Raw genomic sequence first — 194,833 nt, forward strand, 5'->3', positions numbered from 1 at the left:
CATTGAAATCGCTGCCTTGACCCGCATCGGTCAACACCAGATTCTGCATGCAGCCTGGCAGCGTGCTGACCAGTTCATTGATGCGGTTGACCTGGGCCATGAAGGCGGGCATCGCCCCGGCGGGCACGGCAAACTTGTCGACGCGGAACAGCGGCGTGGCAGCGTTGATGGATAAGGACTCGGGCATGACTGGCTCCTTGATTGCGCGCAGGGTTGCCCGCATGCAAAGCAGTGTAAAATCTCAAGTTATATTGAGGTAAAGGGGATTTTCATGCCGATGACGCTGGGGCAGGCCGGCATTGCGGCCACGCTTTCCGTGGGAGAGGTAGCGCGCCGCAGCGGCGTGGCGGTGTCCGCATTGCATTTCTATGAAACAAAAGGCTTGATCAGCAGCAGCCGTAGCGAGGGCAATCAGCGTCGCTATGCGCGCGAGGTATTGCGTCGTGTGGCATTTATCCGCGTAGCCCAGCGGGTGGGCATCACGCTGGCACAGATTGCAGAAGCGCTGGCTACGCTGCCGGTGACTGCCGCGCCGGGCCGCAGGGATTGGGAGCGGCTGTCTGCGGGCTGGCGCAGCGATCTCGATGTGCGTATCGCGCAACTGCAGCAACTGCGCGATACGCTGGACGATTGCATCGGTTGCGGTTGTCTGTCGATAGATCGGTGCCGCTTGCGCAACCCTTACGATGAACTGGCTGCGCAGGGAGCGGGTCCGCAGCGGCTTTGGGTAAAAGAAATCAAGCCTGAATAAGCAATCGGCAGCAGCCGGTATTGAATGGTGCCCGCGATTGATCGGACCGGGCCATTTGTCCGGCCGGGGTGCAATTGCCCCCGGTGATTTGATGTTGCAAGCCCGGTACGGCGACCGGCTTGCGGTATACGCCACAGCGAGATTGCAGGCGATATGGTCTACGATGTAAAGGCAGGCAAGGATGGGTATTGCATGTGCTGGCCAATCCGCTGTTTATGGAATGTGTGCCGCAACGCGTGATGCCTTGCCATGAAACGCGTGATGCCTTGCCATGAATATACCGATCACTACTACACATCACGCCATTCACCGTGTTCGCATTGTTTCTGGAAACAGACAGGGCCGGATGCAATTGATTGTGCCAATTTGATTCCCCGCAGGATGCCTTGTCATGTTCAAAACCTGGTCTATCCGGAAAAAATTGTTGGTCAGCCTGGCGCTGATCCTGCTGGCATCGCAACTGACTGCGGGGCTGGTGCTGGGGGGGCTGCTGCGCAGCACCATGACCGAGCGCATGGAGCAGGGCGAGCTGAAGCAGACCGTGGCGGCCATCCGCAATGATCTGGATAAATCGCTGTCGGTACCGGTGCAAGTGGCTGCGGGTATAGCGCAGAATACCTATCTGCTTGATTGGGTGGCTGCAGGCGAGCCGGTAGAAGGCATTGCCGCGTGGCAGAAATATGCAAAATCGGTAAAGGCAGCAACCGGTTATCCCATCGTTTCCTTTATCAGCGAGGGCACCCGCAACTATTACGACGACGAGCGCGGCTTGCTCAGGAAACTCGAGCCGACAGGCGATCGCTGGTTTGACGAATTCATGGGCAGTGGCAAGAAGTTCGATTTCAACCTGGGCATCGAGCCGGGCAAGGCGGTGATGATGTTCATCAACTACCGCGCCGACGATGGTCAGGGCCACAAGGGGGATGCCAGCGTGGGGCTGGACGTTACCGATATGGCCGAGCGCATCAAGAAAATGGCCGTGGGGCAGGCAGGGCAGGTATTCGTGGTGAATCAGCAGGGCAAGATCCAGATCCACCGCGACCCTTCGCTGGTGAAAGTGGATGCCAAGGTGGATCTGACCAGCCTGCCCGGCATGAGCGAGGCAGCGCCAACGCTGCTCAAGCAGGGTGATTTCAACCTGGCGCACTACGATGGCCCGCAAGGCGCCATGGTGGTGGCATCGAGCTACTTGCCCATCGCAGGCTGGTTCGTGCTGGTAGAAATGCCCCGCTCGGAGATCAATGCCGTGGTCAACCGCACCATGGTGTGGCTGGCCGTGGTGGATATCGTGGCGCTGATCATCTCCATCGGCCTGGTGGTGCTGCTGGTGGGCTCGATCACGCGGCCACTGGCACGGCTGCGCGAAGCCATGCAGGCGTTGACCACGGGCCAGGGCGATCTGACCGTGCGGCTCGATGCCAGCAGTGGTGACGAAATCGGCCATATCGGCCGCAGTTTCAATGATTTCATGGCGCAGTTGCGCACCATGTTCCTCAAGGTGCGGGAAGAAACCGGGCAATTGACCAGTGGCGTGGCCAGCATCAACGACATGACCGCCAAGCTGGCTGACGATGCCCGCCACAATGCGGACATGGCCGGGGTGACCGCGGCCACCATCGAGGAAATTACCGTGTCGATTTCGGTGATTGCCGACAACAGCCGCAGTGCGTCCAGCACCGTGGAGCAGGCGGGGGCGGTGTCCGTGACCAGTGCAGAGTCGGTGGGCCGGGTAGCGCGGGAAATCGAACAGGTGGCGGCATCGATGGATGAACTCACTACGGTAATGGGCGGCCTGCAGACGCGCAGCGAGAAAATCGCCTCGATTGCCGACGTGATCAAGGCGATTTCCGACCAGACCAATCTGCTGGCGCTCAATGCCGCCATCGAGGCCGCGCGCGCTGGCGAGCAGGGCCGCGGCTTTGCCGTGGTGGCGGACGAGGTGCGCAAACTGGCCGAGCGCACCGGCCGCGCCACGGTGGAGATTAGCGACATGGTGCGGGCAATCCGCAGCGAATCGGGCAGTGCGCTGGCGCATGCACAGCATACGGATGTGGCAGTCAAAAGCGGTGTGGCGCTGATGGCGCGCGCCATTGTGGATATCGAATCCATCCAGAGCCTGATGCAGGCGGTGGCACAAACCACCGATGACATCCGCGATGCAGCGGTCGAACAATCGAAGGCGACCGAGGCGATGGCCAGCGGCGCCGAGCAATTGTCCAACCGCGCAGCGCAGGCCGATCAGAACATCCACAATACCCAGGCGGTGGTGCAGGACTTGGGCCGGCTATCCCGCGAGCTGGGTGGACTGGTGGCACGCTTCAGGCTGTGAGTGTATGTGGCTTCATGTTCACCAAGGCCATGTCAGACTGGGCCGGATAGCGGGGCCTGCGCAGTGATGGGACAGTGATGGCTCAACGTGGCGGGAGCAGCGCAGGTGGCCTGGACAGAAGCGGTTATGGATACCATACGCGCGGAGTTTTCCGATGTGCCGGATGCCGCGCAGATCACCCGCATCGTGGTGCGCTTGCTGCTGGCGGCAGTGCTGGGTGGCGTGCTCGGTTACGAGCGCGAGCAGAAGGGCAAGGCTGCCGGTATCCGCACCCATATGCTGGTGGCACTGGGCGCAGCGCTGTTCGTGCTGGTGCCGCAGCTGGCTGGTACCGCCGTGGCGGACATGAGCCGGGTAATCCAGGGTATCGTCACCGGCGTGGGTTTTCTTGGCGCCGGCGCCATCATCAAGCAGCATGCCGAGGAAAACGTGCAGGGCCTCACCACCGCCGCCGGGCTGTGGATGACCGCTGCCATCGGCATTGCCTGCGGCTTGGGGCGCGAATCGACCGCTGTGCTGAGCACCTTCCTGGCGCTGGCCATCCTGAGCCTGGTACCGCATTGCTTTGATCGCAAGAAAAACGGTACCGATCCTGCGAATCAGGCAGACGAAGCGCAGGGTTGATGGCGTTTTCGAGCGGACCAGCGGGTGCCCGCTGGAGGCCCTTGCTGGATCATGCGCGAAGAAAGCCCGCAAAGCTGCCATCGGCAAGACCAGCGGCCCGCACGTTGCCCCGTAAATCACCGCACGTGCAATTGCTGATTCCGGGCCGGGCGTGGCGCGTATGCATGCCAGACAGGTAGGGGGCCGGACAAGCCGGAAACAAACATCAGGCGGGGAAAGGTGATGCGATGGCGATTGGCCTTCTCAACGTGGTCTCGAGATCGGGCGCGCATGACATCCCCGTGTTGTGGCACCACACTGCAGCTGCCGTGCTGCCGGTCCGCAATGGCCTGCAATTGGCAGGTTATCCTGCACGCTGCACGGATCATCGCTGCTGTTACCCCGTTCACATTCCAACTTGCGCCTGATGCCGCTGGCTTCCGGGCCATGGAGCTTGCATGTCCGCACCACGCCGAACACGGGCCGCCCTCGCCATCACGGTGATGCTGCTGATATTGCTGGGTTTGCGGGTATGGAGTAGCGGACAGGCCGCCGCCATCTCCGGGCCGACGCATTTGCGATCGGGCGATGACGGCAAGGTCTATCTGGTACTGACCGATGCATTGCTGGTGCTCTCGCCGCAGGGACAATTACTGGATGAGATTCCCCTGAGCCGTTTTGGTGTCGAGCGCCTGATCGGGGATTTCTGGGTCAGCAACCAGCAGCAGATCCTGTTGCGTGCCGGGCAAGATGGCGGTGGGCTGCTGCGCAGCCTGCGTATCTTCAACCGGGTGAACGGGGATGGCGGTGACCAGATGCCGGCAGGCCAGGTCACATTGCAATGGTGCGCGCTGGCCACCGGCAATTGCAAGCCGTTTGCAGGGGGCTTCCGCAGCAACCGTACATTCAAGTTGTGGCGCGATGCCGCCAGCGGCGCGTTCCTTGTTGCCGACACCGCTCAGCGGCGCTTGTTGCGGTTGCGGGTGGATGGCGAGGTCGAAGCCAGCAGCGGGCAGGATTTTGCATTTCCCAACACCTTGCAGCTGGGGCCGGACGGGTTGCTTTACGTGGCCGATACCAACCACCACCGTATCGTGGCGGTTGATCCGCAAGTCGCCAGTTTTGGTGCGGAACGCAACGCATATCCGGTGCAGATGGATATCCTTCGGGGACGCGACTGGCCCAATGCACTTGCGGTAGCTGGCGATGGCACGCGCTGGGTGGTCAATGCCGGGCCGGATATGGCGCATGGCGATCTGCTGGTATACGAGAAAGACGGGCGTATCCGCCACGAAATCACCTTGCCTGATGGGGCAGACCCCCTATCCATCCTGATCGTGGATACGCGTGTGCTGGTGGCGGATACGGGCCGTTTCGTGATTCATGTATTCGATCCGGCCGGCAACGCCCTGCCGGCATTTGGCGATGCAGCATTCCAGCAAGAGCTGCAGCAGGCCGCGCATGCCAAGCTGGTTTACAGCCGCATCAGCACCGGCGCCATGGGGTTGTTGATCATGGTGTTCATTGCTGCATTGCTGTTGTATCGGCGTGCGAAGCGGCTGGGCCAGATTTAGGGCGGGATCAACGCGAACATGCCTGATCTGTGCCACTGCCATCATTCATCGCCTCCGCTGATGCAACCCATCCAGCGCTGGCGACGCGTGGCACGACGCTCCGCACGGTAGCAAGATCAAGCAGCGGGTTTGCCTTGTGGCGTGCTGTCTGAACGCCGGCAAGTTTGCAGGGGCAGGGAACTTTTCGCCAAAAAGCTTGTATGTATATTTCTTGGTTGGTAAGTTTTTGCCGGAATCAATCGCGACAGGTAGCGCGCTTTGATGGGCAAATGCACCAGACCGGGATCGCGAATGCCTTATCGGCGCTTTGCGGAGACTGGGCTGCTTGTCCGTCAGCCCTGATATAACCTCATGACAACAGGAAGCCTGACGTGAAGCACCAAGTAAAAAACCTGATTCTTCCTGCCGCCTTGTCGGTCAGCGTGTTGCTGGTAGCATGTGGCGGCGGCAGTGCCTCGGTGGGTGTATTGCCCATCGCGCCAACCAGGGCGCCAACGCCCACCCCGACCCCCGTACCGGTCTCCTTCGCTGCTGAAGGGGTATGGCGGGGCACTACCAGCAATGGCCGCGCGCTGACTGGCGTGGTACTCGATAACGGCAGCTACTGGGTGCTTTATTCCGCCACGAATAATGCCAATATCATCGCTGGCGTATTGCAAGGTTCGGCAAAGGCAGAGAATGGCGACTTTGCCAGCACGGATGGCAAGGATTTGAATCAGGAAGGGGGCGGCGTCAATGCGACGACCATCGTCGCCAACTATGTGGCCAAAAAAACGCTGACTGGCACATTGACCTATCCGGCCAGCAGCCAGTCCGTCACGCTGACCGGTACGTACGATGCAGACTATGAAAAAAAGCCTGCACTGGCTACCATCGCGGGCACCTACTCCGGCACGGGCGCCGTGCAGGGCGGTAGCGAAGCCATAACGCTGATTGTGAGCGCAACAGGCCTCATTACCGGTACTGGCACCAGTGGTTGCAAGTTTACCGGCACCACCAGCCCGCATGCCAAGGGCAACGTTTACGATGTAACGGTGACGTTTGCCGGTGGCGCATGCATGTTGGGAACCAGCACCATCACGGGTGTGGGATATTACGATGCGTCGCAAAAGCGCCTGTATGGCGCGGCGCTCAATACAGCCCGCAACAATGGCATGATTTTTGTGGGGACCAAGCCGTAGGCCGCTTGACGCGCCATTTAACCTGGCCAGTTGCCCTTGACCAGACCGCAACGTTACCAGCCCGGCAGGTTGCGGCCTGATCCATCTGCCAGGCTGTGTGGGCCAATAGGCATGACCAGACGTAGATTTACCCATTTAATCAGGAATGAGCAGCGTGAATATCCTAACGAAGACAGCGGTTTTTCTCTCCATGGCAGCGGCCGGCCTGATCCTGGCTGCGTGCAGTGCAGAAGAGGGCACCACCACGCCGACACCGACGCCAACCCCGGCAATTACACCAACACCGACGCCGATTCCTGCGTCCGCAACGGCCGAGGGCTTGTGGAAGGGCGTGGATAGCGGCGGGCGCTCGTTCACTGCGCTGGTACTGGGCGACGGCACCGGTAAATACTGGATGCCGTATACAACTGCAGCCAATCCGAATGTATTCGTCGGTTTTCTGACGGGTACGGCAACCTCGTTGAATACCCTGTTTTCATCAACGAATGGCGTAAATTTCGATAGCGTGGCTGCCAATATCGGCAATGTGGTGGTCAGTGGTTCATATATTGCCAAATCCACATTCCGCCCACAGATTACCGGCAATAATCAGATTGTTTCACTCAACTCCACCTATAGCCCGGATTACGAACTGACACCCACGCTGGCCAGCATAGCAGGCGAATATACCGGTCAGGTCAGTACATTGATTGGTACGCAGAACAGCACATTGACCGTGACCAATACCGGCACCGTCAGCGGCAAGTTTGCTGATGGCTGCCAGTTCAGCGGTAACATTTCCGCCAATGCGAAAGGCAATCTGTACAACTTGTCACTGGCCTACATTGCGCTCAATTGCGGCAAGAATACGGGTTCCGTTGCAGGCGTTGCCTATTACGACAAAACGCAGAGAACGCTGGTTGTAACCACCATCGATACACCGCGTACGGCGGGCCTTTTGTTCCAGGGCACAAAACTCTGAAGCCATATTCTGTGAGCGGTTCCGGATGGATCGCGTAGCGGGATCGGGTGGCACCGCCTCATCTGCTCGCCGCGTCGTGATGGAGATACCCCATGCCCGAGGTCATCGGTATTGATCATGTCTATATCGCCGTCAGCGATATGCGCAGGTCGGAAGCCTTTTACGATCAGGTTTTGCTCACGGTGCTGGGGTTCCGGAAAAACGCCTGCACATTGGCGGGCGATCCGCACATCCAGTACTACAATCGGCATTTTGGCTATGTGTTGCGGCCGGCGCGCTCCGATGCCGGTCTGGAAGTGCCGGGAAGCGATCAACGGCAACGACCCGGGCTGCACCACCTGTGCCTGCGCGTACAAAGCGCGGCAGACGTCGCCGAGGTGGCCCATGCAATGCAACAGATGGGTATCGCAGCAACCGATGCGGCGCTCTACCCTGACTATGCCGTGGACTATACCGCCACTTTCTTTACGGATCCGGATGGCTTGCGGCTGGAAGTAACCAACTACCGGCAAGAGCGCCAGCAGCGCCATGATTGCTGGAATCATCCCGCATGATCGGATGCACCAGCTGGTGCACTCCGCCAACCCAGGAGCCCCGATGGCGCAATATCTTGCAGAAGTGATCTGGCAACGCGGCGAACAGGATTTCCTCGGCAAGCGCTACAGCCGTCGGCATCTGATTCGTTTTGATGGCGGGGTCGAGCTGGCCGGTTCGTCGTCGCCGCACGTGGTACCGCTGCCGATGTCCGACGCCAGCGCGGTGGATCCGGAAGAAGCTTTCGTTGCTGCGCTGGCCAGTTGCCACATGCTGTGTTTCCTCGCCATTGCCGCCAAGCAGGGGTTTTGCGTGGATCGCTACCAGGATGCTGCAGAGGGCACCATGGCGAAAAATGCCGGGGGAAAATGGGCGATCGACGTGGTGACGTTGCGGCCGGATGTGCTGTTTTCTGGGCCACAGCGGCCTGACCGCACGCAAATCGACCAGATGCATCACGCGGCACATGAAGAATGCTTTATCGCCAGTTCGGTAAAGAGCGAAGTACGTTGCGAGCCGGTGTACGGCAGCGCGCCATGATCCGGCCCTGCCGATAAGCCGGTGCGGTCTGTTCCGTAACGCTTCATGTCGGCAATGGCTGCCATTCCAGCCATCATTCAGGTAACTTCCCCAGCCTGGTCAATCCGCCAGACGTGGTCAGCCATGCCCCGCAATATCGAAATCAAGGCGCGTATCCAAAGCGTGGCTGCACTCGTGCCTGTGGTGGCTGCGCTGGCGCAGCAAGGCCCGGTAGACATCATGCAGGACGATACGTTTTTCGACTGCCCTGATGGCCGCCTGAAGCTGCGCGCATTCTCGCCAGAATCGGGTGAGCTGATTTTCTATCAGCGCGCCAATCAACAAGGCCCCAGGGAAAGTGTCTATGCCATTTCGCCGACTACCGCACCGGACAGTTTGCGTGAAGTACTTACTCGTGCATATGGGCAAGGCGGGCGGGTACGCAAACACCGGGTGCTGTTCATTGCCGGGCGCACCCGCATCCATCTGGACCGCGTGGAAGACCTGGGCGAATTCCTCGAGCTGGAAGTGGTGCTGCAAGATGGCGAAGCGGCCGAGGCCGGGGTGGCAGAGGCGCATGCATTGATGGTGCAACTGGGCGTGCAGTCCAGCCAGTTGATTGAAGCCGCTTATGTGGATTTGCTGGCACTGCGCCAGCTGTGCTGACAAGGCGATCCGGGCTAGGCCGTATGCGGCTTGACTGTTCTGATGGGCGAAAGCGGCAGCGACGCCTGCTCGACCGGCATCCGTTGCGGGTAGCAAAAAAAGCGGCGCCGGTAGGGCGCCGCAAGGCCAGAGGATAATCAAACCAATTCAGGAGGAGATCGCCTCCTGCCTGTATCAACGGGATGGCTGTTGCTGTGGTTGACTACTTCGCCTGCCACAGCACCGGCACCACCAGTGGTGTCCAGTTGCCACCCACGGGGGCGGTGTGCGCAATCAGCGCGGTGTATTGCTTGCCCTGATAGCTGACGCACGCACCGACCGCGTACGACACACCTTCCTGCCATGGTGGGCAACCGGGGGCCGGCGTTGGTGTCACCGGCGGTACCGGGGTGACTGTCGGTGCGCTTGTGGGTGGCGTGGTCGGTACAACCGTGGGTTTCACGGTGGGCTGCGCGGTTGGCGTGCTGGTCGGTGACGGCACGGTACCGGTGCAAGCGCCGAGATCCAGCCATGGGCCCCACTGGCCGGAGGTAGTCGGGTCATTGCCTTGCGTCCACCACTTGGCTTCGTAGTTGCGCCCGTTGCGGGTAACACGCTGGCCGGTCAGGTACACCGCATCGGTGCCCCATGCCGTGTAGCAACTGCCCGGTACCGGGGTGGCGGTGGGGCGGGGTGTTGCGGTCGGTGGCACGGTGGGGCCGGTGGTTGGCACCACGCTGGGCTGGGTAACCGGCGTCGGCGTCGGCACGCTGCTGGGTACCGGTGATGGCGGCGTGCCGTTGGGGACATAGGTAAAGTCGGTCAGAACCAGTTCCACTTCCTTGTTGTCGGTCGGCGCGCGGCCACCCACTTGCCACAGGTTGATCAGGAAGTACTGCGGCTTCTGGCTGATGCACTGCAGCGGATCGTGCGAGCTGCAATACCACTGGTTGAGGCGGTTATCGGTTTGCGCGGGGGGGAAGCGTGGATCGAACACCCAACTGGCGGTTTCACCGGTGCTGTCGTTCAGTGCGCGGTGGCCGTTCAGGGTCTGGAAGCTCACCTTGTCCGATTGCCAGGTAAAGCGGTGGGTGGACAGATCGCTATCCAGCACCAGATCGAAACCATGCCAGCTGCGCACCGCGCCATTCACTGCCGGCCAGACCGTGTAGTTGCCGATGGGGGCGAACGCATTGCCCCATTTGGAGAACTCGATATCGATTTCATTGGTGGCATCGCCACCCACATCGCGCGGCGGGTAGGTATAAAAGCCGAACACCACGTTCGGGTCTAACTGGTCTGGCCGGCCCACCATATGCGTCTGGAAGGTACCGAAGCCCAGCCGGTCCATGCTCACGCCCAGCTGGATTTCGGTAGATGACCACACGCCATCGCGGTTGGCTATTTTCAGGTGCAGGCGGCCCTGTTCATCCACCCAGGCGTTGCGCTCATCCCAGTTGTTGGGGCCGGGGCCGCCGCCACCGGCGCGCACCTGCCAGTCGAAGCCGGACCAGCGCAGTACCTTGGGTGCCGGAGTGGGGGTCGGGTCTGCGGCCCACGCTGCGCTGTGGAGCAGCAGGTAAAGCGGGATGATGGAAAGTACACCGATCTTTTGCAACGTACGCATGTTCAATTCCTTTATCTGCAAGCTGGGCGGCTGGCTGTGGGCCGCGCCACCAGCAAGGGTGAAAGTGCCCCGCGCCATGCGGGGCTCAAGGATTGCCTGGGGATCGTTTGACGGTTTAGCGCAGCGATTGCGTCAGCGTGTTGAACAGGCTGTGCTGCGCATCATCCTGCGTCAGCTCCCAGATCATCACGCCGGCCAGACCATTGGCTTTCACGTAGTCGAGCTTGGTCTTGAGCGATTGCGGATCGTCGTAGCTGACAAACTCGCGCGTGCCGGCGTTGTACAGATACGGCGCGCCACCGGCTTCCTTGCTGCGGAATTGCTGCCAGCCCGGCTTGCCGATCAGGTCCTGCTTCACCAGGTAGTACTGGCCGGCGCCCGGCTCCTTGTACTGCTTCAGGCCCGGTCCCTTGGAAGGCTGATTGAGGCCATCGCCCGCTGGGCCGGGCTCCACATTGCCCTGCGCGCGGAAGTAGAACGGCAGCCCGAATACCAGTTGGTCCTTGCGGGCGCCCTTGTCCAGCATGTACTTGATGCCCAGGTCGATGGACAGCACCTTGCCGTCCGGATCGGCCGCCAGCCCGTACAGCGGGGCCAGCAGGCCGGCGCGTGCGCTCCAGGCGCCGTAGAAGTCGTACAGCATCATGTTCACCCAATCGAGCTCTTTCACGGCCCGCGGGATGTCATAACCGGACAGCGACCAGCCGCCGTTGGTCACCGGCAGTGCGGCGGTCAGCACGTATTTCTGGTTGTCGTTCTTGCCCTGGCGGGCCAGCTCGGCGCGCAGTGCCTGCAGCAGCAGGATGTAGTTGTCCTTGTCTGCCGGCGATGCATCATCGGCATAGTTGCCGCCGGTTACCGGATGCTCCCAGTCCAGATCCAGCCCCTGGCACTGATAGGCACGCATGATGGCGGTGGCGGTGATGGCCAGCCGCGTGCGCGCTGCCTCGCTTTGCGCCACCTTGGCGATATTGCGCGAACCCTCCCAGCCGGCAATCACCCACTGGCACTTCAGCGCCGGGTTCTTCTTGCGGGCCTCGGTGAAGGCCTGATGCCAGAACAGCGCCGATGGCGCTGCTGCATCGCTCACGAAGGCCGTGCCATCCGGCTTTACCTCCAGAAACGACAAGATGCCGTAATCCAGCTTGGGCAGTACCTCTACCGCCCGCTGCTGATCCTGATCCGATTGCCAGGTGGGCAGGTAGGAAATGATCAGTGGTGCCGCCTGGGCCGCGCTACAGAGCAGCGCGCCGGCCATGGCGAAGGGAAGCAAGGGGTTGAATCGTGGGCTATGCATGCAATGACTCTCCTGGGTATTGTTTGTTCGCCGCCTCGGTGTGCGGCGTAGCCAAAAATTAAGCGATTGATTAGCAAGGAGGAATGTCTGAATATGACGATCACGTTTGTTCAAGTTGCGCACCATGTCCACCATTTACCAGGAACTGTTCGATATCGACCCCCGCAATGTGCAGCACAGCGTGGGGGCGCGCATCTTTCACCACCCGCACCTGCGTGCGCTGGCTGACCACGATGTGCTGCTGGCAGGGGTGTCCTACGTGCACGGCCCGCTGCATGTGGAACGCATCGGCGCGCCATTCCATATCGTGCTGCTGAGCGTGGAAGGCGAGGGGCTGGTGATCGACGGTGCGCAGCGCCGCCTGCTGGGCCCCGGGCAGATGGCCATCCTGCCTGCATACGGGCACAGCGGCTTTTGCGATAACGGCGGCTACTGGCGCACCGCGTGGTTCTTGCTGAACGATTCGCGCAGCTGGGCCTTCCTGCAGGGCAACCAGATCAGCATGCGGCCGGTGATTGCTGCAGAGAATCTCTTCCACGCCACCGCGCTCACCTGCCTGGAGGCGCAGCAGGAGCACGAAGCATTCACCGGTGCTGCCATGCTGCTGGCGGTGGACTTGCTCAAGCGCATGCTGGCCAGCACCGAGGCGGGTGATGAAATCACCCGTTCATTACAGGCGCTGTTCGATGCAGTAAAGCGCGACCCCGCGCAGCCCTGGCGCGTGGAAGACCTGGCCGCCCGCCAACACCTCAGCCGTGCGCAGTTCCAGCGCCAGTGCCTGCGCTACCTGGGCGTGGCCCCGCAGCAGATGATCATCAACCAGCGCATGGCCCGCGCCCGCGAGTTGCTACTGGCCGGCTTCGGCAACGTGGGCGCAGTGGCAGAGGCGGTGGGCTATGAGGAAATCGCCAGCTTCAGTCGCCGCTTCAGCCGTCACTTCGGCACCGGGCCGGGCGATGTGCTGCGCGAGCTGGCGCTGGCTCCGAAGGAGATCGGGGCGGGGTGAGGGGGCTGATAGATGAATCGCCCGATTCCGCACGCCTGCCAAGGCAGCCTTACCACCGAGCTGTGGTTTTGGGGCATAAAAGACAAAGGCCAAAGCGATAACGGTTTTATAACGGTAAATTTCTATTGCGTTGGCCAAGCTGCTCCGTCGCAATGGCAATGCTGCTACCGGATGCGCAATCGCAAACAAGTCACCTAGCATCATGTCGTCATGCCACAGGAGGATGAGGTCGATGCCATACCGTTCGCGGTACGCCAATGCCAGCGTTTCCAGTTCCAGCGCATCCGGCATCCAGTTTGACGGATACAGTTCCCGCTAGATGGCCATCGGTGTGTCGGCAGGGCGGAAGCGCAGCGCTGGCAGGCGTGGCAGCGCAATCGCATCGACAAACAATTGCAGAAGCGGTGGATATCCGTTTTGCTGGCCTGGGGAATGTGCTGCGCCAAGCCCGGCCAGCGCATGGCCTGTGCTGATAATGCGGCAGCGGGTTGCTGGCCAAATGCAGCATCAATGTGCTCAACAGCAGAGCCCCAAGCAAAACATGGCTCATCCGGTGTCTCTTTGGGCCGTTGCTGCTTTGATCAGACCGGGTTGCGGTTGCGGCAAGCCGGCATGTTCATCCATGCCGATCAGGTGCTGAGGTCTGCGGGCATCATGGCAGCTTGCCGGATGCCCGCGGCGCTCAAAATTGCACGTCCGCGGTATTGATCACGCGGGCAAACGGGCCCTGCAGGGTTGCGTTGTGATGCGCGATGATCGCACTGGCAGAAAGCGCAGCCGTATCCATGGTGGTATGTGCGTCTGCCACCAGCACCGGCTGGAATCCCAATTCCGCAGCAATGCGGCAGGTGGCATCGATGCAGTATTGCGTCTTCATGCCGCAGATCACCAGGTCGCGCACGCCTGCGTCAGCCAACTTCGCTGCAAGCGGAGTATTCAGAAAACAACTGGGCCGTGTCTTGTCGAAAACGGTATCGATTACCGCATCGATATCCAGCTCCGGCAGCAACTGCCACAGGGGACTACCGGCCTCGATGGGGGAGCCTGCTGGCCCGGTATGGCGCGCGGCAAAAATCGGTGCTTCAGCAGTGCGGGCTTGCTGGATCAGTTTCTGCACGGCGGCCAGCACGCGTTCACGTGCGTGTGGCTGTTCCGGGCCATGAAACAGGCCCACCTGCATATCGACAACCAACAGCGCTGCGCGCCTCGGGTTCTGGTGCTGCATGGCATTGCTCCTTGTTTATGTGCCAGGCAAGACGGCGCAGAGAAAAGGCCCCGTCCATTTCTGGCGGGGCCTTGGGGATTCAGTGACTTGCGTTCACGAACCAGCCCGCCACCCGCCATAAGCGGTTGCGGTGGTGATCGTGGTGGTGTTGCGGGCACGCAGGTTCATGGGCTTGATCATGCCGCTATCCGATCTGGTTCGTCAACCCCTTGTCAGCATGGGTTTATCCAGAATGTACTGGAGTTGGTTATATCTTGGAGAGCGGAATCAGAATGCCAGTTCTGCGTTGACAGGCCCGCTGCCATCTATTGGCATTGGCAGCGCTGCAGCCATCAGGCTGGCGCCATCCGGTAACACCAGCAGCTGCCTGGCGATATCGCTGTTTTCCGCCGTCAGCCATTGTGCGTAGCCAGCCTCCGGTACCATCACCAGGCTGCGTTTTTCATCGCCGGGTTTATGCATGCGCTGCATCACCGGGTGCGCATCGGCATTTACGGTGATCTGGCTGAACGAGAAACTATACCCCCCGTGCGCTTCCTTCCAGGGCCGCCAGATGCCGGCTACGGCAAACGGGCTGCCGTCGGCCATGCCGATCTGGTAGCGTTCCGCCCGGCCGGATTCATAGCAAGGCTCGTAAAACACCTGCATCGGTACCAGGCAGCGGTAACCTTTTTGCCAGGCGGTCCGGTAGCTGCGCCGTTGTGCCAGCGTTTCTGCCCGCGCGTTCATGGTGGAGAACTTCTTCATGTTTGCAGGGATCCTGCTGCGCGGCACCATGCCATAGCTGGCCAAGAGCGCTTGCGGATTGCCATCGTCACCCTGGATGATGATGGGCGCCTGATAGTCCTGCCACACTTCGGTCGGCCAATCACCGGCAGGCGGATTCAGCAGGAAGTACTTTTGCAGGGTGGGGGCGGGCAGTGAGCGGTAGTTGACGCACATGGTGAGCGGCGGGGCGGATAACAAAAGGGAGCATAACTGCTCCTTCCTGTATCCGTCTGCGATATGTCTTCACGATGGCACGTTGTCGTTTGCCTGATTCAGCAAAGGCCGCTCATTTCCCGCAAGAGTAACCCACTTGTCCCTCTCCCTAACGCCTCACTGCCACCCATACCGCTTGGCATAGAAATGCTTCATCGCCTGCGTGGCCGCTACATACGCCAGCAGGATGCCCACCAGCCATGGAAAGTAGCTCAGCGGCAGCGCCTGCAGCTTGAAGTAATGCGCCAGCGGGCCCATGGGCAGGAAGATGCCGATGGCAACGATCAAGCCCGTCATCGCCAGCAACGGCCATGCAGCACGGCTCTGGATGAAGGGCACCTTGCGGGTGCGGATCATGTGCACGATCAGCGTTTGCGACAGCAGCCCCTCCACGAACCAGCCGGACTGGAACAGCGTCTGGTGCCCGGCACTATCGGCGCCGAATACAAACCACATCAGCGCAAAGGTACTGATATCGAATACCGAGCTGATCGGCCCGAAAAACACCATGAAGCGGCTCAGTTCGTCCGGGTTCCACTGCTGCGGTTGCGTCAGCGATGCCTCGTCCACGTTATCGAACGGAATGGCAATTTGCGAGATATCGTACAGCAGGTTCTGCACCAGCAGATGCAGCGGCAACATCGGCAGGAAGGGGATGAAGGCACTTGCCACCAGCACCGAAAACACATTGCCGAAGTTGGAGCTGGCCGTCATCTTGATGTACTTGAGCATGTTGGCAAAGGTCTTGCGGCCTTCGATCACGCCCGCTTCCAGCACCATCAGGCTTTTTTCCAGCAGGATGATATCCGCCGCTTCCTTGGCGATATCCACTGCGGAATCCACCGAGATACCGATGTCCGCCGCGCGCAACGCCGGCGCATCATTGATGCCGTCACCCATGAAGCCCACCACGTGGCCATGGGCACGCAATACCCGCACCAGCCGCTCTTTTTGCGTAGGGGACAGCTTGGCAAACACCGTGGTGTTTTCCGCAACGTGGGCCAGCGCGCCGTCATCGAGCGTATCCACCTGGCTACCGAGCAATACCCCCTTCACGGTCAGGCCCACTTCCTTGCAGACCTTGAGCGTCACCAGCTCGTTGTCGCCGGTCAGCACCTTCACTTCCACACCATTGGCCTTCAACGCGCGCAGCGCCGGCGCGGTGGTCTCCTTGGGCGGGTCGAGGAAAGCGATGTAACCCACCAGGGTCAACGCACTTTCATCGGCCACGCTATAGGTATCCCGCTCCGGCGGCAGTTGTCGCGTGGCCACTGCCACCACGCGCAGGCCTTCCTGATTGAGCGCCGTCGTCACCTTGCGGATGCGCGCCAGCAATTCGTCGGTCAATGCTTCAACGGCATCGCCATGCGCAACCTGGCTGCACGCAGACAGGATTTCTTCCAGTGCGCCCTTGCAGATCAGCAGGTGGCGGTCTTCATGCTCGCTCACCACCACCGACATGCGCCGCCGCACGAAATCGAACGGAATCTCGTCCACCTTGCGGTAATTGCTGGCCACGTTCAGCTCTTTGTGGATTTCCGCGTGCTCCAGCACCGCCACATCCAGCAGGTTTTTCAGGCCGGTCTGGTAATAGCTGTTCAGGTAGGCCATTTCCAGCACGTCGTCCGCCATCTCGCCGAACACATCGGTGTGGCGCTCCAGCACGATCTTGTCCTGCGTCAGCGTGCCGGTCTTGTCGGTGCACAGGATGTCCATGGCGCCGAAGTTCTGGATCGCATCCAGCCGCTTCACGATTACCTTCTTGCGGCTGAGGATCACCGCGCCCTTGGCCAGCGTGGAGGTGACGATCATCGGCAGCATTTCCGGCGTCAGCCCCACGGCAATGGATAGCGCAAACAGCGCCGCCTCTACCCAGTCGCCCTTGGTAAAGCCGTTGATGAACAGCACCAGCGGCGCCATCACGAACATGAAGCGGATCAGGATCCAGCTCACCTTGTTCACCCCGGCCTGGAACTGCGTGGGCGTACGGTCCTGTGCGGTTACACGTTCGGCCAGCGCGCCAAAGTAAGTCTGGTTGCCGGTGCCGATCACCAGTGCCGTGGCCGTACCACTCACCACATTGGTGCCCATGAAGCACAGGTTGTCCTGCTCCAGCGGGTTTTGGATGCCGGCATCGCGCTGCGCGACAAACTTCTCTACCGGCAGCGCCTCGCCGGTCAGGGCAGCCTGGCTCACGAACAGGTCCTTGGCGGTCAGCACGCGCACATCGGCCGGGATCATGTCCCCGGCAGACAGCACCACGATATCGCCCGGCACCAGCAGCTTGATGGCCAGTTCCGCGCGGTGTGATTCATGCGGGTGCAGATGCACGCCGAAGTACTTTTCCGCTTCCGGGGCAGCGTTGCGTGCCGGGTCACGCCGCAGCACCGTGGCGGTGTTGCTGACCATTTCCTTGAGCTTGTCTGCGGCGGTGTTGCTGCGCTTTTCCTGCACGAAGCGTAGCAGCGTGGAGATCACCACCATGGCGCCGATCACGATGGCGGCCTTCATGTCCTCGGTCAGGTAAGACACGATTGCCAGCACCGTCAGCAGCACGTTGAACGGATTGCGGTAGCACAGCCACAGGTGCACCCACCATGGCATGGGCTTTTCGTGCGCTACCTCGTTCAGGCCGACCGCTTCACGCTTGATTTCGGCTTCGCGCTCGCTCAGGCCATCCTGGTGCGCGGCCAGTTGCTGCAATGCTGCATCAGGCGCCAGTTGCGCCAACGCCACCATGCGCTCGGCCAGCTGTTGCGGCATTTCCTTGCCCACGGCTTCGCCGCGCAGCAGATCGAGCAGTGCCAGACGGCGGAACTGCCGGGCGCTCAGGCCCTTTTGCATGAAGGTCAGCAGACCTTTCTTGAACACTTCAAAACGCATACTTCCTCCCCGCCGGGCGCACGCGGGCAGCCCGGCTCCGGGGCGCCTGGCCACCGGATCGGTAGTGCAGTCATCCAGGCGGAAACGGCAAGCCCCACGCAGCCGGCAGGCAAGCGCAAAGCCGCTGCGCCGGGCAACGGATGACAACGGACAATGATGTGGTAAGAGGGAAGGGGCCGAACCGGATGGTTCAACCCAAGCCGACTACCCGCCTGGGGTGGCAAGGGCAGCGGCAGAAGTGATCTGCGGTGTCCTTGCCGTTAGCTGCCGATGCAAGATCGGCTACTGGGACTACTGTCCACGGAGGAACTCCATCTGATGAAGATGCGCGGAAGATACGCCCAACAGGTGTAAGCGTCCATGCTGAACATGTACGAAAATGCGCCGCTGTGGGTTGCTTGTGTAAGCGCAAGTACACTCATTACTCTTTTTTGTCGGCTTTCAGGGCTAGACGGGCGAGCAGCGAATTCAGCAACAGCAGCGCCAGGTAAACCAGCAAGCCCAGCAAAACCAGTGCATGCATCATATGCCAGCCCGATGCATGTACGACGGTGAGCAGATTGATCAATGCATAAGGGGAAAACAGCAGCAGTGCCAGCAGCGCGCGATCGCAGGCCAGCACATAGGTTCTTGGCCGCAAGGTGGCAAGCAGCAACAGCAGATCGATCAGCACATAAGGCAGGCTGGCGGCCGCTGCATGCCAATACGAAACACTGCGACCCGGCGTTTCGTAATCGAATACTTCATTCCGGCAGGTCATGAGAGCAAGCACCACCACGCCGTAAACAAGCAGTGGAATATCCCTGCGATGCAATGTCATTTTTTCACCAGGCATCCTTGGTCGCTGCAAGCATCAACGCACCAGTCGTATCGCTTCCTTCGGGAACCCTGGCATGCGGCTAGTTGCGATATGGCATGATCGCTCATCCGGAGCGCGCGAGGGGTTCATGATACGCAACCACCTGTTCCAGATTGAACATCATGCGTTCGTGCCCCAGTGTTTCCCCTAAAGGGGACTGCAGTACCACGGCCAGCACACCGGGGCTTAGCCCGATCAGCAACAGCGTGATGCCCTGCTCGCGCAGGCGCTTTTCCGCTTCGATCAGCATCTTCAGCGCCGTGTATTCCAGATCGAATACCCCACTCAGATCTATGGCCACGACGCCGGGACTGGCCGCTTTGATCAGTGGATGGATTTTCTGGCCGACCCGTTCGGCATTGGCAAAGAACAGCCGCCCCTCCAGCCGCAGCAACAACAAGCCGCCGAACTGCTCATCATCCCCATTTTCCGCCGACAGGGGCCGGAATACATTGGTACCGCGCTTGCGTGCCAGTACGTGCACGGGTGGATCGGATACCTGGTACGCCAGCGCCAGCAGCGACACGATCACGGCAACCACGATGCCCTGCAGCGTGCCCAGCAGCATCACGCCAGCCAGCGATACCAGTGCCCAGATGAATTCGGTACGCCGGATCTTGAGGATGCTTCTGAACTCCGCCGGCTTGATCAGGCCCACTGAATAAACGATGACCACCGCTGCCAGCGTGGCATTGGGCATCTGCCCGATGAAGGGGGCAATCAGCAAGATCGTCAGCAACGCCAGTAGCGACGTAACCAGCCCTGCCAGCTGCGTGCGGGCACCGGCCAGCCGGTTGACCGCCGTTTGCGTGGTTCCGCCGCCGGCGGGCATGGCACCAAAAAAAGCCCCGCCGATATTGGCAAGGCCGGTGGAAGCCAGCTCCCGGTTGGCCTGCGTGGCGGGTTCATCGCTGCGCGCAAACGCGCGCCCTGCGGCAATGGTTTCGGTGAAACTCATCAGCGCGATGCCCATGGCTGCCGGCCACAGCGTGGCAAGCAAATGCCAATCCGGCAGCGAAATCGCCGGCAAGCCGGTGGGCACAGCACCGACGATACTCACACCACGGCCTTCCAGCTGCAGCAGGCCGACAGCGACGATGCTGAGTGCTACCGCTATCAGTGGTGCCGGCAAGCGCGGGGTATGGCGCTTCATCAACAGCAAAACCGCCATCACGCTGATGGCTACTGCAACGGTGGGCAGCGACGCATCGGGGATGCCGGCAACCGTGGCCACGATGTTGTGCAGGAACGATCCCTTGTCGATATGGATGCCCAGCAACTTGGGCAACTGATCCAGCACGATCACGATGCCGATACCCGCCTTGAAGCCGATCAGCACCGGTTCTGAAATGAAGTTGGCTACAAATCCCAGCCGCAGCACGCTGGCCAGCAGCAGGATCACGCCCACCAGGAATGCCAGCGTGGCCGATGCCGCGGCCAGCGTGGCCGCATCGCCAGGCAGGCTCAGCTGACTGAAGGCCGCGCCCGCCAGAATGGCCAGCGTGGTGGTGGTGCTCATGCTCAGCGCGCGCGATGTGCCCAGCAGCGCGTAGATCAGCATGGGAATGAAGCAGGTATAAAGGCCGGCCTGCACCGGTAGCCCGGCTACCGTTGCATACGCCAGCGCCTTGGGGATGACCACTGCCGCAGCGGTCAGCCCGGCGATCAGATCCGGCTTCAGCCAGTCTGCCCGGTAGCTGCGCAGCCATTCGGGTATCAGCCGTGCAAGGCCCTGATGCGGGGGCCCGTCGTGCCGTTCTTGAACAGGGTCAGGCTGCGCCACGGGCTACCTCGATCAGGTTGCAATTGCTGCGGGTTGGCAAAAGCCGGCATGCCGGCCGCTCAGAACTTTTCCGGAATGAATTTGAACGGATAGTTCACTTCACGGTAATCCCCCGGTTTCTGTCGCTTGGGCAGGGTGATCTTCGGGCGTGGCAGCGCCTTGTAGGGAATGCTCGCCAGCACATCACTGATGATGTTGAGGCGGGTTCTGCGCTTGTCGTTGGAGTTGACCACGCGCCACGGGGCGATATCGGTATCCGTGGCCTTGAACATCTCGTCGCGCGCGTGCGAGTAGTCATACCAGCGGCTGTACGACTTGAGATCCATATCGGTGAGCTTCCAGGTTTTGCGGCCATCGCTGATGCGTGCCTGCAGGCGGCGGGTTTGTTCTTCCTCGCTCACCTCCAGCCAGTACTTCAGCAGGATCACGCCAGAGTGCACGATGGCCTGTTCAACCAGCGGCACGCCCCGCAGGAAATCATTCACCTGCTGCTCGGTGCAAAAGCCCATCACCCGTTCCACGCCGGCGCGGTTGTACCAGCTGCGATCAAAAATCACCACTTCGCCAGCGGCAGGCAGGTAGGGCAGATAGCGCTGTATATACATCTGGCTTTTTTCCCGCTCGGTGGGGGCGGGTAGTGCCACCACCCGGAACACGCGCGGGCTCACCCGCTCGGTAATCGCCTTGATGGCCCCGCCTTTGCCGGCCCCGTCACGCCCTTCAAACACGATGCATACCTTGAGCCCTTGCTGCTGCACCCACTGCTGCAGTTTCACCAGCTCCACATGCAACTGCTCAAGTTCCCTGGCATATGCCTTGGTGCTGAGTTTTTCCGGGCTGGCGGGGGCTTCTGCGTGCGCTTTCTGTTTCGTTCTGGGCATGACATCGTTCCTTGGCTGCTGACGGGGGTGTTGCTCCATGCTTAATATAGGTTATCCATTTGCAATTTCATTTGCATTGGCGGGTATGCAGGGCTACTACTACGGTAGCTCGCCACCGGGCAAGCCCACTCCCTGATTGGAAGCGCCATGTCCAGGAAAATGACGGTTACCCAGCTCACCATCCTCACGGCGGTGAACATGATCGGCTCCGGCATCATCCTGCTGCCGGCCAAGCTGGCGCAGGTGGGGACCATCTCCATCACTTCGTGGCTGATCACCGCCGGTGGTTCGCTGGCGCTGGCGTATGTGTTTGCGCAATGCGCACTGTTCAGCCGCAAGGCCGGCGGCATGGGCGGGTATGCGGAATACGCGTTTGGCCGGGGTGGCAACTACATGGCCAACTACACCTATGGCCTGTCACTGGTGATTGCCAATGTGGCCATCAGCATCACCGCGGTGGGGTATGCCACCGAATTGTTCGGCGCCAAACTCAGCCCGCTGGGCGTGGGGCTGGCAACCATCGGCTTGCTGTGGCTGACCACCATCGCCAACTTCGGCGGCGCGCGCATTACCGGCCGCATCGGCAGCGTTTCCATCTGGGGCGTGATCGGGCCGGTGCTGGCTGTTGCCACCATAGGCTGGTTCTGGTTCAGCGGTTCAACCTGGCTGGCGGCGTGGAACCCGCACAACACCCCCATCTTCGAGGCCATGGGCGGGTCGATCTCGATCACGCTGTGGGCATTCCTCGGGCTGGAATCGGCGTGCGCCAACTCGGATGCGGTGGAGAATCCCGAGCGCAATGTACCCATTGCCGTGCTGGGCGGGACCATTGGCGCGGCGGTGATTTACATCATTTCCACCAACGTGATTGCCGGCATCGTGCCCAATGCCGAGCTGGCTGCCTCCACCGCGCCCTTCGGCCTGACCTTTGCCCGCATGTTCAACCCGCTGGTGGGCAATATCGTTACCGGCCTGATGGTGTTTGCCTGCATCGGCTCCCTGCTGGGCTGGCAGTTCACCGTGGCGCAAGTGTTCAAAAGTTCGGCGGATGCCGGCTACTTCAGCAATGTGTTCCGCAAGACCACATCCGCAGGCGTACCGATTGCCAGCATGCTGATCCTGCTGGCGTTGCAAACGCTGCTGGCGCTGTCCACCATCAGCCCGGAGCTGGCCGAGCAATTCAATACGCTGGTCAACGTGGCCGTGGTCACCAATATCGTGCCCTATGTGATGTCGATGGCGGCCATCATCACCATCCAGAAATTTGCCGATGTGGAACCCCACAAAGCCAGGGTCACCAATATCCTGGCGCTGGTGGCCAGCCTGTACAGCTACTACGCGCTATACAGCGCCGGACAGGTGCCGATGGTGATCGCCTGCTTCGTGATCTTCATGGGCTGGACGCTGTGGGGCGTGGCCAACCTGCGCTTCCTGAAAATGGAGCACGACAAGGATGTCCGTTCGCGGGCGGAAGTCCGTGCACAGCAGGGTGGTACGGATGCGGGCGGCTGATGCTGCCGGTTTGCGGTGCGAAAGAGCGGGGGTGGTCCTACAGGCAGCCATATGCCGCCGGTGTGATCATCCGGGCTCACGGCTGCACGCCCCGTTTGATTGGTTTTTGATCACGCTTGCCGGACCCCGATCATTGAGGCAACGGTTTGGAAGCAGCAGGCAAACCCGTTGCTGCGTGATCAGCCAGGCGCGTGAATGCAGGCAAGACGTTGGACTAACAAGGCACTACACCGTCAGCAGCCAGCAACGGGCATGAGTGGCTGAAGCGGCTGTTAAAGCCGCTGGCACTCCGGGCAAACCGCCTTGATCTCTATCCCGGCGCCATCCAGCTCATAACCGGCCTTGTGCACCCAATCGGCCAGCGTGTGGCTCATTTTCGGGTCGTTCACTTCATCCACTGCATTGCAGCGCGGGCATACCAGCAGCAAGCCATGATGCACATGGCCGTGCTCGTCGCCATGCGCGCTGCAGGCCACGAAGGCGTTGGATACATCCAGCTTGTGCACCAGGCCCTCGTTCTGCAGGAACTCCAGCGCACGGTATACGGTAGGGGGCGTGGCATTGGCATGCACGGCCTTCATTTCATCCAGCAACTGGTAGGCCTTCACGCTGTGCTTGTGCTGCAACAGCAAGGTGAGCACCTGGCGGCGTATCTGTGTGAGCCGGCTGCCATTGGCACGGCAGATCTCCTCGGCCTGCGCCAGCCGTGCGCTGATGTCTGGCGTTATCTCTGTCGGGGTTTCCGGGGGCATGGTGGCTGCTCGTACGCGTTGAAGCGCAAAGCTTAAACCAGCCCCCGGCAGGCGTCGAATTTGCGGTGGTGGAGTGCTGGTGCCGCCGGGGCATCGCGGCGTTCCTGATCTCTCCCGTTGCCATGTGCACCAGCCGACCAGATTTGCCGTAACGGCCATCAACCCACAGAATGCCGGTGCGGCAATCGTCGTCGCCGCGGTATCTGCCAATCCCATGTTGCTGCCCGCCCTGCGTGCAGTTGCGCCCGGCAGCAGCGGGCCGATCCGCCTTGCCAGAGCCAGCCACAATCCGCCCGAGTGAGCCAGTGACCGTGATGCAGTTCATTTCCAGCCACCCCCTGCGTGGCATCTGTGGCCTGCTGCTGTGCCTGGCATGCATTGCCACTGCCGGTGCGGCAGACTACTTCGGCCGCGAGGACGGCCCGTCACCTGCTGCCGTTACCGCCAGCGCCACCGGGCAGCAACAGGCGCCAGGCGCCGCACACCCCGTTGAACCCCCTTCCGCAGTATCAATACCCGAGCCACTGCGCAGCGCGCTGGCTGCCACCATCCGCTGGCAGTCGGCACTCAACCGGGAAATCCGCCATGCACTGGCCCGGCAGCCTGATGCGGGCTGGGGCGGCAGCGGCTTGATCGTGTTGCTGTCTTTTGCCTATGGCGTGCTGCATGCATTGGGGCCGGGCCATGGCAAGGTGGTGATCGGCAGCTATTTCCTTACCCAGCGCGCCCGCATCAGCCACGGCCTGATGATGAGTGGCTGGGCGGCGCTGGTGCAGGCACTGTCCGCCATCGCGCTGGTCAGCGTGCTGGCCGGGGTGCTGAAAATCAGCGCGCATGATCTGCTGGGCCATGCAGGCACACTGGAAGCGGTCAGCTATCTGGCAATCGCGCTCTACGGCGCAGTGATCCTGCGGCGATTGGGCAAGGGGCTGGATAGCTGCGGCCATGACCATCGCGCTGGCACCCGGCCTGCTCATGCGCTGGTGCCGCCGTTGCGCCGCAAACCCGGCGCCAGGTTACCTGCCAACACGTTCAATACGTCCAACAGGCCCAACCCATCATCGGTGCGCTATGCGCTGCCGCAAGCCGTTGCCGCGCCGGCCAGCATAGCCGGTGCCACCGGCAGTACCCTGTTCTGGGCTGGCGCCAGTGTCGGCCTGCGCCCCTGTGCCGGTGCCATCATCGTGCTGCTGTTCTGCCTTGCCAACGGCAACTACGGCATCGGCATCATTGCCACGCTGGCAATGGGGGCGGGCGTTGCACTTACCGTATCGGCTATCAGCCTGGGCATGCTTGGCATGCAGCGTACCTTGCTGCGTGGCGGCCGCGGCAAACGCGTGCAGCGCGGCATTGCCTTTGCCGGCGCGCTGTTGATCATGCTGTTCGGTTTGCTGCAAGCGGTGCTGCTGCTTAGCGGTACCATTACCCCGGTTGCGGCGTAAACCATGCTGGCCCGGATCATGCACAACAGCTTGCCCATCCTGTTGTTCACGCTGCTGACTGCACCACTGGCGCGGGCGCACCCGCATGTATGGGCCGTCTACCAGACCGATGTGGTAATCGGCGCGGACGGCAATTTCAAGCTGCACGAGGCATGGACCTTCGATGAGGCATTCAGCAGCATGCTGCTGGGTGATCTGCGCCCCAAGGCGGATATCAAAAAGCCGCTCAGCAGCAAGGAGCAGGCCCGCCTGAAAGTCATCGCGTTCGATAATCTTGCCAGGTATGGTTACTTCAACGTGGTGCGCGGCCCACGCGGCCCGCTCAAGTTCAAGCCGGCTAGCGGCTTCGCTGCCCGGCTGGAGAAGGGCAAGCTCAGCTATACCTTCGTCCTGGAGCCGGCTGATCCGCAGGACGTGCGCAAGGCGCCACTGGATTTCGGCATCTGGGACGAAACCTTCTACATCGCCATGCAGGCGGCAGGGGACGACACCATCGCCATCCGGCAATCGCCGTTCAAATGCACGCTGGCCACGCGGGAAGATAAAGGTACGCCGCTGCTGTATGGCATGGTGTTTCCACCGGTTACTCGCCTGACTTGCCGCTAACTGCCGACAGCGCGTTTATCCACCACTGGCACGATGTGGTACTACCCAAGTTGAGTGTTTTCATAAGCTATTCGCCCCATTGATGGGGAAGCCAAATGAGTGTGCCGACAACGGTGATGAACTGGCTGGATTATTTATCCGGGTAACCAATGAGCATGCGGACTCATTTGGAAAAATATGGCCAGACAGGGTCGGTTTCAGGCCGGATTATCGGTAATGAAATTTTCTTTCAGAATCATGAAATCGCAGCACGATAGGGTCTTCCTGTTCGTACAACATATGCGATACGATGATATCAGGAAAGGCGAGTTTGCTTGAATAGTCATATGATATTCTTACAGCCGGAAACAGCAGGCGGTCCAGACCTTCAGCATATTCAGAACCCAGGTTGCCGATTTGCTCCCCGCTGTGACAGTCAACGGCATCGTAGCTGAAAAAATCGGAAGAGCCGCCTACAATGGAGCGTTCAAAACATATTCCGGCCTCTGTGAATGCATATGGCGTATGAATGTACCAGTAATGAAAGTAATAAATTGACCCCAGTGCCAGAATGCCGGCAGCGATGCAAAAGCCAATCAATTTGCTTCGTTGTTTCTTCATTTTCTTAACGCCCCATCAAGTATATTGCGTTCTGCAAAAATGCGTCTGCCAAATTCAGGAGCCGGCGTGCGGTTTTCTGCGACCGCATTCACAATTTTCTTCAGGAAACTATCACCTTTCTTGAAGGCGTCTACCAGCAAGGCACTGCGCAGTTCCGGGCTCCAGCGTTCTGCACCCACATTCATTTGATAAAGTTTTTGCATGTCAGAATACATGTTCAAAGCTGCAACTTGTGCGGTGCCTTGATCAGAAACCAGATATTGCAGCAGACCGACATTATCCAGTTTTGTTGCTTCCGCCGGGAATTTTTCTGGATATTTCAGATAAAGGTCCTTGGCCGTCCGAAATGAGATGTTACCAGGACCGAAGTCGCCAGCAGCACTGTTGCTTGTTCGCTGCCAGAGCGATCTTTTAGTGTTGTCCGGATCTGATTTTACCAACTGAAGGTAGCCATCTTCAAGCTCCTGGTTGACGTAATCACGCCCATATATCAGTTGCCGATCGAACGGAAGCAGCTGGTCTTGCGTGTGATCGATGGACTGTTTGAGCAAAGGGTAAGTCAAGCTCGAACGTGTATTGAACTCATCACCAATTGCAGCTGCAATTGCGATTGGCGGGATGCCATACTCTTCGCCATATTTCCGGATATGTGGCGCAAGCTGCTTTATTTTATCCGTAGTGGCATTGGATAGGGCGTCATGCCCAGAAGGCAGGCGATCATAGTTTTCGGCAGGGAAGATCGTTCTGGAACCACTTGACGCACTATTATAAGATTGTGGCTCACCAATGTTCGCCAGCGCTTTGGTACGTTCGGCCAACTGTGCTCGCGCCCAACTGCCAAAATCGCCGATGTCCATGTCTCCTGCCTGATTGAGCAAGGTTTGCCACCGGTCATGCAGGCCTTGCATGATCGCGGAACGCTCCGGGGCTGGCATTGAATCTTGTCGGAGTGCATGCCTGCCTGCTTTGTTGGTCGCGTAATTCTCCAAACCCGCAGGTGTTTCCGGTGCAGGGACAGTCGGCATGGATTGCAGGCGTTGACCCACATCACTGGGGAAAATTTCAGCATGTCCGCTTTCGTTCCAGCGCTGTAACGGAGGGAAGAAATCATTGGTTCGATTCGCCATCAGGATTCTCCATGAGAAAAAGACCATGCGGTCGCACCCATTTTCTCAAGCATCGGACCACTACGGCACTGATGTAACGGATGGCCTATCCGTTATCGCAGCAAGCACTGTCGCCGACCCGGCCAGCATCGACGCACAACGCAATCTGCTGGCACAACAGCAAGCCCGGCAACAGCAAACCATCGCTGACAATACCGACGCTGCCCTCATGCTGGCAGCCAGTCAACAGCACGATACCGAAACCGCCGGGATTGCCCGGCCAGGCCAGGCACCAAGCGCCACATCCATGCCGGACCTTGATGAAACAACCTTGTTGCAGCAGCCTGCAGGCGGCCCAGCGGCGCCAGACATAGCGCAGCAAGCCAGCAGCGCACCACTGATTCTCAGCCAGGCAGACAAGCCCTCCAGGGATGAGCGGGTTGCGGATGTCCACGCCCAAGCAAAGGGGCTGATTGAGCGCCACCCTTTAATGTCGCTGGATGATGGCTTTGCATTACAACAGCGAGCCCCTGCTGTCATCGCAGCGAAGGCTGAACAAGACCGCGTGCTGCCAGAAAATGCGCCGCAGCCCGGCATCGCGCCAGTCAAGCACGGCCAGCAGGCCGCTGAACAGCCGCACGCCGTTGTGGTAAACCCCGCAGCAAAGCGTAGCGATACCAGGCCTGCCGGCAAATCCGTTGCCACTGCGGGCGCCGGGCAACTCGCTGGCAACGCCGGCAAGCCGCTGATCATGCTCAGCGCCAGCAATACCCCGTTCACTGCACTCGCGCGTGCACAGCTCTATGCCGCTACCCGGGGACTGAGCGCCACCTATACCCCGGTGGCTGCAGCGCATGGATATGTATTGATGCGGCGTGATGTGCTTGATCCTGGCGCGGCAATGCTGGAGCGATCAGATCTTGCTGCATTGCCGAGGACTGCAGCACAGGAAGGGGCGGCATCGGATAAGATGGAGGCGTTTTCTGGGGTGGTTGAGCGGGCTGAGCATGGTGAAGAAGGGGCGGCAGGGCATGTTTCAAACAGTGCAGTTCCCAATGCTCTATTAGCACAGGCTGATCAGCCCCTATTGTTGACTTATACACCTACCACCAATACGTTGGCGCAGATTCGGAATATGCCTTTCCCTCAGCGCTGGCAGGCAGGAGAGCAGTACGTTCAAGAATTGTATGGATCGGCAGGGCCGCAGCATTTTGACGTGCCGGCTGGAACATTCAGCGGAGAAAACATTACAGGTGCTGGTAGCCGGTTTGTTGGTGCTCCAGTGCCTACTACTAATGGCGGCGTTTTGGCTAATGAAGTGAAGACTTATCCCCAATAGACAACAGTGCAGGGTAAACCTACGCAGCAATTTTTTCTTTGATTTCGCAAATACAACAGCAAATTTTCAAAGATAGCTGGCTGAAAAAAAACGTTTCTGGATATGACCCACGTTGGATTTTTTTTGGATGCGGGACCATCCCAAGCGCTTGGATAATACCTGTCGAACAAAGAAATTACCTACGTGATTCATCATTGAGGAATGGATAATGACTCCAGAAGAAGCAGAGCTGGTTAGGAAAAGAAAATCTGGTTTCGATGAATTCTACCGTGCACTCGTACCTGCGCTTGTAGATTTTATTGGGAGAATGGGTGTCAACCCGGCACATGAAGTACTTAAACATGCGGACCAGTTCTCCTTATGTTTGGATGACGCATTACAGAGTATGGCCGTAGCTGATGATCAGGACAGGGCTTGGTTGCTGACTCATATTGGCTATTTCATTGGCGAGTACTTCGTGCAGAAATATAGTGGCTGTTGGTATGTGAATGAAATATCTGGCTCGCGTTACTTGGGAAGATATGTGGTTGGCCAGTTTGCTGCATTGGAAAATGCCAAATTAATGCTTGATCCTTTCGAGATCGCGCAAACATACGTTGACGAGACGATTCCTCGGCAACTAGAGCGGTTGCTAAAAGAAGTTGATGCGGAGTTGGTCGGGGGGGTATCTCCGAAATAATGAACGGAATCAGGAAAATTCGGGAGGTGGCGGTATTTTGCATATCCGACTTCCATGGCTTAGCCGATCCAGCCTTGTAGGGCAGGTTATTTTGACCGGCGCAGAATGGTTGTTGATCTGTAACCCTATTTTTTGGGTTACGCCTGTGGCTGTCCCGTACCAAGATACGCCTCGTCCGCAAATCGGGGCATTGACCCGGTGCAACGCCTTCTTCAATGCCCTTCCACCCGGTTGGCATTGTCGTCTCAGGCCTGTGGCGTTCACCTGAAAGCCGGCATCCTGACCCGGGTCTTAGCCTTCCACATCGGCCCCGCCATCGCTGTACAGGCTGGTATCCGGCAGTAATTGCGCCATGCCCAGCCCGGCATCGCGCCATTCAATGCCGGCCAGCAGGCCGCTGAACAGCGGTACGCCGCTGTTATAAACCCCGCAGCAAAGCGTAGCGATACACGGCCAGCCGGCAAATCCGTTGCCACTGTGGGTGCCCGGCAACTCGCTGGCAACGCTGGCAAGCCGCTGATCATGCTCAGCGCCAGCAATACCCCGTTCACTGCACTCGCGCGTGCACAGCTCTATGCCGCTACCCGGGGACTGAGCGCTACCTATACCCCGGTGGCTGCGGCGCATGGATATGTATTGATGCGGCGTGATGTGCTTGATCCCGGCACGGCAACACCGGAGCGATCGCCTGCCGTAGCGGTGATGGCGTCCGCAGCACAGGAGGGGGCGGCATCGGATAAGATGGAGGCGTTTTCCGGGGCGGTTGAGCGGACTGAGCTTGGTGATGAGGGGGCGGCTGGATATGTTCCAAACACACTGCGGGTAACAGGTACTGCCGCCAATCCACGCATGGCTCCATACGCAATTAATGCGGATGGATTGTTCCGAACTCCAGCAGAGGCTTTAGATTTGGCACGTGCACATGGTGTGTATATTCCTGAAGACATTAATATTGGCTTCATTAATAAGTGGATGCGAGTTGATGCTGACGCAGAGTATTTTTCGCAAAGCAAGCACTACAAGCCGAACGATTGGATTGAATGGGATGATTTTTATCATCCCGGTACAGGGAAAATTCCTGTCCGTGTGAATGCGGCGCTGCTAAATAGTGACGAGGCACTCGTTGCCCACTTGTCGCATGAAATGTATGAACTTAACTCTCTCCGGGACATTTTTGAGGCCAATAGCGGAGCATTGCGGGCGAAGCATCTCGATCAATTGATCGGACCTGGCTGGGCTGGAAATTTGCACGAGCAAGCTTGGGATGTGTCGGATAAGTTGATTTACATAATGAGGAATGGGGGCTGAAATGGGTAACCTAATACCGCTGACTGAGCTTGAGGAGATTTTGAGTCAATATCAAGAGGGGCTGTATACCGATGGTGAGCTCGTATCTTTTTGTCTTGGGTTAATGGGGAAAGAATCTTCTGCACAAGTCTGGGGGGCATTGCCAGAGTGGGTGAGGAATCGCTTGATTGATCAGCTTAGAAACTTTTCTGATAGCGATGACATCGTTGCTTTTGGCCGAGGCGATGCACGGGAAATTAAAGCAGAGATGCTCTATGTGAAAGACTGGTTGATGAGTCGTGGACTTATGTAATTAATATTAATAAGCACTCCAGTAATGGAGTGCTTATTGTTCCAAACAAGACTGGCATAGGTAAACCATTTATTGCTCCGTTAGTCAGAGGAACTCAAGCCCGGATCGTCTCGCCAGGGAATGGGGAGGCGGTTTACGTTTTAGATGAAGTGACAGCGATGCCGCTTCGGGCTGACGGCTTAATTACTGGGCCACATGTTGGACGTGGCAAAGGCGTTCTTCCGGAGCCAATAGGTGGGCGAGTACTTGGCGAACATCGTAGGCACTTGATTCCTGAGGGAGGTGCCGACAATCCCGTGTATGTTAACAATCAATATAATCTTATTTCGGAGGCGCCTTCATAAAATCTTGGTTTGAAGAAGAGTCTTGATCTGCAAGCCAGTAAGCTTGCAGCGCAAAACCCTCAATCTGTTGTTCGATACATTGCACAGCCTGTTCGGAATGTAGGGCAGTACAGGCCCTTTGTCTCTACCTACTACATAACGCAAGACGGACAGCTTGTTAGAGCTGTGTCCGTGTTGAATCAATAGTTGTCAGTTTTGGAGGGGTTTCATAGATGAATTCATTAGTTGACAGGCAAGCACTCATTGATCAAGAAGTGGTCAACGCATTAATCACTGCAACGCCAGAAACATGGAATTCTGCTAAGATGGTGGTGGAGCGAGAAGAGAGTAACGGCCAGGAAAAAATGGCGATCTCCATATCAAGCCCAGAGGGGCATGGAGAGATTGTGGGGCCAACGGAAGAAATTTTTTCCAGCCTGTACAAGCTATCTGATCTGTTTCGAGAGTATGGAAGCATTTGGAGTCGTGCCTTTTATTCTGTAAAGCTGCAGGAAGGTGGGAGTTGGAGGTTCTCAGTTCGTTTTGAGTACTGATTTATTTTTGTTGGGAAGTTGGTCTCTAGAAACGAGGCCTGTTTTTTTCCAAACTGCTCCGAGAACTAGCTATAACTCAATAGTGAAAAGCGAATCAGGCGGAAATTTGATCTTTCATGAGGAATATGGGGGGCATCCTGTGAGCAAGCATATGGGCGCTCTGACCAACAGTTGGTCGACCATTTTGTTGCCGAGCCTCACATTTCCAGCTCATCCAAGCTTTACGGATTTGGTGGTCGCTGATAAAGCCGCTGGGGAAGTGCTCGTATCCAATCGCCAAAATATAACCAACTGGCTTAACGGAACAGATCGCCAGTTGCCGGTATCTGCTCAGCTCAGCTATATGACAGGCCGTATAGTGGGTGCCTCGGTGGCAGCGTGTTTTGGCTGATCGCTTTTGCAAAGAAAAAGGCAGGCCGAATCGCCTGCCTTGTACATGATGCAAAGACGGGTTTACCAATGCCCCGCATGAAAGCGCAAATGATCCTCGATACAACTGGCAATGAAGTAATAGCTGTGGTCGTAACCCGGCTGGCGGCGCAGGGTTAGTGGCCAGTCGCGTTGCCGGGCGATGCTGGCAAAGGCGTCCGGCTGCAGCTGCAGCGGCAGGAAGTTGTCCTGCTCGCCCTGGTCGATCAGCATGGGGATTTCGCTGCTGGCGGCGGCCAGCAGGTGGCAACTGTCGTAGCTTAGCCAGTTGTTGCGGTCGTCCCCGAGGTAGTGGGCAAAAGCGTTCTGGCCCCACGGCACCTGGCTGGGGTTGACGATGGGGGCGAAGGCAGAGGCAGAGCTGTAGCGGCCCGGGTTGCGCAGCGCCACCATCAGCGCGCCATGCCCGCCCATCGAATGCCCGCTGATGGCGCGCTGCGCATTCACCGGGAAGTGCGTTTCCACCAGCGCCGGCAGTTCTTCCACCACGTAATCGTACATGCGGTAGTGCGCTGCCCATGGCGCTTGCGTGGCGTTCACGTAAAAGCCGGCACCCTGGCCCAGATCGTAGCCTTCTGCATCCGCCACGTTATCGCCGCGCGGGCTGGTGTCCGGCAGCACCAGTGCCATGCCCAGCTCGGCCGCCACGCGCTGTGCGCCGGCCTTGGTGGCAAAGTTCTCGTCGGTGCAGGTCAGGCCAGACAGCCAGTACAGCACCGGTACCTTGCGCTGCGCTGCTTGCGGCGGCAGGTAGATGGCAAAGGTCATGCTGGTGCCGGTGGCGGTAGACTGGTGGCGGTAGCGCTTGTGCCAGCCGCCAAACGTGCAGTTGCTCGAAATCAGTTCCAGGGTGTCGGCCATGGCGCTTACTTTGCGTAATGGATGACGGAGCGGATGGATTTGCCCTCGTGCATCAGATCAAACGCGGTATTGATGTCTTCCAGCGCCATGGTGTGGGTGATGAAGTCATCCAGGCGGAATTCGCCCTGCAGGTAGCGCTCCACGTAATCCGGCAGCTCGGAGCGGCCACGCACGCCACCAAAGGCCGAGCCGCGCCACACACGGCCGGTTACCAGCTGGAAGGGGCGGGTACTGATTTCCTCGCCTGCGCCGGCCACGCCGATGATCACCGATTCGCCCCAACCCTTGTGGCAGCATTCCAGCGCCGAGCGCATCACGTGCACATTGCCGATGCACTCGAACGAGAAATCCACCCCGCCATCGGTCATGGCCACGATTACGTCCTGGATGGGCTTGTCATGATCATTCGGGTTGATCAGGTCGGTGGCGCCCAGCTGGCGGGCCAGATCGAACTTGCTGGTATTGATGTCGATGCCGATGATGCGGCCAGCCTTGGCCATCTTGGCGCCGATCACTGCAGACAGGCCGATGCCGCCCAGGCCGAAAATGGCCACGGTATCGCCTTCCTTCACCTTGGCGGTATTCATCACCGCGCCCATGCCGGTGGTCACGCCGCAGCCCAGCAAGCACACTTCTTCCAGCGGCGCGGCCTTGTTGATCTTGGCCAGCGCGATTTCCGGCAGCACCGTGTATTCGGAGAACGTTGATGTGCCCATGTAGTGATAGATGGGCTTGCCGTCCTTGGAAAAACGCGTGGTGCCATCCGGCATCAGGCCCTTGCCCTGCGTGGCGCGGATGGCCTGGCACAGGTTGGTCTTGCCGGATTTGCAGAACTTGCATTCGCCGCATTCGGGCGTGTACAGCGGGATCACATGATCACCCACTGCCACGCTGGTCACGCCTTCACCCAACGCTTCGACAATGCCGGCGCCTTCATGCCCCAGGATGGCCGGGAACACCCCCTCGGAATCCTTGCCCGATAGCGTATAGGCATCGGTATGGCACACGCCGCTGGCGATGATACGTACCAGCACCTCGCCCTTCTGTGGCGGGGCCAGATCCACTTCCTCGATCGACAATGGCTGGTTCGGGGCCCAGGCAACGGCGGCGCGGGTTTTGATGGGTTGCATGGGGATATCCTTAAAAGGGCAGGGCGATGATGGCCCATTCTATTTGTTACCAAAGGTCGGATAATCTGGCTAAATGGAAAGATATTTTTGCTGATGGGTAATAGTGATGGATTGGCTGGGCGTGAGCGAGTTCGTGGCGGTGGTGGAAACGCATAGCTTCACCGGCGCTGCGCAGCGGCTGGGCCTATCTGTTGCCCAGATCAGCCGGCAGGTGTCCGCGCTGGAACAACGGCTGGCCACCCGGTTGCTGTACCGGACCACACGCAAGGTGAGCGTCACCGAGGCCGGCCAGCTCTATTACCAGCACTGTCGCCCCTTGCTCGACGGCCTGCGCCAGGCCGAACAGGCATTGGCCCACGCGCTGGACCGCCCCAATGGCCACCTGCGCATCACCGCGCCGGTGCACTACGGCGAAAGCGTGATCGCACCGGTACTACACCGTTATCTGCAAGACCACCCGGCAATCACGGCCGAGCTCAACCTGGATAACCGCAAGGTGGATCTGGTGGCAGAAGGCTACGATCTGGGCATCCGGTTGGGGCCGATGGATGAATCATCGTTGATGGTAAAGCAGCTGGGCACCCGTACCCACTACGTGTGCGCATCCCCTGGCTACCTCGCCCGCTTTGGCGAGCCCCATACGCTGGCAGAATTGAAACAGCACCAGTGCCTGGTGGGCACCGTCAACGTCTGGCGCTTCAAGGAGCCGGATGGCCGCATGCGCGAGATCAGCGTGGCCGGCAAGCTGCGCTGCAATAGTGGTGCCGCGCTGGTCAACGCAGCCCTCAGCGGCCTGGGGCTGGTGCAACTGCCGGATTATTACGTGCAGCAGCATCTTGCCAACGGCGCATTGCGCGGCCTGCTGGGCGCCTACACCATGACCGACGGCATCTGGGCCAACTACCCGCGCAACCGTTTTGTGCCGCTGAAGGTGCTGGGGTTTATCGAGGCACTGCAGCAGTGACCACGCTCACTCCCGGCGATGCCGAGCTGGAGCTGGCCGTCAGGCAGCTGCACAATGGCTGATCATCTGTGGCGCCACGCCGGCTATCTTCTGAAGCATGCATACTGAATGCCGCCCTTCCTGAACCTCAGCGCTACCCTGGCGAGTGCCGCCATTACCTTGTGGGCAGCCCGGCAAAGCCGCTTGCGCCATGCCGCCCGCTTCGGCCCTGCGCCGGCGGCAATCCGCAAGCTGCAATGGGGCGTTTTCATCGCGCTATTCCTGTTGCCGCCGGGCTTGTACTACCTGTTGCCGGCTGCCTTTCTGGCCGTGGTGGCCTTTGGAGTGCTGGCGTTGCTGTTGTTCGGTTTTCGAACACGCAGCTGGTCCACCTGGCAGGCACTGCGCGATGGTGCGCTGTGTGCTTTTCTGGCGACTGTGCCTTGCGGCATCGTGTTGATGATATCTGGCTGAACAAGGATCACCTGACCAAGCGAGCACGATAAAGGCCCGCAGTTGCCGGGGGTCGCTTCAGGTACATGCCGCAGCTGCACCGGGGTCATGCCTGTTTTCATGGGGGCGATGGCAACAGTCATCAACACCCGCTACGATGAAGCACTTTCAGAATCAGGACATCGTCATGCTTGCCAGAGACATCCCCGACCGCCTCAGTGTCAGCGGCGCACCGTATTCCAGCGTGTATCAGCGCGAACCGGGCAGCCGCAGCGACCGTACCCTCTATTGCTGGTTCAATGTCGAGGATGAAGGCGGGCTGGATGTATCTCCGCATGTCAGTATCCACATCGATGGCAACAACCTGTTCGATGAACTGCACATCAGTTTCTCGGTGATGTGGGCACCCGGTTTTGGCGGTACAGCCAAGCGTCATAGCCTGTCGTTCTTTTTCACCCTCGACAAAGGCAGGGTGGTGTTCACCAAGGACAACAGCAGCGGCTTTGGCCGCAGCAGGCAAGGCGAACTGCTGGATCAGGTCAGCGCCGACAGCATGCCCGCGCTGGTGCGGGACATGACGCAGTTTGCCCAGGCCTTTGTCAACAAGGCCCATACACCCGGCAGCGGCTTGCCGCAGCCCAAGGTATTCGACAGGGGCTTCCGCTTCATTTTCTGATCGCCGCTGTGCCAGCCAGGCAAAAACCCGCCACGCCGCATGTGGCGGGTTTTCCATTTTCCAGCAGCACGAATCAGCCATCTCTCCGCGTGTCAGCAGTTGGTTTTTGCATAAGTTATCTGCTTTCAGGTGGAGTGTAATTCTATTCATCCTTTTCTTTCTTACATATTAATTTGCACATGATGTAGAAAAAAATTCAAATAGGCCATGAATTTGCATGGAATATTTGGCGTATGGCGATTTTATGCCGATTGTTATTGGGTGATTATTATTACACTGTACGAAATTTATTGCCGGTTTCAGGTGTTGCATCCCGTCCAGGGCATCCCGGAAAAACTGATCGACCCATGCCGATATACAAATGTTTGATTTAATCAAAAACAAGCCGGATTGCCCGCTGTGGTCGAGGGCGTGACGGTGCCTTTCCAGGTGGTTATAGGCATCAAGATTTATGTCATATAAACAACAAAAATGTTGGCAAAGTTTAATGACACAAAAAGATTGTTACCGTTTGTCGTAATATCTTCTGGCTGTTTTCTTACGGGAGAATGGCATCTTTCAAACCAATCACCTATTTCAAGGGATTTTAATCATGCGTTTGCTGTCATTGGATGAAATGAATGTTGTTGCTGGTGCTGCTACAGAAGTGCGCTTGTCTTTCGAAGGCCCGGGTACCGACCTGACCATTCCGACTCCGCCGAGCAGCGGTGGCGGCAGCACCGGCGGCGGCAATACCGGTGGCAACCCGAATGAAGTCAAATATTCGTGGGAAGCATAAGGGGCCATTATCCGGCTGATAAAGCCGGATAAATGACCGGGTGAAAGGAGCGGCGCAATCCGTTCCTTTCATTTGCAGGTTACATGGCATTCATTGGTTGCCATCAAGTGTGACAGGAATAATCGGCTGTTGCGTTGCCATATATCAAGCCAGGCAGCATGGCAGTTAATCTGATGCAGTATGGTTTGGATTGAAATGACGGATCTGTACAGAAAAGAAGCGCTCGAAGGTACCGACTCGCAAAACCTGGGCTCCATCGTGTTGAGCCGGCCATTCGGGCTTGGCGTACTGGCATCCGCCGCGGTGCTGCTGGTGCTGGTATTGCTGCTGATGATCACGCTGACAAGCTATACCAGAAAGATTTCGGTATCCGGATCGCTGCAACCGGCAAACGGCGAGCTGAAAATCCTGGCAACGACCAGTGGCGTGGTGATGGAAATCAAGGCGCAAGAGGGCGCCAAGGTGGCATCCAGGCAGAACCTGTTCTCCATTTCCAACGAACGGTTTGCCAAAGCCCCGGTGCAGGAATCAATCAGCAGATCCGCAGAAGACAAGATATCCAGCCTGAAGAAAGAACAACGGCTGGATGAAGAAACCACGCTGAACAAGAAGAATACGCTGAACGAAAAGCTGGCCGGCCTGAAAGTGAGCTATGCACTGGTTCAGGAAAAGCGCGAGGTTCAGCAAAGAAAATACGACATCATCAACCAGAATTACAAAAAGCAGGTTGAGCTGAAAAAAGCCGGCTTCATTTCCGACCTTGGCCTCAAGCAGAAAGAACAGGAACTGATCGATCAGGAGGCATATCTGGTCGATCTGAAGAAGACCGCGCTGGAGCTGGATGCTGAAATAAAAAGCATGGTGAACCAGGATCTGGCGCTTATTCTCGCCCAGAGGAAGGCACAGGAAGAAATGCTGCGGGTAATCGGGTCGGCCAAAACGGATCTGATCCAGAGCGAGGCCAACCAGGAAACCAGCATCGTCGCACCGATGAATGGCGAATTGGTATCGCTGCTGGTCATGAAAGGGCAGTTTGTTGCGCCGGGGCAGCTGCTGGCCAGCATCTACCCGGATGGCGCCAAGCTCGAAGCCGTTTTATATGTGCCGTCGGCAGGTATCGGTTTTGTGAAGGAAGGTTCAGTGGTCAACCTAAAATATGATGCATACCCTTATCAGAAATTCGGATCACACAAAGGCCGGGTCAAGAGTATTTCAAAAATCGCCATTGCATCTGCGGAGCTGAAAAACGAGCTGATCAATCGCGGTTTTTTCTACAAGCTCATCGTCGAGCTGCCGCAGCAAAGCGTGCAAACCTATGGCGTATCCTCGGCATTGCGCGCCGGCATGGCGGTGCAGGCCGAAATTGAAGTGGAAACACGCAAATTGTATGAATGGATCCTCGATCCGGTTTTCAGTCTGAAAGAAAGCGCCTGATATGAAACTGGATCTTGGCTTCAGCCCCAGCAAGCATTTGCCCATCATCTATCAATCAGAGGCCTCTGAATGTTCATTGGCCTGCCTGGCGATGGTGGCAAGGTATCACCGTTATGATATCGATCTGTATCACATCCGGAAAAAGGTCAATGTAACGCTCAATGGCCTGACCCTGGCTGGCGTGAACAGCGTGGCCATGGATCTGGGATTCAACAGCCGCGCCATCCGTCTTGATCTGGACGAGTTTTCCGAGGTCAAGCTACCGATCATCCTGCACTGGAACTTCAATCACTTTGTAGTGCTGAAAAGCATACGGGGTGACAAATATACCGTCCACGATCCGGCCGAAGGCATTGTGGAGTTATCCAGGGACGAATTCAGCAAGAAGTTTACTGGCGTAGCGCTGGAGCTATTGCCCAGCAGTTCATTTGAAGAGAAGAAAGAGCGGCAGAAAGTATCGCTGAGCTTGCTGATCGGCAATGTGGTAGGCTTGAAGGGCATAGCAATCAGGATATTGTTGATTGCGCTGGCACTGGAAATGCTGTCGCTGGTGGTGCCGCTGTTCGGGCAGTGGGTGATTGATAATGTGATTCCAAGCAGTGATCGCAGTTTGCTGTTGGTATTGAGTTTTGGCTTCTTCATCGTCTGCCTGATGGTAAGCGCAGTCAAATCCATTCGCGACTGGTATATCCTGCATGCCAGTGTGCATATCAGCTTGCAGTGGTCGGTCAATCTGTACCGGAAGTTGCTCAGCCTGCCGGTCGATTTCTTCGAGAAGAGAAACGCGGGCGATGTGGTATCCAAATTTCACTCGTTCAGAAGCATACAGCAAACCATCTCCAGCGCTTTGCTGGGTGCATTGTTTGATGGCGTGATGGCCATCGGCATGCTGATCCTGATGCTGATATACAGCCCGTCCCTGACGCTGGTTACCGTTGCATCAACATTGTTGTATATCGTGATACGCAGTGCGCTGATGTCGCCATTACGGCGTGCTACCGAGAAATTCATCATCACCTCGGCCAATTCGGATAATCATTTCCTCGAAACGATACGTGGGGTACGCAGCATCAAGATGAACGGCATGAGTGATTCCCGGAAATCATCATGGTTCAATCTGGCCGTCGATCTGGCCAATGCGGAAGTAAACTCCAGAAAACTGCAAATTGTTTACGATCTTGTCAACGCGCTGATCTTCGGCATCCAGGCCATCCTGATCGTGGCCATGGGCGCATTGCAGGTGATGGATCAATTGCTGTCGGTGGGGATGCTGATCGCCTATATCGCCTACAGCAGCCAGTTCATTTCACGCGTTGCCTCTTTTGTGGACATGTTTGTGTCGATCAAGATGCTGAGCGTGCATTGCGAGCGGCTGGCCGATATTGCACTGAATGAATCAGAGGAATATCAGGAGATCGAGAAAACGGATGTGCGCATCGATTCCTATTCGATCAAGGTCAGGAATCTGGATTTCCGTTATTCGGAAAAAGATGCCGCCATTCTGTCCGGCATCCATTTCGATGTTGCCGAAGGCGAATCCGTGGCGATCGTCGGCCCGTCGGGCTGCGGCAAAACCACGCTGCTGAAGATACTTACCGGCATTCTCAAGCCCAGCGCCGGGCAGGTTCTTTTTGGTGATATCGATGCATCCAGGATCAAGCTGAAACAGTTGCGCAGCCTGGTTGCCGTGGTGATGCAGGATGACCAGCTGCTGTCGGGATCGATCAAGGACAACATCGTGATGTTCTCGGCCCAATACGATGGCGAACGGCTGATTGAAGTGTGCCAGCTTGCCGGCATCCATGGCCAGATCCTGGCGATGCCGATGCAGTATTACACGCTGGTTGGCGATATGGGCACCACGCTATCCGGTGGGCAGAAGCAGCGCATCCTGCTGGCGCGGGCCTTATATCAACAGCCCAAGTTCCTGTTTCTGGATGAGGCAACCAGCCATCTGGATGTGGATAGCGAGCATTGCGTCAATGAATCGATCAAGAAAATGCGTATTACCCGGCTGATCATTGCGCATCGGCCAGAAACGATCAAATCGGCAGATCGGGTCATCGATTTAACAGCCGCTAAAAAAAGCCAGTGAAACGGTGCTGGCAAGGCGCGCGAAACGAAGGCAGTGCAAAACGTACGGCAAGCGAGGCTCGGCGCCCCCGCGCCATGCTGCCAAGCGGGGTTTTGTTAGCGGTCTTGAGCAGGATCAATGCAGTTTCTGACAAGGTGGTTTGATATGTTTGATGCATTTGAAACAGCACGATTTGTATCCAGCGAAAACACACCGCTTTACAAAAACGTGTTGCCTGAAGAATCCTTCCTGAAGTTCGAGGCCTGCCGGCTAAGCAATGCCAGCGTGGCCTGGATCAATTTTGATCTGATGACCGAGCTGGGCATACCGGTCAGCACGCCTGCCGAGATCGCTGCGGTAAAGTCAGCGCTACTGGCCTCATTTGCCTACATGATCCCGAACGAGCGTGATGAGCCCGGCGCGTTCGATCTGGATGACAAGCGCGAATTCCTCGCCGAACGCTATGGCGATTTTGGCGAGCAATGCAATGGTGGCGGTGTGCGTTGTGGCTTGAACGGCAATTTCCAGTCCAAGGGCATCGGCCGCTCCTTGCTGGCCGGCCGGCAGATGGATTTCTGGCATACCCATGGCGGCGCCACGGTTGAAGAGGGGATTCGGGAGGCCATCTGGAGCGAGGTCTTCAATCAGGAGCTGCCCTTCGGTGCGGTGCGGGTATTGGCCGTTATCGCAACCGGCAAGCCGACCGCCTATGACTACGGCTTGCTCAGGAAAGAAGGCCAGGTTGATCCACCGGGTGGCTTGATGATCCGGCAGGCCAACCTGCGGCCGGCACATTATCAGCGGGCGCCTTTTTACAAGCCGCTGAAAGAGCTGGGCGCCGATTTTGTGCACGATGCTGTCCGCACGGAAAAAGCCATGCTGATGCTTGATAAAGCGCTGGCATTACCCGGTGTGGAGTCATTCGATGCTGTCATCGCGGCATTGAAAACCACCGCAGAGAAGTTTGCCAGGCAGGTGGCGTATTCAAAGCTGCTGCGGCTGGCGCATGGCTCGCTCACGCAGGGCAATATCGATTTCAGCGGCAAATATATCGATTTCGGTACCACAACGGCATTGAGCGGCTACGGCAACCCGATTGTCTCCCGCGGCTTTCCGTCGATCTGGCACGATGCGCAGCAGCTGGTCGGCAACCTGACCTCACTCGCTTTCTATGCCAATAAATATCTCAATCCGGATCTGGCAACCGAATTCCCCGCCATCTCCTTCGATATCGAGCAACACTATTACGGCATTTACCAGAAGGAAATCGTGCAGGCTACGCTGACCATTGCCGGGTTTCCCTTGTCTATCCTGGTCGATAACGAGCGCCTGACCGAACTGGGCAATCTGATCCTGACCCTCGCGCGGGAAAACACGCTGGATGGCCAGCCGCTGGGCACCATTCCCGATTCGCTCGGCGGGTGCGATATCACTGCCTTCCTCAAGCTGGCTGCCAGTAAAGGCACCGAGCTCGGTGTTGAACAGTGTGCCAGTGATGTGCAGCAATACAAGGATATAGACAGGCTGGTAGCGCTATACCGCGAGCATTATGCGGATGCCCGGGCGATGATGCTGACACTCGGCGTTGCAGAGCCCGCGTTCAAGCTGCTGCTGCTGGGGCGTATCGACCAGTTTGCCATCAACCTCTCTGGGCTATACCGCGATCGCTTGCAAGCCGGGATCAATGGCTTGATCGATGCGCATCCCGCCGGGGATGCGCTGTTTGACGCAATGACCGCATTTGTTTCCGATGTGCTGGATGAAACCATACGTACCCGGGCATTTTTCAGTGAATTCGAGTGCTTCAAGCAATTCACGACGGTGCAGCAGGGCTTGGTGTATAGCGCGGAAGTCTACAGTGCGCTGCCCGCGCAGCATGTGGTCCGCTACATCTTTGCCCAAGGCTATTTCCGCGCACAAGCGGCTGAAGATGATTTGCGCCTGATGTATCAGGGCAAGGAAATTCGCCCCGTACGCGTCGCTGGCTATTGGGTTGCCGATTTTGATGCGCCTGTTCAGCTAGGCGAGCTCATACCGGGCGTTGCGCAAGTCAGTGCCTGATACAGCATTCAGCAGGCGGTATTGGTTAAAGATGGCATGGTCACAGAGGAAGGACAATGTTGCAGATCAAGTTCGAACCCGATCCATTTGAAGCGGCGGTCAGCCGGCAAGTTGGCATGGCAGCAAAAGTCATGTCGGAAAATCTCAAGTACATGCAATTCCAGTTTGCGGCTATCCCGCAATGGATACGGATTCCCGTGCTGCATGAGCAATGCAAGTTCTTCTTCGATGGTGGCGGTGATCCGGTGGGCTTCATCACCTGGGCGATGGTGTCCAGAAAAACCCTGGCCGCAATCACCAGGGACAAGGATTATCTGCTGCATGCCAGCGAGTGGAATGACGGCAACATTGTCTGGGTGATGGATTTATGTATAAACCGGGGCTATTTCAAGCCGGTATTCGAGCATCTGAAAACCTTCGATTTTGGTGGCAATGGGGTCGGCAGCGAAGGTGGCCATGAGATTTACTCGGCCAAGCGCAAGCTGGATGGCTCTTTCATAAGAATCAAGAAATGGCGCTGAACTGTACGGTGATCGAGGGGCTGGCGCAGTTTTTGCCAACGCTTGGCCAACATGTCGGCGCGGCAAAAATCGTCATCCTCAATACGCAATCGCATGGCGCAGGCAGCGATTACGTGATCATGCGGGAGATCGTGAAATACCTGCATGCACAGCATGGGTTCTCTGCCTTGTGCATGGCCAGCGGGCTTTACGATGGCCTGAAAATAGCGCAGAACGCGCCTGCCTTGCCATTGCGTCAGCGCATTGCAGGCTCGCTGTTCCGCATGTATGCCAACGCGGCGGAGCTGGTTGATCTGTTCGACTATATCGAGCTGCACGAAGGTAGCGAGCACGCGCTGAACCTGAGCGGTGTCGATGTACCCATGGGCGGGCTTTATTGCCAGCAGCATCTGCTGGCCGAGTTGTGTGATTACCTGGATGTGCAGCAGGTGGATCGCAGTGGCCTGGCTGATTTCTTTCGCCTATGCCAGGCCTACCTGTCGCTGCAGCCGGTGGATCATCCGGACAGGCAAGCCATCATGGGCGATGGATTTGCACAGCTGGAAAATGCATTGCGCGGCTTACAGGATAAAGACGCAGCATTCTGGCAACTGATGTTGAGCAATCTGCAAGCCCGCTACCGATACACCGAGCTCGGCCAATCGCGTGATCCGCAAATGGCGGAAAACTTCAGATATATCCACGAATCGATGCACGCGGGCCAGAAGATCATCCTGTGGGGGCATGCGTCGCATGGCCTGCCCATGGAGGGCAATCTGGGCGGCTTCGTCAAATCCTGGTATGGCGATGACGCCTATGTTTGCCATCTGACCGGGCACGAGGGCAGCATGGTCAATTTTCAGACCGGCGCAAACACGGCCATTGCACCGGCGCCCCAGGGGCATCTGGAGCAGATGTTGTCGTCAATGGGAGTGGAAACCGCGCTGCTGACCGCAGCTTCAGGCACCGCCAAGGCCTCCGCCGGCAGCCTCATGCTGGATGATGACCTGCAGATTCGCTTGCTGGCGTATGCCACGTCCTGCCCACTGAGCCGGGTGCTATCCGTTGCCGATGCGCGTGGCCTGATCGATGCGGTGGTGTTCACCAGCAACATTGTGCCCACCGTACAGCATTGAGCCCGCGCATTGCCGGTATCGCCTGCCGTGCATGCTCCGGAGCTGATGCCAGCGTGCCGGCAGACGGAAATTGAAAAAGCCCGCCGCGCATCAGCGCGACGGGCTTTCTGTTGCGGGGCCAGCCAGTTAACGCCGTATCAGCGCCCCAGCTCCTTCAGGTAGGTCTTGCGTGCAGCCACTGCGGTGCCGGCAAAGTCGCTGAACACACCATCCACCCCAGCGCGGTAGAACGCCAGGTATTCGGCTGCCGGGTCACCCTTGTAGATGCCGGCCAGGTACTTGGCCTCGTTGCGGAAGGTGAACACGTGCACGAACAGGCCGGCCTTGTGCGCGTTGGCAATCACGTCGGTCGGGGTGATGGTGTTCACGTCCGCCAGAGAGCCGGTATACGGCGTGCCGTCCGCATTGGTGGCCTTGAACGGATTGATGGTCAGCTTCATCACTTGCGGCTTCCACGGGCCGATGCCGTCCGCGTAGGTCTTGATTTCCGCCAGGCCTGCCGGGGTCAGCATGTCGCCGAAATAGCGGCCGTCACCAGCCAGCGTCCAGCTGTACGGGCGGCCGTCGACGAAGTTGTATTCGTCGTTGGTCTGGTAAACCATTTCGCCGGTCTTGTAGTTGACGTCGTTGCCGTCAATCAATTGCACCACGCGGGTATTGAGGCCGATCGAGCGCATGTATTTCAGGCTGGCCGGATCAAAACTCTGTACCAGGATGGGCGATGTCCTGGTGTTGTAGTTGTTGTCCTTGATCAGCTTGACGATGGCATCCTCGAACGGGTGCGCACCACTGCCGCAGCCGTTGGCAATGGCCTGTGCGTTGTTCCAGTACGGGTTCTTGGCTTCCGGGTAGACCGTCAGCGTGCGGCCGCCAGTGCTCTTGGCCTTGGCGATATCGATGATTTCCTGCAGGGTCAGGATCGGGTTCTTGCCATTCTGGTCGGTCGGGCGCTGGTCGCGTGCATCATAGGTGGTGCCGCCAAACCATTGCTTGAGTTCTGCCACGGTAAAGTCGGTAATCGACCAGTCGCCGGTATGGTCTTCGCCATCCACAACCAGTGATTTCAATACCGATTTCGGATCTTTCGGGTCGGTCAGGTCGCTCAGGTAGGTAGCGGGGCCGCCGTACTGGGGCAACGAGTATTTCACCGGCACCTGCACGCCCGGCACCGTGCGCTTGCGCTTGGCGACTTCGGCGTTGGTTGCGGCCACGGTGCTGATATTGGTGTTATCGCTCAGCCATGGGTTGTGGCGCGCCACCAGCACGCAATCCTTGCTCAGGTGGACGTCCTCTTCCAGCGAATCGGCACCGGCGTCGGCTGCGCCTTCGTAGGCCGGGCGGGTTTCTTCCGGGTACAGGCCCGGCAGGCCGCGATGGCCAATCACCAGCGGGGCGTTGCCATCCACGGTCTTGAACGGTACGGGCGTCGGCGTGGGGGTCGGTACCGGCGTGGGCACCACATTGTTGTCATCGCTGCCGCCGCAGGCGTTCAACAGCAAAACGCTTGCCAGCAGGCTGACACCCAACAGCGGGCGCAATGCTTTGCCTGAATTCGGTGTGATCATGTGTGTCATCTCGGGTTGGGGGAGACAACCATCATTGATCAGCAGGATGACGCACTCATGAAAGCCGGCGATCTCGCCCCGGTATGGCGCCGCCGGTCGTGATTACCCCGAATCAGGCAGGCTGTGCACGCCATGCATGCAATGCCTGTACCACATCCGTAATGACGGACTGCCAGTCTCCCGGGGCAGGCTGGCGGAACAGGCGTGCAGCCGGGTACCACGGGCTGTCATCGCGTGCCAGCAGCCAGCGGAAGTCCGGTGCCACCGGCAGCAACACCCATACCGGCTTGCCCATGGCACCGGCCAGGTGGGCGACGGCGGTATCCACTGAAATCACCAGATCCATGCCGGCAATCAAGGCGGCGGTATCGTCAAAATCACTCAGTTCGCCCGCATGATTATGCAGTGGCAACTGGCTGGTAGCAGCGCCATCGGCATCACGCACCCGGTCTTGCAGGCAGTGGAATTCCACACCGGGCAGGGCCAGCAATGCCCCGAGCTGGCTGAGCGGGATGCTGCGCGCGTAATCGTCCTTGTGGGTGGGGCTGCCACTCCACACCAGACCCACGCGTCGTGTTTTGTCTGGCCGTTCGCCCAGCCGTGCTGCCCATACTGCCTGATTGGGCGCGCTGGCCTGCAGATACGGAATGGCGGCAGGAATGGTCTCCAGCGTGGTTCCCAGCGCCAGCGGCAGGCTCATCAGCGGACAGTGGTAGTCGTGATCGGCAAAGCTGGCTTCTTCCTGAACCACCACGTTGATGCGGGCGGGCAGCGAGCGCATCAGCGTGGCGAGCGGGCTCTTTACTTCCAGCGTGACGTGCGCACCGCGTTCAGCCAGCAGCAATGCATAGCGGCAAAACTGGATGGCATCGCCAAAGCCCTGTTCGGTATGCAGCACGATGCGTTTGCCAGCCAATGGCTGCAGGCCATCCCAGCGGGGTACTGCAAAGCGCGCTTGCTCCACTGCACGCTGGCCCAGCTGCAGGCGCGCTTCATAGCGTTGCCAGCCTTCGGCAAAGTGGCCCAGTTGCAGCTGGGTCAGGGCAATTGCCCAGTGCACATCGGCATCATCGGGCTTGAGCGCAAGTGCACGCTGGTAGCTGGCAAGTCCCTCGGCATGCCGGCCCAGATCGCACAGCGCGTTGCCATGGCTTAGCCATAACGCCGGGTCGGTGTCTTGCCGTGTCAGCGCGGCCGCATAGCTTTGCAATGCCGCATCGTATTGATTCAAACCGCGCAGTACATGCCCGCGCGTTTGCCACGGGCCGGCAGCTTGCGGTGCCAGTCTGATGGCGGCATCGCATGCGGTCAGCGCGGGTGCGAACTCGCGCGCTTCCCACAGTGCCGCTGCCAGGTTGGCGTGGCCATCCGCATCATCCGGTACCAGCGTAACGGCACGCTGGTGGCTCTCTATCGCCGCCGGATACTGCCTGAGCGCGGTCAGCAGGTTGCCCCGGTTGCTCCATGCCTGGGCAAAGTCAGGCGCAATGGCTACGCATTGCTCGCACGCGGCCAGCGCGCCCTGCAGATCGCCCAATTCCCGCAGCGCATTGCCCTGGTTCAGCCAGGCATCGGGCTGCGCGTTGTTCAATTGCAGCGAGGCACGAAAGCCATCCGCAGCAGCGGCGTAGTTGCCCTGTTGCAAATCGGTGGTAGCCAGCAGGGTTCGCGTGGACCAGTGTTGCGGGTGTTGCTGCAATACCTTGCGATAACCGGCAGCGGCGGCAGCCAGATCGCCCGCTTGATGGGATTGGAAAGCTTTCGATAGAACGGCATTCAGATCGGTCATGAGTCTCTTGCAACTGGGCGTTATGCCGTCGGGCATCGTGAACAGCGGGGGTGCTTGGCCGGGGTCAGTGCTGCCGGGTGGCCATTTTTGCAGTGGCGGCCAAAGGTATTGCTTCAGGCGGGGGAAAGCCATGGCTGGCAGCAGCGGATTGCCGAGGATCTGCTTCGGTCCCCTTGGGGGGCTTGCGCAGGCCCGAAAATGGCAACCAATTATAGGCCAGAATTTCTTTGTTCTGGCTGTCCGGCATTGAAACCGCGGCAAGTACACACCGGGTATGGCGCAGGCATGGCAATGGTTGTCTTTGCCGGCTTACAAGGGCGCAGTGATCCGAGGCACCAAACCGGCCCGACAGCAACTATACTTACGGTCAGATCGAACGCCCCATGCCGGAAAGACCGGTATGTAACCTTGCGGCACCCTTGGTGCGCACCTTGATGGTGCCAACCGCAATAGATGCCGGAGCCTGAGTGAAAATGCATTTCCATGCCCCAACCGGGCGTTGCCTGGGCGCAATGGCCGGCGCCATCCTGTTGATGCTGGCCGTTTTCCTGAGCTTGGGCGCATTCCTGAGTGGCGTCCCGCATGTGGGACCGATGGAGCTGGCCTGTGCGGGTGGCGTACTGGTGTTTGGCTGTTGTATCGCCGGACCGCTGTGGTGGCGTAATGTACAGTTGCTGCGCTACCACGCTGCCGATACCGGCAAACGGGTGCCGTTGCTGGCTTGGGATGGCACGCAATTGCAATACCAGTCGGTATTCAGCGTGCCTTGGCAGGCCATAACCGGCATGCAGGTGGTCAGCAGCGGGCGGAACAATGCCCGTTTCAATCTCATCGTACTGTCCGTTGCAGATGCCGCCGCCTGGCAGCTGACCGGGGCATTGCCGATCGACCTGGTCCACTACCGCAAGATCCGGCAAAGGGTGGATGCCACCTTGTGGGCACTGGGCAATACCTTGCTGCTGATCGATCTGGCCGATTTCCGGGCGCAGGATGCCGCGGAGCTATACCCGCAAATGCAACAGGCCTGGCAGGCCGCGCTTGCCGCCAACGCGCATCCGGAGATAGCCATGCACTGATGCAGAACGGGCTGTGCTTACCCGGGTAGCCCGCCTGCTTCTTCGCGGTAGGCTTGCACGGCCGCCTGGCGTGATGGATAAAAGCGGACGCCGGTGCTTTCCGGTGTGATCAGGCTGCTGGCCATCCATTCATGCAGTTGCGCGGTGCGCCCGGCCAGCACCAGGGTGATGCCTTGCCCGGACAGACTGCGCTGCAATGTTTGCACCGCCAATGCGCCGGTCAGATCGATTTCCGCAATCGATACCGCATCGATCACCACCCAGCGCGGCGCCTGTTCCGCCACCAGCGCCTCGAGCCGGCGGCGGAAATAATCAGCGTTGAAGAACGTCAACGGTGATTCAAAACGGTAGATCAGCAAGCCCGGCACCGCATGCGCATCCGGGTAATGCGCCAGCTCATACAGGCCGCCTTGGCCGTCGATCACGCCAAACAATTGCTCGGACGGGCGGGCCATCTGCGCCAGGAAACGCAGCAGCGCCAGCCCCACCGCCATCAGGATGCCCGGCATCACGCCAAACAGCACCACGCCGATCAGCGTGGCCAGCGCAATCTTGAATTCGGCCCGGCTGTAGCGGCGCAAACCCAGCAAGCCATCCATGTCGATCAGGCTGAGTGATGCTGCAATCAGGATCACGCCCAGCGCGGCAATCGGCAGTGCTGCTAGTGCGTCGGTGAGGAACAGCAGCGACAGCAGCAGCGCCAATGCCGCCACCACCGCCACCATGCGGGTTTGCCCGCCAGCGGCATCGGCCACCACCGTGCGCGAGCTGGATCCGCTCACCGCAAAACCCTGGCTCAGGGCACTGGCAATATCCGCTATCCCCAGCGCCAGGAATTCCCGGTTGCTGTCTACCTCGTAGCGGTTTTTTGCCGCGAAGCTGCGGCTGGTCAGCATGCCGCTGCTGAACGACACCAGCGCCAGCGCTGCGGCTGCCGGTACCAGCGTGCCCAACAGTTCGTGCGGCAGGGTTGGCGTGATCCACACCGGCAGGCCGGATGGCAAGGTGCCGATCACAGCCACCCCGTGCGCTGCCAGCCTCAGCACGCTGCTGGCAATCGTCACCAAGGTGAGTGCAATCAGCGCGGCCGGCCCGCGTGGCCAGCGTATTTTCAGCGGCATGTAGATCAGCAATGTTGCCGCGCTCAATGTCACTGTCGGCCAATGCATCTGGCCCAGTTGCGCAAACAGCGAACCCAGCCGGCCGATCACATCGCTACCGCCGAGGGTAAGCCCGCTGACCTTGCCCAATTGGCTGATCACGATATTGATCGCCACGCCGTTGAGCAAACCGGTCAGGATGGGGCGGGACAGGAAATCAGCCAGGAAACCCAGCCTGAAACGGCTGGCCAGCAGGCAGAAGCCGGCTGTGAGCAGGGTCAGTGTCACCGCCAGTGCCTGGTACGCTGCGCTGCCTGCCCCGGCCAGCGGCATCAGCGTGGCGGCAATCATCGCGCAGGTGGCGGCATCCGGCCCCACGATCAACTGGCGAGATGACCCGACCAGCGCATACACCAGCATGGGCAGGATGGAACTGTAGATGCCGGCAATGGGGTTGAATCCGGCCAGCTGCGCATAGGCAATGCTTACCGGCAATGCCACCGCCCCCACGGATATGCCTGCCATCAGATCGGTGCGCCAATGCTGGCGTGGGTAGCGGGCAAGCTCGGCCAGGCCGGGCAGCCAGCGGGTGAGGGCATCGGGCAGCATGATCAGCCAGTATACAAGCGGGGCTTAACGATAGCGCAAAGCGCGTATGCAGGTTGCATCCATCATTCAAACACCACGTCGCAGCGGTAATACGCCCGCATGAACTCCGGCGTATCGCGCACCCACACATCGCGGTTGTTCAGGTACTTGTATCTATAGTCATCCCTGATCAATGCAAACGTAGTCTGGCGCGCGCACGCCGGGGTACCTGCCAGCTGTTTGATCGCCGCATCGCGCGCATTCACCTTGCTGGCAAAGTCCACATACAGCGGGTAGGTATGCAAGGGAAATGCTAGCCCGAGCGTGAACAGCAACAAAGCCGGAATGCGTGCACGCGGGTACTGCTGCAGTGCCTGGTAAATGCCTTCCACCACCAGCCCCAGCATGATGGCCCAAGCCAGCAGGAACGCACGCGCTTCGGTATAAGGTGCGGCCACTACTGAGCCGGAAACCAGCAGCGCCGGCAACAGCATCAGGAAGAAACGCTTGCGGTCATCCACCCGCCGCCACAGGAACACCCCGGCAATCAGCGCAGCGATGAACAACGGCGACGTCGTGGAAAAGAAGCGCCCCTGCACGTTGTACAACCTGCCCAGGTAGTAGACCAAGTCAGTGCTGCCCACGCCGATACTCTTCAGGTAGTAGGCACGTCGTACCGCTGTGGAGGGCGCGGTGATCAACAGCAGCCAGCCAGCGGTGAGCGCAGCCATCGGCAGCAGTGCCAGCAGATTGGCCCGTTTGTTCTTCAACCACCAGAACGAAACCAGCATGTAAATCAGGATGCCGACAGCGGTATTCTCAAACGACAAGCCTGCCAGCAAAGCAACAATGCTGACCAGCGCCAGCCTGGCCTTGCTGGCAACGAACGAGGCAATGGCTTCATCATCGCGATAGAAGAACAGGCACAGCAGGCTGATCATCACCGGTTGCAGATAGCCGGCGTGCACCGTACGCCAGAAAAACACCTCGTAGCCGGGCCACAGCGCAAAGATGATGCAGATCGAAATGGCGGTTTTTTCCAGCAGCGCCTTGCGGCCATACAGGCCGCAAACCAGCAGGTTGAGCAGCAGGAAGGTCAACACTGCTGCAATCAGGAACCAGCTGCCCGGCAAGCTCAGCCAGAAGATCGCCAGTTGTTCGCCCAGCCGCGCATTCCACGTGCTGATCTGCGCTTGCGAGCGCTCGGCTATCCAGACCAACCGGCTCAGGATCCCCTCGTCGCCAAACTGGCGCGTCAGCGCGTAGTCCTCGCCATTGAGCGGGGAGATGGCGAAGATGGCGGCATACAGCGCCACGGTCAGTACGGATAGCGCAGCAAGCGCGTATCCCCACCAGGTATTTTTCTGGGTCATCGGGACTGCCGGTAGATATTGGGCGGGGCACATGGGTTGCAGTGTCGCGGGTGGATAGGAACAAGTGCACCTGATCCGACCATGCGGATGGCGACGGCAGACTAATTCGCCATATCGGCGCTGTCAAACTGCAGTCAGCATACGCAGGGTTCTATCATCCTGCGCATTTCATCCCGGTTTTGCCTGTCCATGCTTGTTTTCGCACATCCTGCAGGATGGGCTGTTGATCTCCGCGCAGTTTGCGCAAATGGCGCACGCGCGGTGATGCAGTTTCCCGTGGCCGAGCACATGCGTGCCCGTCAGGCGTAGCCCGCCAGCCCGCGTGAAAGCGGCTGTTGCCGCGCTGAAGCCTGTTCGCGTTACGTCGCCTGCCCGTCATGGCACGCGCCTTGCTCATTCCCTGCCTATCAAGATGCCGTGGTCATGGTGACCGGGCAATCACTACGCCGCCGGGCCATGTACCCGGCGCTATTCAGGGAAGCCCCGTTTCATGTGGATCGTCAATATCGCGCTGCGGCGGCCGTATACCTTTCTGGTTGCTGCGCTGCTGATCCTGCTGGCTACGCCCTATGTGCTGCGCAATACCCCGACCGATATCTTCCCGGAAGTCGATATTCCCGTCGTCAGCATCGTGTGGTCGTACAGCGGCTTGTCTGCACAGGAGATGGCCGCCCGCATCGTTACCCCGGTGGAGCGCAACCTCACCACCACCGTCAACAATATCGAGCATATCGAATCGCAGTCGCTGGGCGGCATCGGCATGATCAAGGTGTTTTTCCAGCCGGGCGCCGATATTTCCACCTCGCTCACGCAGATCGTCGCCAGCACCAACTGGAGCATGCGCTCGCTGCCGGCCGGTATCACGCCACCCATCATCATCAAGTATTCCGCTGCCAGTCTGCCCATCCTGCAGATCGGTCTGGGCAGCACCACGCTGTCCGATACGGAAGTATCCGATCTCGCCTTCAATACGCTGCGCCCCAAGCTGGTCACGATACCCGGCGTGGCGGTGCCTGCGCCCTATGGCGGCAAATCACGGTTGATCGCGGTGGATGTCAATGGCGGGGCGCTCAAGGCGCGTGGCCTGACCGCCGTGGATGTGGTCAACGCCATCAGCGCGCAGAACCTCACCTTGCCCACCGGCACTGCCAAGATCGGGGAAACCGAATACAACGTTGCGCTGAACGGCGCGCCGCGCACATTGGCGCAGATCGGCGAAATCCCCATTCGCACCGTGAACGGCGCTACCACCTATGTGCGTGATGTGGCGCAGGTGCGTGATGGCGCCGGCCCCCCCACCAATATCGTGCGCCAGGACGGCGAGCGTGGCGTGCTGGTCAGCCTGCTGAAAAACGGCGGCGCCTCCACGCTCGACATCGTCAGCGATGCGCTGGCGGTGCTGCCCAAGGCGGCAGAATCCATGCCGGCCGAACTCAAGATCACCACCCTGTTCGATCAATCGCTGTTCGTGAAGGCCGCCATCCATTCGGTGGTGGTGGAAGGGCTGATTGCCGCCTTGCTCACCGCGTTGATGATCCTGCTGTTCCTTGGCAACTGGCGCAGCACTGCCATCATCGCGTTGTCGATTCCGCTGTCCATCCTGTCTTCCTTGCTGCTGCTGCATATCAGCGGGCAAACCATCAACCTGATGACGCTGGGCGGCCTCGCCCTGGCGGTCGGCATTCTGGTGGACGATGCCACCGTCACCATCGAGAACATCGAGCGCCACCAGCACCTGGGCAAGGCGCCCGTACAGGCCATCCGCGATGGTGCAGCGGAGATTGCCACGCCTACCTTCGTGGCAACGCTGTGCATCTGCATCGTGTTCGTGCCCATGTTCTTCCTCACCGGCGTGGCGCGCTTCCTGTTCGTGCCGCTGGCGCTGGCGGTGGTATACGCGATGCTGGCATCGTGGGTGCTCTCGCGCACGCTGGTGCCCACGCTCGCCTTGCTGCTCACGCCGCGCCATGGCAAGCCTGCCAAACCGCCGGGCCGCTGGATGCGTATCCATCTGGCGTTCGATGCCGGCTTCACGCGGCTGCGCGATGGCTACGCCACCGTGCTGGCATCGGTGCTGCAGCACCGCCGCGCATTCGGTGGCGTGTTCCTCGGTTTCTGCCTGCTTTCCGGTGCGCTGTATGGCGTGCTGGGGCGCGATTTTTTCCCGGTCGTGGATGCGGGCCAGCTGCGCCTGCACGTGCGTGCACCGGCCGGCACGCGGCTGGAAGAAATGCCGCGCCTGATCGACCGTATCGAGGCGCAAATCCGCCGTGCCATTCCGCCAGATGAAATCAAGACCGTGCTCGACAACATCGGCGGTCCGTATACGCCGGTGAATACCGTCTACAACAACGCCGGCACCATCGATTCATCCGATGCGGAAATCCTCATTTCGCTGGTGCCGGGCAAGCGCGGCAATACGCGCGATTACATCGCTGCGCTACGCGCCGAGCTGCCGCGTTCGTTCCCCGGTGTGGAGTTCTTTTTCCAGCCGGCGGACATGGTCAGCCAGACGCTCAATTTCGGTTTGCCCGCACCCATCAACATCCAGTTCATCGGCAACAAGGTGAGCGAGAACCATGCGCTGGCCAGTGAGCTGGTGCAACGCATCCGCCAGGTGCCCGGTGCAGTGGATGTGCTGATCTACCAGCGCATGAACCGCCCGGTGCTGGCGCTGGAAGTGGACCGTACCCGGCTGCAGCATGTGGGGCTGACCATGCGCGATGTGGCGCAGAACATCATGATCCCGTTGTCGTCCAGCTTCCAGACTGCACCCACCTACTGGCTGAACCCGCAAAACGGCAATACCTACACGCTGGCCGTGCAGCAGCGCCAGCACGAGCTCGATTCCATCGACAGCCTGTTGCAATTGCCGATAGGCAACGGCGATAGCCAGCAATTGCTCGGCAACCTGGCCACCGTACAGCCGGCGGCGCAGCAATCGGTGGTATCGCGCTATGACATCGCACCGGTGATCGATATCTATGTCAGCGTGCAGGGGCGTGATCTGGCCGCGGTCTACGCCGATATCGAACCGCTGCTGAAGGAACTGGGCACACGCATCCCCAAGGGCACCGACTTGAAAGTACGCGGCCAGGTCAGCACCATGCACAGCTCGTTTGTCGGCCTCGGTATCGGCCTTGCGGTAGCCATCGTGCTGGTATACCTGCTGATCGTCGTCAACTTCCAGTCGTGGCTGGACCCGCTCATCATCATCACCGCGCTGCCCGCTGCACTGGCCGGCATTGCCTGGCTGCTGTTCCTCACCGGCACACCGCTGTCGGTGCCCGCGCTGACCGGCGCCATCATGACGGTAGGGGTGGCTACCGCCAACAGCATCCTGATGGTGTCCTTCGCGCGCGAGCGGCTGGCCGCCGGCGTGCCACCCGTGTATGCGGCGCTGGAGGCCGGTATTACCCGGCTGCGCCCGGTATTGATGACGGCAGCGGCGATGATCGTCGGCATGATCCCGATGGCGCTGGGCCTGGGCGACGGCGGCGAGCAGAACGCGCCGCTGGGCCGTGCGGTGATCGGCGGGCTGCTGTTTGCCACGCTGTCCACGCTGCTCTTCGTGCCGGTGGTCTTTGCCGCCGTGCACCGCCGCCTGCAACTGCGCACGCACGGCGCGGATGCGCACCGCCACACGCCATCGCATCCATCGCCCCATCCAGGCCTGCCTGGTTTCTCAGTCAGCGTCTGAATCCCGTTAGCGCACCTACATCGAGCACGCACCATGAACGATACAACCACCAGCGTCAACCTCGCGCTCAACGACGATACCGGCAACAACCCGGCAGCGGCACGCACCGTGCGCAATGCGCGCCGCGTGGCCGTGGCGCTGCTGCTGTTGCTGGGCATCGGCGGCGTGGCCCGCGCCATCAGCAATCAGGCAGACAGCAAGCTGCTGGCGCAGAAAACCGCCGAGCAGGCCCGCCGCACCGTGCAGGTTACCGAGCTCAAGCCCGGAGAGGCCATCAGCAAGCTCACGCTGGCCGGCACCCTGCGCGGGCGTGAAGAAGCGGTGATCCATGCCCGCACCAATGGTTACCTGAAGGCGTGGTACAAGGATCTGGGCGAGCACGTGAAGCAGGGAGAGCTGCTGGCGGAGATCGATACCCCGGAAATCGATCAGGAGCTAGGGCAGGTGCGCGCCACGCGTGACCAGATCCGTGCCCGCCAGGCACTGGCCGAATCATCGCTGGCGCGCTGGCAGGGCCTGCGCGAGCGCGATGCCGTATCGCAGCAGGAGCTGGATGAACGAAGCACCGCGTTGCGCCAGGCGCAGGCCGATCTCGCCGCCGCTAATGCCAATGTGCAGCGGCTGGAGCGGCTGGGCAGCTTCAAGCAGCTGCGCGCGCCGTTCGATGGCATCGTGGTGCGCCGCAATGTGGATGTGGGCACGCTGATTGCCGCCGGCACCAGCCGCGAGCTGTTTGCGCTGGCGCAAACCGGCCAGTTGCGTATCCAGGTGGCCGTGCCGCAGGCGCTGGCGCAAGGCATCACCGTCGGGCAGGACGCCGCCGTGGTAGTGCCCGAGTGGCCGGGCAAGCCGTTCCGCGGCACGGTCACGCGCACCGCAGGCGCCATCGATGCCGCCACGCGTTCGATGCAGATCGAAGTGGCCTTGCCCAACCCGGATGGCAAGCTGCTGCCCGGTGCGTTTGCCGAAGTGCGCCTTACGCTCGCCAGCCCCAAAAAACCGCTGGTCCTGCCGATCAACACGCTGACCTTCGATGCCGATGGCGTCAGCGTGGCGGTGGTGGGCAAGGATGGCGTGGTGGCGGTGCGCCCGATCAAGATCGGCCGTGATTTCGGCAAGAACGCAGAGATCCTCGATGGCGTGAAACGCGGTGAGCAGGTGGTGGTCAACCCGCCGGACGCATTGTTGGCTGGTGATACCGTCAGCACCATCGCTTGGGTGGCACCGGGCAAGGATGGCAAGCCGGATACCGGCAAAGGCAGCGAAAAGGCTGGTAAAGCAGGTGCCGGCCCCGCCGCCGGGAAGGCAGACCCCGCCGCAGGCAAAGCGGATGCAGCAGGCAAGCAGGGTAAACCGGAAACTGCCGGCAAAACCGAACCCGCCGCAGGCAAAGGGGGCGATGCTGCGCCTGCCGAATCACCCGCCATGGCGGCCAAGAGCGGAGGCAAGGCGTGACGATACAGCGCGTGATGCCCCAGCTGTCCTTGCTGGCACTGCTGGGGTTGGCTGCCTGCGCCAGCGGGCCGGATTATGTACGGCCGGTGGCCGCCAGCGCCGCACAATGGCAAAGCCCCTTGCCTTGGCAGGGTAGCCAGCCGGCAGATGCCTTGCCCAAGGGGGCGTGGTGGCAGGTGTTCGGCGATGCGGCGCTCAACCAGCTGGAAGATGCGGCACTGGCGGCCAACCAGAACCTCAAGCTGGCGACGGCACGGCTGGCACAGGCACGCGCCAATGCGCGCGCAGTCGATGCCAACCTGTGGCCCACGGTGGACCTGAGCGGGCGTGGCGCGCGCCAGCAAACGTCCGCCAACCGCCCCGCATCCACCAATGACGGCAAGGCCACCAGCACTACGCAGAACGATTTCATCATTGGCGCCACCGTTGCCTATGAGGTCGATCTGTTTGGCCGCATCAACCGCGAAGTGGAAAGTGCCGCAGCCAGCAGCCAGCAGGCCGAGGCCGATTTCGAGAACGTCCGCCTGCTGTTGACCGCAGAGGTGGCCAGCAACTGGTTTGCGCTGCGCGCGCTCGATACCGAGCTGGATGTGCTGAAGCAGAGCCTCACCTTCCAGTCGCGCGCGGTCGATCTGCTGGCCGCCCGGCATGAAAAAGGCGCTGCATCCGGGCTGGATGTGGCGCAGCAAGAAGCGCAGCGTGACAACACCCGCACACAGATCGACCTGATTACCCGTCAGCGCCTGTTGCTGGCCAACAGCCTGGCTACGCTCACCGGCCAGCCGGCACCGGCTTTCCAGCTGCCGGCCAGCCCGCTGGCACTCGGTACCGCAGGTAGTGCACTCCCGGCCATCCCGCTGGGCCAGCCGGCCAGCTTGCTGGAACGCCGCCCGGACATCGCCGCGGCTGAGCGCGGCGTGGCAGTCGCCAATGCCCTGATCGGCGTTGCCGATGCCGCGCGTTTTCCCAGCCTCAAGCTCAATGCCGGTGGCGGCTGGGATAGCCGTGAATTGTCATCGCTGATTTCTGCACCCAGCGTGTTCTGGGCACTGGGTGCGGGCCTTGCCTATTCGGTGATCGATGGGGGCCGCAATGCTGCCCGGCTCGATGCCGCGCGCGCCAATCACGAAGCCGCAACGGCCGCCTACCGGCAAAGCGTGCTGCGTGCGTTGCAGGAGGTTGAAGACAGCCTGGCGTCGCTCACCACGCTCAAGAGCGCTGCCGCTCATGCGCAAACCGCCACCACCAGCGCCGAGCATGCGCAGGCCATTGCCACCGACCGCTACCGTGGCGGTATCGCCAGTTATCTGGAAGTGGTCACCGCCAGCCAGAACGCGCTCAACAATCGCCGGCAACTGGCGCAATTGCAGGGGCAGCAACTGACCAGCACCGTGCAGTTGATCAAGGCGCTGGGCGGCGGCTGGCAAAATCCGCAACAGCTTGCCGCACAGGCCGTACCGCAATCGCAGTAGCCGGGTTGCGTGCAGTGCAAGCGTACATGCAACAACAGCCCGCTTGCGCGGGCTGTCTGCGTTATTGCTGGTGGTGCACCAGTGGCAATGCGTTCAGGCTTTGCAAGGTGGCAAGGCACGCTTGCGCTACCTCGGTGCCTTTCTTCACGAAATGATCGGTGAAAAAGCGCAGGTGATCATCGTGCTCGTGAAAATCGCGCGGTGTCAGCACCGCTGAAAACACCGGTACATCGCTATCGAGCTGGATGCGCATCAGGCCATCGATCACTGCGGATGTCACGAACTCGTGCCGGTAGATGCCGCCATTGACGATGAAGCCGCAGGCAATGATGGCATCATAACGGCCACTTTGCGCCAGCCGCCGCGCGTGCAGCGGAATCTCGAACGCACCGGGCACATCGAATTGATCCACCTGCGTTGCCGGTACACCATTGCGTGCCAGCTCGGCCACGATGGCACGCGTGGATTGGCCAACGATGTCCTGATGCCAGGATGCAGCAACAATGGCAATGCGGGTGCCGCTGGATGGAGAAGTGGGGATGTCTACCTCGCGCCTGGTATGCGCGGGGGAATACGGCTGATTCATGGATTTCCTCGGTGAAACGGATCACACCAGAATCAGGGCACGCGAAAGCACGGCAGCCACGCCGCAGCGCAGTCACCGGTAATTCGCGATCTCTTTCATCCGGACTATCACCGTCGGCCCTGGTATCGCACCAGATCTGCTGACCCTGTCACCCACACGCAGGCAACAGGCGCTCGCGGGCTTCTGCTTGCGCAGTTACCGCCGGTGGGGAATTGCACCCCGCCCTGAGAACGCTGCCAATCAATCGATTGGAAGTTCTATGGTAGCAATTTTTAGATTGCATGGATATATGTGAGGTGTGCTTTATGAGCAAACCATATCCACTTGCCAGTACAGGCGGTTGGTATCGGGCGGCAGGTGGCAGCAATTTGGTGGTTTTACGTGGCGTGTGGCCAGATCTGATGGGCATCAGTCCGGTGTTGCTGCTCGTGCCGCGTGGTACAACCAGTCGCAAAACGCCTGCACCGCCGCATCGTTGCCGCTTTTGTCCGGCACATAGGCAAAGTAGCGCCAGCTGTTGAGCCGTGGCCCGTCGAACGGCAGCACCAGCCGGCCTTCGGCCACGTCATCCGCCACCAGCAAGGTTGGCCCCATCGCCACGCCGAGGCCGTCCAGCGCTGCCTGCAGGGTCAGGTAGAAATGCTCCAGCGTCAGCGATTGGGCGGGCTGCAATGCTGGTGCCCCGGCGGCATCCAGCCAGTCGCGCCACACATCCGGCAGCGTGGCGGTGTGCAGCAGGGTGTGGTGCTGCAGGTCGCCAACCGTTTCCAGTGGCTGGCGCGCCAGCAGGGCCGGGCTGCATACCGGCAGGCGGTCTTCGGTCATGAACTCGTGGCCGGTATGGCCTTTCAGCGTTTGCGGCCCACCGCGGATGATCACGTCGTAGGCATCGCCCAGCGATGGGATCGGGTCATTCGAGGTGGAAATGCGCACTTCCACCTGCGGATGCGCAATCTGGAACAGCGACAGCCTTGGTATCAGCCAGCGCAGCGTGAACGTGGCAGGCGCATTCACCCGCAGCAAGCGTGCTTCGCGCTGCGCCAGTTGCCGGGCGGTAGCAGCCTCGATGCGCTCGAATGCCGGTGTGATCTCGGCCAGGTAGCTGGCACCCGCTGCGGTCAGCAGCACGCGCCGGTTCAGCCGCTCGAACAGCGGTTTGCCCAGCCAGTCTTCCAATTGGCGGATTTGCCGGCTGATTGCACCATGCGTCACGTGAAGCACATCGGCTGCAGCGCTGAAGCTTTGTAGCCGGGCGGCGGCTTCAAACGCGCGCAGTGCGTTCAGCGGCGGTAGCTGTCGTTTCATTCGTGTGAGTTTTCCTGACGTATGGCTGCACGATAAATCGTTTGTTCCGGCCGGGGAAGCCCCGTAACTTCCATCTGCACCAACACCGGTGCGCGCAGGGTCAATCGGGCAGCGGAGGGAACAGGTATGGGCAATAAAGTCATCGTGATCGGCATGCAGTGGGGCGACGAAGGCAAGGGCAAGATCGTCGATGTGCTCAGCCAGCACGCAGACCGCGTGGTGCGCTTCAACGGCGGCCATAATGCCGGGCATACGCTGGTGGTAAATGGCCAGAAATGGAAGCTGGCCTTGCTGCCCTGCGGTCTGCTGCACGGCAAGCCCGGGGTGATCGGCAATGGTGTGGTGATCGATCCGCATGCGTTGCTGGCAGAAATCGACCGCATCACCGCGCAGGGTTGCGTGGTCAGCCCCGCCAATCTGGGCATCTCCGCCAATGCGGTATTGGTGTTGCCGGTGCATCGTGCGGTGGAAGCCGCAGATGAGGCGCGCCGCGCACAGCCCATCGGCACCACCGGCCGCGGCATCGGCCCGGCGCTGGAAGACAAGGTGGGCCGCCGCGCGATACGCATTGCCGATCTGGCCGAGCCGGATACGCTATCCATGAAAGTGGATGAGCTGGTGGCCCACCACAACGCCCGCCTGCGGGGCCTTGGCCTGCCGGAGTTCGATCCCGCCGTCTTGCTGGCAGATTTGCTGGCACTGGCGCCGCGCATCCTGCCATATGCCACATCAAGCTGGCAGCAGCTCGATGCGGCTGACCAGCGTGGCGAGCGCATCCTGTTCGAAGGCGCACAAGCCATGCTGCTGGATGTCGATCACGGCACCTATCCGTTTGTCACCTCATCCAATGCGGCTGCCGGGCAGGCAGCGATTGGGTCTGGCTTGGGGGCTGCCAGCAGCGCGCATGTGCTCGGCATCAGCAAGGCCTACGCAACCCGCGTCGGTGCCGGGCCGTTCCCCACCGAGCTGGCGGGCGAGCAGGGCGATCTGTTGCGCCAGCGCGGCGCTGAATACGGCACCAATACTGGCCGGCCACGCCGCTGCGGCTGGCTCGATATCGCGCTGCTGCGCCAGAGCATCAAGACCGGCGGAGCGCACAGCCTGGTGCTGACCAAGCTGGATGTGCTCGATACCCTGGCGGAAATCCGGATCTGCACCGGTTACCGCATCCATGGCGAGATCAGCGATGCCTATCCGGGTAGCGCAGCCGCGCAGGCACAGGCCGAGCCCGTTTACGAAGTGGTGCCCGGTTGGCAACAATCCACCATGGGCATCCGCAGCTGGGATGCACTGCCGGTTGCTGCGCAAAACTACATCCGCCGCATCGAAACGCTCACCGCTACGCCAGTCTCGATGATCTCCACCAGCCCGGAGCGCGATGACATGATCGTGCTGGCGCAACCCTTCGGCTGAGCTGAGCGGCGCTGTCGGCATTGTCTGATGCGCCGCTGCCTGCAGCACCACGCCAGCAAGCGGCGTTGGCCGATAGGGCGCCGTGTGCAGCCGGGGTAGCGTAAAGCGATCACCGGTTCATGGATGCATAGCGATGGCACGCGCAATCTGGAGTGGCGCAATCAGCTTCGGGCTGATCTTTATCCCGGTCAGCCTGCTCTCGGCCGAAGAGCCGGACGAGCTGGATCTCACCATGCTCGATTCGCGCGATTTCTCGCCGGTGGGCTTCAAGCGCTACAACAAGCGCACCGGCAAGGAAGTAGCGTGGGACCGCATCATCAAGGGCTACGAATACGAGCCGGATCAGTTCGTGGCGCTGTCCGATGCGGATTTCCGCGCCGCCAACGTCAAGGCCACGCAGACCATCGACCTGCTTTCCTTCGTTGCCGCAGATGACGTCGAGCCCATGTATTTCGAAAAACCGTATTACCTCACCCCCGCCAAACGCGGCGAGAAGGTGTACGCGCTGCTGCGCGAAGCACTGCGCCGCTCCGGCAAGGTCGCGGTGGCGCAGATCGTCATCCGCGTCAAACAGCACCTGGCGCTGATCTCGCCGGTGGGCGATGCGCTGGTGCTCAATACCGTGCGCTACGGCGAGGAAATACGCGGCACCGATGCGCTCAAGCTGCCCGGCAGCATCGAAGACGCCGGCATTGCCGAGAAAGAAGTGAAGATGGCCATGGCACTGATCGACGGCATGAGCGAGGACTGGCAGCCACAGCGCTACCAGGATCGATACCGGCACGACCTGTTGGCATTGATCGACGAGAAAAGCCGCAAGCACCAGACGCATGACCTCACACCGGACGATGCGCAAGAGGATGAAGCACCCGCCTCGGCCGAGGTGATTGACCTGATGGACCTGCTGAAAAAAAGCCTCTCTGCCGCGCCCACCAGTGCAGCAAGCGGGCGGGCACCGGCTGCTAAAGAAAGTACAGCCAAGGCCAAGGCGGCCAAGCCTGCTGTCAGCAAGGCCGGCAAAACCACGCCCGCCGGCAAGGCCAGATCAGCCAGCCCGGCACCCGCCGCCAGCCGTCGCAAACAGGCCTGATTTGGAGGTGCCATGCCGCTTGATCGCTACCACCAGAAACGCAATTTCACCCGCACACCGGAGCCTGCCGGCAGCGTGGGCGCATCCGGCCAGCAACTGCAGTTCGTGATCCAGAAACACGCCGCGCGCCGGCTGCATTACGATTTCCGGCTGGAGCTCGATGGCGTACTGAAAAGCTGGGCAGTTCCCAAGGGCCCCAGCCTGAACCCCGCCGACAAACGCCTTGCCGTGCACGTGGAAGATCACCCGCTAGACTATGGTCGCTTCGAGGGCACGATACCGCCGCATCAATACGGCGCCGGCCATGTCATCGTCTGGGATAGCGGTAGCTGGACGCCGCTGGGTGATCCGCATGCGGGCTACCGCAAGGGGCATTTGCGCTTCACGCTGCATGGCCACAAGCTGGCCGGCGAGTGGTCGCTGGTGCGCATGAAGGCACGTGAAGATGGCGACGACAACTGGCTGCTGCTGAAGGCAGACGACGCTGAAGCCCGCCATGGTGATGATGCGGACATCACCGCAGCACATACCCGCAGTGTGCTCAGCGGCCGCGATCTGGATGATGTTGTCGCAGGCAAGAAAGGCCGCAAACCCGAGGCCGCCAGCAGCAGCGCTGCAGCGCCAGCGGGGCAATCAGGCACAGGAACGAAAACGGCGGCAGCAAACACAAGCCGCGCCAAAGCTGCCCGCACGGAGCGCAGCGCACCACCTGTACAACCCGCACAGCGCACCCGCAAACAGGCGCACACCGCCTTGCCCGCCACACTGCAGCCGCAGCTCGCCACCCTCTGCAGCTGCGTGCCGGATGATGAGGACAACTGGCTGGCCGAAATCAAGTTCGATGGCTACCGCATCCTTGCGCGTTGCGGGGAGGACGGCGTGCAGCTGTACAGCCGCAGCGGCAACGACTGGACGGGCCGCATGCAACCAGTGGCAGACGCACTGGCCACGCTGGATCTGGCCGGCAGCTGGCTCGATGGCGAAGTGGTGGCCGTCGATGAATCCGGGCAGATCCGCTTCCAGCTGCTGCAAAACGCGTTTGCCGGCGAGGGCGGCAAAATCGGCCGGCTGATCTACTACGTGTTCGATGCGCCGTGGCTGAAGGGCAAGGCACTGGCAGCGCAACCGCTGCAGCAGCGCAAAAGCGCGCTGGCCGCCGTGCTGGCAGGGGCCGATGCGGCATTGCCCATCCGCTACAGCGATCACCTGTCCGGCCAGTTGCAGCAAAGCTTTGATCACGCGTGCCGGCATGGGCTGGAAGGGCTGATCCTCAAGCGTGCGGACAGCAGCTATCACCCGGGGGCGCGCAGCCGAGACTGGCTCAAGCTCAAGTGCCAGCACCGCCAGGAATTCGTCGTCGGCGGCTATACCGATCCGGCCGGCAGCCGCAGCGCGCTGGGCGCATTGCTGCTGGGCGTGCATGAGGACGGTCAGCTGCGCTACGCCGGTCGTGTCGGCACCGGCTTTACCGAAAAACGTTTGGCCGAACTGCTGGCCAGGCTGCAGCCACTGCAACGCAAGGCTGCGCCATTCGCCCGGCCGCCATCCGGCGGCACATTGCGCGGCGTGCATTGGGTGAAACCGCAACTGGTGGCCGAAGTGCGCTTTGCCGAGTGGACCGAGGATCATCTGGTGCGCCAGGCGGCATTTCTCGGCCTGCGCGATGACAAAGACCCGGCCAGCATCGTGCGCGAATCTGCATCTTGCGCATTGCCCGATGAACACACCCGCAAGCAGGCAAAGGCAGCAGCTACGGATACCAAGCCGGCTGTGGCGACCAGATCGGCCACACAAGATCCTGCAACTGCCCGTGGCAAGCAAACATCCGTGCAAAAGAAGCCCGCATGTGCAGCGCAGACAGAAACCGCCGAAGTGGCCGGGGTGCGTATCTCGCACGCATCCCGCATCCTGTTTGCCGATGCCGGCATCACCAAGGGTGATCTGGCGCGCTATTACCAGCAGGTGGCGGACTGGATCGTGCCGCAGCTGGACGATCGGCCGGTTTCACTGGTGCGCTGCCCGGAAGGTGCCGCGCATGCATGTTTCTTCCAGCGTCACCTCACACCCACTTTGCCCGGCATGATCAAGGGCGTGGAGATCGTCGAAGCCGGTAGCGGCAAAACCGCCACGTATATGGAGGTGGATACGCTCGCCGGCATCGTCAGTCTGGTGCAACTGGGCGTGCTGGAATTCCACACCTGGGGTGCGCGCGCGGATGCGCCCGATCAGCCAGACCGCTTCATCCTCGATCTGGACCCGGCCCCGGACGTGGTCTGGCCCACGGTGATCGAAAGCGCGCACCTGGTACGCGGGCTGCTGGACGAACTTGGCCTGCAATCCTTCCTCAAGACCTCCGGCGGCAAGGGCTTGCATCTGGAAGTACCACTGGCGCGCACGCACAGCTGGGATACGGTCAAGGATTTCAGCCACGCCATCGCCGATCATCTGGCGCGCGTGCTGCCTGCACGCTTCATCGCCAAAAGCACCAAGGCCAGACGCAACGGCAAGATCTATGTGGACTACCTGCGCAACAGCAAGAGCGCTACCGCCATCGCCGCATACTCCAGCCGCGCCAGACCGCAGGCGCCCGTGGCCATGCCCATCAGTTGGGATCAGCTCGATGGCTTGCACAGCGCCGCCGACTTTACCGTGCAGAACACGCCGGATTACCTCGCCAGCCGGGAGCAGGACCCTTGGCAGGATTACGCACGCGCCGCGCAGCGCATCACCAGGCAGATGCAGAAAAAGCTGGGGATGTGACGGTCAGGCTCGCAACGCCGGGGTAGGGTGCATCCGCATCCGGTTGCAAAAAGGCCGCTCTGCCTTCCGGCAAGCGGCCTTTGCGTGTGGGCGCCCACATTACGAGCCCTGCTGTAGCCTCTGATGGAAACGGCAAGTAGTTACTGGTGGGACTTTGCCAACTGTTTGATATGGCTTTGATGCTGCTTCAGCGTCGGCAGCGTCTGATTGGCAAAGTTCTTCACGTTGCCATCCTTGCCTTCCGCGCCCTGCTTGGTGAACAGCGCTACCGCTTCATCGTGCGCCTTTACCTGGCCTTCGATGTAGCTTTTATCGAATGCGCTGCCGGTCAGGCCACCCAACTTCTGCAATTCGGCCTGCTGCGCGTCATCCGGATCACGCGGCGGGGTCTTGTTTTTCAGCGCCGCAATGGTGTTGAGCTTGGCATCCGCAGCGGTGTGGTCTTTCAGCATGCGGTTGGCAAACGCCCGCACATCCGCATCCTTGCTGATCTGCAGCGCGAGCTTGGCTGCGGCGATTTCCGCGGCGCCAGCATGCCCGGCTTTATCGATGAATTCTTCGTCCGCATTGGATAGCTTCGATGGCACGACATCCTTGGCTGCGGGTTTGACCTCCACCACGGCGGCGATGGCGGGGGCGCCGGCAAGCAGGCTGCCGAGCAGCACTGCGGAGAGCAGGGAAGTGGTCTTGGGCATCTGGGCTTCTCCTTCAGACGGGTTCATCGGGCAGGGTTCATCGGGCCAAAGTTCATCACACAAAGGCACACGGGCGGCACCTCATGGCACCGCCCGTGCAGATCAGTGCTTATTCCCAGTACGGGGTCGTGCCGTAGTAGGCATGAACGTCCTGGCCCCACTGATGGTCGGCCACGCTCGGCCAGTGGTCCTTGTCGAAGCCCGGGGCGCCTTCCAGGCGGTCCTTGTCGGCATCCAGCACGAACTGCTTGTTGTCGGTATCCAGTTCCAGTGCGTTGAACGGCACCGCAAACAGCTTGTCGCCAATGCCGAGGAAGCCGCCGAACGACAACACCGCATAGGCCACACGGCCGCGTTCCACGTCCAGCATCAGGCCCTTCACTTCGCCCAGGTTTTCACCGGCGCGGTTCACCACGTCGTTGCCTTCCAGCGTATCGGCCAGCATCAGGTACGGGCCAGGGCCTTCACCACGGGTCAGCGCATCCTGCGAGCCGATGATGCGTGCACCGCCGCGGTTCTGGCGAGTGCCGATTTCATCCGGAAACTGGGCATTGATACCTGCGGTGGACTTGCCGGCATTGGAAACAAACGGATCGAGATTGGCCATGGTCGTTCTCCTTGGTTTGCGCTGCCGGCATCGGGGCTGGCTGGCGCATGGGTAAGTAACAACACGATCAGATTAGCGTTATGCCCGGGTCGCCTGCAGTGGTGGCATGCCCGTTATCGGGTAGGAATTACAGTCGTTGGCGTGTCGGCAGCGGGGCTGATGTTGCTGCAGGTGGATGGTTGCCGAACCTGCTGCAAAGAAATGGGGGGCAAACGCGCAAAGCCTGTAATGGCCACGGTTGCGGCGTGTAGCCGTGATTGACGGGTTTAGTAAGGAATGGCAGCGTGGCTTTCCGCCGGTACCTGCAGCAAGCGGGGTATTTCCGCCGCCAGCTCTCGCGCCAGATAGCCCAGCGGGCCCTGCCGCTGCGCCTGGCATTTACCGGCCTGGCCATGCAGCCACGTTGCCCAGGCCAGTGCCTGTTCCACATCGGCACCGCGTGCCAGCAAGCCGCCCACCAGTCCTGCCAGCACATCGCCGGAACCGGAAGTCGCCAGCCCCACATCGCCATCATCCAGTCGCCACAGCCGGCCATCCGGGCTGGCGATATGCGTGCTGCCGCCCTTGAGCGCCAGCGTGGCGCTCCACGCATTGGCGTAGTGCAACGCATGGCTGGCCGCATCGTGTTCGATGTCTGCCTTGGCATGGCCAGTCAGATGCGCCATTTCGCCTGCATGCGGTGTCAATGCCAGCGGCCCGCCCAAGTCGGGCTGTGCCGGTAAAGCATCCATGGCGGTGGCATCGAGCACCAGCGGCACCACTGGCCACGCTTCGCGCAGCAGCGCTACCAGGTGGCTGGTGGCCACGCCCTTGGGCATGCCGGGGCCGATCACCGCTGCATCCACCATGCCGATTGCCTGTTGCAGGCTTTTCGCCGCATGCAGCGTGATGCCGCCACGGCTGGTCTCGGGAATGGCAATCACCCGTGCTTCCGGCATGGCAATGCCTATCGCGGTGGCCACGCTGGCCGCAGTGGCGATCACCAGCTTGCCGGCGCCGGCGCGCAAGGCGGCGGTGGCTGCCAGTACTGCCGCACCGGGCGTCTCTGGCGAACCGGCAACAATCAATATGTGCCCGCGGCCGGCCTTGTCGGCATCGGCTGCCGGTTGCGGCAATGGCCATTGCGCCAGCAATGCCGCGTTGATTACGCACGCCGCGTCCCGGCTGGCACAGGGTGGCAATAGCACCGGGAATGACGTCATGATTTCGGTGCTGCCGGCATGTCGGGTGCGCTGGTTACCGGCGCGCCCGCCTGCTGCAGCGGCACCACGAAGTTGCTCAAGTCCAGCACCAACTTGCCATGCCGGCCTGCAGCCGGATCGAATAGATAGGAGGTAATGCTGCAGTTCGGTACATCGCCCAGCTTGTCGATCGCTAGGATCTGCGCCTCGTCCATGCGCTCCAGCAGGTAGCGCAGGCAATTGACGATCACCTGGTGCGCCACGATCAGCACTCGCTCCTTGCGGTGATCGCGCGTCAGCGTGTCGATCAGGCTACGCAAGCGCAGGATCACGTCGCACCAGCTTTCGCCACCGGGCGGGCGGAAGTAGAACTTGCCCACATGCGCACGCTGCTCGGCCAATTCCGGGTATTGCTCGGCGATGCCGCTGCGCGTCAGCCGGTCCAGGATGCCGAACTCCTTTTCGCGCAGCCGCTCGTCAGCCACGAATGTCAGCGCTTCACGGCGGATGCCGGCCGCTGCCAGTACCCGTTCCGCGGTGGATCTGGCGCGCAGGTAGGGCGAGGTCAGCACCACCGTGGGCTGGGCACTGGGTGGCTGGCCGCCAAACCAGCCGCCCAGTGCATCTGCCTGCTGCTGGCCCAGTGCGGAGAGCGGTACGTCCATGTCCCGCTCGGCCACGTCAATGCGTGGCAGGCTGGCGGCCTCGGCCAGATCACGCGCCACATTGCCGGCGCTCTGGCCGTGCCGCACGATCCACAGGGTATCCGGCCATTTCTGTTCGGCGTCCATTGCTGCCTCGCTGCATCTGGGGGATCGCCTGATTATTGCGGCAAGCAGGCATCGGCCATGGTGAGGCAGCAGCGGCTTTTCATGTAGGCCGCAACTGATTTGTTGCCCGGCGCCGGGCCGGCCGGCTTCGGGTTGAAGCTTATTGTGCGGCCATGCTGATGACCTATGCTTACAACCATGTCTGACCGCGCAGCACCGTGCTGCCGGCATGCAAAGGAGCAAGCAGCGTGCGTATGGTCAGAACCTCAGCCGGCCACAGCTCGGCAAGCAGGTGGCAGCGGGGGCTGGCTGTGCTGCTGTGCGCAGCGGTTTTGCCGGTGCAGGCGGCATCGCCGGTGGCGCTGATGTCCTTCCCTGGCTTTACCAACGAGGACGGGACCGGTTTCTACCCGGATCTGGTGCGCGCGCTGTACGGCGATGAGGTCGACGTGAAGGAAAGCCTGTTCCCGCCCAGCCGTGCGTTGTGGATGTTCGATACCCACCAGACCGATGTGCTGTTTGCCATCCCGGTATGCCGCTGGAAGGATGCGCATTTCCTCAGCATCGGCCTGCACGATTACGAAGTGTTCGTGGGCCCGGTTGGCCAGCCGCTGCCCAAGCCCGGCGACAGCCTTGCCGGTAAATCCATCGCCGTGGTGCAGGGGCTTACCCACACGCTGCGCAAGCGCCACCCGGAGTGGCAATGGTATGACACGCTCAACTACCAGCAAGCCATGCGCATGTTGATGGTGGGCAGGGTTGATTATGTATATGGCTACGCCTTCCTGATGGATCAGACCATCAATCAGCTCAAGCTGGGCAAGACGCTGCGCTACGATCTGGGCAAGGTGTTCGATCAGACCATCCCCGCGCTGGCACTGCATGCCGATGCCCGGGGCGTGGCGGAAGCGCGCAAGCTGGAGGGGCGGCTCAAGGCGATGATCGCCAGTGGCGGCTACAGGAAGCTGATGCAAAGCTACAACTATCCGCTGTGGTATTACCAGGATGGTCTTGCCGGCCAGATCACGCTGACGCGCCAAGCCGATTGCCCGCAGCAGGATTGACGGCACGGGGGCACTGGGCTCCCGCAATGCACGCTATCGCAATCTCCAGCCATCCATGCCGTTCCGGTGGTTGCTCATGGCTTTGCATCGGACAATGCCTGTATCCGCTGCTGATGCCGCTGCAGCATGGGCAGCGCATCTGCAGCCAGTTGCTGCAGGTCGGCATCCTGCCCGTGCGCTGCTTCCTTGCTGAAGAGAGCAATCGCCACCGCATGGCCGTTGCGCAGCGCGGCGATATAAGCGTCGTCGAACGCGGTATCCGGCAGTTTCTCCAGCCGCAGCAATGCCTTGCGCTGCGCATCGTCCGGTTCGTGCGGGGGCGGTGTTTTCTTGGCGCTGGCCAGTGTTTCCAGCTTGGCATTGGCAGCGGTGTGGTCATCCACCATCTGGCGCGCAAACGCTTTGATGTCCGCACGCTGGCTGCGCTTGAGTGCCAGCCGCGCCGCTGCCAGTTCGGCCACACTGGCCTGGCCAGCCTGGCGGATGAAGGCTTCATCGGTGGCTGAAAGCGCACCGGCTGCAGGGCGCTCCGCCACAATCTCGCTGGCCCGGCTGGCTACGTCATCGACTGCCTGCGCGGTACTGCTTGCCAGCAACAGGCTGATGGCCAGCGCGGGGAAAGAAGCGGCAGCAAGCCAGTGGGGCAGGGGGCGCATCGCGGATCTCCATGACAGCGCCGCAGGCCGTGCGGCACGGAAGTCACCATCGGGCTGCTTGTTGCCACACGGCGCAATGCCTGATGGCATGGCACAGTGTAGAGCCGCCGGCCTGTGCGCATTGCCATCAAGCGGCGGGGCCTTGTGTAGGCGCAGCGCTCCTTTGCATTTGCTACCCGCGTTTACCCCTTCAAGCTGCCAATCGCCGGCCGGATAAAAACACGAAGGCCGGCAAAAGCCGGCCTTCCGTCCGAGATGCCTGCCAGCATCAATTTCTTGGCAGATTGCCCGACGATTCCTTGAAGTAGGGCTGGCTGGTGGTGCCGCCGCGGATATCCGTCACGGTGCTGCCGGTGGCATCGAAGTACACGGTGATCACGTACAACGTGGTGGATGAACCGGGAACCGGGCCATTCCAGTTGAGGCGTTTCAGGTTACCGTTGTTGATGGACACGGTATACGCAGGGTCATTGGTGCAGCCGATGATGTTTTTGACCTGATCCAGCGACATACCCAGCGCAATGGCATCGTACTTGGTGGTGTTGAAGTTGGATGAACCACATTTGCTGGTGACGCCGCCCGCCTGGCCACCGAAGAAATAGCGGGTCAGCGCAACCTGCTTGCCGTTGGGCAGCACCAGCGTACCGCTGTTGGGGCTGCTGAAAGTCAGCGTGATATTGCCAACATTGGCATTCACCACCGTGGGGCTCTGATAGTTGCCATTCAGGCTTTGGCCGCCACCGTACTGCTGCCACACACCCACATAGGTATTGTCGTTGACCATCTGCGTGGGGCCGGATGCATACCAGATTGCCTTGCCGTTATCGTCATACATGAAGCCGGCCATAAACATCTTGCCGTCCTGTACTTCGATGGTGAAGCCACGCCCACCCTCTGCCGCATTCCACCACCAGCCGGTTTCCGGCGTGGCCAGTGCAGGCGCTGCACAAAGCAGCAGAAGCAAGCTGGAGAACAATTTGAAGCAATGCCGCGCGAAAGCCATTGAAGCCAACTCCTGAATGGGACGATATACCCGAAGGCACCGCTGACCGGGCCGGTCGTGGCGAGGTACGGCGATGCTGCATGATGGGGTGCTGGATGTGGTGCAGATATTTGCAGCACAGCAATCCGCATGTGTTGTGTGCAACGCGCATTATGCCAGCAAATCCGGATATCACTTTCTTTGTTTGAAATTGAAATATCAGAATTTCTTTAAGTACAGTCAGCTTAACCTTGCTTTACTGGGTGCGCGGTGGCGTTTGTTGGCGGGCTTGGTGTGCGTGAGGGTGAGGACGATGCCGCGAACAAGCGCTTGCCTGTGGTGGATGAAACAGGACGAGTGCGGTGGGGGGCGCTGCTGGATAGGCATGGCGTGCAGTGGCGTGCAGTACAAAAGCAAAGAGCCCTGATTGCTCAGGGCTCTTTGCTTTTTTTGGTGGAGACGGCGGGAGTCGAACCCGCGTCCGAAAGCCCTCCACGAAGGGTTCTACATGCTTAGCCTGGCCAATTGGATTTAACCTTCAACACGCCGACCGGCGGGCTTGTCTCGGGCGAGTCACCTTGCGTTTAACCCCTGACCAAGTGACCCGGCCAAGGGCGATCCCAACTTAATGACTCTGCTGCCAGTTACCTGGCCTACCCATTGGGAGAGATAGTGCAGAGTCCAGCGCGATTAAGCAGCTAGAGCGTAAGTTTCGTCGTTTGCGACTAACTGTTTTCAGTTGTTTTACGGGGTAGACTGAAACCCCGGCATGCCCCCACCCGCTTTGAAACCCCCGTCGAAACCATGGCGTCCCCGGATGTAGCAAATCCATTATACCCCGCTTGAGGCCTCCCGGTCGAATCCGTGCTTGGTACAAGTGGCATCCAGCCATCGTGACGGCCGGCAAGCCGCTGTCTGCGCTGGCAATACATGGGTTCGTGGCAGATGATCACGCATCCGGCATGGCCTGGAATACACAGGCCATCCGCGCAGGCCTGCCACCTCGCTTTACACCAGGGCAGTCCATCAGCCCCGCGCGCAGCGGATCGGCCCATCTGGCCATGCAAAAGGCCGACTGCTGTCGGCCTTCATGTGCTGCGAGGATGGCTGCTTATTGCAGCGGCACTACCGCGCGTTGCGAGTAATCCACCAGCGAGGTGCCTTGTGCAGTGTCGAAGTTGGTCAGTGCGGGTGCATCGAGCTTGGCACGTTGCGAGAACTGCACCAGGCCCTGGCCTTCGGTCGGGGTGGCTACGGCTGCGGCAACCGGGGTGGTGGCGCGTTGCGAGTATTGCACTAGGCCATCGGCAGCGCTAGCGGCGCCAACGGTGGCAAACAGGGCAATAGCGGCGAGGGTAGAAGTGAACTTGGTCATGATGGTTTCCTTTCTGTCTTGTGGTCAGAGATCGCGGCGGCGAGGGAAACGGCTTTTAACCGGTTGGCTGGCTGTCGCGCTGAATGTCACTGCTGTTTGAGCTGTGCTGCATCCATGACTGAATCATATGGGTTGATCATGCTTTGATAAACCGCTGATTCGTGTATTTATTGTTTCTTATATGTTGATAATTGCACGCCCAGATTGCAATGCACCATTACTAAACGATCTATCGGCAAGCTGGTTGATACCAAAGTGTGACCACTCATCGGTCAACGTGCGGATGCGATGGGCCGTTCAATCTTTTGCACCGCATGCTCCAGCTTGGACGTAGGCCCGGCTCACCCGGCGCTGTTGATGATGGGCTGACAGGCATTAAAAAAGGCCGACGATGTCGGCCTTCTGGCGTAGCTGCGAACGCTTATTGCAGCGTCGGCATCACTGCGCGTTGCGAGTAATCCACCAGCGAGGTGCCTTGTGCGGTGTCGAAGTTGTTCAGTGTCGGTGCATCGAGCTTGGCACGTTGCGAGAACTGCACCAGTCCCTGGCCTTCAGCCGGGGTAGCGGTGGCTGCGGCAACCGGGGTGGTGGCGCGTTGCGAGAACTGCACCAGGCCATCAGCGGCATTGGCAGCGCCAAAAGTGGCAAACAGGGCAACAGCGGCGAGGGTAGAAGTGAACTTGGTCATGATGGTTTCCTTTCTGTCTTGTGGTCAGTTGCAGCAGTTGCGCGGAAACGGCGGTTGGCCGGGTAGCGCTGTGCTGAAGATGCCGTTCGCCGTTGGGCTAGGCGGCACCGTTGAGATCACTTTATGCCCATATGATTTGTTGATAAACGGTAATTTTGTGGATTATTTGTTTCTTTATGGTTGATAAAGCGATATGCCAAATCGGTTTAGCTGATTTGCCAGATGCATAAATCGCTGCAGCCCTTTAACCGCGCGGCTTGCAGCGGGGGTGCCTGGGTTTGCGTCGCGGGCCGGATGCTACGGCCGGCTGCGCGGGCACAATTCACAGTGTGTGGCGAGGAACTTGCCGCATCCCCGACGTACGCTGCAATGACCTTTTTTGCTGGCCGAGCAGCCTGTTCCTCGTCCAGAAGTTTCCAGGAAAGAGGCTGACTTGATCATGCTCTCAAAGGTGGCGTTCAGGGATGGCTGGAATCCATTGCTCGCGCCCGGGATGTGCGGGAAGCCATGGACAAGCAACTCTATTTTCAACTGTTCGGCGTTCATTTCACCCAAGCCTTTATAGCGCTGGATGCTGATGCTGCGGCGTCCTTCATTCAGCAGCCAATCCAGCGCCTCCATGAAGTGCTTCACGCCTTGCTCCTGTTCGCCGCGCTTGATCTGCGCATCTGGCTCGGTCAGGTCTAGCAGCAGTTTGGCGGTGTTGATCAGCTGGGCGTAGTCGCCCGAGCGTACAAAGGCGTCGTCGATATGCTGGATATGCGTTACGCCATGCTGGCCGCGGGTGATGTCTTCACTGCCCAGCTCTAGTGGTGCATCCTGGCTCAGATAAACCAAAAGGCCGACTGACGTCGGCCTTTGCGTGTACTGCCGGATGTGCCCGGCGTTGCCAGTGCTTACTGCAGCGGCATCACGGCGCGTTGCGAGAACTCCACCAGTGATGTGCCTTGGGCAGTCGCAAAATTACCTGCTGCCGGGGCATCGAGGCGGGCACGTTGCGAGAACTGCACCAGGCCCTGGCCTTCAGCCGGGGTGGCTACGGCAGCAGCAACCGGGGTGGTGGCGCGTTGCGAGTATTGCACCAGGCCATCAGCGGCATTGGCAGCACCAACGGTGGCAAACAGGGCAACAGCGGCGAGGGTGGATGTGAACTTGGTCATGATGGTTTCTTTTCCTGTCTTGTGGTCAGAGATCGCGGCGGCGAGGGAAACGGCTTTTAACCGGTTGACTGGCTGTCGCGCTGAATGTCACTGCTGTTTGAGCTGTGCTGCATCCATGACTGCATCATAGGCTCGGGCTATTTGTTGATAAATATGTGTTTTGTGGATAAATTGTTTCTTGTGAATTGATAGTCGAGGCGGTCATGGATACTTTGCTCAGCATGCGTGTGTTCAATCAGGTAGCCACACAAGGCAGTTTCGTCGGTGCGGCAACGCGGCTGGGGCTGTCCACCGCCATGGTCAGCAAACATGTGAAACATCTGGAGCAGCATCTGGGTAGCAGGCTGCTCAACCGCACCACGCGCCACCTCAGCCTGACCGGCCCGGGCGAAGTGTATTTCGAGCGTTGCCAGCAGGTATTGTCCGAACTGGACGAACTGGAAACCAATCTGCGCCAGACCACCGTCAAGCCGCGCGGCACGCTCAAGATCAGCGCGCCGGTCACCTTCTGCGTGAATTACCTCGGCCCGGTGATGGTGGACTACTACGAGCGCTATCCGGACATGAAGGTGGATCTGCACCTGACCGACCGCGTGGTGGATCTGGTAGAAGATGGCTTCGACATGGGCATCCGCATCTCGGCAGAGCCCAATCCATCGCTGGTGGCGCGGCGGCTCAGCCCCATCAAGCTGCGGCTGGTGGCGTCACCGGCCTACCTGGCCAAGCACGGCACACCGCAAACGCCGCAGGATCTCACCAATCACCCTTGCATTACCTATACCTATTCCAACCACGGTACCGCGTGGCAGTTCGACGGGCCGGAAGGCAAGGTCACCGTCAACGTACACCCGCGCTTGCGCGTCAACAATGCTGATATGGCCACGCGCGCCGCGTTGGACGGGTTGGGGCTCACGCTGCAGCCCACCATCCTCACCCAGCAGCACCTGCGCTCCGGTGATCTGGTACCGCTGCTATGCGATTACCCGCGCCCGGATATCTGGCTGTACGCGGTCTACCCCAACCGTACCCACCTGACGGCCAAGGTGCGCACCTTCATCGACCTGCTGGTAGAGCACTTCGGTGAAAACCCGCCGTGGAACTGAGCATGCTGGCGCATTATGGGCAAGGGCTCAGCGCAGCGCGGCCATGCCGTCGCCCCAGGCCTGCAGCCATTGCGGCAACGGCGGGGATACTTCATTGTGGCCGGCCAGCGCCATCAGCTCCGCCGACGGCACCGATCCACCGGCACGGCGCAAGAAGCGCGCGCGGATCACCGCGACTGCATAGGTTTCCTCGCCCACCACGAAGCGCTGCTCTAGGTACACGGATTTTTCATCCCAGCCCAGTACCGTGGTTTCCACCTCGAAGCGCTGCCAGCACTTGAGCGATTTGCGGAACTGCATGGTTTCCATGGCAACTACCGGATACCATCTGGCCGCCTGAATCTTGTCATACAACCCCGAGCGCAGCATCAGGTCGGTACGCGCCAGGTCCAGCAGGGTGAAATAGCGGCCGTTGTTCACGTGCATGAACACGTCCAGATCGTTCGGCAGTACGATCAATGGCGTGCGGCAGGGGCCCATCAGATCGCAGGCGGGGCGCTTTCGCCAGGTCAGCAGCAGCCAGATCAGGCGCAGGTACAGGTTCATTGTTATCGTACTCGGTGAGGCGTGTTCGCCGTTATCGCAAGCTTGCCGGGGCGACGTCAATCAAGAAAATCGGGAGGCACCATGTTTGAAGCGATCTGGCTCAACAAGGATGCGGCAGGTTTCAGTGCTGCGCTCACCACGCTGGATGATGCATTGCTGCCGGCAGACGGCATCACCGTGCGGGTGGACTATTCCACCCTCAACTATAAGGATGCGCTGGCCATCAGCAATAGCGGCGCGGTGGTGCGCAGCTGGCCGATGGTGCCGGGTGTGGATGCTGCAGGTACCGTCATCGCATCGGATCATGCCGGCTTTGCCGAGGGCGATGCGGTGATCTTCAATGGCTGGGGTGCCGGTGAAACGCGCTGGGGCGCGCTGGCGCAAAAGGCCCGGTTACCGGCCGAGGGCATGATCAAACGCCCGGCGGCATTCAGCGCCCGCCACGCCATGGCGCTGGGCACCGCCGGCTATACCGCCATGCTGTGCGTGCAGGCGCTGGAAAAACACGGCGTGCGGCCTGATGCCGGCCCGGTGCTGGTCAGCGGCGCCACCGGCGGCGTGGGCTCGATTGCCATCCTGCTGCTGGCGCAACGCGGCTATGAAGTCACCGCGCTGACCGGCAAGCCGGAATCGGTGGATTACCTGCAGCAACTGGGCGCCGCACACATCCTGGACCGGCGCGATTTTGCCGCCGCAGGCAAGCCATTGCAGAAAACGCTGTGGGCTGCCGCCATCGATACCGCTGGCAGCCACACGCTCGCCAATGTGTGCGCGCAATTGCAGTACGGCGGCATCGTCGCCGCCTGTGGCCTGGCCCAGGGCATGGATCTGCCCGCCACCGTGGCGCCGTTCATCCTGCGCGGGATTACCCTGGCCGGCATCGATAGTGTCTTTGCCCCGCAGGCAGTGCGCCAGCAAGCATGGGATGCGCTGGCGGCGGAGCTGGATCCGGCAAGGCTGGATGCGGTACTGAGCGAAATCGGCCTCGCCGAAGTCATCGGCGCGGCCGGCGAGATCATTGCCGGCCGGCATACCGGGCGCTATGTGGTGGATGTAAACCGCTGAGCGTGCCCGCCGCGCTGCCGCTCAGGCCGGCAGGTGCGCCAACAATTCCAGCGGATGCTCGATCTTGAAATCGGCGCCCCATGCGTGCGGCGTATCGGTTTCGGCGATATAGCCATAATTGGCCAGCACCGTGGTCATGCCCACCTTGCGGCCGGCTTCGATATCGCGCTCGGCATCACCCACATACAGGCAGTATTCCGGGGCGATGCCCAGTGCCGCGGCGGCATGCAGCATGGGGGCAGGGTCCGGCTTGGGGGCGGCGGCAGTGTCGCCTGATACCACCACGGCGGGCGCTACCGGCAATGGCAGGTGCGGCATCAGCAGCTCGGTATATTTGCCCGGCTTGTTGGTGATGATGCCCCACGCCAGGCCGCGATCGGCAATGGCCTGGATCAGCTCGGCCACGCCGTCGAACAATACCGTACCCTGGTGCGGTGCAGCTTCGTAATGCGCAAGGAAGCGCACGCGCAAGTCCAGGAAGGTGGCATCCAGCGGGGTTACGCCGAAACCCAGGCCGATCAGGCCACGCGCGCCATGGCTGGCAATCGGGCGGATCGCGGTATAGGGCTGCACCGGCAGGCCTTCCTCGGCCAGCAGCTTGTTGAGTGCGGCGCCCAGGTCTGGCGCGGTATCGGCCAGTGTGCCGTCCAGATCGAACAGCACCGCCTTGATCAGGGTGGGATGGGGGGCGTTCATAGCGGTTTCCTGCATGCCACCAGGTAATTCACGTCGGCATCGTCGCCCAGTGCGTAGTGCTGGTTGATCGGGTTGTATGAAAGGCCGGTCAGTTCGATGGTTTCCAGGCCCACCGCACGCGTCATGCGGGCCAGTTCGGATGGCTTGATGAACTTCGCGTAGTCGTGCGTGCCACGCGGCAACAGGCCCAGCAGGTATTCAGCACCCAGCACCGCCAGCGCATAGCTCTTGGGGTTGCGGTTCAGCGTGGAGAAAAACACCCAGCCGCCCGGCTTCACCATGCGCTCGCACGCCGCCACGATACTGGCAGGGGAGGGCACGTGTTCCAGCATTTCCATGCACGTCACCACGTCGAAGCTGGCCGGTGCTTCTTCGGCCAGTGCTTCGGCGGCAATGCAGCGGTAATCCACGTTCAGGCCGGATTCGAACAGATGCAGCTTGGCCACTTTCAGTGATTTCTCGGCCAGGTCGATGCCGGTCACCTGCGCGCCCGATTGTGCCAGCGCTTCGGCCAGTATGCCGCCACCGCAGCCCACATCCACCACCCTAGCGCCCTGCAGCGCCGCATGCCCGGCGATGAAGCCCAAGCGCAGCGGGTTGATCTGGTGCAGTGGTTTGAATTCGCTGTTCTTGTCCCACCACTTGTGGGCCAGTGCGGAGAATTTGGCCAGTTCGGCCTGATCGGCATTCAGGGTTGCAGCTTCGGTCATGGCGACGTATCAAAACAAGGATAGGCCGACAGTTTACCCCGCCAGCCGCCCCGGCTGAATGCCCATCTGGCGTTTGCGGTGTGTGCGTTCTGCCGTTCTGGCCTGGCAGATCAGGTCAGCAGCCTGATGATGGCATCGGGGTGCAATGCCCAGCCGGCAAACCCGGCAATGCCGAACAGCGTGCCACCACCGCCAAACAGCCAGGCCAGCGCCAGCATCCAGCGCTTTTCGGTCAGTGCGGCCATGGCGGCAACGGCCATGGCAATGGACAGTAGTGCGTCGGATAAATCGAACTGGTCATCGCGGTAACCCAGGTCGTCGTATTCCTTCTCGAAGCCGCGCGCCTTGTCCATCAGTGCATCGCCATCGTGCGCCAGCTTGCTGATCCTGGTTTCGAACTGGCTGATCAGCGGGGCGATCTTCTGCGCGGCATCGCTGTCGGCCTGGGCGCTGGCAAGGCGCGCACTGGTCAGCCCCTGTTCCTCGATATAGCTTTTCAGCTTCTTGGCCTGGTATTCGTTCCAGGTATCCAGCGCATTGGCCTTGGCCACCTGCATCGCCTGCACGATGTTGTCGTCCTTGATCTTGCCCAGTGCCATGCATACGGACAGGATGACAACGGTAACGGCCACCAGGCTGTTCAGGCGGGATTTCTGTTCTGCTGCGGGTAGTTCGATATCCATGGGGCAAGCTCGCGAGTTCAGGGGGGGCGAGCTTGCCGGTGAATCACGCGCTGATGCGGTTTTTCCAGTGCTGGGCCCGGGCTGCCACTTGCGGCAGCCTGATACGCGTCAGTTCGCCATCGGCCAGTTGCAGCTCGCCATTGATCCAAACGTGGCTGACCTGGTTTCGGTCTACAGCGTAAACCAGATGCGATACCGGATCGAAGCACGGTTGCGTGCCCAGCGCAGACAGATCGACTGCTATCACATCCGCCGCCTTGCCGGCTTTCAGGCTGCCGATGTGCTCTTCCCAGCCCAGCGCGCGTGCACCGTGGATGGTGGCCATTTCCAGTGCCTGCCACGCTGGCAGCGCCTCCGGGTTACCGCTCTGGCCCTTGGCCAGCAGCGCTGCCAGGCGCAGCTCGGCAAACATGTCCAGCTTGTTGTTGCTGGCCGCGCCGTCGGTACCGATACCCACATTGATGCCGGCCGCCAGTTGATCGGCCACCCGCGCAAAACCGGACGCCAGCTTGAGGTTGGATGCCGGGTTGTGCGAGATATGCGCGCCGCGCCGCGCCACCAGCCCAATCTCGGCATCGCTCATATGCACCATGTGCGCGGCCACCAACTGGCCGGACAGCAGCCCGAGGCCAGCCAGCCGTTCCAGCGGGCGCACGCCATGCTCTTTCAGGCTGCCAGCGATTTCATCCTGCGTTTCGTGGATATGGCAGTGAATGCCGATGCCCAGCTCGTCCGCCAGCGTGATCACGCGGCTGAAGGTGGCATCGCTCACCGTGTACGGCGCGTGCGGCGCCAGCGTGAAGCCCACCAGCTGCTCGCCCTTGAATTCATCGATGCACGCCAGTGCTTTCTGGATATACGCATCCGCACCGGATGCATACGGAGTGGGAAACTCCAGGATCGAGCAGCCCACCATCATGCGGAAACCGCTGGACAGCGCTGCGCGCGCGACCGCACCGTGGTGGAAATACATGTCGTTGGCACAGGTGGTGCCGCCGCGGATCATCTCGGCTATGGCCAGCTGTGTGCCATCGAATACGAATTCGTCGCTGACGTGTTTGCCCTCGGCCGGCCAGATATGCTCGTTCAGCCACGTCATCAGTGCCAGATCATCGGCGTAGCCACGCAGCAGGGTCATTGCCGAGTGCGCATGCAGGTTGATCAGCCCTGGCAGCAGTGCGTGTTCCGGTAGCTGCACCACTTCGGCATCCGGATAACGCGCGCGCGCATCGGCGGCAGGCAGCACGGCGGCAATCTCGCTGCCAGTGATGACCAGCGCATGGTTGGCAAGCACGGTACGGTCTTCAACGGGGATCAGCCAGCGCGGCTGCAGGATCGTGGTGCGTGACATGGCGGCGTGTATCTATCTATTCAGTAGTAGAAGGGCAGACAGCAAGCGCAGCCCGCAGGCTACTTTTGCATCAGGCACGAGCAGTGTGGCGTGGCAAGGCCCGGAAATCAAAGGCATGAAGCAAAACCGGCCGCAGAAATGCAAAAAGCCGACCTTTCGGTCGGCTTTTACAACGCTCGCTGGCTATTACTGAGCAGCGGAAGCGTCGGAAGCAACAGCTTCCGAAGCAGCAGCTTCAACCGGAGCGGAAGCAACTTCCGAAGCAGCAGCTTCAACCGGAGCGGAAGCTTCAACAACAGCCGAAGCTTCAACAGGAGCTTCAGTCTTGGAGCAAGCAGCCAGGCCAAGAGCGATCAGAGCAGCAACGAGCAGAGTCTTGTTCATTGTAATTACCTTTAGAAATGTAAGTTGGGGCCAAAAACACTAAGCAATCGACCATTGATCGATCGCTTGAAATTCGAGCAGTTGACATCACTGACGACCGACGGGGCGAATTCTAACACGTTCTGTCGGAAAAACTAGCGGATTTGCCAGCTGATGGTGCGTTGCGGCGGCTTCAATTGCAACCGATTGTAAACACCGCGCCCCGCCTAGATTTCCAGCCTGCGCCAAGCGCTGGCAGATTCGCTGACCTCTTGTAAATATTGACTTTTTTGTTGCAAAAACGCGACGGTAGCCCCATCGCTGCCCGCATTGCCACGTGGCCAATCGTTGTGATGGCGCAGCAGATAATGCTGCTTGTCGGCCAGGGTAAACATCTGTTCGTCAGCGCGCACATCCTCGTGCAGCAAAAGCAGCTGCATCTGGTGGCCAAAGCGGTCATTGAGCTGCAGAAAGCGCGGTGCATCGCTGGCAATGTATTCTGGCTGGCGGGCAATCAGTGTCAGCGTGCCGCCTCCGCTCAGAAACGTCCACAGCAATTCACCGTTGGCACGGCTGCCCAGATCGGTAGCACGGAAATCATGCTCGTACAGGAACAGGCTGCGGCGCGCGGTGGCCAGCAAGCTGGTGAAGCCGCTGCGGTAGTCGCTATAGCTGTCAAAGCGGACTGGCGGATCAGCCGGCCACGTGAAGGTAGCCGTAGTCGTAGCATTCATACAGTGTGTCCAGCACGGTGTCGTCGTAATCGCCCGGCGGCAGCGCGCGGGCATTGGCCAATTGTTGCAGCACCGACATTGCCTCGGCCGCGCATTCCAGCAATTCGCCATTGATATAGATATGCTCGGCATCGAACAGCATCTGGCTTTTCAGATCGAGCGCGATGCCATGTTCGGCAACGGCCTCGGCAAAGTCATCGAAATCCAGTGCGTCGTCCGGTGCCTCGTACACCACGTGCGATTTGGGCTCGGTGAAGTATTCGCCGATGAAGCGCTGCACGGTGGCATCGTCCCAACTGATTTGCTGCAGCATCGCCTGGATGCTGCCGACAAAATCGGCATCAATACGTGCCGGTGTCGCGGTGGCAGCGCGGCCCGGATCGCTCAGCATGCCATCCAGTTGCAGGTTATCCCCGAGGAATTCCAGGAAGCGACTAGCAACTTCCTGCGTTTTGGGAGCGCGGAAGCCGATCGAATATGTCATGCCCGGGTCGAGCGCCACACCGTGGTGTGCATACTTGGGCGGCAGGTACAGCATGTCGCCATGTTCCAGCACCCATTCCTGCTCGGACTGGAAATCCTTCAAGACGCGGATCGGCGCATCCTCGACAAAGTTGCCTGCATCGTCGCTGGAGATCTGCCAGCGCTTGCGCCCGCCTACCTGTAGCAAAAATACATCATATGAATCGTAGTGCGGCCCCACGCTGCCGCCGGGCGGCGCGTACGAGATCATCAGGTCGTCCAGCCGGGTATAGGGCAGGAAATTGAAACGGTATAAAAGTTCGGAAACATGGTCCACATGCTGGTTCACGTTCTGTACCAGTACGGTCCAGTCCGATGCCGGCAAACGGTTGAAACGCGTGGGCCGGAACGGGCCATGCTCCATGTGCCAGCGGCCATCGCGGCATTCGATCAGCCGGCTTTCCACGTCGTCGCGCACCGCCAATTCGATCAATCGTGTCAGATCGATCAGCTCCGGGAAATCAGTCACAGCCTGACGGATCAGCAGTGGCTTTTTTTGCCAGTATTCGTCCAGAAATTGTTGCGGGCTCATCCCGCCAAGCAGTTGTAGTGACATCGCGCTATACAGAAGAAAAAATCAGAAAAGAATTTGAAACACAGTGCCTCCATTATCGCACCAACCGAGGAGACGCCGATGTTGAATCCTGGCCTCGCAGCACCCGATTTCGAATTACCCGATGCCCGCATGGAAATGGTACGGCTTGGCGACTTCCGCGGCCGTCATCATGTGGTGCTGTATTTCTTCAATCGTGATCACTCGCCCGGCGGCGTGATCGAGGCGGTGGAATTCAGCGATCGTACCTCCGTGTTCAGGCAGCACGATACCGTGGTGCTGGGCGTGAGCCTCGATGACTGCATGGCGCACGAGATTTTTTGCGACGAAGAGGGCATCGAGTTCGACCTGCTCTCCGATCCGGAGGGCGAAGTCAGCCGGCTTTACCATGCAGTAAAAGAATGGGAAGTGCAGGGCATGGTAAAATTCGGCGTTGAGCGTTCGACCTTCGTGATCGACAAGGACGGCGTGATCCGCCATGCGCTGTATCACGTCCAGCCCAAAGGGCACGCTGCGGAAGTGCTCTCTCTCGTCAAACAGCTAGGAAAATCTTAGATGCAAATCGCCAAAAACAGCGTCGTCACGCTCCATTACGAAATGTTCGATGTCGAGGGCAAGCTGCTCGACAAGACCGAAGAACCGATCGCCTACCTGCATGGCGGTTACGACAATATCCTGCCATTGGTAGAGGAAGCGCTGGAAGGCAAGACTGTTGGTGATGTGGTTGAAGTCTCCATGGAAGCCGATGATGCATTCGGCGAATACGAGCCGGAACTGGTGCGCCAGGAAGAGCGCAGCGTGTTCCCGATGCCGGTTGAAGTGGGCCTGATGTTCGAAGGTGAAGACGATGCCACCGGCGAAGTGCTGCTGTTCCGCGTCACCGAAATCGACGGCGACAAGGTGACCGTGGATGGCAACCATCCGTTTGCCGGCATCAAGATCGTGTTCAAGGCCACCGTGAGCGAAGTGCGTGCTGCAAGCAAGGAAGAACTGGATCATGGCCATGTGCACGGTGCACACGGCCATCACCACTGATACGACACGATGATCGGTAAGGTTGGCGCGCATTTCATGCGCTGATCACACCGTCCGTAAGAAAAGAGCGCCTGGGGGCGCTCTTTTTTTGTAAAAAATATTCGTTGCGCGTCAACCGTTTGAGCGTGTGTTGCGTTGCCTGCAATGTTTCATTCATCTGCGTTTGTTTTTTCTGTAACAAACCGCCTCTAGGCTGCCGCCTCGTTACCCCAACGAGGTCCGACATGAAACGCCTTATCCTGAGCGCGCTGGCTTGCAGCGTACTGGCCGCCTGCAATTCCAGCGACAGCAGTTCCACGCCCACCCCGGCTCCCACCACCGCACCGACTGCAGCACCAGAGACGCAAGCGAAGAACGTGATCTTCTTCCTGGGTGACGGCATGGGCATTGCCACCACCACCGCAGCGCGCATCTATGCAGTCGGTGAAGATGGCGAGCTGACCATGGATACGCTGCCGGAAAGCGCCTTTATCAAGACGTATTCCAATGATGCGATGGTGACCGACTCGGCCCCCTCGATGGCTGCCTACATGACCGGCGTGAAGATGAACAACGAAGTCATCTCCATGAGCCCGGAAACCAAGGCCATGGATCCCACCAAGGATCTGACCAGCAACTGTGGCAGCGGCAACGGCAAGCCGGTGGAAACCATCCTGGAAATCGCCAAGGCACAGGGTCTGTCCACCGGTGTGGTCACCACCACCCGCGTCACGCATGCCACACCGGCTGCAACCTATTCGCACGTTTGCCACCGCGATGCGGAAAACGATATCGCCGCGCAGTTCGTGCCGGGTGGTGCCGGTTTCAACAGCAAGCTGGGTGATGGCGTCGATGTATTGCTGGGCGGCGGCCGCCAGTTCTTCCAGACCGTTGCCGCGGGCGGCAAGCGTGCCGATAGCCGTGACCTGATTGCAGAGCTCAAGGCCAAAGGCTACAGCTACGCCAGCAACAAGGCTGAATTCGACGCCATCGATGTCTCCAAAGCCAAGAAGTACATCGGCCTGTTCACCAGCAGCCACATGAGCTACGACCTGGATCGCGATGCCAGCAAGGAACCCAGCCTGGCGGATATGACAGTCAAGGCAGTGCAGACGCTGCGCCAGAACAAGAAAGGTTATTTCCTGATGGTGGAAGGCGGCCGTATCGACCACGCGCTGCATGAAACCACTGCCCGCAAGGCACTGCAGGACACCGTTGCGTTCGACAAAGCCATCAAGGCCGCCATCGACGAAGTGAAGAAAACCGATCCGACGCTGAAAAACACGTTGATCGTGTTCACCGCCGACCACGATCACACACTGGTACTGAACGGCTACGCGGCACGTACCGGCAAGACCAGCGCCAGCAGCCCGGGCGTGCTGGGCCTGCTGCGCAACTACACCGACGGCAAGATCGCTACCGATGCAGACGGCATGCCGTTCACCATCATCGGCTTCGGCAACGGTGAAAACCGTGCGCAAGGTGATCGCAAGAACTTTGCCGCACTGGACGACAACGCGGTATTCGCCAGCACCTACCACCAGGAAGCAGCAATCCGCGTCAGCGCGGGCGGCGAAACGCACGGTGGCACCAACGTCTACCTGGGCGCTATCGGCAACAACGCGGATGTATTCCACGGCGTGATGGACAACACCAACGTATTCAATCTGCTGCGCCAGGCGTCCGGCATCTAAGCGACCCGCGTACAAGGAAAACCGAAAATGAAAGCCATGATGTTGAAACACACCCTGATCGCAGCGACTTGCGTGGCCGCGTTCAGCCCGGTGCATGCCGCTGGTGAAGCCAAGAACGTGATCTTCTTCCTGGGCGATGGCATGGGCCCCGCCACGGTCACCGCTGCACGCATCTACAAGTATGGTGAAGCCGGTTCGCTGTCGATGGAAAAACTCGACCGCACCGCGCGCGTCAAAACCTACTCGAACGATGCGCAGACCACCGATTCGGCACCGTCGATGGCCGCCTACATGACCGGCGTGAAGATGAACAACGAAGTCATCTCCATGAGCCCGGACACCCGTGCCACCGATCCGGCTACCGGCAAATCCTACCTGAACGGTACCGACAGCACCTGCCCGGCCAGTAACGGCAAGGCGGTAGACACCATGCTGGAAATCGCCAAGGGCAAGGGCAAGGCCGTGGGCGCCATCACCACCACGCGCATCACCCACGCCACGCCGGCAGCAACCTACTCGCACGTTTGCCATCGCGATGCGGAAAACACCATCGCTGCCCAGGCAGTACCGGGCGGCGCTGGCTACAACGCCAAGCTTGGCACTGGCCTGGATGTGCTGATGGGGGGCGGCAGCCGTTTCTTCCTGCCCACCACGGTGACCGGCGGCAAGCGTACCGACGGCCGCAACCTCATCAACGAGATGAAGGCGCAGGGCTACACCTACGCATCCACCGGTGCCGAGCTCAAGGCCATCGATGGCAAGGCCACCAGCAAGCTGTTTGCGCTGTTCACCAACGATCACATGGATTACGAGCTGGATCGTGTGAAGAAGAGCCTGGATCAGCCCAGCCTGACCGACATGACGCTCAAATCCATCGACGTATTGGGCAAGAACGCCAATGGCTTCTTCCTGATGGTGGAAGGCGGCCGTATCGACCACGCACTGCACGCCACCAACGCCAAGCGCGCGCTGGAAGACGCAGTTGCATTCGACAACGCCATCCAGGCCGCACTGACCGAAATGGAAAAGCGCGATCCGGGCCTGAAGAACACGCTGATCGTGGTGACGGCTGACCACGACCACACCATGACCATCAACGGTTACGGCAAGAAGGGCAGCAATATCCTTGGCACGGTGAAGAACTACAAGGACGGTACCGAGCTGAAGGATGCTGATGGCAACAACTACACCGCGCTGGTGTTCGGCAACGGCCCGAACCGTCCGGCTACCCGCAAGATGCTGGTCGAAGGCACCACCGATGCAACCCAGGTGCTGCACGATGACTACCTGCAGGAATCGGCATTGCGCATGGGTTCGGAAAGCCACGGCGGCGGCGATGTCATGTTGTTTGCCACCGGTGCCGGTGTTGCGTCCAAGACTTTCAAGGGCGTGATCGACAATACCAAGGTATTCAACCTGATCAAGCAAGCCTACGGCTTCTGAGCGCCTGTATGCGGTCTGGCTGAGCGGGGCGGCTGTTAACGACGGCAGGCCACCGATACGCCAGAGCGTTTCTGTACCAGACCGTGCCGGGCTCTGCCCGGTGCGGTTTTTTCAGCAAGGAAAGACCCGAATGAAAGCTTTGATCCTGTCGCTGGTGCTGGCCGCCGGCGCCGCACATGCTGCACCGCTGCCGGATGCCGCCGCGCTGATCACCTACGAAACCCGCGTGGTCTCCGCAGAGGGCGTCACCAAGCAGACCGCTTTCCAGGAGCGTTGGGTGCGCAGCCGCGATCATGTATGGAGCGAACGCGTGGTGCCGGCCAATGCCGTGCACGAACACGAGGCCAACGATGGCCATGAGCACGACCTCAACTTTGCCACCGCCGCCAAGCACGTGTACATGGAAAAGGGCGGCAAGCCCGCGCTGCAGTTCGTGCGCCGGCCGCAAAAAACCATCATCCGCATGGGTGAATCCGAATACGCCCAGTTCGGCTTCGACGGCAGCTGGGATAGCTCGGCACTGCTGATCGACCGCCGCCAGCTGGCCAATATGCGCAAGATAGCCAAGCCCGCTACCGAGGCCGGCGCCAGCTGGTTGGAGCAGCGCAAGGGCGAGCAGTACATCCGCGTGCTGTGGTCGGAAACCCGCCAGATGCCGCTGGTGATTGAATCGGGTACGCAAGATGGCGGCAGCTGGTCACGCCTGACCATGAAGCCGCAAGCAATGCCTGCAGTGTTGCCGTGGACGCAACTGGCGGGTTACGTCCGCAAGGACTACATGGATCTGCTGGACTGATCCAACCAACCAACCAACCAACCTGCCTGCCGCGTGTGGTGCGCACGCAGGCGGGGCCAACTGATGTGGATGTCGCGGCTGCCGGTGCATCCGGCCACGCGCGATGCATGGTTTGCCAGGCTGGCAGCAGCGGCCCATTGCACAACGTCCGGTCGTGGCATGGTTGCCATGCACCTACCGGCCCGGTAATACATCAGACCGCATGGCACATCATGGAAAGCACGGGCTACCCCATGGTAGCCCGTGCTTTCATGCAGCTGATGCTTGTATCACCGGGCCATGCCCGGCAGCAGCCGGTTACGGCGGATCGCGGAAGCGCGTGCTGCGCACCGCACCGATAATGCCCAGGCCCACCGCCACCACAACGCCGGCGATTACCCAGTGAGTGGGCGCATGCGCCAGATAAGCCACATAACCTAGGCCGACAATGGCGATCACCACGCCAATCAGATAAAGCGCAAAAGAAGACATGCGTGCACCTCCGCCCGATGGATTCAGGTCTGTGGCGCAGTGTGCCACCGTGGCTGCAAGGCCGGCATAGGCTGGGGGCGCAATCGGCTGTCGGCGGGGGCTGTCACGGCTGCATCCCGGGCGACGGGCGGTGCCGTCGCGGCTGCCCCAAGTGGCTTTTCCACCACTGTCGCATAGGGGGTTTCCCGGGGTGATGGCGCTTTCAGCGGGCTGTCGCTTTGATGCCACAGCGTGCATCCCGCGTGGTTGCTGGCTTTGCGCCGCATGCACCATTCCGGCCCTGCCGCCTGTCCTGTACCACATCAATTCCGGGTTGCGCCAGAGCGCGCTCTTCCCCTAGTATTTGTGTCGAAAGTAACCAAAGACCACAACATCTAGTGTTTCTCCACAAATTATTCACAGCTTTTGCACAACGCGCCACTGAACAAGTCTCTGCTCTCGAGGATAGCCCCATGTACGCTACGCTGGACACCGCCGCCGGAGGCCGTATGACCGATACCGCCGATTCGCTCGCACCGCAAACCACTGGTGTGTACGCCAATTACAAGACCATCCGCCGCAACGGTTCGGTGGTTGCATTCGAGCCGCTGAAGATCTCGGTGGCCGTGACCAAGGCCTTCATTGCCGTCCAGGGTAGCCATGCAGCATCGAGCGCCGCCGTGCGCGAGCGCGTTGCCGCGCTGACCGACGCCGTGGTTGCCGCGCTGATGCGCCGCAAGCCGGAAGGCGGCGCCATCCATATCGAAGACATCCAGGATCAGGTTGAACTGGCACTGATGCGCTCGGGCGAGCACGACGTGGCGCGTGCCTACGTGCTGTACCGCGAAAGCCGCTCGCAAGAGCGTTCGTCCAAGGTGGTGGAAGGCGAAGACCAGCACCACGCCATCAACGTATTGTACGAAGACGGCACCCGCCGCCCGCTGGATCTGGGCAAGCTCAAGGCGCTGATCACCTCCGCATGTACCGGCCTGGAATCCACCACCGACCAGGGCGCCATCCTGGCCGAAGCCCTCAAGAACATCTACGACGGCGTACCGGCGGAAGAAGTGCGCAAGTCGGTGATCATGGCTGCGCGCCAGCAGATCGAACAAGACCCGGCCTACTCGCAAGTGACCGCGCGCCTGCTGCTCAACAGCCTGCGCCGCGAAGTGCTGGGCGAAGAAGTGGCGCACGAGGAAATGACCACCCGCTACGCGGAGTATTTCCCCAAGTTCATCAAGAAGGGTATCCAAGCCGAGCTGCTGGACGAGCGCCTGGCCCAGTACGACCTGGCCCGCCTGGGCGCCGCGCTGGATCACGACCGCGATTACCAGTTTGGCTACCTGGGCCTGCAAACGCTGTTCGACCGTTACTTCCTGCACGTGGAAGGCACCCGCATCGAGCTGCCGCAATCGTTCTACATGCGCGTGGCCATGGGCCTGGCGCTGAACGAAGTGGACCGCGAAACGCGCGCCATCGAGTTCTACAACCTGCTGTCGTCGTTCGACTTCATGTCGTCCACACCCACGCTGTTCAACTCCGGCACCCGCCGCTCGCAGCTGTCCAGCTGCTACCTGACCACCGTGGCCGATGACCTCGACGGCATCTACGAAGCGCTGAAGGAAAATGCGCTGCTGTCCAAGTTTGCCGGCGGCCTGGGCAACGACTGGACCCCCGTGCGTGCACTGGGCAGCCATATCAAGGGCACCAACGGCAAATCGCAAGGCATCGTGCCGTTCCTGAAGGTAGTGAACGATACCGCCGTGGCGGTGAACCAGGGCGGCAAGCGCAAGGGCGCGGTGTGCGCGTACCTGGAAACCTGGCACGCCGACATCGAAGAGTTCCTCGAGCTGCGCAAGAACACTGGCGATGACCGCCGTCGTACCCACGACATGAACAGCGCCAACTGGATTCCCGACCTGTTCATGAAGCGCGTGATGGATGGCGCCGACTGGACCCTGTTCAGCCCGTCCGAAACCCCGGATCTGCACGACCTGTACGGCAAGGCCTTCGAAACCGCCTACGTGCGCTACGAAGAAAAAGCCGCGCGTGGCGAAATGAAGGTAGCCAAGAAGCTGCCGGCGCTCACCCTGTGGCGCAAGATGCTGACCATGCTGTTCGAAACCGGCCACCCATGGTTCACCTTCAAGGACCCGTGCAACATCCGCAGCCCGCAGCAGCACGTGGGCGTGGTACACAGCTCCAACCTGTGCACCGAGATCACGCTCAACACCAACGACGACGAAATCGCCGTGTGCAACCTGGGCTCGATCAACCTCGTCAACCACGTCAAGATCGATGCCGACGGCATCCGCTCGCTTGATAGCGAAAAGCTGGCCCGCACCACCCGCATTGCCATGCGCATGCTGGACAACGTGATCGACATCAACTTCTACCCGGTGCGCAAGGCGCGCACGTCCAACCTCAAGCATCGCCCGGTCGGCCTTGGCATCATGGGCTTCCAGGATTGCCTGTACGCACTGCGCAAGCCGTATGCATCGGATGCCGCAGTCGAGTTTGCCGACGAATCGATGGAAATCATTGCCTACCACGCATACTGGGCCTCCACCGAGCTGGCACAGGAACGCGGCGCCTACCCGAGCTTCAAGGGCAGCCTGTGGGACCGTGGCATCCTGCCGCACGATTCGGTGAAACTGCTGGCGGAAGAGCGCGGCGGCTACCTGGAAGTGGACGACACCGTACGCCTGAACTGGGATGCATTGCGTGAACGCATTGCCACCTACGGCATGCGCAACTCCAACTGCCTGGCCATTGCACCGACGGCTACCATCTCCAACATCGTTGGCGTGGCCGCATCCATCGAGCCGACCTACCAGAACCTGTTCGTGAAATCGAACCTGTCTGGCGAATTCACCGTCATCAACGACTTCCTGGTGCGTGATCTGAAAGAGCGCGGTCTGTGGGATGAAGTGATGATCTCGGACCTGAAGTACTTCGATGGCTCGGTATCGCGCATCGACCGCATCCCGCAAGACCTGCGTGACCTGTACGCCACCGCGTTCGAAATGGACCCGAAGTGGCTGGTGGAAGCCGCATCGCGCCGCCAGAAGTGGATCGACCAGGCGCAAAGCCTGAACATCTACATGGCCGGTGCATCGGGCAAGAAGATGGACGAGCTGTACAAGCACGCATGGATCCGTGGCCTGAAAACCACCTATTACCTGCGTACGCTGGCCGCATCCAACGCCGAGAAATCGACCGGCCGCGGTGGTGAGCTGAACTCGGTACCGGTATCCGGTGGCTACAGCGCCGCATCGGCCGAAGCTGCCGGTGCCATCGCCGCAGCCTCCAGCGCCCCGGCCGCCGTGTTTGCTTCTGCACCGGCAGTAGCAGCATCGGCTGCCGCAGCACCGGTAGCGGAAGCGGTGGACAACACGCCAGCCAGCGACATGAAGTTCTGCAGTATTGACAACCCAGACTGCGAGGCTTGCCAGTAATACTGGCAGGGCACGCCGTCTGGAGAAGCGGCGCAGCCACAACCCGGAGCGCATTGCGCAAGCAACGCGCAGCACCGGGTTAAAGCAAGGCCCGGATCGCCAGCGTGAGCGGGCTATCCGGTAGTGGCAAGGTACTGTTCGGCAAGGTTAAAACTTTGGCGTATTGCCAGGGTCGAACCTTCTACCCACTGCAGTCACAGGGAAACAACAATGATTTCGACGCTTCGTAATCTGGCTGTTCTGTTCGCTGTACTGCTGCTGGGTGCCTGCGCCAGCCAGCCGCTGCCCATGCAGGATGGCAAGCTGGCGGCACCGCCCGGCATGGGCTTGGCAGTGCTGGCCGTCACGCTCGATTCGCTGGATCGGGAAGGCGCCACCGCCGGGGTGCTGGTTACCGGCCCGGCCGGCCGCAGCAATATGCAGGTATCGATACTGACCGATTACATCCGCGTATCCGGCAGCGCGCCGGACGACAAGGGCAGGGTGTTCGTGCAGGCGTTGCCACCGGGCGATTACGTGATCCAGAAAATCTACGGCTGGTGGTTTGACGGTGGCCCCGGCCTGGGGCTTGCCATCAGCCGCTACGAGGAAGTACCGCTGGATGCACCATTCCACATCAATGCGGGTGAAGTGGTGTACCTGGGCGATGCGCATATCTCGCTCAACTTCCGGCCCAGCGCGGCGCTGACCGACCGGCAGAAGCGCGATTTTGATCACTTGGTGGTGCGCCGCCAGGTACTGCAGACAGACAATATCGTCGTGCGCATCCCCAAGGCGCGCGCGGCCCAGTAAAGAGCCGGCAAGCCGCCGGATGGACTACCGAACAGCATCGAACACGCAGTACCGAACACGCAATACAGACCATTTAGCAATCCGGAACAAGGAAACCCAACCCATGCTGAGCTTTGACGACGACGTTGTTGAAACCGCCCCCCAAGCCCGCCCGGCCACCCCGGCAGCGGCCCCGACGGCTGCAGTGCCATCGTACGGCACCGCGCCTGCTGCAGCGGCAGCGCATGCCGCCGTTGGCGCACGCGTCAACGTGCTGGACAAGCGGGTGATCAACGGCACCACCGACGTCAACCAGCTGGTGCCGTTCAAGCACAAGTGGGCGTGGGAAAAGTACCTGGCCCAGTGCGCCAACCACTGGATGCCACAAGAAGTGAACATGCAGCGCGATATCGAACTCTGGAAAAGCCCCAACGGCCTGACCGAAGACGAAAAGCGCCTGGTAAAGCGCAACCTGGGCTTCTTCGTGACTGCAGACAGCCTGGCTGCCAACAACATCGTGCTGGGCACCTATCGCCACATCACCAGCCCGGAATGCCGCCAGTTTTTGCTGCGCCAGGCGTTCGACGAAGCCATCCACACCCATGCCTATCAATACATCGTTGAATCGCTGGGCCTGGACGAAGGCGAAGTGTTCAATGCGTATAACGAAGTCACCAGCATCCGCGACAAGGATCAGTTCCTGATCCCGTTCATCGATGTGCTGACCGATCCCAACTTCAAGACCGGCACGCAAGAAACCGATCAGCAGCTGCTGAAGTCCTTGATCGTGTTCGCCTGCATCATGGAAGGCATGTTCTTCTATGTCGGCTTCGTGCAGATCCTGGCGCTGGGCCGCCAGAACAAGATGACCGGCGCCGCCGAGCAATACCAATACATCATGCGTGATGAATCCATGCATTGTAATTTCGGCATCGACCTCATCAACACCATCAAGCAGGAAAACCCGCAGCTGTGGACCGATGCCTTCAAGGCAGAGCTGCTAGAACTGTTCCGTAAAGCCGTAGACCTGGAATACGCCTACGCCGAAGACACCATGCCACGCGGCGTGCTGGGCCTGAACGCCGGCCAGTTCAAGGAATACCTGCGCTTCATCTGCAACCGCCGCTTGCAACAGATCGGCCTGGACCAACTCTTCCCCGGCGTAACCAACCCGTTCCCGTGGATGAGCGAAATGATCGACCTGAAGAAAGAGAAAAACTTCTTCGAAACCCGAGTGACGGAATATCAGACGGGTGGGGCGTTGAGCTGGGATTGAAAAGACTGTTGGTTGTAACTAGCAAAAAAGCCCAAGACATGCTGGGCTTTTTTGGACTTTCGAGAGAAAGCGCAATTGCTTTATGCGGTTGAATGTTATTTTTTTGATTAAGATTACTGCAGGTTGCGCTTGTTCAAATTAAGTTAGGTGGTTGTATTTGCAGTTCGCTTTGGGTAAATGCATTTCGAATAAGAAAATTTTTCAGTTGTTCCATCTAATCGGTTGATCCAAAAGCATTTGGTTCCAAAGTCAGCGCTGCGTACGCTAAAGTAAGAAATTCCGCATCCGATTTTTTCATTGGCGTCCGGATGGTGAAGTAATGCATTTGTTAGGACTTGTGTATCCGCTGTGTTGACTCTATCGCCTACATCATAGCGGTGAAGCATCTCTTTTAGGTATGTAGCCGCAGCTTCCTTTTTTTCAAAATGAAGAGAACCGAAGCTTATTGATTTCGCTGGCATAACACTCTCCTTTCTCGAGTTGAAGATTTAATGATGTGCTGGTTTTTTAAGCTAACTATCGTTAGGTAAGAGTTTTTCTTTGATTTCACGAGCAATGATTGCAGGGATATCCATGTTGTCGATATTCGTGCCACGATTGATGAGCCAATCAAGGCAATCTTGTTTAGTTAGATCATCGCGAGCTATTCTCTCGTATAAGAGAACTGCACTCATTCTTGAAAGACCAAGCTCAATTAGCGAAAGCAAAGTACGGGAAGAAACCCCAAATTCAAGCTGTGTGCCGATATCTATTTCATGTTCTATCAAATCATTCCTCCCTATTTGTTGTAAGTGAAGATTTAATATATCCATATAGGCTGAAAAATACTTGGGAGCACGGAAGCGAGCCGTTTGTTCTACTAGTTCCATTGTGTGCCGGATAAGGACCGGTAATTTGTACGATTTCCCGGAGTTTTTGTGATAGTCTATATTTTTTCGGATCATTGTGGATAATGAATATCCTTTAAGCCAATGAACAACAATCAAAGCATGCAATGGGATCAGCCCTTCCGGCAAGAAGGCTGGGTATAGGTGTTTATTAATACGTCGCATTATAGTAATAAAGCGGTCGTAACTATCTTGGCTGTCCACGGATGCAGGCAATAAATTTTCGGTGTCGCCTTTATACGCTCGAAATGCATCTAGTAGTTGCTGAAGGCCGAGTGCACTCACTCCGGAATGGCGGCTAGCGATGTCAGATCCAATGTCGATCTTGGCTGCAATAGAGGCCAAAACATTCTCCAACTTTTCTATTGTTTCTGAGGTATGTCTTTTGGAAAATGATGCCTGTACTATTGATCCAAGACGGAGATAGGTTGCGAGTAGATAAGCACCTACTTGTTCAAATCTCTCGGCATCTTCAAGTTCAGAAAGGGGCGTTACAGCGCGTCGGTCAAGATAGTTGGCTAAGCTTTCTCCACTACTGATAACAGCATCACTTTCACGTTTAATTGGATAACGTGCACGCTCCGGAATGCCAATTGGCCAAGCAGATAAATCATTAGGGTCTATGCAAATTATGTTGCCTTGAAATTCATCCCCCCAACGACCAGCCCTACCTGCTAGGTTCCAAAAGTCATGAGGCTCCATTGGATGCCCGATCCCCTTGCGCGGTCCACGCAAAACTATGGTCCTGCAGGAAAGATTAACTCCTTCAATTAGGGTTGATGTACATACTAGGAATCGAATTTTTCCGGACCGAAACATTCGTTCAATTTCGAGTCTTATTAGAGAAGGCATGTTACCATAATGAAAAGCAACGCCACGCTCTACAAGAGAGGCTAGTGCAAAGTTTGGATGTATTCCTTTGCGTGCTAGGTCGGCTAATTCGATAAGTTCCGAATCAGTCTGGGCTGGGATTATTAATTGGCTTATGAGATCGGCGACCTCTTCCGATTCGGCCGCGCCAGATGTGTAAACAAGTGTTCCTCCTCGCTCACCGGCTGCTGCAGCAATGAATGCCAATCTTTTTCTAAGGCCTGATGGCGAGCTACTAAGCTTTAAGATACCAAGTGATAGTAGTGCGTTATGTTGGCGCATCGAGAGCTTCCATAGCTTAGGTTTCCTTGGAACCTGCTCAGCGAGGATTACATTTTGTAGTACTGTGGGTGCGTCAGCATCTACCGTAGCTGTCCGCGCCGTGTCAGGCGCATCGTTCAGGAGTTCTTCAGGATTCTTTGTTGCGGGACTGATGAAAACGGATTTCAGCTTACTGTTGGCACGTCCGACTCGTTCTATTGCGTCTTGAAGGATAACACCGCGTTGGGCATCACCAATTTTGTGAGCTTCGTCCACAATTAGCAAATCGATAAATATTGCGTCTCCCAACGTATTGGCAAGCAGATGAAGTCGTTCTTGGGTAAAAACGAGAATGAGCTTCGAAGTGCCTGCACGAGCAATATCGTATTTCTCACGTAGTGGAAGGGACGAGATTTCTACACCACTTGTTTTTTCGAGAATAGAGTAAAGATAATTCTCGATCTCTGATACTAATGCACGTGTTGGAGCTAAATAGACTGCAATCCTAGAATCGGTTGACTGCATCTGATCAATTAGCCATTGCATTACAACAAAGGTTTTGCCAGAAGCTGTCGGGGCAGATGCTGATAGCCAATCATGATCGCTGGCATTACTCCAGAATCGCTGCTGGAAGTCATTAACACGAAGCCATTGGCCACTAGATTCAACTAGGACAGAGCTATCTATTTTCCTACGCTGGCTCTCAATGCGAAGGGTCATGCCTAACCTTGTGTCGAGATTGGGCGCGATGAGTTGACGATGATTGGCAAGATCAATTGCGCGAAAATTAGAAAGCTTACCAAGAAGAACTGCCCCAGCATCTCGGATTGATTTGCTGGGTGATAGGGATATCGCACCTGTGGCAATGCGAAGCGCTGCTTCTTGATGTGTTCGAAGTTCTGAACGGACTAATATGCTTCCCGCTAATAGAAGACGTGACCAATCAGTTTCTATAGCGGGGTTTGTATCTGGTTCTAGGTTGTCTAATTCAGCAATTACGGTGCGCCGAGTTAATATATCAAGCTCATCTTGAATCCCTTCGTTTAGAAGCCATGACTGGAGATCATTTAAGCTCATGCCGTTTTCCCCATTGCTTTTAAGAAAGCAGACCGGAAATTTTCCGCTGAAGGAAGAGGAAGGCAGAAGAATTCAAGCTCAAATTGGTCGAGACTTTCCGCTTTTAGTCGTTCCCCGATTATCGAACACCAATTTTCAAGCTCAGCTCGTGCGGCAGTCGCTATATCATTAGCGACTGCCTTAGTATCATCGGAAGCGTAGAAAGAAGCATCGAAACCTACCAAAGCTACACCGCAGTATTGTACACGCTTAGACATAACTGAATTTTTGTCAAAATAGCGTTTGAGAGCATCAGTTAATTTGGGATCACTCAAATCTGCCTTATCACTTAACAAAATTAGGTCGCGCTCGCGTTGAGCTTCTTCATGTTCTGGTTCGACTAAAAATGGTACCAACGAAGCTAAACAATCTTTGATTGCTGTTTTAACTGACTTATAAACTTTGGACTCACCCCAATAAAGCTTCAGAACTCCAGAGTCTGTTACGCTCGCATAAACTCCGTCTGCCCCATGGTAATGCATTCGAGAGTCTGTCTTTAAATCCATTTTGCAAAGAATTTGTGGAAGCTGAAGATACCGTTCTGCTAGTAGGAATAGAAGCATTTCACCACCTTCACCGGTTTTTGCTAAATCTGTAAACGACCTGCGGGCCTGCTCAATTAGTGCTGCCACAGCTTCAGTACTGTTGTATTTTCGGTCTCTTTCTTTTGCTTTTGCTAGTTGTGAGCGGGGAATTGCATAGTCAGCAACTGTATTGCGCATGAACTCCGCAAGTCGGTGTGGTTGGACTCGGCCATTTCCGTCTACTGTGAGACAATGGCAGTGAATTTTGATGCTATATCCGTCGATTAGAACGTCACGTTCAATCAATTCAAGATGAACGTCGAGCGCCTCTGGGTCTCCCGTTAGTGCGGATATCAGATCATTGGCCGTTATCGTATTAGACAGATTCTGCATTACGCATCCGAAACTATATGTTGATTTAAAATTTGCTTGATTTGGTTATTAATTTTGTGAGTCTTGCTTAAGAAAAAATGAAACATTCTTAGCCCGCCTAGTCGCCTTGCTGTCTGTCAGCGATTTGGGTAGTTGATGCAAATTGGGACTTTAGGCAACCCATTTTTCGCATGCATTCTTAGCCTTCCCCGCAAAATCCGACTCCCGATGCGCTGTCATCACAAGATGATTCATCGCCCGCGTCATCCCTACATACAGCACGCGTGCCTGTTCGCTTGCATCGTGGTTGCTATACGGCATTTCACCCAAGCCCGGTATGGCCACCACTGAAAACTCCAATCCCTTGCTGGCATGTAGCGTGAGTACATTCACGCGCTCTTCCGCCGGGTCATCGTCCTTGCCCGGCAAGCCGGCGCGGGCTGGTACGCCGCATTGATTCAGCAGCTTCACCACGTTATCCACTTGGGCATTGCGGTAGGTCAGCACGGCCATATCGCGTAGCGCGGTGCCTTCGGCGTTGTTGGCCTGCAGCTTTTTGGCAATGCAGTGGATTTCTTCATTGAAGCTGGGTAGCTGGATGAACTCCGGCGCCGGGCCGTGGCGGCCGGCGGTTTGGGGGGAGATCAGCGGGGCGCCGTCCTCTTCGGCTTCGCGTGCGGTCAGCAGCTCGCTGGCAAATGCATAAGCCACACCCAGCACCTCGGCGGTGTTGCGGTAGTTGAGCTTCAGGATGGTGGTTCTGCCTTGCGCCTGGATGCCCACGCTGGCAAAGCTGAAACGGCGTTTGCGGCTGCCCTGGTAGATATCCTGTGCACTGTCGTACATCACCAGCAGTGCGTTGGTGGTGGGGTCTACCATCTGCACGATAAGGCGCAGCCATTCCGGTTCAAAGTCGTGGCCTTCATCGATCAGTACCGCGCTATATTGGCCGGCTGGTACCTGCTTGCGATTTACGCCGTCGATCACTTCCTGCACCAGCTCGGCGTATTGCGTATCGCTTCTGGCCGGGCGGTTCAGCTGATAGGTGCGGACCATATCGCTGCACCAGCCGTGCAGCGTGCGGACGTGCACTTTTTCCGCCAAGCCCTTGTGCGCCATCCAGCCGGTGAGCTTTTGCGCCAATGCCCGGTTGAAGCACAGCACCAGTATCGGCTTGGCCGAACCCTGCGCCAGATACTCGGCGCGGTAGCCTAGGATCATGGTTTTGCCCGATCCTGCCACACCGTGAATCACACGGTGGCCTTCCCCCAGGCTGCGCGCCAGTTGTTCCTGCTGCACATCCATCACGCGGATCAGGTCTGGCACGGCCAGTGGTTGATCAGCCTCCGGCGCTTCAAACAGGCTGCCTTGCCGGGTCACGATGCGTACATCCGGGAACAGGTGCCAGCGGATGCGGTCGATTTGCGGCAAGGTCAGCCGGCAAGGGAAGGGCTGCAGAAACATGTTCCATAACCGGGACTGGAATGCTTCCGCATCCATCGATTCGGTCATTTCATCCTGGCAGATCACCAGGTGCTCTGGCATCACATCCGCCATGCCGGATTCATCAAAATCCTTGCGGGTGATATTGGTCAGCACCACGCCGTGGCCGTAGGGCATGCACAGCTTGCCGGTATAGCGGCTTTCCGGCCCGTGCAGCAACAATGGATCACGCTTGAGCAAATCGATGGTGACATTGATGAAATCGCGCGCTTTCAGCAGCGGGTTGATTTCCTTCACCACGCGGCCATTGAATTCGGCCTGGATGATGTTGGGATCGATCTTGCGGATGCTGCTCAGCTTCCAGTCTTTCACTTCCAGCGCCAGCAAACCCCGCAGCGGGTTGAGGATCAGAAAATCCGGGCGGCGGCGCTTTACGCCTACGGTGACGTCGTACCAGCACAGGTAGTCGTCTTCCAGCAGTGCTTCCAGCCGGCGTGCAAAGCGCTTTTCGCCCGAGGTCATGCGGGCCAGTGTGCTGTTCAGATTGGGTATCAGCGTTGCCAACTGCGGTCTCCATGCGCGCTGGTCAGTGTGTAAGATTATGACCAGTGCATTTCATTACATGAAGATTATCGCAACTGATGTTGACGGGCACGATAAAGATAACGCAAGGGATTTTGAAAGCTAAACCCGTGCTGAATATGCAACACCAAGCGGTGAGCACTGCACGTGATCGTGCTGACGGAAGGCGAGGATGCGCTGGCAACTGCAATCGGCATGGCCATGACTGGAAGACAGTCATGGCCGTGCAACTCAACATTGCATTTTGCTGTTTCGGTTCAGTTCAACGTCTGCGTGCCTTAACGCAGTTTGGACTGTACTTCTGCTTCGCTATACCCCTGCAAGAACGCCAGCGCATTGTTGCGGCTGGCTGGCTGGGGCAGGGTTTTCACATACTGGTTGAAGAAATTCAGCACCGATTGGTTGATGATGGTGCGCATGGTTTCGCCGTTGATCGGGCCCAGGAAATCAGATGGCTTGGAGTTGCGGGCAAGGATGGTGCTATCGGTGATATCCCCATGCAGGCTGCCCTTGATCGAGACGTAATAGGCATCATTGCTGGCCTTGTCGTAGATCACGTCGTAATCCTTGTGCACCCAGCTCTCGGTAGCCATCAGCAGGATGGGTTTGTTGAACTGATGCGCCGCGGTCAGGTAGTAATCCTGCCCATCGATATTGGCTGCAGCACGGATGGCTGGATTGTCGATTTCGCTGATGTATTGCAGTGAAGTGGTGCCGCCGTAGGATGTGCCCAGCAGGCCGATCCGCGATAGATCCAGCCGGCTTGCAAACACGCTGCTCTGGTTTGCATTCAGTTTTGCCAGCTCGGCCAGCACAAACCGGGTGTCGTCCTGCCAGATTTTCAGCTGCTTGTGATCGCCTTCGCATTTGGCAAACGCATCATAAATCTGCTGCTTCACGGCGGCGGTCAGCGGCTGGTTTTGCAGCTGGGCCATCAGGCCATTGAGCTCGTCCAGCGTGATGCCGCCATCAAAATCATGGATGCGCTTGTTCCAGTCGATGCGGATCTCCTCACCATTGGCCATCGTCACCAGCGAGTGCTGATGGGTGTGGCCGATGACCACCACCGCATAGCCCTTGCTGGCTAGGTCTTCATAGAGAAACTGGCTGGATTCGAGGTTCGATGCATAGCCAGGCGAGAACACCAGCACCGGAAATGGCGTTTCCTTTTCGGCTATTTCGGCGTTAAGGCGGCTGCGGCTGGGCACGTCTTTCAGCCAATCGTCGCCGGGTGATCCGGTAATGGCTTTTTCGCTGTGATACCAGTGGTGCAGTAGCGGTTTGGTGGTGCTCTGGCTGGCCGGATACCAGATCTTCACCATCAGCTCGCGCAGGCGCGGCGTATCGGCCAGCGGGTCGATACGGGCCTGATCGGTAAAGTTGAACGTCTGCACGCCGATCTGGTAAATCTCGGCATCCAGTACCGTGAGCGGCAACGGGGCGCTGGCGGTGCTGCCTTGCGCATTTGCCAATACGGCTTTGTACACATAGCTGCCCTTGCTGCGGCCCCGTACCGGCAACTGCACGGTTTGCGTTGCGGCAGGGCTCAGGTTCTGGCTGGCAATCAGCACGTTATTCTCGTACCAATCCACATGGCTGGCGCGGCCTGATTTGAGTGTCAGCGTGTAATCGCCATCCTGCGCTGCTCCCATCAGCTTCCACGATGACCAGCTCTTGGGCTCTGGCGGGGTGTTCTGGCTCCACCATTTGGCACGATATTCCTGCCCCTGATACGTAATGACATTGCCGGCCACATAGGCAATATTCGGTTTCCATTCTGCGGCCTGGTTATCGTGGCTCAACACCGGGGTGAGCGGCAATGCAGCCAGTGCAGGAAAACTCGCAGCCAACAGCAGGCTGCCGAGCAGGGGGGCGATCATTTTCATCTTGTTGTCTCCGTCCAGAATGCGCCTAGGCGCTTATTGTTTGAATCCGCTACCCAAAGGCAGCAGATTCACTGCGAGGTTGGCGATTTTGCAATCACCAACCTCTTGACCGCTTTCCTAATAGCGAAAGCGAATTGATTGACCAAGCTTTTGGCAGGTAGTCCGTTGCAATTGAAATAAACCGTTGCCCTTGTGTCGTGGCATGGCCAATGAACAGATGATTTTCAAAAACGCCATGCCGGCGGCTTTTCAATCAATTGCACCAAACCACCAGTGCAGATTGCTCAGTAGCAATTGCCCAGGTTGCGCCATACATCCCATTCCTGGTTTTTGGGGCGCTCGCCCAGGGTCCACCAGCGGGCTTGCACGATCTGCTGGTTGAATGCCACGGTATCGCCACCGTGATAAACCTGCTTCTTGTTCCACAGCTGGCTTGGGCACTCCGGCAGCAGCTGGTCGCGTTGATTACCCACGCCCAGGTTCATCGCATTCAGGATGTCGCCATTGTCCTGGCTCAGCGCCCAGGCCATCACGCCGCCCAGCTTGTTGGCAACGGCCAGCTTGCCTTTTTGCTCTACATCGCGCGGATCGTCGTAGCCGATAAAGCGCTTGTTGCTTTCATTCCACAGATAGTGCGAGCCGATATTGGCGTCATAGCGCACTTCGTAGCCGTTCAGGCCTTGGCCATTGCTGCCAATCTGGGTGCCATACAACTGCTTGTAGAGAAACTCGCCCGGGCCCATGTCCTGGCCACCAAAGCCCTGCACCTCACCCTTGCCGGTCATGGGGTTGGCCGGGTTGGTCATGTTGGCCACATTGGTCCAGCCACGCGCATACATGGCTACGCCCAGTACGACTTTCTCGGCCGGCACCGCGCTCAGGTAGCTTTGCATCGCCTTTTCCAGGCAGAACGATGCATAGCTGGTGCATTTGATATTGGTGTGGTGGCCCACATCGCTCGACCACGCGCCGGCATAGTCGTAACTCATCACATACACGTAATCCACAAAGGGGTGCACCTGATCCACTGGCAGGTTCAGGTAACCCCCTACGGCATTGGCACCCAGCGCGGTGGTCAGCAGGTAGGTGCGGCCATTCTGTTGCCCCAGGCTGGTAAGCGCGGCGCGCAAGTCGCGCATCAGGTCGATATACCCTTGCCGGTCTTCCGGGCTGCCCAACTGCACGCCGTCCTGCCACATATTGTCGGTGGGGCTTTCCCAGTCGATGTCGATGCCGTCCAGCGCGGTATGGTTCCGCAGGTAGTCCACCACCGATTGCACAAAAAGCGCCCGTTTGGTCGCATCGTTGGCAAAGTAATAGAAGGCATTGCCCCCGCCCCAGCCACCAATCGCGGCGGTGATCTTCAGGTGCGGAAAGCGTTTCTTGATGTCGACCATGCGGGCATGGGCAGCGGCATCGGGCGTGTTCTCATTCACGGCCAGGCGATGGTCGGAACCTGCCGCGCCCAGCCTGGCCCGGTTGGCATCACACACCGCCTTGTCGCCAGAGAATTCGCCGGGGCCGCACACGCGCAAGAAGGAGTACACCAGGTGGGTGAGGTTATTGCCGGCCAACTGGTCCACGGTTTCTTCACCGTAGTAATAGGCGGTGACCACCTTTCCCGAGGTCTGCTTGAACGGTTGTGGTTTGCCGGCAAAGTAGTTGTAGCTGTCATCTGCATGCACGCTACTGGCGCCAGCCAGCAGGGCTGCCGCGATCAGGGCTTTTCTCATGTTGTCTCTTCCATCCAGAATGCGCATGGCGCGCTTATCGATTTGAACTCCGCCACCGGTTAGTGCCGGAGTGCCCACCCAGGCTGGTGATGGCGAGATCGCCAGCCTTTCCCACCGCTTTGAAGCAGCTGCGGTGAAAACCTTCAAATTTGTTTTTCAGTCGCCATTGAAAGCAAACATGGCGCCAGGCTTTGCATTGCTGATGGGGCATCGTTGGCATGAAATTCAAATGCCAAGTCTTGCCAATATTGAGCCATTGATGGTGTCGACACACACGCAACAGGTCTATCTGATACCGCAATGGCTTTCTTGCAGTCTTTTGCCTTTGGAAATACAACTGCGTTTGCTTTGTTTGCAATACCCATTGCAAATGGCAGCAAATAATCTTCGCCTTATATTAGAGGCTCATTCTTTAACGGCTTTCTTTGGTGTCGATTTGTCCGTATTGACCACAAGCATTCTAGGCAAATAATTTATTGAAAATAAATGTCCGGATATGCCAAAAAATTTGTTCCAATCTTCGGAAATGTCCGGATATGCCAGAAAATTTGTTCCATTCTTCGGCGGCGCTGGGGTGCTATTGCAGACGCGGTTTTCTTACAATTTTTTTCTCTTCGCAAGCTGAATGAATATGCGTGCCTGGATGGCCGTGCTACCGCCGCCCTCGCAGTGGAGTGGGCAACTGAATCGACAGAAACTGGATGCGTATGGTGGTAAAGCGGCCGGGCAGGTGCTGGCCGGCACGCCATTGCGAGCGTGATATCACCCGTTCGATACTGAGGGAGCAAATGATCAGGCCTGAGGTGGCCCAGGCGGGTTATGCACCACCAGGCGGTGAGCAATGCACAGGATGGTGCCAATGGAAGGCCATGGCACGATAGCCCTTGCATGCTGCCCTGCAGAAGCCCGTTCTGCAAGGCAGGCATCAAGCTGTGGCTGGTGCGCTAATCAGCCCCGCACGTTCAGCTGCACATCCACGCTTGCCTTGATGGCGTTGGAGTACGGGCAAATGTCGTGGGTGGCATGCACCAGTGCCTGGGCATCGCTTTCCGGCAGGCCCGGCAGATAGATATCCAGCGCTGCGGTAATGCCGAAGCCGCCTTCAGAGCGGGGGCCGATGCCGATGGTGGCAGTCACGGTGGTGCCGTCAGGCACGTTCTGTTGTGTCTGCTTGGCGGCCACGCGCAAGGCGCCCAGGAAGCACGCCGAATAGCCCAGCGCAAACAGCTTTTCCGGGTTGGCGCCATCGCCGCCCGGACCGCCCAGCTCTTTCGGTACTACAAGCTGCAATTCGAGCGTGCCATCGGCAAGCGCGGTTTTTCCGTCGCGGCCACCACCGGTAGCGGTGGCGGTGGTCTTGTATTTTGCATCTACTGGCATTGCAGCATCTCCTTGGGGCGGTTGAACACTACCGATAGATAGTGCACTGGTGCGGGCCGGTCAACGCGTAACACGGCCAAAGTCAGTATTACCCAAGGGGTGTGTAATGAATGCGACTGCCGTCAAGGCGGTGGAAAAGATCGTTCACGGATGCCGCTTGACCCAAGGGGCCAGCTTCGCAGGCATGGCCCATGCTGGGTGCGGCTCTTCACTCCACCTGCTGGCCAAGGCGCGCTTCGATCAGCTTCAACAAGCTGGCTGTCTCATCATTCTCGCCATCGTATTTGATGCGGAATTCAAGATGGAATTTGGCCTTTTCAAGGCGCGCACGGTTGGGTTGCCAGTGTGGCAGCAGGAGGGCGGCCGCTGCAATATGGCCGCTATCCAGTGCCTTGAGCATGGCATCGTCGTCGCGCTGACTGCCGTCCATTGCAGCTTCGCGGATCTGGATCGCGTTGGCGTCGGTGCCACGGCTCAGCAGCAGGCTTATCACTGCCGTGCTGCCATCGCGCGCGGCTTCATGCAGCAGCGTGGTGTTGTCCTCCAGTGCGATATTGGCATCGCAACCGGCATCGAGCAGCAGCGCCACGATATCCGCATGTCCATCACTCACCGCACGGAAGATCGGTGGCTCGGGCTTGGAAAAGTCGTAAAGCGCCACCGGCGTGTTCAGGTCGAAATCCGTCGCGATCAGCGCTTTCACCTTGGCTACATCATGCCCGCGGATGGCCTGGCAAAGATCGCGTGGCAGATCGCCGGTATAGGCGTCAGACGGCGGCGACGAAATCATGCCGCGCGCTTGCAGATAATCCACCGCGCCCCTGATATAGCCCAGGCGCCAATACAGGTTCTCGCCATTCTCCAGTTTCACATCAAGGTTCAGGCCGGCCGAATCGGCAAATGCCAGGAACGCCGGTATTTCTTCCATGGAGTGGGTTTTCAGGTCGAGCAGTGCCGGCACGCCTTCAGCATCCACGGTGTGCGGGTCTGCGCCGTGTTCCAGCAGCAGCTTGCAGGCATCCTGATGCCGGTAGGAAATTGCATAGTGCAGCGGCGTTTGCCCGGCCGCGTTGCGGATGGTGACGTCCGCGCCTGCTTTGAGCAGCATTGCCAGGATTTCCAGCGCATCGGCGTTCACTGCAAGGTGCAGCGGCGTTCGGCAGCCGTCTTCCTTGATGCGCCTGGCGGGCGTCTGCACATCCAGGTCGGCACCCGCGGCGATCAGTTGCTTCACTACCGCTTTCTTGTTGTTGATGACTGCGATATGGATAGGATAAACACCGGGGCGGATTTCCAGATTGGCGCTGATGCCCTTGGCCAGCAACCGTTTGATCTCTGCCGTCTTGCCTTTTTCCAGCGCGGTGATGAAGGCGAAATCATCATCAAACTCGGCCACTGCCGCCATGAACTCCGCTTCTTTCGCCTTGGCGTTGCCTATTTTCACTAGCTTGGTCACATCACCGGTGCGGCTGTCATCCGTGCTGGCGCGCGTATGCGTGGCACCCAGCTTGATCATCTCTGTCAGCAGCTTTTGGCTATCCAGATCGACCGCTGTAAATTTCAGTTCCAGCCGCCTGCCAAAACGCTTCAGGCGCGCTACCTGGATGCCGCCAGCCGATTTCTGCACGCAGCGCACGCCCAGCTCCGCAAGTGCCTTGCTGGCTGCGGCCCAGCCATCGTCGGCGGTGGCATGGTTGAACGCAGCCTCCCAGCGCTGGCTGGTTTCGTCGGTATCAAAGCAGATGGTGGCGGTGGTCCAGACTTCCGACATGGGCATTCCTTTGATCAATAGCCTGCATCAGGGTTGGGTGGCGAGCAGCATTGCAGGGCAGCAGCGGGCTCATCGTGTTATTGATCATATCGGGCGTCACTGCAAACGTCTTCATCCCGCTGCAACCGGGCGGCAGTGCTGCATCTGCCACCCGTAACGCCTTTAGTTGCGCCCGGCCATCACGCCCCCGTCCACATTCCAGATTGCGCCAGTTACCCAACTGCTATCGTCACTCAGCAGGAAGTCGATCGTCCTGGCTATGTCCTCCGGCGTGCCGATCCGGCCTATCGGGTGAAAGCCGTTGAAGCTGGCCAGTGTTTCGTCCAGCTTGTCCGGGGCGATGAATGCCTGGTAGATAGGGGTTTTGACTACCGCGGGTGAAACGGCATTGACGCGGATGTTGTGATCCGCCAGCTCCATCGCCATATGTTGCGTCAATGCGTGCAGGCCGGCTTTCGCCATCGAATAGGCGGAGGAGGGCGTTGCCTTGATGGCCTGTTGTGCCCACATCGATCCGATATGCACGATGGCCCCACCGCCATTCGCCGCCATGTTTCTGGCAACTGCCTGTGAAATGAAAAAGGTGGCGCGATTCAGGTCCAGATAGGTGTCGTAATCGGCCTGCTCATGCGCCAGGAATGGCGTGGGTTTGAAATAACCGGCGGCATTCACCAGGTATCTGATCGGGCGGCCGTGGTTGTCGGCAAAAGCCACAATGCGCTGCACATCCTCTGGCTGATACAGATTGGCTTGCAGCGTTTCAACCGCACCATAGGCAGCAAGTGCCTGCCTGGCATTTTCGAGTTTCTCCGGCGAATTGCCAGCAATCACCGTACGGATACCGCGTTCCAGCAAGCGCCTTGCGGTGGCAAGGCCCATGCCGCTTGATCCGCCCACGATCAGGGCCACCGGTTGTATCATGTTTTCCATCAGATCACCTTCATCAATCACTACGGGAGATCGCAGCATATGGAAGGCGCCAGCGGGCTGAACAGCAGGTACAAACCGGTATCACAGTTACTTATCGGTACATGTTGATGAGTGATCAGCAGAAAAAATATGCCAGGAAATCACCGCCAGAGCGCAGCGCGCGCATGGTGGAGGCGATCTTCGGCTGCAAATGGTCGCTGACTGTCTACCAACTGCTGGCCAATGGCATCAACCGCCCCGGTGCCATGGTCAATAGTGTGGAAGGGCTGACCACCAAGGTGCTGAACGAATGCCTGCGCCGCAATATGGATTTCGGCATCATCGAGCGTATTGCCTACGATGAATCCCCGCCACGGGTGGAATATGTGGTGACGTCATTCGGCAGCAAATTCATCCGCATTCTGGATGAGCTGGAAAAGCTGCAGCGGGAAATAGAGCATGAGCGCTGAAAAGCCTGTGAAAGGGCAATCTGCGGAATGGGTTCAATAGTGCCCAAGCTCTGTTAACACTATTTTCACGTTTGCGCCGCGCTGCAAAAGGGGCAGATGCAAGGATTGCAAATGCTGATCCTCCGGTTAGCCGCGTGTACGCCGGTAATGCGTGGCGATCGCGCCGTTGCCGAGCGGCTGTGCCGAGAGCAATTCAAGCCGTCGTGTGTCGGGTAGCCCGTTCTGGTACAGGGTCGGGCCGTGGCCAGCGATTCTGGGGTGAACGAGGAACTTGTACTCGTCGATCAGATCCAGCCGGTCCAGCTCGGTCGCGAGCTTGCCGCTACCCAGGAGTACGCCGGCCGGCGTTGCATCCTTGAGCTTTTGCACCGCCGTGCGCAAGTCGCTGGCAATGTGGTGGCTGTTGGTCCACGGGAAGTCCGTTCGCGTCGACGACACGACGTACTTCGGTTTGATCTCCAGCTTGACCGCCCATTCGCGCATCGACGGCGGTGCCGCCACATCGCCACGGGCGAGTGCTGGCCAGTACTGCTCCATCATTTCGTAGGTGACGCGGCCCCACAGCATCGCCCCGGCCCCGTCCATGAGGTGGGTAAAGAAGGCATGGGTCTCGTCGTCGGCGATCCCCTCCTGATGGTCGACACAGCCGTCCAGGGTGATGTTGAGGCTGAAGGTTAAAAGTCCCATGCCGGTCTCCTTCGGGTTGGGTGCACCGCCGGGCTGTCGTTTGCCGACGTATATCCCGCAGCGGTCAAGGTGCCTGAAATGGTAGCCCGTTATATCTGCTCCGGGCATCGGCAGGCAAAAAAAGGCCGGCATCAAGCCGGCCTTCTCAAATCTGCAGCCGGTTCCAAGCCCGGCTGCATCAAGCTACTGCAATTACTTCAGGCCCACCGGCAACAGCGGGTATTCCTGTGCCAGGCGGTACTGGTTGCTGCCCACGGTGATCACGTAGTTGGACGGGCCGGAGATCGGCAGGTCGTACGTCAGCTTCACTGCCAGTGTGCCACCCGCGGCCAATGCCTTGGCCAGCGTGAACTTGGCATGGTTGAAGTCTGCCTTGAAGCCACCGATGTTGTTCGGGCCGTTGTAGCCAGCCTGCGTCACCGTGAAGTTCACCGCGTTGGTGGTGGAGCTGATGGTGGACGGTGCGGATACAGGGATGTCGAACTCCACCACGGTGCCGGCCGGCAGGCTGGCGGCGGTGTTGTTCACCAGGTTCATCGTGACCACGAACGGGTAGTTGTCTTCACCCAGCTTCCAGCCGCTGAAGTTCACGCTCACGTTGGCGGTGGTCGGCGGCAGCGCGGTGTTGGTGCGCTGGTTGCCGTAGGCGCTGGCCCCCTTGAACTTGTTGTACAAGTCCGTGGTCAGCACATTGCCCATGTAGTACTCGCCCTTGCCGCCGTTCTTGCTGGCGTTCCACGCGTAGTCACCGGCCATTTCCCAGATCATTGCACCACCGATGCCGTGCTTCACGATGTAGTCGGCCTTGGTGTTGATGGTCTGCTCGCTTTCCGACGACAGGAACACCTGCTTGGTCGGGTTCCACACCCACGCTGCCACCAGCGTCGGATCGTAAAACAGCTGGTAGCTGCCCAGCAGCGTCTTGTCGGTCACCTTGTAGGCATCCAGGTAATCCGGAACGATGCCGTTCACCAGGTTCATCGCGTGCCACAGCGGGTTACCACCGGCAGACAGCGGCTTGCCGGCGGTATCCAGGTCGTACCACACGTTGTCGATGCCCGATGCACCGCCACCGCAAGGTGCCGCGCCGGCGCAAGCAACCGGGTCGTTGATCAGCGCTGCGGTACCCCACAGGCCATTGGTGCCGCCGGTCACGTTCTTCCAGCCGTTGGTGTAGTACGGGATACCCATGTTGATACGGCCGGACTGCATGGCGCCGCGGTAGTAGTGGTAAGCCCAGTCCACGTTCAGGTAGCCGATGTTCTGGTACTGGTACGCAGCGCCGGCAACCAGCTCTACATCCTTGCCGTCGTCATACAGTGCGGAGTTCGGCCCCACGTACTGGTTCCACGTGCCGTGCAGGTCGTAAGACATCACGTTCACGAAGTCCAGGTACTGCAGCACCGGCAGGTTTTCCTCGCCACGCAGCACCCAGCCAGAGCCGGATCCGGCAATGCTCAGGAAGTAGTACTTGTTGTCCTGCACGGCGGCGGCATCCAGCTTCTGGCGCAATACCAGCATCAGCTGCTTGTAGCTCGTCATCAGGCCTTTCAGGCGCGGTTGCGAGATCGGGAAGTCTGCCGGTGCACCTGCTTCCACATCGGTACTCGGGTGTTCGTAGTCGATGTCGATACCGTCAAAGAACGGGTACTGGCGCAGGAAGGCCACTACCGAGTCGGCAAAGGTATTGATGCCGGCGGTGTTGACCGTGCCATCGGCATTGGTGGTCATCGGGTAGAAGCCGGTTGAACCCGCCCAGCCGCCAACCGACATCAGCACGCGTACGCCCGGGTATTGCTTCTTGTACTGGGCAAACAGGTTGAAGTGGCCCTTGTACGGCAGCGAGTTATCCATCTGCGCAGCCGGGATATCGGGCCAGGTCATGGCGATATCCGGGCTGGTGGCGCTGGTATCGATCTGGATGGTGTACTTGCTGGAATCCACGGTGGCAAACGCATAGTTGATATGCGTGAGCATGTTCCACGGCAGGTTGTTCACCAGGTAAGTAGGCTGGCCATCTGCGCCATGGCGCCAGTTGGTGAAGTAGCCGACGATACGGCGCGACAGGCCATTGGGCAGTACTTCGCGCCCGTTGGTGTCGTACACCTGGCAATACGGTGCATTGGCTACGCCCGGCACCATGCCGTCAGGGCGGCAGGCATCGTTTGCGCCACCCGGCAGCGGGGTGGGGCCAGGTGTCGGGGTGGTGGTCGGGGCCGGTGTTGCGGTTGGTGCCGGGGTGCCGGTTACCGGTACGGGGGTAGCGGTGGGCTTGGGTGTTGCAGTCGGTGCGGGCGTGCCGGTTACCGGTACTGGCGTGGCAGTCGGCCGGGGCGTGGTTGTCGGCACCGGCGTGGCTGTCGGCGTGATGCCACACGGGCCCTGGTCACTCCACGGCTGGCCTTCGCCACTGCTGGACGACGGGATATTGCCCTGTGTCCACCACTTGGCGGTGTAGTTGCGGCCGTTGTACGTCACCTGCGCGCCGCCGTTGTAGGCGGTGCCGCTGTTCCATGCCTGGTAGCAGCCGGTGGACGGTACCGGTGTTGCAGTCGGGGCCGTGCTCGGTACCGGGGTAGCCGTCGGCCGCGGTGTTGCGGTCGGGGCTGGTGTGGCTGTCGGGCCGGCTGTGGGTACGGGAGTAGCCGTGGGCTTGGGTGTTGCCGTAGGGGCAGCGCTTGGCACCGGTGTCGGTGTGGCGCCGGTGCTTACGCCCAGGTCTTTCCACAGCGTGGGTGTGGCGGCCGGGTTCCAGCCTGCGCCGGCATAGGCGGTATGGGTCACCAGGGTCTGGTAATCGTGACCGTTGTAGCTGACGTAGGTGCCAGCGGTATAGGTGTTTCCTTCCTGCCAGGCAGGATAGGCAGCATGCGCGTATACGGCGGCGAGCGCCAACGGCAGTACTGCCATGCTGTAACGAAGCATGGACATTTTCGACATTTCCTTCTTTGGGTTTATATGTATGACCGCTTTTGCACGAGAAAAACGCGGCAGCGCTGGCCCGTCTTTGCATCACGCGGGCCTGGGCGCTAGGCGTGATTAGCTGCCTTGGCACCGGCAACGTCAATCACCGCCCGGCAAGCTGACGGCGCAAAAACGGTGCTTTTTCCTTACCTTGGCAAGGCTGGCGACGGCTGCCAGCACCGATAAAGATAAAAAATTCAATTTGTCTTTATCGATCCTTTAAAATCAATGACTTGAATTGATTTTTGTTCTTTATGGTCATCCGTTTATTGCCATATTCTGATGTGCTTTTGTTGGAAAAAACCGCCGGACAGCGTTGTGATAACGCAACAGAGAAAGCCCTTTGTCATCAAAGCCGCATGGTTTGACAGCTTGCCGCCGGCTGCGCTGATGGCTGCCCCGTGCCGTGTTCCGTACCCGCCACCATGGTTGCATTGCAGCACTTGCCCTCGGGCAACGCGTGCTGATGGCCCGGCCTGATCGCTGGCGCCCTATCCGCGTGCAGGCAAGGGCTATCCGCTGCGGGGTTCACCTAGCGCCAGAAAAATGGGCATAAACCGGTAATGCACACGCGGGTTCGGCCTACACGCAGCGGCCGGAGGATCGCCGATGATGAGGAATCCAAGGTGATCACATGCCCATCCAGAGCCCAGACAACCCGTTGATCATCGCCCGGCCGGAAGGCCTGTACTGCCCGGCTGGCGATTTCTATATCGACCCGTGGCGGCCGGTTGCGCGCGCCATCATCACGCATGCCCATAGCGATCATGCGCGGGTGGGGCACGGCCATTACCTGGCCACGCAGGCCGGGGAGCAGGTGCTGCGCCACCGGCTGGGCGATATCGCGCTGCAAACGCTGCGATATGGTGAGGCAGTCAGCCACAACGGCGTACGCATCAGCCTGCATCCGGCCGGGCATGTACTGGGCTCGGCGCAGGTACGCATCGAGGTGGCGGGCGAGGTGTGGGTGGCCTCCGGCGATTACAAGGTCGAGCCAGACCCCACTTGCGCGGCGTTCGAGCCGGTGCGCTGCGATACCTTCATTACCGAATCCACGTTTGGCCTGCCCATCTATCGCTGGCAGCACAGCGATGCGCTGTTTGCCGAAATCAACCAGTGGTGGCGCGCCAATGCGGCGCAGGGGCGGGTATCGGTACTGTTCTGCTATGCGTTCGGCAAGGCGCAGCGCATCTTGCGCGGCGTGGATGCCAGCATCGGCCCCATCCTTACCCACGGCGCGGTAGCACCGCTGAACGATGCCTATCGCGCCAGCGGCGTGGCCTTGCCCGCTACGCGCCGTGTGGCCGAACTGGCCGCGCGCGGCGAGAACAAGGCGGCGTACGCGGGGGCGCTGGTGTTGGCGCCGCCCTCCGCCGCGGGCTCCACCTGGATGCGCCGCTTTGGCGACTACTCGGATGCGTTTGCCAGCGGCTGGATGCTGCTGCGCGGCGCACGCCGCCGCCGTGGCGTGGAGCGCGGCTTCGTGATGTCCGATCACGCAGATTGGCCCGGCCTGCTGTGGGCGATCGAACAGACCGGCGCACAGCAGGTGTATGTCACGCATGGACAGACCGGCGTGCTGACGCGCTGGCTGGGCGAACACGGCATCGCCGCGCACACCTTCCATACGCAGTATGGCGATGAGGATGAAGGCGTGGGCCAGCAGCAGGATGAAGCCACCCAAGCCGCTGCAGCGCCCATGGATGACGCAGCAGATTCAGCGCACAGGGCGGAGCAGGGACCGGAAGAGGGCGCAGCGCCATGAAGCAGTTTGCCGCGCTGTATGCAGAGCTCGATACCCTCACCGCCAGCAACGCCAAGCTGGCGGCGCTCACCAGCTATTTTGCCGCAACGCCAGCGGCGGATGCGGCATGGGCGGTGTACTTCCTGGCGGGTGGCAAGCCGCGCCAGGTGGTGCCGGCCAAGGTGCTGCGCCAGGCCGCACAGGCAGCAGCCGGCCTGCCGGAGTGGTTGTTCGATGAATGCTACGACGCGGTAGGCGATCTGGCTGAAACCATCTCGCTGGTGCTGCCGCCGGCCAGCAGTACTGTGGATATCCCGTTGGCACAGTGGGTGGCCGATACCTTGCTTCCACTGCGTGGCGAACCGCCAGAGGTGCAGCATGCGGCGCTTAGCCGCATGTGGCAGCAGCAAAACCGGCTGGAACGCTTTGTCGGCATCAAGCTGATTACCGGCAGCCTGCGCGTGGGCGTATCACGGTTGCTGGTGACGCGCGCGCTGGCGGCGGTAAGCGGTATCGATGCCAAGCTGGTGGCTCAGCGGCTGGTGGGCTACACCGCGCAGGCGGTGGTGGCCGGCAAGGCGCTGCCGGATGCGGCGGCGTACCTGGCACTCATCGCGCCTGCCGGTAACGGGGGCGTGCAGCGCGGCGGCCAGCCGTATCCGTTTTTTCTGGCGCACCCGTGGCAGCAGGATGTTGCTGCGATGGCGGCGCAACTGGGTTCCCCGGCGCAATGGCAGGTTGAGTGGAAATGGGACGGCATCCGCGCGCAGCTGGTCAAGCGCGCCGGTGACGTGTGGGTGTGGTCGCGCGGGGAGGATCTCGTCACCGAGCGCTTTCCCGAACTCCAGGCAGCCGGCGCCACGCTGCCGGATGGCACGGTGCTGGATGGTGAAATCCTGGTATGGCTGGATGGCCAGGTAGCGCCGTTTGCGCTGCTGCAGCAACGCATCGGCCGCAAGAATCTCGGTGCCAAAGTATTGGCAGCAGCGCCGGTCATCCTGTTGGCCTACGACATCCTGGAGTGGCAGGGCGTGGATCAGCGCACGTTGCCGCAACATGCGCGCCGTGCGCTGCTGGAACAGGTACTGGCGGATTATCACCCGCCCGGCATCCAGCGCTCGCCACTGGTGGCGGGTGATGACTGGGCGCAACTGGCTACGTTGCATACGTCATCCCGCGCGCGCGGCGTAGAAGGCATGATGCTGAAGGCGCGCGATGCCGCGTATGGCATCGGCCGCACCAAGGATGTGGGCACATGGTGGAAATGGAAGATCGATCCCTACAGCATCGATGCGGTGCTGATCTATGCGCAGGCCGGCCATGGCCGCCGTGCCAGCCTGTATACCGATTACACCTTCGCGGTATGGGATAAACCGCAGGGCGATGCCACGCGGGCGCTGGTGCCGTTTGCCAAAGCGTATTCCGGCCTCACCGATGAGGAAATCCGCAAGGTGGATGCCATCGTGCGCCGTACCACGGTGGAGAAATTCGGCCCGGTGCGTAGCGTTACGCCTACGCTGGTGTTCGAGCTGGGCTTCGAGGGCATCGCCGCCAGCAGCCGCCATAAAAGCGGTATCGCCGTGCGCTTTCCCCGCATGCTGCGCTGGCGGCAAGACAAACCGGTGGCGGAAGCCGACACCTTGGCAGATCTGCAGATGCTGCTGCAACCCGGCAGTACGGCGGCGAACGCATGAACGCCGCGGCGCGCTTCGACCCCGCCGCCTGGCTGGCCGCACGGCAGATGACGCCATTCCCGTTCCAGCATGAAGTGTGGCAGGCCATTGCCGCTGGCGAATCGGGCATGCTGCATGCCACCACCGGTGCCGGCAAAACCTGGGCGATCTGGCTGGGGGCGCTGGCGCAGCTGTACCGCGAACCCGATGCACCACCGCGCCGCGGCAAGTTGCTGGCCCCGCCATTGACGGTGCTGTGGCTGACCCCCATGCGCGCGCTGGCCAGCGATACCCACAAGGCGCTGCTGCAACCGCTGGAGGACGCCGGCCTGAACTGGACGCTGGGCATCCGCACGGGGGATACCCCCGCCGGCCAGCGCGCCGCGCAGCAACGCCGCTGGCCTACCGCGCTGATCACCACGCCGGAAAGCCTGACGCTGCTGCTGGCGCGCGCCGATGCGCCCGAGGTGTTTGCCAACGTGCAGATGGTGGTGGCGGATGAATGGCATGAGTTGATCGGCAACAAGCGTGGCGTGCAGGTACAACTGGTGCTGGCGCGCTTGCGGCAATGGAACCCGGCGTTGCAGACCTGGGGCCTGTCCGCCACCCTGGGCAATGTTGCGCATGCGCAAGATGTATTGCTGGCCGGCCCCGGCCGGCTGGTGGCGGGCCGGCTGGATAAAACACTGCAGGTGGATACGCTGCTGCCCGCGAATCTGGAGCGCTTTCCCTGGGCCGGCCACCTGGGGCTGAAAATGCTGCCGCAAGTGGTTGCGGAGATCGATGCGGCCAGCACGTCGCTGGTGTTCCTCAATACCCGTTCGCAAACGGAAATCTGGTACCAGGCCATCCTGGCGGCGCGGCCGGACTGGGCTGGCCTGATCGCGCTGCATCATGGCTCGCTGGACCGGGAAGTGCGCGACTGGGTGGAAGCCAACCTGAAAAATGGCCAGCTCAAGGCAGCTATCTGTACCTCCAGCCTCGACTTGGGCGTGGACTTCCACCCGGTGGAGCGGGTACTGCAGATCGGCTCGCCCAAGGGCATTGCCCGGCTATTGCAACGTGCAGGGCGCTCCGGCCATGCGCCGGGACGGGTGTCGCGCATCACGCTGGTGCCCACGCACAGCCTGGAGCTGGTGGAATCCGCCGCTGCGCAGCGCGCCATTGCCGCGTACACGGTGGAAGGGCGCACCGCGCCGGATAAACCGCTGGATGTACTGGTGCAGCACGTGGTGACGGTGGCGCTGGGCGGCGGCTTCGTGCCGGCACAACTCTTGGCGGAGGTGCGCAGCGCCCCCAGCTACCGCACGCTGACGGATGCCGAATGGGCGTGGGTGCTGGGCTTCGTGCGCCAGGGCGGCGAGGCACTGACTGCCTACCCGGAATACCACAAGGTGGCGCCGGATGAACATGGCGTCTGGCGCGTGCCGGATGCACAGATCGCACGCCGCCATCGCATGAGCATCGGCACCATCGTCAGCGATGCCAGCATGCAGGTGCAGTATATGGGTGGCAAGAAGCTGGGCACGGTGGAAGAGGGCTTCATCGCCCGGCTGGCCCCGGGGGATTGCTTTTTGTTTGGCGGCCGCCTGCTGGAGCTGGCGCGCGTGCACGACATGACCGCTTATGTGCGGCGTGCCACCGGCAACAAGCCGGCGGTGCCGCGCTGGAACGGCGGCAAGATGCCGCTGTCCACCGAGCTGGCCGATGCGATGCTGGCGCAGTTCGAAGCCGCCGCGCGTAGCGAGTTTGCCGGCCCGGAAATGCAGTGCGTGGCGCCGTTGCTGCAAGTGCAACTGGCGTGGTCGGCACTGCCCACCCGCAATAGCTTGTTGATCGAAACGCTGCATTCGCGCGAGGGCACACACCTGTTCATCTACCCGTTTGCCGGCCGGCATGCGCACCTGGGGCTGGGCAGCCTGATTGCGTGGCGGCTGGCGCAACATCAGCCGATGACGTTCTCGATTGCCGTCAACGATTATGGTTTCGAGCTGCTCACCCCCACGCGCTTCGACCCGGCGCCGCTGCTGGGCGCACAGCTCTTCGGCAACCATGATCTGGTGCACGATGTGCTGGCCAGCCTGAACGCCGGCGAGCTGGCGCAGCGGCGCTTCCGCGAGATTGCGCGCATTGCCGGGCTGGTGTTCCAGGGCTTCCCTGGCGCGCCCAAGAGCGCACGGCAGCTGCAGGCCTCATCGAGCCTGTTCTACCAGGTGTTCCGCCAGCACGATCCGGCCAACCTGCTGCTGGGCCAGTCCGAGCATGAAGTACTGCGCCAGGAGCTGGATGTAGCCAGGCTGGACGCCGCGCTGCAGCGCATGGCCACGCAACGCATCCAGCATGTGGCGCTGGCGCGCACGTCGCCTTTTGCCTTTCCGCTGCTGGTGGAGCGCTTCCGCGAGAAACTTTCCAGCGAAAAACTGGCCGACCGTATTGCACGCCTGCTGGCCAGCCTGGAAAAAGCTGCGGGCGGCGCTGCCGCAGATCCCCACGACAGCGTGCTGTTTGCCACGCAACAACCACAACCACGCCGGCGCAGCAGGGTACGCAAGACCGGCAGGCCTACGAGGGGACCTGAATGATCATGGAACGGATGCAAGACCATATGGGGGCTGCGGGCGGCAGCCCGGCACTCACCATCGATGTTGCCGGAGAAATGCTCCAGCTGTTGCCCGAGCGCGCGCTGTACTGGGCACGCAAGGCCATGCTGCTGGTGGCGGATGCGCATTTCGGCAAGGCCGCGGCATTCCGCGCGTTGGGGCAGCCGGTGCCGCATGGCACCACCGCCAGCAATCTGGCCCGGCTGGATCTGCTGCTGGCCGCGTACCCGGTGCGGCAACTGGTGTTCCTGGGCGATCTGCTGCATGCCCGCCATGGCCGCAGCACCGATATGCTGGCGCAATTGCGTGAATGGCGCGCAAGGCATGCAGCGCTGCAATGCGTGCTGATCCGTGGCAACCACGACCAGCACGCCGGTGATCCGCCGGAAGAACTGGCTATGCAGGTAATGAGTGAACCCTGGCTGCAGCCGCCCTTCGCGCTGTGCCACGAGCCCGATAGCGAGGTGCCGCCCGGTTACTACACGCTGGCCGGGCACGTGCACCCGGCATTGCAACTGGCCGGGCCGGCATTCGAGCACCTGCGGCTGCCGTGCTTCTGTTTTGATCATAACGTCGGGCTGCTGCCAGCATTCGGCGCGTTCACCGGTACCGCCCAGGTACACCGCCAGCCCGGCCGGCGCCTGTTCGTGATCGGTGACGATACCGTATGGGCCGTACCATGAAGCGCCGCACAGATGTCATCAGCAAAACCGCCACCCCGGCGCCGCTGCAGCAAACGCTGGAAGAAACCTTCGGCCACGATAGCCTGCGCCCCGGTCAGCAAGCGGTGATCCGCGCGGTGCTGGCCCGGCAGGATGCGCTGGCGGTGATGGCGACCGGCGCCGGCAAATCGCTGTGCTACCAGTTGCCTGCGCTGCACCTGCCCGGCACCACGCTGATCATCTCGCCGCTGATCGCGCTGATGAAAGACCAGGCAGAAAAACTGCAGGGTTACGATCTGGCCGCACAGGTTCTCAACAGCAGCCTCGGCGCCGGTGAAGAGGCGCAGGTGCTGGCGCAACTGGCCGCTGGCGAGCTGGAATTCATTTTCACCACGCCGGAGCGGCTAACCAGTGCTGCGTTCATCGAAGTGGTGCAGCAGGTGAAGATCGATTTCGTCGTGATCGACGAAGCGCATTGCATCTCGCAATGGGGACATGATTTCCGGCCTGCTTTCCTCGGCATCGCGGATGCATTGGCGCAACTGGGTAACCAGCCAGTGCTGGCACTGACTGCGACTGCCACCGATGAAGTGATTGCCGATATCCAGCAACAGCTGCGCCGCCCGCGCATGCAGGTGATCAATACCAGCATCTACCGCGCCAACCTGCAGTTGCAGGTGCGGCATGTGACGTCTGTGGACGAGAAAAACCAGCAGTTGCTGCAAAGCCTGCAGCAAGCGTCCGGCAGCAGTATCGTCTACACCGCCACGGTGAAGGATGCGGACGCGGTGCATGCCTGGCTGACCGGGCAGGGCGTTGCCGCGCAGCGTTACCACGGCAAGCTGGGCAAGACCGCGCGCAATCAGGCGCAAGAGGATTTCATGAACTGTGCCGCCGGCGTGATGGTGGCCACCAACGCATTCGGCATGGGCATCGACAAGGCCGATATCCGCCGCGTGATCCACTACGCGTTCCCCGCCCCGGTGGAAGCGTATTACCAGGAGGCCGGCCGTGCAGGGCGCGATGGCGATCCGGCGCAATGCCTGCTGCTTTACGACCTGGCGGACCAGAAAACTCAGGCCTATTTCCTGCTAGGGCGTTACCCGTCCGCAGCGGACATCACCCGGGTGAACCGCGCCCTGATCGAATGCGGTGCGGATACTGCCGCCGTTGCACTCGCCACGGTGCGTGCTGCATGCAAGCGTATGGGCAAGGCGCGTTTCGAGGTGATCGTGGCTGCGCTCCGTGCGGATGGCCTGCTGGAACAACTGGGCGACGAAGTACGCACGCTGCCGGTGGCAGATCGGGCCAGCCGGCTGACCGCAGTGGCAGCGGGCTTTGTTGCCGCCAGCGAGCAGGATCGGGAAAAGCTGGCACAGATGATGCACTACGCGCAGAACGCGCAGTGCCGCTGGCACTTCCTGCTGGCGTATTTCGGTGAACCCGCGCCGTTCGACGTCTGCGGCCACTGCGATAACTGCCTGGCAGCGCAGCAGGTGCTGGTTTAGCGTGGGTGTGGTACGCGTCTTGAAAAGCAGATAGCCCAGCAGGGCTGGGCTATCTGGTGTGCGCGTGGCGCAGGCCACCGGCGAGATGTGAACCGCCGCAGCAGCCTTCAGGCCGCGGCGCTACTTCTCTTTAGTACTTGATGCAGGAAATGAAATAGTAATCGCCCATGCCCTGGCGCAGGCCATTGAAAGTCGAGCCTGGCCATTCTTGGCTACAGTAGTCCGGGCCAACAATCTGATTACCATAAATCCGGAAGTATTGAACCTCGGAAGCCGAAGCGTTCAGCATTACGCCAAAAAACAGTACACCAAGAGCAACAAATTTTTTCATGATCATTCCTGTTGGGGTGTATGGATTACGGCAAGGCAATTGCATTGTAATGATATCGGCTCACCCGCCCGGGCCGGGTGGCGTTTCCGGCAATGGCTTGCCTGAAAATGCCATTGGCATGGTAACCGGCTGCTGTCCATACCTGTCAATCTGGTGTGTGCACTGATGTAAATAAGCTGCGCTGCTACTGTTGAAATACAGATCATGCATGCCAAAACGGAGTGATCCGTGCGGTCGGGGTCTGGCTCTGCCGCACCGGGTGCGGCAGCTGCAACATTGTTGCAGCTGCCGGCAGCATGGCTGCCCAAGGGCTTGCGGGATGGTGTAGCCGTGCTGCTGGCTGGCAGAATCAGCGGCTGTAATCCGCAACCATGTAGGCCATTTCATCCGCGGTAAATTCGGCACGTACGTTCCAGCCGGATATGCGTGTCAGCGTATCGAAGAACAGGTTGAAACGCCCCCGGTTGGTGGTGGGCACGCTGCCGGCTGGTAGTGCCTGGATCTCGCGGAAGGTCTGTTTGAAGGCATTCCAGCCGCCCAGTTTGTCCTTGATGCTGACCAGCCGGGCAACAATGGTGTCGCCGTTCACGTCGCAAACGGCGTCGCCATTGCTGTCAGTACAGCGCGTATACAGCCAGTTTTTCATCTGTTCGCCACCTCGCAATGGCAGATTGCCATCGGGATAGACCAGCGCATCGGTGTCTTCCAGTACCTTCTGCATCTTGAAGTTGGCCATGATTTCAGCACTGCTGCTGCCCCATACCCAGCGGTAATCCAGATCGAAGTTGTGGCCGATTTCATGCAGAATGCCGAAACTCCATTCCCCTGTAGTAAGGATATGATTCAATTCCTTGGCGATATACTGATCCTGCCACAGAATAGGGTTACCGGACACGGCCCAGCCCCCCGGATATTGTTTCACGCTCTGGATATAAGAGCGTGCACCATTGAATGGCTTGCTGCCCACCAGATCGGTATAGATGTCATATGCGCTATCGAGCTGGGTCATCCATTGCTGCCAATGGGCGGCATCGATGGCTGCATATTCGCTGGCCTGCAGATTGAAAGTGAAATACCTGGGGCTGCTGCGGCTGGTATAAGCCCCCTCCTGAATGGCAATGGCACTGAACCAGGCCTTGCCTATGCTGTCACTTGAGTAATTGCCGAGGCGCACGGTCAGTGTTTCCTCGCTACTCCTGGCAAAAAAGGTGGCTTCAAACCGGCTCCAGTCAAATGTGCCCGTTTGATTGGCAATCTGCTGGTCGCCCAGTACCAGATTGGCGCCTGTCGTGCCGGGGGACATCGGTATGATGTTTTCGCCCTTCATCCAGCCGGATACAATATATGCCTTGCCGGGAATCAACCCCGTGATCGTCTGGCTGAGAAGGGAATCATTGCTGTTGTTGCCATGATCAATGACCAGCGCATTGGTATTGCCCGCACCTTGCCCTGTGGAAATCTGTATTTCAGAGGGGCGTGGTTGCCATTGCTGCATTTCCCAGCCGGAAAGCCCTTGCCCAAAATTCGCATTCTTCAGTACCAGTGGGCCATTGACTGCATCTACACGGCTGACATTGAAATTGCCGGGTAATTCGTTATTGCCTGCCGGTATGCCGCTGATGCCGAAAAAGCCGGTTGCACCTGGCGCAATATCACCATTCCAGCCGTTGTTGATGACGGTGTGCTGATCTGCATTCTGCGCACTGATCTTGGCATCCCAGCCATTGGTGAGCTGTGCATTCCAGTTGAAAGTAACCATCCAGTTTTTGAGCGTTGTGGTGCCGGTATTTCTGATCAGCACCACGCCATTGAAGCCCGAGCCCCAATTGTGGGTTTCCTGATAGGCAACCTCAAAAGATGTGCTGGCCGCAGATACTGTAATCGGCAGAGTCAGAGCGGTACTGGCGAGCAAACAGGGCAGCGCATATCTAATTGCTGCAGGATTCAACAGACGATTCATGTTGCTTTCAGTGGATAGGACAGAAAGCGCATGATATCACGCTGTCTTTAAGCTTTCTTTCAATAACTTGAAATTGACGATTTGTTTTGTGGCTGTCGGTTGTACTCCAGCATCTCCCCGTGTTTGCGATGCTGAATCTGCCACCGCCGGCCATACCTGCTGGGGCAGGCTATGACCGGCAGGGCTGGCTTTACTGGAAAAACGCCGGGCAGGTGCTGGGCAGCGCGGCGGTGGGGATGGCCTCGCAGGTATTGCGGAACGTCAGCTCGCCGTCCTTGCTGGTGGATAGCGCCCACACGGTGTCGTAATCCTCGAAGCTCCACGCCGGTAGCTGCTTCGCAGCCTCCGGATTGCGGTACATCGTTTCCAGCAGGTATTGCACCGCCTTCTGGATATGCGCGTGTTCCCAGCCCACCAGGATGCTGGCGCCGCTATCCGGGTGTTTGAAATAAGGCGATTCGCGGTTGAACAGCGATTGCGCCAGGTCGGTTGCGTCCGACCACTGGAATGTCGCCAGCGTGAGCGGCAGCTTGTGCTGGACGGCAAACGGCGACACCGTCAGCGATGGGCGGATGTAGGAGCAGGTGCCGCTGCAGCCGATGATGTTGGATGGGTCGGATGTGAACACGTAATCCGGCTTGCGGTTGCGCATGATCTCCAGCAATCGGCCGTTGGCGCCCAGCGCACGCCATTGCCCCTGGCAGACGTAGTTGCCGTTCTCGAAATTGCCGGTGGGGTGGGCTTCCACATGGCGCACCAGATAAACCGTCTGTTCGGTATACGGGCGCCAGCCACCCGGTGCCTTGGCGCGTATCGTTACCGGGCTTTGCGGGCAGGCGCTGCGCGCCGGCAGCGGCACTACCGGGTAGTCGGCCACGTCCTTGATCTGGTCATCGTAGCTGCTGGTGGCAAACGGCTGATCGCGGCCGGACAACACCACGTACTGGTGGGTGCCATCGATACTGATCGAGCCATTGCCCAGCGCACCGGCCACCTGCTGCAGCATGGCCGGCGGCATTGCCATGATGTAGGTGCCGCGTGGCTGGTTGCCCAACAATTGCTGCATGAAATAGGCGGGCGAGTTGTAGACCGATGCGTCGCCCACACTCAGCTTCTGCACGCTCACCCCCAAGTTGTTGAGCAGCGCATACGGTTCGATGGTCTGTAGCGGCACCATGCTGTCGTCGTTGGTATAGCTGAATGCATACACCTGGCGCACTTGGCCCTGCTTGCCGGCCAGCATGCTGTTGAGCAACTGGCCGAAACGCAGTGCATGGTTCAGCCCGCTAACCGAGAGCGTGTTGCCCTTTCCGGTCTGGCTGTCGAACGACGGCACCAGCACGAAATTCCAGTCATTGGGGTTGAGGGCGGGCTGGCCTGCCAGCGCGAGGCGGCTGCAGCACAACGCGCACAGCAGCAGAAGCAAGAAACGAAAAGGCATGGATATCGGGTTCCATCGAGTATTTGAAATGGGGGCGGGCAGGTGGCTCTGCCGCCATGGCATGACCACCTGTACCGCCGCTGCGGGACCGAGCCGCTTACGGCGTGAAATACTGGCGCCGCTGGTGCTGATCCTGATGCATCGGAAACATGGCCACGTAGAACTCGGTCCAGCCGCCCATGCGCACACGCACCAGGTTGAAGCGTTCCGGGTCTTGCGTTGCAGCCTGGTAGGTGGCGAGATCGGCGCAGGTCAGCGTGATCAGGTTGGAGCCGGTTTCACCGCGCGCATACGCCTTCACGAAGCGCTGCAGGTCGTCCAGCGGAAAGCCCTCGGCAATGTTCATGTCCACTGGCGATGCATTGGATAAACCGTATTCGATGGCATCCACGCGATAGCTCTCCAGCGACTGGTAGATGTTGCGGAATGCCGGTGCGGCCGGCAGATCCTGCGGTGCCGGTACGGGAGACAGGTCGGATGCAATCGGCATGCTGTTGCGGCGGCCATCGGCGGACGCACCGCACGGCAAACCATCGCCCACGTAGCCTTCGAAGGTGCCGATGCCCGGCGTCACCACGAACTCGAACTGGCCGTAAGTGCTGGCAATGCCGTCCAGCACCGGCTTGAGCGCCGGGCTGGGTGTGCGCACGGTATCGACGCACAGCGCCACCAGCTTTTCCATCAGCCATTCGCCCAGCGCGTTCACTTCCGCGTTGCCGCTGCCCCACTTGGGCAGAGCCAGTGCGGTGGCGCGCCATTCCTGGTAGCGGCGGCCGCGCTCGGCGGCATCGGCCGGCCCCATCAGCGTGTTCTGGTAGGGCTCGATCATCGTGTAGCCCCAGTCGTTGATCAGACAATCGAGCAACTCGGGCAGCGTGGTGATGGCGGTGGCCGGATCGAACACCAGCTTCTTGATGGCAAACAGCGAATCGATGGTGTTGGATACGCCCACGCACAGCGGGGCAATCATGTGGAAACGCGCGCCGGCATTGGTCAGGTCGCGGCCGGATTCCACGCAACCATCGATCAGGTTGGACAGCAGCGGGCTGGGGCAGATGCCTCCCAGGTTGCCATACGCACCCAGGATCACGTTGTAGCTCTGGATCACCAGCCATTCCAGCTGCTTGAGGAAGATCTCCTGCAACTGCTCGAAGCTGGTGATTTCCTCCACCGGCGGCGAGCGGAACGTCTGCTTCAACCCGCGCAGGTAGACCGGGCCGGCCGAGCCATAGGTGGCGCCCTGATTCAGCGCCTGTTCCAGTGCCGTCATCGGCGTGACGTTGTTGAATGCAAATTCGGTGGCGCCGGCCAGCATCGGCTCGTAGCAGCCATCCGCCGCATAATCGCGCGACCACGCCAGCGATACCTCGCTACCCGATCGGTGCAGCGCTTCGCATAGCCGGTCATCGTTGTACATGATGGGGTGTGCGCCGCCGGCCAGCAGCGTGCGTGCTGCTTCGTCGAGGATTTCTTCCGGCATGTCCTTGTACACGCGCAGCGATAGCGTGGGCGCGTTGACCGGGATGCGCCGCGCTGCCTTCAGGCACAGCAGCGTGATCGGGTTGGCGCCGCCTTGCGGCTCCGGGCTGTTGTTGGGCAGGTAGCCGCCCACGGTGATCTGCTGCACCCACTGGTTGATGCCGCCGCCCTGCGGGAAATTGCCGCCCAGCCCGCAGACTGCGGTTGTGCCGTAATTGACGTAATCGGTAATGTTGGCGCGGTTGACGAAGGCGTTCTCGCCGATCTTCAGCCACAGGCAATCGACGATCTCCTGTGCGCGGGTTTCGTCCAGCGGCGCCTGCTCCAGCAACGGCCACAGGATCTGATCCAGCCGGCCCAGCGATGTCAGTTCGCCCACCAGATGCAGGCAGCAATGGAATGAATAGATGAGCTGCACGCCATCCTGGAAGCTGGCGGGTTTCTCCGTCACCAGCCGCCGCAGCCGCGCGGCCACGTCGCGCATATTGTCGGCATCCGCATCCCGGGCGGTCAGCGCTGCGGTATCGGCCAGCGTGGCCCAGTTGCGCAGGTAGCCCTGTACGCCTTCCAGCGACCAGATCGCCGACTGGTAGAAATCGGCCTGCGCGCTGCCCACGCCGGCGGTTGCCAGTTTGTCGTGCAGCGTGCCCAGCAATCCGCCCAGGCCCTGCTGCACCAGCATGCCGTAATGCGGCACCACGTGGCCCATGGCAGACCATTCGTTCAGCTCGCCTTTGAGCCATGCGGCAACGGTTTCGTCCTCGCTCAGGTAGGGCACTACTTCCTTGCCACGGCCCAGCGTGAAGTCGGGGATCACGCCAACGATCAGCTCTTCCGGGTAGATGCGCAGCAGCTCGTTTTGGCGTGCGATATGCGAATCGGGTGCGGACAGCAGCGTATCCAAGGTCTTTTTGTTGGCCATGCCCTTGCGCAGCGGCACTGATCCGCCCAGCGCGCTCTTTTCATCGTCGTGTACCAGCTCGGCCAGTTGCGGCAGGCGCGGGAACGGCTTGCGGTCCAGCCAGCCATCGTTCCAGTGCGAGAATACGCGCCCCAGCAAGGACAGCAGGCGCGGGCCGGGCGGATCGCCAGCGGCGTAGCGGCCTTCCGCCATCTGGTGCAGGTAATCCTGCGTGTTGTAGAACATGTAGCCGTTGGGGCTGCGGATGCGCCAGTGCGCGTCCTCGGTGGTTTCCGTCACACAGGTAACGGCGGGCACGGCCAGCTCGCTGGCCGCCGGCACATACCAGTACGCACCGGCAATGCCCTGTACCACGCTCATCATGCGGTCTGCCGGGCGATCCGGCATTGCGCCCATCAGGTGGTTCAGCACGGTTTCAAAGCGTTCCTGCTCGTTGCAGAACGCCACGAACATCAAGCCGGCCTCGCGCGCGGCGCTGCTGGCATGCTCGCCAAACGGCAATGCCTGGCGCAGCAGCTTGCGGTTGTCGCCATTGGCATCCAGCACATGCGCACGGTGGATGTGCGCGTTGACGTCGTTCTGCGGCAGGATGGCACCAGCGGGATCGCGCCCCAGCATCGCGTCTTCGGTATCCGGTGCCATCGCACCCAGGCTGGCCCAGTCGAACAGGAATTTCTGGGTAAAGCCGAATGCCGCGCCACGGTATTCGCCATCGACCAGGATGTCTTCGGCCATGGTGACCGGGTCGTTGGGGTTGGTGATGCCGTCCAGGTAGCGGCCGCCGATCACTCGGCCGTCCGGGCGTTTGCCCACCGGCAGGATTTCCAGTTGTGCGGCCAGGCCTTCCAGTGCGGCGCGTACACCATCTACCAGAGTGGCAGCAGTCGCGGCGTCGGGCGCTTTCAGGTACAGCAATACATCGCCACCGCTATCGCGCAATTTGGGCGAGCGATCGAGCACGGTACGGATCACCGCGATATGCCGGTCGTTCCAGCGCCCCCACAGTTCCGGCGAAAACGCCGCGACCAGTCCACAGGCAGGCGCAGTGGCTTCGGCTGCACAGGCCAGTTGCTGCACCAAAGCCAGGATGGCACTGCGGGTTTCCAGATCGTGGTTGCGCAGGGTGAGCGTGACTACCTGGCCAAAGATGGCTGGAACAAGCAACCCGCGTTGGGCGCCCTGAAGAATCTCGGCGTACATGACTACTCCTGAAGGAATTTAGGTGCGTGCATTCATGTGCTTGGCCGCCACGCCGCCAATAGGGATCGGCACGGCCGAAGCAGTGTGCGTTATATGTAAGTAATTGGTGATTGTATTGCAAGAAATGACATGAAGATATTGTGCGGCAGGCTGACAGGTGTTCTGTGTTGCTGATCACCCGCTGGCAAAGGCAACGAATGCGAAAGGTGGTGCTGTCAGTTTTTGGAGCGGAAGCGACGGATGTACCTGCATTGGCCATGTAACCCGCTGTATGGCCGCCCAATGGCTGACCTATAAAATGCAACAGGCATGCAATCGCTTTCCATGAATATGCTGTATAAATATTAAATGAGTAAGGTTGGTGTGAATTTTCTTTCTGTTTCGGTATGCCCGATACGAAAACTGACGATTTGCGCCACGCCTGCCGCTTGCATCAAGATCAGAAATCATCGGGGATGACGTATGCACAAACACAACCGGACCGGTCTGCAGGCCATGGCGTTGTCCTGCCTGCTGCTGACCAGCGCGGCGGCCCAGGCCGCCGTACCCGCCAAGTCGCCAGCAAAGCATGCATCTGCAGTGCAGAAAAAGGCACCGCACGCCAAGGCCAGGCCGGCGCCCAAGCTGTTGACGGGCAATCTGGACATGGTGACCGACATGGCCGGCGGCCTGCTCAAATCCGTGCTGGGCAGCGCGGTGAAAGAGCTGCTGTTTCCTTCCAAGACCATCGATACCCAGAAGCTGCTGGCCGACATCAGCGCCAACGTGCGCAAGGAACTGATCACCAATGTGCTCGATGGTGACCAGACCACGCTGACGGCATCCACCACCGCGCTGCAGGAGTACGAGCTGGAGTGGAAAAACGGCGCTGATCCGGCAGTGATGGAAGGGCGCGTCAGCGCTGATTCCACCATCAATGGCGTCAATACCGTGCTGGCCCGTACCGGGCCGGAGGGCATTCCGGAGTATGTGAGCCCCGGCCTGAAGCTTTACCTGGCCGCAGCGCAGATCAAGGCCAACCGGCTGGAGTTGCGCCGCAAGTTGCTCCCCGCCCAAGACCCGGCCATCCGCGCGGTGTTGATCAGCCATCTGCAGACCGCCATCGACCATGTGCGTGCAACGGTTGCGCTGCGCCGCCTTGGATCGATGAACCAGCGGCTGGGCGCCATTTCCGAGTGCGTGGTGGTACAGACGCGCACGCATGGCCTGCCATGGAACCTGATCACCACTTATGAAACCGGCTACAACGATTCGGTCACGCAGAAACGCCAACCCGGCTCGCAGGCGGATGGCAATGAAGGCATCGCGCTGGCCCGGTGCGAAGGCTACCGTGATCCCTACTTCGATGGCGTGCGCAAGGCGACTGCGCCGGAAGTGGACAAGGCGTGGACAGATACCGAGGCCATTGTCGATAGCTGGGCGCAAACGCTGGATGCATTGCGCAACGACGCCAGCAAGACCGCCCGCGCACTGCGCATGGACTTTGGCGGCATGTATGGCACGGGCGAGCGCTCGTTCAACAACCCGCTGACCAATGGCCAATCGTGCCCGGATGGCTATACCGCCTACGAGTTCAAGGGCACCTACAACGTCGACTGGCCGGCCTACTATTGTGGCCGCATTGCCGGCAGCGGTGAACCGGTGGCCGAGTTTGGCGGCATGTATGGCAAAACCGACCATAACGACGGCGCATACAACATCAACAACGCCGTCACCGGCAGCAAAACCTGCCCCAGCGGGTTCACCGCGCAGACGGTGAATAACCAGATGGAATTGTCCTATTGCTGGCGCAGGCACACCGCCGGCGCCAAGGTGCCGTACCTGTTCGGCGGGCTGTACAGCGACAATGGCGACAAGAAAAACCCCATCACCAGCAACATGCTGTGCCCGACCGGCTATACCCCGGCGTTGGCACACGGCACGCGCGGTGCAGGCAGCATTCCGTCCACCCGCCGGGTGATCATGTGTTATGCCAAGGCACCGGCCTGAGGCAGGCCGGGTGCCTGTTCAGGCATGCTGAAACAGACAAGGCCCGCTGATGCGGGCTTTGTTTCGTGTGTGCAGCTTGTGTATCGTTTTACGCAGACCTTGGGGCAGCGCTTATCCGTCGGGCACTAGATCGGCGACGATTCAATGCGTGAAAGGGCAGGGTTTTTTGAAGTGTTTTTCGAAATGATGTATCCGGCAGCGCACGCTGTACTGGACACGCCCGCGATTGCAGCCTTCTTCCCTGCAGGTGGCGTCGGGGATTTCATCTCCCAGCCCATCGTAGAAACTTCTTTCGGCCTTCAACGACTGGGCATCTGCGCGCGCCTGCAAGGCAGCCAGTTCCGCGTTTTTCGGAACTGGCGCACCGCCGATCCACGGTTCGGAGCGGACTGCATCCGGGCCACCGCTGGCAAAACGAATCCACAGCGCCAGCGCAACTTGAGGCGTTACGCCTGCGAGGTGGGCACGAATTTCGCCTTCCGGATCCTGCAAGTATGCATGGCGCTGTTCATCCAGCGTGATGCGCCATTCACTTTGGACATGGATAAGCCAGGTATCCGGGTGCTCCTCATCCCTGGTATCAAGCTCTGCAATGATTTCAGCCAGACGTGCATGGGACGGGCCATCTTCGGTCCCACCCCAGCGGGTAGTGACATTACAGGTTTCGGTGGTCATGGCTTTGAGTATTTGGTGAAGGCTTCGGAAAGATAGTGGCAATTACTATCAATTGCCTATTTGCGGTCATCCCTGGGGCTACCTGTCTCCAACTCCGGCTTTGTGCATGTCGGTGGCCTGACGTGCGTTTCTCTGTTGCGTGCTTGTTCAAGCCGGCAACTCTGGCCTGCTTGTACTGGCAAGCTTCCCGCGCCGCGCAACCCCGGGCGATACGCCGATATGCCGTTTGAAGGCGCGGTTGAACGCTGCCTCCGACTGGTAGCCCAGCGTGTCAGCCAGAACGGCAAACGGGGCGTCGTTCTCCTGCATCTGGCTCAGCGCCATATGCATGCGCCAGCGCGCCAGGTAACGCATCGGCGGTTCGCCTACCAGCTCGCTGAAGCGCGCGGCAAATGCAGAGCGGGACATGGCCGCTTCCGCTGCGAGTGCCCCCAGCGTCCATGCATGTGCGGGCTTGCGGTGCATCAGTGACAGTGCGCGGCCGATCTGGCGATCCTGCAGCGCGCCCAGCCAGCCGGTTTGCGCAGCGGGCGCGTGTGCAATCCATGCGCGCAATGCCTGTATTACCAGGATATCCGCCAGCCGGGTGATGACGGTTTCTCCACCGGGGCGCAGTGTTTGCGCTTCGGCCGCCATGAAGCGCAGCGTGCTGTGCATCCAGGCCATTTCCGGCGTATCCGCATCTTCGACCACCACCATGGCCGGCATCAGCTGCACCAGCAGGTGCGCAGCCGGGTGGTTGAAGCGCACCGCGCCACACAATGCGCTGCAGGCTGCGCCGCCACCGCCCTGGCGGATGACCTCGTAGCGCGGGCTGATCAGCTCGCGTGGCAGATCGAACAAGGGCACGCCGGGCAGGCCGGGGCTGCTGACAAAGCGGTGCCCGTTGCCATGCGGCACCAGCGCCAGATCACCCGCGCGCAGTTGCCGGGGCGGCTGATCTGCCACTTCCAGCCAGCACTCGCCAGCGGTAATGGCGTGGAACATCAGGCAATCGGGCATCGCCGGCAAATCCAGCCCCCATGGCGCAGTGAATTCGGAACGACAATAGAAGGCGCCATCCATGCGCAGGAAGTGCAGCGCTTCGCCCAGCGGATCGACCGCTTGCCAGGCATCGACAGGGTGTGAACGGATAGTCATGAATCCAGCATAGCGCATGCATTGATGAATCTGGATGAATGATCAATAAATGGCGATTTCCAGTCATGGTTAATCCAGTGCTGCGGTGCGATAGTCGCTGCACGCAACATTACCTCTGAAGGAAATCAGCATGAACACCGCAAATGAAACGATTCTGGTTGTGGGCGGCACCGGCAAGACCGGGCGCCGGATTGCCGAACGGCTGTGGGACCGCGGCATACCCGTGCGTATCGCTTCCCGCGCTGCAACGCCCCCTTTCGATTGGGAAAACCCCGCCAGTTGGGGGCCGGCGCTGCAGGATATCAAGGCCGCTTACATCAGCTTCTACCCCGATCTGGCCATCCCCGGCGCTGCCGATACGGTGCGCGCCTTTGCACGGCAGGCAGTGGCAAGTGGCGTGCAGCGGCTGGTGCTGCTGTCCGGCCGGGGGGAGGAGGGCGCGCTGGCTGGCGAACAGGCGGTGCAGGAATCCGGTGCCGAGTGGACCATCGTGCGCTGCAGCTGGTTTTGCCAGAACTTCAGCGAAAACTACCTGCTCGATGCCGTGCTGGCGGGCGAGATCACACTACCGGTTGGCGACGTGGGGGAGCCCTTTGTCGATGCCGACGATATTGCCGACGTTGCCGTTGCCGCGCTCACCGGCAGCGGCCACGCCGGGCAGATCTACGAGCTGACTGGCCCAAGGTTGCTGACATTTGCCGAGGCCACCGCCGAGCTTGCCGCTGCTGCCGGGCGCGAAATCCGCTACACCGAAGTGCCACTGGCCGATTACACCGGCACGCTGGCGCAGCAGCAGGTACCCGCAGAGTTTGTCGAGCTGCTGGTGTATCTGTTTGGCGAAGTGCTGGATGGCCGCAATGCCCACGTCAGCGACGGCGTACAGCGCGCACTGGGCCGGCCGCCTAAGGATTTTGCCGCGTATGCGCGTGATGCTGCGGCGAGCGGGGTGTTTGGAGCGCAGTCTGCACATGCAAAGGAGGCCGTGTCAGGATGAGGCGCGGCAAGCCGTGCAGGCATCGGCTGTATTGAACAATCGGATTGGAAAAGCGTGACTGGCAGCCTGCTCCCGTTTGCCGGCCACGCTTGATTGCGCAGTGCTGAGTGGCCTTTTACTCTTGTATCTTGGCCGTGCTGGTCAGCTTGCGCTCGCTGCTGCACACTGAAACTCCAATTAGGCCTGCTTAGGTCTTGCGCCTGAAGAGGGTATTGACGATACCCAGGCCGGCAAACATGGCCATCCCAAGCACCAGAAACAGGAACGCATGCGGGGCTAGGCCGGCACCGCGTATTGCCAGGATCACAGCTGCCAGGCCGGAAGTCGTGCAAGAGATGGCTGCGTAAAAGAAGAAAAGCCAGCCCCGGTGCAGCATGTTGGTCTTCCCAGCCACAGCCTGGAAGCCAAGGACCACCGGTAGTGCGATCAGCGCTCCCATGGCGATGAAAGCAAGATTGCCCCATGTAATGGGGGGTTGGCTTGCAGCGGCTGATTCAAGTGACAGTGGGCCACTGGCAGCGCCAGCAACTACCGCGCCTGCGATGACGAAACGATACCAGTTCAAGTTGCTTTATCCTTGTCGATGAGATTCGATGTTTGCAAAAAACCGGATTGCCTATGCATTGCATTCAATTTTAGCGATGCCCAGTATTGAATACATCTGGCTTGAGAAGCCAATCCAGATACCACATGCTGAAACAGCCATCTTGTCGACCGGAAAAGGCGGCTTTAATGTGTCTTTCAAAAAGAACTCTGTGTCAGTCAGGCTGAAAACTCTTATCCCATGGATGCCTTGATTTACAATCAGAAGCTTTTTTTCATTCCAGATGAAGTTCCGCACCGGGATAGCTGACAAGCTGTGAAGCAATTTGAACTTTGCCCCTTTGTATTCAAAGGCGGCGAGATAACCCGTGCCCCCTGCCAACAATATTTGCGGGCTTATGAATTCAACTGCGTTGGCATTCCCGCATGGCGTCGGCAGCATGCGGCGGAAGAGGCGATACCGTTTCAATGAGCACCATATTTCCGTATCTGCATGATGCGGATTTACCCTTGGATAGAAACGCCGGGCAGCCCCGTCGCCCCCATCGTCTTGCGCACAGCGCATGAAAAAGGGCCGATCTGCATCGGCCCCGTTGCACAGCCATGCTGGATGCAATCAGCCGCCCAGCATCTCGCCACCGTTCACCATCCACGGCGTGCCGAAACGGTCGATCACGCCGCCAGCGATTTCCGCCCAGAAAGTCTTGCCGAGCGGCATGTTGATCTGGCCGCCTTCGGCCAGTGCTTCAAAGCGGCTTTGTGCTTCTGCGGCTGTGGGGTAAGTGATGGTCAGCGCAAAGCCCTTCATGCCGTCGAAGGCCGGGCCACACCCTTCCATCCAGTCCGATGCCATCAGCGAGCCCTGCGGTAGCACCAGATTGGCGTGCATGATCAGGTTGGCATTGGCGCCGGCATTGGGGATCTGGTCGGCAATCGGGGATTCGCCCACTTTCATCAGTTGCAACTGGCCGCCGAGGGCTTCGGCATAAAAACGCATTGCTTCGGCAGCATTGCCGTTGAAAGTCAGGTAAACGTTCAGCTGGTTCATGGTGGTTCTCCTTCGTTCTGGTGGTGGAACAGGATGCCGTCTGGCGGCGCGGTCGTGGTTATGCGGCCAAATGTGTACGCCGTACACATAAAATAACATGGAATAATGTACGCTGTACACATTGGCAAAATCATGACAGAAGAAGCAAAAAACACTGCCGTCCGTCGCAGCTACCGCCACGGTGATTTGCGGCGCGCCTTGCTCGATGCCGGCATTGCGCTGGCACGCAGCGGTGGGCCGGATGCGGTGGTACTGCGCGAAGCCACGCGCCAGGCCGGCGTGGTGCCCAACGCTGCCTACCGGCATTTCAGCAGCCGCGATGACCTGGTGCGCGCGGTACGTGCATATGCACTATCGCAAGTGGCCATCGCCATGGAAACCGAACTGGCCAGAATTCCTGCCGAACTGCCGCCACTGGCGTTTGCGCAGGCCAGCGTGCGGGCAGTGGGCACCGGTTATCTGCACTATGCGCACGCGGAGCCCGGCCTCTTCAAGACCGCGTTTTTCTTCCATGAAAACGTCGATGCCGATACCGATCCGGCCAAAGCTGGCCGCAGCGGCATGAACCCGTTCCAGTTGCTGAGCATGGCGCTGGAGCGCCTTGCTACCGCTGGCGGCTTGCCACCCGAGCGCCGGCTGGGCGCCGAATACCTGGCCTGGTCCGCCGTGCATGGCCTGGCGCTACTGGTGAGCGAAGGCCCGCTGCATGGCATGCCGGAGGTGCAGCGGCAGATGCTGGGCCAGCGATTGCTGGATATGGTGGAGAAGGGTTTGTAAATGAGGATGGAAGAACGTGGCGCCTTGCCCACAGAACAGTGACAGGGCGGTGGACTGATTAGCCAGTACAAGAGAAAGCCCCGCGAATGCGGGGCTTTTGCAAACCAGCAGTTACTGGGTTGGTTTATCCGGGTAAGGGCCGAGCCCCAACAACGCGTTAGCCTCTTCATGGACGGCATCCGGGCAATCAAAAGCGAAATAAGCGTTGTCGCCAACCTGTCGAACCATTACGTCTATGCCGAGAGAAAGCAGGCTTTGATGGCGGAACTGAATATCTGCATTCGAGAAACCGGTGAACACGTTACTGATGAACATGCAGCCTCCATTGTCGACTCTTGAGCCCTTACTAGTAATGCCGATTGATTTGCGCTGTCTCGAATCCACACATTCCGTGCGCTGCCGGCAAGCCCGGCTTCAAGAGTTCAGCGCGGCAAGCGCAGCAGCAAAAAATCCGGATGGGGCGATAGGCAGATTGTGGGGGCATGACACGGCCGCATCATCGCCGGCTGACATCATGGGCCGGATAGGCAGATTGAACTGCCAAACCACGGAACGGATGAACCCATGAACTCTATCTGGATGCGTACTACGCAGGCGGGCGTATTTGCCAGCCTGATCGTCAGTGTTGCCCATGCTGCGCCGGTATGGCGCGAAGGCGTGACCTATACCGCAGGCACTGTCGTCAGTTACCAGGGGCTGGATTACCAGGCGCTGGTGACCCACACCGCCTATGTCGGCGCCAACTGGACGCCCCCCAACACGCCTGTGCTGTGGCGTAGCGACGGCAGCAGCACCGGCACCTCGCCGGTACCCACCCCGGTTGCACCGGCAACGCAGGTGCCCACCGTGGTGCCGCCCACGCTCGCGCCGCCGGTTGCTGGCTGCCATGCCGCGTGGAGCCCGGCCACCATCTACACCGCCGGCCAGCGTGTCACGCATGCCGGGATCAATTACGAAGCCAAGTGGTGGACACAGGGTGATGATCCGTCGCGCGCCGGGCAGTGGGGGCCATGGCGCGCCATCGGTGCTTGCGTCAGCGTTACTGCGACTCCCATCCCGACACCCACGTTGATTCCCACGCTGGTTCCGTCCCTGCTGCCTACGGTCACCCCGACAGCATTGCCGACCGCGCAACCGACGCTATTGCCAACTGCAACGCCAACCGCGACTCCCACCGCAATCCCGACGCCAACCGTCACGCCAACCGTCACGCCGACACCGACGGCCATACCGACCGTGGCACCAACCATCGCGCCAACGGCAACACCGACTGCCACCCCGCAGCCCACCCAGGCACCAGCGCTGGACCCGGCGCTCGCCAATGGCCTGGCGCATTACTATGCGCTGGACGGCCAGGGTATCGATGCAGTTGGCAATACCGCATTGCAGTCGGTCGGCGCAGTGGCCTATACCACCGGTTACTTCGGCAATGGCAGCCAGCTCAATGCGTTGCAGGGCGCCGCGCATTTCCTGCCGCGTGATTTCACCGGCGCCTATACGCTGGCCTTCTGGGTGCACATGCTGGATGACATGGGCACCAAGCTGGCCAGCGTGGCGGCCAACAAGGATTGGGGCACCGGCAGCAATGCCGGTATCTCCATCGGCCGCAACAACGATGGCCGCTACAAGTTCAACGTGGGCGATGGCAGCAAGCGCGTGGATGCCTATCTGGCCGGCCCCGCCAAGAGCTGGGGCTTCGTGGCGCTGGTGGTCAATCCCGCTGCCAAAACCATCCAAGCCTATGCCACCGATGCCAACGGCACGCTCAATACCACCGCACTCAACTACAACGCACTGGGCAATATCTACCCCACTTACCAGCGCTGGGCATTCAACGAAGATGCACGTGGCGACTACTACGCACGCTACCCGGCCGAGCGCTTCACGCTGGAATACGACGATATCGCCGTATGGAGCCGTACGCTGGCAGCCAGCGAAATCGGCCAACTGGCCGCAGGCAAGGCACCGGTATCGAGCCTGAATCCGCAGCCGCTGCCCACCACGGTGCCGACACCGCTGCCTACTCCAAGTCCGGCCCTATCGCCGACGCCTTCGCCGGCACCAGATCAGCCCCCGGTCGGTACTGGCGCGCCCACGCTGACCATCGGCCCGGCATTGCAGGCACCGGCTACCGATGGCGTGACCGTGCTGATGGAAACCGCACAATCCCGCCCGCAAGTGTGGGTGCGCCGCTACGGCAGCGCCGATGCGTTCACACGGCAAAACGCCGCCGTCTACCCGACGGATGCCACCGTGTACCACGCAAGGCTGGGCGGCCTGCAGTCGAACACATTGTATGAATACTATGTGCGTACCGAATCGGCCGATGGCGCCACGGCGTATGTCAGCCCGCGCTATGCGTTCAAGACTTGGCCCAAAGCGACTGATGGCGTGGAATCTGCCAAGTTCGTGGTGTTCAGCGATACGCAGGATGGCCGCGGTACCATCTTCAACGACATCGTTAACCAGGGGGTGATGAAGCACGATTGTGATGCCAGCCAGCCGGTCAGCTGCGCGCAGAACGTGGCGGGCATGCTGATCTCCGGCGACATGGTGGCATCGGGCAATTCGCGCGATCAGTGGCGCAGCCAGTTCTTCGGCCGCATGCAGGCATTGTCGCCATACGTGCCCATCATTGCCGCACCGGGCAACCACGAGTACTTCGGCGAGGAAATGGGCAACCCGGCTACGGTCAGCCAGCCCAATATCGCCAATGCGATGAAGACCTATCGCAAGTACTTTGCCGGCGTGCCGGACAACGGTTCGGCCAGCTACCGTGGCTTCTGGTACAGCACCGATTTCCTCGGCCTGCGCCTGATCGTGCTCGATTCCACGCCGATTGCCGGCCGCCACACGCATGGCAACTGGACACCGCTTTCCATGTACTGGGACAGCTTCCGCGTGGAGCAACTGGGCTGGTTCAAGCAGCAGGTAGCCGGTGCGGAGGCAGCGGGCAAGCCGTTCGTGTTCAGCATCGACCACGCGCCATGCCTGTCGGAAAAATGGCGTAACGGCGAAGTGATTGCCGCGTGCGAATTCGTGGCAGAGCTGGAAGACTACAGCCACCGCACCAACGCCATCACCGGCAACCTGTTTGGCCATGTGCACAGCTACGGCCGCGGCCATTCGATGGATGTAAAACACCTGTGGCTGAACGCAGCCAGCGCCAGTGGTGCGCTGGAAGGCGGCGGTAACCAGGGCAGCGATGGCAAGGATCTGGGCGTGTTCGTGATCACCCATGATGAATTCGGCTACAACACGCTGAACTTCACTTTCGGCGCCCAGCCGGCGGTGGCCATGCAGCGCCGTTCCAGCGGCGGTGCCGGCACCGACGTGAGCTTCCCGGTCAGCGACAGTATCAGCTTGGTAAGCGGTAACGTGGGTACGCCGCCGCAACTGGTGCAAACCGATCTGGGCAGTATCGTCATTGCCGGCCTCAACCTGGATTACCTGGCACCGGCCGGCGTGGATGTACTGGAAGCACACTGGCAACTGGCGCGCGCACCGGATTTTGCCGACGCTTTTGATGTGTGGGGCAACGAAACCCGCAAGGAAAACTGGTTCTATACCGGCACCAGCGGTACCTCGTTCACCAATACCCGCGCCGGCAAGCTGGTGACTCGCCTCGAACTTGGCAACCTGCTGGCCAGCCGCGAGCTGCTGCAGGATGGCGGCAACGAGGAGTTCGAGCGCTGGACGCTATCCAAGGGCGCCACCTGCTGGACGACCAGTGGCGCGCGTGGCGGCCAGTGTACGCACCGCTCCAGCTACGACCGCTTCGGCGATGTGAAACCGGCAGCGTTCAAGGCGGTAAGTGGCGAGACCTGGTACTACCGCGTGCGGGTGCGTGATCAGGGCCTGAACTGGTCGCCGTTCAGCAATGCCGGCAGTTTCACCGTGCAATAAAGCATGCACAGGCGCCGCAAAGCGCCATGGTAATGACTACTGGCCGGGCTTTTGCCCGGCCAGTGCCGTTTCAACGAACAGGCTGATCGGGCGGAAGCTGCGGCGGGCATCCAGGCAGTACAGGTATTCGTCGATGGTAGCGGCGCAATCGCGCAGGCGCACGGTACGCAATTGCGGATGCGGCGATACCTCGCCGGCTGCCATGATGGTGCAGCCCAGCCCATGCGCGACCGCCTCACGTATCGCCTCGCGGCTGCCCAGCTCCAGCATCGCCTGCGGTGTCACGCCACCGGTTGCCAGCGCGGCTTCCGCCACCTGCCGGGTCACCGAGCCTGCCTCGCGCAGCAACAGCGTGGCGGTGGCAAGCTCGGCCAGGTTGATTTCGTCGGCACATGCCAGCGGGTGGGCACGGTTGACCACCAGCACCAGCGGGCTGCTGGCCAGCGTCCAGCGCGCCAGCAGGTGGTCATCCAGCCGCTGCGACGAAACCGCCAGATCAACCCGATACTCGCCCAGCGCTTCGATCACATGGCGCGAGTTGCCGAATTCCAGCGCCACCTCCATGGCAGGATACGCACGGCGGAACGCGGCAACCTGCGGCAGCAGGTAAAAGGGGCCGGTAGCCGCCAGCCGCAAGGTCCCCGCCTGTGCATGGCTGGCATTGCGCAGCATGAAATCGAGCTCGGCCTCTTGCTGTTGCAGCCGCTCCACGCCGGGCAGCAGCGCAATGGCGGCATCCGTCATCACCAGCCGGCCGGCACGGCGCTGGAACAGTTCCACCTGGTAGGCGGCCTCCAGCTGGCGCAGCTGGGCGGATACGGTAGGCTGGCTCAGCTTCAGCCGCCGTGCTGCTGCGGTCACACCGCCTTGGCGAGCTACTTCAAGAAAGGTTTTGAGCAGAATGGGCAACATGGTGATGTCTATACGGCTGGGGCTGTCAACTTACCGGGGCTTTGTTACCTTCAATACAATGCTGCTCGTAACGTGTCACATTCTGGCCATCCAGCGCCACCGCGCGGCATGGGCACCGGCTGGCATGGTGTGATGGAGCCCCGTTGCAGCAGCGCAACTGCTGCCGATCTCTGGCCGTCCGGATGCATGCTTTCCGTGATTTCTGTTTTTTTATTGGTGAAGCCTGTCACATGCTGTTGGTCTTTTTTGTCCAACTGCTTGGCATGAAACTGACATTTCATATCAGTAGAAGCACAGTCTGATGTAGGTTGTGGTGCTTGGTTTCAAACGGTGCATTGCACAAGCTTGGTGCATCGTTCTGACGGTTTTGCTGCTGGCCATATTTTCACAGGCAGAAAGAATCTCTGGAAAATCAACAACAAACACCATTGTACGCATGGCGGAAGGGCTAGCTTTCCCTGCGTGGTCAGGCTAAAAATCGCTGTTCAATCGATTGTTGCATTGCAACCGGGGCCGGATCCCAATGGCGAGTCTGTCTGTCGCGCTGACGGTATTGAGCATGGAAAGCACGGTTTTGCCGGCGCTGCGCACTGCCATTGCCGATACCCGCGATCTGGTATTGGCCACCTTGTGCCAGTCGTGCATGCCTTATCAGGCACAGCCGTTGCCAGAAGCAGAGCTGGCGCTGATCGTGGTCGATGCCGGCAGCCTGCCGGTTGCCACCGGCTTGATTGCGCGCTGGCGGGCCGAGCAGGCAACCACGCCGGTGCTGGTGGTGGCCGAAGGCTTGGCGGGAGAAAACTTGCTGGGCCTGCTGGCCAGCGGGGCCTGCGATTTTCTCAACGTGCCGTTCAGCCAGGATGAATTGCTGGCGCGCTTGCGCCAGGCCGCCCGCTCCGTGCAGCATGCGCGGCCGGCGCAAAACGGGCTGCCAGCGGTGCCGCCATGGCAAGGCGTTGCGCGCAGCAAGCCGCAGCACCGGGCCGGTGCCGGGCCTCGTGCCCCGGAGCCCATCGGCAAAAGCCCTGCCTTCCTCAGCCAGATCGAGCGGCTGGCACGTATGGCGCAGTCGGATGCCCGGGTGCTGATTCTGGGCGAAACCGGTACCGGCAAGGAAGTGTGCGCGCAAACCATCCATTACTCGTCGGCACGTGCCGGCGGCCCCTGGGTAGCGGTCAACTGTGGCGCCATTCCGCAGGAGCTGATCGAGGATGAGCTGTTCGGCCATGTGCGCGGTGCGTACACCCATGCGCATGCCGCGCGGACCGGGCTGGTGCGCGAAGCAGAAGGGGGCACGCTGTTTCTCGATGAAATCGATTCACTGCCGCTGGGCGCGCAGGCCAAGTTGCTGCGCTTTCTGGAAGACAAACACTACCGGCAGGTGGGGGCCAACACGCTGCACCATGCCGATGTGCGGGTGATCGCCGCCAGCAACCGCTGCCTGAAGGCACTGGTGGCACGCGGTACCTTCCGCCAGGATCTGTTTTTCCGGCTCAATGTGCTGGCACTGGAACTGCCGCCGCTGCGCGAGCGCCAGGAAGATATTCCGCTGCTGGCGCGGCATTTCATCGAACAGGCCTGTCAGGACAACGGCCTGCCGCTACCCGGCCTGCATCCGAGCACGTTGCGGCTGTTGTGCGATTACGAATGGCCGGGCAATGTCCGCGAGCTCAAGCACCTGATGGAACGCGCGGTGCTGCTCAGCAGTGATGACATCCTCTTTCCCGATCATCTCGATCTGGCGCAGCCAGCGGCTGCCGAAGATGAATCCTTCAACCTGGCCAAGGCGCGTGCAGTAGAGCGTTTCGAGCGCAACTATATCGAACGCCTGTTGCTGGCCAGCGAAGGCAATATCACCCACGCCGCGCGCATTGCCCGGAAAAACCGCCGTGCCTTCTTCGAGTTGATCCGCAAGCACCAGATCGACGCCACGCTGTTCCGCATCTGACCCCCGCACATCAAATCCCCGGGCGCCTGTAACGCGCTTGCCTCGCCGTTCCCGTTCAGCCAGATACCTGCCTGCAGCGCGTGTGCATTGCCTTGCCGGTTGCGCTCGCCGCCGCGTGGACAAAAATGTCCACCTGCATGGATATCCATGTCCGTGCACGCCGTAACAAGCCAGTGCTGACTTTGGCATGACATGTTGTGGTGATGACACGGACATTTTCATAGAAGTGTCTTAATTGCTGCTGTCATTATTTTTAATCTATTCAAGCATTTGCGGTCAGCACGTTACATGGAATGCCGATTGCATTGATCAGCGGGCAGTCGCGTTCCAGAGGGCGCAGATGGATGAGAGTGAACAACTGGCGGCATTGCGGGCGTTGACCATGTATTGGCAAACGCATCCGTATGCGGCAGACACACTTGAAGGCATGCGGGCCTGGTGGATACCCGAGGTGCCTGTCAGTGCACAGGCACTGGGGCAATTACTGGCATGGCTGGAAAGCCGCCAACTGGTGGTGGCCTCGACCGCGGCCGATGGCCGGGTGCGTTACGCACTGGCCGATCCGGCACGCACTGCAACTGGAGCGCTGATCCCGGCGGAAGGGCCGCACGTGGATGAAGTCAGCCGCCAAATCAAGACCTGAGGAGATGTGAATGCCAGTCGCAGTCAGTTATCCAGGGGTGTACGTCCAGGAAATACCTAGCGGCGTGCGGACCATCGTTGGTGTCGGAACATCGATTGCCCTGTTCATTGGCCGGGCCAAGACAGGTGCATTGTTCCAGCCGGAGCAATGCCTCAGCTACGAAGATTTCGTTCGTGCATTCTCGGCCACCTACGCCAAAAGCGATCTGGCGCGGGCAGTCAAACTGTTCTTCACCAATGGCGGCACCCAAGCGTATGTGATCCGCATTGCGGACAACACTGCCGCCAGCGCCCAGCTCGATCTGCGTGCCGAAACTGGCGCGGCAGGCAGCGTGCTGCACATTGCCGCACTGGCCGAAGGCCTGTTGGGCAATGACATCCGTGTCTCGGTCAACTACAACACGCAGCAGCCGGAAGCCACCTTCAACCTGGAGGTATTCCGCTGGGTACGGCTGGCCAACGGCACGCAGGTCAAGAACAACATCGAAAGCTATCTCAACCTGTCGGCAGAGCCGGGCACCCCGCGCTATGTCGAGGACGTGATCAACGGCGCATCAGCACTGATCAAGGTGACGGATCCCAACAAGCTGGTGGCGCTGACCGGTGATGGCTATTCGCTCAGCGGTTATGCCATCGGTGCGTCTACTCCCACCGTGTTGCGTGCCAATGTGGTGGCGCTGCTCAATAAGGGCAAACGCTTGCGTCTGAGCGTGAACGGTTCCAGCGCCTGGCCGATCGATCTGACCGCCTTTGCGGTGCCGGCCGGGGGCGCAGGCTTCGCTGCCGCGTTTGAAGCCGCGCTGCAAACCTTCATCAATGACCGCTTGCCACCGCTGACCCCGATCACCGTCAAGCTTGTGGATGGCCCGGTGGGCGAGGGCAACAATAGCGCCACGCTGTTGCTGAAGATTGCCAGCACCACCGGCGACGTATTCATCGAACCGGCTGCGGACCAGGATATTACCAGCTGGCTGCAACTGGGCACCGCGCAAGGCGGTATCGAGGTGTCCCGTGCGGCAGCGCGCCGCCCGGCACCGACCGGTGTGGTCACCCGCCTGAACAACCTGCTGGCCCCCGCATCGGATTTCATCAAGTTTGCCGCCGTACCGCAGAATGGACCGTCGGCCATCGTGGTGGCCGGCGTATCGATCCCGCTCACCGGTGCCAATAGCCTGGTCACTTCGACCGCTGGCGGCGTGACTGCACCTGCGCATTTGTTCCAGGACAAGAACGCCACCAGCGACGATGACGGCCGAGGTGGCGTGCGTGAAAAACTGGGCATCCTGGCCGCCGCCATCGTGGCCAAGCGCGCCAGTGATCCATCGTTCGAGTGGACTGCCGAAGTATGGGGCAACCGCCTGGCGCTGATCCCGGTCGGCAGTCAGCCGGACAATGCCACCGGTACGCTGGCGGCTACCGGCGCTGCCACCATGTTCGCGTCGCCGCTGGCCAGCGTGCGTTACTACAGCCTGGCAGCGCCGGGCACCGGCAACTTCTACGAAGGCGGTGTGGTCGGCAACGATGGCGGCAAGCCGGACGTGGCCGATTACGAAAAAGCCTACACCATTGCTGACCGCGAAATTGATCTCTTCAACCTGCTGGTGCTACCGCGCGATGAAGAACATCTCGAGGACACCGTACGCAAGCTGTGGGGCCCGGCTTCGGTATTTGCCCAGCGCCGCCGCGCCTTCCTGCTGCTGGATCCGCCCAGGACCTGGAAAACCGCGCAGGATGCCACGCATGTCACGAGCGGCGTCAATTCGCTGCGCATCGGCCTCGTCAAGGATCATTCTGCGTTGTTCTTCCCCAACCTGAAGGTGGAAGACGCCGGCAAGGAAGTGGTGGTGGGCCCGAGCGGCGCCATTGCCGGCCTGTTTGCCCGCATCGACGGCAGCCGTGGCGTATGGAAGGCTCCGGCCGGTACCGAAGCGGATCTGCGTGGCGTGCTGGGCGTGCAGTACCGGTTCTCCGATGGTGAAAACGGCCTGCTCAACCCCAAGGCGGTCAACACCATTCGTGTGTTCCCCAACGGCATCGTCAACTGGGGTGCACGCACCATGGATGGCGACGATGGCTTCGGCTCCGAATACAAGTACATCCCCATCCGCCGCCTGGCGCTGTACATGGAAGAAAGCCTGTACCGCGGCCTGAAGTGGGCAGTGTTCGAGCCAAACGACGAGCCGCTGTGGGCGCAGATCCGCCTGAACGTGGGTGCTTTCATGCACAACCTGTTCCGCCAGGGTGCCTTCCAGGGCGCAACGCCGCGTGAAGCGTATTTCGTGAAATGCGATGCCAGTACCACCACGCAAAACGACCGCAACCTGGGTGTCGTCAACGTATTGGTCGGGTTTGCACCGCTGAAACCGGCCGAGTTCGTTGTGTTGTCGCTGCAGCAGATCGCCGGTCAGATCCAGACCTGAGCCACTGCCTGAGCCCACCCTGACAGAACCAGACACCCAGATAAGGAACCTTTCAAATGGCGCAGTTTCCGGTCAATACGCATCGTTTCGATCCGTACAAGAACATGAAATTCCGTGTGAAGTGGGATGGCCGCTACGTGGCCGGCGTTTCCAAGGTGTCGGCCTTGAAGCGCTCCACCGAAGTGGTTACCCATCGTGAAGGGGGCGATCCGAGCACATCGCGGCTATCCCCCAGCCTGTGGAAGTTCGAGCCGATCACGCTTGAACGCGGGCTCACCCATGATCCCGAATTCGAGGCATGGGCCAACCTGATCTACAGCACGCAGGGCGATGCGGCGATTTCGCTCAAGGGCTTCCGCAAGGACATCACCATCGAACTGCTGAACGAGCAGGGCAAGGTGGCGCTGGCCTACAAGATATACCGCTGCTGGGTATCCGAGTACCAGGCGGTGCCCGAGCTCGATGCCAACGGCCACGCCATCGCCATCGAGCACATGGTGCTGCAGAACGAGGGCTGGGAGCGTGACGTGGAAGTGGCCGAGCCGGTCGAGAGCTGAGCGGAGCGGGCCGGGTAAATCATGCGTTCGGAATCGACCGTTCTGTACAGCGCGCCGGCTGGCACGGCGCGTCGCGTTACGCTGCGCGAGCTGCGCGGCCGCGACGAACTAGCCGTCGAGGGCGTGGATACGCGCGCCGCGGTGGCCTTGCTCGAACGCCTGCTGGATGCTGCCGAGCCCGCATTGCGGGCCGGCAGCCTGGCAGCGACCGAGCGCGATGCCTTGCTGGCGGCGCTGTATCGCCAGCTGTGGGGCGACCATATCGTTTCCACGCTGACCTGCCCGGCTTGCCAGTTGCGCTACGACCTGTCTTTTTCGCTGCGCGAGCTGCAATCGCACCTGGCTGCCGGCCGCGATCCGCAAGGTTCGGCCACGCGCGTGCCGACCGCGGATGAGGAAATTGCCGCTGCTGCACACGGTGCACGTGATGGCGTGGCGGCCTTGGCCGCCGCCATCGGTATTCCTGCTGCGCTGATCGAAACCGCCAGTGCCGAGCTGGAAGCCAACGCACCCATCATCGACTTGGAACTCGCGGCGCCGTGCAGCGAATGCGGCGCGGTGCAGTATGCACACTTCGATTTGCAATCTTTCTTGCTGCAACGGCTGCTGGGCGAGCGGCAACTGTTGCTGTCCGAAATTCACCGGCTGGCCAGCAGTTACGGCTGGTCGCTGCGGGAGATCCTCACGCTGCCGCGCAGCACGCGCCGTGCGCTGGTTGAAGCGGGCGAAGGCAGCGTACGAGCGAGCGAGTGGGGCGCAACGCAATGGGGGCGGCAATGAACTATCTGGAGCGTTTGTTGCGCCGCGCCTTGCTCGAAGCCCCTGCAAACGCAGGTGGTGTACTGCACGACCCTTTCGCTGAAGAGGCTCCGTGGCCGTTGACCGAACCCGCCGCTGCAGCGCCGCGTGTTACAGCGGCAGATCCGATCGCCGCCGCGCTGGCCGTTCCCGCACCCGAATGGCCGGCCAATCACGCGTTGCCGGATGTGCCGCCACTGGCACCGTCGGAAGCGCAATACTGGCCCGGCGCCGAACTGCACGAAACCTTTGTACAGGTGCGGCAGCAGGCGCAGCCCGTGGCCGCCTTGCTGCAACCCCCAGCCGCAGCAGCTGCACCTGCCGCGCTTGCGCCCGATCCAGTGGCGCCGTTGCCGCCGTTGGCCGCAGCGGATGAATTGTCGCCGCTGGCGCAAGCCGATGCATTCATGCGCGCACTGGCCGGGCCGCTGGCCGCATTGCCATTGCCTGCAGCACCTGCGCCCGCCAGCGCTGTGCGGCCACAGGCCACCGCGCCGGTGCGCGCGCAAGCAGACTTGGCCGCACCGCAAACCGGCATACCGCCCGCCAGGTTGCAGCCGCCAGCCAGCCCGGCACCGCTGGCTGCCACGGCAACGCCGGCTGTTGCCGCGCCTGCCAGTGCCGCAGTCACCACCAGCCAGGCAGAAACCCCGGCGGCGTCCCGCGCCCAGCCTGCAGTGCAGTTGCCCGCTGCGCCCAGCCAACTGATCACCGTGCTTGCCGCACCGGCAACATCCGCCAGCAGCGTGGCTGCTACCGCCCACCGTTTTGGCATTGGCCAGTTGTGAGGACCCGATGGCACTCCTGGACCTGAGCCTCGTCAGCAAGACCATCATCAGCTTGCTGGAAAAACGCCTGCCGCTGTACGCGGACTGGCCTGCATCCGCCACGCTGGTGGCCTCGCCGGCGCCGCCTGATCTGGTGACCGGTGACTACGCACTCAGCTTTTACCTGTACCACCTGCGCGAGGATGCGCACACCAAATCGCAGGATTGGCAAACCGGCGACGGTACCCCGCAGCGCTACAAGCCCATGGGGCTGACGCTCAACTACGTGCTGTGCCCGCGCAGCAACATGACGGACGCCGGCAAGCGCACCTATGTAGACCAGTTGCTGATGGGCCTAGGAGTCAAAACGCTGCACGATTTTCCGCTGATCGACGACAACACGATGGTCGACGACGGCATCGGTGGCCTGATCGCTGTCATGCCGCTGGCGCTGCGCGGGCAGGGCAACAAGCTGCGCATCACGCTGCGTCCCACGCCCGCCGAAGAGGCATCGCAATACTGGCAATCGGGCACACAGGCAATGCGGCTGGCCGCTTATTTCGAAGTGTCCGCCACCTTGCTCGAACCCGAGGAGCTGAAAAGCCGCAGCACCCGCGTATTGTCGGTGGGCGTGCACACACTGGTGCGTGGCAAGGCCGTCATCGACGGCACCCGCAACACCGTGCAGTTTGCCTTGCCCGGCGATCCGGCTGTGCGCGAGCTGCAGGTGTCACCGGCCGAAGCGGCATTCGGGCAACAGGTCAGCGTGTACGGCAGTGACCTCAAGGGCGATGTCACCAGCTTGCTGCTCAACCACCCGGATTTCGATGCACCAGTGGTGGCCGATGCCGCGTGGGCAGTCAGCACCGATGGCAGCATACTCACCGCCACGTTGCAGCCCACCGCCAGCGGCCAGCCGCTGTTGCCCGGCATCTACACGGTGCTGGTGAAAACAGTCAGTCGCTTCAAACAACCCGATGGCAGCACCCGCGATTTCGACAGTTATTCCAACCCGGCACCGCTGGCCATTGCGCCCGGCATCATCAGCATCGGCTTCACTGGTGGCGGGCTTGGCACCATCAAGCTCGATGGCTTCGACCCCACCACGCTGGAGGGCAATGCGCTGCAATGCATCGCCGGGACCGAACGTCTGCAGCGGGTGAACACCGCGCCGGCCGCAGGCCAGTTCCGCCCGCGCACCGGGCCGGACCGGTTGGAATTCCGCCTGCCTGCCGGTATCAGCCCGGGCACTGCGGTGCCGTTGCGCGTGATCGTGCGCAATGCTGAATCCGCCCCGCATTGGGGGATCGCACCGTGACCATTACGCAGGATGCCATCGCGGCCGGGCTGAGCGAACGCGAGGCATGGCAAGCCTACGCCGCCGATTGCCTGGCACGCGTGGCAGACGCCGTGGCACCAGGCGATGGCCGCCTGCGCGAATTGGCCGCGTTGTTTGGCCTGGACGAACTGGAAACCGATACGCTGGCCATGTTGTGGGTAGCGAGTTTTGCTCCGCAACTGCGTGCCGAGCTGGTGCAGGCCGACCCCTGGGTACTGCAACTGACCATGCTGGTGGCCAGCCGGGTTTTCGGCCACCCGCAGCGCGTGCGGTTGGCCAGCGAATCGCCGCTGCGCACCTGGCGCTTGCTGACCGAGCACGAAACCGGCGATGGCAACGCGGTGCTGCAGCTTGATCCGCAACTGCTGGCCTGGCTGGAAGGCGAAGCCGAGCTGGATCGTACGCTGATCGGCCGCGTGCAGATGCATGAAGCGGGCCTGGTGCTGCCCGCATGGCCAGTTGATGCGGTGGCGGCGCAACTGCGCGCCGGCCTGCCGGAAGGCGTGCGCTGGCGCGTGCGGATCCAGACCGAAGATCTGCCCGCCGCGCGTGATTTTGCCGCTGCGGTGGCTGCCCGTTTGGCGCTGCCGCTGCTGCTTGTGTTGCCGGGTGCACTGGCTGGCGACGATGGCGACAAGGCCATACGCATCCAGCGCCAGGCTTTTCTGGACCGCGGCGCACCGTTGTTCGAGGGGCCGGATGCCAATGCTGCGATGGCACCGGTACTGCAATCGGGGCTGCCGCTGTTTCCGGTCCAGTTCGTGATCGGCACTGCCGCGCTACCCGCATTGCCGGGTGTGCGTGATTTGCAGCTGAGCCTGCCCGCCCCCGATGCCGAGGCACGCCGCGCATTGTGGCTACGTGCGTTACCTGAAGCGGCCGCATGGCCGCAAGGGCAACTGGATGATCTGGCCGCACGCTACGACGTGGGTATCGCCAATATCCAGCAGGCTGCCGCCACCGCTCCGCGTGATGCCGCCGAGGCAGGCTTGCGGGTACGCGAAGGCATACGTGATGACTTGGGCGGGCTGGCGCAGCGCATCGATTGTACGTTCGGCTGGAACGATCTGGTGGTGCCCGAAGCCGTGCGCAACCGGTTGGAAGACATCGCTTTCGAAGCGCGCGAGCGCAACCGCCTGTGGGCGGAGCCCGAAGCGCGCCGCCTGTATCCGCATGGGCGCGGCCTGGCGGCGCTGTTTGCCGGCCCGCCTGGCACCGGCAAGACCATGGCGGCGCAGGTGATCGCTGCCGAGCTGGGGCTGGACCTGCTGCGTATCGATCTGTCTGCGGTGCTGAGCAAATGGGTGGGCGAAACCGCACAGAACCTGCAGAAAATTCTCTCAGCCAAGGTCAGCCGTCATTCCGTGCTGTTCTTCGATGAGGCCGATGCGCTGTACGGCAAGCGCGTGGAAGAAGTGCGCGATGCGCAGGACCGCTTTGCCAACATGGACATCAGCCACCTGATGGTGGCGCTGGAAAGCTTCGATGGCGTGGTACTGATGGCCACCAACCTCAAGGCCAATATCGATCCGGCCTTCATCCGCCGCATCCGCCATGTGGTGGAGTTCTCCCGCCCGGACGAGGCCGCGCGCCTTGCCATCTGGCAACGCACGCTGACGGCATTGTTCGGCGCCGGCCAGGTGAAAACGCTCAAGGCCGCGTTGCAACGGCTGGCAGCAGTCGAGTCCACCGGCGCGCAGATCAAGAGCGCTGCGCTGTCCGCATTGTTTGCCGCCCGCCGCGCCGGCGCCTCCCCCACGCTTGCACTGCTGGCCGATGCACTGGCGCGTGAACTGGCCAAGGACGGCAATGGCTTGTCTGCGCGCGAGCTGATTGCATTGGTGGGGCGCTGATCATGAAGTCGCTTGCGCAGCTTGCCCGGGCGAAACCCGCCAAACAAACATCACGCGTGCAGAAGCGTACCGGCGCAGCGCAGTCTGATAGCCGCGAGCGCCAGGCCGAGCATCTGGGGCAGCGTTTTGCACGGGGTGACGGTGGTCTCGGCAAGCAGATCAGGCCAGCGCTGGCAGCCGCTGTTTCCTTGCCGGGCAGCCGGGGGGATGCACTGCCCGTCAGCCTGCGTGGCGAGCTGGAAACCGCTTTCGACAGCGATCTTTCCGCAGTACGCATCCACCGCGATGCGGCAGCGCATGCAGCGGCCCGCCAGCAGCAGGCGCAAGCTTTCGTGAGCGGTGCACATATCTATTTCGGCGAAGGCCAGTACGTGCCTGAAACTTCGGCAGGCCGGGCATTGATCGGGCATGAGCTCACGCACGTGTTGCAGCAGACCGGCCGCCGCGCCAGCAACCGGCTATGGTCGGCAACCGATGTGCAGGGTGGCGGGGTTGCCCAGCGCTCCGAATTACGCCAGTTGCCCCGGCGTTTCACCACCACGCAATCGTTGACCCGGCTGGCCGATATTCATGCGACTGCAACGACTTCTAGTGACGAGCTGACCGCATTGCGGGCGCTGGAGACTACGTTGCGCGGTCTGCTGGGGGATGAGCTCGGGCAACGGGCTGCAAACCGCCAGTTGCTGATCGATCGGGTCAGGGCTGCCGAGTGGGACAGCGCCACGCCGGCGGCACTGGGCTTGCTGGCAGATACGTTGCGCGCATTGCGTGCCAGCGAAGCTGCGGCCGGCTTGCTGCTGATTGCCCCGGATCTGAAATGCGTACTGCACGATACGGGCACCCAGGAGTTCGGGCTGGAAGCAGTTGGCAATGGCTGGCTGGCAGAACAACTGGCGCGCGAACCACTGCGCCGGTTTTTCCCCCGGCAGTTTGTCGATACCTTTCGCACCTATCTGATGGCACCGCGCCGCGCGATCCAGTCGCTGGTTGCGGATGATCCGTCGTTTGGTGATTTTGTTGCCTGGGAGCGCCAACTGATCCAGAGCGCGGAAGCCGGCGGCGATACCCTGGTCGAGAACGAGCTGTTTTTCTTCGCGCTGGATCACCTGCGTATCGCCAACGAAGAACGCGTACAGATGATGTCGATGTTCGAGGCGCGCGCCAATCAGCAGGTTGGTACCGGCCCGGCTTTTCTCAAGCGGCTGAGCGTGGCGGAACAGCTTTTGCATGGCTTCGAGGGGATCGGACCGCAAGCAACGTCATATGGCTCGGTGGCGGTTTACGGCCTGGTGGCAGAGCGTATCCGCAACGTGGCGCAACGTGCGATCGACGTATGGCGTGCCGTGCGCGATGTGCTGGCCGGTGGCAGCGCCCCGCAACGCCTGCGGGACCAAGCCAATACACCCACGGCGCAGCAGTTCCGCACCACGCTGGAAGCCTTTGCCACTACCGTATTTGCCCGCGATGCCAGCGCCCGGCTCCCGGCGCCGGGGGCCTACCGTACCGCACTGAACAACGCCAATGCGCGCCTGCGCACCTATGCGCAAAGCAGCCTGGAAGCGCCGATGATCAGCATGTCGCGCCGGGATGAGGCCAGCTTTGACTTGGGATTGGCCACTTGGTACGGGCTTATCCTTGCCTATCTGCCCGAATTGCAGGCGGAAGCTGCCAGCTACGATTACCAGGCGGATGTACGCCTGCAGGCGCGATTCGGCAGCACCACCACGCTGGAGCGGCAATGGGGCAACGACTTGCGTATCGCACACCGGCTGGCGCTGGCCCGCAAGCTGTATCAGCTTGCTTCCGGCATGCAGTGGCAGGCGCTGATGGCGCAATGCGATGCCGTGGCAACCGCTACCGACAATGGCGGCACCGAAAGCCAGTTTGCACTGACCGGAGACTGGCATCGTGATGGCCAGGCGGCAATTGCCGACTTTTCAGGCGGCGAGAGCGGCATGGGTTTCGAAGCGGACACCCCCATCCGTGGCTTGGGCTTTCTGACATCACGGCAACTGGCCAATGTATTCCTGGCTGAGTATTTTTCACGTGCCAGCGACGCTATCGAGGCCATCCTGACCGGCCGCAACGGCATGCCCGGCGAGGAGGGCAACTTCGACGTCGATCGTGAAACGATACGCAGCCGTACGCGGGCAACCCTGGAAGCCATTCCCCGCCCAAGGCGCTATACGCTGACCGCCAATGATTACCGGCTGGCCATCAATGCCGTTGATGGGGTGCCGACCTATCACCTGGTGATGGCACACCCGAAAACGCAGCAATTCCTCAATGACAATGCGATCGCCATGGGCGTGGACGATCCGTTCATGGATTTCGCCATTTTTCCGGTCGCCGAGCCCGCGGCAGGGGGAACGCTGTTTTTCTGGTCGGTACCGCCGCTGCAGCCCGTGGTTGACCGCCTGCGCCGCGACCCTACGCTGGATGCGCTGATTCGCGCCGTGATGATGACGCCGGCACTGGCCACGACGTCGGTTGACCCGGCGTTGCTTGGCAGCGCAGCCTATCCGCTGGCGCCGGTTGAAGACGATGTAGGTGGCAACGCGCCTGCTGCGCCATTCTGGTTTCGCTGGCTCAACACCTTCACTTCGCTGGATGCCGCGCAGGTCCAGTCTGCCAGTGCCGGATTCGGTACCGCGGTACAAACCGAAGCCGGTGATGCGCAAATCCGCTATCTGCACACGCAGCGCCGCGCCTGGGTGCAAGACCGGCAACTGCTGGTCAAATTCCGTGTGCTGCCCTTGCTGGAAAGCTATCGCCATATCGGTGTGGATACCTACAACAATCCGACCGAGGCCATCCATCGCCTGCAGACGTTCACGCAGCTGATCAGCCCGGATACCGATGCGCCGCTGCATGGTTCGCTTGCCGTGCTGGAACTGTTCCGCCCACCGGCATCCGGGGCTATCGATATCGTTACGGAGCTCTCCCAATCCGAGCGCTACGACCTTATCATCGTCTGGCAAGCCGCGCTCAACCGCGCTATCCGTGCCGCTGCCAGCGATGCCCGCGTGTTGCTGCTTGATCTGATGACGCCGGCAGAGCGCGCAGACCAGGCATGGCTGGATGCATCGGTCGCCCGCATGCAGGCGCTGGTGCAGGCGATGGAAGCCATCAAGGCCCGCGTCCAGCTGCAAACAGGCTTTGTGGTTCGCCCGCAGGGGGAGGAAGACCCCGCTCATGCTGCTTTCATGGTGCTGCCGGGCACGCGCGAATTGTCCGGTGCCGAGCCATTCACCATCAATGGCATCGTCTATCAGCTGGTCAGTGCCGCGCATACCGTGGAGTTCCACCCTGATTATGGTTCGCAGACCGCGTTGGATAGCTATCGCCCCTCGCAATTGATCGTCGATGGCGTGCCGGTCGAAGCGGATCCCGTTACCCGTCAGCGCACCGGCACCCGTGAGTTGTTCCGCATCATCCGCAACGGCCGCATGCTCATCGTGCGTGAAAACGACGATGCATTGCTCGAAGAGCTGAACAACGCGACCGGCATGGAAGCCATCGTCCGCAACTTGCAGGAGCTGGAAGCCTTCATCGAGTGGAGCGCCAATCTTGCGATGGATGCGCTCGAATTCGTGCCCGGTGCTGGCCAGGTGCTGATGGCAACCCGGCTTGCCGCCTCCATCCTGGGTTTCATTGCCAGCCCGGAATTCGACGAGATCAAGACGCAGGTTCTGGATAACCCGACCGGTTTCATCGAGGGCCTGATCGACGTGGTAAGCGGGCAATTGTTCGAGCCGGATCGTTTCATCAACTGGGCATTGCTCACCGGGCTGGTGCCTGCTGCCGTTTCCGTTGTGCGTAACCCGCGCCCGCCGCGCAGGCCGGCTACCGGTAGCCGCAGTGGCGGTACGATCGCCCGGTTTGGCCAACTGATGCAGCGGCTCAGTGGTCTCGGTGTGCGCTTCGGTCACGCGGTAAACCGCATGCGCGTACGTGCCGGGCAAAGTTTCATTTCGATGGAGAGCTTCGTTCAGAGCCACCCGGTTCTGGCCATGGGGTTTGAAATGATCGGCGAATTTGCCGATTACCTCGAACCCAGCATGATTGCCGAGGCCCAGAGGATGCTGGTCGAGGCGGGTGTGGTGATGACGGAGGTGCAGGAAGCCTTCCTCAACTTCCCCGAGCATATCGGCGAGCTGGTTCATACCATCAACAGTCTGCAACTGCCGCGTGAAATCATCCCGATGGATCAGGTGCTGGATGTGCTGATCAATCTGGTGGTCGAACGGCTCAGCGCCAAATACCGGCTGGTAGGTAGGGGTATCCTGTTCGTACTGGATCAACTGGGGCTCAAACAGCAGATTCTTGATGCCATCGTTGCGCAGTTGCCTGAATCGGGAAATCCCAATCATTATTGGGCCGAGTTTGTTGACGACACCTTGCAGCCACGGCTGAATGAAATCCGCACCGACCTGATTGCCGGATTCAACAACTTGCTGGACAGGTTCAACTTCCCGGCCATACCGACCGGTACCGGTGCCGATGCGCAGGTGGTTCCGCACGGTACCGATTTTCCCGAGGGCGACGCCTCGCCATCGGATACGCCTGCCGATCCGCTGCAGGCCATTCCCGCCACGCCGGGCGCAGGTCAGCCACTGGCACCGCACACCAGGCAGCGCATGGAATCGCAATTCGGCCACGATTTTTCCCATGTGCGCCTGCATAGCGAAGGGGCTGCTGCCGGCGTCACCCGCCGTTTCGGTGCCGATGGTCTGGCTACCGGCAGCCACGTCTACCTGGCGCCAGGGCTGTCACCGGAGCGCGGCAAAGGGCAGCAGGTACTGCGCCATGAGCTTGCGCATGTGCTGCAGCAAACCGGGCCGCGCCCGTTGGCGGGTGGCACATCGCGTTCATCTGCCCCCGTGGTGCCGTCAGCCCGTGGGGGATTGCGTTTTGATTCCGGCGCGGAGCAGTCTGCCGACGCCATGGCGTTGCAGGCCGCGCAGGGCGGCACGGCGCCACGGCCAATCCCGGTTCGCGGTGGACGGGTTGGCGGCTGGCAGCCAGCGCTGGGTGTGGGTACGGTAGGGCGCATGATACGGCGGCTATCGCGGGGCGAGGCGGTGCTGGCGCATTACCGGCGCATGGACCCGGAACATGGCGGTACGGTACCGGCAACGACCACGCTGCCTGCCACGGTAACGCCGCAGCTTGCCAATGTGCACGAGAAACTGCGCCATCATATCCGCAACATGGCAGGCTGGCCGTCGCATTACCCGGACGCGCTCTGCACGCAGATCAAGAATTACTACACCGATGGCAACCGCGTATCCGAGTTGCAGCATGCGGTCGCGCGCATTGCAGGCGAATCGCTGGTCGAACACCGGCCACGTGCCGCCGCAGGCAGCGCGCCCGCGGCAGGCCCGGTAGAGCTGCGTTTGAACATCCGCGTATTCGAGCGCGCCATCGAGGCCTATTTCCTGGAGCGCGGCCTTGGCTTGCGTGTATCGCTTGCGGTCGAGCGGCGCGACGACTGGAACTACCTTGTTACCGCCGAGCCGGTGCGGAGCATCTCGTTTGCTTTCCTCAACATGGGGCAGGTCGGCAGCGGTTCCGCGCTGTGGGAAGTGCTGATGGCCAATACCTGGACCGGCGCCACGCGCGGATCACCGTTGTGGGAGAAGTATCAGGGCCGCACCCGCACCTATCTGGAAGCACGTGGCCCCACATTCGGTATTTATGGCAGGCCGGGCCTGGTGCTCAGCGGCAGGGCCAAGCAGGAAATCGAGACGCTGGCGATTGAAAGTACCAGCATCACCCTGGCGCATGTGCCCTCCAAGGCGGACTACGTGTCCGGTACCGGCGCGGGCGCCCGCAATCAGGGCTCTGGCGTGCTCGCGCTGGTAACAGGCCGCTATGGGGACAGCAACCAGACGGGCGGTGACCGGGGCATGGAGCGGGAGTCCCATCACACCACGCAGTTCCTGCTGATCGAATACTTCAGCAACTGGCACAGCGGTTTGCTGAAACCCTTCAAGCATCCGCTTCCCCTGTATGCGCCGGTCGGGTTGACCGCAGATGGCGATCAACCTGTCAGCTTCCAGCCGGCCACCGGCTCCGCCATCGGCATCAAGTCACTGGCGGGGACATCGCAGTCGGCGCGCGGGCCGGAAATGCCGGTGATTTCGGTGGCAAATACCACGCACCGGCGTGGTCGGCTGCACATCCAGGGGATCATGCCGCCGCCCGGTTTTACCGATGCATCCGGCCTTTCCCAGAGCTTGGCGGTGCATATGGAATTCCGCTCCCACGTGACACCGCAGCCGGTACACGACGCGCTGTTTGGTGATGAAGCCGCATTCCGTGCGTTTACGGCCACCCCGCAAGGCCGTACCGACATGCGCGCCGGTATCCATCACGGCATGCAGGCGACTTACCGCTGGATGCGCGACGACATGATGGGGCGCCTCGATAACGGGTTGCGCACGGTTGAAAAGGATTACTACAACAACACCCTGGCGCAGCCGGCCGGGCGTTCCGATCGATTGTCTCCCGATGAGATGGCTCCAGCCTTTGTGCGGGCACAGAACAACAACCGCGACATCATGGAATCACGGAATCACTGGGCATAAACATGGCAAACACAGGTTATTCCCGTACCCCCAAACTGTTGAAAGGCGCGCTGATCTACTTCGGCGCACCGATGCTGATTCCCATCCCCAACATCATCATCTTCCAGTACAACCCGGAAACGATGAGCCGCAGCCTCACGCCGTGGCAGCCGCCGCAACGCGCCATCAAGTGGGGCGAGAACGACAGCATCGACCCCGCGCACCGGCTGGACGACCTGACGCGTGATCAGCGCCTGTCGCTGTCGCAGCCGTTCGATCCGGCGGAAACCTTTTCGCTGACGCTGGAGCTCGATGCCACCGATGCGCTGGAGGCACCCGATTCGCATCCGGTCGCCACGCTTACCGGCGTGGCCGACCGCATCGCGGCGATCGAGATGCTGCTGTACCCGCCGGGCGACAGCCTGCTGGGTGGCTTGCTGGGCAGCGTATCGGCATCGGTATCGTTCTCTGGCGGCGGGTTGTCGGGCAGCTTCGGTGCCGATGCCGGGGTAGAAACGCAATTGACGCGCCGCGAAGTGCCCATCGTGCTGTTCTTCTGGGGGCCGGGGCGCATCGTGCCGGTGCGCATCACCAGCATGACCATCGAAGAGCAGCAGTTCTCGCCATTGCTGTATCCGATCCGCGCCAAGGCCACACTGGGCGTGAAGGTGCTGGATCTGGACGACCTCGTCACCGTCAGCGGCGATGCCGCCACCGGCGCCACGGTGGAGATCGCCAAGGCTTGCTACAAGTTCACGCGTGGCCAGAAAGAGGCACTGGCACTGGCCAATCTGGCCAACAGCGTCGAATCCATCATCGGCATGCTGCCGATCTAGGACCGCATATGTTCGATTCCAAAAGCCGCTACGTAGCCGTAACCCCGGTGTTGATGACCGATGCACGCGGCCGCACCGTCGAGGTGATTCCACCCGCACCCGCACCGAAGCAGACCTTCCGTGGCGTGCACGTGCGCCGCGAAGGCGAACGCCCAGATCACCTGGCGGCGCTGTACCTGTCCGACCCCAGCGGCTACTGGCGGCTGGCTGAAATCAACGATGCCATGCGCGCTGAAGTGCTGACCGAGCTGCGCGAAGTGGTCATCCCCGTGCCAGGCAAATCATGAGCCTGGGTGCCGCGCTCTGCGTCAACGGCATCCCCGACCCCACGCTGGATCTGCCGGCCGAGGTCGAGGTGATCGAAAGCGTGCTCGAACCGGCCAGCTTCCGGCTGCGCTACGGCATCGGCATCGTCGATGGCGACCTGGGCATCCTGGCCGATGCACGCTTTGGCCCCGGTACGGATCTGGGCGTGATCGTGCGCGCGGGTGACGCCAACGCCATGCTGGTGCGCGGCCCGGTGATCGGCCATCGCGCATCACTGGTGCAGGGCGGCACTGGCTCGGTCGTCGATGTGCTGGGCGCCGATCAATCCATCACCATGGCGCGCGAGAACAAGGCCGTGCTGTGGTCTGACCTCACCGATTCATCGGCAGTGCTGAGCGTGCTGGGCAGCTACGGTTTCATCCCGGATGTGACCACCACCACGGCCATGCATGCCGAGCTCAAGCATGCATTGGTACAACGCGAAACCGATCTGGCTTTCATCTACCGGCTGGCGCGCCGTAACGGCTTCTGGTTCTGGCTCAGTTTCGATGCCATCACCGGCCTGCCTACCGCGCATTTCAAGGCACCGCCCACCGATGCCGAGCCGGCGCTGGAGCTGCGCATCAACGTGGCCGAGCCCAATGTCGATGCACTGAGCATCGAATGGAATGTAGAGCGCGCAGTGGCCGCATCGCTCTCCCAGCTCGATCTGGGCTCGAAGCAGGTCATCGACGGCAGCCGCGAGCGCTCGCCGCTGGTAGGGCTGGCGGCGCAGGGCCTGGCGGATGTGGCGACTGAAGTGCGCAAGCAGCATCTGGCGGTGCCGGTGGACGATGCCGGCGATCTGGGCGCCCGTGCCGAGGCCGCGCTGATCGACCACGGCTGGTTCGTGCAGGCGCAGGTGACCGTCAAGCAATCGGTACTGAAGAACGTGCTGCGCGCACACAGTGTGGTGCAGCTGACCGGCGCTGGTTCGCGCCATTCCGGCCATTACCTGGTAGCGCGCGTGGTGCACAAGATCACGCCGGACGATCACGTGATGACCGCCGAACTGATCCGCAACGGCTGGAACTGATATGGACCTCCTGCACGATATCGAACGGTGGGTACGTAACCATTACTTCGGCAAATACCGCGGTACGGTGACTGACAACCAGGATCCGGGCCAGCGTGGCCGCCTGCAGGTGTCGGTGCCCGCGGTACTCGATACCCTCACGCTGTGGGCGATGCCGTGCGTGCCGTATGCCGGGCCATCGGTAGGGTTTTATTCGCTGCCGCCGGTGGGCGCCGGCGTGTGGGTGGAGTTTGAAGGGGGCGATCCGTCGTTTCCGGTCTGGGTGGGCTGCTTCTGGGGCGACGGCGAATTGCCGCCGGAAGCCACCTCGCCGGATATCCACCTGCTGCAGACCTCGCAGGCATTGATCAAGATCGACGACAGCTCGGGCGAAGTGGTGGTGCAGAACCAGAACCAGGCCAGTGTGACGCTGGCGCAGGACGTGGTCACCGCTGCAGGGCAGGCCAAGCATACGGTGGGGGCGGCAGGTGTGGCGTCGGAAAGCGGCTCGGGCGGCAAGGTGGAAGTGGCCGGCCCCGGGGTGAAGATCAATAGCGGCGCGTTTGAAGTGATGTAGGAAAGACATGGCCGAGCTCCTCACCACCGCATCGTCGCTGCAATGCCCACACGGGGGCACGGTCAGCATCGTATCCGCCAATGTCAAGACCAAGGCCGGCGCGGCGCTCGCGCTGGCGACCGACACCTTCACCATTGCCGGTTGCCCGTTCCAGATCCCCGTCGGCACCGGCACCGTGCCCAGCCCCTGCGTGAGCGTGCGCTGGGTGGTCACCAATATGCGTACCAAGGTCGATGGCACGCCGACCTTGTCGAAAACCAGCAGTGGCGTGTGTCTGGCCGCCACACAGGCGCCGCAAGGGCCGGTTTCGATCGTGCAGACACAGCCCAAGGCCAGTGGCCAGTAGGCAACCCGCAAGGAAGCATGGATATGGATACGCCTTTTACCAGCCTGCATTACCCGTTCGGCATCGATGCCGGCCGCGGGCAGGCCGAGCAGGAAACCGATTACAGCGCCCATGTCGAGCAACTGGTGATGCAGGTGCTGATGACGGGCCCGGGCGAGCGCATCAACCGTCCTGATTTCGGTTGCGGCGTGCGCCGGCTGGTATTCGCACCCGGTGGCGAGGTAGCGGCAACGCTGGCTCAAACCACGGTTTACCAGGCGCTGAGCCGCTGGCTGGGCAATGTGATCGCCGTCAGCGAGGTGACCGTGCGCGCCAACGATGCCCGGCTGGATATCCGCATCGGCTATGTGGTGAAAGCGCGCGGCGAGCGTCGTTACCTCAACCTGCAGGTGACGCCATGAGCCTGCCTGATCGCATTGCAGAACTGCGCAAATCCAGCCAGCTGAGCGGCATCGATTTCATTTACGTGTCGGCCACGCAAGATCAACTGCAAATCTATTTTGCCCACGACAAGCTGCCGGCAGCGGTCAAATCCGCGTTGGCTGCATTGCCACCAAGCGCTTACCGCATCGAAGCGGAAGGGCAGACCACGCCGGATACCGTGGCCGTGCTGCCGGGCAGTGCGTTCACGCAGATACTGGGGCGCGATGTCCTGCGCCTGCCGCTTGCCGGTCCCGGCGGCTTTGGTTACTACCGGCTGACCGTCGATAGCCTCAAGCTCGATGCGTATTACAACGGCGTGCGCTTTTCGTTCAAGGCGTCGTGCGCCAGCGAGCTCGATTGCGCAAGCGGCCCGGCCGATTGCCCGCCGGAAGCGCAGGTGGATTTCCCGGTGGATTACCGCGCGCGGGATTTCTGGAGTTTCCGCCAGGCGCTGTTCGATTTTGCCTCACAGCGCTATCCGGATTGGCAAGACCGGCTGGAGGCCGACCTGGGCGTGGTAATGGTGGAGTTGCTCAGTGCGCTGGGTGACGAATTTTCCTATGCGCAAGACCGCCTGCTGCGCGAATCCGCACTGGAAACCGCCACGCAACGGCGCTCGTTGCGCCAGCTGGCACAGCGTGTCGATTACCAGGTGGATAACGGCAACGGGGCGTTCGCGTGGCTGGCTTTTACTGCCAACGCCAATGGCAACGTCAAGGGCGGCACCGTGGTAACCGATGCGGCGCAGCAGCTGGCGTTCGAAGTGGGTTATGGCCTTGCCGATTTCGACGAGGATTTTCCGGTCCGCCAGGATCTTAACCAGCTCACTCCGTATATCTGGGATGAAAACGATACCTGCCTGCCCGCCGGCAGTACCAGCCTGACGCTAAGCGGCCACTACGAAGCGCTACTGGCACCGTGGGAGCCAACCGACCCGTTGGGAAAATGGCTGATCCTGCATACGCTGCCGACCGATCCCGCCAAGCCGGAACGCAGGCTGGCTGTGCGGGTGGTGTTTGCGCATGACAGCAGCGATGTGCTGCTGGGCAACAACGTCACCATTATCCGCTGGGATGCTCCCACGCCATACCCGCTGGATCTGGAAACGCTGGTGATTTTGGGCAATATCGTGCCGGCCACGTCCGGGCGTACATTGCCGGCACGCAGCCTGCCGCCACTGCGTTTCCGCATCGGCGCTGCCATCAATCCGTCTGACCCGGATGCCGGCTTGCCGCAAGCCATCGAGCGCGTGGGCATCAACAACGCGCTCGATTATGCGGCCGAGCAGGCACGCATCAAATACCTGTACTCGTTGCCCGATTCAGATCGGGTGCCATTGGCCTGGTATGCGCACAAGGGCGCCAGCCGCCCGGAAATCGAAGTGGTGCAGGAAGGCAATGCCGAGCTGTGGCAATGGCAACAGGCGCTGATCGGTGAGGAAACCGCAACGGCCACCGCGCTGGCATTCGTGATCGATGACGGACTGTACCGGCGCGTGTTCGGCGTGGAGCGCTTTGGCAAGATCACCGAGCTGGTCGATTACGCCAGCGATGCGGGCGCAACGCTGCGCTTTGGCGATGGCGAATTCGGCCTGGCGCCGCCTGAGGGGGAAGTATTTGCCGTCCGCTACCGGCTGGGCAATGGCCGGCTGATGAATGTCACTGTGGATACGCTGGTGCGCTTTGATAGCCAGCCGGCGTTTGTCGATGCGGTCAGCAATCCGCTGGCTGCCACCGGAGGGCGTGATCCGGAAAGTACGGAGCAGATCCGTATCAATGCACCGCAGGCATTCCGCGCCATCACGCAGCGTGCGGTGCGCCCCGAGGATTACGCCGAGATCGCCGGCCGCCTGCCGTGGGTGCAGCAGGCCGGGGCAACGCAGCGCTGGACCGGCAGCTGGCCCACGATGATGGTCACGCCGGATGCACGCGATGCCTACGGGCTCAGCAACGCGCAACGCGACGAGCTTGGCGCGCTGCTGGACCGTGTGCGCCAGGCCGGGCGGGAAACAAAGGTGCTGGCGCCACGCTACGCCAGTTTCGATCTGGAAATCTGCATCTGCGTACAGCCCAATGCCTACCAGGGGGAGGTAAAGGGGCGGGTGCTGCAGGCCTTGTTCGGCGGCGACGGCATGAGCGGTTTTTTTGATCCGGACAACTTCACCTTCGGCACGCCGCTATCGCGTGCGGCTTTGCTGGCAGCCATCCAGCGCGTGCCGGGCGTGAAGGCGGTGGAGGGCATGCAGGTACGGCGGCGCGGCTGGTTCGGCTGGCGTGCATTCAACGAGTTTTCCATCGCCATCGCCGCTGACGAGGTGGTGCGCGTCAGCAATGATCGCGATCTGCCCGAACGCGGTGCAGTCAAACTGATCATGGAGGGCGGCGTATGAGCTGCGTGTGCGATAGCCATTCCTTCCCGCAGCCGCGCGCCATTCCGGCTGCGCTGGCGTCGGCTTTTTTCCGCCCCGCACATGCGCTGGGTACGTTTGGCGAATGGCGCGGTGCGCTGCTGGCCGGCATCGGCAAGGCTCCGGCGCTGCATAACTGGCGTGCGCGGGATGGCCACGATTTCGGCCTGATGCTGGTCGAAATGGGCGCCTATGTGTTCGATGTGGTCAGCTTCTACGATACGCTGGTTGCCGGCGAAGCCTATCTGCATACCGCAGGCCTGCCGGGCGCGCAGCGCCGGCTGGTTGAATTGCTGGGCTACCAGGCACGCCCGGCCATGGCTGCCAGCGCCTTGCTGGCTGCGGAGGCCGATGGCAAGCAGCCGGTGAAGCTCGCCCGGGGCACGGCATTCCGCAGCAGCGCGTTTGCCGGCCAGCCGCCGCAAATTTTCGAGCTGGATACCGATGCCGCCATTGACCCACGTCTGAATGGCCTGGCGGTGGCCCGGGTGCGTGGTACCACCTTGCCGGGTAGCTTCAGCTGGTTGCTGGCCGAGCCCGGCAGCGTGCGCTTGCAGGCCGGCGATGCGGTGGTGCTGGAGATCAACGGCCAGCTGCATGCACGCCGCGTGGCGAGCGTAGTGGCTGAGCCACTGCGTGCCAAAGTGCCGGCAACGCGCATCACATTCTCCAGCAGCATCACACCGCCAACTGGCGCTACCTACGCGCAAGTGCACTTGCTGGCACCGGGTGCGGTCACCAGCGTGTGGGGGCTGGCTGCGGGCACGGGGGAGTCGGCTGCGGTCAGCGGTAGCCAGATTGCATTGGCTGGCACCCATCCGATACGCAGCGGGCAGATCGTGTTGCTCGAGCAGGGCAGCGCACTGGAAGTACACCGTGTGGCCAGCAGTACCGAAAACCAGCGCACGGTGCTGGCCTCGCTGTCGAGCACGATTACCGACAGTGCCAGCCACACCAGTACGCTGGTCAGCCCGCCGATCAAGCTCGGCAGCACCACCATCACGCTCGATAGCGCGCCGGGCATCACGCTCAATGCCACGTTGGCCAGCATCCATTACGCGCTGTATCCGGCAGCCCGGGTGCTTGCGCCGATTCTCGATACGCTCAGCCAAGGTGATCCGGTCTATCTGCCCGGCCTGCTCGATCCGGCGCGCGTGCCGCTCAACGGCGTGCTGCTGCAGGATGCGCACGACGAAGGTGTTGCTACCAACGGCAGTCTCAGCGCCAGCACCCATGCCGCCACGCTGAACGCCACCCCGGCATGGGGCAAGACGCTGGCTGCACCGGTCACGCTGTACGGCAACGTGCTGCAGGTATCGCGTGGCGAAAGCGTGCATGGCGAAGTGCTGGGGCGTGGCGATGGCGCACAGGCTACGCAGACATTCAAGCTGCAGAAAAAACCGCTGACTTATCTATCCGCCAGTAACGCCAGCGGCGTGGCCAGTTCGCTGTCGGTGTGGGTGGGTGGTGTGCGCTGGCACGAGGTTGCCAGTTTTTACGGCGTGGATGAAAGCACCCAAGTGTACACAGTGCGCCACGATGAAGCGGGCGAGACTTATATCCAGTTTGGCGGCGCTGCCCGGCTGGCGTCCGGCGTGGTGGTCAGCGCCGATTATCGCCATGGCGCGGGGCAGGCAGCGCCGCCTGCCGGCTTGATCAAGCAACTGGCCAAGCCGGTAGCCGGCCTCAAGGGCGTGCGCAACGTGCTGGCCGCGTTTGGCGGCGCCGATGCGGAAAGCCCGGCCGAGCTGGCCGCGTATGCACCGCGCTCGGCCTTGCTGCTGGGGCGGGCGATCTCGCTGGCCGATCTGGAAGCGGCCGCTGCGCAGGCTGCCGGCGTGCGCGCGGTGAGGGTCAGCTGGCGCTGGGATGAAGGCGGGCAGCGCCCGGCTGCGGTGGTCAATTACATCGGCGATCCGCAGCTCAAACCGGCCATCAAGGCCAAATTGCGTGCGCTGTCGGAGCTGGATGCGCCCATCCAGGTAGAGCCGGCCTTGCCGCAGTACGCATCGTTGTCGCTGGCGGTGCAGGTGCACCCGGATCACGTGCCGGCCACTGTGGTGGCGGCTGTACTGCAGGCGCTGTACGCCGAGCCCGATCTGCCCGGCAGTGGCGGCCTGCTGCGCGCCGAGCGGCTGGGGCCGGATGGCCCGGTATTCCTCAGCCAGCTGGTCGAGGCGGTGATGGCGGTGGCCGGCGTGAGCGGCGTGCAATCGCTCAGCTTCAACTACGCGCCGTTCATCCAGACAGCGCAAAGCCCGGCAGCGGGGCATTACTTCGATTTCGGCAGCAGCGGTGTGATCGTCAACGGCAACGTGGTAAACGGGGTGGCAGCGTGATGCACACAATAACCGGCAAAAGCGCCAACAGCCAGGGAGCACAGCATGCCCAACGCCCGTGACGGATACCGCGAATACCTGGCGGAAAAGCTGTGGGAATGGCTGCCCGCCATCTACCGCGAAATGGATGCCCAGCAAGGCAATGGCGCACTGCGTGCACTGGTGGAAACGCTGGCCGCACAGGCGGCAGTACTCAAGCGCAGCCAGGATCGCTTGTGGGACGACGCGCATGTCGAGCTTGCCGATGACTGGGCAATCCCCTATCTGGCAGAGCTGGTCGGCACGCGGTTGGTTTCGGCACTCGATCCGCGCGCGCGGCGCGTGGATGTGGCCAAAACCATTTACTACCGCCGCCGCAAGGGCACGCTGGCGGTGCTGGAGCAACTGATTGCCGACATGACCGGCTGGGACGGCAAGGTGGTGGAGGAATTCCGCCGGCTGGCCCGCACCCGGCACGGGCTGGACGGCATTGCCATGCGCGGCAAGCAGACCGGCACGCCGGAAGGGGGGCTGGCCGATTTGCGCCAGGCACGTGGCGCGCTGCTGACCGGAGACCCGTTCGAGGAATTCCACTACACGCCGGACATCCGCCGCCCTTCCGGCTTGCACGCCGGGCGTGGCGCTACCAGCGTGCGTGGCCAGCGCGGCATCAGCAAGCTCAGCTTTCATCTGTACCGCCTGCATAGCGTGGCCTTCCACGGCGTACAACCCAAGCGGATGAAGAACCTTGCCGGCCAGTGGAACGGCTGGACCTTCGACCCCAGCGGCCGGGATATCCCGCTGTTTTCCTCCCGCAGCGCTGAACAGGACTGGGGTGCGTGGCATACCGCGGATGAATGGGCATTGCCGCGTGCCATCACCTGCCGTTTGCTGGGTGAAACCTGGTTCGAGGTCGGCGACGAGGAAGTCGCTTGGGTACAAACCACGCCATTGATCGGTACCCACGCGCAGAGGCAGGCTGCCGCCGCCGATTTGCGCCTGCTGCACGGCCAGCGCTTTGCGCAGCGCGATACATTGCTGGGGGTGATCAAGGGCTTGCCGGCTGGTGCCGTGCTTAGCCAGCCGGGGGTATTTGCCGAACTGCTGCGCCGGGCGCGCGTTGCCGATTGCGGCAGCACCGCGTTGCTGCCGGATGCAGGCTGGGTAATCGCCGATGGCCTGCGTGCGGTGGTGGTACAGGATGGCGGCGGCGTGATCGGCCGCGACGATACGCGCTCGGCAAAGCTGGAAGGCTTCAATCTGCCACTGGTCAGCCAGGTACGGCTGCTGATCGAGCCCGAGCGTGGCCGGCTGGTGTTCGATCGCAAGGGCACGCTGGCCAGTGCGCGTGTCAGCTACCACGTGGGCATGGCGGCACCGATTGGCGCCGGCGCCTATCTGCGCGATATCGATGTGGCTGCAGCACCGGTGCTGTGGCAGAACGCGACCACCGCGCCCATCCCCGCCAGCGGCCAGGTACTGGTCAGGGACAGCACCACCTATGCCAACCCGCCGGACCAACTGGCGGTGATCGATAGCGCGGTGGTTGGCGGCGAGGGACAGCGCCCCTATATCACACTCAGCAACCACTGGCGTTTCGCCGCCGCGCAGGACGATGCCCAATTGCTGCTGGATGGCTTGTGGGTCGGAGCCACTGCGCCACATAGCATCTACCTGCAAGGCAATTTCGAACGCGTGGAGCTGCGTTACTGCACGCTGGATCCGGGTGGCGTGGATGCACTGGGCAACACGCTGGCACCCATCCCGCTGATCATCCGCGGCTATGTCGAGGAGCTGGTGATCGATCACTGCATCCTTGCCGCGATCCGCATCGAAGGTAGTGCATCGATGATTGCGCACCTCACCATCAGCGATAGCATCGTGCATGCCAGCAGCGGGCTTGCCATCGATGCCTCGCAGGCGCACGTGAGCGCCCGCCGCGTCACGGTGATCGGGCCGGCGCTGGATGCGGCCACGGTGAATGTGGAGCAGCTCGATGCCAGTGAAATGCTCATCGCCGGCATCGCCAAGGTGACCGACACCCAGCATGGTTGCTTCCGCTTCAGCGCACGCGCGCCGGATTCACGCGTGCCGCACCCGTACGAATCACATTTCATCACCGATCTGCCGCGCGTTTTTGCCACCACCCGCTTTGGCGATCCGCATTACGCCACGCTCTCGCCGGTGGCACCGGCGGAACTGGCGCGCGGTGCCGAGAACGGCAGCGAGATCGGCGCGTTTGCAGCACAAATTGGCCCGATCCGGGCTGCCAGTCTGGCAGCCAAGGTCGAGGAATACCTGCCGTTCGGCCGGCTGCCGAACTTCATTACAGATAATTGAGGGAGAAACCGCGATGTCCGCAGTCGACCTGTCGCGTAACGCGACCGACTTTTTCAAGCGCTACAACGGCGTACGCATGCAGCAGGGCCGGGTGCTGACTGACGATGATTTCAATGAAGCCGCCCAGCTGGATCTGGAAGACCAGCGCCGCACCCGCCTCGATACCATCGGCGCCTATGGCACGCCGGACAACGGCTTCCTGCTGAAAAACCCGCAAGTGGTAAACGGCAAGCCCACCTTCACGCTGGCCGCCGGTTCGCTGTACCTGGGTGGCTTGCGGCTGGAACAGCCGGTGGATGAACCGTTCCACCTGCAAAAAGACTGGCTGTTTTTCGACAGGGCAGCCGATTGGCCATCTGCGCCGACCTCTGGTAGCCGCATCGACCTGGTGTGGATAGAGGCGTGGCAGCAGCCGGTGACCGCCGTCGAGGATGGCGAGCTGTTCGAAGTGGCATTGGGTGGGCCCGACACCAGCGCACGGCTGCGCACCATGCGCCGGGTTTATGTGCAAACAGGCGTGAACACCGAGGAATGCCCGGAAGCCTGGGATGCGCTCAAGAATAGCTGGTCTGCACTGGGCACGCTGGCCGCCGATTACGAGTTGGCAAGTACGGCAAAATTGCAGGTGAGCTTCACCGTGCCGTCGGAAACCACCAATCTGTGCGCGCCACCGCAGAACGGCGGTTACCTGGGCGCGGAAAACCAGGCCATCCGCGTGCAGATGGTCGATGCCACGCACTACACCTGGGGTTACGACAACGCCGCGCCGCTTTACCGCGCCTTGCTCACCACATCCAACAACAAGCGCGTGAAGCTCAAGCTGCTGACCGAGCCCAAGGATGCGGTGCACTGGCCGCTGCACGATCAGGTAGTGGAAATCCTGCCGTGGTCGGCAGCGCTGCCCAATGGCGAGCGCGTGGCAGAGCTGGCTGGCCACCTGACCAAGGTGGCCAGCAGCTACAACCCGGACAGCGCCGAATTCACCATCGTCGATGAACCGCCCACCGGCTTTGAAAACCGCTGGGAAGGGCGTGATGACCAAGCCAGCTTCTTCAATGGCCAGCCCGAGCAGCGCTATGTATACGTGCGCATCTGGAATCGCGGTGATGACTTGGCCTCACCGGCCAAAGTCCCACTGGCAAACAATGTGCTGGGCCACACCGGGCTGTCGATCACCTTCCTGGGCGGGCCGCTGCGTGCCTATGACTACTGGATCATTGCCGCGCGCCCGGCCGCACCCAATGTGGTCACCCCGTGGGTGCTGAAATCCGGCGCGGCCGCGCATGGCCTCAAGCGCTATCGTGCGCCGCTGGGGCTGATCCGCTGGACTGCCGATGGCAGTGGCGTCACCGGCCTGGTGATCCACGATTGCCGCCGCCCCTTCCTGCCGCTGACCAAGATACGTAATTGCTGCGGCGTAACGGTAGGCGATGGCACCAACAGCTTTGGCCAGTTCACGTCGATCAACGCTGCCATAGCCGCGTTGCCAGCCACCGGTGGCTCGGTCTGCATCCTGCCCGGCACCTATGAAGAAACCGTGTACGTGATCGGGCGCAAGCACATCACGCTGCATGGATGCGGGCCGCGCTCGCGCATTGTTGCGCCGGTCAAGGACAAGAACAACGAGCTGCCGGCCATCTATGTGCAGGAAAGCCAGGACATCACCATCGAGGGCCTGGCGCTGGAAGCTGGCTACCTGCCCGCCTTGCTGGTGTGGGAGAGCGAACAGGTCACGCTGACCGACAGCCTGGTGGAAATGCGCGATCAGGCCAGCCCGTATGCTGCGGTTTATCTGCAAGGCGAGGATCTGGCCGTCACGCACTCGGTAATTACCGTGCTGGACGGCAAGCAGGAAGAAACGGCGTTGGCGGGTGGCAGCACATTTGCCGGCAGCAGCGCGCATGGCGGCATCCAGATTGCCGGCGGCAGCGATGGTGTGCGCATTGCCGACAACCGTATCGTTGGCGGCTTCGGCCATGGCATCACGCTGGGCAGCCTGGTGCAATACACCAAGGATGGCGAAGAGAAAGACGTGCCGGATCAGGAACCCACCGATGACGATCCGTGCGATGCCTGCGCACCGCTCAGTATCTTTTTCCTGACCACCGAAGACGACAAGGTGTTCTACCGTTCGCGCGGCGATCTGTACCGGATCGAAATCACCGACAACGATATTCTCGGCCATGGTAGCAACGGTATCAGCGTGTTGCGGCTGTTCGGTATCGTGGAGAAAACCATCGAGCTGATCGGCGTACACGGCCTGCTGATCGCCAACAACCGCATTGCCTACAACCTGTGGCGACAGATTGCGCCCATCCCGGCGCAGTTCCGGCTGTTTGTCACCTATGGTGGCGTGGTGCTGGCGCAGGTGAGCGATCTGGTGATCGAGCACAACCTGATCACCCGCCACGGCATCACGCGCGGCAGCCCCGCATCCGGCGTGTATGCAATGCTGGTGCAGGGCGTGCGCATCGAGCACAACCAGATCATCGACAACGGCCCGGCCGACAAGGAACCGGTTTCCAGCGCGCAGCCCGGTTTGCGTGCCGGTGTGCATATCTGGATTGCGCTGCCCGCGCATGCGGCCAGCAAGCAGAAACGCGCCGATGCACTGTTGCATCGCAAGGCCACCGCGCAGGGTAGCGAGCAATTGCGCATCCACGACAACGTGATTTCGCAGCCGCTGGGGCAGGCACTATTCATCCTGGCAGCCGGGCCGCTCGCCATCACCGACAACCGTTTGTCCAGCCAGGGCACTACCTCGACCGGGCTGCAATTGCTGGCGTCCACCGTGGTGGCCGCCGATATCGGCATCAGCCGCGAATGGTCGATCGGCTTGCTGATCACGCTGGTGCTGCAGATATTCAGCAAATCGTCGCCGGGCGGCTCGCATTACGGCAGCAAGATCTGCGATATCTCCCGCTTGGCGATGTTCACCAAGGCATTCAAGCCGGCCCTGCCCACCGGCAAGCTGCTGTTCAGCGATAACCAGGTCAGCTACGACAGCCTGGCCGACGAGGATGATCCGCAGGGCTTTGCCATCAGCTCGGCGCTGCTGTTCTCGCTGGACGACGTTGCTGCCATCAGCAACCAGTTCGAATTCGGCGCGCAGCAGCAGCTGGCGTTCATCGACTTGCTGGCGTTTGGCGTATCGATCCGCGTCAACGACAACCGCCTGACCGAAACCTGGGGGCGCAGCTTCTTGTCCGGCTATACGCTGGGGCTGATGAATACCACCACGGATAACCAATCCACGCATTGCCTGGCCGGCAATGGTTTTCTTGAATCGATACACGATAACCTGGCGCTGGCCGAGGCCTTCTGCGAAGGCGCGTGCAGCAAACAAGGCGCGAAAGCGCTGGCTGCCTTCCTCGGCGCGGGTGCGCTGGCTGTCAAATCCTGACCGGAGTGCTGTATGGATACGTTGAAAGGCAATACCAGACAAAACGAACTGCAATTTGCAGGTTTGCTCGGCGCCGTGAAGGCCGTGACCGAAGTGGCGCCGCAGGCATTCAATCTGTTGCAGGCGCTGGGCCACGGCGCTGCGCAAGGGCAGGAGCGCGAGGCCAAGCGGCTGGCCAAGAAGCATGGCGATAACGATGCCCGGGTGCAGGCCGCACTGCTGCGCAGCGAGGCGCTGCAGCAGGTGGCTGCCAATGTCACGCTGGGTTTGTCCCGCGGCGGCAAGGTGTTCGAGACCGCCGTGCAGGGCAATCTGTTCCACGGTTACGTGATCGATGCGCAGGGCGATCCTGCGGTCGGCCATACCGTGCAACTGTCGCTGGAAAATGCCACCGAAAACCGCATCAGCCTGGCGGACAAAACCGATCAGGATGGCTACTTCCGCATCTGGCTGGGTGGCAAATCCGAGCATGTAAAAGGGGAGGCGACGGTAGAAACCCGCACGAACGCGTTGTTCGCCAGCCTGGGTAGCCGGCTGGCAAACCAGCTGTACAAATCGGACAGTGCGCCGGAAACAAAGCTTGCCGAAGAAGTGCTCAAGAACCGGCGTGAAGAGGCTGTCGCCAAGGCGAAAGAGGCCGAAGCCGTAGCCGCCGTCTCGACATCCGCTGCGCCGGCAACCCCGGCACCGGGTGGCAGCGGCTCCGGTACCGATGCCGGCTACGGCGAAGGACTGGAAAGCCGCGTGCAGATTTTCAACAGCGCGGGCGAATTGCTGCTGGAAGACGATGCCCCGCCGGTATTCGGTCACGGCGACGAGGGCATCGATTCGCAGTTCCGCTATTACTCGCTACCCTGATCCGCTTCGCTGCGGTACCTGATGCAAGGGCCTGTTGGCATGACAGGCCCTTGTTTTTTGCTCAATCCAGCGTGACGAACAGCGCGGACGTCCATACCCGTGATTGATCACGCTGCCTTGCGGTGATGAACAGCGGGTGCTCGGTGCCCGCTGCCAGTTGCAGTGCGCCCAGGTCAATCTCACCCTGCACCTCGCGCGGCAGCGCCGCAGCAGTGATGCGCTCCAGCGTGATATGCAGTTCGGTACCGGCAAGATCCTGGCGATGGCTGGCCTGCTGCCGCAGGGCCGTGCCCGTCACGGCGATTTCTGCGTGCGGTGCATGCACATGCGCTTGCGGTTGCAGCGGATCGCCCACCTTGATGTAGCTGTCGATGCGCGCCTGCACGCTGATGAATACGCCATCGCCCAGCCCGGACAGATCGAGCTCGATGCTGTCCTGATCGCCACTGGTCACGGTGCGAAAAGTCAGCGTGTTCGCCCCGGTGCGCCAGCAGGTTTGCTCCGGATGATCGAAGCCGAATGCGGCAAAGTCCTGCAGCACAGCGCCGCGGATGGTGATTTCGCCGCTCCAGTACGCCCCGCGGTAGCGGTCTTTCAACCGTGCCCCGCCAAGGCGGACGCGCACGCGGCCAGCGGCAAAACCCAGCTCCTGCTGCAGCTGGCGCTGCCAAATCAGCTGTTCGCCACGATACAGGCTGATTTCTTCCCAGCCCTGATCGCCCAGCAGCCGGTATTGCAGCGGCTGCTGGCTGCTGCCGGCATAGGCTTCGCCCATCTGGTACTGACCATGCCACAGGCTGGCAAAGCTGCGCTCGCCGGTGGTGGCAAAGGTGCGGCGCTGGCGCAATGCGCTGGCCACACCGGCACGGTCGAACCGGCTTGCCAGTACGCCGGTCAGCCCGCCGCGTGAGCCGAATACCGCCGTGGCCGGCACGCCGCCACCGCAACGGCCCTGGTGCTCGTCGCTATTGGCTGCGGCGCCCATGCGGTAACCGCGCTGCAATGCCTCGGCATATACCCAGTGGAACTGTCCCCACGCGGAGCCCACCTCGATCAGCCGTTCCAGCTCCGGGTGGTGCCAGTCCAGGTTGCAGCGGCGCCCGCCCACATGCGGCATCATCAGGTGGCCTTCCGGGTCTTTGGCATAGGCGGCATAGAGTTCATCCACCGGCCAGGTACCGGGCACGATGGTGCCATGCGTGTGTTCGTTCCATTCGATGGAGCGCACCATGCGGCCGTGCTCGTCATACGGGAACTCCGGCTTGCGCCCATGCAGGAACACCACGTTGCGGTCACCTCCGGCGCTGGAGTTGCCGCACCATTCGGTGCCGGGAAAGCACACGAAACGGCCCGGTTCGTTCAGGCTGTGGATCAGTTCCACCGCCTTGTCCCAGCGTGCTTCGGTGATGTTGAAATCGTTGGCGGTATAGCCCAGCACATCCAGCCCGGCTACATCGCGGCCGTAGCTCAGGTTGTACAGGGTATCGTTGGTGCCGATGGTATCGTCCGAATGCACATGCAGGTCTGCATACAGCGGGCGTTGCTCTCCCAGATCGGCATCCAGCGTCACGAATGCCTGCGATGCCGCGATATGCGGCGCATGCACGCTGGCGGCCAGCCGCCATTCCCCCGCTTGCTGCGGGGCCAGATCGGCAATGCGCAATGCCGCCCAGCCGTGCGCAGGCAAAGTGAATGGCTGGTTTACCACGCTACCGTCCGGGCCGGACAGTTGCAGCGCACCGTGCAAGGGCAGATCGCGGCAGGTATTGCCCCATGCATCGTCCACCCGCACGATGGCATCGAACGCCTGCGTGGTGCCTACCAGCCGTGGTGCTACCACATGCAATGCAACGGGGGCACCGGGCACGATATCGAGCGTGACGTCCCCGGGTACTTCGGCAAACTTGGAGCTGCCCAGCGGGTCGATGAACATGCGGAAGCGGAAGTCTTTTTCCACGAAGCTCTGCACCCGGGTACCCGCGCCACCCTGGCGGCGATCACCCAGCCGGATCACGATGTGATCGCCGGGATTCAGGTAGCCATCCACGATATCGATGATCACCGCTTTCTGGAATGGCCGCTCATGGCCTTTCTGGTCGAAGCGTACTTTCAGCCGCTGCACGGTGGCGGCGCTTTGCCCCGGCACCAGCGCCCCGGCGTGGTATTCGGCTGATACGAAGTTGGCTGCTGCCGGGTCACTGGTCTGGAACAGCGCCCAGTCCGAATAGAACTTGAATGCCAACTTCAGCCAGGCACCATCGGCCAGGCCAATACCGCCCACTTCGTATTCCAGCAGCAGTTCCGTCCATTCACCCGCTACCAGCGTATCGCGGTCGCAACTGATGCTACCTAGGAATGGGCGCTGCTTGTTCAATGCATACAGCCCTTGCGGCGCGGTATAGCTACCAGCCTCATGGGCCGGATCAAAAACGTGGGTCATGCTGATACTCCTGCCATCGCTCTGGATGGCTGCAAATGCTGTGCGCTGGTTAGAGCACCTGACTTGTAACGGGGGACCCGAACGGGAGGTGCTGAGCGGGGCGCGCCGAGCGAGGGCATGCGTTCAAAACACGGGTTCAACTGCTTCACGGTCGCCAAGCCTGGTAATGCTGATCCAGCCTGCGGAACAGCAGGCTTTCCGCCAGCCATGCCATCACGCCGATCAATGCAATGCCCAGCAATACCTGCGCGCTGTTGCCGATCTGGCCGCCCATCGCCACCATCCAGCCGATCCCGCGCGATGCGCCGATCATTTCCGCCGCCACCAGCGCCCGCCATGCCTGGCTGAAGCCGATGCGCAATGCGGCGGTCAGCGCCGGCAGCGATGCCGGCAGGTACACATGCCACAGCAGTTGCGCGCGGCTGGCGCCCAGCGTTCTGGCTGCGCGGATCGCGCCGATCTGGATGGCGCGCACGCCTTCCTGGATGGTCACCACCATCGGGCACACCGCGGCGATGAAAATCACCACGATGATGGCGAGGTTGCCGATACCGAAAATGATCAGCGTCAGCGGTGCCCATGCCACCGGCGGAATAGCCATGAACAGTGCATTGAGCGGGGTGACGAATTGGCGAAAACCGGTGGATAAACCCGCCAGCGTGCCGATCACCATGGCAATGACGGTTGCCGCCGCAAACCCTGCCAGCTCGCGCCCCAAGCTGGCCAGCAACTGCTCGCCCAGGCTGCCTTTTTGCAGCCAGCGCCAGCCTTCCGCCAATACAGCCCACGGCTGCGGCAACACGTAATCGGGAAAGCGGCTGGCAATCAGCATCCACGCCAGCAGCAGGAAGGGCAGCGATGCCCAGCTCCAGTCGGGCTTCAAGCGCCAGCCGGCTTTTGCTGTCCACGGTGGCTGCAAGCGGCGCATGCGCTCAGCGACCTTGCTCGGCACGCTGCAGCCAGCTGGTATCCACTACCTGTTCCACCTTCAGCGGCTTGCTCATGAAGCCCAGGCTGAGCGAGTAATCCATCAGGCGCTGGATGAACTGCTGATCCTGCGCTTCCAGCTTGTACGCCCAGCCCAGCCGCTTGCGCGCTTCCTGCACCACGGCCACGGGCTCGATCACCTTGTTGCCGTTCCTGATCTGTGCAATCTGGAATGCATCGGCGATGATGCGGTTGGCTTCGTCCGGGTTCTTCTGCAAGAACTCGATCGCCCTGATGTGCGCGCGCAGCACCTTCACCGTATCGTCCGGGCGCTCTTTCAGCGTTTTGGTCGGCGCCATGATCACGTACCACGGGTAATTGGGCAGCTTCTGGTTGACGTCCAGCACCAGCCGGCCACGTCCGCTCAGCAGCGATTCGGAAGCAAACGGCTCCCAGGTGAAAATGGCATCCACCTGCTGGTTCTGCAGCGCCACGGCCATGTTTGCGGGCGGCATCGATACGATATCCAGGTCTTTTTCCGGGTCCAGTCCGCCGATCTCCTTCAGTACGAAGCCGCGCAGCAGCACATCCATGCCGCTGCCCTTGGCCACACCGGCGAGCTTCTTGCCCTTGAGGTCTGCCACGGTTTTCACGCCTTCGCTGCGGTCGGCAATCACTGCGGCCTGCCCATAGTTCACCTTGGCGATGATGCGGCTATCCAGCCCGCGCGAGAACCACTGGTAAACCGGCGGCGCGCCGATATAGGCAATGTCCAGCTCACCGGCCGCCAGCGCCTGCTGCACGATGGGGCCATCGCCAAACGACTTCACCTCCACCTTCAGCCCTTCGGCGGCGTAAAAGCCTTTCTTGTCGGCAATGATGGCCGGCGCGTTGGCCATGGCGTACACCCAGCCGATGCGCAGCGGCGGTTTATCTGCCGCGCGCGTGCCGGTGGAAAACAGCGTCGCCAGTGTGGCAACGGCTAATAAGGGCAAGATCAGTCTGGATCGCATATCAGGCTCGCAAATGGAAATGGGTAAGGGCAATCAGGGTGCCGAGCAGGCAGCAGGCTGCAGGCCGGCAATGCATTCGGTCAGCGTATTGCGGTACTCGGCAAACTGCGCCAGCCGGCGCGTGGCCTGGCTGCGCTGGCGCGGCAGGTCAATATTCAGCTCGCTGCGGATGCCGCCCGGTGCGGGGGCCAGCACCACTACGCGGTCAGCCAGGAACACCGCCTCATCGATATCGTGGGTGATGAAAATCACCGTTTGTTTCAGCAGTGACCACAACCGCAGCGTTTCTTCGTTCAGCTTCATGCGGGTGATGGCATCGAGCGCAGCAAAGGGCTCGTCCATCAGCAGCACCGTGGGTTCGAGTGCCAGCGTGCGGGCCAGCGCCACGCGCTGCTGCATGCCGCCGGATAGCTGGTGCGGCAGGCGGCCCGCCGCATCGGCCAAGCCCACCAGCGCCAGATAATGCAATGCACGCTCGCGCTGTTCTGCCGCGTCATGGTGGCCGGCCATGCGCAGGCCGAAGCGCACGTTGTCCAGCGCGTTCAGCCATGGAAAAAGCTGTGGCGACTGGAACACATAACCCAGCGCCGGGTTTTCCGGCTGCACCGCAGCACTCGCGAGGCAGACGTGGCCGCGATCCGGCTGCATGAAACCTGCCAGCAGATTGAGCAGCGTGGTCTTGCCGCAGCCGGATGGCCCCAGCAACACCAGGAATTCACCCGCATGCGCAGCGAGGTTCAAGCCACGGAATACCGGCTGGCCATCGGGATACGCGAAATCGACATCCCTTACCTGGAAGTGCGGCGTGGTACGGGTGGGGTAGGGGGCAGCGGGTTGCATGATGGGTGGCCGATGGTGTTGATCGTATGCCTGCCGTGGCCGGGATGATGCACCGGAAAACCATGGCAAGGCGTGCAGGATGCAACAATACGTATTAATACAAGTTGGTCGAAATAATTTGTTTGTATATTCTTATGCGGCCAGTAGTCGTGATAGCCGCTTTAGCCGGCACAAGCCCCGTGCGCGCTACCTATCACCCCCGCTTCCCTGATGCTGGCCTGCATGGGGCTGCATCCCCGAAACCACCAGAAAAGCCTGCTTGCCATGACGCTGCTCCGTCAAAACGTCACCTCGCTGTATGAACAGATCGCCGCCACCCTGCAGGCTGAAATCAACGCCGGCCAGTACGAACCCAGTGGCAAACTGCCGTCAGAGGCCGAGCTGTGCACGCGCTTTGCGGTCAGCCGCGTGACCGTGCGGCTGGCGCTGGGCAAGCTCACCGGGCAAGGCGTGGTCGAGCGCAAGCAGGGCAAGGGAACTTACGCCAGCGGCAAGCGTATCCGCCATGGACTCGATACCCTCACCGGCTTTTTCGATGCGCTGGTGGCACAAGGCATCACGCCGGAAATGCGCCTCGTCACCAAGGATCGCGTCCCGCTGCCGGATCACCTCAAGCCCTTGTTCGGCCCGGCAGTGACTGAATGCCTGTTGTTGTGCCGCCTGCATCTGGTGGACGGCGAACCCGTCGCACTGGCTTGCAGCCATCTGCCCGTGGAAGTGGACAAACTTTCCTGGCAGTACGCCGAACAGCATTCCACCTATACCTTGCTGGCCGATAGCCTGGGCCAGCCGGTAGACCACGCGGATCTCGCTATCCGCGCCCAGCCTGCCGACAAGGAGCAGGCGCGCCTGTTGGGGGTACGCACCAATGCCGCGCTGCTGGTGATGGCCCGCGTATCCCATCTGGCAGATGGCCGTGTTTGCGATCACACGGTGTTCTACATCCGGCCAGAGCGTTACGAATTTGTGGTCAGCAGCGCCAGCGGTGCCAGGCTGGCCAACCGGGAAGACCGTTAAGCAGGTTCATCCTGAGCCCCGCACGAGGTTTCGCTGCTCAACCCGGCTTTCTTCACCTGTTGCGCTGCGCGTAGTACGTTGCCCCCGGCAATGCGGGTGCTTCGTTTGGCAGACGATGTTGCCATTTCCCGGTGTGCTTCCTGGTTCTTCCTTACAGGGGCTTCAGTATGCGATGACAATCACATGTTGCTCATTTGCAACAACTATTTTCCATGTTTCAAGTCCAAACCCGCAGTGGTCGTGAGTGCCGGGCAGGTTCCATGTTGCTGCCCGATTACCTCCGACGAAAGGCGTTGACCCATCTCATGCCACTCCCATATCGTGCGGAAGTTTTTTTGCTTAAACAGCCGTAAGTAAGTTTTTTTACGACTAATTCTTACAATATTGGGTTGCGCGCATGGGCATGGGTAAAGCCGGTCGTTTGGGGCGGTGGGGTGTTGTCGCGGCGTTTTTGCTGCTGTCGGGTCTGGCTGTAGCGCTGACGCTATCCCCCGCGGTGCAGAAAGGGTTGACCTGGCTGCAGGCACAGGTGAAGACCGACGGTAGTTTGCAGAACGAAGCCGATTCAGTGGCTACGCCATTGCAAAGCCGCGCCGAAACCTTGCGCACGCTGCAATTGCTGGCATCCGCCGCACCATCGGCGTTGCTGCAAAGCGTGGCCGGTGAAACGGACAGCAATACCGAATACCTGGCGCGGCAAGTGCTGGCACTCGGTGGTAGCGGCCAGGATGTGAGTGCGCGTCTGGCGTTGCTGGCAGGCCGGCAGAATACCGATGGCGGCTATGGCGCTGCAGAAGGCCACCCCAGCAACGCGCTCGATTCCGCCTGGGCACTGGCTGCGCTGTCTTCCGTCAGCCAGGGCCAGAGTGCCGCGGCCAGCGCGGTGCGCCTTTACCTGATCAACCAGCTGCAGGCTGATGGCGCCATGCCCGCCGCCAGCGATGCCGCACGCATCCAGGCCAGTGCCCTCACGCTGATCGCACTGGCCATGACCACGCCAGACCTGAATGTATCCACCACGCAAGGCAAGCTCGCCACCTGGCTGGCCAGCCGGCAAGGCAACGATGGTGCGTGGCTGGGCGATACCTATCTGACCGCCTATGCACTGGCGGCACTGGCGCCCATCAGTTCGGACCAGGTACTGCGCGGCAACGCCAGCGCCTTCTTGTTGCAAGGACAGAACGCGGCAGGCGGCTGGAAGGATGATCCCTTCCTGACCGCTGTGGTGCTGCGTGTGCTGTCTGGCGCTACTGATGTGGCCCCGGTGGTGGGCGCCGCCATTTCCGGCCAGCTGATCGACAGTGGCGGCAACGCCTTGCCAGGTGCGAGCGTGGTGCTGAACAGCCAGCAAACCACGCAGACCGACAGTAGCGGCCGCTTCAAGCTGGCCGGCCTCAATGCCGGCAGCTACGCCGCCGCCTACAGCAAGGCCGGCTATACCGGCCTGAGCAAAAGCTACACGCTGGCTGCCAACCAGAATCTGGATGTCGGCACACTGCAGCTCACCAACAACCCTACCACGGCCATCGTGCGCGGGCATGTCACCACCGGCGCGCAGGATGTGGCGGTGAAGGGCGCCTCGGTCAGCATCGTGGGCGCCAGCACGCTCAACGCGGTCACGGATGCCAACGGCAACTATGAAATCAGCGGTGTTACCCCCGGCAACCTTGGTATCGTGATTTCCGCCAGCGGCCTGCAGGCGGCACAAGCCACTGCCACCGGCGTGGCAGGGCAAACACTGGTGTTCTCCCCCAAGTTGTTTGCGGTGGGCGATACCGTCCCCGGCAGCGGCCACCTGTTCGGCAAGGTGGTTGCCGCAGGCAGCGGCAAGCCGCTGGCCGGCGTCACGCTGGTGGCCGCCGGCAAAACCCTGGCCACCACGGCGGCCAACGGCCAGTTTGCCGTTGATCTCACTCCGGGCAATTACCCCATTGCTGTCGCACTCGCCGGTTACAAGGGCGTGAGCTTTGATGTCACGCTGCCTGCCGGCAGCAATGCCGATGCCGGCACCATCCAGCTGCAATCGCAGCAAACCACCACCAGCATGACCGGCAAGGTCACCCGTGCCAGTGATGGCCAGCCTGTCTATGGCGCCAAGGTGGAAATCATCGGCGGCGCATCGGCCACTACCAATGCAGCAGGCCAATACAGCCTGGCCGGCCTCAGCGGCAGCAGCTTCCCGGTGCGTATTTCCAGCGCCGGTTATGTCACGCAATCATGGAGCTTCGAGCTGGCGCAGCCGGCCGATGTCGAGCGTGATTTCAGCCTGAGCGCAGAAGCCAGCAAGGGCACGCTCGATTTGTCCGATCTGGTGCTTGCTACGTCGCAGGTACCCGCCGCCACGGATGTGCGCGCCACCGCCACCATCAGCAACAGTGGCGCCGATGCCGTAGCCGGTGCCATCACACTGCAAATCCTCAGTGCAGATGGCAAGGTCGTCAGCAGCGGCACCGCCTATCAGGCCGATGGCGCCACCCCGCTGGGTATCGCCAATATCGCAGGCGGCGCGCAACAGCCGGTGGTGCTGCGCTGGAACAGCGGCCAGTTTGCCGCGGGCACTTATACCTTGATCGCACGCATCAGCGAGGCTGGAACACTCTCACGGGACAACCTGCTGGGCCGCGTGCTGGCCACGCGTCAGGTGGCATTGGCCATCACCGGCAAATCGCTATTCAGTGGCTCGGTCGCTGCCGATCCCCCTGTGCTGCAGGCCAATAGCCAGACCCCGGTAAACCTGACTGCCGTGCTGCAAAACAGCGGCAACATCCCGCTGCCGGCCGCCGATTACACCCTGCGCATCCGCGACAAGAAAACAGCTGCCGTGGTGGTCACCAAAACCGCCAGCGGCGCACTCACCGCGCCGGCCGGCTTGCTCAGCCTGGATTTTGGGAGCTGGCAGCCTGCCGCCGCAGCGGAGTACCTGCTGGAAGTGACCGCAGCGGATCCAGCCTTTGGCCAGATCACCGGTGCGTTCTATGTGGGGGATGCCGCCAAGGCCAGCTTCAGCGTGGATAAATCCACCGTATTGCCCGGTAACCAGAACGTGCACGGCACGGTGAAGATCACCGGCATGGACGTCGTGAACGGCTCGATTTCGGATCCGCTGGCGCCGTTGATCAAGACGGCGGTGCAGAAGGCGATGGATTACAACAACCCGGTGGCGGCTGGTTGGTTGACCAGTAACAAATGTCTGGGTTGCCATGTGGGCGCACAGGCGTTTGTTGGCGATGCCTTGACGCAGAAAATTGCCACCACTTCGCCGGTGGAGCGCACATCAGTGTTTAATTCTTTGATTACCAGCCAGCAAGCAGACGGCTCGGTTTACGCTTCGCATTCGGAGTTCAGGCGGACACAGACCATGCTGGCGATGTGGGCATTCACATCCGTGCCTGAGAAACAAAAAGTAATCCGCAGCATTTTGCCTGGTGCCCAGTTTCTTATCGATACGCAAGGCGGCGGTGGCGATTGGTGGTCAGACTACACATCTGGCTGGTTCAATAGCAGTGCAGCCAATACTGCATTCAATGTAGGCAGTCTCGCAAAAAGTATTTCAGCACTCGCTTCGTTGCCTGCATCGGAAAAGTACGTCTATCAATCACAAGCAATGACCATTCCGGGCTATACCGGGGGCTTTTCCAAATACAGAAAAGTGCTCAGGCAATCCAATGGTGACCTTTACTTTCTGGATCACGAAAGCCTGAAGGTCATTCATCCTGATGGCACTTACGCCATTCTTATGTCCGGATTATCCAATACCTATTCTTTTGCCATTCGCCCGGATGGTGCAATTTACGTCACAACCGCTGCATCATTGGTGGTACGCAAACCAGACGGTACGGTCAGGACCGACAATGCAGTCAAAGGCACAGATGTCATATTTGATGGTGCTGGTATTGCATATGTAACTGATTGCTTCGCGGACAAGATCCTGAAAATCTTGCCGGACGGTACGGTTTCTGAATTCATGAAGGCGGGGCCGCTTAATTGGCCTTATAGCTTGGCCTTGGATGGGGAAGATCTTCTCGTTCTCAATGCAGGCGGCCGCAATCTCCTGCGTGTCAAGCCGGAAAAAACCACTACAGTTCTTAGTCAGTTCCCCATGGCTAATCCGGACTACATCAGGAAATTCGGGGACACCTGGTATGTATCGACCGACAATGGCCTTTACCAGTTGGATAAAGATTGGATTGCCAGTGCGCTTGTGCCTGCAGGGCCATTTGGTGATTTCACATTGCTTGAAAATGGCGATTTTCTTACTGGTGGCGGTGGCTCTGAATTGATTTTGCTGAAAAAACGACCTGTTGACGAGGTCGCATTTAATAACCGGGCCCAAGAAGCACTGATTCGGGGCGTGAGCTGGTTGCTGGATGGAGAGGATGGCCGGCACACCGATTATGCGCTGGAGCACGCTCGCAGGCTGATGGCGTTTGGCGAAGCGCTAAAAGTGCTCAAAGATGAGGGCCTGAAGCAGCGGGTTCGCGAAGCGATGCAAGTTTCTGATGCTGCATTGCGTGCAACCCAGCGCGGTGATGGTGCATGGGGCCGCTATAACGGCTATGTCAGTGATTCGATGGTCACCGCTCAAGTTGGCTATGCGCTCGACTATCTGGAGCCATCACCTAAAGACCCGGTAATCCAGAACGCCATCAAGTTCCTGCTCAGCCATCAGCAGGCCGATGGCTCGTGGTCCAGCGAGAGCAAGGTTCTGGATACACGCCTGTCTGCCACCACGTGGGTATCGATCTGGCTCCCCATCGCACTCGACCGCATCGGCGGCATCGATACCAAGCTCACCCTCAAGATGCCGGCCAATGTGCAGCTCAGCAACCCGTCGCTGCTACCTACATCAGTGCTCAACGGCACAGATGGCACAGCCACCTACCAGTGGGCCATGCAGGGCGTGACTGCCAATAGCCAGGAAGTGCAATTCGATCTGGCCCTGCAGAACCTGGGCCTGGGTGAGAACCGCGCTGTCGCCAGCGATGCCTTCCTTACCTTCAACAATTCGTTTACCGGTACGCCGCAGCAGGCGCCGGTCGGCATCCCGTCGGTACTGGGGAGTGCTTTTCTGTCTGTCGGGGTGGCAACGGATCAGGCCAGCTATCCGGCCAATACCGCAGTCACGCTTACCGCACAGATTGCCAACCCTGGGCCGGTGGCCAATGGCGGCAGCGTGCAGTTCAGCGTGCTGGATGCCGGCAAGAACCTGGTGGCAGCACTGGGCACCTCGCCGGTGATCAATGTGGCGTCCAATGGCACACAAAGCACCGCCATGGCATGGAATACCGGCGTGGTGCAGTCCGGCAATTACCTTGCGCAAGCCACCTTGCTGGATGCCAACGGCAAAACCATCCAGGTGGCGCAGCAAGCGTTTGCCGTGGTGGCAGGGGCTGCCGGCAATGCCACGGCGGGTGCCAAGCTCAGCACCGACAAGGCCAGCTACGCCGCCAACGATATCGTGCAGGTCACCAGCCGCGTGCTCGATCTGACTGCCAACACGCCGCTCAATAACCTGGTGGTGGTTACCCGCGTGCTGAACCCGGATGGCAGCGAGCGCCTGCGCAAGCAGGAAGCCTTGGCGCAACTGCAGGCTGGCCAGACCAAGGATTATGGCTACAGCCTGAGCCTGGTGAATGCGCCGGTGGGCAATTACCCGGTATCGCTCACCGTGCAGGATGCCGCTGGCGTAGTGCTGGCACAGCAAAGCACGCAGTTTGCGGTGGATTCGTCCGCCAGCAATGGCAGCGGCGTGCTGGGTGCGCTGACGGTCTCGCCCAATCCGGTCAATCAGGGGGCAGTGATTGCGCTCAATGCCGGTGTCACCAACAAGGGCAACAGCGCGCTGACCAATCTGCCGCTGACGGTGCGGGTGATCGACCCGGCCACCAGCACGGTGCTGGGGCAGTGGGCGCAAGCGTCGTCGATCAATCCGGGCCAGACGGCAGCGCAAGCCAGCAACTGGACAGTGACTACTGCACCCAATACCAAGCTGATCGCGGTATTGAGCGCCACCTTCGCCGGCAAGGAAATCACCCTGGCGCAAGAGCCGTTCACCGTGGTGGGCGCCAGCGTCAAGCTCGATACCGGTGTGCGCCTGGATGCCGGTAATCGCATCCTGGTGTGGTATAGCTGCGGCGCCAACTGGTGGGGCAGCAACAGCCCGCTGCTGGCCAACCAGCCGTGCTTCACCAGCCGCAAGCAGCAACTGCAGACCTTGCTCAATGCCCAGGGCGTGCAATACCAGATTGCCGCCAGCGAGGCCGAGTTCCTGCAACTGATGCGTGGCGGCCGCCATAACCAGTACTGGTTGCTGGGGCAGATCGAACACAGCAAGCGCAGCACATTGCTGGAGCTGCGCGAGATGGTCAACCGTGGCAATACCGTGGTGATCGACAGTAGTGCACTGGCCTTGGGCAATGGCGAACTGGCCGCGCTGGCGGGCAGCAGCCTGGCAGGCACCTTCAATGCCGCCAGCCAGAGCATCACGCTCAAGAGCGGGCTGTTCCAGCCGGGCAGCACCAGCAGTGCGGGGCAGCCGGCTTGCCTTGCCACTGCCAGCGGCCAGGTGCAGGCCACGCTGGTGGGGGGCGCGCTGGCGGTCAACAATGGTTGCCCGACTGCGCCCACGCACCCGGCCATCGTCACCAACAGCTACGGCAAGGGCCAGGCATTGCTGTTTGCCTACGATGTGCTCGATACCCTGCAGGCGGGCGGTACCGCCAGTACTGCGGTATTCAACACCGCGCAGGCCAGCCTGGTGAACACTTTGCCGGCTGCCTACCCGATCGGCGATCTGGTGCCGGCGCGTATCGATGTGGTCAACCAGGGCGTGGCGGCTACGCTGGATGTGCTCAGCCGCTGGGCCAGCGGCGCACAAGCGCTTTACAGCCTGCCTGCCGCGCAGACCACCGCTGCGCATGCAGATTGGTCCGGCATGGCCTTGCCGGCCAGCCAGCGCAAGGACTTCCGCCTGGGCTTCAGCGCACCGGCGCCGATCGGCCAGCAAACGCTGGGTACCGCATTTGCCACCCTCACCAGCACTGGCACCTGGCTGCCATTCGGCAATACGCCGCTGCTGTACCAGGTGGTGGATCTGGAAACCCTGCTGGGCGCAGCCAATACCGGCGTACAGGCACTGCAGGCCGGCAACGCGGCGGATGTCACCGCGCTGGCCAATGCCAAGGCAGATCTGGCACGCGCCAGCAGCGAGGCACGCGCCGGCCAGTATTGCCCGGCCTTGCTCGATACGCTGGGCAGCATCGAATCCGTGCGCAGCTTCACCAGTAGCGATATCCGCGCCAGCCGCCTGGTGCTGGATGACCTGCTGCACGAGCTGATGCGCCGCGCCACCGCCTGCAACCCGCCGCAGCTGATGGATCGGGCCGTGCTCACCCTCAAGGACGATGGCCGCTTCAATGGCACCTCGGTAGCGGTCAACTCGCCGTATGGTGGTCTGCTCAACAAGCTGCCGGTGCTGGCAGGCGGCACGGTCATTGCCAGCAGCATCAACAGCCAGGTCAGCAGCAGCCCGTACAAGGCAGGCCAGCCCGCCACGCTGTATGGCGAGCAAGCCATCGTGCAGGAGAACAGCAACGTCAGTGCCGACGGGGATCGCTTCTTCCTCGAGTACTTTGGCTACACCAAGGCGCAGATCAGGCAGCAGGCCTACCGTATCAGCGGCAGCCAGTTCGTGACTGAAGCCCAGGCGGGCCGCCTGAACGGCAGCAAGGGCAAGTTCATCTGGGTGGATGGCGATGTCACCGCCAACCTGCCGCTGGCCAATATCGGCTTCAGTGCCGTCAATCAGCCGGGCGTGGTGCTGATCATCAACGGCAAGCTCACGCTCAACGCCGGCATGAGCATGTATGGCGTGCTGTACGGCATCGGTGATGCCAACGGCAACTGGGCGCTGAATGCGGCGGCGCCGATCATGGTGAACGGGCTGACGGCGGTGGAAGGCAACCTGAACATCAATGCGTCGTTGCACTTGGTGGATAACGCCGATTACTACCGCGGGCTGGTCAGGCCGTAGCGGTAAACGGTAGTACAAGGCTGCCGCCGCTACCTTGCGGTGGCAGCCCTGAAGTTTTTGCAGTGATGCGGAGCCGCCGTAGCAGCCCTGGTCTGGCGTCAGAACGCCAGCAGGGCATTGCCAGCGGCTCCCGAATGAATACCCGTGCCGCCGGGGCCGTTGTTGCTCCGGCTACTTTGTTCAATTGCGTTGGTAGAGCCAAGCATGCGTCGTATTGCGAGTGTTGTAGCGGTTTGTTTTTTCCTGATGTGCCACCCGGCTTTCGCCGCAGGGGAGGGCGCCGGTGTTTCTGCAGTGATGGACAAACTGGATGATTCCATCAGCGCCGGCCTGGCGTCGTCGTCCACGCCTGCTGCCAGCACCACGCTGCAGCAACGGCTGGAACGCCTGCAAACCCAGCTGCAGACGGCAGCCGCCCAGCAAGAGGCAGACTTCGCCGCAACAGAGGCCATGCTGCAGCAGCAAAAGCTGCCCGCAATCATGCTGGAGCGCCACCGCGCAGCCGTGCAGCAATTCCGCACGCAGAACAACAGCTTTACCCAGCGCCTGCAACAGCTGATTGCCAGCAAGGACGACAGCAAACGCCGTGCTGATCTCAAGGCACTGCGCGATGACCTGCGCCAATGGCGCGGCCTGCCTGCCAAAACCCGTGGCAGCGATTGGGGCAAAAAGCGCGACAACACCCGCGCACCCATCGAAACGCCCGCCGGCTTCAAGCGCCAGCTCAGCCTGTTCGGCCTGCGCCCGCTGATGGTGGCCGGCCCGATACCGGCTGGCACCGTATTGCCGGAAATGCCGGCCTTGCCGGCGCTGCCCACCGCGGCAGACCTGGCCGAAACCGAAGAAGCCCCGCAAACCGCAGAGATCAAGGCACTGGCTGCGCAGCTGGGCAACAGCCCCGTGCGCATCCACAACTGGGTACGCAACCAGATTGCCTTTATCCCCAGCTACGGGCTGGCACAGGGCGCTGCGCAAACGCTGCGCAGCCGTCAGGGCAATGCGTTCGATACCGCCAGCCTCGAGCTGGCACTGCTGCGCGCCGCCGGCATTGCCACGCGCTATAGCTACGGCACCGTGGAAGTACCGGCTGCTGCCGCACAGCGCTGGCTGAACGTGCGCAACACCGCATCGGTGATTTCACTGCTGCAACAGGGTGGGGTGCCGTTCCGCACGGTGGAAAGCGCTGGCCAGGTCACCGCATTGCGGCTGGAACACGTGTGGCTGGAAGCCTATGTCGATTACGTGCCCAGCCGTGGCGCCGTCAACCGCAAGCCCAATACCTGGGTGGTGCTCGATGCCAGCTTCAAGCCGGTAGAGGGCAAGGATGGCCTTGATCTGGCTTCGTCACTCGGCTTCAACGGCCGCGCGGTGCTCGATGGCGCGCAAGGCGGCGCACGCTGCACCGCAGAGGGCGCCGGCAACCTCAACATGGCCGCGCTGCAAAGCGCCTACGCCGATTTCGGCGTGCGGCTGGATCGTTACGCCGCGCAACTGGGCGCCGATGCGACCGTGCAGGATCTGCTCGGCCAGCGGCTGATCCAGCAAGATACCCCCGCCATCCTGTACGGCACGCTGCCGTACACGGTGGTAGCGGAGGCGGGCAAGTTCACCGCCATGCCCGCCAGCCTGAAGTGGCACCTGCACTTTGCGCTGTATGCCAATGCCGCCAACCGCAGCGCCAGCCAGGCCGTGTTGCGTGTCGATACCGCCTTGGCCGCGCAGGCTGGGCAAAGCCTGGCGTTGTCGTTCGTGCCTGCCACCCAGGCCGATGCGGATGCCATTGCCGCACTGATGCCGGCCACCGGCAACCCGGCGGATTACCCGGCCGCCTTGCCGGCCTACCTGATCAAGGTAAAGGCCGAACTGCGCCAGGATGGCCAGTTGCTGGCCACTGGTGGCGAGTTCACGCTGGGCGATAGCCTGATCGTTGATTCTGCACTGGATGTTGCCGCCAATGGCGCGCAACCGGCAGAGAGCAAAACCATCCGTGCTGGCGAAACCACCGCCATCGTTGTGGATAGCCAGGGCTTGGGGCAGGGCGATCTGGCCCAGCTGGATCAACGCCTGAAGCAGGTAGCAGCTGGCCGTGCTGCCGGTAGTGCAGAGTTGCTGCACCAGATCGGCCGCCTGTACTTTGCCAATGCCGACCTCACCGGCCGCTTCAAACAGAAAGCGGGCAAGGTGGTTGAATACCGCATGCCGTCGCTGGCGCTGGTGGGCCTGCAAACCGAGGCTGTCAGTGCCTACGGCGTGGTCACGCAGCTCAAATACCGCGGCATCGGCATCGATATCCCCGTGCAGGGCCTGCAAGTTGCCGGCGTGGCACAGGCAGCCAGCGCAGATTACCTGCGCCAGAGCTGGATCAGCCACGCTGCACTGGCCAGCCGCGTGCTCGCCCAGGTACTGGGCACCGCAGATCAGGGCTACAGTCCTGTATCCGTGCCCGGCATTCTCAGCCAGGCCAATCAGGGCGGGCAGACGGTGCGCCTGTTCACCGCCGCCAACATCGCCGGCGTGAACGCGCTGGGGCTGGACGATACCAGCAAGGCCGATATCCGGAGTGCTGCGCAGCAGGGCCGCCGCATCCTCACTACCGAGCTGGCCGTGGGCGATGCACTGTGGCGCGATAACGGCTACGTAGCGGAAGACCCCGCCAGCCTTGCCAGCAGCTTCACGCTGGCCGGCACGCAAAACCAGGCATTCCTTGCCGCCAATGGCGGGCTGAGCTGGCTGGCTTGGGGCAAGGATGCCGCAGTCACCAACCTGCTGAAAGCCCGTTTCGATAAAGCCCGCGCACTGCAAATCCGCCTGAGCGGCCTGGTGGCCGAGCAGGACGGCACGCGCTGGGCATTCCACACCGCCAAGAACGAAGTGACAGGGGGCCTGTTCCTGGCCGGCCTGTCGCAACAAGCCGGCAGCGGCCCTTGCGATTGGCTCAGCCTGCTGATTGCCGGCCAGATCACCGCCAATGGCGGCGATAACCCCAATGCGGTCAGCAACGCCGCACCCATGATCCAGAGCCAGCCGGTGATTGCCGCCCAGGGCGGCCGCAATTACCGCTACCAGCTCGTGGCCAGCGATGCCGATGGCGATGTGCTGAGCTACAAGCTGATCAGCGCACCGGGCGGCGTGAGCTTCAGCCCGGCCGGCCTCCTGGCTTGGGATAAAGCCATTGTCGGCAGCTACCCCATCGTGCTGCGCGTGGACGATGGTAAAACCTTTACCGAACAGCGCTTTACCCTCACCGTGGGGGCAGAGGCACTGCCGCTGGATATCGGCCTGGGCCTGGCGCCATCGGTGATCGATGCCGGCGCCAGCACCACCATCAGTGCCAGCAGCAGTGGCGGCAGCGGTACAGCCCAGCTCACCCTCACCATCAACGGCACCCCGGCCACGCTGGATGCCAAGGGCCAGCTGCAATGGCAGGCCCCGGCATCGGGTGCCTACAAGGTGGTGCTGACCGCCAAGGACGGGCAAGAAACCCAGGTGCGCGAAGCGGTCATCAGCGTGCGCGATGCCAGCGACAGCACTGCGCCGGCGGTCAGCATTGCCAGCCCGGTCAGCGACAGCGCCGTCAGCAACGCCGTGGTCATCACCGGCTCGGTCAGCGATAGTGCGCTGGCCTACTACAAGGTGATGGTCAAACCTGCTGATAGCGACGACAACGCCTGGCGCGAAATCGGCAAGGGCTATGCTGCCGTCAGCAATGGCCAACTGGGCCGCTTTGACCCCACCGGCCTGCCCAATGGCTGGTACAAGCTGGCGGTGTTTGCGTATGACGTGAACGGCCAGCAAGGCGCCGCCGTGGTGAATCTGGAAGTGATCGGCGATGCCAAGATTGGCCAGTTCTCGCTGTCCTTCGTCGACCTCGACATCGACGCCATGGGCATCCCGGTGCGCGTTACCCGCACCTACGACACCCGCCGCAAGGCCGAGGCACTGGACTTTGGTTACGGCTGGACCGTCGATTACCAGGCCATGCAGGTGCGCAGCAACATCACGCTGGGCCTCAACTGGGAAATCTACAAGCCTTCCGGCAGCCTGGAGCTGTGTGTGCGTTCTGCCGGCCCGCGCCGGCTGAGCGTCAACATCCCCGGCTTGCCGCTGCAGCGTTTTGAGGCCGCATTGGCCCAGCCCTGCGCGTTTGGCCAGGTACCGCCGGTTGATCTCAAGCTGAACGCCTTGCCGGGCACCACCAGCCAGCTGGCCGTGGTGCTCGATGGCCCTATCGAGGCACGCGGTGGCCATCTCTACAATATGGGCGGCGATGACGGCCCCGAGCTGTGGGATCCAAGCCGCTTCAAGCTCACCACGCAAGACGGCCTGGTGTACGAGCTGCAAAAAGGCGTGGGCATCACCCGCGTGACGGATGCCTACGGCAACCATCTGGATTACACCCGCAATGGCCTGATCCACAGCGCCGGCGTGCAGATCACCTTCCAGCGCGATGCGCAGGGCCGCATCATCGGCGTGACCGATCCGGCCGGCAAGGCACTCACCTACAGCTACGATGCCCGCGGTGACCTGGTCAAGGTGACGGATCGCCTCAAGCAGGACAGCAAGCTCAGCTACAACCGCAGCCACGGCCTGGTGGATTACACCGATCCACGCGGCATCCGCGCGGTGCGTTATGAATACGATGATCTGGGCAAGCTGATCGCGGTGATCGATGCGGACGGCAAGCGCACCGATGCCACGCACGATGAAATCAACAGCAAGGAAGTCATCAAAGACCGCCGTGGCTACACCACCACCTATGTGTACGATGCCAACGGCAACATCACCAGCAAGACCGATGCGCTCGGCTTCGTGACGACTTACGGCTACGACGCCAACGGCAATGAAGCCGTGGTGACAGACCCGCTGGGCCACATCACCAGGAAGGATTACCACCCGGTCAGCGGTGCGGTCACCAAGGAAACCGATGCACGTGGCTTTGTCACCATCCACGTGCCGGACGAGCGCGGCAACATCAAGCAAAGTACCGATCCGCTCGGCCGCACCACCACCACCACCTGGGTGGGCAGCTCGCCGGAAATCATCGACCAGCCGGGCGGCCGCCGCACCCGTCTGTTTGTGGGCGACACCGGCAACCTCAACGCCCTTGGCCTGCCTGGCCAAACCCTGCGCTACGGCTACAACAGCAAGGGCCAGAAAACCAGCGAGACCGACGCCGCCAGCATCAAGACTGATATCGAGCTGGATGCCAACGGTGCAGAAAAACTGCGCCGCACCTACGCCAAGGACGGCACCACCGTGCTGGCCGTGACCAAGCAGGAGCGCGATGACGCAGGCCGGGTCACGCAGGATACCGATGCACTGGGGCGTACTACCGGCTACGTCTACAACGGCGCCGGCAAGGTCAGCCAGCAAACCGATGCTGCTGGCCGCATCACCAAGTACGACTACGATGCGCAAGCCCGCCTGATCCGCACCACCTACCCGGACGGCCGTAGCGAAACCCAGGGCTGGGATGCCGAAAACAACCTCATCAGCAACACCGATGTCGCCGGTCGCACCACGCGCATGGAATACGATGCGCTCAATCGCCTCAGCAAAACCATCTACCCCGATGGCAGCAGCGAAAGCCAGACCTACGACCCGGCCGGCCGCCAGGACAGCAGCACCGATCGCAACGGCAAGCTCACCAAGTACGAATACGATGCCGCCGGCCACCAGACCGCCATCATTGATCCGCTCAACCGCCGTTATGAATACACCTACGATGCGGTGGGCAATCGCGAAACCAGCAAAGACCCGGATGGCAAAGTCACCACCTACAAGTACGACGATGCCGATCGCCTGTACAAAACTATCTATCCGGACAACACCTTCACGCTGACCGACTGGCGTGCGGATGGCCGCAAGCAAAGCGATACCGATGCCAAGGGCAATGTCACCACCTATGGCTACGACGCCGCGCTAAGGCTGAACCAGGTCACCCAGACCGACAGCAGCGGCCAGTTGCTCACCCAGTACGGTTACGACGAACTCGGCCAGAAGGTCAGCCAGACCGACGCCCAGCAGCACACCACGCGCTGGACGTATGATGCAGCTGGCCAGCTCAAAACCCGCACCCTGCCGGATGGCAAACAGGAAAGCTTCGACTACGACAAACTGGGCCGCCGCAGCACCCATACCGACTTCAACGGCAAAACCACCACCTGGACCTACGACGCCAGCGACCGCATCGCCAGCCGGCTGGATGGCGACGGCAAGAGCAGCTTCTACGGCTACACCGCCAGCGGCCAGGTCAACAGCATCAAGGACGCCCGCGGCGAAACCCGCTGGCAGTTCGATGCCGCAGACCGCCCAACCCTGCAAACCAACCCGGATGGCAGCACGCTGGCCTGGAGCTATGACAACGCCGGCCAGATCGCCACGCGCAGCACAGCTGCAGGTACCGTCAAATACGGTTACGACGCCAACGGCCTGCTCACCACCATCACCGCGCCGGATGGCAAGATCACCACACAAACGTGGGACAGCAACAAGCTGCTGGCCAGCATCACCCGCCCCAACGGCACGCAGACCGACTACCAGCGCGACAGCAACGGCCGCATCACGCAGATCGCCCACAAGAAGGGCGCTGCGGTGCTGGGCGGCACCGGCTACCAGCTGGATGCCGATGGCAAGCGCCTGGCGCGGAATGACTACGACAGCCAGAGCACATTGGCTGGCAACACCCTCACCAACCCGGCCCGCACAGTCACCTATAAGTACGACCCGCTCAATCGCCTGAAAGAAGAAGCCGTTACCGACCTGCGCAATCCCGCGCGCAACCGCACCACCGGCTACAGCTACGACGCCGTCGGCAACCGCAAAACGCAAACCCTTACCACCGCAGGCGGCACCAGCAGCAAAACCTACGACTACGACGAACGGGATCGCCTCAAAACCATCACCAGCAACAGCGGTGGCAACAACAGCACGACCACCTACAGCTGGGACGATAACGGCAACCTGCTGCAGAAGACCGCACCGGGCAGCATCACCCGCTACGGCTGGGATGGCAGAAACCGCCTCATCGACGTCAAGCAAGGCAGCTCCGAGCAAAACCTGCTCAAGATCGCGACATACCAATACGACGACAACGGCAACCGTGTAGCCAAGACCGACAAGGACGGCAAAACCACTGCCTACCTGATCGACGAACAGTTCGACTACGCGCAAGCGGTGCTGGAAACAAATAACGGCAACCGCACCAGCTACCTGTTCGGCAGCCAGTTGCTGGCACAAACCAGTAACGACCAAGGCAGCTACTATCATGCAGATGCGCTGGGCAGCACGCAGCAGCTGAGCGATGCCAATGGCAACGCCAGCGCAGCGTTCGAGTATGGTGCGTTTGGCGAACCGCAAACGGCGGAGACACAGGTCAGCGGCTACCTGTACACGGGCGAGTACCGGGAGCAGGACACGGGGCTGCAGTACAACCGTGCGCGTTGGTATGATGCGGAGAGTGGGCGGTTCATCAGTCAGGATACGTTTGCGGGTAGCTCAAATCAGCCGTTGACGCTAAATAAATATTTGTATGCTAATGCGGATCCTGCAAATAGCGTAGATCCGAGTGGCTACTCAACGACACTCAATGGAGAAATGACTGCCGTCGGTATGTTTAGTAGTTTAGTAAGCTCTGCTATACCCGTATTCACTAGCGTTACTAATGTGACTGCAGGAAGGCTTCTTGCTGTTTTTGGAGCATCTGTTCTGGTTGGAGATAATGCAATTTTTAATCAAAGTGCTTTAGACAAAGCACGAGATCAATTGCAGAAAGATGTTATGGCAAAAGCTGCTGCATTGATTGCGGCGAATAAAGTTATCTACCACTATACAAACGCTGAAAGCGCGATGTCAATTTTTACTGAACGATGTATTATGGCAAGCCGGGCATATTATGGCCATCCTGATGGTGCTAATCGCCCAAGTGGCGCTTACGCAACTCATTTCCCTCCTTGGTTTCCAAGGGGGACGGTCGCGGATCTGCGAGCTTTTTTGTATGCAAAGCGTTCTAAAGCAGATGTGTCGAGCTTCGTTGCGATTTTTAAAGACCCTGCTTGGCAAGATTTGGGATCTGAAGTTTATAAGCGAGGAAGTCCCGGCGAATGCATCAACGTCGATCCTATTATGATCGGTCCCAATCTGTGGGCAGGCGCAGGTAGTTAAGGTTCTTTGCTGGGGAATATATGAAAGAAAAAATAGAAGATTTGGCTAGCTTGAAAGCGTATTTGAGTGCAGGCGGCATTGCTGATTATGTCTTATTTTTTGGACATAGGGCTAAGCGTGGCGCTGCCGTAGATAAGGCTTGCTTAAGTCAATGGTATCCTGCTGGTTTTTTGTTGGAAGGTATTCAGTATAAAACTGCTGAGCAGTATATGATGGCCTCGAAAGCTCGTCTTTTTGGCGATTTTTCTGCAATGAATGCTATTTTGCTTTCTTCTACTCCTGCGGAGGCCAAGTCTTTGGGTAGAAAAGTTAAAGGGTACGACGAAGCAACGTGGGTTGAGAATCGCATTTCAATTGTGAATGAGGGGAATTATGCAAAGTTCAGTCAAAATCTTGATCTGAAAGATTACTTGTTAGGTACGGGTTCCTCTATTTTGGTTGAATCTAGTCCTAAGGATAGGATATGGGGTTCTGGTATTGGAGCTGATGATGCCGATGCCCAAAATCCGTTTGCTTGGACTGGGTTAAACTTGTTGGGTTTTTCATTAATGCATGTTAGAAGAATGCTTGAAATGAAGAGCGAAGATGTATCTGCAATAAGTACAGTAAAACTAGTTCTGGAATACTCTGGCTTAGGTGCTTCTGAGTGGGAAAGTCTGGCAAATTTTGATGTTGAATTGCGTGATGGGTCTTGGGATGGGATCGACTGGAATTCGATTGATCTTGCAACTTTAAAGAATAAAACAAAAAAATTATGGGAGGAAATTGAGCTGCCAAATGGGGAAGTTATTGATGTTTCGATGTTTGTTGACGATACGCTTGGATATAAGATAGACGTAAAGCAAGGTGGAGTGCCAATATGCAGCTGTATTTGTAAATCTTTATTGTTTTTTTCTTTCAAGACAATAAGTAATGCGTCGGTAAGCGTCGTTGCAGATTTAAGGTAGTTGTTGATAAACTTATCGCCGTCCGCCGGATTAACCCACTCCGGGGAGTAATAATAGGGGACAGG

At 60.7% G+C, this 194,833-nt stretch carries 148 protein-coding genes, 1 other RNA gene, 1 pseudogene and 1 riboswitch (1 of these 151 running past the window's edge); of the genes and pseudogenes, 82 read left to right on the forward strand and 68 right to left on the reverse strand.

Going from position 1 to position 194,833, the window contains the following annotated elements; genetic code table 11:
• A protein-coding gene (locus IGB42_RS09740; RefSeq protein WP_159670684.1) for an antibiotic biosynthesis monooxygenase crosses the window boundary here: on the reverse strand, positions 1-187 show its 5' portion. 152 nt of this gene lie to the left of the window's left edge; the window shows 187 of its 339 coding nt (coding positions 1-187); the start codon lies at positions 185-187; its stop codon lies beyond the left edge, outside the window.
• Between the two features lie 84 nt (positions 188-271).
• Here IGB42_RS09740 and soxR point away from each other — a divergent pair, with 84 nt between their 5' ends.
• The 9 genes from soxR (at position 272) to IGB42_RS09785 (ending at position 9,118) form a co-directional block, all read left to right on the forward strand.
• Positions 272-751 (forward strand): redox-sensitive transcriptional activator SoxR, encoded by a 480-nt coding sequence (gene soxR / locus IGB42_RS09745; RefSeq protein WP_159670687.1) that lies wholly within the window; start codon positions 272-274, stop codon positions 749-751.
• A gap of 391 nt (positions 752-1,142) precedes the next feature.
• Positions 1,143-3,080 carry a methyl-accepting chemotaxis protein gene (locus IGB42_RS09750; protein ID WP_159670690.1) on the forward strand — a complete coding sequence of 646 codons (1,938 nt, stop codon included), beginning with the start codon at positions 1,143-1,145 and terminating at the stop codon, positions 3,078-3,080.
• 126 nt (positions 3,081-3,206) lie between these two features.
• Complete coding sequence (locus tag IGB42_RS09755) at positions 3,207-3,704, forward strand: MgtC/SapB family protein (protein WP_159670693.1); 498 nt, start codon at positions 3,207-3,209, stop codon at positions 3,702-3,704.
• Positions 3,705-4,141: 437 nt separating this feature from the next.
• The gene (locus IGB42_RS09760; RefSeq protein WP_159670696.1) at positions 4,142-5,257 is read left to right on the forward strand and encodes an SMP-30/gluconolactonase/LRE family protein; all 1,116 of its coding nucleotides are present in this window, start codon (positions 4,142-4,144) and stop codon (positions 5,255-5,257) included.
• A 371-nt stretch (positions 5,258-5,628) separates the two neighbouring features.
• A complete protein-coding gene (locus tag IGB42_RS09765) occupies positions 5,629-6,438 on the forward strand; it encodes a hypothetical protein (RefSeq protein WP_159670699.1) in 810 nt (269 codons plus the stop codon).
• Between the two features lie 154 nt (positions 6,439-6,592).
• A complete protein-coding gene (locus IGB42_RS09770) occupies positions 6,593-7,399 on the forward strand; it encodes a hypothetical protein (RefSeq protein ID WP_159670702.1) in 807 nt (268 codons plus the stop codon).
• A 92-nt stretch (positions 7,400-7,491) separates the two neighbouring features.
• On the forward strand, positions 7,492-7,953 hold the full coding sequence (locus tag IGB42_RS09775) for a VOC family protein (RefSeq protein WP_159670705.1): 462 nt from the start codon (positions 7,492-7,494) through the stop codon (positions 7,951-7,953).
• A 43-nt stretch (positions 7,954-7,996) separates the two neighbouring features.
• Positions 7,997-8,473: an OsmC family protein gene (locus tag IGB42_RS09780; protein WP_159670708.1), complete on the forward strand. Its 477-nt coding sequence runs from the start codon at positions 7,997-7,999 to the stop codon at positions 8,471-8,473.
• A 123-nt stretch (positions 8,474-8,596) separates the two neighbouring features.
• Complete coding sequence (locus tag IGB42_RS09785; protein WP_159670711.1) at positions 8,597-9,118, forward strand: class IV adenylate cyclase; 522 nt, start codon at positions 8,597-8,599, stop codon at positions 9,116-9,118.
• A 202-nt stretch (positions 9,119-9,320) separates the two neighbouring features.
• On the opposite strand, the gene IGB42_RS22550 is transcribed toward IGB42_RS09785, so the two are convergent.
• Both IGB42_RS22550 and IGB42_RS09795 read right to left on the reverse strand, forming a co-directional pair.
• A complete protein-coding gene (locus IGB42_RS22550) occupies positions 9,321-10,724 on the reverse strand; it encodes a carbohydrate-binding protein (RefSeq protein ID WP_304505715.1) in 1,404 nt (467 codons plus the stop codon).
• A 115-nt stretch (positions 10,725-10,839) separates the two neighbouring features.
• Positions 10,840-12,021: a glycoside hydrolase family 18 protein gene (locus IGB42_RS09795; RefSeq protein WP_159670718.1), complete on the reverse strand. Its 1,182-nt coding sequence runs from the start codon at positions 12,019-12,021 to the stop codon at positions 10,840-10,842.
• A 124-nt stretch (positions 12,022-12,145) separates the two neighbouring features.
• Here IGB42_RS09795 and IGB42_RS09800 point away from each other — a divergent pair, with 124 nt between their 5' ends.
• Positions 12,146-13,027, forward strand: a complete 882-nt coding sequence (locus IGB42_RS09800) for an AraC family transcriptional regulator (RefSeq protein ID WP_159670723.1) — start codon at positions 12,146-12,148, stop codon at positions 13,025-13,027.
• 682 nt (positions 13,028-13,709) lie between these two features.
• On the opposite strand, the gene IGB42_RS09805 is transcribed toward IGB42_RS09800, so the two are convergent.
• The 6 genes from IGB42_RS09805 to ppk2 all read right to left on the reverse strand — a co-directional run bounded on the left by IGB42_RS09805 (position 13,710) and on the right by ppk2 (position 21,639).
• Complete coding sequence (locus tag IGB42_RS09805) at positions 13,710-14,252, reverse strand: cysteine hydrolase family protein (RefSeq protein WP_159670730.1); 543 nt, start codon at positions 14,250-14,252, stop codon at positions 13,710-13,712.
• 267 nt (positions 14,253-14,519) lie between these two features.
• Positions 14,520-15,194 carry an SOS response-associated peptidase gene (locus IGB42_RS09810; protein WP_159670735.1) on the reverse strand — a complete coding sequence of 225 codons (675 nt, stop codon included), beginning with the start codon at positions 15,192-15,194 and terminating at the stop codon, positions 14,520-14,522.
• Positions 15,195-15,350: 156 nt separating this feature from the next.
• Positions 15,351-18,116 carry a magnesium-translocating P-type ATPase gene (mgtA, locus tag IGB42_RS09815; protein WP_159670739.1) on the reverse strand — a complete coding sequence of 922 codons (2,766 nt, stop codon included), beginning with the start codon at positions 18,114-18,116 and terminating at the stop codon, positions 15,351-15,353.
• A gap of 421 nt (positions 18,117-18,537) precedes the next feature.
• Entirely contained in the window at positions 18,538-18,876 is a 339-nt protein-coding gene (locus tag IGB42_RS09820; protein WP_159670744.1) for a hypothetical protein, read from the reverse strand.
• Between the two features lie 163 nt (positions 18,877-19,039).
• Positions 19,040-20,758 (reverse strand): SulP family inorganic anion transporter, encoded by a 1,719-nt coding sequence (locus IGB42_RS09825; protein WP_159670749.1) that lies wholly within the window; start codon positions 20,756-20,758, stop codon positions 19,040-19,042.
• A gap of 59 nt (positions 20,759-20,817) precedes the next feature.
• Positions 20,818-21,639 carry a polyphosphate kinase 2 gene (gene ppk2 / locus IGB42_RS09830; protein ID WP_159670754.1) on the reverse strand — a complete coding sequence of 274 codons (822 nt, stop codon included), beginning with the start codon at positions 21,637-21,639 and terminating at the stop codon, positions 20,818-20,820.
• A gap of 147 nt (positions 21,640-21,786) precedes the next feature.
• Here ppk2 and potE point away from each other — a divergent pair, with 147 nt between their 5' ends.
• The gene (gene potE / locus IGB42_RS09835) at positions 21,787-23,151 is read left to right on the forward strand and encodes a putrescine-ornithine antiporter (RefSeq protein WP_159670758.1); all 1,365 of its coding nucleotides are present in this window, start codon (positions 21,787-21,789) and stop codon (positions 23,149-23,151) included.
• A 272-nt stretch (positions 23,152-23,423) separates the two neighbouring features.
• On the opposite strand, the gene IGB42_RS09840 is transcribed toward potE, so the two are convergent.
• Complete coding sequence (locus IGB42_RS09840; protein WP_159670763.1) at positions 23,424-23,903, reverse strand: Fur family transcriptional regulator; 480 nt, start codon at positions 23,901-23,903, stop codon at positions 23,424-23,426.
• A 314-nt stretch (positions 23,904-24,217) separates the two neighbouring features.
• Between IGB42_RS09840 and IGB42_RS21985 the strand changes: the two genes are divergently transcribed.
• Positions 24,218-25,345, forward strand: coding sequence for a nickel/cobalt transporter (locus tag IGB42_RS21985; RefSeq protein WP_236822542.1), 1,128 nt, complete (start codon positions 24,218-24,220; stop codon positions 25,343-25,345).
• A 3-nt stretch (positions 25,346-25,348) separates the two neighbouring features.
• Positions 25,349-25,951: a DUF1007 family protein gene (locus tag IGB42_RS09850; RefSeq protein ID WP_159670772.1), complete on the forward strand. Its 603-nt coding sequence runs from the start codon at positions 25,349-25,351 to the stop codon at positions 25,949-25,951.
• A 207-nt stretch (positions 25,952-26,158) separates the two neighbouring features.
• On the opposite strand, the gene IGB42_RS09855 is transcribed toward IGB42_RS09850, so the two are convergent.
• Together IGB42_RS09855 and IGB42_RS09860 are read right to left on the reverse strand one after the other, a co-directional pair.
• The gene (locus IGB42_RS09855) at positions 26,159-26,551 is read right to left on the reverse strand and encodes a hypothetical protein (RefSeq protein ID WP_159670777.1); all 393 of its coding nucleotides are present in this window, start codon (positions 26,549-26,551) and stop codon (positions 26,159-26,161) included.
• Positions 26,548-27,678, reverse strand: a complete 1,131-nt coding sequence (locus tag IGB42_RS09860; protein WP_159670780.1) for a hypothetical protein — start codon at positions 27,676-27,678, stop codon at positions 26,548-26,550. Before IGB42_RS09860 ends, IGB42_RS09855 begins: the two co-directional genes overlap by 4 nt.
• Between IGB42_RS09860 and IGB42_RS09865 the strand changes: the two genes are divergently transcribed.
• Both IGB42_RS09865 and IGB42_RS09870 read left to right on the forward strand, forming a co-directional pair.
• On the forward strand, positions 27,662-28,996 hold the full coding sequence (locus IGB42_RS09865; protein ID WP_159670783.1) for a hypothetical protein: 1,335 nt from the start codon (positions 27,662-27,664) through the stop codon (positions 28,994-28,996). The genes IGB42_RS09860 and IGB42_RS09865 overlap by 17 nt on opposite strands.
• A 208-nt stretch (positions 28,997-29,204) precedes the next feature.
• The gene (locus IGB42_RS09870) at positions 29,205-29,675 is read left to right on the forward strand and encodes a hypothetical protein (protein WP_159670786.1); all 471 of its coding nucleotides are present in this window, start codon (positions 29,205-29,207) and stop codon (positions 29,673-29,675) included.
• A gap of 291 nt (positions 29,676-29,966) precedes the next feature.
• On the opposite strand, the gene IGB42_RS09875 is transcribed toward IGB42_RS09870, so the two are convergent.
• Positions 29,967-30,167, reverse strand: coding sequence for a hypothetical protein (locus IGB42_RS09875; RefSeq protein ID WP_159670789.1), 201 nt, complete (start codon positions 30,165-30,167; stop codon positions 29,967-29,969).
• Positions 30,168-30,197: 30 nt separating this feature from the next.
• Here IGB42_RS09875 and IGB42_RS09880 point away from each other — a divergent pair, with 30 nt between their 5' ends.
• The 3 genes from IGB42_RS09880 to IGB42_RS09890 all read left to right on the forward strand — a co-directional run bounded on the left by IGB42_RS09880 (position 30,198) and on the right by IGB42_RS09890 (position 32,152).
• On the forward strand, positions 30,198-30,983 hold the full coding sequence (locus IGB42_RS09880; RefSeq protein ID WP_159670792.1) for a hypothetical protein: 786 nt from the start codon (positions 30,198-30,200) through the stop codon (positions 30,981-30,983).
• A gap of 1 nt (position 30,984) precedes the next feature.
• On the forward strand, positions 30,985-31,275 hold the full coding sequence (locus IGB42_RS09885) for a hypothetical protein (protein ID WP_159670795.1): 291 nt from the start codon (positions 30,985-30,987) through the stop codon (positions 31,273-31,275).
• A gap of 556 nt (positions 31,276-31,831) precedes the next feature.
• The gene (locus IGB42_RS09890) at positions 31,832-32,152 is read left to right on the forward strand and encodes a hypothetical protein (protein WP_159670798.1); all 321 of its coding nucleotides are present in this window, start codon (positions 31,832-31,834) and stop codon (positions 32,150-32,152) included.
• Positions 32,153-32,605: 453 nt separating this feature from the next.
• On the opposite strand, the gene fghA is transcribed toward IGB42_RS09890, so the two are convergent.
• Together fghA and IGB42_RS09900 are read right to left on the reverse strand one after the other, a co-directional pair.
• On the reverse strand, positions 32,606-33,430 hold the full coding sequence (gene fghA / locus IGB42_RS09895) for an S-formylglutathione hydrolase (RefSeq protein ID WP_174764201.1): 825 nt from the start codon (positions 33,428-33,430) through the stop codon (positions 32,606-32,608).
• A gap of 17 nt (positions 33,431-33,447) precedes the next feature.
• Entirely contained in the window at positions 33,448-34,572 is a 1,125-nt protein-coding gene (locus IGB42_RS09900; protein ID WP_159670804.1) for an S-(hydroxymethyl)glutathione dehydrogenase/class III alcohol dehydrogenase, read from the reverse strand.
• 106 nt (positions 34,573-34,678) lie between these two features.
• Here IGB42_RS09900 and IGB42_RS09905 point away from each other — a divergent pair, with 106 nt between their 5' ends.
• The 9 genes from IGB42_RS09905 to IGB42_RS09945 all read left to right on the forward strand — a co-directional run bounded on the left by IGB42_RS09905 (position 34,679) and on the right by IGB42_RS09945 (position 44,627).
• A complete protein-coding gene (locus IGB42_RS09905) occupies positions 34,679-35,536 on the forward strand; it encodes a LysR family transcriptional regulator (protein WP_201799888.1) in 858 nt (285 codons plus the stop codon).
• Between the two features lie 108 nt (positions 35,537-35,644).
• Entirely contained in the window at positions 35,645-35,989 is a 345-nt protein-coding gene (locus IGB42_RS09910; protein ID WP_159670810.1) for a hypothetical protein, read from the forward strand.
• A gap of 166 nt (positions 35,990-36,155) precedes the next feature.
• The gene (locus IGB42_RS09915; protein ID WP_159670813.1) at positions 36,156-36,644 is read left to right on the forward strand and encodes a hypothetical protein; all 489 of its coding nucleotides are present in this window, start codon (positions 36,156-36,158) and stop codon (positions 36,642-36,644) included.
• A gap of 592 nt (positions 36,645-37,236) precedes the next feature.
• Positions 37,237-37,422, forward strand: coding sequence for a hypothetical protein (locus IGB42_RS09920; protein WP_159670816.1), 186 nt, complete (start codon positions 37,237-37,239; stop codon positions 37,420-37,422).
• 195 nt (positions 37,423-37,617) lie between these two features.
• Positions 37,618-38,856 (forward strand): HlyD family secretion protein, encoded by a 1,239-nt coding sequence (locus tag IGB42_RS09925; protein ID WP_159670819.1) that lies wholly within the window; start codon positions 37,618-37,620, stop codon positions 38,854-38,856.
• A gap of 1 nt (position 38,857) precedes the next feature.
• Positions 38,858-40,951: a peptidase domain-containing ABC transporter gene (locus IGB42_RS09930; RefSeq protein ID WP_159670822.1), complete on the forward strand. Its 2,094-nt coding sequence runs from the start codon at positions 38,858-38,860 to the stop codon at positions 40,949-40,951.
• Positions 40,952-41,095: 144 nt separating this feature from the next.
• Positions 41,096-42,991, forward strand: coding sequence for a hypothetical protein (locus IGB42_RS09935; RefSeq protein WP_159670825.1), 1,896 nt, complete (start codon positions 41,096-41,098; stop codon positions 42,989-42,991).
• Positions 42,992-43,122: 131 nt separating this feature from the next.
• Positions 43,123-43,512, forward strand: coding sequence for a toxin-activating lysine-acyltransferase (locus IGB42_RS09940; protein WP_159670828.1), 390 nt, complete (start codon positions 43,123-43,125; stop codon positions 43,510-43,512).
• A complete protein-coding gene (locus tag IGB42_RS09945; RefSeq protein ID WP_159670831.1) occupies positions 43,503-44,627 on the forward strand; it encodes an erythromycin esterase family protein in 1,125 nt (374 codons plus the stop codon). Before IGB42_RS09940 ends, IGB42_RS09945 begins: the two co-directional genes overlap by 10 nt.
• Positions 44,628-44,764: 137 nt before the next feature.
• Here IGB42_RS09945 and IGB42_RS09950 read toward each other — a convergent pair whose 3' ends face one another.
• Positions 44,765-46,192 carry a glycerophosphodiester phosphodiesterase family protein gene (locus tag IGB42_RS09950; protein ID WP_159670834.1) on the reverse strand — a complete coding sequence of 476 codons (1,428 nt, stop codon included), beginning with the start codon at positions 46,190-46,192 and terminating at the stop codon, positions 44,765-44,767.
• Between the two features lie 112 nt (positions 46,193-46,304).
• A complete protein-coding gene (locus tag IGB42_RS09955; protein ID WP_159670837.1) occupies positions 46,305-47,981 on the reverse strand; it encodes a tetratricopeptide repeat protein in 1,677 nt (558 codons plus the stop codon).
• 467 nt (positions 47,982-48,448) lie between these two features.
• On the opposite strand from IGB42_RS09955, the gene IGB42_RS09960 reads away from it, so the two are divergent.
• Positions 48,449-49,057, forward strand: coding sequence for a hypothetical protein (locus tag IGB42_RS09960; protein ID WP_159670839.1), 609 nt, complete (start codon positions 48,449-48,451; stop codon positions 49,055-49,057).
• Positions 49,058-49,074: 17 nt separating this feature from the next.
• On the opposite strand, the gene IGB42_RS09965 is transcribed toward IGB42_RS09960, so the two are convergent.
• Positions 49,075-50,766 carry a SulP family inorganic anion transporter gene (locus IGB42_RS09965; protein ID WP_159670841.1) on the reverse strand — a complete coding sequence of 564 codons (1,692 nt, stop codon included), beginning with the start codon at positions 50,764-50,766 and terminating at the stop codon, positions 49,075-49,077.
• Between the two features lie 62 nt (positions 50,767-50,828).
• On the reverse strand, positions 50,829-52,118 hold the full coding sequence (locus IGB42_RS09970) for a DUF6056 family protein (protein ID WP_159670843.1): 1,290 nt from the start codon (positions 52,116-52,118) through the stop codon (positions 50,829-50,831).
• A 490-nt stretch (positions 52,119-52,608) separates the two neighbouring features.
• Here IGB42_RS09970 and IGB42_RS09975 point away from each other — a divergent pair, with 490 nt between their 5' ends.
• The 3 genes from IGB42_RS09975 to IGB42_RS09985 are packed head-to-tail and all read left to right on the forward strand — an operon-like array spanning position 52,609 to position 58,745.
• Complete coding sequence (locus IGB42_RS09975; RefSeq protein WP_159670845.1) at positions 52,609-55,818, forward strand: efflux RND transporter permease subunit; 3,210 nt, start codon at positions 52,609-52,611, stop codon at positions 55,816-55,818.
• 33 nt (positions 55,819-55,851) lie between these two features.
• Complete coding sequence (locus IGB42_RS09980) at positions 55,852-57,273, forward strand: efflux RND transporter periplasmic adaptor subunit (protein WP_159670847.1); 1,422 nt, start codon at positions 55,852-55,854, stop codon at positions 57,271-57,273.
• A gap of 14 nt (positions 57,274-57,287) precedes the next feature.
• A complete protein-coding gene (locus tag IGB42_RS09985; RefSeq protein ID WP_174764195.1) occupies positions 57,288-58,745 on the forward strand; it encodes an efflux transporter outer membrane subunit in 1,458 nt (485 codons plus the stop codon).
• A gap of 61 nt (positions 58,746-58,806) precedes the next feature.
• Here IGB42_RS09985 and IGB42_RS09990 read toward each other — a convergent pair whose 3' ends face one another.
• Together IGB42_RS09990 and gcvA are read right to left on the reverse strand one after the other, a co-directional pair.
• Positions 58,807-59,331: a 6,7-dimethyl-8-ribityllumazine synthase gene (locus tag IGB42_RS09990; protein ID WP_159670852.1), complete on the reverse strand. Its 525-nt coding sequence runs from the start codon at positions 59,329-59,331 to the stop codon at positions 58,807-58,809.
• Between the two features lie 83 nt (positions 59,332-59,414).
• Positions 59,415-59,567, reverse strand: a riboswitch (FMN riboswitch).
• A gap of 172 nt (positions 59,568-59,739) precedes the next feature.
• On the reverse strand, positions 59,740-60,636 hold the full coding sequence (gcvA, locus tag IGB42_RS09995) for a transcriptional regulator GcvA (RefSeq protein ID WP_159670854.1): 897 nt from the start codon (positions 60,634-60,636) through the stop codon (positions 59,740-59,742).
• A gap of 126 nt (positions 60,637-60,762) precedes the next feature.
• On the opposite strand from gcvA, the gene IGB42_RS10000 reads away from it, so the two are divergent.
• The 3 genes from IGB42_RS10000 to ligD all read left to right on the forward strand — a co-directional run bounded on the left by IGB42_RS10000 (position 60,763) and on the right by ligD (position 65,899).
• The gene (locus IGB42_RS10000) at positions 60,763-62,049 is read left to right on the forward strand and encodes an adenylosuccinate synthase (protein WP_159670857.1); all 1,287 of its coding nucleotides are present in this window, start codon (positions 60,763-60,765) and stop codon (positions 62,047-62,049) included.
• Between the two features lie 133 nt (positions 62,050-62,182).
• Positions 62,183-63,139, forward strand: coding sequence for a Ku protein (locus tag IGB42_RS10005; RefSeq protein ID WP_159670860.1), 957 nt, complete (start codon positions 62,183-62,185; stop codon positions 63,137-63,139).
• A gap of 12 nt (positions 63,140-63,151) precedes the next feature.
• Complete coding sequence (ligD, locus tag IGB42_RS10010) at positions 63,152-65,899, forward strand: DNA ligase D (protein ID WP_159670863.1); 2,748 nt, start codon at positions 63,152-63,154, stop codon at positions 65,897-65,899.
• A gap of 140 nt (positions 65,900-66,039) precedes the next feature.
• Here ligD and IGB42_RS10015 read toward each other — a convergent pair whose 3' ends face one another.
• From IGB42_RS10015 to IGB42_RS10030, 4 genes are all read right to left on the reverse strand, one after another.
• The gene (locus IGB42_RS10015) at positions 66,040-66,594 is read right to left on the reverse strand and encodes a DUF4142 domain-containing protein (RefSeq protein WP_159670866.1); all 555 of its coding nucleotides are present in this window, start codon (positions 66,592-66,594) and stop codon (positions 66,040-66,042) included.
• 109 nt (positions 66,595-66,703) lie between these two features.
• A complete protein-coding gene (locus tag IGB42_RS10020; protein ID WP_159670869.1) occupies positions 66,704-67,201 on the reverse strand; it encodes a PRC-barrel domain-containing protein in 498 nt (165 codons plus the stop codon).
• A 266-nt stretch (positions 67,202-67,467) separates the two neighbouring features.
• A complete protein-coding gene (locus IGB42_RS10025) occupies positions 67,468-68,403 on the reverse strand; it encodes an NAD(P)H-hydrate dehydratase (protein ID WP_159670872.1) in 936 nt (311 codons plus the stop codon).
• Complete coding sequence (locus IGB42_RS10030) at positions 68,400-69,173, reverse strand: histidine phosphatase family protein (RefSeq protein WP_159670876.1); 774 nt, start codon at positions 69,171-69,173, stop codon at positions 68,400-68,402. The genes IGB42_RS10025 and IGB42_RS10030 overlap by 4 nt, the downstream gene beginning before the upstream one ends.
• Before the next feature lie 233 nt (positions 69,174-69,406).
• Between IGB42_RS10030 and IGB42_RS10035 the strand changes: the two genes are divergently transcribed.
• Entirely contained in the window at positions 69,407-70,216 is an 810-nt protein-coding gene (locus IGB42_RS10035) for an ABC transporter substrate-binding protein (RefSeq protein WP_159670879.1), read from the forward strand.
• Between the two features lie 74 nt (positions 70,217-70,290).
• On the opposite strand, the gene IGB42_RS10040 is transcribed toward IGB42_RS10035, so the two are convergent.
• The 5 genes from IGB42_RS10040 to IGB42_RS10060 all read right to left on the reverse strand — a co-directional run bounded on the left by IGB42_RS10040 (position 70,291) and on the right by IGB42_RS10060 (position 73,917).
• Positions 70,291-70,872, reverse strand: coding sequence for a DUF4142 domain-containing protein (locus tag IGB42_RS10040; protein WP_159670882.1), 582 nt, complete (start codon positions 70,870-70,872; stop codon positions 70,291-70,293).
• A 268-nt stretch (positions 70,873-71,140) separates the two neighbouring features.
• A complete protein-coding gene (locus IGB42_RS10045) occupies positions 71,141-71,875 on the reverse strand; it encodes a hypothetical protein (protein ID WP_159670885.1) in 735 nt (244 codons plus the stop codon).
• A gap of 430 nt (positions 71,876-72,305) precedes the next feature.
• Positions 72,306-72,669, reverse strand: a transfer-messenger RNA (tmRNA) gene (ssrA, locus tag IGB42_RS10050).
• A gap of 296 nt (positions 72,670-72,965) precedes the next feature.
• Positions 72,966-73,229, reverse strand: a complete 264-nt coding sequence (locus IGB42_RS10055) for a hypothetical protein (RefSeq protein WP_159670888.1) — start codon at positions 73,227-73,229, stop codon at positions 72,966-72,968.
• A 421-nt stretch (positions 73,230-73,650) separates the two neighbouring features.
• The gene (locus tag IGB42_RS10060) at positions 73,651-73,917 is read right to left on the reverse strand and encodes a hypothetical protein (RefSeq protein ID WP_159670891.1); all 267 of its coding nucleotides are present in this window, start codon (positions 73,915-73,917) and stop codon (positions 73,651-73,653) included.
• Between IGB42_RS10060 and IGB42_RS10065 the strand changes: the two genes are divergently transcribed.
• Entirely contained in the window at positions 73,916-74,101 is a 186-nt protein-coding gene (locus IGB42_RS10065) for a hypothetical protein (RefSeq protein WP_159670894.1), read from the forward strand. The genes IGB42_RS10060 and IGB42_RS10065 overlap by 2 nt on opposite strands.
• A gap of 113 nt (positions 74,102-74,214) precedes the next feature.
• Here the strand turns inward: IGB42_RS10065 and IGB42_RS10070 are convergent, their stop codons facing one another.
• Both IGB42_RS10070 and IGB42_RS10075 read right to left on the reverse strand, forming a co-directional pair.
• Positions 74,215-74,754 (reverse strand): hypothetical protein, encoded by a 540-nt coding sequence (locus IGB42_RS10070; RefSeq protein ID WP_236822540.1) that lies wholly within the window; start codon positions 74,752-74,754, stop codon positions 74,215-74,217.
• A gap of 59 nt (positions 74,755-74,813) precedes the next feature.
• Positions 74,814-75,077, reverse strand: coding sequence for a hypothetical protein (locus tag IGB42_RS10075; protein WP_159670897.1), 264 nt, complete (start codon positions 75,075-75,077; stop codon positions 74,814-74,816).
• Positions 75,078-75,280: 203 nt separating this feature from the next.
• Here IGB42_RS10075 and IGB42_RS10080 point away from each other — a divergent pair, with 203 nt between their 5' ends.
• Positions 75,281-76,180, forward strand: coding sequence for a LysR family transcriptional regulator (locus IGB42_RS10080; protein WP_159670900.1), 900 nt, complete (start codon positions 75,281-75,283; stop codon positions 76,178-76,180).
• A gap of 27 nt (positions 76,181-76,207) precedes the next feature.
• On the opposite strand, the gene IGB42_RS10085 is transcribed toward IGB42_RS10080, so the two are convergent.
• A complete protein-coding gene (locus IGB42_RS10085; protein WP_159670903.1) occupies positions 76,208-76,726 on the reverse strand; it encodes a thioesterase family protein in 519 nt (172 codons plus the stop codon).
• An 81-nt stretch (positions 76,727-76,807) separates the two neighbouring features.
• Here IGB42_RS10085 and IGB42_RS10090 point away from each other — a divergent pair, with 81 nt between their 5' ends.
• Positions 76,808-77,791, forward strand: coding sequence for an MDR family oxidoreductase (locus tag IGB42_RS10090; RefSeq protein WP_159670906.1), 984 nt, complete (start codon positions 76,808-76,810; stop codon positions 77,789-77,791).
• Between the two features lie 21 nt (positions 77,792-77,812).
• Here IGB42_RS10090 and IGB42_RS10095 read toward each other — a convergent pair whose 3' ends face one another.
• The 7 genes from IGB42_RS10095 to IGB42_RS10125 form a co-directional block, all read right to left on the reverse strand.
• On the reverse strand, positions 77,813-78,466 hold the full coding sequence (locus IGB42_RS10095) for an HAD family hydrolase (RefSeq protein WP_159671163.1): 654 nt from the start codon (positions 78,464-78,466) through the stop codon (positions 77,813-77,815).
• 17 nt (positions 78,467-78,483) lie between these two features.
• A complete protein-coding gene (gene ubiG / locus IGB42_RS10100; RefSeq protein WP_159670909.1) occupies positions 78,484-79,197 on the reverse strand; it encodes a bifunctional 2-polyprenyl-6-hydroxyphenol methylase/3-demethylubiquinol 3-O-methyltransferase UbiG in 714 nt (237 codons plus the stop codon).
• Between the two features lie 110 nt (positions 79,198-79,307).
• Positions 79,308-79,880: a DUF4337 domain-containing protein gene (locus IGB42_RS10105; RefSeq protein WP_159670912.1), complete on the reverse strand. Its 573-nt coding sequence runs from the start codon at positions 79,878-79,880 to the stop codon at positions 79,308-79,310.
• 43 nt (positions 79,881-79,923) lie between these two features.
• Positions 79,924-81,231 carry a TRZ/ATZ family hydrolase gene (locus IGB42_RS10110; RefSeq protein ID WP_159670914.1) on the reverse strand — a complete coding sequence of 436 codons (1,308 nt, stop codon included), beginning with the start codon at positions 81,229-81,231 and terminating at the stop codon, positions 79,924-79,926.
• 186 nt (positions 81,232-81,417) lie between these two features.
• On the reverse strand, positions 81,418-81,615 hold the full coding sequence (locus tag IGB42_RS10115; RefSeq protein WP_159670917.1) for a hypothetical protein: 198 nt from the start codon (positions 81,613-81,615) through the stop codon (positions 81,418-81,420).
• A 206-nt stretch (positions 81,616-81,821) separates the two neighbouring features.
• The gene (locus IGB42_RS10120) at positions 81,822-82,328 is read right to left on the reverse strand and encodes a hypothetical protein (protein ID WP_159670920.1); all 507 of its coding nucleotides are present in this window, start codon (positions 82,326-82,328) and stop codon (positions 81,822-81,824) included.
• Positions 82,288-83,382: a cupin domain-containing protein gene (locus IGB42_RS10125; RefSeq protein WP_159670922.1), complete on the reverse strand. Its 1,095-nt coding sequence runs from the start codon at positions 83,380-83,382 to the stop codon at positions 82,288-82,290. The genes IGB42_RS10120 and IGB42_RS10125 overlap by 41 nt, the downstream gene beginning before the upstream one ends.
• 102 nt (positions 83,383-83,484) lie before the next feature.
• Here IGB42_RS10125 and IGB42_RS10130 point away from each other — a divergent pair, with 102 nt between their 5' ends.
• Positions 83,485-83,958, forward strand: a complete 474-nt coding sequence (locus tag IGB42_RS10130; RefSeq protein WP_159670924.1) for a peroxiredoxin — start codon at positions 83,485-83,487, stop codon at positions 83,956-83,958.
• Positions 83,959-84,438, forward strand: a complete 480-nt coding sequence (locus tag IGB42_RS10135; RefSeq protein WP_159670926.1) for a peptidylprolyl isomerase — start codon at positions 83,959-83,961, stop codon at positions 84,436-84,438. It begins immediately after the preceding gene.
• Positions 84,439-84,472: 34 nt separating this feature from the next.
• On the opposite strand, the gene IGB42_RS10140 is transcribed toward IGB42_RS10135, so the two are convergent.
• Positions 84,473-84,664 carry a hypothetical protein gene (locus IGB42_RS10140; RefSeq protein WP_159670928.1) on the reverse strand — a complete coding sequence of 64 codons (192 nt, stop codon included), beginning with the start codon at positions 84,662-84,664 and terminating at the stop codon, positions 84,473-84,475.
• On the opposite strand from IGB42_RS10140, the gene IGB42_RS10145 reads away from it, so the two are divergent.
• The 3 genes from IGB42_RS10145 (at position 84,663) to IGB42_RS10155 (ending at position 88,350) form a co-directional block, all read left to right on the forward strand.
• On the forward strand, positions 84,663-86,111 hold the full coding sequence (locus IGB42_RS10145; RefSeq protein ID WP_159670930.1) for an alkaline phosphatase: 1,449 nt from the start codon (positions 84,663-84,665) through the stop codon (positions 86,109-86,111). The two genes, IGB42_RS10140 and IGB42_RS10145, sit on opposite strands and share 2 nt — an antisense overlap.
• Positions 86,112-86,138: 27 nt before the next feature.
• Positions 86,139-87,554: an alkaline phosphatase gene (locus IGB42_RS10150; RefSeq protein ID WP_159670932.1), complete on the forward strand. Its 1,416-nt coding sequence runs from the start codon at positions 86,139-86,141 to the stop codon at positions 87,552-87,554.
• 130 nt (positions 87,555-87,684) lie between these two features.
• The gene (locus IGB42_RS10155) at positions 87,685-88,350 is read left to right on the forward strand and encodes a hypothetical protein (RefSeq protein ID WP_159670934.1); all 666 of its coding nucleotides are present in this window, start codon (positions 87,685-87,687) and stop codon (positions 88,348-88,350) included.
• A gap of 297 nt (positions 88,351-88,647) precedes the next feature.
• On the opposite strand, the gene IGB42_RS21895 is transcribed toward IGB42_RS10155, so the two are convergent.
• A complete protein-coding gene (locus IGB42_RS21895; protein ID WP_174764196.1) occupies positions 88,648-88,821 on the reverse strand; it encodes a hypothetical protein in 174 nt (57 codons plus the stop codon).
• A gap of 452 nt (positions 88,822-89,273) precedes the next feature.
• On the opposite strand from IGB42_RS21895, the gene IGB42_RS10160 reads away from it, so the two are divergent.
• The 3 genes from IGB42_RS10160 (at position 89,274) to IGB42_RS10170 (ending at position 94,305) form a co-directional block, all read left to right on the forward strand.
• Complete coding sequence (locus IGB42_RS10160; protein WP_174764197.1) at positions 89,274-92,258, forward strand: ribonucleoside-diphosphate reductase subunit alpha; 2,985 nt, start codon at positions 89,274-89,276, stop codon at positions 92,256-92,258.
• 210 nt (positions 92,259-92,468) lie between these two features.
• The gene (locus IGB42_RS10165; RefSeq protein WP_159670936.1) at positions 92,469-93,050 is read left to right on the forward strand and encodes a hypothetical protein; all 582 of its coding nucleotides are present in this window, start codon (positions 92,469-92,471) and stop codon (positions 93,048-93,050) included.
• A 103-nt stretch (positions 93,051-93,153) separates the two neighbouring features.
• Positions 93,154-94,305 carry a ribonucleotide-diphosphate reductase subunit beta gene (locus IGB42_RS10170; RefSeq protein ID WP_159670939.1) on the forward strand — a complete coding sequence of 384 codons (1,152 nt, stop codon included), beginning with the start codon at positions 93,154-93,156 and terminating at the stop codon, positions 94,303-94,305.
• Positions 94,306-94,448: 143 nt separating this feature from the next.
• On the opposite strand, the gene IGB42_RS10175 is transcribed toward IGB42_RS10170, so the two are convergent.
• From IGB42_RS10175 to IGB42_RS10200, 6 genes are all read right to left on the reverse strand, one after another.
• A complete protein-coding gene (locus IGB42_RS10175; protein ID WP_159670943.1) occupies positions 94,449-94,766 on the reverse strand; it encodes a DCL family protein in 318 nt (105 codons plus the stop codon).
• 51 nt (positions 94,767-94,817) lie between these two features.
• Positions 94,818-97,400 carry a DEAD/DEAH box helicase gene (locus IGB42_RS10180; RefSeq protein WP_159670946.1) on the reverse strand — a complete coding sequence of 861 codons (2,583 nt, stop codon included), beginning with the start codon at positions 97,398-97,400 and terminating at the stop codon, positions 94,818-94,820.
• Positions 97,397-98,356, reverse strand: coding sequence for a DUF1837 domain-containing protein (locus IGB42_RS10185; protein ID WP_159670949.1), 960 nt, complete (start codon positions 98,354-98,356; stop codon positions 97,397-97,399). Before IGB42_RS10185 ends, IGB42_RS10180 begins: the two co-directional genes overlap by 4 nt.
• Before the next feature lie 150 nt (positions 98,357-98,506).
• Positions 98,507-100,342 carry a DEAD/DEAH box helicase gene (locus IGB42_RS10190; protein WP_201799890.1) on the reverse strand — a complete coding sequence of 612 codons (1,836 nt, stop codon included), beginning with the start codon at positions 100,340-100,342 and terminating at the stop codon, positions 98,507-98,509.
• A 296-nt stretch (positions 100,343-100,638) separates the two neighbouring features.
• Positions 100,639-102,246, reverse strand: a complete 1,608-nt coding sequence (locus IGB42_RS10195; RefSeq protein ID WP_159670952.1) for a carbohydrate-binding protein — start codon at positions 102,244-102,246, stop codon at positions 100,639-100,641.
• 284 nt (positions 102,247-102,530) lie between these two features.
• Positions 102,531-103,979, reverse strand: a complete 1,449-nt coding sequence (locus IGB42_RS10200) for a glycosyl hydrolase family 18 protein (protein WP_159670955.1) — start codon at positions 103,977-103,979, stop codon at positions 102,531-102,533.
• A 70-nt stretch (positions 103,980-104,049) separates the two neighbouring features.
• Between IGB42_RS10200 and IGB42_RS10205 the strand changes: the two genes are divergently transcribed.
• Complete coding sequence (locus IGB42_RS10205; protein ID WP_159670958.1) at positions 104,050-104,451, forward strand: hypothetical protein; 402 nt, start codon at positions 104,050-104,052, stop codon at positions 104,449-104,451.
• A gap of 476 nt (positions 104,452-104,927) precedes the next feature.
• Here the strand turns inward: IGB42_RS10205 and IGB42_RS10210 are convergent, their stop codons facing one another.
• From IGB42_RS10210 to IGB42_RS10220, 3 genes are all read right to left on the reverse strand, one after another.
• Positions 104,928-105,359, reverse strand: a complete 432-nt coding sequence (locus tag IGB42_RS10210; RefSeq protein ID WP_159670961.1) for an organic hydroperoxide resistance protein — start codon at positions 105,357-105,359, stop codon at positions 104,928-104,930.
• A 208-nt stretch (positions 105,360-105,567) separates the two neighbouring features.
• A complete protein-coding gene (locus tag IGB42_RS10215; RefSeq protein WP_159670964.1) occupies positions 105,568-107,130 on the reverse strand; it encodes an ankyrin repeat domain-containing protein in 1,563 nt (520 codons plus the stop codon).
• 162 nt (positions 107,131-107,292) lie between these two features.
• A complete protein-coding gene (locus tag IGB42_RS10220) occupies positions 107,293-108,060 on the reverse strand; it encodes an SDR family NAD(P)-dependent oxidoreductase (RefSeq protein WP_159670967.1) in 768 nt (255 codons plus the stop codon).
• A 107-nt stretch (positions 108,061-108,167) separates the two neighbouring features.
• Here IGB42_RS10220 and IGB42_RS10225 point away from each other — a divergent pair, with 107 nt between their 5' ends.
• Complete coding sequence (locus tag IGB42_RS10225; RefSeq protein ID WP_159670970.1) at positions 108,168-108,509, forward strand: helix-turn-helix domain-containing protein; 342 nt, start codon at positions 108,168-108,170, stop codon at positions 108,507-108,509.
• 126 nt (positions 108,510-108,635) lie between these two features.
• Here the strand turns inward: IGB42_RS10225 and IGB42_RS10230 are convergent, their stop codons facing one another.
• Both IGB42_RS10230 and IGB42_RS10235 read right to left on the reverse strand, forming a co-directional pair.
• Positions 108,636-109,196, reverse strand: coding sequence for a dihydrofolate reductase family protein (locus IGB42_RS10230; RefSeq protein WP_159670973.1), 561 nt, complete (start codon positions 109,194-109,196; stop codon positions 108,636-108,638).
• Between the two features lie 192 nt (positions 109,197-109,388).
• A complete protein-coding gene (locus tag IGB42_RS10235; protein ID WP_374705047.1) occupies positions 109,389-112,121 on the reverse strand; it encodes a glycosyl hydrolase family 18 protein in 2,733 nt (910 codons plus the stop codon).
• A 673-nt stretch (positions 112,122-112,794) separates the two neighbouring features.
• Here IGB42_RS10235 and IGB42_RS10240 point away from each other — a divergent pair.
• The 6 genes and pseudogenes from IGB42_RS10240 (at position 112,795) to IGB42_RS22660 (ending at position 120,347) form a co-directional block, all read left to right on the forward strand.
• Positions 112,795-113,925, forward strand: a complete 1,131-nt coding sequence (locus IGB42_RS10240; protein WP_159670976.1) for a ligase-associated DNA damage response exonuclease — start codon at positions 112,795-112,797, stop codon at positions 113,923-113,925.
• Complete coding sequence (locus tag IGB42_RS10245) at positions 113,922-115,598, forward strand: ATP-dependent DNA ligase (RefSeq protein ID WP_159670979.1); 1,677 nt, start codon at positions 113,922-113,924, stop codon at positions 115,596-115,598. The genes IGB42_RS10240 and IGB42_RS10245 overlap by 4 nt, the downstream gene beginning before the upstream one ends.
• A complete protein-coding gene (locus tag IGB42_RS10250) occupies positions 115,595-118,159 on the forward strand; it encodes a ligase-associated DNA damage response DEXH box helicase (RefSeq protein WP_159670982.1) in 2,565 nt (854 codons plus the stop codon). The genes IGB42_RS10245 and IGB42_RS10250 overlap by 4 nt, the downstream gene beginning before the upstream one ends.
• Before the next feature lie 2 nt (positions 118,160-118,161).
• On the forward strand, positions 118,162-118,860 hold the full coding sequence (gene pdeM, locus IGB42_RS10255) for a ligase-associated DNA damage response endonuclease PdeM (RefSeq protein ID WP_159670985.1): 699 nt from the start codon (positions 118,162-118,164) through the stop codon (positions 118,858-118,860).
• Positions 118,857-119,912: pseudogene (locus tag IGB42_RS10260) on the forward strand (ATP-dependent DNA helicase RecQ); the annotation flags it as partial. The gene pdeM and the pseudogene IGB42_RS10260, both read left to right, overlap by 4 nt.
• A 132-nt stretch (positions 119,913-120,044) precedes the next feature.
• Positions 120,045-120,347 (forward strand): RecQ family zinc-binding domain-containing protein, encoded by a 303-nt coding sequence (locus IGB42_RS22660; protein WP_374705048.1) that lies wholly within the window; start codon positions 120,045-120,047, stop codon positions 120,345-120,347.
• A gap of 130 nt (positions 120,348-120,477) precedes the next feature.
• Here the strand turns inward: IGB42_RS22660 and IGB42_RS10265 are convergent, their stop codons facing one another.
• From IGB42_RS10265 to IGB42_RS10280, 4 genes are all read right to left on the reverse strand, one after another.
• Positions 120,478-120,678 carry a hypothetical protein gene (locus IGB42_RS10265; RefSeq protein ID WP_159670991.1) on the reverse strand — a complete coding sequence of 67 codons (201 nt, stop codon included), beginning with the start codon at positions 120,676-120,678 and terminating at the stop codon, positions 120,478-120,480.
• Between the two features lie 349 nt (positions 120,679-121,027).
• Positions 121,028-122,638: a cellulose binding domain-containing protein gene (locus IGB42_RS10270; protein WP_159670994.1), complete on the reverse strand. Its 1,611-nt coding sequence runs from the start codon at positions 122,636-122,638 to the stop codon at positions 121,028-121,030.
• A 190-nt stretch (positions 122,639-122,828) separates the two neighbouring features.
• Positions 122,829-124,079, reverse strand: coding sequence for a hypothetical protein (locus IGB42_RS10275; RefSeq protein WP_159670997.1), 1,251 nt, complete (start codon positions 124,077-124,079; stop codon positions 122,829-122,831).
• Between the two features lie 97 nt (positions 124,080-124,176).
• Positions 124,177-127,680 carry a Dyp-type peroxidase gene (locus IGB42_RS10280; protein ID WP_159671000.1) on the reverse strand — a complete coding sequence of 1,168 codons (3,504 nt, stop codon included), beginning with the start codon at positions 127,678-127,680 and terminating at the stop codon, positions 124,177-124,179.
• A 462-nt stretch (positions 127,681-128,142) separates the two neighbouring features.
• Between IGB42_RS10280 and IGB42_RS10285 the strand changes: the two genes are divergently transcribed.
• On the forward strand, positions 128,143-129,669 hold the full coding sequence (locus IGB42_RS10285) for a hypothetical protein (RefSeq protein WP_159671003.1): 1,527 nt from the start codon (positions 128,143-128,145) through the stop codon (positions 129,667-129,669).
• Between the two features lie 141 nt (positions 129,670-129,810).
• On the opposite strand, the gene IGB42_RS10290 is transcribed toward IGB42_RS10285, so the two are convergent.
• Both IGB42_RS10290 and IGB42_RS10295 read right to left on the reverse strand, forming a co-directional pair.
• Positions 129,811-130,344, reverse strand: coding sequence for a hypothetical protein (locus IGB42_RS10290; protein ID WP_159671006.1), 534 nt, complete (start codon positions 130,342-130,344; stop codon positions 129,811-129,813).
• Between the two features lie 147 nt (positions 130,345-130,491).
• On the reverse strand, positions 130,492-131,484 hold the full coding sequence (locus tag IGB42_RS10295; RefSeq protein ID WP_159671009.1) for an AraC family transcriptional regulator: 993 nt from the start codon (positions 131,482-131,484) through the stop codon (positions 130,492-130,494).
• A 130-nt stretch (positions 131,485-131,614) separates the two neighbouring features.
• Between IGB42_RS10295 and IGB42_RS10300 the strand changes: the two genes are divergently transcribed.
• Positions 131,615-132,478: an NAD(P)H-binding protein gene (locus IGB42_RS10300; RefSeq protein WP_159671012.1), complete on the forward strand. Its 864-nt coding sequence runs from the start codon at positions 131,615-131,617 to the stop codon at positions 132,476-132,478.
• A gap of 187 nt (positions 132,479-132,665) precedes the next feature.
• On the opposite strand, the gene IGB42_RS10305 is transcribed toward IGB42_RS10300, so the two are convergent.
• Genes IGB42_RS10305 through IGB42_RS10315 form a run of 3 tightly spaced genes read right to left on the reverse strand, consistent with a single transcriptional unit; the run spans position 132,666 to position 134,069 of the window.
• A complete protein-coding gene (locus IGB42_RS10305) occupies positions 132,666-133,043 on the reverse strand; it encodes a hypothetical protein (protein WP_159671015.1) in 378 nt (125 codons plus the stop codon).
• 51 nt (positions 133,044-133,094) lie between these two features.
• Positions 133,095-133,637, reverse strand: a complete 543-nt coding sequence (locus IGB42_RS10310) for a hypothetical protein (protein ID WP_159671018.1) — start codon at positions 133,635-133,637, stop codon at positions 133,095-133,097.
• Positions 133,638-134,069 carry a VOC family protein gene (locus IGB42_RS10315; RefSeq protein ID WP_159671021.1) on the reverse strand — a complete coding sequence of 144 codons (432 nt, stop codon included), beginning with the start codon at positions 134,067-134,069 and terminating at the stop codon, positions 133,638-133,640.
• A gap of 132 nt (positions 134,070-134,201) precedes the next feature.
• On the opposite strand from IGB42_RS10315, the gene IGB42_RS10320 reads away from it, so the two are divergent.
• Positions 134,202-134,846, forward strand: coding sequence for a TetR/AcrR family transcriptional regulator (locus IGB42_RS10320; RefSeq protein ID WP_159671024.1), 645 nt, complete (start codon positions 134,202-134,204; stop codon positions 134,844-134,846).
• 111 nt (positions 134,847-134,957) lie between these two features.
• On the opposite strand, the gene IGB42_RS10325 is transcribed toward IGB42_RS10320, so the two are convergent.
• Positions 134,958-135,161: a hypothetical protein gene (locus tag IGB42_RS10325; RefSeq protein ID WP_159671027.1), complete on the reverse strand. Its 204-nt coding sequence runs from the start codon at positions 135,159-135,161 to the stop codon at positions 134,958-134,960.
• Positions 135,162-135,410: 249 nt separating this feature from the next.
• Between IGB42_RS10325 and IGB42_RS10330 the strand changes: the two genes are divergently transcribed.
• A complete protein-coding gene (locus IGB42_RS10330) occupies positions 135,411-138,752 on the forward strand; it encodes a carbohydrate-binding protein (RefSeq protein ID WP_159671030.1) in 3,342 nt (1,113 codons plus the stop codon).
• Between the two features lie 36 nt (positions 138,753-138,788).
• Here the strand turns inward: IGB42_RS10330 and IGB42_RS10335 are convergent, their stop codons facing one another.
• Entirely contained in the window at positions 138,789-139,664 is an 876-nt protein-coding gene (locus IGB42_RS10335; protein ID WP_159671034.1) for a LysR substrate-binding domain-containing protein, read from the reverse strand.
• Between the two features lie 523 nt (positions 139,665-140,187).
• On the opposite strand from IGB42_RS10335, the gene IGB42_RS10340 reads away from it, so the two are divergent.
• The 20 genes from IGB42_RS10340 (at position 140,188) to IGB42_RS10435 (ending at position 171,389) form a co-directional block, all read left to right on the forward strand.
• Complete coding sequence (locus IGB42_RS10340) at positions 140,188-141,612, forward strand: sigma-54 dependent transcriptional regulator (RefSeq protein ID WP_159671037.1); 1,425 nt, start codon at positions 140,188-140,190, stop codon at positions 141,610-141,612.
• A 340-nt stretch (positions 141,613-141,952) separates the two neighbouring features.
• On the forward strand, positions 141,953-142,255 hold the full coding sequence (locus IGB42_RS10345) for a hypothetical protein (RefSeq protein WP_159671040.1): 303 nt from the start codon (positions 141,953-141,955) through the stop codon (positions 142,253-142,255).
• Between the two features lie 10 nt (positions 142,256-142,265).
• The gene (locus tag IGB42_RS21990) at positions 142,266-144,674 is read left to right on the forward strand and encodes a phage tail sheath C-terminal domain-containing protein (protein WP_201799891.1); all 2,409 of its coding nucleotides are present in this window, start codon (positions 142,266-142,268) and stop codon (positions 144,672-144,674) included.
• 56 nt (positions 144,675-144,730) lie between these two features.
• On the forward strand, positions 144,731-145,231 hold the full coding sequence (locus IGB42_RS10355; RefSeq protein WP_159671043.1) for a phage tail protein: 501 nt from the start codon (positions 144,731-144,733) through the stop codon (positions 145,229-145,231).
• Positions 145,232-145,252: 21 nt separating this feature from the next.
• Positions 145,253-146,011 carry a hypothetical protein gene (locus tag IGB42_RS10360; protein WP_159671046.1) on the forward strand — a complete coding sequence of 253 codons (759 nt, stop codon included), beginning with the start codon at positions 145,253-145,255 and terminating at the stop codon, positions 146,009-146,011.
• Positions 146,008-146,817, forward strand: coding sequence for a hypothetical protein (locus IGB42_RS10365; protein ID WP_159671049.1), 810 nt, complete (start codon positions 146,008-146,010; stop codon positions 146,815-146,817). The genes IGB42_RS10360 and IGB42_RS10365 overlap by 4 nt, the downstream gene beginning before the upstream one ends.
• A gap of 7 nt (positions 146,818-146,824) precedes the next feature.
• Positions 146,825-148,114, forward strand: coding sequence for a DUF4255 domain-containing protein (locus tag IGB42_RS10370; protein WP_159671052.1), 1,290 nt, complete (start codon positions 146,825-146,827; stop codon positions 148,112-148,114).
• Positions 148,111-149,988 (forward strand): ATP-binding protein, encoded by a 1,878-nt coding sequence (locus tag IGB42_RS10375; RefSeq protein ID WP_159671055.1) that lies wholly within the window; start codon positions 148,111-148,113, stop codon positions 149,986-149,988. Before IGB42_RS10370 ends, IGB42_RS10375 begins: the two co-directional genes overlap by 4 nt.
• 2 nt (positions 149,989-149,990) lie before the next feature.
• On the forward strand, positions 149,991-156,581 hold the full coding sequence (locus IGB42_RS10380; RefSeq protein WP_159671058.1) for a DUF4157 domain-containing protein: 6,591 nt from the start codon (positions 149,991-149,993) through the stop codon (positions 156,579-156,581).
• A gap of 2 nt (positions 156,582-156,583) precedes the next feature.
• On the forward strand, positions 156,584-157,396 hold the full coding sequence (locus IGB42_RS10385; protein ID WP_159671061.1) for a hypothetical protein: 813 nt from the start codon (positions 156,584-156,586) through the stop codon (positions 157,394-157,396).
• A gap of 8 nt (positions 157,397-157,404) precedes the next feature.
• Positions 157,405-157,683: a hypothetical protein gene (locus IGB42_RS10390; RefSeq protein WP_159671063.1), complete on the forward strand. Its 279-nt coding sequence runs from the start codon at positions 157,405-157,407 to the stop codon at positions 157,681-157,683.
• Entirely contained in the window at positions 157,680-158,738 is a 1,059-nt protein-coding gene (locus tag IGB42_RS10395) for a phage late control D family protein (protein WP_159671065.1), read from the forward strand. Before IGB42_RS10390 ends, IGB42_RS10395 begins: the two co-directional genes overlap by 4 nt.
• Position 158,739: 1 nt before the next feature.
• The gene (locus tag IGB42_RS10400) at positions 158,740-159,294 is read left to right on the forward strand and encodes a phage baseplate assembly protein V (RefSeq protein WP_159671067.1); all 555 of its coding nucleotides are present in this window, start codon (positions 158,740-158,742) and stop codon (positions 159,292-159,294) included.
• A 7-nt stretch (positions 159,295-159,301) separates the two neighbouring features.
• Complete coding sequence (locus tag IGB42_RS10405) at positions 159,302-159,640, forward strand: hypothetical protein (RefSeq protein WP_159671069.1); 339 nt, start codon at positions 159,302-159,304, stop codon at positions 159,638-159,640.
• Positions 159,641-159,663: 23 nt separating this feature from the next.
• A complete protein-coding gene (locus IGB42_RS10410; RefSeq protein WP_159671071.1) occupies positions 159,664-160,041 on the forward strand; it encodes a GPW/gp25 family protein in 378 nt (125 codons plus the stop codon).
• Positions 160,038-162,452, forward strand: a complete 2,415-nt coding sequence (locus IGB42_RS10415; RefSeq protein WP_159671073.1) for a putative baseplate assembly protein — start codon at positions 160,038-160,040, stop codon at positions 162,450-162,452. Before IGB42_RS10410 ends, IGB42_RS10415 begins: the two co-directional genes overlap by 4 nt.
• Positions 162,449-164,809 carry a hypothetical protein gene (locus IGB42_RS10420; protein WP_159671075.1) on the forward strand — a complete coding sequence of 787 codons (2,361 nt, stop codon included), beginning with the start codon at positions 162,449-162,451 and terminating at the stop codon, positions 164,807-164,809. The genes IGB42_RS10415 and IGB42_RS10420 overlap by 4 nt, the downstream gene beginning before the upstream one ends.
• A gap of 45 nt (positions 164,810-164,854) precedes the next feature.
• Positions 164,855-167,128, forward strand: coding sequence for a hypothetical protein (locus IGB42_RS10425; RefSeq protein WP_159671078.1), 2,274 nt, complete (start codon positions 164,855-164,857; stop codon positions 167,126-167,128).
• 13 nt (positions 167,129-167,141) lie between these two features.
• Positions 167,142-170,531 carry a right-handed parallel beta-helix repeat-containing protein gene (locus tag IGB42_RS10430; protein ID WP_159671081.1) on the forward strand — a complete coding sequence of 1,130 codons (3,390 nt, stop codon included), beginning with the start codon at positions 167,142-167,144 and terminating at the stop codon, positions 170,529-170,531.
• A gap of 12 nt (positions 170,532-170,543) precedes the next feature.
• Complete coding sequence (locus IGB42_RS10435) at positions 170,544-171,389, forward strand: hypothetical protein (RefSeq protein WP_159671084.1); 846 nt, start codon at positions 170,544-170,546, stop codon at positions 171,387-171,389.
• 61 nt (positions 171,390-171,450) lie between these two features.
• Here IGB42_RS10435 and IGB42_RS10440 read toward each other — a convergent pair whose 3' ends face one another.
• From IGB42_RS10440 to IGB42_RS10455, 4 genes are all read right to left on the reverse strand, one after another.
• A complete protein-coding gene (locus IGB42_RS10440; protein WP_159671087.1) occupies positions 171,451-173,829 on the reverse strand; it encodes a hypothetical protein in 2,379 nt (792 codons plus the stop codon).
• Between the two features lie 145 nt (positions 173,830-173,974).
• A complete protein-coding gene (locus tag IGB42_RS10445) occupies positions 173,975-174,757 on the reverse strand; it encodes an ABC transporter permease (protein ID WP_159671090.1) in 783 nt (260 codons plus the stop codon).
• A 4-nt stretch (positions 174,758-174,761) separates the two neighbouring features.
• On the reverse strand, positions 174,762-175,751 hold the full coding sequence (locus IGB42_RS10450; protein WP_201799892.1) for an ABC transporter substrate-binding protein: 990 nt from the start codon (positions 175,749-175,751) through the stop codon (positions 174,762-174,764).
• 51 nt (positions 175,752-175,802) lie between these two features.
• Complete coding sequence (locus tag IGB42_RS10455; protein ID WP_159671096.1) at positions 175,803-176,609, reverse strand: ABC transporter ATP-binding protein; 807 nt, start codon at positions 176,607-176,609, stop codon at positions 175,803-175,805.
• A 264-nt stretch (positions 176,610-176,873) separates the two neighbouring features.
• Between IGB42_RS10455 and IGB42_RS10460 the strand changes: the two genes are divergently transcribed.
• The 4 genes from IGB42_RS10460 (at position 176,874) to IGB42_RS10475 (ending at position 194,768) form a co-directional block, all read left to right on the forward strand.
• On the forward strand, positions 176,874-177,626 hold the full coding sequence (locus IGB42_RS10460; protein ID WP_159671099.1) for a GntR family transcriptional regulator: 753 nt from the start codon (positions 176,874-176,876) through the stop codon (positions 177,624-177,626).
• Between the two features lie 397 nt (positions 177,627-178,023).
• Positions 178,024-185,658, forward strand: a complete 7,635-nt coding sequence (locus tag IGB42_RS10465) for a carboxypeptidase regulatory-like domain-containing protein (RefSeq protein WP_159671102.1) — start codon at positions 178,024-178,026, stop codon at positions 185,656-185,658.
• 297 nt (positions 185,659-185,955) lie between these two features.
• Positions 185,956-193,821, forward strand: a complete 7,866-nt coding sequence (locus tag IGB42_RS10470; protein WP_236822544.1) for an RHS repeat-associated core domain-containing protein — start codon at positions 185,956-185,958, stop codon at positions 193,819-193,821.
• A 20-nt stretch (positions 193,822-193,841) separates the two neighbouring features.
• A complete protein-coding gene (locus IGB42_RS10475) occupies positions 193,842-194,768 on the forward strand; it encodes an NADAR family protein (protein ID WP_159671108.1) in 927 nt (308 codons plus the stop codon).
• Positions 194,769-194,833 lie beyond the last annotated feature (65 nt).

It is taken from the genome of Andreprevotia sp. IGB-42, assembly GCF_009848685.1.
Taxonomy (GTDB): domain Bacteria; phylum Pseudomonadota; class Gammaproteobacteria; order Burkholderiales; family Chitinibacteraceae; genus Andreprevotia.

What these genes read in the sequence shown, in the direction of transcription:
- soxR (WP_159670687.1), top strand. Translation starts at nt 272, where the DNA reads ATGCCGATGACGCTGGGGCAGGCCGGCATTGCGGCCACGCTTTCCGTG.
- IGB42_RS09750 (WP_159670690.1), top strand. Translation starts at nt 1,143, where the DNA reads ATGTTCAAAACCTGGTCTATCCGGAAAAAATTGTTGGTCAGCCTGGCG.
- IGB42_RS09755 (WP_159670693.1), top strand. Translation starts at nt 3,207, where the DNA reads ATGGATACCATACGCGCGGAGTTTTCCGATGTGCCGGATGCCGCGCAG.
- IGB42_RS09760 (WP_159670696.1), top strand. Translation starts at nt 4,142, where the DNA reads ATGTCCGCACCACGCCGAACACGGGCCGCCCTCGCCATCACGGTGATG.
- IGB42_RS09775 (WP_159670705.1), top strand. Translation starts at nt 7,492, where the DNA reads ATGCCCGAGGTCATCGGTATTGATCATGTCTATATCGCCGTCAGCGAT.
- IGB42_RS09780 (WP_159670708.1), top strand. Translation starts at nt 7,997, where the DNA reads ATGGCGCAATATCTTGCAGAAGTGATCTGGCAACGCGGCGAACAGGAT.
- IGB42_RS09785 (WP_159670711.1), top strand. Translation starts at nt 8,597, where the DNA reads ATGCCCCGCAATATCGAAATCAAGGCGCGTATCCAAAGCGTGGCTGCA.
- IGB42_RS22550 (WP_304505715.1), bottom strand. Translation starts at nt 10,724, where the DNA reads ATGCGTACGTTGCAAAAGATCGGTGTACTTTCCATCATCCCGCTTTAC.
- IGB42_RS09795 (WP_159670718.1), bottom strand. Translation starts at nt 12,021, where the DNA reads ATGCATAGCCCACGATTCAACCCCTTGCTTCCCTTCGCCATGGCCGGC.
- IGB42_RS09800 (WP_159670723.1), top strand. Translation starts at nt 12,146, where the DNA reads ATGTCCACCATTTACCAGGAACTGTTCGATATCGACCCCCGCAATGTG.
- IGB42_RS09805 (WP_159670730.1), bottom strand. Translation starts at nt 14,252, where the DNA reads ATGCAGCACCAGAACCCGAGGCGCGCAGCGCTGTTGGTTGTCGATATG.
- IGB42_RS09810 (WP_159670735.1), bottom strand. Translation starts at nt 15,194, where the DNA reads ATGTGCGTCAACTACCGCTCACTGCCCGCCCCCACCCTGCAAAAGTAC.
- mgtA (WP_159670739.1), bottom strand. Translation starts at nt 18,116, where the DNA reads ATGCGTTTTGAAGTGTTCAAGAAAGGTCTGCTGACCTTCATGCAAAAG.
- IGB42_RS09820 (WP_159670744.1), bottom strand. Translation starts at nt 18,876, where the DNA reads ATGACCTGCCGGAATGAAGTATTCGATTACGAAACGCCGGGTCGCAGT.
- ppk2 (WP_159670754.1), bottom strand. Translation starts at nt 21,639, where the DNA reads ATGCCCAGAACGAAACAGAAAGCGCACGCAGAAGCCCCCGCCAGCCCG.
- potE (WP_159670758.1), top strand. Translation starts at nt 21,787, where the DNA reads ATGTCCAGGAAAATGACGGTTACCCAGCTCACCATCCTCACGGCGGTG.
- IGB42_RS09840 (WP_159670763.1), bottom strand. Translation starts at nt 23,903, where the DNA reads ATGCCCCCGGAAACCCCGACAGAGATAACGCCAGACATCAGCGCACGG.
- IGB42_RS21985 (WP_236822542.1), top strand. Translation starts at nt 24,218, where the DNA reads ATGCAGTTCATTTCCAGCCACCCCCTGCGTGGCATCTGTGGCCTGCTG.
- IGB42_RS09850 (WP_159670772.1), top strand. Translation starts at nt 25,349, where the DNA reads ATGCTGGCCCGGATCATGCACAACAGCTTGCCCATCCTGTTGTTCACG.
- IGB42_RS09855 (WP_159670777.1), bottom strand. Translation starts at nt 26,551, where the DNA reads ATGAAGAAACAACGAAGCAAATTGATTGGCTTTTGCATCGCTGCCGGC.
- IGB42_RS09860 (WP_159670780.1), bottom strand. Translation starts at nt 27,678, where the DNA reads ATGGCGAATCGAACCAATGATTTCTTCCCTCCGTTACAGCGCTGGAAC.
- IGB42_RS09870 (WP_159670786.1), top strand. Translation starts at nt 29,205, where the DNA reads ATGACTCCAGAAGAAGCAGAGCTGGTTAGGAAAAGAAAATCTGGTTTC.
- IGB42_RS09880 (WP_159670792.1), top strand. Translation starts at nt 30,198, where the DNA reads ATGCTCAGCGCCAGCAATACCCCGTTCACTGCACTCGCGCGTGCACAG.
- IGB42_RS09885 (WP_159670795.1), top strand. Translation starts at nt 30,985, where the DNA reads ATGGGTAACCTAATACCGCTGACTGAGCTTGAGGAGATTTTGAGTCAA.
- IGB42_RS09890 (WP_159670798.1), top strand. Translation starts at nt 31,832, where the DNA reads ATGAATTCATTAGTTGACAGGCAAGCACTCATTGATCAAGAAGTGGTC.
- IGB42_RS09900 (WP_159670804.1), bottom strand. Translation starts at nt 34,572, where the DNA reads ATGCAACCCATCAAAACCCGCGCCGCCGTTGCCTGGGCCCCGAACCAG.
- IGB42_RS09905 (WP_201799888.1), top strand. Translation starts at nt 34,679, where the DNA reads ATGGATTGGCTGGGCGTGAGCGAGTTCGTGGCGGTGGTGGAAACGCAT.
- IGB42_RS09910 (WP_159670810.1), top strand. Translation starts at nt 35,645, where the DNA reads ATGCCGCCCTTCCTGAACCTCAGCGCTACCCTGGCGAGTGCCGCCATT.
- IGB42_RS09915 (WP_159670813.1), top strand. Translation starts at nt 36,156, where the DNA reads ATGCTTGCCAGAGACATCCCCGACCGCCTCAGTGTCAGCGGCGCACCG.
- IGB42_RS09920 (WP_159670816.1), top strand. Translation starts at nt 37,237, where the DNA reads ATGCGTTTGCTGTCATTGGATGAAATGAATGTTGTTGCTGGTGCTGCT.
- IGB42_RS09925 (WP_159670819.1), top strand. Translation starts at nt 37,618, where the DNA reads ATGACGGATCTGTACAGAAAAGAAGCGCTCGAAGGTACCGACTCGCAA.
- IGB42_RS09930 (WP_159670822.1), top strand. Translation starts at nt 38,858, where the DNA reads ATGAAACTGGATCTTGGCTTCAGCCCCAGCAAGCATTTGCCCATCATC.
- IGB42_RS09935 (WP_159670825.1), top strand. Translation starts at nt 41,096, where the DNA reads ATGTTTGATGCATTTGAAACAGCACGATTTGTATCCAGCGAAAACACA.
- IGB42_RS09940 (WP_159670828.1), top strand. Translation starts at nt 43,123, where the DNA reads ATGTCGGAAAATCTCAAGTACATGCAATTCCAGTTTGCGGCTATCCCG.
- IGB42_RS09945 (WP_159670831.1), top strand. Translation starts at nt 43,503, where the DNA reads ATGGCGCTGAACTGTACGGTGATCGAGGGGCTGGCGCAGTTTTTGCCA.
- IGB42_RS09950 (WP_159670834.1), bottom strand. Translation starts at nt 46,192, where the DNA reads ATGATCACACCGAATTCAGGCAAAGCATTGCGCCCGCTGTTGGGTGTC.
- IGB42_RS09955 (WP_159670837.1), bottom strand. Translation starts at nt 47,981, where the DNA reads ATGACCGATCTGAATGCCGTTCTATCGAAAGCTTTCCAATCCCATCAA.
- IGB42_RS09965 (WP_159670841.1), bottom strand. Translation starts at nt 50,766, where the DNA reads ATGCTGCCCGATGCCCTCACCCGCTGGCTGCCCGGCCTGGCCGAGCTT.
- IGB42_RS09970 (WP_159670843.1), bottom strand. Translation starts at nt 52,118, where the DNA reads ATGACCCAGAAAAATACCTGGTGGGGATACGCGCTTGCTGCGCTATCC.
- IGB42_RS09975 (WP_159670845.1), top strand. Translation starts at nt 52,609, where the DNA reads ATGTGGATCGTCAATATCGCGCTGCGGCGGCCGTATACCTTTCTGGTT.
- IGB42_RS09980 (WP_159670847.1), top strand. Translation starts at nt 55,852, where the DNA reads ATGAACGATACAACCACCAGCGTCAACCTCGCGCTCAACGACGATACC.
- IGB42_RS09985 (WP_174764195.1), top strand. Translation starts at nt 57,288, where the DNA reads ATGCCCCAGCTGTCCTTGCTGGCACTGCTGGGGTTGGCTGCCTGCGCC.
- IGB42_RS09990 (WP_159670852.1), bottom strand. Translation starts at nt 59,331, where the DNA reads ATGAATCAGCCGTATTCCCCCGCGCATACCAGGCGCGAGGTAGACATC.
- gcvA (WP_159670854.1), bottom strand. Translation starts at nt 60,636, where the DNA reads ATGAAACGACAGCTACCGCCGCTGAACGCACTGCGCGCGTTTGAAGCC.
- IGB42_RS10000 (WP_159670857.1), top strand. Translation starts at nt 60,763, where the DNA reads ATGGGCAATAAAGTCATCGTGATCGGCATGCAGTGGGGCGACGAAGGC.
- IGB42_RS10005 (WP_159670860.1), top strand. Translation starts at nt 62,183, where the DNA reads ATGGCACGCGCAATCTGGAGTGGCGCAATCAGCTTCGGGCTGATCTTT.
- ligD (WP_159670863.1), top strand. Translation starts at nt 63,152, where the DNA reads ATGCCGCTTGATCGCTACCACCAGAAACGCAATTTCACCCGCACACCG.
- IGB42_RS10015 (WP_159670866.1), bottom strand. Translation starts at nt 66,594, where the DNA reads ATGCCCAAGACCACTTCCCTGCTCTCCGCAGTGCTGCTCGGCAGCCTG.
- IGB42_RS10020 (WP_159670869.1), bottom strand. Translation starts at nt 67,201, where the DNA reads ATGGCCAATCTCGATCCGTTTGTTTCCAATGCCGGCAAGTCCACCGCA.
- IGB42_RS10025 (WP_159670872.1), bottom strand. Translation starts at nt 68,403, where the DNA reads ATGACGTCATTCCCGGTGCTATTGCCACCCTGTGCCAGCCGGGACGCG.
- IGB42_RS10030 (WP_159670876.1), bottom strand. Translation starts at nt 69,173, where the DNA reads ATGGACGCCGAACAGAAATGGCCGGATACCCTGTGGATCGTGCGGCAC.
- IGB42_RS10035 (WP_159670879.1), top strand. Translation starts at nt 69,407, where the DNA reads ATGGTCAGAACCTCAGCCGGCCACAGCTCGGCAAGCAGGTGGCAGCGG.
- IGB42_RS10040 (WP_159670882.1), bottom strand. Translation starts at nt 70,872, where the DNA reads ATGCGCCCCCTGCCCCACTGGCTTGCTGCCGCTTCTTTCCCCGCGCTG.
- IGB42_RS10045 (WP_159670885.1), bottom strand. Translation starts at nt 71,875, where the DNA reads ATGGCTTTCGCGCGGCATTGCTTCAAATTGTTCTCCAGCTTGCTTCTG.
- IGB42_RS10055 (WP_159670888.1), bottom strand. Translation starts at nt 73,229, where the DNA reads ATGACCAAGTTCACTTCTACCCTCGCCGCTATTGCCCTGTTTGCCACC.
- IGB42_RS10065 (WP_159670894.1), top strand. Translation starts at nt 73,916, where the DNA reads ATGATGGTTTCCTTTCTGTCTTGTGGTCAGTTGCAGCAGTTGCGCGGA.
- IGB42_RS10060 (WP_159670891.1), bottom strand. Translation starts at nt 73,917, where the DNA reads ATGACCAAGTTCACTTCTACCCTCGCCGCTGTTGCCCTGTTTGCCACT.
- IGB42_RS10075 (WP_159670897.1), bottom strand. Translation starts at nt 75,077, where the DNA reads ATGACCAAGTTCACATCCACCCTCGCCGCTGTTGCCCTGTTTGCCACC.
- IGB42_RS10080 (WP_159670900.1), top strand. Translation starts at nt 75,281, where the DNA reads ATGGATACTTTGCTCAGCATGCGTGTGTTCAATCAGGTAGCCACACAA.
- IGB42_RS10085 (WP_159670903.1), bottom strand. Translation starts at nt 76,726, where the DNA reads ATGAACCTGTACCTGCGCCTGATCTGGCTGCTGCTGACCTGGCGAAAG.
- IGB42_RS10090 (WP_159670906.1), top strand. Translation starts at nt 76,808, where the DNA reads ATGTTTGAAGCGATCTGGCTCAACAAGGATGCGGCAGGTTTCAGTGCT.
- ubiG (WP_159670909.1), bottom strand. Translation starts at nt 79,197, where the DNA reads ATGACCGAAGCTGCAACCCTGAATGCCGATCAGGCCGAACTGGCCAAA.
- IGB42_RS10105 (WP_159670912.1), bottom strand. Translation starts at nt 79,880, where the DNA reads ATGGATATCGAACTACCCGCAGCAGAACAGAAATCCCGCCTGAACAGC.
- IGB42_RS10110 (WP_159670914.1), bottom strand. Translation starts at nt 81,231, where the DNA reads ATGTCACGCACCACGATCCTGCAGCCGCGCTGGCTGATCCCCGTTGAA.
- IGB42_RS10115 (WP_159670917.1), bottom strand. Translation starts at nt 81,615, where the DNA reads ATGAACAAGACTCTGCTCGTTGCTGCTCTGATCGCTCTTGGCCTGGCT.
- IGB42_RS10120 (WP_159670920.1), bottom strand. Translation starts at nt 82,328, where the DNA reads ATGAATGCTACGACTACGGCTACCTTCACGTGGCCGGCTGATCCGCCA.
- IGB42_RS10125 (WP_159670922.1), bottom strand. Translation starts at nt 83,382, where the DNA reads ATGAGCCCGCAACAATTTCTGGACGAATACTGGCAAAAAAAGCCACTG.
- IGB42_RS10130 (WP_159670924.1), top strand. Translation starts at nt 83,485, where the DNA reads ATGTTGAATCCTGGCCTCGCAGCACCCGATTTCGAATTACCCGATGCC.
- IGB42_RS10135 (WP_159670926.1), top strand. Translation starts at nt 83,959, where the DNA reads ATGCAAATCGCCAAAAACAGCGTCGTCACGCTCCATTACGAAATGTTC.
- IGB42_RS10145 (WP_159670930.1), top strand. Translation starts at nt 84,663, where the DNA reads ATGAAACGCCTTATCCTGAGCGCGCTGGCTTGCAGCGTACTGGCCGCC.
- IGB42_RS10140 (WP_159670928.1), bottom strand. Translation starts at nt 84,664, where the DNA reads ATGTCGGACCTCGTTGGGGTAACGAGGCGGCAGCCTAGAGGCGGTTTG.
- IGB42_RS10150 (WP_159670932.1), top strand. Translation starts at nt 86,139, where the DNA reads ATGAAAGCCATGATGTTGAAACACACCCTGATCGCAGCGACTTGCGTG.
- IGB42_RS10155 (WP_159670934.1), top strand. Translation starts at nt 87,685, where the DNA reads ATGAAAGCTTTGATCCTGTCGCTGGTGCTGGCCGCCGGCGCCGCACAT.
- IGB42_RS21895 (WP_174764196.1), bottom strand. Translation starts at nt 88,821, where the DNA reads ATGTCTTCTTTTGCGCTTTATCTGATTGGCGTGGTGATCGCCATTGTC.
- IGB42_RS10160 (WP_174764197.1), top strand. Translation starts at nt 89,274, where the DNA reads ATGTACGCTACGCTGGACACCGCCGCCGGAGGCCGTATGACCGATACC.
- IGB42_RS10165 (WP_159670936.1), top strand. Translation starts at nt 92,469, where the DNA reads ATGATTTCGACGCTTCGTAATCTGGCTGTTCTGTTCGCTGTACTGCTG.
- IGB42_RS10170 (WP_159670939.1), top strand. Translation starts at nt 93,154, where the DNA reads ATGCTGAGCTTTGACGACGACGTTGTTGAAACCGCCCCCCAAGCCCGC.
- IGB42_RS10175 (WP_159670943.1), bottom strand. Translation starts at nt 94,766, where the DNA reads ATGCCAGCGAAATCAATAAGCTTCGGTTCTCTTCATTTTGAAAAAAAG.
- IGB42_RS10180 (WP_159670946.1), bottom strand. Translation starts at nt 97,400, where the DNA reads ATGAGCTTAAATGATCTCCAGTCATGGCTTCTAAACGAAGGGATTCAA.
- IGB42_RS10185 (WP_159670949.1), bottom strand. Translation starts at nt 98,356, where the DNA reads ATGCAGAATCTGTCTAATACGATAACGGCCAATGATCTGATATCCGCA.
- IGB42_RS10195 (WP_159670952.1), bottom strand. Translation starts at nt 102,246, where the DNA reads ATGAAAATGATCGCCCCCCTGCTCGGCAGCCTGCTGTTGGCTGCGAGT.
- IGB42_RS10200 (WP_159670955.1), bottom strand. Translation starts at nt 103,979, where the DNA reads ATGAGAAAAGCCCTGATCGCGGCAGCCCTGCTGGCTGGCGCCAGTAGC.
- IGB42_RS10210 (WP_159670961.1), bottom strand. Translation starts at nt 105,359, where the DNA reads ATGCCAGTAGATGCAAAATACAAGACCACCGCCACCGCTACCGGTGGT.
- IGB42_RS10215 (WP_159670964.1), bottom strand. Translation starts at nt 107,130, where the DNA reads ATGTCGGAAGTCTGGACCACCGCCACCATCTGCTTTGATACCGACGAA.
- IGB42_RS10220 (WP_159670967.1), bottom strand. Translation starts at nt 108,060, where the DNA reads ATGGAAAACATGATACAACCGGTGGCCCTGATCGTGGGCGGATCAAGC.
- IGB42_RS10225 (WP_159670970.1), top strand. Translation starts at nt 108,168, where the DNA reads ATGAGTGATCAGCAGAAAAAATATGCCAGGAAATCACCGCCAGAGCGC.
- IGB42_RS10230 (WP_159670973.1), bottom strand. Translation starts at nt 109,196, where the DNA reads ATGGGACTTTTAACCTTCAGCCTCAACATCACCCTGGACGGCTGTGTC.
- IGB42_RS10235 (WP_374705047.1), bottom strand. Translation starts at nt 112,121, where the DNA reads ATGCTTCGTTACAGCATGGCAGTACTGCCGTTGGCGCTCGCCGCCGTA.
- IGB42_RS10240 (WP_159670976.1), top strand. Translation starts at nt 112,795, where the DNA reads ATGCCCATCCAGAGCCCAGACAACCCGTTGATCATCGCCCGGCCGGAA.
- IGB42_RS10245 (WP_159670979.1), top strand. Translation starts at nt 113,922, where the DNA reads ATGAAGCAGTTTGCCGCGCTGTATGCAGAGCTCGATACCCTCACCGCC.
- IGB42_RS10250 (WP_159670982.1), top strand. Translation starts at nt 115,595, where the DNA reads ATGAACGCCGCGGCGCGCTTCGACCCCGCCGCCTGGCTGGCCGCACGG.
- pdeM (WP_159670985.1), top strand. Translation starts at nt 118,162, where the DNA reads ATGGAACGGATGCAAGACCATATGGGGGCTGCGGGCGGCAGCCCGGCA.
- IGB42_RS22660 (WP_374705048.1), top strand. Translation starts at nt 120,045, where the DNA reads ATGGGCAAGGCGCGTTTCGAGGTGATCGTGGCTGCGCTCCGTGCGGAT.
- IGB42_RS10265 (WP_159670991.1), bottom strand. Translation starts at nt 120,678, where the DNA reads ATGAAAAAATTTGTTGCTCTTGGTGTACTGTTTTTTGGCGTAATGCTG.
- IGB42_RS10270 (WP_159670994.1), bottom strand. Translation starts at nt 122,638, where the DNA reads ATGAATCGTCTGTTGAATCCTGCAGCAATTAGATATGCGCTGCCCTGT.
- IGB42_RS10275 (WP_159670997.1), bottom strand. Translation starts at nt 124,079, where the DNA reads ATGCCTTTTCGTTTCTTGCTTCTGCTGCTGTGCGCGTTGTGCTGCAGC.
- IGB42_RS10280 (WP_159671000.1), bottom strand. Translation starts at nt 127,680, where the DNA reads ATGTACGCCGAGATTCTTCAGGGCGCCCAACGCGGGTTGCTTGTTCCA.
- IGB42_RS10285 (WP_159671003.1), top strand. Translation starts at nt 128,143, where the DNA reads ATGCACAAACACAACCGGACCGGTCTGCAGGCCATGGCGTTGTCCTGC.
- IGB42_RS10290 (WP_159671006.1), bottom strand. Translation starts at nt 130,344, where the DNA reads ATGACCACCGAAACCTGTAATGTCACTACCCGCTGGGGTGGGACCGAA.
- IGB42_RS10295 (WP_159671009.1), bottom strand. Translation starts at nt 131,484, where the DNA reads ATGACTATCCGTTCACACCCTGTCGATGCCTGGCAAGCGGTCGATCCG.
- IGB42_RS10300 (WP_159671012.1), top strand. Translation starts at nt 131,615, where the DNA reads ATGAACACCGCAAATGAAACGATTCTGGTTGTGGGCGGCACCGGCAAG.
- IGB42_RS10315 (WP_159671021.1), bottom strand. Translation starts at nt 134,069, where the DNA reads ATGAACCAGCTGAACGTTTACCTGACTTTCAACGGCAATGCTGCCGAA.
- IGB42_RS10320 (WP_159671024.1), top strand. Translation starts at nt 134,202, where the DNA reads ATGACAGAAGAAGCAAAAAACACTGCCGTCCGTCGCAGCTACCGCCAC.
- IGB42_RS10325 (WP_159671027.1), bottom strand. Translation starts at nt 135,161, where the DNA reads ATGTTCATCAGTAACGTGTTCACCGGTTTCTCGAATGCAGATATTCAG.
- IGB42_RS10330 (WP_159671030.1), top strand. Translation starts at nt 135,411, where the DNA reads ATGAACTCTATCTGGATGCGTACTACGCAGGCGGGCGTATTTGCCAGC.
- IGB42_RS10335 (WP_159671034.1), bottom strand. Translation starts at nt 139,664, where the DNA reads ATGTTGCCCATTCTGCTCAAAACCTTTCTTGAAGTAGCTCGCCAAGGC.
- IGB42_RS10340 (WP_159671037.1), top strand. Translation starts at nt 140,188, where the DNA reads ATGGCGAGTCTGTCTGTCGCGCTGACGGTATTGAGCATGGAAAGCACG.
- IGB42_RS10345 (WP_159671040.1), top strand. Translation starts at nt 141,953, where the DNA reads ATGGATGAGAGTGAACAACTGGCGGCATTGCGGGCGTTGACCATGTAT.
- IGB42_RS21990 (WP_201799891.1), top strand. Translation starts at nt 142,266, where the DNA reads ATGCCAGTCGCAGTCAGTTATCCAGGGGTGTACGTCCAGGAAATACCT.
- IGB42_RS10355 (WP_159671043.1), top strand. Translation starts at nt 144,731, where the DNA reads ATGGCGCAGTTTCCGGTCAATACGCATCGTTTCGATCCGTACAAGAAC.
- IGB42_RS10360 (WP_159671046.1), top strand. Translation starts at nt 145,253, where the DNA reads ATGCGTTCGGAATCGACCGTTCTGTACAGCGCGCCGGCTGGCACGGCG.
- IGB42_RS10365 (WP_159671049.1), top strand. Translation starts at nt 146,008, where the DNA reads ATGAACTATCTGGAGCGTTTGTTGCGCCGCGCCTTGCTCGAAGCCCCT.
- IGB42_RS10370 (WP_159671052.1), top strand. Translation starts at nt 146,825, where the DNA reads ATGGCACTCCTGGACCTGAGCCTCGTCAGCAAGACCATCATCAGCTTG.
- IGB42_RS10380 (WP_159671058.1), top strand. Translation starts at nt 149,991, where the DNA reads ATGAAGTCGCTTGCGCAGCTTGCCCGGGCGAAACCCGCCAAACAAACA.
- IGB42_RS10385 (WP_159671061.1), top strand. Translation starts at nt 156,584, where the DNA reads ATGGCAAACACAGGTTATTCCCGTACCCCCAAACTGTTGAAAGGCGCG.
- IGB42_RS10390 (WP_159671063.1), top strand. Translation starts at nt 157,405, where the DNA reads ATGTTCGATTCCAAAAGCCGCTACGTAGCCGTAACCCCGGTGTTGATG.
- IGB42_RS10395 (WP_159671065.1), top strand. Translation starts at nt 157,680, where the DNA reads ATGAGCCTGGGTGCCGCGCTCTGCGTCAACGGCATCCCCGACCCCACG.
- IGB42_RS10400 (WP_159671067.1), top strand. Translation starts at nt 158,740, where the DNA reads ATGGACCTCCTGCACGATATCGAACGGTGGGTACGTAACCATTACTTC.
- IGB42_RS10405 (WP_159671069.1), top strand. Translation starts at nt 159,302, where the DNA reads ATGGCCGAGCTCCTCACCACCGCATCGTCGCTGCAATGCCCACACGGG.
- IGB42_RS10410 (WP_159671071.1), top strand. Translation starts at nt 159,664, where the DNA reads ATGGATACGCCTTTTACCAGCCTGCATTACCCGTTCGGCATCGATGCC.
- IGB42_RS10415 (WP_159671073.1), top strand. Translation starts at nt 160,038, where the DNA reads ATGAGCCTGCCTGATCGCATTGCAGAACTGCGCAAATCCAGCCAGCTG.
- IGB42_RS10420 (WP_159671075.1), top strand. Translation starts at nt 162,449, where the DNA reads ATGAGCTGCGTGTGCGATAGCCATTCCTTCCCGCAGCCGCGCGCCATT.
- IGB42_RS10425 (WP_159671078.1), top strand. Translation starts at nt 164,855, where the DNA reads ATGCCCAACGCCCGTGACGGATACCGCGAATACCTGGCGGAAAAGCTG.
- IGB42_RS10430 (WP_159671081.1), top strand. Translation starts at nt 167,142, where the DNA reads ATGTCCGCAGTCGACCTGTCGCGTAACGCGACCGACTTTTTCAAGCGC.
- IGB42_RS10435 (WP_159671084.1), top strand. Translation starts at nt 170,544, where the DNA reads ATGGATACGTTGAAAGGCAATACCAGACAAAACGAACTGCAATTTGCA.
- IGB42_RS10440 (WP_159671087.1), bottom strand. Translation starts at nt 173,829, where the DNA reads ATGACCCACGTTTTTGATCCGGCCCATGAGGCTGGTAGCTATACCGCG.
- IGB42_RS10445 (WP_159671090.1), bottom strand. Translation starts at nt 174,757, where the DNA reads ATGCGCCGCTTGCAGCCACCGTGGACAGCAAAAGCCGGCTGGCGCTTG.
- IGB42_RS10455 (WP_159671096.1), bottom strand. Translation starts at nt 176,609, where the DNA reads ATGCAACCCGCTGCCCCCTACCCCACCCGTACCACGCCGCACTTCCAG.
- IGB42_RS10460 (WP_159671099.1), top strand. Translation starts at nt 176,874, where the DNA reads ATGACGCTGCTCCGTCAAAACGTCACCTCGCTGTATGAACAGATCGCC.
- IGB42_RS10465 (WP_159671102.1), top strand. Translation starts at nt 178,024, where the DNA reads ATGGGCATGGGTAAAGCCGGTCGTTTGGGGCGGTGGGGTGTTGTCGCG.
- IGB42_RS10470 (WP_236822544.1), top strand. Translation starts at nt 185,956, where the DNA reads ATGGACAAACTGGATGATTCCATCAGCGCCGGCCTGGCGTCGTCGTCC.
- IGB42_RS10475 (WP_159671108.1), top strand. Translation starts at nt 193,842, where the DNA reads ATGAAAGAAAAAATAGAAGATTTGGCTAGCTTGAAAGCGTATTTGAGT.